Origin of the sequence: Streptomyces hundungensis, from assembly GCF_003627815.1 — a bacterium.
Lineage (GTDB): Bacteria > Actinomycetota > Actinomycetes > Streptomycetales > Streptomycetaceae > Streptomyces > Streptomyces hundungensis_A.
The window spans coordinates 2,694,310-2,924,352 of the sequence record NZ_CP032698.1 but is presented as its reverse complement, the minus strand read 5'-3'; the positions used below and the strand labels follow the sequence as shown (position 1 = coordinate 2,924,352).

193 protein-coding genes, 1 tRNA gene, 3 rRNA genes, 1 pseudogene and 1 riboswitch (2 of these 199 cut by a window edge) are annotated in these 230,043 nt (G+C 70.5%); of the genes and pseudogenes, 113 read left to right on the top strand and 85 right to left on the bottom strand.

Annotation, left to right across the window (positions count from 1 at the left end; genetic code table 11):
- On the top strand, positions 1 to 588 hold the 3' portion of the coding sequence (locus DWB77_RS12935; protein WP_120721416.1) for a rhomboid-like protein. It extends 111 nt beyond the left edge of the window; the window shows 588 of its 699 coding nt (coding positions 112–699); its start codon lies off the left edge, out of view; it ends in the stop codon at positions 586 to 588.
- Positions 589 to 610: 22 nt separating this feature from the next.
- Here DWB77_RS12935 and DWB77_RS12930 read toward each other — a convergent pair whose 3' ends face one another.
- On the bottom strand, positions 611 to 1,306 hold the full coding sequence (locus DWB77_RS12930; RefSeq protein ID WP_120721415.1) for a GNAT family N-acetyltransferase: 696 nt from the start codon (positions 1,304 to 1,306) through the stop codon (positions 611 to 613).
- A 248-nt stretch (positions 1,307 to 1,554) separates the two neighbouring features.
- On the opposite strand from DWB77_RS12930, the gene lon reads away from it, so the two are divergent.
- Positions 1,555 to 3,969: an endopeptidase La gene (gene lon, locus DWB77_RS12925; RefSeq protein ID WP_120721414.1), complete on the top strand. Its 2,415-nt coding sequence runs from the start codon at positions 1,555 to 1,557 to the stop codon at positions 3,967 to 3,969.
- A gap of 42 nt (positions 3,970 to 4,011) precedes the next feature.
- Here the strand turns inward: lon and DWB77_RS12920 are convergent, their stop codons facing one another.
- Together DWB77_RS12920 and DWB77_RS12915 are read right to left on the bottom strand one after the other, a co-directional pair.
- Positions 4,012 to 4,815: a trypsin-like serine peptidase gene (locus tag DWB77_RS12920; protein ID WP_246033515.1), complete on the bottom strand. Its 804-nt coding sequence runs from the start codon at positions 4,813 to 4,815 to the stop codon at positions 4,012 to 4,014.
- 126 nt (positions 4,816 to 4,941) lie between these two features.
- Positions 4,942 to 5,766, bottom strand: coding sequence for a lysozyme (locus DWB77_RS12915; protein WP_120721413.1), 825 nt, complete (start codon positions 5,764 to 5,766; stop codon positions 4,942 to 4,944).
- 284 nt (positions 5,767 to 6,050) lie between these two features.
- Here DWB77_RS12915 and DWB77_RS12910 point away from each other — a divergent pair, with 284 nt between their 5' ends.
- On the top strand, positions 6,051 to 6,503 hold the full coding sequence (locus DWB77_RS12910) for a MarR family winged helix-turn-helix transcriptional regulator (RefSeq protein WP_120721412.1): 453 nt from the start codon (positions 6,051 to 6,053) through the stop codon (positions 6,501 to 6,503).
- A gap of 32 nt (positions 6,504 to 6,535) precedes the next feature.
- On the opposite strand, the gene DWB77_RS12905 is transcribed toward DWB77_RS12910, so the two are convergent.
- Positions 6,536 to 7,321, bottom strand: coding sequence for a hypothetical protein (locus tag DWB77_RS12905; RefSeq protein ID WP_120727712.1), 786 nt, complete (start codon positions 7,319 to 7,321; stop codon positions 6,536 to 6,538).
- A 336-nt stretch (positions 7,322 to 7,657) separates the two neighbouring features.
- Between DWB77_RS12905 and DWB77_RS12900 the strand changes: the two genes are divergently transcribed.
- The 5 genes from DWB77_RS12900 to DWB77_RS12880 are packed head-to-tail and all read left to right on the top strand — an operon-like array spanning position 7,658 to position 13,185.
- Positions 7,658 to 10,351, top strand: a complete 2,694-nt coding sequence (locus tag DWB77_RS12900) for a sensor histidine kinase (protein WP_246033514.1) — start codon at positions 7,658 to 7,660, stop codon at positions 10,349 to 10,351.
- Positions 10,348 to 10,863 (top strand): roadblock/LC7 domain-containing protein, encoded by a 516-nt coding sequence (locus tag DWB77_RS12895; RefSeq protein ID WP_120721410.1) that lies wholly within the window; start codon positions 10,348 to 10,350, stop codon positions 10,861 to 10,863. Before DWB77_RS12900 ends, DWB77_RS12895 begins: the two co-directional genes overlap by 4 nt.
- Positions 10,860 to 11,267 (top strand): DUF742 domain-containing protein, encoded by a 408-nt coding sequence (locus DWB77_RS12890; protein WP_120721409.1) that lies wholly within the window; start codon positions 10,860 to 10,862, stop codon positions 11,265 to 11,267. Before DWB77_RS12895 ends, DWB77_RS12890 begins: the two co-directional genes overlap by 4 nt.
- Positions 11,248 to 11,865 carry a GTP-binding protein gene (locus DWB77_RS12885; RefSeq protein ID WP_120721408.1) on the top strand — a complete coding sequence of 206 codons (618 nt, stop codon included), beginning with the start codon at positions 11,248 to 11,250 and terminating at the stop codon, positions 11,863 to 11,865. Before DWB77_RS12890 ends, DWB77_RS12885 begins: the two co-directional genes overlap by 20 nt.
- 48 nt (positions 11,866 to 11,913) lie before the next feature.
- Complete coding sequence (locus tag DWB77_RS12880) at positions 11,914 to 13,185, top strand: styrene monooxygenase/indole monooxygenase family protein (protein ID WP_120721407.1); 1,272 nt, start codon at positions 11,914 to 11,916, stop codon at positions 13,183 to 13,185.
- Here the strand turns inward: DWB77_RS12880 and DWB77_RS12875 are convergent.
- The 4 genes from DWB77_RS12875 to DWB77_RS12860 all read right to left on the bottom strand — a co-directional run bounded on the left by DWB77_RS12875 (position 13,182) and on the right by DWB77_RS12860 (position 16,532).
- Positions 13,182 to 14,345, bottom strand: a complete 1,164-nt coding sequence (locus DWB77_RS12875) for a C40 family peptidase (protein WP_120721406.1) — start codon at positions 14,343 to 14,345, stop codon at positions 13,182 to 13,184. The genes DWB77_RS12880 and DWB77_RS12875 overlap by 4 nt on opposite strands.
- A 102-nt stretch (positions 14,346 to 14,447) precedes the next feature.
- Positions 14,448 to 14,747 carry a hypothetical protein gene (locus tag DWB77_RS12870; protein ID WP_120721405.1) on the bottom strand — a complete coding sequence of 100 codons (300 nt, stop codon included), beginning with the start codon at positions 14,745 to 14,747 and terminating at the stop codon, positions 14,448 to 14,450.
- Between the two features lie 10 nt (positions 14,748 to 14,757).
- On the bottom strand, positions 14,758 to 15,483 hold the full coding sequence (locus DWB77_RS12865) for a TetR/AcrR family transcriptional regulator (protein WP_120721404.1): 726 nt from the start codon (positions 15,481 to 15,483) through the stop codon (positions 14,758 to 14,760).
- 119 nt (positions 15,484 to 15,602) lie between these two features.
- Positions 15,603 to 16,532, bottom strand: a complete 930-nt coding sequence (locus tag DWB77_RS12860) for an AurF N-oxygenase family protein (protein ID WP_120721403.1) — start codon at positions 16,530 to 16,532, stop codon at positions 15,603 to 15,605.
- A gap of 190 nt (positions 16,533 to 16,722) precedes the next feature.
- Here DWB77_RS12860 and DWB77_RS12855 point away from each other — a divergent pair, with 190 nt between their 5' ends.
- Positions 16,723 to 17,829, top strand: coding sequence for a ferritin-like domain-containing protein (locus DWB77_RS12855; protein ID WP_120721402.1), 1,107 nt, complete (start codon positions 16,723 to 16,725; stop codon positions 17,827 to 17,829).
- A 123-nt stretch (positions 17,830 to 17,952) separates the two neighbouring features.
- On the opposite strand, the gene DWB77_RS12850 is transcribed toward DWB77_RS12855, so the two are convergent.
- The 6 genes from DWB77_RS12850 to DWB77_RS12825 form a co-directional block, all read right to left on the bottom strand.
- A complete protein-coding gene (locus DWB77_RS12850) occupies positions 17,953 to 19,416 on the bottom strand; it encodes a penicillin-binding transpeptidase domain-containing protein (protein WP_120721401.1) in 1,464 nt (487 codons plus the stop codon).
- Positions 19,413 to 20,804 carry an FtsW/RodA/SpoVE family cell cycle protein gene (locus DWB77_RS12845; RefSeq protein ID WP_120721400.1) on the bottom strand — a complete coding sequence of 464 codons (1,392 nt, stop codon included), beginning with the start codon at positions 20,802 to 20,804 and terminating at the stop codon, positions 19,413 to 19,415. Before DWB77_RS12845 ends, DWB77_RS12850 begins: the two co-directional genes overlap by 4 nt.
- A gap of 212 nt (positions 20,805 to 21,016) precedes the next feature.
- Positions 21,017 to 21,358 carry an SH3 domain-containing protein gene (locus DWB77_RS12840; RefSeq protein WP_120721399.1) on the bottom strand — a complete coding sequence of 114 codons (342 nt, stop codon included), beginning with the start codon at positions 21,356 to 21,358 and terminating at the stop codon, positions 21,017 to 21,019.
- A 101-nt stretch (positions 21,359 to 21,459) separates the two neighbouring features.
- Positions 21,460 to 22,779 (bottom strand): sensor histidine kinase, encoded by a 1,320-nt coding sequence (locus DWB77_RS12835; protein WP_120721398.1) that lies wholly within the window; start codon positions 22,777 to 22,779, stop codon positions 21,460 to 21,462.
- A complete protein-coding gene (locus DWB77_RS12830) occupies positions 22,776 to 23,549 on the bottom strand; it encodes a hypothetical protein (RefSeq protein ID WP_246033852.1) in 774 nt (257 codons plus the stop codon). The genes DWB77_RS12835 and DWB77_RS12830 overlap by 4 nt, the downstream gene beginning before the upstream one ends.
- Positions 23,550 to 23,707: 158 nt before the next feature.
- On the bottom strand, positions 23,708 to 24,013 hold the full coding sequence (locus DWB77_RS12825; RefSeq protein ID WP_120721396.1) for a zinc-ribbon domain-containing protein: 306 nt from the start codon (positions 24,011 to 24,013) through the stop codon (positions 23,708 to 23,710).
- Positions 24,014 to 24,168: 155 nt separating this feature from the next.
- On the opposite strand from DWB77_RS12825, the gene DWB77_RS12820 reads away from it, so the two are divergent.
- On the top strand, positions 24,169 to 24,966 hold the full coding sequence (locus tag DWB77_RS12820; protein ID WP_120721395.1) for an NERD domain-containing protein: 798 nt from the start codon (positions 24,169 to 24,171) through the stop codon (positions 24,964 to 24,966).
- Between the two features lie 31 nt (positions 24,967 to 24,997).
- Here the strand turns inward: DWB77_RS12820 and DWB77_RS12815 are convergent, their stop codons facing one another.
- Together DWB77_RS12815 and ligD are read right to left on the bottom strand one after the other, a co-directional pair.
- Positions 24,998 to 25,915, bottom strand: coding sequence for an ATP-dependent DNA ligase (locus DWB77_RS12815; protein ID WP_120721394.1), 918 nt, complete (start codon positions 25,913 to 25,915; stop codon positions 24,998 to 25,000).
- Entirely contained in the window at positions 25,912 to 26,796 is an 885-nt protein-coding gene (gene ligD, locus DWB77_RS12810; RefSeq protein WP_120721393.1) for a non-homologous end-joining DNA ligase, read from the bottom strand. The genes DWB77_RS12815 and ligD overlap by 4 nt, the downstream gene beginning before the upstream one ends.
- Before the next feature lie 59 nt (positions 26,797 to 26,855).
- On the opposite strand from ligD, the gene DWB77_RS12805 reads away from it, so the two are divergent.
- Positions 26,856 to 28,046, top strand: coding sequence for a Ku protein (locus DWB77_RS12805; protein ID WP_120721392.1), 1,191 nt, complete (start codon positions 26,856 to 26,858; stop codon positions 28,044 to 28,046).
- Between the two features lie 98 nt (positions 28,047 to 28,144).
- A complete protein-coding gene (locus DWB77_RS12800; protein WP_120721391.1) occupies positions 28,145 to 29,227 on the top strand; it encodes a PP2C family protein-serine/threonine phosphatase in 1,083 nt (360 codons plus the stop codon).
- A 111-nt stretch (positions 29,228 to 29,338) separates the two neighbouring features.
- Here the strand turns inward: DWB77_RS12800 and DWB77_RS12795 are convergent, their stop codons facing one another.
- A complete protein-coding gene (locus tag DWB77_RS12795) occupies positions 29,339 to 30,223 on the bottom strand; it encodes a pentapeptide repeat-containing protein (RefSeq protein ID WP_174248543.1) in 885 nt (294 codons plus the stop codon).
- Between the two features lie 790 nt (positions 30,224 to 31,013).
- Here DWB77_RS12795 and DWB77_RS12785 point away from each other — a divergent pair.
- The 3 genes from DWB77_RS12785 to rrf all read left to right on the top strand — a co-directional run bounded on the left by DWB77_RS12785 (position 31,014) and on the right by rrf (position 36,154).
- A 16S ribosomal RNA gene (locus DWB77_RS12785) occupies positions 31,014 to 32,539 on the top strand.
- 282 nt (positions 32,540 to 32,821) lie between these two features.
- Positions 32,822 to 35,946, top strand: a 23S ribosomal RNA gene (locus DWB77_RS12780).
- 91 nt (positions 35,947 to 36,037) lie between these two features.
- Positions 36,038 to 36,154 (top strand): 5S ribosomal RNA (rrf, locus tag DWB77_RS12775).
- Together the 16S, 23S and 5S rRNA genes form the textbook arrangement of a ribosomal RNA operon.
- A gap of 140 nt (positions 36,155 to 36,294) precedes the next feature.
- Here rrf and DWB77_RS12770 read toward each other — a convergent pair.
- Together DWB77_RS12770 and DWB77_RS12765 are read right to left on the bottom strand one after the other, a co-directional pair.
- Complete coding sequence (locus DWB77_RS12770) at positions 36,295 to 36,936, bottom strand: hypothetical protein (RefSeq protein WP_246033513.1); 642 nt, start codon at positions 36,934 to 36,936, stop codon at positions 36,295 to 36,297.
- 130 nt (positions 36,937 to 37,066) lie between these two features.
- A tRNA-Arg gene (locus DWB77_RS12765) sits at positions 37,067 to 37,138 on the bottom strand.
- A gap of 166 nt (positions 37,139 to 37,304) precedes the next feature.
- Between DWB77_RS12765 and DWB77_RS12760 the strand changes: the two genes are divergently transcribed.
- The 25 genes and pseudogenes from DWB77_RS12760 (at position 37,305) to DWB77_RS12640 (ending at position 63,381) form a co-directional block, all read left to right on the top strand.
- On the top strand, positions 37,305 to 37,730 hold the full coding sequence (locus DWB77_RS12760; protein ID WP_120721389.1) for a response regulator: 426 nt from the start codon (positions 37,305 to 37,307) through the stop codon (positions 37,728 to 37,730).
- A 103-nt stretch (positions 37,731 to 37,833) separates the two neighbouring features.
- Positions 37,834 to 38,961 carry an ArgS-related anticodon-binding protein NrtL gene (gene nrtL, locus DWB77_RS12755; protein ID WP_246033512.1) on the top strand — a complete coding sequence of 376 codons (1,128 nt, stop codon included), beginning with the start codon at positions 37,834 to 37,836 and terminating at the stop codon, positions 38,959 to 38,961.
- A 67-nt stretch (positions 38,962 to 39,028) separates the two neighbouring features.
- Entirely contained in the window at positions 39,029 to 40,420 is a 1,392-nt protein-coding gene (gene lysA, locus DWB77_RS12750) for a diaminopimelate decarboxylase (RefSeq protein WP_120721387.1), read from the top strand.
- Between the two features lie 98 nt (positions 40,421 to 40,518).
- The gene (locus tag DWB77_RS12745; RefSeq protein WP_162952523.1) at positions 40,519 to 41,811 is read left to right on the top strand and encodes a homoserine dehydrogenase; all 1,293 of its coding nucleotides are present in this window, start codon (positions 40,519 to 40,521) and stop codon (positions 41,809 to 41,811) included.
- A gap of 6 nt (positions 41,812 to 41,817) precedes the next feature.
- Positions 41,818 to 42,876 (top strand): threonine synthase, encoded by a 1,059-nt coding sequence (thrC, locus tag DWB77_RS12740; protein WP_120721386.1) that lies wholly within the window; start codon positions 41,818 to 41,820, stop codon positions 42,874 to 42,876.
- Between the two features lie 278 nt (positions 42,877 to 43,154).
- Positions 43,155 to 44,072 (top strand): homoserine kinase, encoded by a 918-nt coding sequence (gene thrB / locus DWB77_RS12735; RefSeq protein ID WP_120721385.1) that lies wholly within the window; start codon positions 43,155 to 43,157, stop codon positions 44,070 to 44,072.
- Positions 44,073 to 44,480: 408 nt separating this feature from the next.
- A pseudogene (gene rho / locus DWB77_RS12730) lies at positions 44,481 to 46,591 on the top strand (transcription termination factor Rho).
- 347 nt (positions 46,592 to 46,938) lie between these two features.
- Entirely contained in the window at positions 46,939 to 48,051 is a 1,113-nt protein-coding gene (locus tag DWB77_RS12725) for an LCP family protein (RefSeq protein ID WP_120721384.1), read from the top strand.
- A 177-nt stretch (positions 48,052 to 48,228) separates the two neighbouring features.
- Positions 48,229 to 48,456 (top strand): 50S ribosomal protein L31, encoded by a 228-nt coding sequence (rpmE, locus tag DWB77_RS12720; RefSeq protein WP_120721383.1) that lies wholly within the window; start codon positions 48,229 to 48,231, stop codon positions 48,454 to 48,456.
- A 112-nt stretch (positions 48,457 to 48,568) separates the two neighbouring features.
- On the top strand, positions 48,569 to 49,648 hold the full coding sequence (gene prfA / locus DWB77_RS12715) for a peptide chain release factor 1 (protein ID WP_120721382.1): 1,080 nt from the start codon (positions 48,569 to 48,571) through the stop codon (positions 49,646 to 49,648).
- A gap of 32 nt (positions 49,649 to 49,680) precedes the next feature.
- Positions 49,681 to 50,562: a peptide chain release factor N(5)-glutamine methyltransferase gene (gene prmC / locus DWB77_RS12710; RefSeq protein ID WP_120721381.1), complete on the top strand. Its 882-nt coding sequence runs from the start codon at positions 49,681 to 49,683 to the stop codon at positions 50,560 to 50,562.
- Between the two features lie 46 nt (positions 50,563 to 50,608).
- Positions 50,609 to 51,256 (top strand): L-threonylcarbamoyladenylate synthase, encoded by a 648-nt coding sequence (locus tag DWB77_RS12705; RefSeq protein ID WP_120721380.1) that lies wholly within the window; start codon positions 50,609 to 50,611, stop codon positions 51,254 to 51,256.
- Complete coding sequence (locus tag DWB77_RS12700; protein ID WP_120721379.1) at positions 51,253 to 51,903, top strand: protein-tyrosine-phosphatase; 651 nt, start codon at positions 51,253 to 51,255, stop codon at positions 51,901 to 51,903. The genes DWB77_RS12705 and DWB77_RS12700 overlap by 4 nt, the downstream gene beginning before the upstream one ends.
- Before the next feature lie 65 nt (positions 51,904 to 51,968).
- A complete protein-coding gene (gene glyA, locus DWB77_RS12695) occupies positions 51,969 to 53,207 on the top strand; it encodes a serine hydroxymethyltransferase (protein ID WP_120721378.1) in 1,239 nt (412 codons plus the stop codon).
- Between the two features lie 205 nt (positions 53,208 to 53,412).
- Positions 53,413 to 54,744 carry an MraY family glycosyltransferase gene (locus DWB77_RS12690; protein ID WP_246033511.1) on the top strand — a complete coding sequence of 444 codons (1,332 nt, stop codon included), beginning with the start codon at positions 53,413 to 53,415 and terminating at the stop codon, positions 54,742 to 54,744.
- A gap of 264 nt (positions 54,745 to 55,008) precedes the next feature.
- The gene (locus DWB77_RS12685) at positions 55,009 to 55,446 is read left to right on the top strand and encodes a hypothetical protein (RefSeq protein ID WP_120721376.1); all 438 of its coding nucleotides are present in this window, start codon (positions 55,009 to 55,011) and stop codon (positions 55,444 to 55,446) included.
- A gap of 225 nt (positions 55,447 to 55,671) precedes the next feature.
- A complete protein-coding gene (atpB, locus tag DWB77_RS12680; protein ID WP_120721375.1) occupies positions 55,672 to 56,496 on the top strand; it encodes a F0F1 ATP synthase subunit A in 825 nt (274 codons plus the stop codon).
- Between the two features lie 76 nt (positions 56,497 to 56,572).
- The gene (atpE, locus tag DWB77_RS12675; protein WP_053726990.1) at positions 56,573 to 56,806 is read left to right on the top strand and encodes an ATP synthase F0 subunit C; all 234 of its coding nucleotides are present in this window, start codon (positions 56,573 to 56,575) and stop codon (positions 56,804 to 56,806) included.
- 52 nt (positions 56,807 to 56,858) lie between these two features.
- Entirely contained in the window at positions 56,859 to 57,395 is a 537-nt protein-coding gene (locus DWB77_RS12670; RefSeq protein ID WP_120727706.1) for a F0F1 ATP synthase subunit B, read from the top strand.
- Entirely contained in the window at positions 57,392 to 58,207 is an 816-nt protein-coding gene (locus DWB77_RS12665; protein WP_120721374.1) for a F0F1 ATP synthase subunit delta, read from the top strand. Before DWB77_RS12670 ends, DWB77_RS12665 begins: the two co-directional genes overlap by 4 nt.
- Positions 58,208 to 58,346: 139 nt before the next feature.
- Complete coding sequence (gene atpA, locus DWB77_RS12660; protein WP_120721373.1) at positions 58,347 to 59,939, top strand: F0F1 ATP synthase subunit alpha; 1,593 nt, start codon at positions 58,347 to 58,349, stop codon at positions 59,937 to 59,939.
- A 23-nt stretch (positions 59,940 to 59,962) separates the two neighbouring features.
- The gene (locus tag DWB77_RS12655; protein ID WP_120721372.1) at positions 59,963 to 60,880 is read left to right on the top strand and encodes a F0F1 ATP synthase subunit gamma; all 918 of its coding nucleotides are present in this window, start codon (positions 59,963 to 59,965) and stop codon (positions 60,878 to 60,880) included.
- A complete protein-coding gene (atpD, locus tag DWB77_RS12650; protein WP_120721371.1) occupies positions 60,880 to 62,322 on the top strand; it encodes a F0F1 ATP synthase subunit beta in 1,443 nt (480 codons plus the stop codon). Before DWB77_RS12655 ends, atpD begins: the two co-directional genes overlap by 1 nt.
- Before the next feature lie 110 nt (positions 62,323 to 62,432).
- The gene (locus DWB77_RS12645; protein WP_053726996.1) at positions 62,433 to 62,807 is read left to right on the top strand and encodes a F0F1 ATP synthase subunit epsilon; all 375 of its coding nucleotides are present in this window, start codon (positions 62,433 to 62,435) and stop codon (positions 62,805 to 62,807) included.
- A 127-nt stretch (positions 62,808 to 62,934) separates the two neighbouring features.
- Entirely contained in the window at positions 62,935 to 63,381 is a 447-nt protein-coding gene (locus tag DWB77_RS12640) for a DUF2550 domain-containing protein (protein ID WP_120721370.1), read from the top strand.
- A gap of 321 nt (positions 63,382 to 63,702) precedes the next feature.
- On the opposite strand, the gene DWB77_RS12635 is transcribed toward DWB77_RS12640, so the two are convergent.
- The 3 genes from DWB77_RS12635 to DWB77_RS12625 all read right to left on the bottom strand — a co-directional run bounded on the left by DWB77_RS12635 (position 63,703) and on the right by DWB77_RS12625 (position 67,553).
- A complete protein-coding gene (locus DWB77_RS12635) occupies positions 63,703 to 65,553 on the bottom strand; it encodes a glycoside hydrolase family 18 chitinase (RefSeq protein ID WP_120721369.1) in 1,851 nt (616 codons plus the stop codon).
- Between the two features lie 165 nt (positions 65,554 to 65,718).
- A complete protein-coding gene (locus DWB77_RS12630; RefSeq protein ID WP_120721368.1) occupies positions 65,719 to 66,363 on the bottom strand; it encodes a response regulator in 645 nt (214 codons plus the stop codon).
- Positions 66,360 to 67,553 carry a sensor histidine kinase gene (locus tag DWB77_RS12625; protein ID WP_120721367.1) on the bottom strand — a complete coding sequence of 398 codons (1,194 nt, stop codon included), beginning with the start codon at positions 67,551 to 67,553 and terminating at the stop codon, positions 66,360 to 66,362. The genes DWB77_RS12630 and DWB77_RS12625 overlap by 4 nt, the downstream gene beginning before the upstream one ends.
- Positions 67,554 to 67,715: 162 nt before the next feature.
- Here DWB77_RS12625 and DWB77_RS12620 point away from each other — a divergent pair, with 162 nt between their 5' ends.
- From DWB77_RS12620 to DWB77_RS12605, 4 genes are read left to right on the top strand one after another with little or no spacing between them, the layout of a single operon-like run.
- Positions 67,716 to 68,348 (top strand): hypothetical protein, encoded by a 633-nt coding sequence (locus tag DWB77_RS12620; RefSeq protein ID WP_246033510.1) that lies wholly within the window; start codon positions 67,716 to 67,718, stop codon positions 68,346 to 68,348.
- Between the two features lie 46 nt (positions 68,349 to 68,394).
- On the top strand, positions 68,395 to 69,090 hold the full coding sequence (locus tag DWB77_RS12615) for a response regulator transcription factor (RefSeq protein ID WP_120721365.1): 696 nt from the start codon (positions 68,395 to 68,397) through the stop codon (positions 69,088 to 69,090).
- Entirely contained in the window at positions 69,087 to 70,550 is a 1,464-nt protein-coding gene (locus DWB77_RS12610; RefSeq protein ID WP_120721364.1) for a sensor histidine kinase, read from the top strand. Before DWB77_RS12615 ends, DWB77_RS12610 begins: the two co-directional genes overlap by 4 nt.
- A gap of 45 nt (positions 70,551 to 70,595) precedes the next feature.
- Positions 70,596 to 71,030, top strand: coding sequence for a hypothetical protein (locus DWB77_RS12605; RefSeq protein WP_162952522.1), 435 nt, complete (start codon positions 70,596 to 70,598; stop codon positions 71,028 to 71,030).
- Positions 71,031 to 71,338: 308 nt separating this feature from the next.
- Here DWB77_RS12605 and DWB77_RS12600 read toward each other — a convergent pair whose 3' ends face one another.
- The 3 genes from DWB77_RS12600 to DWB77_RS12590 are packed head-to-tail and all read right to left on the bottom strand — an operon-like array spanning position 71,339 to position 73,477.
- On the bottom strand, positions 71,339 to 71,911 hold the full coding sequence (locus DWB77_RS12600; RefSeq protein ID WP_120721363.1) for a cob(I)yrinic acid a,c-diamide adenosyltransferase: 573 nt from the start codon (positions 71,909 to 71,911) through the stop codon (positions 71,339 to 71,341).
- Between the two features lie 13 nt (positions 71,912 to 71,924).
- Positions 71,925 to 72,686 (bottom strand): ABC transporter permease, encoded by a 762-nt coding sequence (locus DWB77_RS12595; RefSeq protein ID WP_120721362.1) that lies wholly within the window; start codon positions 72,684 to 72,686, stop codon positions 71,925 to 71,927.
- An 8-nt stretch (positions 72,687 to 72,694) separates the two neighbouring features.
- Entirely contained in the window at positions 72,695 to 73,477 is a 783-nt protein-coding gene (locus DWB77_RS12590; RefSeq protein ID WP_120721361.1) for an ABC transporter ATP-binding protein, read from the bottom strand.
- Between the two features lie 82 nt (positions 73,478 to 73,559).
- Here DWB77_RS12590 and DWB77_RS12585 point away from each other — a divergent pair, with 82 nt between their 5' ends.
- The 4 genes from DWB77_RS12585 (at position 73,560) to DWB77_RS12570 (ending at position 78,514) form a co-directional block, all read left to right on the top strand.
- Positions 73,560 to 74,201 carry a TetR/AcrR family transcriptional regulator gene (locus DWB77_RS12585; protein ID WP_120721360.1) on the top strand — a complete coding sequence of 214 codons (642 nt, stop codon included), beginning with the start codon at positions 73,560 to 73,562 and terminating at the stop codon, positions 74,199 to 74,201.
- A 191-nt stretch (positions 74,202 to 74,392) separates the two neighbouring features.
- Positions 74,393 to 75,241: a 3-hydroxyacyl-CoA dehydrogenase family protein gene (locus tag DWB77_RS12580; protein WP_120721359.1), complete on the top strand. Its 849-nt coding sequence runs from the start codon at positions 74,393 to 74,395 to the stop codon at positions 75,239 to 75,241.
- Between the two features lie 135 nt (positions 75,242 to 75,376).
- Positions 75,377 to 75,700: an STAS domain-containing protein gene (locus tag DWB77_RS12575; RefSeq protein ID WP_100577458.1), complete on the top strand. Its 324-nt coding sequence runs from the start codon at positions 75,377 to 75,379 to the stop codon at positions 75,698 to 75,700.
- Positions 75,701 to 75,961: 261 nt separating this feature from the next.
- Entirely contained in the window at positions 75,962 to 78,514 is a 2,553-nt protein-coding gene (locus DWB77_RS12570; protein ID WP_120721358.1) for an ATP-binding protein, read from the top strand.
- A 95-nt stretch (positions 78,515 to 78,609) separates the two neighbouring features.
- On the opposite strand, the gene nucS is transcribed toward DWB77_RS12570, so the two are convergent.
- On the bottom strand, positions 78,610 to 79,281 hold the full coding sequence (gene nucS / locus DWB77_RS12565; RefSeq protein WP_120721357.1) for an endonuclease NucS: 672 nt from the start codon (positions 79,279 to 79,281) through the stop codon (positions 78,610 to 78,612).
- A 228-nt stretch (positions 79,282 to 79,509) separates the two neighbouring features.
- Between nucS and DWB77_RS12560 the strand changes: the two genes are divergently transcribed.
- Complete coding sequence (locus DWB77_RS12560) at positions 79,510 to 79,902, top strand: SCO5389 family protein (RefSeq protein ID WP_120721356.1); 393 nt, start codon at positions 79,510 to 79,512, stop codon at positions 79,900 to 79,902.
- Between the two features lie 112 nt (positions 79,903 to 80,014).
- Here DWB77_RS12560 and DWB77_RS12555 read toward each other — a convergent pair whose 3' ends face one another.
- A complete protein-coding gene (locus tag DWB77_RS12555) occupies positions 80,015 to 81,052 on the bottom strand; it encodes an LLM class flavin-dependent oxidoreductase (protein WP_120721355.1) in 1,038 nt (345 codons plus the stop codon).
- 225 nt (positions 81,053 to 81,277) lie between these two features.
- On the opposite strand from DWB77_RS12555, the gene DWB77_RS12550 reads away from it, so the two are divergent.
- On the top strand, positions 81,278 to 81,607 hold the full coding sequence (locus DWB77_RS12550) for an ATP/GTP-binding protein (protein ID WP_120721354.1): 330 nt from the start codon (positions 81,278 to 81,280) through the stop codon (positions 81,605 to 81,607).
- Between the two features lie 18 nt (positions 81,608 to 81,625).
- Here the strand turns inward: DWB77_RS12550 and DWB77_RS12545 are convergent, their stop codons facing one another.
- The 7 genes from DWB77_RS12545 to mce all read right to left on the bottom strand — a co-directional run bounded on the left by DWB77_RS12545 (position 81,626) and on the right by mce (position 91,565).
- The gene (locus DWB77_RS12545; protein WP_120721353.1) at positions 81,626 to 82,477 is read right to left on the bottom strand and encodes an ABC transporter permease; all 852 of its coding nucleotides are present in this window, start codon (positions 82,475 to 82,477) and stop codon (positions 81,626 to 81,628) included.
- Complete coding sequence (locus DWB77_RS12540) at positions 82,474 to 83,661, bottom strand: ATP-binding cassette domain-containing protein (RefSeq protein WP_120721352.1); 1,188 nt, start codon at positions 83,659 to 83,661, stop codon at positions 82,474 to 82,476. The genes DWB77_RS12545 and DWB77_RS12540 overlap by 4 nt, the downstream gene beginning before the upstream one ends.
- 141 nt (positions 83,662 to 83,802) lie before the next feature.
- Positions 83,803 to 84,582 carry an ABC transporter permease gene (locus DWB77_RS12535; RefSeq protein ID WP_120721351.1) on the bottom strand — a complete coding sequence of 260 codons (780 nt, stop codon included), beginning with the start codon at positions 84,580 to 84,582 and terminating at the stop codon, positions 83,803 to 83,805.
- 3 nt (positions 84,583 to 84,585) lie between these two features.
- Positions 84,586 to 85,584, bottom strand: a complete 999-nt coding sequence (locus DWB77_RS12530) for an ABC transporter ATP-binding protein (RefSeq protein WP_120721350.1) — start codon at positions 85,582 to 85,584, stop codon at positions 84,586 to 84,588.
- A 95-nt stretch (positions 85,585 to 85,679) separates the two neighbouring features.
- A complete protein-coding gene (locus DWB77_RS12525) occupies positions 85,680 to 86,618 on the bottom strand; it encodes a cellulose-binding protein (protein WP_120721349.1) in 939 nt (312 codons plus the stop codon).
- A gap of 114 nt (positions 86,619 to 86,732) precedes the next feature.
- Positions 86,733 to 90,923 carry a polarized growth protein Scy gene (gene scy, locus DWB77_RS12520; RefSeq protein ID WP_120721348.1) on the bottom strand — a complete coding sequence of 1,397 codons (4,191 nt, stop codon included), beginning with the start codon at positions 90,921 to 90,923 and terminating at the stop codon, positions 86,733 to 86,735.
- Positions 90,924 to 91,124: 201 nt separating this feature from the next.
- Entirely contained in the window at positions 91,125 to 91,565 is a 441-nt protein-coding gene (gene mce, locus DWB77_RS12515) for a methylmalonyl-CoA epimerase (protein ID WP_120721347.1), read from the bottom strand.
- Positions 91,566 to 91,714: 149 nt separating this feature from the next.
- On the opposite strand from mce, the gene DWB77_RS12510 reads away from it, so the two are divergent.
- Entirely contained in the window at positions 91,715 to 92,917 is a 1,203-nt protein-coding gene (locus tag DWB77_RS12510) for an acetyl-CoA C-acetyltransferase (RefSeq protein WP_120721346.1), read from the top strand.
- Positions 92,918 to 92,972: 55 nt separating this feature from the next.
- Positions 92,973 to 93,932, top strand: coding sequence for a methylmalonyl Co-A mutase-associated GTPase MeaB (meaB, locus tag DWB77_RS12505; RefSeq protein WP_120721345.1), 960 nt, complete (start codon positions 92,973 to 92,975; stop codon positions 93,930 to 93,932).
- A 160-nt stretch (positions 93,933 to 94,092) separates the two neighbouring features.
- Here the strand turns inward: meaB and DWB77_RS12500 are convergent, their stop codons facing one another.
- From DWB77_RS12500 to DWB77_RS12485, 4 genes are all read right to left on the bottom strand, one after another.
- Positions 94,093 to 94,569, bottom strand: a complete 477-nt coding sequence (locus tag DWB77_RS12500) for a MarR family winged helix-turn-helix transcriptional regulator (protein ID WP_120721344.1) — start codon at positions 94,567 to 94,569, stop codon at positions 94,093 to 94,095.
- A gap of 141 nt (positions 94,570 to 94,710) precedes the next feature.
- Positions 94,711 to 95,487, bottom strand: a complete 777-nt coding sequence (locus DWB77_RS12495; RefSeq protein WP_120721343.1) for an AIM24 family protein — start codon at positions 95,485 to 95,487, stop codon at positions 94,711 to 94,713.
- Positions 95,484 to 96,134 carry an AIM24 family protein gene (locus DWB77_RS12490; protein ID WP_120721342.1) on the bottom strand — a complete coding sequence of 217 codons (651 nt, stop codon included), beginning with the start codon at positions 96,132 to 96,134 and terminating at the stop codon, positions 95,484 to 95,486. The genes DWB77_RS12495 and DWB77_RS12490 overlap by 4 nt, the downstream gene beginning before the upstream one ends.
- Entirely contained in the window at positions 96,134 to 96,766 is a 633-nt protein-coding gene (locus DWB77_RS12485; protein ID WP_120721341.1) for an AIM24 family protein, read from the bottom strand. Before DWB77_RS12485 ends, DWB77_RS12490 begins: the two co-directional genes overlap by 1 nt.
- Before the next feature lie 163 nt (positions 96,767 to 96,929).
- Between DWB77_RS12485 and DWB77_RS12480 the strand changes: the two genes are divergently transcribed.
- The 4 genes from DWB77_RS12480 to DWB77_RS12465 all read left to right on the top strand — a co-directional run bounded on the left by DWB77_RS12480 (position 96,930) and on the right by DWB77_RS12465 (position 101,544).
- Positions 96,930 to 97,274 carry a DUF3817 domain-containing protein gene (locus DWB77_RS12480; protein ID WP_120721340.1) on the top strand — a complete coding sequence of 115 codons (345 nt, stop codon included), beginning with the start codon at positions 96,930 to 96,932 and terminating at the stop codon, positions 97,272 to 97,274.
- Positions 97,271 to 97,564 (top strand): MTH1187 family thiamine-binding protein, encoded by a 294-nt coding sequence (locus DWB77_RS12475; RefSeq protein WP_120721339.1) that lies wholly within the window; start codon positions 97,271 to 97,273, stop codon positions 97,562 to 97,564. The genes DWB77_RS12480 and DWB77_RS12475 overlap by 4 nt, the downstream gene beginning before the upstream one ends.
- Before the next feature lie 254 nt (positions 97,565 to 97,818).
- Positions 97,819 to 99,585 (top strand): glycosyltransferase family 2 protein, encoded by a 1,767-nt coding sequence (locus DWB77_RS12470; protein WP_120721338.1) that lies wholly within the window; start codon positions 97,819 to 97,821, stop codon positions 99,583 to 99,585.
- Between the two features lie 3 nt (positions 99,586 to 99,588).
- Complete coding sequence (locus DWB77_RS12465; RefSeq protein WP_120721337.1) at positions 99,589 to 101,544, top strand: kelch motif-containing protein; 1,956 nt, start codon at positions 99,589 to 99,591, stop codon at positions 101,542 to 101,544.
- A gap of 4 nt (positions 101,545 to 101,548) precedes the next feature.
- Here DWB77_RS12465 and DWB77_RS12460 read toward each other — a convergent pair whose 3' ends face one another.
- Positions 101,549 to 102,556 carry a glycoside hydrolase family 6 protein gene (locus tag DWB77_RS12460; RefSeq protein ID WP_120721336.1) on the bottom strand — a complete coding sequence of 336 codons (1,008 nt, stop codon included), beginning with the start codon at positions 102,554 to 102,556 and terminating at the stop codon, positions 101,549 to 101,551.
- 164 nt (positions 102,557 to 102,720) lie between these two features.
- On the opposite strand from DWB77_RS12460, the gene DWB77_RS12455 reads away from it, so the two are divergent.
- The 3 genes from DWB77_RS12455 to DWB77_RS12445 all read left to right on the top strand — a co-directional run bounded on the left by DWB77_RS12455 (position 102,721) and on the right by DWB77_RS12445 (position 105,562).
- Positions 102,721 to 103,227, top strand: a complete 507-nt coding sequence (locus DWB77_RS12455; RefSeq protein ID WP_120721335.1) for a MarR family winged helix-turn-helix transcriptional regulator — start codon at positions 102,721 to 102,723, stop codon at positions 103,225 to 103,227.
- 177 nt (positions 103,228 to 103,404) lie between these two features.
- A complete protein-coding gene (locus DWB77_RS12450; protein WP_120721334.1) occupies positions 103,405 to 103,743 on the top strand; it encodes a DUF3817 domain-containing protein in 339 nt (112 codons plus the stop codon).
- A 118-nt stretch (positions 103,744 to 103,861) separates the two neighbouring features.
- On the top strand, positions 103,862 to 105,562 hold the full coding sequence (locus DWB77_RS12445) for an acyl-CoA mutase large subunit family protein (protein ID WP_120721333.1): 1,701 nt from the start codon (positions 103,862 to 103,864) through the stop codon (positions 105,560 to 105,562).
- Between the two features lie 246 nt (positions 105,563 to 105,808).
- Here DWB77_RS12445 and DWB77_RS12440 read toward each other — a convergent pair whose 3' ends face one another.
- Together DWB77_RS12440 and DWB77_RS12435 are read right to left on the bottom strand one after the other, a co-directional pair.
- Entirely contained in the window at positions 105,809 to 107,212 is a 1,404-nt protein-coding gene (locus tag DWB77_RS12440) for a sensor histidine kinase (RefSeq protein WP_120721332.1), read from the bottom strand.
- Entirely contained in the window at positions 107,209 to 107,904 is a 696-nt protein-coding gene (locus DWB77_RS12435; protein WP_120721331.1) for a response regulator transcription factor, read from the bottom strand. Before DWB77_RS12435 ends, DWB77_RS12440 begins: the two co-directional genes overlap by 4 nt.
- A gap of 64 nt (positions 107,905 to 107,968) precedes the next feature.
- Here DWB77_RS12435 and DWB77_RS12430 point away from each other — a divergent pair, with 64 nt between their 5' ends.
- Entirely contained in the window at positions 107,969 to 109,114 is a 1,146-nt protein-coding gene (locus DWB77_RS12430; protein ID WP_120721330.1) for a UDP-N-acetylglucosamine--N-acetylmuramyl-(pentapeptide) pyrophosphoryl-undecaprenol N-acetylglucosamine transferase, read from the top strand.
- Positions 109,111 to 110,109: an SDR family NAD(P)-dependent oxidoreductase gene (locus tag DWB77_RS12425; RefSeq protein ID WP_120721329.1), complete on the top strand. Its 999-nt coding sequence runs from the start codon at positions 109,111 to 109,113 to the stop codon at positions 110,107 to 110,109. Before DWB77_RS12430 ends, DWB77_RS12425 begins: the two co-directional genes overlap by 4 nt.
- Positions 110,110 to 110,167: 58 nt before the next feature.
- On the opposite strand, the gene DWB77_RS12420 is transcribed toward DWB77_RS12425, so the two are convergent.
- Positions 110,168 to 110,803, bottom strand: coding sequence for a TetR/AcrR family transcriptional regulator (locus tag DWB77_RS12420; protein WP_120727703.1), 636 nt, complete (start codon positions 110,801 to 110,803; stop codon positions 110,168 to 110,170).
- Between the two features lie 296 nt (positions 110,804 to 111,099).
- Between DWB77_RS12420 and DWB77_RS12415 the strand changes: the two genes are divergently transcribed.
- From DWB77_RS12415 to DWB77_RS12390, 5 genes are all read left to right on the top strand, one after another.
- Positions 111,100 to 112,068, top strand: a complete 969-nt coding sequence (locus DWB77_RS12415; protein ID WP_120721328.1) for a tetratricopeptide repeat protein — start codon at positions 111,100 to 111,102, stop codon at positions 112,066 to 112,068.
- Positions 112,069 to 112,710: 642 nt separating this feature from the next.
- Positions 112,711 to 113,412 carry a DUF6230 family protein gene (locus tag DWB77_RS12405; RefSeq protein ID WP_120721327.1) on the top strand — a complete coding sequence of 234 codons (702 nt, stop codon included), beginning with the start codon at positions 112,711 to 112,713 and terminating at the stop codon, positions 113,410 to 113,412.
- Positions 113,413 to 113,510: 98 nt separating this feature from the next.
- Entirely contained in the window at positions 113,511 to 114,014 is a 504-nt protein-coding gene (locus DWB77_RS12400) for a DUF6114 domain-containing protein (RefSeq protein WP_120721326.1), read from the top strand.
- Positions 114,004 to 115,377 (top strand): hypothetical protein, encoded by a 1,374-nt coding sequence (locus tag DWB77_RS12395; RefSeq protein ID WP_120721325.1) that lies wholly within the window; start codon positions 114,004 to 114,006, stop codon positions 115,375 to 115,377. Before DWB77_RS12400 ends, DWB77_RS12395 begins: the two co-directional genes overlap by 11 nt.
- A 172-nt stretch (positions 115,378 to 115,549) precedes the next feature.
- A complete protein-coding gene (locus DWB77_RS12390; RefSeq protein WP_120721324.1) occupies positions 115,550 to 117,031 on the top strand; it encodes a nitronate monooxygenase in 1,482 nt (493 codons plus the stop codon).
- A gap of 19 nt (positions 117,032 to 117,050) precedes the next feature.
- Here DWB77_RS12390 and DWB77_RS12385 read toward each other — a convergent pair whose 3' ends face one another.
- The 4 genes from DWB77_RS12385 to pta form a co-directional block, all read right to left on the bottom strand.
- A complete protein-coding gene (locus DWB77_RS12385; RefSeq protein WP_120721323.1) occupies positions 117,051 to 118,295 on the bottom strand; it encodes a D-alanyl-D-alanine carboxypeptidase family protein in 1,245 nt (414 codons plus the stop codon).
- A 228-nt stretch (positions 118,296 to 118,523) separates the two neighbouring features.
- On the bottom strand, positions 118,524 to 119,954 hold the full coding sequence (gene pyk / locus DWB77_RS12380) for a pyruvate kinase (protein ID WP_120721322.1): 1,431 nt from the start codon (positions 119,952 to 119,954) through the stop codon (positions 118,524 to 118,526).
- Between the two features lie 106 nt (positions 119,955 to 120,060).
- On the bottom strand, positions 120,061 to 121,290 hold the full coding sequence (locus tag DWB77_RS12375) for an acetate kinase (RefSeq protein WP_120721321.1): 1,230 nt from the start codon (positions 121,288 to 121,290) through the stop codon (positions 120,061 to 120,063).
- The gene (gene pta, locus DWB77_RS12370) at positions 121,287 to 123,371 is read right to left on the bottom strand and encodes a phosphate acetyltransferase (protein WP_120721320.1); all 2,085 of its coding nucleotides are present in this window, start codon (positions 123,369 to 123,371) and stop codon (positions 121,287 to 121,289) included. The genes DWB77_RS12375 and pta overlap by 4 nt, the downstream gene beginning before the upstream one ends.
- Before the next feature lie 255 nt (positions 123,372 to 123,626).
- Between pta and DWB77_RS12365 the strand changes: the two genes are divergently transcribed.
- Positions 123,627 to 124,652 (top strand): ATP-dependent 6-phosphofructokinase, encoded by a 1,026-nt coding sequence (locus tag DWB77_RS12365; RefSeq protein ID WP_120721319.1) that lies wholly within the window; start codon positions 123,627 to 123,629, stop codon positions 124,650 to 124,652.
- Between the two features lie 450 nt (positions 124,653 to 125,102).
- On the opposite strand, the gene DWB77_RS12360 is transcribed toward DWB77_RS12365, so the two are convergent.
- The 3 genes from DWB77_RS12360 to DWB77_RS37775 all read right to left on the bottom strand — a co-directional run bounded on the left by DWB77_RS12360 (position 125,103) and on the right by DWB77_RS37775 (position 126,312).
- The gene (locus DWB77_RS12360; RefSeq protein WP_246033508.1) at positions 125,103 to 125,777 is read right to left on the bottom strand and encodes a helix-turn-helix domain-containing protein; all 675 of its coding nucleotides are present in this window, start codon (positions 125,775 to 125,777) and stop codon (positions 125,103 to 125,105) included.
- 137 nt (positions 125,778 to 125,914) lie between these two features.
- Positions 125,915 to 126,142 (bottom strand): hypothetical protein, encoded by a 228-nt coding sequence (locus DWB77_RS12355; RefSeq protein WP_120721318.1) that lies wholly within the window; start codon positions 126,140 to 126,142, stop codon positions 125,915 to 125,917.
- Positions 126,139 to 126,312 carry a hypothetical protein gene (locus tag DWB77_RS37775; RefSeq protein WP_162952521.1) on the bottom strand — a complete coding sequence of 58 codons (174 nt, stop codon included), beginning with the start codon at positions 126,310 to 126,312 and terminating at the stop codon, positions 126,139 to 126,141. Before DWB77_RS37775 ends, DWB77_RS12355 begins: the two co-directional genes overlap by 4 nt.
- 88 nt (positions 126,313 to 126,400) lie before the next feature.
- On the opposite strand from DWB77_RS37775, the gene DWB77_RS12350 reads away from it, so the two are divergent.
- A complete protein-coding gene (locus DWB77_RS12350; protein WP_246033507.1) occupies positions 126,401 to 127,654 on the top strand; it encodes a helix-turn-helix domain-containing protein in 1,254 nt (417 codons plus the stop codon).
- Positions 127,617 to 128,063, top strand: coding sequence for a GNAT family N-acetyltransferase (locus DWB77_RS12345; RefSeq protein ID WP_246033506.1), 447 nt, complete (start codon positions 127,617 to 127,619; stop codon positions 128,061 to 128,063). The genes DWB77_RS12350 and DWB77_RS12345 overlap by 38 nt, the downstream gene beginning before the upstream one ends.
- Positions 128,064 to 128,094: 31 nt before the next feature.
- Here DWB77_RS12345 and DWB77_RS12340 read toward each other — a convergent pair whose 3' ends face one another.
- The 5 genes from DWB77_RS12340 to DWB77_RS12320 all read right to left on the bottom strand — a co-directional run bounded on the left by DWB77_RS12340 (position 128,095) and on the right by DWB77_RS12320 (position 133,597).
- The gene (locus DWB77_RS12340; RefSeq protein ID WP_120721317.1) at positions 128,095 to 128,943 is read right to left on the bottom strand and encodes a carbohydrate ABC transporter permease; all 849 of its coding nucleotides are present in this window, start codon (positions 128,941 to 128,943) and stop codon (positions 128,095 to 128,097) included.
- A complete protein-coding gene (locus tag DWB77_RS12335; RefSeq protein WP_120721316.1) occupies positions 128,940 to 129,836 on the bottom strand; it encodes a carbohydrate ABC transporter permease in 897 nt (298 codons plus the stop codon). The genes DWB77_RS12340 and DWB77_RS12335 overlap by 4 nt, the downstream gene beginning before the upstream one ends.
- A complete protein-coding gene (locus DWB77_RS12330) occupies positions 129,833 to 131,209 on the bottom strand; it encodes an extracellular solute-binding protein (RefSeq protein WP_120721315.1) in 1,377 nt (458 codons plus the stop codon). The genes DWB77_RS12335 and DWB77_RS12330 overlap by 4 nt, the downstream gene beginning before the upstream one ends.
- A gap of 106 nt (positions 131,210 to 131,315) precedes the next feature.
- Complete coding sequence (locus tag DWB77_RS12325) at positions 131,316 to 132,002, bottom strand: response regulator (protein ID WP_120721314.1); 687 nt, start codon at positions 132,000 to 132,002, stop codon at positions 131,316 to 131,318.
- Positions 131,999 to 133,597: a sensor histidine kinase gene (locus DWB77_RS12320; RefSeq protein WP_120721313.1), complete on the bottom strand. Its 1,599-nt coding sequence runs from the start codon at positions 133,595 to 133,597 to the stop codon at positions 131,999 to 132,001. Before DWB77_RS12320 ends, DWB77_RS12325 begins: the two co-directional genes overlap by 4 nt.
- A gap of 136 nt (positions 133,598 to 133,733) precedes the next feature.
- On the opposite strand from DWB77_RS12320, the gene DWB77_RS12315 reads away from it, so the two are divergent.
- Positions 133,734 to 135,119, top strand: coding sequence for a cation:dicarboxylate symporter family transporter (locus tag DWB77_RS12315; protein ID WP_120721312.1), 1,386 nt, complete (start codon positions 133,734 to 133,736; stop codon positions 135,117 to 135,119).
- 106 nt (positions 135,120 to 135,225) lie between these two features.
- Here DWB77_RS12315 and DWB77_RS12310 read toward each other — a convergent pair whose 3' ends face one another.
- Complete coding sequence (locus DWB77_RS12310; protein WP_174248541.1) at positions 135,226 to 135,678, bottom strand: phospholipase; 453 nt, start codon at positions 135,676 to 135,678, stop codon at positions 135,226 to 135,228.
- 123 nt (positions 135,679 to 135,801) lie between these two features.
- Positions 135,802 to 136,452 (bottom strand): TetR/AcrR family transcriptional regulator, encoded by a 651-nt coding sequence (locus DWB77_RS12305; protein ID WP_120721311.1) that lies wholly within the window; start codon positions 136,450 to 136,452, stop codon positions 135,802 to 135,804.
- Between the two features lie 126 nt (positions 136,453 to 136,578).
- On the opposite strand from DWB77_RS12305, the gene DWB77_RS12300 reads away from it, so the two are divergent.
- Positions 136,579 to 138,249 (top strand): MFS transporter, encoded by a 1,671-nt coding sequence (locus tag DWB77_RS12300; RefSeq protein WP_120721310.1) that lies wholly within the window; start codon positions 136,579 to 136,581, stop codon positions 138,247 to 138,249.
- Positions 138,250 to 138,261: 12 nt separating this feature from the next.
- On the opposite strand, the gene DWB77_RS12295 is transcribed toward DWB77_RS12300, so the two are convergent.
- Both DWB77_RS12295 and DWB77_RS12290 read right to left on the bottom strand, forming a co-directional pair.
- Positions 138,262 to 139,128 (bottom strand): aldo/keto reductase, encoded by an 867-nt coding sequence (locus DWB77_RS12295; protein WP_120721309.1) that lies wholly within the window; start codon positions 139,126 to 139,128, stop codon positions 138,262 to 138,264.
- A 1-nt stretch (position 139,129) separates the two neighbouring features.
- Positions 139,130 to 140,035 carry an NAD-dependent epimerase/dehydratase family protein gene (locus tag DWB77_RS12290; RefSeq protein WP_120721308.1) on the bottom strand — a complete coding sequence of 302 codons (906 nt, stop codon included), beginning with the start codon at positions 140,033 to 140,035 and terminating at the stop codon, positions 139,130 to 139,132.
- Positions 140,036 to 140,114: 79 nt separating this feature from the next.
- Here DWB77_RS12290 and DWB77_RS12285 point away from each other — a divergent pair, with 79 nt between their 5' ends.
- The 4 genes from DWB77_RS12285 (at position 140,115) to DWB77_RS12270 (ending at position 143,901) form a co-directional block, all read left to right on the top strand.
- Positions 140,115 to 140,645: an Lrp/AsnC family transcriptional regulator gene (locus DWB77_RS12285; RefSeq protein WP_120721307.1), complete on the top strand. Its 531-nt coding sequence runs from the start codon at positions 140,115 to 140,117 to the stop codon at positions 140,643 to 140,645.
- A 97-nt stretch (positions 140,646 to 140,742) separates the two neighbouring features.
- Positions 140,743 to 141,180 (top strand): MerR family transcriptional regulator, encoded by a 438-nt coding sequence (locus DWB77_RS12280; RefSeq protein ID WP_120721306.1) that lies wholly within the window; start codon positions 140,743 to 140,745, stop codon positions 141,178 to 141,180.
- A complete protein-coding gene (trxA, locus tag DWB77_RS12275; protein WP_120721305.1) occupies positions 141,177 to 141,509 on the top strand; it encodes a thioredoxin in 333 nt (110 codons plus the stop codon). Before DWB77_RS12280 ends, trxA begins: the two co-directional genes overlap by 4 nt.
- Positions 141,510 to 141,669: 160 nt before the next feature.
- Positions 141,670 to 143,901: a HelD family protein gene (locus DWB77_RS12270; RefSeq protein WP_246033505.1), complete on the top strand. Its 2,232-nt coding sequence runs from the start codon at positions 141,670 to 141,672 to the stop codon at positions 143,899 to 143,901.
- A gap of 53 nt (positions 143,902 to 143,954) precedes the next feature.
- Here the strand turns inward: DWB77_RS12270 and DWB77_RS12265 are convergent, their stop codons facing one another.
- From DWB77_RS12265 to DWB77_RS12245, 5 genes are all read right to left on the bottom strand, one after another.
- Positions 143,955 to 144,173, bottom strand: coding sequence for a hypothetical protein (locus DWB77_RS12265; RefSeq protein ID WP_120727693.1), 219 nt, complete (start codon positions 144,171 to 144,173; stop codon positions 143,955 to 143,957).
- A 94-nt stretch (positions 144,174 to 144,267) separates the two neighbouring features.
- Positions 144,268 to 145,116 carry a helix-turn-helix domain-containing protein gene (locus DWB77_RS12260; RefSeq protein WP_120721303.1) on the bottom strand — a complete coding sequence of 283 codons (849 nt, stop codon included), beginning with the start codon at positions 145,114 to 145,116 and terminating at the stop codon, positions 144,268 to 144,270.
- 15 nt (positions 145,117 to 145,131) lie between these two features.
- Entirely contained in the window at positions 145,132 to 145,656 is a 525-nt protein-coding gene (locus DWB77_RS12255; RefSeq protein ID WP_120721302.1) for a DUF6879 family protein, read from the bottom strand.
- Positions 145,628 to 145,870, bottom strand: coding sequence for a hypothetical protein (locus tag DWB77_RS12250; RefSeq protein ID WP_120721301.1), 243 nt, complete (start codon positions 145,868 to 145,870; stop codon positions 145,628 to 145,630). The genes DWB77_RS12255 and DWB77_RS12250 overlap by 29 nt, the downstream gene beginning before the upstream one ends.
- A 159-nt stretch (positions 145,871 to 146,029) precedes the next feature.
- Complete coding sequence (locus tag DWB77_RS12245; protein ID WP_120721300.1) at positions 146,030 to 147,112, bottom strand: LacI family DNA-binding transcriptional regulator; 1,083 nt, start codon at positions 147,110 to 147,112, stop codon at positions 146,030 to 146,032.
- Positions 147,113 to 147,324: 212 nt separating this feature from the next.
- Between DWB77_RS12245 and DWB77_RS12240 the strand changes: the two genes are divergently transcribed.
- The 6 genes from DWB77_RS12240 (at position 147,325) to DWB77_RS12215 (ending at position 157,024) form a co-directional block, all read left to right on the top strand.
- Positions 147,325 to 148,620 carry an ABC transporter substrate-binding protein gene (locus DWB77_RS12240; protein ID WP_120721299.1) on the top strand — a complete coding sequence of 432 codons (1,296 nt, stop codon included), beginning with the start codon at positions 147,325 to 147,327 and terminating at the stop codon, positions 148,618 to 148,620.
- Positions 148,621 to 148,808: 188 nt separating this feature from the next.
- Positions 148,809 to 149,768, top strand: a complete 960-nt coding sequence (locus DWB77_RS12235) for a carbohydrate ABC transporter permease (RefSeq protein WP_120721298.1) — start codon at positions 148,809 to 148,811, stop codon at positions 149,766 to 149,768.
- Positions 149,768 to 150,667: a carbohydrate ABC transporter permease gene (locus DWB77_RS12230; protein ID WP_120721297.1), complete on the top strand. Its 900-nt coding sequence runs from the start codon at positions 149,768 to 149,770 to the stop codon at positions 150,665 to 150,667. Before DWB77_RS12235 ends, DWB77_RS12230 begins: the two co-directional genes overlap by 1 nt.
- 59 nt (positions 150,668 to 150,726) lie before the next feature.
- Positions 150,727 to 151,962 carry a glycoside hydrolase 5 family protein gene (locus DWB77_RS12225; protein WP_120721296.1) on the top strand — a complete coding sequence of 412 codons (1,236 nt, stop codon included), beginning with the start codon at positions 150,727 to 150,729 and terminating at the stop codon, positions 151,960 to 151,962.
- A gap of 22 nt (positions 151,963 to 151,984) precedes the next feature.
- Positions 151,985 to 153,988: an endo-beta-N-acetylglucosaminidase gene (locus tag DWB77_RS12220; RefSeq protein ID WP_120721295.1), complete on the top strand. Its 2,004-nt coding sequence runs from the start codon at positions 151,985 to 151,987 to the stop codon at positions 153,986 to 153,988.
- A gap of 30 nt (positions 153,989 to 154,018) precedes the next feature.
- Positions 154,019 to 157,024: an alpha-mannosidase gene (locus DWB77_RS12215; protein WP_120721294.1), complete on the top strand. Its 3,006-nt coding sequence runs from the start codon at positions 154,019 to 154,021 to the stop codon at positions 157,022 to 157,024.
- Between the two features lie 81 nt (positions 157,025 to 157,105).
- On the opposite strand, the gene DWB77_RS38875 is transcribed toward DWB77_RS12215, so the two are convergent.
- Positions 157,106 to 161,434, bottom strand: coding sequence for an FG-GAP-like repeat-containing protein (locus tag DWB77_RS38875; RefSeq protein WP_246033504.1), 4,329 nt, complete (start codon positions 161,432 to 161,434; stop codon positions 157,106 to 157,108).
- 746 nt (positions 161,435 to 162,180) lie between these two features.
- On the opposite strand from DWB77_RS38875, the gene DWB77_RS12205 reads away from it, so the two are divergent.
- Both DWB77_RS12205 and DWB77_RS37770 read left to right on the top strand, forming a co-directional pair.
- Positions 162,181 to 168,054: an RHS repeat domain-containing protein gene (locus DWB77_RS12205; protein ID WP_246033503.1), complete on the top strand. Its 5,874-nt coding sequence runs from the start codon at positions 162,181 to 162,183 to the stop codon at positions 168,052 to 168,054.
- Positions 168,055 to 168,180: 126 nt separating this feature from the next.
- Positions 168,181 to 168,345 carry a hypothetical protein gene (locus DWB77_RS37770; RefSeq protein WP_162952520.1) on the top strand — a complete coding sequence of 55 codons (165 nt, stop codon included), beginning with the start codon at positions 168,181 to 168,183 and terminating at the stop codon, positions 168,343 to 168,345.
- Between the two features lie 77 nt (positions 168,346 to 168,422).
- Here DWB77_RS37770 and glgB read toward each other — a convergent pair whose 3' ends face one another.
- From glgB to DWB77_RS12185, 4 genes are all read right to left on the bottom strand, one after another.
- Positions 168,423 to 170,801, bottom strand: coding sequence for a 1,4-alpha-glucan branching enzyme (gene glgB / locus DWB77_RS12200; protein ID WP_174248540.1), 2,379 nt, complete (start codon positions 170,799 to 170,801; stop codon positions 168,423 to 168,425).
- A gap of 15 nt (positions 170,802 to 170,816) precedes the next feature.
- Positions 170,817 to 172,184 carry a maltokinase N-terminal cap-like domain-containing protein gene (locus tag DWB77_RS12195; RefSeq protein WP_120721292.1) on the bottom strand — a complete coding sequence of 456 codons (1,368 nt, stop codon included), beginning with the start codon at positions 172,182 to 172,184 and terminating at the stop codon, positions 170,817 to 170,819.
- Between the two features lie 144 nt (positions 172,185 to 172,328).
- Positions 172,329 to 174,035 carry a maltose alpha-D-glucosyltransferase gene (treS, locus tag DWB77_RS12190; RefSeq protein ID WP_120721291.1) on the bottom strand — a complete coding sequence of 569 codons (1,707 nt, stop codon included), beginning with the start codon at positions 174,033 to 174,035 and terminating at the stop codon, positions 172,329 to 172,331.
- Entirely contained in the window at positions 174,032 to 176,128 is a 2,097-nt protein-coding gene (locus tag DWB77_RS12185) for an alpha-1,4-glucan--maltose-1-phosphate maltosyltransferase (protein ID WP_120721290.1), read from the bottom strand. The genes treS and DWB77_RS12185 overlap by 4 nt, the downstream gene beginning before the upstream one ends.
- Before the next feature lie 353 nt (positions 176,129 to 176,481).
- Between DWB77_RS12185 and glgP the strand changes: the two genes are divergently transcribed.
- On the top strand, positions 176,482 to 179,115 hold the full coding sequence (gene glgP, locus DWB77_RS12180) for an alpha-glucan family phosphorylase (RefSeq protein WP_120721289.1): 2,634 nt from the start codon (positions 176,482 to 176,484) through the stop codon (positions 179,113 to 179,115).
- Positions 179,116 to 179,255: 140 nt separating this feature from the next.
- Here the strand turns inward: glgP and DWB77_RS12175 are convergent, their stop codons facing one another.
- Entirely contained in the window at positions 179,256 to 181,289 is a 2,034-nt protein-coding gene (locus tag DWB77_RS12175) for a M4 family metallopeptidase (protein ID WP_120721288.1), read from the bottom strand.
- 203 nt (positions 181,290 to 181,492) lie between these two features.
- Positions 181,493 to 181,798: a hypothetical protein gene (locus DWB77_RS38420; RefSeq protein ID WP_120721287.1), complete on the bottom strand. Its 306-nt coding sequence runs from the start codon at positions 181,796 to 181,798 to the stop codon at positions 181,493 to 181,495.
- A gap of 864 nt (positions 181,799 to 182,662) precedes the next feature.
- Between DWB77_RS38420 and DWB77_RS12165 the strand changes: the two genes are divergently transcribed.
- Complete coding sequence (locus tag DWB77_RS12165; protein ID WP_120721286.1) at positions 182,663 to 183,169, top strand: DinB family protein; 507 nt, start codon at positions 182,663 to 182,665, stop codon at positions 183,167 to 183,169.
- A gap of 31 nt (positions 183,170 to 183,200) precedes the next feature.
- Here DWB77_RS12165 and DWB77_RS12160 read toward each other — a convergent pair whose 3' ends face one another.
- Both DWB77_RS12160 and DWB77_RS12155 read right to left on the bottom strand, forming a co-directional pair.
- On the bottom strand, positions 183,201 to 184,250 hold the full coding sequence (locus tag DWB77_RS12160) for a sensor histidine kinase (RefSeq protein WP_120727687.1): 1,050 nt from the start codon (positions 184,248 to 184,250) through the stop codon (positions 183,201 to 183,203).
- A gap of 70 nt (positions 184,251 to 184,320) precedes the next feature.
- Positions 184,321 to 185,016 (bottom strand): response regulator transcription factor, encoded by a 696-nt coding sequence (locus DWB77_RS12155; protein WP_120721285.1) that lies wholly within the window; start codon positions 185,014 to 185,016, stop codon positions 184,321 to 184,323.
- A 225-nt stretch (positions 185,017 to 185,241) separates the two neighbouring features.
- Here DWB77_RS12155 and DWB77_RS12150 point away from each other — a divergent pair, with 225 nt between their 5' ends.
- The gene (locus DWB77_RS12150; RefSeq protein ID WP_246033849.1) at positions 185,242 to 186,216 is read left to right on the top strand and encodes an endonuclease/exonuclease/phosphatase family protein; all 975 of its coding nucleotides are present in this window, start codon (positions 185,242 to 185,244) and stop codon (positions 186,214 to 186,216) included.
- Positions 186,217 to 186,295: 79 nt separating this feature from the next.
- On the opposite strand, the gene DWB77_RS12145 is transcribed toward DWB77_RS12150, so the two are convergent.
- A complete protein-coding gene (locus tag DWB77_RS12145) occupies positions 186,296 to 188,143 on the bottom strand; it encodes an ABC transporter ATP-binding protein (RefSeq protein WP_120721283.1) in 1,848 nt (615 codons plus the stop codon).
- A complete protein-coding gene (locus DWB77_RS12140; RefSeq protein WP_120721282.1) occupies positions 188,140 to 190,083 on the bottom strand; it encodes an ABC transporter ATP-binding protein in 1,944 nt (647 codons plus the stop codon). Before DWB77_RS12140 ends, DWB77_RS12145 begins: the two co-directional genes overlap by 4 nt.
- Before the next feature lie 199 nt (positions 190,084 to 190,282).
- Between DWB77_RS12140 and DWB77_RS12135 the strand changes: the two genes are divergently transcribed.
- The 4 genes from DWB77_RS12135 to DWB77_RS12120 are packed head-to-tail and all read left to right on the top strand — an operon-like array spanning position 190,283 to position 193,935.
- Positions 190,283 to 191,185: an ABC transporter ATP-binding protein gene (locus DWB77_RS12135; RefSeq protein ID WP_120721281.1), complete on the top strand. Its 903-nt coding sequence runs from the start codon at positions 190,283 to 190,285 to the stop codon at positions 191,183 to 191,185.
- Positions 191,182 to 191,973 (top strand): ABC transporter permease, encoded by a 792-nt coding sequence (locus DWB77_RS12130; protein WP_120721280.1) that lies wholly within the window; start codon positions 191,182 to 191,184, stop codon positions 191,971 to 191,973. The genes DWB77_RS12135 and DWB77_RS12130 overlap by 4 nt, the downstream gene beginning before the upstream one ends.
- 59 nt (positions 191,974 to 192,032) lie before the next feature.
- Positions 192,033 to 193,301 (top strand): sensor histidine kinase, encoded by a 1,269-nt coding sequence (locus DWB77_RS12125; protein ID WP_120727685.1) that lies wholly within the window; start codon positions 192,033 to 192,035, stop codon positions 193,299 to 193,301.
- Complete coding sequence (locus DWB77_RS12120) at positions 193,291 to 193,935, top strand: response regulator (protein WP_120721279.1); 645 nt, start codon at positions 193,291 to 193,293, stop codon at positions 193,933 to 193,935. The genes DWB77_RS12125 and DWB77_RS12120 overlap by 11 nt, the downstream gene beginning before the upstream one ends.
- 27 nt (positions 193,936 to 193,962) lie before the next feature.
- On the opposite strand, the gene glgX is transcribed toward DWB77_RS12120, so the two are convergent.
- The gene (gene glgX, locus DWB77_RS12115) at positions 193,963 to 196,209 is read right to left on the bottom strand and encodes a glycogen debranching protein GlgX (RefSeq protein WP_120721278.1); all 2,247 of its coding nucleotides are present in this window, start codon (positions 196,207 to 196,209) and stop codon (positions 193,963 to 193,965) included.
- Between the two features lie 141 nt (positions 196,210 to 196,350).
- Between glgX and DWB77_RS12110 the strand changes: the two genes are divergently transcribed.
- The 6 genes from DWB77_RS12110 to DWB77_RS12085 all read left to right on the top strand — a co-directional run bounded on the left by DWB77_RS12110 (position 196,351) and on the right by DWB77_RS12085 (position 203,160).
- The gene (locus DWB77_RS12110; RefSeq protein ID WP_246033501.1) at positions 196,351 to 197,580 is read left to right on the top strand and encodes a L,D-transpeptidase; all 1,230 of its coding nucleotides are present in this window, start codon (positions 196,351 to 196,353) and stop codon (positions 197,578 to 197,580) included.
- 235 nt (positions 197,581 to 197,815) lie between these two features.
- The gene (locus DWB77_RS12105) at positions 197,816 to 199,057 is read left to right on the top strand and encodes a L,D-transpeptidase (protein ID WP_120721276.1); all 1,242 of its coding nucleotides are present in this window, start codon (positions 197,816 to 197,818) and stop codon (positions 199,055 to 199,057) included.
- A gap of 123 nt (positions 199,058 to 199,180) precedes the next feature.
- Positions 199,181 to 199,948 carry an enoyl-CoA hydratase/isomerase family protein gene (locus DWB77_RS12100; RefSeq protein ID WP_120721275.1) on the top strand — a complete coding sequence of 256 codons (768 nt, stop codon included), beginning with the start codon at positions 199,181 to 199,183 and terminating at the stop codon, positions 199,946 to 199,948.
- 297 nt (positions 199,949 to 200,245) lie between these two features.
- A complete protein-coding gene (locus DWB77_RS12095) occupies positions 200,246 to 200,749 on the top strand; it encodes an ATP-binding protein (RefSeq protein WP_120721274.1) in 504 nt (167 codons plus the stop codon).
- A 411-nt stretch (positions 200,750 to 201,160) separates the two neighbouring features.
- Complete coding sequence (locus DWB77_RS12090) at positions 201,161 to 201,979, top strand: polysaccharide deacetylase family protein (protein WP_120727683.1); 819 nt, start codon at positions 201,161 to 201,163, stop codon at positions 201,977 to 201,979.
- On the top strand, positions 201,979 to 203,160 hold the full coding sequence (locus DWB77_RS12085) for a YncE family protein (RefSeq protein ID WP_120721273.1): 1,182 nt from the start codon (positions 201,979 to 201,981) through the stop codon (positions 203,158 to 203,160). Before DWB77_RS12090 ends, DWB77_RS12085 begins: the two co-directional genes overlap by 1 nt.
- Before the next feature lie 64 nt (positions 203,161 to 203,224).
- Here the strand turns inward: DWB77_RS12085 and DWB77_RS12080 are convergent, their stop codons facing one another.
- The 3 genes from DWB77_RS12080 to DWB77_RS12070 all read right to left on the bottom strand — a co-directional run bounded on the left by DWB77_RS12080 (position 203,225) and on the right by DWB77_RS12070 (position 205,960).
- Positions 203,225 to 204,415, bottom strand: a complete 1,191-nt coding sequence (locus tag DWB77_RS12080; RefSeq protein ID WP_120721272.1) for a cytochrome P450 — start codon at positions 204,413 to 204,415, stop codon at positions 203,225 to 203,227.
- Positions 204,412 to 205,080: a tRNA-dependent cyclodipeptide synthase gene (locus tag DWB77_RS12075; RefSeq protein ID WP_246033500.1), complete on the bottom strand. Its 669-nt coding sequence runs from the start codon at positions 205,078 to 205,080 to the stop codon at positions 204,412 to 204,414. Before DWB77_RS12075 ends, DWB77_RS12080 begins: the two co-directional genes overlap by 4 nt.
- Positions 205,081 to 205,309: 229 nt before the next feature.
- Complete coding sequence (locus tag DWB77_RS12070; RefSeq protein WP_120721270.1) at positions 205,310 to 205,960, bottom strand: GNAT family N-acetyltransferase; 651 nt, start codon at positions 205,958 to 205,960, stop codon at positions 205,310 to 205,312.
- A 214-nt stretch (positions 205,961 to 206,174) separates the two neighbouring features.
- On the opposite strand from DWB77_RS12070, the gene DWB77_RS12065 reads away from it, so the two are divergent.
- Entirely contained in the window at positions 206,175 to 206,387 is a 213-nt protein-coding gene (locus tag DWB77_RS12065) for an EF-hand domain-containing protein (protein ID WP_120721269.1), read from the top strand.
- A 75-nt stretch (positions 206,388 to 206,462) separates the two neighbouring features.
- Positions 206,463 to 207,185 carry an NADPH-dependent F420 reductase gene (locus DWB77_RS12060; RefSeq protein ID WP_281280092.1) on the top strand — a complete coding sequence of 241 codons (723 nt, stop codon included), beginning with the start codon at positions 206,463 to 206,465 and terminating at the stop codon, positions 207,183 to 207,185.
- An 81-nt stretch (positions 207,186 to 207,266) separates the two neighbouring features.
- Here the strand turns inward: DWB77_RS12060 and DWB77_RS12055 are convergent, their stop codons facing one another.
- The 4 genes from DWB77_RS12055 to gcvT all read right to left on the bottom strand — a co-directional run bounded on the left by DWB77_RS12055 (position 207,267) and on the right by gcvT (position 211,667).
- Complete coding sequence (locus DWB77_RS12055; RefSeq protein WP_120721267.1) at positions 207,267 to 208,637, bottom strand: L-serine ammonia-lyase; 1,371 nt, start codon at positions 208,635 to 208,637, stop codon at positions 207,267 to 207,269.
- 155 nt (positions 208,638 to 208,792) lie between these two features.
- Positions 208,793 to 210,052 carry a serine hydroxymethyltransferase gene (glyA, locus tag DWB77_RS12050; protein WP_120721266.1) on the bottom strand — a complete coding sequence of 420 codons (1,260 nt, stop codon included), beginning with the start codon at positions 210,050 to 210,052 and terminating at the stop codon, positions 208,793 to 208,795.
- A 24-nt stretch (positions 210,053 to 210,076) separates the two neighbouring features.
- Positions 210,077 to 210,451 carry a glycine cleavage system protein GcvH gene (gene gcvH / locus DWB77_RS12045; protein ID WP_120721265.1) on the bottom strand — a complete coding sequence of 125 codons (375 nt, stop codon included), beginning with the start codon at positions 210,449 to 210,451 and terminating at the stop codon, positions 210,077 to 210,079.
- Positions 210,452 to 210,551: 100 nt separating this feature from the next.
- Positions 210,552 to 211,667: a glycine cleavage system aminomethyltransferase GcvT gene (gene gcvT / locus DWB77_RS12040; protein WP_120721264.1), complete on the bottom strand. Its 1,116-nt coding sequence runs from the start codon at positions 211,665 to 211,667 to the stop codon at positions 210,552 to 210,554.
- 153 nt (positions 211,668 to 211,820) lie between these two features.
- Positions 211,821 to 211,917, bottom strand: a riboswitch (glycine riboswitch).
- Between the two features lie 128 nt (positions 211,918 to 212,045).
- On the opposite strand from gcvT, the gene DWB77_RS12035 reads away from it, so the two are divergent.
- From DWB77_RS12035 to DWB77_RS11985, 11 genes are all read left to right on the top strand, one after another.
- Positions 212,046 to 212,726, top strand: coding sequence for an AAA family ATPase (locus DWB77_RS12035; RefSeq protein ID WP_120721263.1), 681 nt, complete (start codon positions 212,046 to 212,048; stop codon positions 212,724 to 212,726).
- A gap of 128 nt (positions 212,727 to 212,854) precedes the next feature.
- Entirely contained in the window at positions 212,855 to 213,628 is a 774-nt protein-coding gene (locus tag DWB77_RS12030; RefSeq protein ID WP_120721262.1) for an enhanced serine sensitivity protein SseB, read from the top strand.
- 185 nt (positions 213,629 to 213,813) lie between these two features.
- Positions 213,814 to 214,611 (top strand): enhanced serine sensitivity protein SseB C-terminal domain-containing protein, encoded by a 798-nt coding sequence (locus tag DWB77_RS12025; protein WP_120721261.1) that lies wholly within the window; start codon positions 213,814 to 213,816, stop codon positions 214,609 to 214,611.
- Positions 214,612 to 214,996: 385 nt separating this feature from the next.
- On the top strand, positions 214,997 to 216,001 hold the full coding sequence (locus tag DWB77_RS12020; RefSeq protein ID WP_120721260.1) for an ABC transporter permease: 1,005 nt from the start codon (positions 214,997 to 214,999) through the stop codon (positions 215,999 to 216,001).
- Positions 216,002 to 216,081: 80 nt separating this feature from the next.
- Entirely contained in the window at positions 216,082 to 217,857 is a 1,776-nt protein-coding gene (locus DWB77_RS12015) for an ABC transporter substrate-binding protein (RefSeq protein WP_428985119.1), read from the top strand.
- 123 nt (positions 217,858 to 217,980) lie between these two features.
- Positions 217,981 to 218,979: an ABC transporter permease gene (locus DWB77_RS12010; RefSeq protein WP_120721258.1), complete on the top strand. Its 999-nt coding sequence runs from the start codon at positions 217,981 to 217,983 to the stop codon at positions 218,977 to 218,979.
- On the top strand, positions 218,976 to 220,073 hold the full coding sequence (locus DWB77_RS12005) for an ABC transporter ATP-binding protein (protein ID WP_120721257.1): 1,098 nt from the start codon (positions 218,976 to 218,978) through the stop codon (positions 220,071 to 220,073). Before DWB77_RS12010 ends, DWB77_RS12005 begins: the two co-directional genes overlap by 4 nt.
- Positions 220,074 to 220,102: 29 nt before the next feature.
- Positions 220,103 to 221,515, top strand: a complete 1,413-nt coding sequence (locus DWB77_RS12000) for an ABC transporter ATP-binding protein (RefSeq protein ID WP_120727681.1) — start codon at positions 220,103 to 220,105, stop codon at positions 221,513 to 221,515.
- Positions 221,516 to 221,612: 97 nt separating this feature from the next.
- Positions 221,613 to 223,016: a M1 family metallopeptidase gene (locus DWB77_RS11995; protein WP_120721256.1), complete on the top strand. Its 1,404-nt coding sequence runs from the start codon at positions 221,613 to 221,615 to the stop codon at positions 223,014 to 223,016.
- 45 nt (positions 223,017 to 223,061) lie between these two features.
- A complete protein-coding gene (locus DWB77_RS11990; RefSeq protein WP_120721255.1) occupies positions 223,062 to 223,721 on the top strand; it encodes a trimeric intracellular cation channel family protein in 660 nt (219 codons plus the stop codon).
- A gap of 94 nt (positions 223,722 to 223,815) precedes the next feature.
- Positions 223,816 to 224,685: a thioesterase family protein gene (locus tag DWB77_RS11985; RefSeq protein ID WP_120727679.1), complete on the top strand. Its 870-nt coding sequence runs from the start codon at positions 223,816 to 223,818 to the stop codon at positions 224,683 to 224,685.
- 478 nt (positions 224,686 to 225,163) lie between these two features.
- Here DWB77_RS11985 and DWB77_RS11980 read toward each other — a convergent pair whose 3' ends face one another.
- Positions 225,164 to 225,784 carry a TetR family transcriptional regulator gene (locus tag DWB77_RS11980; RefSeq protein ID WP_120721254.1) on the bottom strand — a complete coding sequence of 207 codons (621 nt, stop codon included), beginning with the start codon at positions 225,782 to 225,784 and terminating at the stop codon, positions 225,164 to 225,166.
- 150 nt (positions 225,785 to 225,934) lie between these two features.
- Here DWB77_RS11980 and DWB77_RS37765 point away from each other — a divergent pair, with 150 nt between their 5' ends.
- From DWB77_RS37765 to DWB77_RS11970, 3 genes are all read left to right on the top strand, one after another.
- Positions 225,935 to 226,090, top strand: a complete 156-nt coding sequence (locus DWB77_RS37765; RefSeq protein ID WP_162952519.1) for a hypothetical protein — start codon at positions 225,935 to 225,937, stop codon at positions 226,088 to 226,090.
- Positions 226,091 to 226,176: 86 nt separating this feature from the next.
- The gene (locus DWB77_RS11975) at positions 226,177 to 226,395 is read left to right on the top strand and encodes a DUF4190 domain-containing protein (protein WP_120721253.1); all 219 of its coding nucleotides are present in this window, start codon (positions 226,177 to 226,179) and stop codon (positions 226,393 to 226,395) included.
- Positions 226,396 to 226,463: 68 nt separating this feature from the next.
- Complete coding sequence (locus tag DWB77_RS11970; RefSeq protein WP_120721252.1) at positions 226,464 to 227,633, top strand: cysteine desulfurase family protein; 1,170 nt, start codon at positions 226,464 to 226,466, stop codon at positions 227,631 to 227,633.
- Between the two features lie 28 nt (positions 227,634 to 227,661).
- Here the strand turns inward: DWB77_RS11970 and DWB77_RS11965 are convergent, their stop codons facing one another.
- A complete protein-coding gene (locus tag DWB77_RS11965; RefSeq protein WP_120721251.1) occupies positions 227,662 to 228,267 on the bottom strand; it encodes an N-acetylmuramoyl-L-alanine amidase in 606 nt (201 codons plus the stop codon).
- 176 nt (positions 228,268 to 228,443) lie between these two features.
- Here DWB77_RS11965 and mnmA point away from each other — a divergent pair, with 176 nt between their 5' ends.
- Positions 228,444 to 229,589, top strand: coding sequence for a tRNA 2-thiouridine(34) synthase MnmA (gene mnmA / locus DWB77_RS11960; RefSeq protein WP_174248539.1), 1,146 nt, complete (start codon positions 228,444 to 228,446; stop codon positions 229,587 to 229,589).
- A gap of 13 nt (positions 229,590 to 229,602) precedes the next feature.
- On the opposite strand, the gene DWB77_RS11955 is transcribed toward mnmA, so the two are convergent.
- On the bottom strand, positions 229,603 to 230,043 hold the final stretch of the coding sequence (locus tag DWB77_RS11955; protein ID WP_120721249.1) for an NADP-dependent oxidoreductase. It continues 507 nt past the right edge of the window; 441 of the gene's 948 nt are visible here — the last part of the coding sequence; its start codon lies beyond the right edge, outside the window; the stop codon is at positions 229,603 to 229,605.

The window sequence follows — 230,043 nt, the reverse complement described above, 5'->3', positions numbered from 1 at the left end:
CGCTCCACGCCGTTCGCCTTCGGCTATGTGGTGCTGCTCCTGGCCACCTCGCTCTACGGCGAGTACGGCGATCCGGAGACCGTCAGCGCCCTGCTGCGCGGGTCGAGCACCGATGTGGCCCACCTGTCGACGACACCGGTCCTGACGATCTTCGCGAGCGCGCTGTGGATAGCCGGGGGGATGGCCTCCCCGTACGCGCTGGTCTTCCTCTTCGTCTTGGCCGCCCTGGAGCGCCGCATCGGCGGCTGGCGCACGGCCGGGGTCTTTCTGCTCGGGCACGTGGTGGCCACCCTGGCGACCGAGGGCCCGGTCGCCCTTTCGGTGCTCGCCGGGCACCTGCCCGAGAGCTCCCTGCACCGCCTGGACTACGGCATCAGCTTCGGCCTGATGGCCACGGTCGGCGCCCTGGCCGGGCTGCTCACCCCGTTTCTGCGCTGGACGGCCCTGGCCGTGGTGGGCGTCCTGCTGGTCCAGGATCTCCTCGACATGGCGGAACCGCTGGCGGCCTGGGGCCACCCCGTCGCCCTCCTGGTGGGCGTGGCCTGCTGGCCGGCGGCACGGCGCGTACGCGTCACGCCGTACCCCTGATCCGCCCGGGGCTCGCCCGCCCTCAGCCCTCGGACGGCTTGAAGTACAGGCTCGCCATGGGCGAGCGCGTCACCCAGCCGAGGGCGGTGTACAGGGCCCGGCCCTCGGGGGTGCCGACGAGGATGCCGGTGGTGGCGCCCGCCTCGTACGCGGTGTTCTGGAGGGTGCGCATCACCAGGCTGCCCAGGCCCCGGCGCCGGTGGTCGGGGGAGGTCTCGATCTGGTCGGCGACGGCGTGGGTGCCGGTCGGGGCGATCTGGCCGCGGGCCGCGAAGTGGCCCTCGGTGGTGCGGACCAGGACCCGGGTGGTGCCGCCGCGCGTCCACGAGGTGAGGGTGTAGCCGGCGGGGACCTCGGGCCGCTCGGCGCCGAGCGGGAGCGTCATCAGGAAGCCGGGCTTGTCGAAGTGCCAGCCCGGGCCGGTCCAGGGCCGCACGGCGTCGTCCTCGGCGAACAGCTTCAGCCAGGTGCCCGGCGCGGTCGTGGCCGCCACCAGCGCGCGGACGTCGTCCTCGGCGGGTTCGGGCAGGACGTGGCGCGAGACGTGCTGGGCGGTGCCGGCGTCGATGGTCCAGCCCCACGGGCGGTCCATCGGGTCGGACGTTCCGCGCGACACGATCCAGCCGTCGATCCAAGCGCGCACGAGCGCGCGGGTCGTGGTCGCGCCCGCCCGGTCCTCGGGGCTGGTGGTGGTGTCCGCTGTCGTCGTCGCCGTCATGGCCGCCCCCGCTTGGCAATAGATGCTGAGTAATGGGTGAAATCCCATAGGGAACCTTACAAGCGTCTGGGCGTCCTGTCTCGGCCTCCGGGACCGCTCGGGGTCGCGGAGGCGGGGTGCCGGCCATGCGCCGCTGGTCACCGGGGGTGTTTCGAGTGATCGCTCAGAGCGAACAGGGTCGAGGGAACATTCCTCGACTCACATGCATTGAGTCGGCATAGCTCAACTTGACTGCCGAAGGGGAGATCATGGCTACCGAGTCCACGGCGAACACACCGACCGCCCTGCCCGTGCTGCCGCTCGACGACGAGGTCGTGCTGCCCGGCATGGTGGTTCCGCTGGACCTGTCCGATGCCGAGGTGCGCGCCGCCGTCGAGGCGGCTCAGGCCGCTGCCGGGGCCGATGCGGGCAAGCCGCAGGTGCTGCTCGTGCCGCGGATCGACGGAACGTATGCCGGGACCGGTGTGCTGGGGACCGTCGAGCAGGTGGGACGGCTCTCCGACGGTGACCCGGGCGCCCTCATCCGGGGCCGCCGCCGGGTGCGGATCGGGGCCGGGACCACCGGCCCCGGAGCGGCCCTGTGGGTGCGGGGCACCCAGGTCGAGGAGGCGCTGCCCGAGCCGCTGCCGGGCCAGGTGACCGAACTGGTCAAGGAGTACAAGGCGCTCGCCACCGACTGGCTGAAGAAGCGCGGTGCCTGGCAGGTCGTCGACCGCGTCCAGCAGATCGAGGGCGTCTCCGCGCTCGCCGACAACGCCGGATACTCGCCGTTCCTCACCACCGCCCAGAAGGTCGAGCTGCTGGAGGCCAGTGACCCGGTGGCCCGGCTCAAGCTCGCCACCGAGCAGCTCCGCGAGCACCTCGCCGAGCAGGACGTCGCCGAGGCCATCGCCAAGGACGTCCAGGAGGGCGTGGACAAGCAGCAGCGCGAGTTCCTGCTGCGCCGCCAGCTCGACGCCGTGCGCAAGGAGCTGCGCGAGCTCAACGGGGAGGGCGGCGAGGAGGACGAGAGCGACGACTACCGCGCCCGCGTCGAAGCCGCCGACCTGCCCGAGAAGGTCCGCGAGGCCGCCCTCAAGGAGGTCGACAAGCTGGAGCGCGCCAGCGACCAGTCGCCCGAGGGCTCCTGGATCCGCACCTGGCTGGACACCGTCCTTGAACTCCCCTGGAACGAGACGACCGAGGACGTGTACGACATCCGGGGCGCGCGTGCCGTCCTGGACGCCGAGCACGCGGGCCTGGCCGACGTGAAGGACCGCATCACCGAGTACCTCGCCGTGCGCAAGCGGCGTGCCGAGCGCGGGCTCGGGGTCGTCGGCGGCCGCCGGGGCGGCGCCGTGCTCGCCCTGGTGGGGCCGCCCGGCGTCGGCAAGACCTCGCTCGGCGAGTCCGTGGCGCACGCCATGGGCCGCAAGTTCGTGCGCGTCGCCCTCGGCGGCGTACGCGACGAGGCCGAGATCCGCGGACACCGCCGCACCTACGTCGGCGCCCTGCCCGGCCGGATCGTACGGGCCATCAAGGAGGCCGGGTCGATGAACCCGGTCGTGCTGCTCGACGAGATCGACAAGGTGGGCTCCGACTTCCGGGGCGACCCGGCCGCCGCCCTGCTCGAAGTCCTCGACCCCGCGCAGAACCACACCTTCCGCGACCACTACCTGGAGGTCGAGCTCGACCTCAGCGACGTGGTCTTCCTGGCCACCGCCAACGTCCTGGAAGCCATCCCCGAGGCGCTGCTCGACCGCATGGAACTGGTCAGGCTGGACGGCTACACCGAGGACGAGAAGGTCGTCATCGCCCGGGACCACCTGCTGCCGCGCCAGCTGGAGCGGGCCGGACTCGAAACCGGTGAGGTCGTCCTCGAAGACGCCTCGCTGCGCAAGCTCGCGGGCGAGTACACCCGGGAAGCGGGCGTACGGAACCTGGAGCGCTCCATCGCCCGGCTGCTGCGCAAGGTGGCCGCCGAGCACGAACTGAAGCAGCGCGAGCTGCCGTTCACCATCACGCCGGACGATCTGCGGGCCCTGATCGGGCGCCCGCACCACGTGCCCGAGTCCGCCCAGGACCCGGCCGAGCGGCGCACCGCGGTGCCGGGCGTGGCCACCGGCCTCGCCGTCACCGGGGCCGGCGGGGACGTGCTGTTCGTCGAGGCCTCGCTCGCCGACCCGGAGACGGGTGCGGCGGGCCTGACCCTCACCGGTCAGCTCGGCGACGTGATGAAGGAGTCGGCCCGGATCGCGCTGAGCTTCCTGCGCTCGCACGGGGCCGAACTGGAGCTTCCCGTAGGGGACTTGAAGGACCGGGGTGTGCACGTCCACTTCCCGGCGGGCGCGGTCCCCAAGGACGGTCCGAGCGCCGGCGTCACCCTGGTCACCGCGCTGTCCTCGCTCCTGTCCGGGCGCCTGGTCCGCACCGACGTGGCGATGACCGGTGAGGTGTCGCTGACCGGGCGGGTGCTGCCGATCGGCGGCCTCAAGCAGAAGCTGCTCGCCGCGCACCGGGCCGGGATCACCACCGTCGTGATCCCGAAGCGCAACGAGGCGGACCTGGACGACGTCCCGGCGGAGGTCCTCAAGACGCTGGAGGTCCACCCCGTGACCGACGTCCGCCAGGTCCTGGAGATCGCCCTCGCCCCGGCGGAGGTGGCGGTGGCTGCGGCCGCCTGAGGGACCCGGCTGGGCCCGAATGGCCCGATCGGGCGCCCGGCGCTAGGCCCGAGTGGCCCGCTCGTACACCGAGCGGGCCTTCGCGTCGAAGAGGGCGGCCGTCGACTCGACGTCGGTGTCGCCGCCGCTCAGCACGCCGACGATCCGGCCGAGCCGGTCCGGCCCCCGGTAGTCCACCAGCCAGGGGCTGCCGCTGGTGCCGACCCAGAAGCCCGCGCACTCCATCCGCAGCATCGCGGCCTCGTCGGGGTCGCGATGGACGTCGGCGGTGCACATGACCGGCCGGTTCCCGGGGTTGTGGTCCTCGTCGGGATAGCCGACGACGGTCACCCGCTGGTCGGGGCCCGCGCTCCACTCGGGCGCCGAGGAGCCGACCACGCTCTGCACGCTGCGGCCCCGGGCGTCCGGTTCCACCGTGAGGAAGGCGTAGTCCGCCCCGTCCTCGTGGTCGGTGGTCCACCGCTCGTCGACCTGGACCGCCCGCACCTTCCACTTCCCGTACGGGAACGTTCCCTTGCCGGCCCCGGAGAAGCCGGGCGCGAACTCCAGCGAGTCCAGCGGAAGGCCGGTCGCGCAGTGCGCGGCGGTGGCGACGACATTGCCGCGCGGGCTGTTCACGACGCTGGCCGTGCAGTTGTGGTCGTCGCCGTTGACCAGCACGCCGACCGACGCCACCTTCCCGGCCGGCACCGCGCTGCTCCGGGTCCCGGGGGGCGGCGCGCCCTCGTCGCCCGGTGTCCCCTCGGCCTGCGGCGAGGACGCCGCCGACCAGCCGCAGCCCGCGCCGCCGGACGTGACGACCATGATCAGGGCAACCGCCCGGCACACCGCTCCCAACCTGCGCATGGCCCCATCCTTACGCATGGCCCGGGCGCCAGGGGGTCATGTGTGCGAGGGGTGTTCCGTACGGGGGACGCGCGAGGGCCCCCGGCGACGCGGAGCCGGGGGCCCCTGGGACGGCGTCCGGGCCGGTCAGCCGTTGGCGAGCGCCTGGAGCCGGTCGTACGCCCCGTTGAACCGGGAGTGGTCGCCGACCGTCGGGCCGGACGAGGTGTACTGCCACATCGTCTGGTAGTCCCAGCCGGCCGGAAGGGTGCCCGGGTCGGTGTTGTAGCGGGCGATCCACAGCGGGTTGGAGCCGCCGAACGCGGCCGAGTTGCCGGTGCACTGGGTCCACCAGCTGGTGGCGGTGTAGATCACCGCGTCGCGGCCGGTGCGGGCCCGGTACTGGTTGAGGAAGTCGTGGATCCAGCTGACCATCCCGGCCGCCGACTTGCCGTAGCAGGCCGCGCCGTACGGGTTCCACTCGATGTCGAGCGCGCCGGGCAGGGTCCGTCCGTCGCGCGACCAGCCGCCGCCGTGGTCCACGAAGTAGTTGGCCTGGGAGGCGCCGCTCGCGGTGTCCGGGGTGGCGAAGTGGTAGGCGCCCCGGATCATGCCGACGTCGTACGAGCCGTTGTACTGCTGGGCGAAGGAGGGGTTGGTGTAGTAGGTGCCCTCGGTGGCCTTGACGTAGGCCCACTTCACGCCGCTGTTCCACAGCGTGGACCAGGCGACGTTGCCGTTGTGGCTGCTGGTGTCGACGCCCTCCGTCTGCACCGTGCGGGTGTCACGGGGCAGCGGGCCCACCCCGTCGTGCCGCGCGACGCCCATACCCAGGCTCGCGGAGCCGCGCTCCGGGGTGTCGGCGGCCCCCGAGGTGCCGGTGGAACCGAGGACGAGGGCGAGGGAGGAGAGGAGGATCCCGGCCGCGGCGAGGGGGCCGCGGCGGGCCGTTCCGGATCTGTGCACGGGCATTGCGTGCCTCCGAAAGGCTCGGTGGAGCTGGGGATTTGACGGCCTGGGTCGACATGACGACGTATCGCTGTGGACATGTCAGAGATGACGCTACGCACGTAGACCTGTGGCGCGAAAGAGGCTTCAGGTTATGCCGATGGTTCAGACCTTTGGTGGGGGCGACACGCTGCGAGAACGGCGTGGCCTGACGGAAACTTTCAGCCGTGGCCGGTCCCGGCGCCATCCGGGATGCCGCCGTCGCCGGTCCGCTGGGAAATACTGTGCCGTCACGACACACCTAGGGCATGGGAGCCGATGTGCACGGTTCGGACCAGGAGTTCCTCGCGCTCGAACGCGAGCTGGCCGTCTTTCTTCGGCGGGCCAGGGCCTCGTCCGGCGAGATGGCCCGCGAGGTCCACCCCGATCTCGAACCGGCGGCGTACGGACTGCTGGTACGCCTCGACGAGGTCGGGCCGCAGCGGGCGACCGAACTCGCCGGGTACTTCGGCGTGGGCAAGGCGACGATGAGCCGTCAGCTGCACGCCCTGGAGGACCTCGGCCTGGTGGCCCGCGAGCCCGACCCGGCGGACGGCCGCGCCTTCCTGGTGCGCATCACCGAGGAGGGCACCGCGAGGTTCGGCCGGGTCCGCGACGCCCGCCGCGAACGCTATGTGCGCAAGCTGGCCAACTGGGACCGCCGGGAAATCTCCGAACTGGCCCGGCTGCTGCACCAGCTGAACGCGGCCGCGGAGAGCTAGCCCCGCCCCCGCCGCCCACGGGGGTGGGGGAGTCACACCTCCACCCACACCGCCGTCGCGTCGTCGTGCCGCTTGCTCCCGCCGAGGAACACCCGCTCCTCGTCGGCCGCCTCCAACTCCCGCACCCGCTCGACCAGCCCCTCCACCCCCGCCTTGCGCACCAGCGCCAGACAGTCCTGCCACGAGCCCTCGCGGAACTTCTCCACCCAGCGCGACGCCCCGTCCGTCAGGGCGAGCACCGAGCGCACCCGTGCGAGGGGCTCGCGGCCGGTCACGGCGAGGGCGGCGACCGAGGGGTCCGCCGCCGCGGTGAAGAACCCGCCCTCCTTGTTGCGGACGAGCGAGTCGGCCACCGCGTCGCTGACCAGGCAGGCGCGCGGCACCCGGTCGAGCCGGTCGTCCAGGACCGCCCGCACCGTGCCGTCGGCCGCTTCCAGGAGCAGCGCCGAGTCCGACAGGACGAGGTACTCCAGCTCGGCCGCGTCCCACCGGGCGAGCACCACCGTTGCCTGGGGTGTCCGCGGGTGAGAAAGGTCACAGGTGTCCCGATGGGCGTCGGCGGTGCGCCGGATGGCTTCGGCGAGGATCTCGCCGAGCGTCAGGTCCCGTCGCGAAGCCGACAGTTCGGTCAGCGCGCCGCCGAGCCGCGCCGTGTACCAGGGCACGTCGTGCACACAGTCGCCGTTGCCGGGCAGCGGCGTCACCCCGTCGAGCACGACGAGCAGTCCGCCCAGGCCCGAGGCGGGCAGTGCGGTGGCCGCCCAGTCCTCATTGGGGCGGGCGGGGTCTCCGGGCGCGGTGGTCAGCTGGATGCGCATGTCCGCCAGTCTGCACGAGGCCTCCACGGCGCCTTCATCGCGACGGCGGCCGCGGCGGACGCCCCGTCAAGGGGCGGACCGCGGTGCCCCCATCGCATGATCCCGGGGGAATACGTCACTCCGCCGAGCTGTGGGCGGGCATCCTGCCAAAGCCCGCGCGGAAGTTCCAACCGACCCTTCACCGGAGCGGGGCCGGACATTCCGGGGGAGTTGATGGTCAACTCCGAAGTGATGTTCACTCGTTCAGGTGGCCGAGCAGTGACTACTCGTCATGACCAGTCGTCACCTTGGCTTCCTTGGTGGACTGGCAAACACGAGTGAAGATTGAGAGCACCGGTGCAGAACAAGCGGCCTCGGGGCAACGACGACACACGCGCACAGCGCACCGTACGGGTGCGGAGCCGTCTGGTCGTCTCCGTCGCCGTTGTCTCCCTCACCGTGCTCGGAGCCGGTGCGCCCACCCTGTTCGCGGCCTCCGCGGACCTCACGGACTCCCAGCACCTGGTCACCCTCGCCCAGCTCGACCAGCAGGCGATCAGCCTCGCCCACGCCCTGGGTGACGAACGGGACGGCGTGACGCGCTACGTCGCGTCGGGCCGGCCCGCCGGCAAGGACGCGGCCCTCAAGGAGCCCGCCGCCCGGGTCGACCGCAAGATCGACGAGCTGCGCGCCACCGCCCCCGCCGGCCTCGCGCGCGACCTCGCCACCGTGCCCGCCCTGCGCCGCACCGCGCTCACCGGCAAGGGCACCGCCCTGGAGGCGCAGAAGGCGTACTCCGACGTGATCGCCACGCTGCTCGCCGTCGCCGACGAGCTCGCCGACCGCACGCCCCCGCGCGCCGCCGAGGCGGTCCGGGCGCCGGGCGCGCTGGGTCGCGCCGCCGAGCAGGCCTCGGCCACCCGCGGGCTGCTGCTCGGCGCGCTCTCGGTGCCGGCGGGCCAGACCTCCCGGGTCTTTGACCCCCTCACCGGCAAGTACGTACAGAAGGAGAAGGACGACGGCGACGCGGGCCGGGCGCGGGACGCGCTGAGCACCGCCGCCCAACAGGCGCACGTGCGGGAACAGGCCGCGCTCGCCGACTTCGACCAGGCCGCCGGGGCCGACGCCCGCGACAAGGTGGCCACCACCGTCACCGGCCCCGAGGTCGAGGCCGCCGACGGCTTCCTCACCCGCCTCACCGACCAGCCCCAACTCAGCGCGGCCGAGCGCAAGTCCGACCCGGACGCGGTGGACGCCGCCCTCTCCGCCCGGATCGACCGCATGCGGGGTGCCGAGGCGGCACTCGCCACGGCCGAGGTCAAGCGGTTCGAGCAGCTGCGCGACGACGACGTGAGCGCCCTGGAGATCCGGGTCGGCCTCATCGGCGCGCTGCTGCTGCTCGCCATCGGCGTCAGCGCCGCCACCGCCCGCAGCCTGACCCGGCCGCTCGCCGTGCTGCGGCGCGGCTCGGCCCGGCTCGCCGAGGCCCCCGAGAGCGCGGAGCCGGTGCGCTTCACCGGCCGCAACGACGAGTTCGCCCGGGTCGTACGGTCCCTCAACGAGCTGCACGAGAAGTTCGGCGAGCGCCACGCGCGGGCCGCCGAGCTCGACGCGGACCTCGCCAAGCAGCGCGGCCGCCTCGCCCGCCTCGCCGCCGAGAAGGACGAACTGCGGTCCCGGGTGCGGGAGTTGACCGACGAGCTCGAACGCGCCCACGGCACCGTCAAGCACGCCTTCGTCAATCTGGGGCTGCGCAGCCTCGGCCTGATCGAGCGCCAGCTCTCCGTGATCGAGGGCCTCGAGGAGCGCGAACAGGACCCGGACCAGCTCGGGGTGTTGTTCAAGCTCGACCACCTGGCCACCGTGATCCGGCGCCACGGCGAGAACCTGCTGGTCCTGGCCGGCACCGAGCACCACCACAACCACCCGGGACCGGTCCCGCTCGTCGACGTCATGCGGGCCGCGGTCAGCGAGATCGAGCGGTACGAGCGCGTCGTCATCCAGGCCCTGCCGCCACACGCCCAGGTCGCCGGATTCGCCGCCGACGACCTGAGCCACCTCGTCGCCGAGCTCCTGGAGAACGCCACCTCCTTCTCGCCTCCCGAGGCCCAAGTGCAGCTCTCCGGCTGGCAGTTGGAGGGCGGCGACATCATGCTCTCGGTCCAGGACGAGGGCATCGGCGTGCCGCCCGAGCGGCGTGCCGAGCTGAACCGTCGCCTGGCCGACCCCTCGTCGTACGAACCGGGTGAGCCCGGCACCGACTCCGGCGGTCTCGGGCTGCACGTCTCGGCGCTGCTCGCGCACCGGCACGGGGTGCGGATCGAGCTGCGGGAGCAGAAGCAGGGCGGCGTCGCGGCGGTCGTGGTGCTGCCCCAGGCGATCCTGCCCGCCGCCCCGCCGGAGGCGATGCCGCACCTGATGACGGCCCCGGACGACGCCCCGCGCTTCACGCTGCCAGGCGCGCTCGCCGAGGCCAACTCCAATGTGCTGCCGGAGCGTACGGAACGCTCGGGCGAGATGGCCAGGCCGGCCCCGCCGGAACCGACCGAGGCCGCCGAACCGGCCGAAGCCGGCACCCAGGCCGAGCCGGCCGAGCCGGCCGAGCCGACCGAGCCCGCCACCCCGGCCGAGCCCGCCGCGCCCCGCCTCGACGAGCCGACCTTCGAGATGCGGCTCCCCGGCCCCCGGACCCCGGCCCCGGCCCCCGGCCACGACGACGCGGCACCGGAACCCACGCCCGCCGCGGGGCCCACGCCGGAACCCGAACCCGAACCCGAACCCGCCCCGGAACCCACGCCCGCCCCCGAACCCGCACCGCGGCTGACGGACAAGGGCCTTCCCAAGCGCACCCCCAAGGTCGTCCAGGCGGGCTCCGCCGCGGCGCGGGAGCGCAAGGGCGGCACCGATGCCGCCGAGGCCCTGCGCCGCAGGCTCGGCGGTTTCCAGCAGGGCGCGATCGAGGGCCGCCGCGATGTGGCGGCGGAACTGGAAGACAGCCACCAGCAGGCAGACACGGACACGGGGGAGACAGTCGAGGAGGTACGCAGATGAGTGCGACCGGCACCGGTATCGGCAGGCCCGGCAGCACGACGTCCGGCACCGGCACGATCACAGGGAGCACCGAGGCCCGCAATCTGCGGTGGCTGCTCGGCAACCTGGTCGAGGAGGTGCCGGGGATCCACTCCGTCGCCGTCGTCTCCTCGGACGGACTGCTGCTGCTCTCGTCCGACCCCGAGCAGCGCCAGACCCCCGTCGCCCAGCAGGGCCCGCGCGGTTCCAGCGCCGACCTCGCCACCATCGTCTCCGGCATCGGCAGCCTCACGGTCGGGGCCGCCCGGCTCATGGACGGCGGCGGCGTCAAGCAGACGATGGTCGCGATGGAGGAGGGCAGCGTCTTCGTCATGTCCATCAGCGACGGCTCGCTGCTGGGTGTGCACGCCACACCGGACTGCGACATGAGCGTGGTGGCCTACCACATGGCGCTCTTCGTGGGCCGCGCCGGACACGTCCTGACCCCCGAAGTCCGCAGCGAGCTGCGCCAGTCGATGGAGGCCGCCCAGTGACCCCGCCCGCCGAGAAGTCCGCGCGGCTCCCGATACGCGGCGCCGACAAGAAGCCCGCCCGCGTCCGCCCGTACTCGCTGACCGGTGGCCGCACCCGGTTCGGCCATGTGCTGCTCGTCGAGACGTTCGTCGCGGCCATCGAGGCGCCGCCGGAGCGCAAGGAGCTCGGCGGCCGCACCCACCGGGTCATGCCGGAGATGCTGGCCATCGTGGAGATCTGCCGCGCGATGCGCACGGTCGCGGAGATATCGGCGCTGCTCAAGATGCCGCTCGGCGTGGTGCGCGTGCTGCTCAGCGACCTCGCCGACCAGGGAAGAATCCGTGTGTACGGGACCGGGCACAGCCCCGGTCAGCCGAACCGCGCACTGCTCGAAAGGGTGCTCAGTGGACTCCGCCGCCTCTGAACTTCTCGTCCCCGACGAGGAGTTGCTCCCCTGGCAGCAGGACCGCAGCAAGGCCCCCATCGCGACCAAGGTCGTGGTCGCGGGCGGCTTCGGCGTGGGCAAGACCACCTTCGTATCGGCGGTCTCCGAGATCACCCCGCTCCAGACCGAGGCGGTGATGACCCAGGCCAGCGAGGCCACCGACGACCTGTCGGCGACCCCGGACAAGGTGACCACCACCGTCGCCATGGACTTCGGCCGCATCACCCTCGACGACGACCTCGTCCTGTACGTGTTCGGCACGCCCGGGCAGCAGCGGTTCTGGTTCATGTGGGACGACATCGTGCGCGGGGCGATCGGCGCGATCGTGCTCGCCGACACCCGGCGCCTGTCGGACTGCTTCCCCGCGCTCGACTACTTCGAGAGCTGCGGGCTTCCGTACATCGTGGCCGTCAACCACTTCGAGGGCACCGAGTCCTTCGAGCCCGAGGACGTGCGCGAGGCGCTCACGGTGGCGCCGCACATCCCGGTGGTGATCATGGACGCGCGCGACCGGGCCTCGGTGATCGAGTCCCTGCTGGGCCTGGTGGCCCACGCGCTCGAAGCCTGCCCCGAATAGACCCCGCCCCCCACGGTTCGCTACGCACATAACGGAGAACGGTCCCGCATGCGGAGAATACTCATCGTCGGAGCCGGCCAGTCCGGCCTCCAGCTTGCCCTCGGCCTCCAGGCGCAGGGGTACGAGGTCACCCTGATGTCGAACCGCACGGCGGACGAGATCCGGTCCGGCCGGGTCATGTCCACGCAGTGCATGTTCCACACCGCGCTCCAGCACGAGCGCGACCTCGGGCTGAACTTCTGGGAGTCCCAGGCCCCGCGCATCGAGGGCGTCGGCGTCTCGGTCGCCGCCCCCGACGCCACCCGCGCCATCGACTGGGTGGGCAAGCTCAAGGGGTACGCGCAGTCCGTGGACCAGCGGGTCAAGATGGCCGGCTGGATGGAGACCTTCGCCCAGCGCGGCGGCCAGTTGGTCATCCACGGCGCGGCCGTCTCCGACCTCGACTTCTTCGCCCGCACCTACGACCTGGTCCTGGTCTCCGCGGGCAAGGGCGAGCTCGTCTCGATGTTCGGCCGGGACGCCTCGCGCTCCCCGTACACGGAGCCGCAGCGCGCGCTCGCGGTCTCCTATGTGCACGGGCTCGGCCCGCGCCCGGAACACCCCGAGTTCGACGCGGTGCGCTGCAACCTGGTGCCCGGCGTGGGCGAGCTGTTCGTGATGCCGACCCTGACCACCTCGGGCCGCGCGGACATCCTGTTCTGGGAGGGCGTGCCCGGCGGGCCGCTGGATGTCTTCAACGGCGTGACGGACCCCGCCGAGCACCTGTCGCTCACCCTGGAACTCATGGAGAAGTTCCTGCCGTGGGAGTACGCCCGGGCCACCAAGGTCGAACTGACCGACGGCGGCGGCACGTTGGCGGGCCGCTACGCGCCGACCGTCCGCAACCCGATCGGCCGGCTGCCCGGCGGCGGCCTGGTCCTCGGCGTCGCCGACGTCGTCGTGGCGAACGACCCGATCACCGGCCAGGGCTCCAACTCGGCGTCCAAGTGCGCCGCTTCGTACCTCTCCTCGATCGTCGAGCACGGCGAGAAGGAGTTCGACGAGGCGTGGATGCGGTCCGCCTTCGACCGTTACTGGGACACCGCGCAGCACGTCACGAAGTGGACCAACGCCATGCTCGGGGTGCCCCCGGAGCACGTCCTGAACCTGATCGGCGCGGCCGGTCAGCTCCAGCCGGCCGCGGACCGCTTCGCCAACGGCTTCGACGACCCGGCCGACTTCGAGAACTTCTTCTACGAGCCGGAGAAGACCGCCGCCTACCTCGCCGAGGTCGCGGGCGCCCAGGCCCAGGCCCAGACCCAGACCCAGACCCAGGCCTAGGCGGGCCCGGACTCGGCCGAGTACCCCGTGTCCACCCCCTGCGCCGCTCCCTCGGGGAGCTTCGGGGGGTGGTACGAGGACAGCGCGTCCGCCGCCGGGTCCGGCCGGACCGCGCCGAGCAGCGGATTGGCGGCGATCGGGGACACCTTGACGTGGCTGCCGGGGCGCGGCGCCTGCACCACCAGGCCGTCGCCCAGATACATCGCCACATGGGTGGCGGTCGGGAAGTAGATCACCAGGTCGCCGGGGCGCAGCGAGGTCAGCGGGACGCGGGGCAGCTCGGCCCACTGCTCCTGGCTGGTGCGCGGGATCGCGCGGCCCGCGTGCGCCCACGCCTGCGAGGTGAGCCCCGAGCAGTCGTAGGACTCCGGCCCCTCCGCGCCCCACACATACGGCTTGCCGATCTGCTCGACGGCGTAGGTCAGCGCCCGGTCGCCCGCCGCGGAGGGGGCCCGCGTTCCGCTCAGGGCGCCCGAGGCGAGCAGGCTCTCCTGGGCTTTCTCGGTCCCCTGCGCCTCGAGCCGGGTGAGCTCGGCGAGCTGCTCGGGCGAGAGGTCGGCCAGCAGCTTCTCGACCTCCTTGAGGCGGAGTTCGACGTCGTCCTTGGCCTGGCGCTGTCGCCGCGCGAGCGCCTGTTGCTCGTCGAGGGCCTGGCGCGACGCCCGGGCGAGGTCGGCGGCCCGCTGCTCGCCGTGGGTCAGCCGGTCCACCGCGGCCTGCCGTTCACCGGCCGCGCGGTCCAGGACATGGCGCTGGTCGAGCGCGCTCTGCGGGTCCCGGGCCAGCAACAGACGCAGATACGTGGAGAGTTCGCTGCGCCCCTGGTACTGCTCGCGGGCGAGCCGGCCCGCTTCGCCGCGACTGTGCGCGAGCGCGGAACGGGCGGTGGCCAGCGAGGCGGCGAGCTTCTTGTCCTCCTCCTCGCGGCGCTTCAACTCGACATCGGTGGCGTTGTACGCCTCCGTCGCCTCCTCCGTCTGCCGGAACAGCGTCTGGAGCTGGGTCAGCAGGGCCGAGGCCGAGGCCTCGGGTCCCGCGGGCAGCACGGTGGAGGACTCGCCGGGCGGCTGGGGCGCCGCCACCGCGAGCGGGCCCACCGCGGCCGTCGCCAGGGCCGCCGCGACGGCCATCGCGCACACCGAGCGCACGCGAGCTGACATGTGCTCACCTCCGGTTGCGGAGCCGGTCCTTCCGGCCCCCACCGGATCGTGGCACGCGTCCCGGTCGCCATCGTGCTGGGAGAAGTGAACGGGGTATTCGGCTCACTCGTGCGGCGGCACACCGGTGCGGGGGCTTGCGCCGCCGCCCTTCTTCGTCCATGGCCAGCGGCGCGGCTCGCGGCCCTCGGGCACATAGGTGTACTTCCAGCCGCGCGGCAGTCCGAGCCGTTTGGTGTGGGAGGCAGGCTCCAGGCGGTAGGCGTACACCGTCGCCGGGCCGCCCTCGGCATCGGGCACGGGCACCTCGTACCACTGCGGCGGTTTGCCGGTCGGGCCGGTCAGTACCGGCAGGACGCGCCCGTCGAGGGGGCCGCCCACAAAGAGGGTGTTCTCGCTTCGCACCCCCCAAGTCTCACAGCAGGTGGCCCGCCCCGCTCACGACGGGTATCACCCGGCGGGCCAGCACCCCGGCCGCGCCCTCGGCCGACTCGTGGGCGAGCGCGCCGCGCACCGCGGCCGCGGTCTGCTCGTCGGTGGCGGCCGTGACGGTGAGCAGCGCCACCAGATGGTCCACCAGCCAGTCGCGCAGCTCGGCCAGCGGGGGCTGCTTGTCCTCGTCGAGCCAGATCAGGGACGCCGCCTCGACGGCCGCGATCCAGGTGCGCACCATCATCCGCAGCCGGGGGCCGGGCTCCGCCACCTCCAGATGGACCAGGATCTGCTCGGCCGCGGCCCGCCGCACCTCGTCCACGATCGCCGTCGTGCGGGACGTCTCGGCCATGCTGCCGCCCTGGAGCAGCGCCGAGAACCCGGCGTCGTGCTCGTCGACGAACGTGAGGTAGCGGTCCAGGACCCTGGTGAGCCGCTGGGTGAGCGGACCGCTCTGCGCCTCGGCGAAGCACAGCTCCAGCTCGTCGGCGGCCGACCGCAGCGCGGCCTCGTACAACTGCTGCTTGCCGCCCGGGAAGTAGCGGTAGACCAGCGGCCGCGAGACCCCCGCCGCCTCGGCCACGTCGTCGAGCGACACGTCCTCCGGCGCCCGGTGCGCGAAGAGCGACAGGGCCGCGCCGAGGAGCTGGGTGCGGCGCTCCTCGACGCTGAGCCTGCGGTACGCGGGGGTGGCGGCGGGTGAGGTCATGGGGGCAGCGTAATCCCCCTGAACGGCCTTTACGCCAGCAGTCCCGAGCTCTTCCACAGCCGCCGGCTGACCCCGTTCATGCTGCGTCCTATGTGCGGCTCCGCCGCGTGGCTATGTCGTCAGGCCAGCAGTCCCGAGCTCCTCCACAGCCGCCGGCTGACCCCGTTCATCACGCCTATGTCATCGAGGAATTCGGTGAGGCGGCTCGCCCCGCTCTGCATCACCTCGCGGCGGTGGCCGCTCGCCTTCACCTGGGCGACGGCCTCGCGCCGGTCGAGGCCGACGTTCTCGTACACCTGGGGGTTGACGAAGCAGGTGGCGAAGACGCGGGCCGCCTCACCGCAGCTCAGGCGCGTCAACTCCCGTTCCCAGCGCGGCGCGGAGACCATCTGCCGCCTCAACTCCTCGCGTGCGTACCGGACATGGCGGGCCTCCTCGACCACGTGGATGCGGGTGACGCCGCGCACGATGGTCTGGATGCGGTCGTCCGGGAAGGTCAGGCGCTGCATCCAGTCCAGGATCTCCTCGCCGAGCAGGGTGGCGGCGAACGACCCCGGGGTGGTGGAGACGGTCTTCAGGACGCGCGCGAGGTTGTGGTAGATCCGCGGCACCCGGTACGTCGGCGCCCCGCCCTTCTTGATCATGCGGGCGAACATCATCGAGTGCCGGCACTCGTCGGCTATCTCGGTGAGCGCGTAGCGGACGTGGTTGCTGGTGAGCGACTTGTCGTAGATGTGCCGTACGAGCAGCTGCATCAGGATGATCTCGAACCAGATCCCGAGTGAGGCGAGCGAGGCGGCCTCGTGGCGGGCGAGGTCCATGCGCTGGTCCTCGGACATCCGGCGCCACAGCGGGGTGTCGTACAGCGACAGGAGCTCCGGCGGCCAGAACCACTTCCCGTCCTCGACGGGGGCGTCCCAGTCCAGCTCCTTGTCGGGGTCGAAGGAGTGCTTGGCGGACGATTCGAGCAGCCGCTCGGCGACCTGCTCGCGGTCCCTGAGCAGGCCGAGTGCGTCGCGGAGCGCTTCGCGTTCGGTCACGGTTGTCATGGCGAGGGGCACCTCGTGGCTGGGTTACCTGGAGTCACTCGTTATGAGACTCCCCGTCAGCAAGCTCGTCAATCCCTTGTGCGCGACTTGTTGACCCCGCGTCTACCGGCGTGTGAACCTGCCAACTGCACAAGGGTGTGCAGGAGTTGAGTCGCCGGACGACGCCGTCCGCGAGGCGAAGGAGCCGCACGTGTCGACGCACGACCTCTATGTGAAGGCCCCGCAGGAACCCCACTGGCAGGTGCCGGCCTCCGGCTCCGCACGCTTCAGCTGGGAGTACGACGACGGGCGTGACCGGCTGCTCGCCCTCTACCAGAAGGGCAAGGACAAGCAGTGGGACGGCGCCAAGCGCATCGACTGGTCCCTGGAGGTCGACCCCCACGACCCGCTGGGCACCCCGGACGAGGCGATGACCCTCTACGGCACCCCGTACTGGGCCAAGATGACCGACCGGGACAAGGGCGAGCTGCGCCTGCACTACACCTCCTGGCAGTTCAGCCAGTTCCTGCACGGGGAGCAGGGCGCCATGGTGTGCGCCGCCCGCATCGTGGAGTCCGTGCCCGACCTGGACGCCAAGTTCTACTCGGCCACCCAGACCATGGACGAGGCCCGGCACGCCGAGATCTACGGCCGCTTCCTGCACGAGAAGCTCGGCATGCTCTACCCCGTCAACGACAACCTCCAGGCGCTGCTCGGCGACACCCTGCGCGACTCCCGCTGGGACATGCCCTACCTCGGCATGCAGGTCCTCATCGAGGGCCTGGCGCTCGCCGCCTTCGGCATGATCAGGGACACCACGGACAAGCCGCTGCCCAAGCAGATACTGGCGTACGTCATGCAGGACGAGGCCCGGCACGTGGCCTTCGGCCGCATGGCGCTGCGCGACTACTACCAGCAGCTCTCCGACGCGGAGTTGAAGGAGCGCGAGGAGTTCGTCATCGAGGGCTGCTATCTGATGCGCGACCGGCTGCGCGGGGTGGAGGTCCTGGAGAACTTCGGCATCCCGAAGAAGGAGGCCGAGCGGCTGAGCGAGGAGAGCGAGTTCCTCCACCTGTTCCGCAAACTGCTCTTCAGCCGCATCGTGCCCTGCGTCAAGGACATCGGCCTGTGGGGCGAGCGCCTTCAGAAGGCCTATCTGGACATGGGCGTCTTCGACCTCGGCGACTCCAACCTGGACCTTCTGATGTCCCAGGACGAGGAGATCGCCGAACAGCTCGACAAGGAGCGCTTCGCCGAGGAGGAGGCGGCGCGGGTGGCGGAGGTGGAAGGGGCGATCGAGGAGGGCGCGGCCTCCTGACGGCGGCGCCCACCGGGCGGCAGGCGTCGGGCCGCGTTCATGACGGCCCCGTAATTCACGGCGGCCCCGTATTCACGGCGGGCCCGTATTCACGGCGGGCCCGTATTCATGGCGGCCCCGCGTTCATGGCCGGGCCGCCAGCGCCGCCTCCATCACCGCCTTCGCGATCGGCGCCGCGTCGCCCCCGCCGCTGATGTCGCCCCGGTTCGCCGAGGCGTCCTCGACGACCACCGCGACCGCCACGGCCGGGCGGACCGCGCCGTCCGCCTGCGCCCAGGAGATGAACCAGGCGTACGGGCTGCCGATGTTGCCGACGCCGTTCTGTGCGGTACCGGTCTTGCCGCCGACCGTCGCCCCCGGGATCGCCGCGCTGGTGCCGGTGCCGGTCCGCACCACGTCGATCATCATCTGCCGCAGCCGCATCGCGGTCGCCGGGTTCATCGCCCGCTGGTAGGTCCGCGGCCGGGTGGTGGAGACGGTGGTGCCGCGCGAGGTCGTCGTCCGCTCCACCAGATAGGGGTACTTGAGGTCCCCGCCGTTGGCGACCGCGGCCGAGACCATCGCCATCTGGAGCGGGGTGGCCGTCGTGTCGAACTGGCCGATGGAGGAGAGCGCCAGCTGGTCGGGGCTCATCCTGGTGTCGAAGTTCGACTTGGCGACCCCGGACGGGACCCGCAGTTTCGTGTCGTTGAAGCCGAACTTCCGTACCGCCTCCAGCATGCGGGGCAGCCCCACCTTCACCCCGAGACCCGCCATCACCGTGTTGCAGGAGACGGTGACCGCGTACGTCAGTGACGCGTTGCCGCAGCCGCTCGCCTCGTTGGGGAGCGTGGTGCTCGTGTTCGGCAGCACATAGGGATCGGGCGTGTCGGTCGGCGCGTCCACGTCGGTGACCACCCCCGCGTCGAGCGCGGCCGCCGCCGTCACGATCTTGAAGGCGGAGCCGGGCGGATAGGTCCCCCGGATCGCCCGGTTGAGCATGGGCTGGTCGGCGTCCTTGGTCAGCCGCGACCAGGCGCTCTCCACCGCCCGGCCGGTCCCCGAGAGCACACCGGGTTCGTAGGAGGGGCTGCTGACCAGCGCCAGGATCCGGCCCGTCGCGGGTTCGAGCGCGGCGACCGCGCCCTTCTTGCCGCCGAGGCCCGCGTACGCGGCCTGCTGCATCGACGCGTTGACGGTGGTGACGGCCCGCCCCCCGGAGTGCCGCCCGCGCGTGAGGTCGTTCCACAGCGGGAACACCGACAGGAGCGAGGAGGTGCCCGACAGGACGGCGTCCTCCGCGTTCTCCACCAGCGTCGTGCCGTACGTCTGCGAGGCGTACCCCGTCACGGGCGCGTACAGCGGCCCGTTCTTGTACGTCCGCTCGTACCGCAACTGCTGGCCGCTGTCCCGGGATCCGGTGACGCTCTCGTTCCCGACCACGATGGCGCCGCGCGGCTGGTGGTAACGGGCAATGGCCAGGCGGCGGTTGGCGGGGTTGGCGTCGAGCGCGTCGGCCTGGAGGACCTGGACGCGGGCCGCGTTGACCAGGAGCGCCACGAGCAGTACGAGACAGAAGGCGGCGGCCCGCCGGATGTACCGGGTCACTTGACCGTCCCTTCCACCGGCGCCTCGGGCCGTGCGATGACACCCGTCTCGACCACGGGCAGCGGCCGGCGGGCCGAGTCGCTGATCCGGATGAGCAGCGCCACGATGATCCAGTTGGTGACCACCGACGAGCCGCCCTGCGCCAGGAACGGCATCGCCATGCCGGTGAGCGGGATCAGCCCCATCACACCGCCCGCGATCACGAACACCTGGAGCGCCAGGATCGAGGCGAGCCCGATGGCGAACAGCCGCCCGAAGGGGCTCGGCAGGCTGAGCCCGGCCCGATAGCCGCGGGCCACGAGCAGCGCGTAGAGCAGGAAGATCGCGGTCAGCCCGGACAGGCCGAGCTCCTCGCCGGCCGTGGCCAGGATGAAGTCGGACCTGGCGGCGAACCCGATCAGCACCGAGTGGCCGAGCCCGAGGCCCGTACCGAGGGTGCCGCCGGCCGCGAAGGCGAAGAGCGACTGGGCGAGCTGACTGGGGCCGAGGCCCGCCTCGATGGTGGCGTACGGGTTCAGCCAGTCGGTGACCCGGGCGTGCACATGCGGTTCGAACAGGGCGACCGCGGCCGCGCCGGCCGAGGCCAGCAGCAGGCCCACCGCGATCCATCCGATGCGCCCGGTCGCCACGTACAGCATGATCACGAAGAGGCCGAAGAAGAGCAGCGAGGTGCCGAGGTCGCGTTCGAGGACCAGGACGCCGACGCTCAGCAGCCAGACCGCCACGATCGGGCCGAGCACCCGCCCGGTGGGGAGTTGGAGCCGCCAGACGCGGCGGCCGGTGTACGCCAGCGCGTTGCGGTTGGCCGCGAGGTGGGCGGCGAAGAAGAGGGCGAGCAGGATCTTGGCGAACTCCGCGGGCTGGAAGGAGAGACCGGCCGCCCTGACCCAGATCTTGGCGCCGTTGACCGGCGGGAACAGGATCGGTACGAGCATGAGGACCAGGGCCGCCGCCATCGAGAGGTAGGCGTAGCGCTGGAGCACCCGGTGGTCGCGCAGGACCAGCACGACGACGAGGAACAGGCCCACCCCCAGCGTCGACCAGACCAGTTGGGCGGGGGCCGCCCGGCTGCCCGGCGTCGCGAGGTCCAGGCGGTAGATCAGCACCAGGCCGAGCCCGTTGAGCAGCACCGCGATCGGCAGCAGCAGCGGGTCGGCGTAGGGGGCGCGGAAGCGGACCACGAGATGGGTCAACAGCGCCAGCAGGCCGAGCCCGGCCGCGTACCGCGCGGCATCGGGCGGCAGGGTGCCGGTGCGGGCGAGGCCGACGGCCACATAGCCGAGCACCACGACCACGACGGCGCCGACGAGCAGGAAGAGTTCGACGCCCCGCCGCTTGGGGAGGCGGAGCTCGGGCGGGAAGGTGTCCGCCGCCGACGGTGCGGTCATGGCAGGCAACGTAGCAAGTCGGGCGCTTATGTCCGTGTATGTCGCGAGGCGCCGGGCGGAATCCATGACGGCCCGTCAAACCTGCTGGGGCGGGGCCAGTTCCGGGGGTGGGCGCCGACGCGGCCCCGGCGCCCCCGCACGCCGAGCCGCGGGCGGGCGGCGGCGCGGGGCGGCCGGGTTCGCGATCGCGAACCCGGCCCGTTGTCGGAGGTTCAGCACCAGCGCGGCACGGCCCCGATGTTGTCGATGTAGTAGGCCGAGCCCCACGCCCAGGTGCCGTCGGTGAGCAGATACCAGCGGTCGTTCCCGTTGACCCGGTCGCCGCCGGTCTTGCAGAAGATGTGCACGATCGAGCCGTACGGGGCCTTGCCGACGATCCTGCTGCTCCGGGTGGGCCGGTCGCGCAGGATCAGGCCGCCCTTGGCGGTGACCCGGCCCTTGTACTCCTGGTGCGCGGACTGATCGGCCGCGGCGGGGGAGGTGGTGGCGAGGACGGCCGCGGCGCCGGTGGCGACGCAGAGGGCGAGCGCGGCAAGGGGGGAACGCAGGAACATCGGGCCTCCTGGAACGGGGCGGGGCCGCGGGGTGAGCGACCCTCAGTTCGCCTGCCTCACACTAAATTCGCGCGTTGGGGACCGCAAAGCGTGACGAGGTATCACTCCCCGTTCGGAGCGCCTTCCCCGGCGGGCGATTCCAGGTCGACGTACTCGGGGAGTTCGAGCCGGGCCACCGCTCCGCCGTCCGGGGCGTTGCTGAAGGTCAGCTCCGCGCCGATCACGGCGGCCTGACCCACCGCGATGGTCAGCCCGAGCCCGTGGCCCTTGCTTCCGGCGTCGGTGCGAAAACGCTGCGGCCCGTGGTCGAGGAGATAGTCCGGATAGCCGGTGCCGTGGTCGCGAACGGTCACCACCGGGCCGTGCACGGTCAACTCGACGGGGGCCTTGCCGTGCCGGTGGGCATTGGCCACCAGATTGCCGACGACCCGCTCCAGACGGCGCTTGTCGGTCTCCACACAGGCATCGCGCACGACCGTCACGGTGGTGTCCGCCTCGGCCGTGCCCGACGCGACGGAGCCGCGCACCACCCGCTCCACCACCGGGGCCAGCTGCTGGAGGTCGAGGTCGACCGTCTCGCTGCCCGCGTCGAGGCGGGATATCTCCAGGAGGTCCTCGGTGAGCGAGCGCATCGCCCGCACCCGGTCCCGGACGAGTTCGGCGGGCCGGCCCTCCGGCAGCAGCTCGGCCGCCGCGTGCAGACCGGTCAGCGGGGTGCGCAGCTCGTGTGCCACGTCCGCGGTGAAACGCTGTTCGCTCAGGAGCTTGCCCTGGAGCGTGGAGGCCATCGTGTCCAGGGCGCCGGCCACCGTGGCCACCTCGTCCTGGTGGCGCGAGGGGTCCTTGGTGCGGGGGTCGTTGACGCGGGCGTCCAGGTCGCCCGCGTCGATCCGGCGGGCCACCGTCGCCGTCTGGTGCAGCCGCCGGGTGATCCGGGTGACCGCGAAGACGCCGACCAGCAGGGTCGCGCCGATGGCGAGGATGGACGAGCCGAGGATCGCCTTGTCCAGGCCGTTGATGGTGCGGGCGCTCTGGGTGTAGTCGATCTCGGCGGCCAGCGCCTTGCCGTCGGCCGGGCCCGCCGCCCACATGGTGGGGCGGCCGTTGTCGTCGTCGACCAGGGTGCCGCGCCTGCCGGAGACGGCGAGCGCGCGCAGCGAGGCGGGGAGCTGGGGCGGGTCGAGGCCCGAGCCCGGCGGGAGTTGTTCGCCCGCCTCGTACATCCGGGTGACGTCCATGAGCCGGTCGAGCGCCTTGTTGCGGGCCTCGCCCACCGTCTGCCGGGTCACCGACACATGCACCAGGACGCCGAGCAGGGCCGCGAGCGCGCAGCACATCACGGTGATGAACACCGCGGCCTTCCAGGTGAGGGTCGCGGTCCAGGCGGGCAGCGGCAGCCGGGGCGCCCGGGGGAGTCTCATGGTGCGTCCGCCGTGGGGGTGGCCGACTGGCTCGCCGCCGGCGGCTTCTTCTTCGGCGACGGCGGTATCTGCCCGGCGCCGGTCGGTGCGGGGTGCTTGCCACCCGGCTTGTTGCGGACGATCTCGTCCCGGGTGGGGAGCATCGCCTGCTGGTGGTCGTCCCAGGACCACGCGGTGCGGTACTCGTATCCCGACATGCCCGTCGCGACCGACCGCAGGATCACGTCGCGGCCGGCCAGGTCGACACTGATGATCTGGTCGACGGTGGACATGATGCGGATCAGACCGCCGTCCTTGGCCGGCATGTAACAGCGCACCGCGAGGTTCTGGTCCGGCATCCGGATGCCGAGGATCAGCTCGTCCCTGCCGTCCCCGGTCAGGTCCCGGTAGTACGGCTTGAGCACCGGGCAGCCGGCCGGTTTCTGCTTGCACATGGCGAGCTGGCGGACCGTTTCGTCGTACAGCCCGTCCTCACCGCTGTAGGTGTTCGGATGGGCCTTCACCTCGGCCTGCACCACGGCGACCGGGTTCAGCTTGTGGACGTCGCCGCCGGTCACCTTGATGCCGGGCACCTGCTCGGTGTCGGTCTCGCCGTAGTCGTTGGGCGTCGCGGTCGCCGGCGCGAGGCCCGGCCACAGATGGATGGGCCCGACGGCCGTCGGCGTCGCGCCCGAACTCTCCAGCTGTCCCGCCCCGCCGCAGCCGGACAGCGCCAGGGCACCCACTGCGGTCAGCAGGGGTGCCAGGAGGGCGGTGCGGCGCTGGCGGATCAAGGTGCTCCTGTCGTGCGGGAACCCCAGGCTATTTCACCGTCCGCCGCGGCTCAGCCGGAGCCCGGCGGCGCCCCCGCCTCCCGCGCCGGGGGGAACGGCCGCCGCACGCGAGCCGGCGACGCCGTCACCGCGCGCGGACCCCACCCGGACCGTGCTTACTGCTGGTACGGGTTCTGGCCCTGCATCTGGCCCGGCTGCGGCTGCTGGCCGTACGCCTGCTGCGGCGCCACCGGCTGCGCGAGGAGACCCTCGGCCTGCTCCTTGGTGATCTGCTGCTCAAGACCGCAGAACGTGCACTGCGTGCGGTACTTCGTCGAGAACGGGAACAGCGGAACGAAGAACAGCGTGAACTTGGTGACGTACTTGCGCAGCGAGTGCGCGGACGGATTGCCGCAGTTTCCGCACACCAGCGTGAGCATGGCGAGCTGATAGAGATAGCCGCGGCTGCCAAAGATGATCATTGAGTGGTTCCCCTCCCGGAATGCCTGGTCTGTCGTCGCGCGTAAGTGTCGTGGCCATGACCGTCCTGCGTCCATCGCGTTGTGACGACGCCCACACGACTTATTGCCCTCACGGGCACGGGCTGTTCCCATGGTCGGGGTGGGGTGATGGGGCTATGGCAGGACTGCGGGTCACACCGGTACACCGGCACGGACAGGCGCGACTGTACGTCAGCCTCCCGGACGGGCGCAGCGCCGCCTGGTACGACCGCGCCACCGGACGCGTCTCGCTGCTGCTCGACGACCACCGGGACGAGGTGCTCGCCGCGCTGCGCCCGTACGTCGTCGGGGAACTTCTCGTCGGCCCGCCGCCCGTGCCGACCCCCTCCGACCTGGCCCGGCTCGCGCTGCACCCCGACGACGACCTCGCACCCAACCGGCCGGGCGAGGCACTCCTGACCGAGCTTGAGCGGTACGGGAGCGCCCACCGCCTGCGGAGCGATCCGCGCCGCCGCGAACTCGCCGCGCAACAGGCCACCGGTGCCGCGCTCGACCGGCTCGACGGCGCGGGCTGGCGGGTGCTGCACTCGGTGCCGCTGCCCGCCGACGCCACCATCCACCACCTGCTCATCGGCCCCGCGGGCGCGCTCACCGTGCGCGCCCTGGACGCCCGGCGCCACCGGGTACGGATCGCCGACCCCCTGGTCGCGGTGGGCCGCGGGGCCCCGTCACCCCTGCTGCGCACCGCCCGCCACGACGCCGAACGCGCCTCCCTCGCCCTCGCGGCGGCAGTGCGCGCGGTCGTCGTCCTGGTCGGCGCCGCGCGGGTGGAACGCGGCCCGGCCCCCGATGTCAGTGTCCTGAGGGACACCGAGATCGCCGACCTCGGCCGGCTCGGCGGCGTCCTCAAACCGGCCGACGTGGAGTCCCTGTACTGGACCGCCCGGGACCGCAGGACCTGGCTGCGCGCCTGAACGCCCCTGGACCTGCCCCCCCCGCCCCGGCTCAGCCCCCGGCCTCCCCGCCCGCCTCGCGCAGCCGCAGCACCGTCGCCCCCGCGTGCCGCGTGGTCGCCCACTCCACCTCCGCGAGCAGCCCCGGGGCGACCGCCCGGTACGCCACCTCGCCGAGCCCCGCCGCCACCGCCGTGCCGCCCCCCTCGGCCGCGAGCGGCGCGAGCGCGCGGCCCGCCTCGGCGCGCAGGGCGGCCGGCAGCGGGCTCGACACCACCGGCACGTCGTCGCCGGGCAGCACCAGGACCAGCGCCGCCGGGCGGTTCGGACCGCCGGTGTGCCCGATGACCACCGCCTCCCGGGTGTCGGTGTGCCGCACCTTGCGCCAAGCGCGGTGCCCCGACCGGTACGGGCCGTTCAGACGCTTGGCGACAAGACCCTCGATCCCGCTCGCCGGCAGCGTCTCGTACCAGGTCAGCGCCGTCTCCACCGACGTGGTCATCGGCACCGCCTGGAGCGGCGGTCCCAGCGGGCCGAGCACCTCCACCAGGCGGGCCCGCCGCCGCTCGTACGGCTCGGCCCGCAGGTCCCGGCCCGCCTGCGCGAGCAGGTCGAAGGCGGCATACGAGGCGGGCAGACGGCGGGCCAGCAGGGGAGCGCGGGCCGGGGTCGCGGCGGCCCGGCGCTGCACCGCCGCGAAGTCGGTGCGCCCCTGCGTCCACACCACGACCTCCCCGTCCAGCACGGTGCCGGGCGCCAACTCCCTTGCCGCATCGGCCAGATCGGGGAAGGCGGCGGTGATGATCCGCCCCGACCGGGCCTGGAGCACCACCCGCTCCGCGGTCCGGAACACCACCATCCGGTGGCCGTCGAACTTCGGCTCGTACGCCCAGCCCGCCCCGCGCGGCAGCGTGGCCACCGCCTCCGCGAGGGCGACGGCGAGCGGCGGGCGCAGCGCCTCGGCACTCATGGCAGCCGACCCGCCCCCGCGGGGTCGAAGAGGGGCGCGAGCAGATCGCCGTCCCGCTCCAGACGGGGGGCGATGTCGGTGATCAGGAACGTCAGGTCGGCAGGGTCCGTACACGCCTCGACCTCCTCCCAGGACACCGGAGCCGACACCGTCGGACGGTCCTTGGCGCGCACCGTGTACGGCGTCGCCGTCGTCTTCGCGGCCGCGTTCTGGCTGAAGTCGACGAACACCTTCCCCGGCCGCAGCGCCTTCGCCATCTTGTGCGTGACCAGGCCCGCGAGCGCCGCCTCCGCCTCCCTGGCCAGCTTCTTCGCGTACGCCGAGACCTGCGCGGAGGGGGTCGGCTCCAGCGCAGAGAGCAGGTGCAGCCCCTTGGAACCCGACGTCTTGGCGTAAGCGCTCAGCCCGTCCGCCGCGAGCCGGTCCCGCAGCCACCGCGCCACCGCGCAGCACTCGACGATGCTCGCGGGCTCCCCAGGGTCGAGGTCGAGCACGAGCCGGTCGGCGAGACCCGGCGCCGCGGCCCGCCACTGCGGGGTGTGGAACTCCACCACCAGGTTCGCGGCCCACATCAAGGTGGCGAGGTCCGACACCACGACCTGGCGGGCCGCCTTGTCCTCGGTGCGCGGCACCTCGGCGGTCTTCACCCAGGTGGGGGTGGACGGCGGCGGATTCTTGGTGAAGAAGCGCTGGCCGCCCGGACCGTCGGGGAAGCGCAGGAACGACACGGGGCGATCGTCGAGCTGGGCCAGGAACGGGCCCGCGACCGAGGCGCAGTAGTGCAGCAGCTCGCCCTTGGTGGTGCTGGTGGCCGGGTACAGCACCTTGTCCAGATTCGACAGGGCCACCCGCCGCCCCTCCACCTCCGTGATCGGCGTCATACGATGAGAGTCCCACGAACCACACGAACCACACTCTTCGGGGGCGAAGAGGAGAAACCGTGCGCTCTATCTGGAACGGTGCGATTTCGTTCGGCCTGGTCAGCATTCCGATCAAGCTCGTCAACGCCACCGAGAACCACTCGATCTCGTTCCGCCAGATCCACACCGAGGACGGCGGCCGGGTCCGCTACCGCAAGGTGTGCGAGCTGGACGGCGAGGAGCTGAGCACCGACGAGATCGGCAAGGCATACGAGGACGCCGACGGCTCGATGATCCCCATCACCGACGCCGACCTGGCCTCGCTTCCGCTGCCCACCGCCAAGACGATCGAGATCGTCGCGTTCGTGCCGGCCGATTCGATCGACCCCCTCCAGATGGACGCCGCGTACTACCTCTCCGCCAACGGGGTGCCGGCCGCCAAGCCGTACACGCTGCTCCGCGAGGCCCTCAAGCGCAGTCGAAAGGTCGCCATCGCCAAATTCGCGCTGCGCGGGCGCGAGCGGCTCGGCATGCTCCGGGTGGTCGACGACGTGATCGCGATGCACGGGTTGCTCTGGCCCGACGAGATCCGGGCCTCCGACGATGCCGCCCCCGAGGCCGACGTGAGTGTCCGCGATGCCGAACTCGACCTGGCGGACGCCCTGATGGACACCCTCGGCGAGGTCGACATGGCGACGCTGCACGACGACTACCGGGCCGCCGTCGAGGAGCTCATCGCGGCGAAGGCGGACGGCACGGTCCCCGCGGCGGAACCCGCTCCCGCCGCCAAGGGCGGCAAGGTCATCGACCTGATGGCGGCCCTGGAGAACAGCGTCAAGGCCGCGAAGGCCGCCCGTGGCGAGGGAGACGGCGAGGGCGGCGGCCGGCAGGACGACGGCGAAGCGGACGGCGCCGAGGTCGCCGAGGTCACCGAGCTGAGCTCGCGCAAGGCGGCCTCGCGCAAGTCCGCACCGGCGAAGAAGTCGACGGCCGGGACCGCGGCGAAGAAGTCCTCGGAGCCCAAGTCGGCCCCGGCGAAATCCGCCCAGAGCAAGACCACGCAGAGCAAGACCACGAAGTCCGCACAATCCAAGACCGCACAATCCAAGACCGCGCAGGGCAAGAAGAGCACCGCCGGCAAGGCGACGACCGCCGCCAAGAAGTCCGCCGCGGCGACCCCCAAGTCCACCGGCGCGAAGAAGTCCACCTCCACCACCGCGAAGAAGACGGCCGCGAAGAAGACGACCCCGCGCAAGCGCGCCAGCGCCTGACGTCCGCGCGGGCGCGCGGCCTCGATTCGGTAACGGAAGGGTTGCGGCGCACCCCTGATGGCGAAATGGATGCCCAAGGGTGTGAAAGGGGTGCGGCCATGGTGCGAAGAACTGTCGAAGGCCACACCCGTACCGAGGCGCAGGCCGTCCCCGACATCCTCTGGGTGCTGCCGTACGCGGTGATGGGGCTGGTCGTCGTCGCCAACCTGATCGCCGGCCCCACCGTCGGACTGCTGCCGCTGGTCTCGCTCGGCCCCGCCTTCGCCGGCCTCGTCGGGGGCTGGCGGCGCACCGTCGTCGTCGGGCTGATCGCGCTGGCGGCCGGGGTCGGGCTCGGCATATACAGCCAACTCTTCGAGGAACGCCGGGGCTTCGCCTCCCTCGCCGCCGTCGCCGGGGTGACCGCGGTCGGCGTGGCCGGCAGCGTGATGCGCCAGCGCCGCGAGGCCGAACTCGCCGGCATGCGTTCCATCGCCGAGGTCGCCCAGCGCGTACTGCTGCGCCCGGTGCCGCGCAGCGCGGGCCATCTGCGCGCGGCGGTCTCGTACACCTCGGCGGTCGCGGAGGCCAGGATCGGCGGAGACCTGTACGAGGTGGTGTCCTCACCCGAAGGGGTACGGGTGATCATCGGGGACGTGCAGGGCAAGGGCCTCGAATCGGTGGAGACGGCGGCCGTCGTGCTGGGCGCGTTCCGGGAGGCGGCCCACGACGAACCGGACCTGAAGGGGGTGGGAGCGCGCATCGAAAGGGCGGCGGGCCGGGCCCTGGAGGGCGAGAAGTTCGTCACCGCGATCATCGCCGAACTCGACCCCGCGAACGGGGCGGTGTTCCTCAACTACGGCCATCCGCCGCCCCTGTTGGTACGGGCGGACGGCTCGGTGTCCTTCCCCGAACCCGACCAGTACGCCCTGCCGCTCGGCCTGGGCCTCGGCTCGGGGGAGGGCCCACGGCCCTTCCGGGTCGCCTTCGCCCCCGGCGACCAGCTCCTGCTCTACACCGACGGCGTGACCGAGGCCCGCGACCGCACAGGCGCCTTCTACCCCCTGGGCGCCCGCACCGTCTTCCTGAAGGACCCCGACCCGGAGGCCGCGCTGGAAGCCCTGAGACGCGACCTCATCCTCCACACGGAGGGCCCCCTGCACGACGACGCGGCGATGCTCCTGCTGCGCCATCGCGAGTAGCCCGGTTGCGGCGGGGGCTTGAGGGGTTCAGGGCCCTGAGGAGCTCAGGGCTCTGGTGGGCCCAGGGTCCGGGTGGGCTCAGGGTCCGGGTCGGCTCCCGGCCCCCGGGATTCACGAGCGCTCGCCGAGCCTGGCGACAACGGTGGCGATGAAGGCGTCGGCCTCGCTCTCGGTGATCTCCACGTGGTCAACCTCGTTGTGGCCGAGCAGATGGAGCCGGAGGTACTCGGTGGGCTCCCAGCGCAGGTTCCGGGTGAAGGCCTCGTCGTAGGAGACCCCGTCGAGAACCCGCCGCCGCACAACGCCCCTCGGGGCGGGACGCGGATGCCTCTCGTCGATCTTGGCGTAGTACGTGACGTCGGGGAAAGCAGGGTCGATCACCCGCACATCGGCGCCCCGGCCGCTCAGCCACACCTCCATCGCGCGGCCGCCGACCTCGCGCATCCGACCACCGCTGTCCACGGTCATCGGCCCGTACGCCGACCCCGCAAGACCCCGCACCACGGTGCGCTCGTCGACCAGCACCGCGAATGCGGTCTCCCGCATCGACGCTCCTGAGAGGTCGGCCCCCTGCATACGAGCGCCGCCCAGGGAGGCGCCGTCGAGCCGAGCCCCGCGCAACGAAACGTCCCGGAGATCGACGTCGTACAGCTCGGCGCTGCCCAGATCCGCACCGTCCAGCACGGCCCGCCGCAGCGACGCCCCGTCCAGTACGGCCTTGACGAGGCAGGCCCCGGTGAGGTCGGCGCCCTCCAGCACTACGCCTTCCATATGGCACCGGTAGAAGTCGGTGCCGATCAGCACGGCGTCCCGCAGTACGGCCCCGGCGAGCATGCCCGTGCCGAAATCGGCGCCGGAGAGGTCGGCGGAGCTCAGATCGAGCCCGGCGACGTCGAGCAGCGCGTCCGGCCGAGCGACCCAGGCGCGGAGCGCCGCCGCACCCTCCGGATCCTCCGGCAGGCCCCGAACGCTTCGCCGCTCACCGCGGTCACGCACGCGCCTTCATCTCCCTTGCGGTCGCCTTCACGGGCCGCACGGCCCATGTCCGTGTTGCCTACACGGCTCGTATGGCCTGCACGGGTCGTTGACCTGCACGGCTCGTAGGGTGCGTCTGGCCGGGGCCGGTCCGCCCATAGGGGGCGGGCGCAGCCAGGGGACCCGTCGTGTAATGTTCTCCGAGTTGTCGCGCAGCCGGGACGGTTCCGCGCCGACCATCCGCCGCAGAGATTTCTGCGGCACCCCCAACTCAGCACGACCCCCGGCCGGGGTGAATTCGGCATGCCGAATTCTCTTTATGGTCGGGCCGGAGACTCGATTACGAATCACCGGAAGGTTCCGCTAGAGTTCGGGACGTCGAAACGGCCCAACAGCCGGAAAGACAACCCGATTTCGACCGGGAATCAGGCCCGAAAGGATCTGATAGAGTCGGAGCCGCCGGAAAGGGAAACCCGAGAGGGAGAACCGGAAGGGCGCCGAGGAAATCGGACACGAAAGCGTCTGATAGAGTCGGGAACACGAAATACCGAAGGGAAGCGCCCGGAGGAAAGCCCGAGAGGGTGAGTACGAAGGAAGCGTCCGTTCCTTGAGAACTCAACAGCGTGCCAAAAGTCAACGCCAGATTGACAACCCCGTATCCACTCCGGTGGATCGAGGTTCCTTTGAAAAGTCCTGTCGGTCTTCGCGGTCGGCAGGCGATTACACAGCGAGGACGCTGTGGACGGGCCGCCTTATTCCGGTGGTTCCGTCCCGCTCTTACGTGATGTGTGCACCCGATTACGGGTAAACATTCATGGAGAGTTTGATCCTGGCTCAGGACGAACGCTGGCGGCGTGCTTAACACATGCAAGTCGAACGATGAAGCCCTTCGGGGTGGATTAGTGGCGAACGGGTGAGTAACACGTGGGCAATCTGCCCTTCACTCTGGGACAAGCCCTGGAAACGGGGTCTAATACCGGATAACACTCCTCAGGGCATCTTGAGGGGTTAAAAGCTCCGGCGGTGAAGGATGAGCCCGCGGCCTATCAGCTTGTTGGTGGGGTAATGGCCTACCAAGGCGACGACGGGTAGCCGGCCTGAGAGGGCGACCGGCCACACTGGGACTGAGACACGGCCCAGACTCCTACGGGAGGCAGCAGTGGGGAATATTGCACAATGGGCGAAAGCCTGATGCAGCGACGCCGCGTGAGGGATGACGGCCTTCGGGTTGTAAACCTCTTTCAGCAGGGAAGAAGCGAAAGTGACGGTACCTGCAGAAGAAGCGCCGGCTAACTACGTGCCAGCAGCCGCGGTAATACGTAGGGCGCAAGCGTTGTCCGGAATTATTGGGCGTAAAGAGCTCGTAGGCGGCTTGTCACGTCGGATGTGAAAGCCCGGGGCTTAACCCCGGGTCTGCATTCGATACGGGCTAGCTAGAGTGTGGTAGGGGAGATCGGAATTCCTGGTGTAGCGGTGAAATGCGCAGATATCAGGAGGAACACCGGTGGCGAAGGCGGATCTCTGGGCCATTACTGACGCTGAGGAGCGAAAGCGTGGGGAGCGAACAGGATTAGATACCCTGGTAGTCCACGCCGTAAACGTTGGGAACTAGGTGTTGGCGACATTCCACGTCGTCGGTGCCGCAGCTAACGCATTAAGTTCCCCGCCTGGGGAGTACGGCCGCAAGGCTAAAACTCAAAGGAATTGACGGGGGCCCGCACAAGCAGCGGAGCATGTGGCTTAATTCGACGCAACGCGAAGAACCTTACCAAGGCTTGACATATACCGGAAACGGCTAGAGATAGTCGCCCCCTTGTGGTCGGTATACAGGTGGTGCATGGCTGTCGTCAGCTCGTGTCGTGAGATGTTGGGTTAAGTCCCGCAACGAGCGCAACCCTTGTTCTGTGTTGCCAGCATGCCCTTCGGGGTGATGGGGACTCACAGGAGACTGCCGGGGTCAACTCGGAGGAAGGTGGGGACGACGTCAAGTCATCATGCCCCTTATGTCTTGGGCTGCACACGTGCTACAATGGCCGGTACAAAGAGCTGCGATGCCGCGAGGCGGAGCGAATCTCAAAAAGCCGGTCTCAGTTCGGATTGGGGTCTGCAACTCGACCCCATGAAGTCGGAGTTGCTAGTAATCGCAGATCAGCATTGCTGCGGTGAATACGTTCCCGGGCCTTGTACACACCGCCCGTCACGTCACGAAAGTCGGTAACACCCGAAGCCGGTGGCCCAACCCCTTGTGGGAGGGAGCTGTCGAAGGTGGGACTGGCGATTGGGACGAAGTCGTAACAAGGTAGCCGTACCGGAAGGTGCGGCTGGATCACCTCCTTTCTAAGGAGCACAGCACCGTCTGTAGACAAATGTTCTACACGGTCAGCTCATGGGTGGAACGTTGACTATTCGGCACCAGTTGGTTCGGTGGGTTTGCGAGTACTGCTTCGGCGTGGAAAGCGAACACATCAACTGGCTGGGCCGGGCACGCTGTTGGGTGTCTGAAGGTACGGCCGATAAGGCTGCCTTCAGTGCCGGCCCCAGTGAACTCGAACCGGTTGGTTCGGGGTGGTGGGTGGCTGGTCGTTGTTTGAGAACTGCACAGTGGACGCGAGCATCTGTGGCCAAGTTTTTAAGGGCGCACGGTGGATGCCTTGGCACCAGGAACCGATGAAGGACGTGGGAGGCCACGATAGTCCCCGGGGAGCCGTCAACCAGGCTTTGATCCGGGGGTTTCCGAATGGGGAAACCCGGCAGTCGTCATGGGCTGTCACCCATACCTGAACACATAGGGTATGTGGAGGGAACGAGGGGAAGTGAAACATCTCAGTACCCTCAGGAAGAGAAAACAACCGTGATTCCGGGAGTAGTGGCGAGCGAAACCGGATGAGGCCAAACCGTATGCGTGTGATACCCGGCAGGGGTTGCGCATGCGGGGTTGTGGGATCTCTCTTTCACAGTCTGCCGGCTGTGAGGCGAGTCAGAAACCGTTGGTGTAGGCGAAGGACATGCGAAAGGTCCGGCGTAGAGGGTAAGACCCCCGTAGCTGAAACATCAACGGCTCGTTTGAGAGACACCCAAGTAGCACGGGGCCCGAGAAATCCCGTGTGAATCTGGCGGGACCACCCGCTAAGCCTAAATATTCCCTGGTGACCGATAGCGGATAGTACCGTGAGGGAATGGTGAAAAGTACCGCGGGAGCGGAGTGAAATAGTACCTGAAACCGTGTGCCTACAAGCCGTGGGAGCGTCGCTGTATGTGCTTGCACATGCAGTCGTGACTGCGTGCCTTTTGAAGAATGAGCCTGCGAGTTAGCGGTGTGTAGCGAGGTTAACCCGTGTGGGGAAGCCGTAGCGAAAGCGAGTCCGAACAGGGCGATTGAGTTGCACGCTCTAGACCCGAAGCGGAGTGATCTAGCCATGGGCAGGTTGAAGCGGCTGTAAGAGGTCGTGGAGGACCGAACCCACCAGGGTTGAAAACCTGGGGGATGACCTGTGGTTAGGGGTGAAAGGCCAATCAAACTCCGTGATAGCTGGTTCTCCCCGAAATGCATTTAGGTGCAGCGTCGTGTGTTTCTTGCCGGAGGTAGAGCACTGGATAGGCGATGGGCCCTACCGGGTTACTGACCTTAGCCAAACTCCGAATGCCGGTAAGTGAGAGCGCGGCAGTGAGACTGTGGGGGATAAGCTCCATGGTCGAGAGGGAAACAGCCCAGAGCATCGACTAAGGCCCCTAAGCGTACGCTAAGTGGGAAAGGATGTGGAGTCGCAGAGACAACCAGGAGGTTGGCTTAGAAGCAGCCACCCTTGAAAGAGTGCGTAATAGCTCACTGGTCAAGTGATTCCGCGCCGACAATGTAGCGGGGCTCAAGCGTACCGCCGAAGTCGTGTCATTCCAGCACATACCCCCAACGGGGGCTGGGATGGGTAGGGGAGCGTCGTGTGCCGGGTGAAGCCGCAGCGGAAGCTAGTGGTGGACGGTTCACGAGTGAGAATGCAGGCATGAGTAGCGATACACACGTGAGAAACGTGTGCGCCGATTGACTAAGGGTTCCTGGGTCAAGCTGATCTGCCCAGGGTAAGTCGGGACCTAAGGCGAGGCCGACAGGCGTAGTCGATGGACAACCGGTTGATATTCCGGTACCCGCTTTGAAACGCCCAATATCGAGCCCATTAATGCTAAGGCCGTGAAGCCGCCCTGATCTCTTCGGAGTTGAGGGGAGTGGTGGAGCCGCTGACCCAAGGTGGTAGTAGGTAAGCGATGGGGTGACGCAGGAAGGTAGTCCAGCCCGGGCGGTGGTTGTCCCGGGGTAAGGGTGTAGGACGTTGTCTAGGCAAATCCGGACAACACATAGTCTGAGACCTGATGCCGAGCCGATTGTGGTGAAGTGGATGATCCTATGCTGTCGAGAAAAGCCTCTAGCGAGTTTCATGGCGGCCCGTACCCTAAACCGACTCAGGTGGTCAGGTAGAGAATACCGAGGCGTTCGGGTGAACTATGGTTAAGGAACTCGGCAAAATGCCCCCGTAACTTCGGGAGAAGGGGGGCCATCACTGGTGATCCGATTTACTCGGTGAGCTGGGGGTGGCCGCAGAGACCAGCGAGAAGCGACTGTTTACTAAAAACACAGGTCCGTGCGAAGCCGTAAGGCGATGTATACGGACTGACGCCTGCCCGGTGCTGGAACGTTAAGGGGACCGGTTAGTCACATTTCGGTGTGGCGAAGCTGAGAACTTAAGCGCCAGTAAACGGCGGTGGTAACTATAACCATCCTAAGGTAGCGAAATTCCTTGTCGGGTAAGTTCCGACCTGCACGAATGGCGTAACGACTTCTCGACTGTCTCAACCATAGGCCCGGTGAAATTGCACTACGAGTAAAGATGCTCGTTTCGCGCAGCAGGACGGAAAGACCCCGGGACCTTTACTACAGTTTGATATTGGTGTTCGGTTCGGCTTGTGTAGGATAGGTGGGAGACTTTGAAGCGGCCACGCCAGTGGTTGTGGAGTCGTCGTTGAAATACCACTCTGGTCGTGCTGGATGTCTAACCTCGGTCCGTGATCCGGATCAGGGACAGTGTCTGATGGGTAGTTTAACTGGGGCGGTTGCCTCCTAAAGAGTAACGGAGGCGCCCAAAGGTTCCCTCAGCCTGGTTGGCAATCAGGTGTTGAGTGTAAGTGCACAAGGGAGCTTGACTGTGAGACCGACGGGTCGAGCAGGGACGAAAGTCGGGACTAGTGATCCGGCGGTGGCTTGTGGAAGCGCCGTCGCTCAACGGATAAAAGGTACCCCGGGGATAACAGGCTGATCTTCCCCAAGAGTCCATATCGACGGGATGGTTTGGCACCTCGATGTCGGCTCGTCGCATCCTGGGGCTGGAGTCGGTCCCAAGGGTTGGGCTGTTCGCCCATTAAAGCGGTACGCGAGCTGGGTTTAGAACGTCGTGAGACAGTTCGGTCCCTATCCGCTGCGCGCGCAGGAACATTGAGAAGGGCTGTCCCTAGTACGAGAGGACCGGGACGGACGAACCTCTGGTGTGCCAGTTGTCCTGCCAAGGGCATGGCTGGTTGGCTACGTTCGGAAAGGATAACCGCTGAAAGCATCTAAGCGGGAAGCCTGCTTCGAGATGAGTGTTCCCACCTCCTTGAGAGGGTAAGGCTCCCAGTAGACGACTGGGTTGATAGGCCAGATGTGGAAGCCCGGTAACGGGTGGAGCTGACTGGTACTAATAGGCCGAGGGCTTGTCCTCAGTTGCTCGCGTCCACTGTGTTTGTTCTGAAGCAATGAACTCCCGCATGCCCTGATGGGGTGTGTGCCGGTTGAGTTCAACTTCATAGTGTTTCGGTGGTCATAGCGTTAGGGAAACGCCCGGTTACATTCCGAACCCGGAAGCTAAGCCTTTCAGCGCCGATGGTACTTCAGGGGGGACCCTGTGGGAGAGTAGGACGCCGCCGAACAAATTTTGGGGAAAGCTCCGCACCAGACCGTAGAAATACGGTCACGGTGCGGGGCTTTTTCGCGTCCACGTCCGCGTCCACGTTCGCCTTCACGTTCCCGCGTCGCAACCGCGCAAGGCGCTTGCGCGCTCGTATTCGTATCAGGCGGATCCGCCGGCCCTGGCGGCCCGGGCCCGTTCCGAGGCGAGGAGGCGCTCCAGGTGTCTTCGCTCGCTGTCGAGGGTCGCGAGCTCCTGGGCGCGGGTCTGTTCGAAGCGGGGTTGGGGCTCGACGCCGAGGTCATGCCGCAGGGCCACCCGCAGCAGGTACACGCCGTCGGACAGCGGGCTGTCGAACCACGTCCTTGCGCGCCGGTACGCCTCGTCCTGGTCGGGGCCGGACGGCAGCTGCTTGACCACGGTGTATCCGACGCCCAGCGCCCTGTTGAGGGTGGAGGCCACTTCCAGTACGTCCTTCGGCAGCGCCAACTGCGCCTGGGAGTACTCCTCCGCCCATGCCTCCTTTGCGGCGTCCAGGATCATCGGGTCCACGGACTCGCCCCGCTCCGAGGCGTGGACGGCGTCTCTGGCGGCGACCCGGTAGGCGCGAGCCGTGGTGTTGAGGCGTGCGTAGAGATCGCGTCTGTCCTGCTGTATCCGGTCCGTGCGCTCCTCGGCTCGCTGGCGGTCCGCGCGTTCGTTCTGCGTGCGGTTGGCGCGTTCGCCGAGCACCGCGCCCCCCAGGGTTCCGCCCAGCGTGCCCACGACGCCTATGGCCGCGGCGACAAGCGTGCTCACATCCATGACGCCCCCCAACTCGCCCACGGAGTCAGCGGTTTCACCTGCTCCGTGAAGTGTCCACCCGTACAAAGAAAAAGACCCCGACCTCAGCGGGTTGGCTGATGGCGGGGTCTTTTCGGCACCTTCTTCAAGGTGCCCCCGGCAGGATTCGAACCTGCGCACACGGCTCCGGAGGCCGTTGCTCTATCCCCTGAGCTACGGGGGCGTGCGCCGCGTTCGGCGGCGACGGGTAGAACCCTACCAGCTCTGTCGGGGTGGCTGTGAACAGGTATTTCGGTCCCTCCGGAAGCCCGCTTCCCCCGCGCGGGGTGGAAGTGGGGAAAACCCGGACGCGGCGCCCTCCTCGGACCTAACCTCGAAGTGTGTCAGGCGTGTCCGGTCGGGTCCTTGTGGTGGACGACAACAAGGTCATCCGGCAGTTGATCAGGGTCAACCTCGAGCTGGAGGGCTTCGAGGTCGTGACCGCGGCCGATGGTGCCGAATGCCTGGAGGTCGTGCACCAGGTCAGCCCCGACGTGGTCACGCTCGACGTGGTCATGCCCCGGCTCGACGGACTGCGTACGGCGGCCCGGTTGCGTTCGGACCCGAGGACCAGCGCCCTGCCCCTCGCCATCATCAGCGCCTGTACCCAGTACGAGGTGGAGACCGGGCTCGCCTCCGGGGTCGACGCCTTCCTCGCGAAGCCGTTCGAGCCCGCGGAACTGGTCAGAGTCGTCCGGCAACTGCTGCACCGGGAGGTTCCGCCGTCTAGCGACGGCAGCAGGGAGTCCGGGCGGGCCGGCAGCACCCGGGGCTGACCCCGCCCCCTCAGGCGCCCGCCCCCTCAGGCGCCCGCCCCCCTCTGCCCGTATGGCGAAACCGGTTCGCGGAGGTACCCCCCCTCTCCCATACGCTGGTCACGTGACCCCCGCAGAGCTCTCCCGTACCGTCGCGCACGTCGTGCGTGGCGCGGTCGACGAGGGCGCTCTGGGACCCGTCGGTGACGTGGTGCCCGCGGCCGTCAAGGTCGAGCGGCCCCGCCCCGGCGGCGCCGGCGACTACGCCAGCGGGATCGCCCTCCAGCTCGCGTCCGCGGCCGGGCTGCCTCCCCGTCAGGTGGCCGAGGTGCTGCGCCGGCGGATCGCCGACCGCCCCGGAATCGCCTCCGTCGAGATCAGCGGGCCCGGGTTCCTCAACATCACCCTCGACCGTGACGCCCAGTACGACGTCGTACGCCGGATCCTTCGATCGGCCGGTGCGCACCCCACTACTTCCGTGACCCCCGCGACTTCCGCGGCCCCCGTGACTTCCGTGACGGTGACCACGGCGACGACGGTGACGGCCGAGTCCTCCACGGTGACGTCCGCAGACCTCGCCTCCACCCCCTACGGACACAGCGACGCCCTCCGCGGCCAGGTCCACGACTTCGTCGAGGCGATGGACGAGCGGGGGCGGATCGTCACCGAGGTCGTGGTGCGGCTGCTCAGGGCCCAGGGCGCGGTCGCGCGCGTCGTCCCGGCGGGGGCTGCGGCCGGGGGCGGGCGGACGCTTGCCGTTGTTCCGTGTCCCATGCCCGGGCTCGCCGAGCTGGTCGGGGCCGACGCGGCTCGCTGGGCCATGCTCCGGGCCGCGCGGCACGACCGGCCGCGTACCGACGTCGAGGAGCTGCTCGCCCAGCGCGAGAGCAACGCGCTGTTCCGGGTGCGGTACGCGTACTCCCGCAGCCGCGCCCTCACCCGCAACGCCCTGGAGTTGGGGTTCCGCTCCGAGGCCGGGCCCGTGCCCGCGGGGGATGCGCTGCTCGGGGCGGTGTGCGACTACCCGGCCGTGCTCGACGGCGCCGCCCGGCACCGGGCGCCCGACCGGCTGGCGCGGCACCTCGAAGTCGTCGCCGACGAACTGCTGCGCCACCAGCACACGGTGCTGCCGCTCGGTGACGAGAAACCCTCGGCCGCCCACCGCTCCCGGCTGGCCCTCGCCGAGGCCGCCGGAACGGTGCTGGCCGGCGGCCTGTCCCTGCTCGGCATCGACGCCCCCGAACTTCTGTGACATGCGGCGACCCACTCCGTCAGCCGCCGTCATGACCGCAGACGCGTAAGAGAAAGACGTACCGAACATGAGCCGATCCGCGCACCCCGCCGGCCCCCGCCACGCCGACGTGCTGACCGAGGGGCACTACTCCGCGCCGCCCGCCGACCTCAACCGGCTCGACCCGAAGGTCTGGTCGAGGACCGTGGAGCGCAGCGGGGACGGCGAGCTGACCGTCGGCGGGCTCGAAGTGTCGCGGCTGGCCGAAGAGTTCGGCACCCCGGCCTACTTCCTCGACGAGGCCGACTTCCGCTCCCGGTGCCGTGCCTGGGCCGGGGCCTTCGGCCCGGACGCCGACGTGTTCTACGCGGGGAAGGCCTTCCTGTCGCGGGCCGTCGTGCGCTGGCTGCACGAGGAGGGGCTCAACCTCGACGTCTGCTCCGGCACCGAACTCGCCACCGCCCTCGACGCCGGGATGCCCGCCGAGCGCATCGCCTTCCACGGCAACAACAAGAGCGAGGCCGAGATCCGGCGGGCCGTCGAGGCCGGGGTCGGACGGATCGTGCTGGACTCCTTCCAGGAGATCGTGCGCGTCGCGCACATCGCCCGGGAGCTGGGCACCGTACAGAAGGCCTTCATCCGGGTCACCGTCGGCGTCGAGGCGCACACCCACGAGTTCATCGCCACCGCGCACGAGGACCAGAAGTTCGGCATCGCCCTCGCCGACGGCCAGGCCGCCGAGGCGGTACGCCGCGCCCTCAAGCTCGACGGGCTCGAACTGATCGGCATCCACTCCCACATCGGCTCGCAGATCTTCGACATGGCGGGCTTCGAGGTGTCCGCGCGCCGTGTCGTCCAGCTCCTCGCCGAGGTGCGCGACGAGCACGGCGTCGAGCTGCCCGAGATCGACCTCGGCGGCGGGCTCGGCATCGCGTACACCTCCGACGACGACCCGGCCGAGCCGCACGAGATCGCCAAGGCGCTCACCGAGATCGTCACACGCGAGTGCGACGCGGCCGGACTGCGCGTGCCCCGCATCTCCGTCGAGCCGGGCCGCGCCATCGTCGGGCCGACCGCCTTCACGCTGTACGAGGTCGGCACGATCAAGCCGCTCGAAGGGCTGCGGACGTACGTGAGCGTGGACGGCGGCATGTCCGACAACATCCGCACCGCGCTGTACGACGCGGAGTACTCGGTCTCGCTCGTCTCGCGCACCTCCGCCGCCGAGCCGATGCTGGTCAGGGTGGTCGGCAAGCACTGCGAGAGCGGTGACATCGTGGTCCGTGACGCGTTCCTGCCCGCCGACCTCGCGCCCGGCGACCTGATCGCGGTGCCGGCCACCGGCGCGTACTGCCGCTCCATGGCGAGCAATTACAACCACGCGCTCCGTCCGCCGGTCGTCGCCGTACGGGACGGCTCGGCCCGGGTGATCGTCCGGCGGGAGACGGAGGAAGATCTCCTGCGTCTCGACGTCGGGTAGATGAAATAGTTGTCTCAGGATCCGGACCGAGGGCAGAAACCCCGGTCCGGTGAGTGAGACTGGTTCGCATTCCAGGTTTGAAGAGGAAACGAGGTCGGATGATGCGTACGCGTCCGCTGAAGGTGGCGCTGCTGGGCTGTGGAGTGGTCGGCTCAGAGGTGGCGCGCATCATGACGACGCACGCCGACGACCTCGCGGCGCGCATCGGCGCCCCCGTGGAGCTCGCCGGGGTCGCCGTCCGCCGACCCTCCAAGGTGCGTGAGGGCATCGACCCCGCCCTGGTCACCACGGACGCCACCGCCCTCGTCAAACGCGGCGACATCGACGTCGTCGTCGAGGTCATCGGCGGCATCGAGCCCGCCCGGGCGCTGATCACCACCGCCTTCGAGCACGGCGCCTCCGTCGTCTCCGCGAACAAGGCGCTGCTCGCCCAGGACGGCGCGGCCCTGCACGCCGCCGCCGTCGAGCACGGCCGGGACCTGTACTACGAGGCCGCCGTCGCCGGCGCCATCCCGCTGATCCGCCCGCTGCGCGAGTCGCTGGCCGGCGACAAGGTCAACCGGGTGCTCGGCATCGTCAACGGGACCACCAACTTCATCCTCGACAAGATGGACTCGACGGGCGCCGGCTACCAGGAGGCCCTCGACGAGGCCACCGCGCTGGGCTACGCCGAGGCCGACCCGACCGCCGACGTCGAGGGCTTCGACGCCGCCGCCAAGGCCGCCATCCTCGCGGGGATCGCCTTCCACACCCGGGTCCGCCTCGACGACGTGTACCGCGAGGGCATGACCGAGGTGACCTCCGCCGACTTCGCCTCGGCGCGCCAGATGGGCTGCACCATCAAGCTGCTCGCGATCTGCGAGCGGGCCGCGGACAACGGCTCCGTGACCGCCCGGGTGCACCCCGCGATGATCCCGCTCGACCACCCGCTGGCCTCCGTGCGGGGCGCGTACAACGCGGTGTTCGTCGAGGCCGAGGCCGCCGGTCAGCTGATGTTCTACGGGCCGGGCGCGGGCGGCGCGCCGACCGCCTCCGCCGTCCTCGGGGACCTCGTCGCGGTCTGCCGCAACAAGCTCGCCGGATCGACCGGCCCCGGCGACTCGGCGTACACCAGGCTGCCGGTGAGCCCCATGGGCGATGTCGTCACCCGCTACCACATCAGCCTCGACGTGGCCGACAAGCCGGGTGTGCTCGCCCAGGTCGCGACGGTCTTCGCCGAGCACGGGGTGTCCATCGACACCGTGCGGCAGTCCGGCAAGGACGGCGAGGCCTCCCTCGTCGTCGTCACCCACCGCGCGGCCGACGCGGCCCTCACCGGGACCGTGGACGCCCTGCGCAAGCTCGACACCGTGCGCGGTGTCGCCAGCATCATGCGTGTTGAAGGGGAGTAACCAGCAATGACCCACCAGTGGCGCGGAATCATCGAGGAGTACCGGGACCGGCTCCCCGTCTCCGCTACGACGCCGGTCGTCAGCCTCCGCGAGGGCGGCACTCCGCTCGTACCCGCGCAGGTGCTCTCCGAGCGCACGGGCTGCGAGGTCCACCTCAAGGTCGAGGGTGCCAACCCGACCGGGTCCTTCAAGGACCGCGGCATGACGATGGCGATCACCCGGGCCAAGGAGGAGGGCGCCAAGGCGGTCATCTGCGCCTCCACCGGCAACACCTCCGCCTCGGCCGCCGCCTACGCGGTGCGGGCCGGCATGGTGTGCGCGGTCCTCGTGCCGCAGGGCAAGATCGCGCTGGGCAAGATGGGCCAGGCGCTCATCCACGGCGCCAAGATCCTCCAGGTCGACGGCAACTTCGACGACTGCCTGACGCTGGCGCGCTCGCTGTCCGACAACTACCCGGTGGCGCTGGTCAATTCGGTCAACCCGGTGCGCATCGAGGGCCAGAAGACCGCCGCGTTCGAGATCGTGGACGCGCTGGGCGACGCCCCCGACATCCACGTCCTGCCCGTGGGCAACGCCGGCAACATCACGGCGTACTGGAAGGGCTACAGCGAGTACGCCGCCGACGGCGTCTCGACGCACCGCCCGCGCATGTGGGGCTTCCAGGCCTCCGGTTCGGCGCCGATCGTGCGCGGGGAGGTCGTCAAGGACCCCTCGACGATCGCCACCGCGATCCGCATCGGCAACCCGGCCTCGTGGCAGTTCGCGCTGGCCGCGCGGGACGAATCCGGCGGTTTCATCGACGAAGTGACGGACCGTGAGATCCTCCGCGCCTACCGGCTGCTCGCCTCGCAGGAGGGCGTCTTCGTTGAGCCCGCCTCCGCGGCCTCGGTGGCAGGACTGCTCAAGGCCGCCGAGCGCGGCCTCGTCGACCCCGGCCAGAAGATCGTCTGCACGGTGACCGGAAACGGCCTCAAGGACCCCGACTGGGCCGTCGCCGGAGCCCCGCAGCCCGTCACCGTCCCGGTGGACGCGGCCGCCGCCGCCGAGCGCCTCGGTCTCGCGTAACGGACCCCCGCTCGGCGCGTACGCGCCCCGCCCCGGTGGGACGCGTACGTAAAGCAGGACAAGCCCGCACGTAGGGGCACAGGGGGCTCGCGACACGCATCGTGCGCCTCCTGTGCGCCCTATGTCGCCACAGAACCTTCCTTCGATAGGCTGTACCCAACCCGCCCCGCCGCATATGCCGTGGTGCAGTCGCCCACGTGGCCCTCGGGTGTTTTGTACGTCTTCGAAAACCTCGCAGCAGACCCCCAGCAGCAGCCTCACAAGGAGTCATCAGAGCGATGGCCGGTCCCGCATTCCGCGCCGCCGCCGTACGGGTGCGCGTCCCCGCCACCAGTGCCAACCTCGGCCCGGGCTTCGACTCCCTGGGCCTGTCACTGGGGCTCTACGACGACGTGGTCGTCCGCGTCGCCGACTCCGGCCTGGGCATCGACATCGCGGGCGAGGGCGCGGACACGCTGCCCCGCGACGAGAGCCACCTGCTCGTACGGTCCCTGCGCACCGCGTTCGACCTGCTCGGCGGGCAGCCGCGCGGTCTTGAGGTCGTGTGCGCCAACCGCATCCCGCACGGCCGCGGCCTCGGCTCCTCCTCCGCCGCCATCTGTGCCGGCATCGTCGCCGCGCGCGCCGTGACCATAGGCGGCGACGCCCGCCTCGACGACGCGGCCCTCCTTGAGCTCGCTACCGAGATCGAGGGCCACCCCGACAACGTGGCCGCCTGTCTGCTCGGCGGGTTCACGCTCTCCTGGATGGACGGCGGCTCCGCCCGCGCGATCCGTATGGACCCGGCGGACTCCGTCGTTCCGGTGGTCTTCGTGCCCGGCAAGGCGGTCCTGACGGAGACGGCCCGCGGGCTGCTCCCGCGCACGGTCCCGCACGTCGACGCTGCGGCCAACGCCGGCCGGGCGGCCCTGCTCGTGGAGGCCCTGACCAGGCGCCCCGAGCTGCTGCTCGCCGCCACCGAGGACCGGCTCCACCAGGAGTACCGCGCACCGGCCATGCCGGAGAGCGCGGCGCTGGTCAACCGGCTGCGCGCGGACGGCGTTCCCGCGGTCATCTCCGGCGCGGGGCCCACGGTGCTCGCGCTGGTCGAGGACGGTGCGGCCGACAAGGTGGCACGCCTCGCGGGGGAGGGGTGGGCCGCCAACCGGCTCGGCCTCGACGCCGCGGGTGCGAGCGTCCTGCCGCTCGGGTCGTAGACGGGCGCGGCCTCGCGGGAAGCACGGCTTGCCGGTGAACGAGAGGGGGAATGTTTGTTGGATCCGGTAGTGTTAACCTCAAGTCTGCATCGGTCGTCTTCGTGGCGCGGTGCTTCGTGTCCCCTTCAGGGACCGCCTTTCTTCCGAGAGCCTCCCCAACTGCCTGCGCAGCCTGCCTGAGCAGTTTCGAGCACGCTCCGGAACCGGCACGACACCCCACGCTTTTTCCCGGCAGGGGCCGAGCAGGGGGATCTCGGGCCGGAACCCACGCACTTTGTCTCTCCGCCGTACGCGGCGGACCACCGCCCCGGCACGATCAGTGGTCGAGAAGATCACGGGACGCAGCCGGACAGCACAACCGGTCGCCGAGCCAGACAGGCCGACGTCCGCTCCAGGGAAGGACCCTTCGTGAGCGACACCACCGATCTGATGGGCGTGACTGCCGACAGCTCTGTCGACACCCCCGCGCCCGCCGCAGGTGCTGCCTCCGGCACCACCTCACGGCGCCGCCGCTCCGGCACCGGCCTCGACGGCATGGTCCTGGCCGAGTTGCAGCAGGTCGCGTCCGGCCTCGGCATCAGGGGCACCGCGCGCATGCGCAAGAGCCAGCTGATCGAGGTCATCAAGGAGGCGCAGGCCGGAGGCGGCTCCTCCGCCCCGGCCAAGAGCGCCGCGCCCGACGCCGAGGCCAAGCCGAAGCGCCGCGCCACTTCCAAGGCCCGTACGGGTGAGGAGGCCGCCGCGCCCGCCGCCGAGAAGCAGGCCGCGCAGCAGCAGATCGACATCCCCGGCCAGCCTTCCCCAAGGTGTCCGACCAGGCCGCGGGCGACGACCAGCCCACGGGCGAGCGTCGCCGCCGCCGTGCCACCGCGCCGTCCGGCAGCCCCGAGTCCGCCGCGGTCGAGACCGTCACCAAGACGGAGGCCAAGGCCGAGGTCAAGACCGAGGGCCAGCAGCCCGAGGGCAAGGCCACCGAAGCGGTCGACACCGCCGAGGGCCGCCGGGAGCGCCGCGACCGCGGTGAGCGCGGTGAGCGCGGCGAGCGCGGCGAGCGCCGGGACCGCCAGCGCGGTGACCGGGGCGAGCGCCAGGGCCAGGACCGTGGCGAGCGCCAGGGTCAGGGCCAGGACCGCGGTGACCGTGGTGAGCGCCAGGAGCGCGGGGAGCGCCGCGGCAAGGGCGACGACCAGCAGGGCGGCCAGCGCCAGCAGCGTCAGGGCGGCCAGCAGGGCCAGCAGCAGAACAACAACAACGGCCCGCAGGACGACTTCGACGACGCGGACGGCCGTCGTGGCCGTCGCGGCCGCTACCGCGACCGCCGTGGCCGCCGCGGTGGCCGCGAGGAGTTCGGCGCGGAGCCCCAGGTCGCCGACGACGACGTCCTGATCCCCGTCGCGGGCATCCTGGACATCCTCGACAACTACGCGTTCATCCGGACCTCCGGCTACCTGCCGGGCCCGAACGACGTGTACGTCTCGCTGGCCCAGGTCCGCAAGAACGGTCTGCGCAAGGGTGACCACGTCACCGGCGCCGTCCGCCAGCCCAAGGACGGCGAGCGCCGCGAGAAGTTCAACGCCCTGGTGCGTCTGGACTCCTCCAACGGCATGGCGGCCGACTCGGGCCGCGGTCGCCCGGAGTTCAACAAGCTGACCCCGCTCTACCCCCAGGACCGGCTCCGTCTGGAGACCGACCCGGGCATCCTGACCACGCGGATCATCGACCTCGTGTCGCCGATCGGCAAGGGCCAGCGAGGCCTGATCGTGGCCCCGCCGAAGACCGGCAAGACCATGATCATGCAGGCGGTCGCCAACGCGATCACCCACAACAACCCCGAGTGCCACCTGATGGTCGTCCTGGTGGACGAGCGTCCGGAAGAGGTCACCGACATGCAGCGGTCGGTGAAGGGCGAGGTCATCTCCTCGACCTTCGACCGTCCCGCCGAGGACCACACCACCGTCGCCGAGCTGGCCATCGAGCGCGCCAAGCGTCTCGTCGAGCTCGGTCACGACGTGGTCGTGCTGCTCGACTCGATCACCCGCCTGGGCCGTGCGTACAACCTGGCGGCCCCGGCCTCCGGCCGCATCCTGTCCGGTGGTGTCGACTCGACGGCGCTCTACCCGCCGAAGCGCTTCTTCGGTGCGGCGCGCAACATCGAGGACGGCGGCTCGCTGACCATCCTCGCCACCGCGCTCGTGGAGACCGGCTCGCGCATGGACGAGGTGATCTTCGAGGAGTTCAAGGGCACCGGCAACATGGAGCTCAAGCTCGACCGCAAGCTCGCCGACAAGCGCATCTTCCCGGCGGTGGACGTGGACGCGTCCGGCACCCGCAAGGAAGAGATCCTGCTCGGCAGCGACGAGCTCGCGGTCGTCTGGAAGCTGCGCCGGGTGCTGCACGCCCTCGACCAGCAGCAGGCCATCGAGCTGCTCCTGGACAAGATGAAGCAGACGAAGTCGAACGCCGAGTTCCTGCTCCAGATCCAGAAGACGACGCCGGGGCCGGGCAACGGCAACGACTAGCAACTCCGGTTCCAGCAGGGCCACTTGAGAGCGCCCCCGACACTTCGGTGCCGGGGGCGCTCTCGTGCGTGCGGGCCCCGAGGTGTCCGGGTACGCGCTGAGGCGTATGCCACACGCCTCCCGGCCGCCCGGCCCCCGCCGGCAACCGGTGGCCTCCGCGAAGCCGCAGGTGAGAGCGGTGGGAGGCGGGCCGGGTCGGGCGCGGGCCCCGCATCGCTGCTCTTAGAGCGTTCTTAGAACCCTGTGCAACCCTTCTTGGTGCTTCGACCGTCTGACAAGTGTCGACAATCCGTGCCCGCACGCCGGGGCAGGGAGTCATCGGAGGCGCACCGGGAACCGAGGAGACCATGGCCGAGCAGGACACACGCACCAGCCGAATACGCGGGGCGGGCAAGCGCCGCAAGCAGCCCAGCACGCGCCGCCGCGCCGTGCGGATCGCCGCCTGGAGCGCGGCCGGCGTGGTGCTCGCCGGCGGGGCCGGCCTCGGCTATGTGTACTTCCAGCTCAACGGCAACCTCAAGGGCGTCGACATCAACGCCCGGCTCGGCACCGACCGCCCCCAGAACGTCGACAACGGCTCGATGGACATCCTGGTCCTCGGCTCGGACTCGCGGGCCGGCGCCAACAAGGAGTACGGCGAGGACGAGGGCGGCGCCCGCTCCGACACCGCGATGGTCGTCCACGTCTACCAGGGCCACAAGACCGCCAGCGTCGTCTCCATCCCGCGCGACGCCCTGATCACCCGCCCCTCCTGCACCACGCAGGACGGCAGCAGGACCGACCCCGGCGCCGAGCGCCAGATGTTCAACACGGCGTACGAGGTCGGCGGCCCGGCCTGTGCCGTCAAGACCGTCGAGCAGATGTCCGGCATCCGCATGGACCACTACCTCGAGGTCGACTTCACCGGCTTCAAGAAGCTCATCGACGAGCTCGGCGGGGTGCCCGTCACCACCAACAAGCCGATCAAGGACACCAAGAGCCACCTCGACCTGCCGGCCGGCCGGCACACCCTCGACGGGGAGAGGGCGCTCGGCCTGGTCCGGACCCGGCACGGCGTGGTCGGTGACGGCAGCGACCTCGGCCGCATCCAGCTCCAGCAGGCCTTCATCAAGGCGCTGATCGGCCAGGTCAGAAGCGTCGGCGTGCTCAGCAACCCGACCAAGCTGTACGGGCTCGCCAACGCCGCCACCAAGGCGATCACCACCGACACCGAGCTGAACTCGGTCAACTCGCTGATCGGGTTCGCCGACGGCCTCAAGGGCCTGGACGCCGCCCACGTCAAGATGATCACGCTGCCGGTGCAGTACGACAAGCGCGACCCCAACCGCGTCAGCCCGCTGCCCGCACAGTCGCGGCAGGTCTGGGACGCCCTGTCCAAGGACCAGCCCATCCCGGCGTCCGCGACCGCCGGCTCGGCGGGCGACAAGGGCACCGCGGGCGGCTACGTCGCCGGTCAGTAGGGCCGCGCCCGCCGAACCCGGGGGTGGCGACGGCTCCGGGCCGGGTTGGGAATAGATGCGGGCGTACCCCGGTTTTGGGAGATACGGCCAGTCCTGGCAGACTGGTACGTCGGCCCCGGTTCACGTATGCGCAATCCGCGCCTGCGACCCGGAGCCCTCCCGAACCTAGGAGACACCTTGAAGCGCGACATCCACCCCGAGTACGTCGAGACCCAGGTCAGCTGCACCTGTGGCGCGGCTTTCACCACCCGCAGCACGATCGGCGGCGGCACCATCCGCGCCGAAATCTGCTCCGAGTGCCACCCGTTCTACACGGGCAAGCAGAAGATCATGGACACCGGCGGCCGCGTGGCCCGCTTCGAGGCCCGCTTCGGCAAGGCCGCTGCCGGCTCCGCCCAGAAGTAGCGAGCCAACTGCGCCGGTCCGTGGCGCCTCCTTCCCGGGGGCGCCGCGACCGGCGCTTTGCCGTCCAGGCCGTCCAGTTCTACTTCTTCGTCTGACATCCCAGGAGCCACCGATGTTCGAAGCGGTCGAGGATCTGATCGGCGAGCACGCCGACCTCGAGGCGAAGCTCGCCGACCCTTCGGTCCACGCCGACCAGGCCAACGCACGCAAGCTGAGCAAGCGCTACGCCGAGCTGACGCCGATCGTCGGGACCTACCGCGCCTGGAAGCAGACGGGCGAGGACATCGAGACGGGCCGTGAGTACGCGGCCGACGACCCCGACTTCGCCGCCGAGGTCAAGGAACTGATCGCGCAGCGCGAGCAGCTCACCGAGAAGCTCCGTCTGCTCCTGGTCCCGCGCGACCCCAGCGACGACAAGGACGTACTCCTGGAGATCAAGGCGGGTGCGGGCGGCGACGAGTCGGCCCTGTTCGCCGGCGACCTCCTGCGCATGTATCTGCGCTACGCCGAGCGGGTCGGCTGGAAGACCGAGATCATCGACTCCACCGAGTCCGACCAGGGCGGCTACAAGGACGTCCAGGTCGCCGTGAAGACCAAGGGCGGCCAGGGCGCGACCGAGCCCGGCCAGGGCGTCTGGGCGCGGCTGAAGTACGAGGGCGGTGTGCACCGCGTGCAGCGCGTGCCCGCGACCGAGTCGCAGGGCCGCATCCACACCTCCGCCGCCGGCGTGCTGGTCACGCCCGAGGCCGAGGAGGTCGACGTCGAGATCAACATGAACGACCTGCGCATCGACGTGTACCGCTCCTCCGGCCCCGGCGGCCAGTCCGTCAACACCACCGACTCCGCCGTGCGCATCACGCACGTCCCGACCGGTGTCGTCGCCTCCTGCCAGAACGAGAAGAGCCAGCTCCAGAACAAGGAGCAGGCCATGCGCATCCTGCGCTCGCGGCTGCTCGCCGCGGCCCAGGAGAAGGCCGAGGCCGAGGCCGCCGACGCCCGCCGCAGCCAGGTGCGCACCGTCGACCGCTCCGAGAAGATCCGGACGTACAACTTCCCGGAAAACCGCATCTCGGACCACCGGGTCGGCTTCAAGGCGTACAACTTGGACCAGGTCCTCGACGGCGACCTGGACGCGATGATCCAGGCCTGCGTCGACGCGGACTCCGCCGCCAAGCTCGCGGCCGCCCAGTAATCACACCCCCGTACGACTGCCGGAGGACCAGCGTGCAGCAAAACACTGGGGGGCGCCCCCCAGGCCCCCGAAGCGTGCTGCTTGCCGAGGTGGCGCAGGCCACCCAGCGGCTGGCCGACGCCGGCGTGCCCTCACCGCGCTTCGACGCGGAGGAGCTCGCCGCGCACATCCACGGCGTGAAGCGGGGAGAGCTGCACAACGTCAAGGACGTCGACTTCGACGCCCGCTACTGGGAGGCGATCGCCCGCCGCGAGGCCCGCGAACCGCTCCAGCACATCACCGGCCGCGCCTTCTTCCGCTACCTCGAACTCCACGTCGGGCCAGGGGTGTTCGTGCCCCGCCCGGAGACCGAGTCGGTGGTCGGCTGGGCCATAGACGCCGTCCGCGCGATGGACGTCGTCGAACCGCTCATCGTCGACCTGTGCACCGGCTCGGGCGCCATCGCGCTCGCCATGGCGCAGGAGGTCCCCCGCTCGCGCGTGCACGCCGTCGAACTCTCCGAGGACGCCTTGGCGTGGACGCGGAAGAACGTCGAGGGGTCCCGCGTCGTTCTCCACCAGGGCGACGCGCTCACCGCGCTGCCCGAGCTGGACGGCCAGGTCGACCTGGTCATCTCCAACCCGCCGTACATCCCGCTCACCGAGTGGGAGTACGTCGCCCCCGAGGCGCGCGACCACGACCCCGAGCTCGCGCTGTTCTCCGGCGAGGACGGCCTCGACACCATCCGGGGCATCGAACGCACCGCGCACCGCCTCCTGCGGCCCGGCGGGCTCGTCGTCATCGAGCACGCCGACACCCAGGGCGGCCAAGTGCCGTGGATCTTCAACGAGGAGCAGGGATGGGCGGACGCGGCCGACCACCCCGACCTCAACAACCGCCCCCGCTTCGCCACGGCCCGCAAGGCCACACCGTGATCCGCGTGAACACCCAGACCGTGTATGTGTACGAGGAGGCCCGCTAATGGCTCGGCGATACGACTGCAACGACGCGACCGACCGCACGACCGGTCTGCGCGAAGCCGCATCCGCCGTCCGCCGCGGCGAGCTCGTGGTGCTGCCGACCGACACCGTGTACGGGATCGGCGCGGACGCGTTCAGCTCGCAGGCCGTCAGCGATCTGCTGGACGCCAAGGGCCGCGGCCGCAACATGCCCACGCCCGTGCTCATCGGCTCGCCCAACACCCTGCACGGCCTGGTCACCGACTTCACCGAGCAGGCCTGGGAGCTCGTCGACGCGTTCTGGCCGGGCGCCCTGACGCTGGTCACGCGCCACCAGCCGTCCCTCCAGTGGGACCTCGGCGACACCCGGGGCACCGTCGCGATCCGGATGCCGCTGCACCCGGTCGCCATCGAGCTGCTCACCGAGGTCGGCCCGATGGCCGTCTCCTCCGCCAACCTCACCGGTCACCCCTCGCCCGAGGACTGCGACGCGGCCCAGGGCATGCTCGGCGACTCCGTCTCCGTGTACCTGGACGGCGGCCCCACTCCGGGCATCGTCCCGTCGTCGATCGTGGACGTGACCGGCAAGGTCCCGGTACTGCTGCGCGCCGGCGCGCTCGACGCGGACGAGCTGCGCAAGGTGGTACCCGACCTCGAGGTGGCCAATTGACCGCCCCTGAGGGGCGTGGCATAGGCACGGTCCACCGCGCGGTGGACTCGTTCCGCATCCTCCACGTCAGCACCGGCAACGTCTGCCGCTCGCCCATCACCGAGCGGCTGACCCGCCATGCCCTGAGCGACCGGCTCGGGGACCCGTTCTCGGGCGGCCTCATCGTGGAGAGCGCCGGCACCTGGGGGCACGAGGGCGCTCCGATGGAGGCCAACGCGGCCGCCGTCCTCGCCGACTTCGGGGCCGACGCCACCGGCTTCACCGGGCGCGAGCTCCTCGACGAACACGTCATCACCGCCGACCTGGTCCTCACCGCGACCCGCGACCACCGGGCCCAGGTCATCTCCATGGGCCACTCCGCGGGCCTGCGCACCTTCACCCTGAAGGAGTTCACCCGTCTCGTACGGGCCATAGACCCGGCCACGCTGCCCGACCCGCTCCAGGAAGGCATGGTCGAGCGGGCCAGGGCCCTGGTGCGGGCCGCGGCCGCGCTGCGCGGCTGGCTGCTCGCCCCCAGCGTCGAGGCCGACGAGGTCAACGACCCCTACGGCGCCCCGATCACGTTCTTCCGCTCCATCGGCGACGAGATCAACCAGGCGCTCGACCCGGTCGTCACCGCGCTGACGGGCGTGCCGACGCACCACTGACCCCACCGGGGGTATCGCTCCCCGCACGCCGGGCGGCCTCGGCGGCCGGGGCCTACGCTGAAGTCATGCCGGTCATCTCCGCGGAAAGCGCCCAACTCGCGGGGTCCGACGCCCTCAGGCGCCAGGACCCCGAAATGGCCGACGTGCTGCTCGGCGAGGCCGAGCGCCAGGCCACCTCGCTCCAGTTGATCGCCGCCGAGAACTTCACCTCCCCGGCCGTGCGCGCCGCCCTCGGCTCCCACCTCGGCAACAAGTACGCCGAGGGATATCCGGGCGCCCGCCACCACGGAGGCTGCGAAATCGTCGACGCCGCCGAGCGCATCGCAGTCGACCGCGCCAAGGCCCTCTTCGGAGCCGCCCACGCCAACGTCCAGACGCATTCGGGGACTTCGGCGGTACTGGCGGCCTACGCGGCCCTGTTGAAGCCCGGAGACACCGTTCTGGCGATGGGCCTCCCTTACGGCGGACACCTCACGCACGGCTCGCCCGCCAACTTCTCGGGGCGCTGGTTCGACTTCGTCGGCTACGGCGTCGAGCGGGACACCGGGCTCATCGACTACGGCGAGGTGTGGGACCTGGCGGCCGAGCACCGGCCCAAGGCGATCGTGTGCGGCTCGATCGCCTACCCCCGTCACCCGGACTACCGGGCCTTCCGCGAGATCGCCGACGACGTGGGCGCCTACCTCATCGCGGACGCCGCGCACCCCATGGGCCTGGTCGCCGGGGGAGCGGCGCCGAGCCCGGTCCCGTACGCCGACGTCGTGTGCGCCACCACCCACAAGGTGCTGCGCGGCCCGCGCGGCGGATTGATCCTGTGCGGCGCCGACCTCGCCGCCCGCATCGACCGCGCCGTCTTCCCCTTCACCCAGGGCGGCGCCCAGATGCACACCATCGCCGCCAAGGCCGTCGCCTTCGGCGAGGCGTCCACTCCCGCGTTCACGGCCTACGCCCATCAGGTGGTCGCCAACGCGCGCACGCTCGCCGAGGGGCTGCTCACCGAGGGGTTCGGCGTCTTCACCGGCGGCACCGACACCCATCTGGTGCTCGCCGACCCTTCCTCGTTCGGCGTCGACGGCCGCACCGCCCGTGGGCGTCTCGCGGGCGCCGGCATCGTCCTGGACTCCTGCGCCCTGCCGCACGCGGACGCCCGGGGCATCCGGCTCGGCACCGCCGCCGTCACCACCCAGGGCATGCGGGAGACGGAAATGGCCAGAATCGCGGTGCTGTTCGCGATGGCGATGCGAGAGGATCCCAGGGCCCGGGTGGCGGTGCGGGAACTGGCGGAAAGGTTCCCCCCTCCCTGAGGGGCGGTTCCCCAGGGGTTCCCCACGAGGACGGGACGGCGAATTCGGCGCATTCTCACAGGATTCGCATAACGGAAGAATGCGGGCTTATCCGTGCTTCACCAAGGTGGCTGCAACCATCCGCCGGCTCCGGATGTCCTCAACCACATGCACGCGAAGCTAGGGTGTGGGGCTGAGATGGCCAGCGATACCTCTGGGGCAGCCCGTGCGTGAATACCTGCTGACGCTCTGCGTCACGGCCGCGGTGACCTATCTGCTCACCGGGCCGGTGCGGAAGTTCGCCATCGCCGTCGGTGCGATGCCGGAGATCCGCGCGCGTGACGTGCACCGGGAACCGACGCCGAGACTCGGCGGCATCGCCATGTTCGGCGGCCTGTGCGCGGGACTGCTCGTCGCCGACCACCTCGACGGCCTCAACGGCGTCTTCAGCCAGTCCAACGAACCGCGGGCCCTGCTGTCCGGCGCCGCGCTGATCTGGCTGATCGGCGTCCTGGACGACAAATTCGAGATCGACGCCCTGATCAAGCTCGGCGGCCAGATGATCGCCGCCGGCGTCATGGTCATGCAGGGTCTGACCATCCTGTGGCTGCCCATCCCCGGCATCGGCTCGGTCTCGCTGACCTCCTGGCAGGGCACCCTGCTCACGGTCGCGCTCGTCGTGATCACCATCAACGCGGTGAACTTCGTGGACGGCCTCGACGGCCTGGCCGCCGGCATGGTGTGCATCGCGTCGGCGGCGTTCTTCATGTACGCCTACCGGCTCTGGTACGGGTACGGAATCGAGGCGGCCGCCCCCGCCACCCTGTTCGCCGCCATCCTCATGGGGATGTGCCTGGGCTTCCTGCCGCACAACATGCACCCGGCCAGGATCTTCATGGGCGACTCGGGCTCGATGCTGATCGGGCTCGTCCTCGCGGCGGGCGCGATCTCCATCACCGGCCAGGTCGACCCCGACGCCATGAAGCTCAACTTCGGCGGCACCCGCGACGCCACCCACGCGATGCTGCCGGTCTTCATCCCGCTGCTCATGCCCTTGACGATCATCGCGATCCCGATGGCCGACCTGGTGCTCGCGATCGTCCGCAGGACCTGGAACGGGCAGTCGCCGTTCGCCGCCGACCGGGGACATCTGCACCACCGGCTCCTGGAGATCGGGCACTCGCACAGCAGGGCGGTGCTGATCATGTACTTCTGGTCGGCGCTGATCGCCTTCGGCGCGGTCGCCTACTCGGTGCACTCGGCGTCGATGTGGATCGTGCTGCTGATCGTCGCGCTGAGCGCGGTCGGGCTCGTCCTGTTGCTGCTGCCGCGGTTCGCCCCGCGCACCCCGCGGTGGGCCGAGCGGTTCGTGCCGCCGCGCTACCGGCGTACCCGTACGGAGCCCGAGACGGTGCACTCGATCGCCTCCGAGGAGGACGACGAGGTGCGCGGCGAGCGCGCCCCGGTGGCGGCCGGAGTCTCCGGCGTCAACGGAGCGACCGCGATCGGCCCCCGTTCGCGCTTCCCCGACCGACGTAAGACCGGTGCGTCGCGCTGACGATTTGCCGCGTCAAAGCCCAATACCAGACATCTCGCCACCCGTTGTGCACAAACGCGCGGCACCACTCTCAAGTGTGCTGCCCATCACACTTCCATGGTAAAGACCTCATCAAATAGTTTGTGATACGGTTCACGAGACCCGGCGCCAGAGCCGAAGGACCGTAGTGCGACGGTCCGTTGGCCCGAGGGACCAACTCGGCCCGGGCTTACGCTCGTCCATGACGACACCACTTTGCCCCCACCAGCAAGCGGAGCTGCCGCCATGCCGTCCAACGACGCACGCACTCTTCTCCAGACCGCCCTACCCACCGCTGTCGCGGGCGCTGTTGCCGCCGTGATCAGCGGTGTGGTCGCGGGTGGCGAGGGAGTGGTGGGTGCCATCGTCGCGACGCTGGTCGTGATCCTCTTCATGGGCATCGGACTCGTCGTCCTGGAGCGCACTGCCAAATCGCTTCCGCACCTGTTCCAGGCCATGGGACTGATGCTGTACACCGCGCAGTTGCTCCTGCTCTTCATCTTTGTCGCGGTCTTCAAGAACACGACGCTGTTCAACCCGAAGTGCTTTGCGGCAACCCTTGTGGCGCTGACCCTCGTCTGGATCGGCGCGCAGGCGCGTGCGCACATGAAGGCGAAGATCCTCTACGTGGAACCGGATACCGCCAAGGGCGACAAGCCCGAAAAGACGGGCCCGTCGTCGTGAGAGGTAGGGCCGGAATAAATGCGAGTTCAGGACCCTGCTATCGTCCGGTGCCAACTGCGGCACTGCGGGCGCGGGCATCTGAGCTGACGCCTGCTCAATCGCGAGGCTTGATGCCCGACCGCCGCCCCATCATCCGAAACACCAGTCCAGTGCCGAACCGCGGCTGCGCGCCGCGCCGACACAACGAGGTTGCCGTACCTATGCGCCACGCTGAAGGAGCCCGCGGTGAGTGCTGACCCGACGCAGGTGCTCGCCTTCGATCCGAGCTGCCACATCTTCCAGTCGAACGGCTGTGGCTTCGAGGGTCCCGGCCTGCACTCGTTCCTCTTCGAGCCGCTCTGGGGCGACACCGACGGGGTGTACTTCAACAAGCCGATGCTGCTGGCCCTGCTGGGCTCGCTGATCATCGTCGGCTTCTTCTGGGCCGCCTTCCGCAAGCCGAAGCTCGTCCCCGGCAAGTTCCAGATGATCGCCGAGGCCGGCTACGACTTCGTACGCCGCGGCATCGTCTACGAGACGATCGGCAAGAAGGAGGGCGAGAAGTGGGTCCCCCTCATGGTCTCGATCTTCTTCTTCGTCTGGATGATGAACCTCTGGTCGATCGTCCCGGTGGCCCAGTTCCCGGTGACGTCGATCATCGCGTACCCCGCGGTGCTCGCCCTGATCGTCTACGTGATCTGGATGACGCTCACGTTCAAGCGCCACGGCTTCGTCGGCGGCTTCAAGAACCTCACCGGCTATGACAAGTCGCTGGGCGGCGTGCTGCCGCTGGTCATGGTCATCGAGTTCTTCTCGAACGTGCTGGTCCGCCCCTTCACGCACGCGGTGCGACTCTTCGCGAACATGTTCGCCGGCCACACCCTGCTGCTGCTGTTCACGATCGCCAGCTGGTACATGCTCAACGGCATCGGCATCGCGTACTCCGGCGTCTCCTTCGTGATGGTCGTCGTGATGACCGCCTTCGAGCTCTTCATCCAGGCCGTCCAGGCGTATGTGTTCGTGCTGCTGGCCTGCGTCTTCATCCAGGGCGCCGTCGCCGAGCACCACTGACCGCCCGCCCCCTCCATACCCCCAGTCGTCCGGTGGCCAACCCCCACCGGTCCGTGAAAGAGAAGGAAGAACTGGCATGTCCCAGATCCTCGCTGCCTCCGATGGCGTCACCGGCTCGCTCAGCTCCATCGGTTACGGCCTCGCCGCGATCGGCCCCGGCGTCGGCGTCGGCATCATCTTCGGTAACGGTACGCAGGCTCTCGCCCGTCAGCCCGAAGCGGCCGGCCTGATCCGCGCCAACCAGATCCTCGGTTTCGCGTTCTGTGAGGCGCTGGCCCTGATCGGCCTCGTCATGCCGTTCGTCTACTAAGACGAACCACGACTAGACCGATCCGACGAAAGGCACTGATGTGAACCTCACCATGGTTCAGCTGGCGGCCGAGGGCAAGGAAAACCCCCTCGTTCCGCCGTGGCCTGAGCTCGTCATCGGCCTCATCGCCTTCGTCATCGTCTTCGGCTTCCTCGCCAAGAAGCTCCTCCCGAACATCAACAAGGTTCTGGACGAGCGTCGCGAGGCCATCGAAGGCGGGATGGAGAAGGCCGAGGCCGCTCAGACCGAGGCCCAGAGCGTCCTTGAGCAGTACAAGGCGCAGCTCGCCGAGGCCCGCCACGAGGCTGCGCGCCTGCGCCAGGAGGCGACCGAGCAGGGCGCCGCGCTCATCCAGGAGATGAGGGCGGAAGGCCAGCGGCAGCGTGAGGAGATCATCGCTGCCGGCCACGCCCAGATCGAGGCCGACCGCAAGGCCGCCGCGCACTCGCTCCGTCAGGACGTGGGCAAGCTGGCGACCGACCTGGCCGGCAAGCTGGTCGGCGAGTCCCTCGAGGACCACGCCCGCCAGAGCCGCACCATCGACCGTTTCCTCGGCGAGCTCGAGGAGAAGGCCGAGGCCGTCCGATGAACGGTGCGAGCCGCGAGGCACTGGCCGCCGCACGCGAGCGTCTCGACGCGCTGATGGACAACACGTCCGTCGACGCGGCGAAGCTCGGCGACGAGCTGGCCGCCGTCACCACGCTGCTCGACCGCGAGGTCTCGCTGCGTCGGGTCCTGACCGACCCGGCGCAGGCCGGCGAGGCCAAGGCCGAGCTGGCCGGGCGTCTGCTCGGCGGCCAGGTGGGCGGCGAAACCGCCGACCTGGTGGCCGGCATGGTCCGCTCCCGCTGGTCGTACTCGCGTGACCTGGTGGACTCGCTGGAAGAACTGGCGGCCACCGCCGACCTCACCGCCGCGCAGCAGTCGGGCGCGCTGGACGACGTCGAGGACGAGCTGTTCCGGTTCGGCCGCATCGTCACCTCCAGCACCGAACTGCGCTCCGCGCTCACCAGCCGCACCGCCACGGTCGCGGCCAAGAGCGAACTGCTGCGCAGCCTGCTGGGCGGCAGGGCGAACCCGGTCACCGAGCGCCTGGTCGTCCGTCTGGTGACCCGGCCGCGTGGACGTAGCCTGGAATCGGGACTCGAGTCCCTCTCCAAGCTCGCCGCGGGCCGCCGGGACCGGATGGTCGCCGTCGTCACCTCGGCGGTGCCGCTGACCGACCTCCAGAAGGCGCGCCTCGGCGCGGCTCTGGCGAAGATCTACGGCCGTCAGATGCACCTGAACCTCGACGTGGACCCCGAGGTCCTCGGCGGGATCTCGGTGCGCGTCGGCGACGAGGTCATCGAAGGCACCATCGCGGAGCGCCTCGAAGAGGCGAACCGGCGGCTGGCTCGCTGACCTCACGGTCGGCACAGCAAGTGAATTAGCAACACCAGCGGCCCGGTTGGGCCGTGCAGAAATTGCAGAAGATTCCTGGGGGTCGGCCCCCAGACCCCCTTAGAAACTTCGGGCCCAACAAGGAGAGCAGGGAACCCAGATGGCGGAGCTCACGATCCGGCCGGAGGAGATCCGGGACGCGCTGGAGACCTTTGTCCAGTCGTACCAGCCGGACGCGGCCTCGCGCGAGGAGGTCGGTACGGTCAGCGTTGCCGGCGACGGCATCGCGAAGGTCGAGGGTCTTCCCTCGGCCATGGCGAACGAGCTGCTGCGGTTCGAGGACGGAACCCTTGGTCTCGCCCTCAACCTCGAGGAGCGCGAGATCGGTGCGATCGTCCTCGGCGAGTTCAGCGGAATCGAAGAGGGCCAGCCGGTGCAGCGCACCGGTGAGGTGCTCTCGGTCGGCGTAGGCGAGGGTTACCTCGGCCGCGTCGTCGACCCGCTCGGCAACCCGATCGACGGCCTCGGCGAGATCGAGACCGACGGCCGCCGCGCCCTGGAGCTTCAGGCTCCGGGCGTCATGGTCCGTAAGTCGGTGCACGAGCCGATGGCGACCGGTTACAAGGCCGTCGACGCGATGGTGCCGATCGGCCGTGGCCAGCGTCAGCTGATCATTGGTGACCGTCAGACCGGCAAGACCGCTCTGGCCGTCGACACGATCATCAACCAGCGCGACAACTGGCGCTCGGGCGACCCGAAGAAGCAGGTTCGCTGCATCTACGTCGCCATCGGCCAGAAGGGCTCGACCATCGCCTCCGTGCGTGGCGCCCTGGAAGAGGCCGGCGCGCTGGAGTACACGACGATCGTCGCCGCTCCCGCGTCCGACCCGGCCGGCTTCAAGTACCTCGCCCCGTACACCGGTTCGGCCATCGGCCAGCACTGGATGTACGACGGCAAGCACGTCCTCATCATCTTCGACGACCTGTCGAAGCAGGCCGACGCCTACCGCGCCGTGTCCCTGCTGCTGCGCCGTCCGCCGGGCCGCGAGGCCTACCCGGGCGACGTCTTCTACCTGCACTCGCGTCTGCTCGAGCGCTGCGCGAAGCTGTCGGACGAGATGGGCGCCGGTTCGATGACGGGTCTGCCGATCGTCGAGACCAAGGCGAACGACGTGTCGGCGTTCATCCCGACCAACGTCATCTCCATCACCGACGGCCAGTGCTTCCTGGAGTCGGACCTGTTCAACGCCGGTCAGCGCCCCGCCCTGAACGTCGGTATCTCCGTCTCCCGAGTCGGTGGTTCCGCACAGCACAAGGCGATGCGCCAGGTGTCCGGCCGACTGCGTGTCGACCTCGCCCAGTACCGCGAGCTGGAGGCGTTCGCCGCCTTCGGTTCCGACCTGGACGCCGCCTCCAAGGCCTCCCTTGAGCGCGGTAAGCGCATGGTCGAGCTGCTGAAGCAGCCGCAGTACTCGCCGTACCCGGTCGAGGAGCAGGTCGTCTCCATCTGGGCCGGCACCACCGGCAAGATGGACGACGTGCCGGTCGAGGACATCCGCCGCTTCGAGGCCGAGCTGCTGGAGCACCTGCGCCGCGAGCGCAAGGAGCTCCTCACCTCGATCGCCGAGGGCGCCAAGATGTCGGACGACACGCTCCAGTCCGTGGGCGACGCCATCGCCGGCTTCAAGCGGCAGTTCGAGACCTCGGACGGCAAGCTCCTGGGCGACGACGCTCCGGTCAGCACCAGCAAGTGACGACGACGGAAGGGACCTGACTCATGGGAGCGCAGCTCCGGGTCTACAAGCGTCGCATCCGATCCGTCACCGCGACCAAGAAGATCACCAAGGCGATGGAGATGATCGCCGCCTCGCGCATCGTCAAGGCGCAGCGCAAGGTGGCGGCCTCCGCGCCGTACGCGACCGAGCTCATCCGTGCGGTGACCGCGGTGGCGACCGGCTCCATCACCAAGCACCCGCTCACCACCGAGGCGGAGGCGCCGACCCGCGCCGCGGTCCTGCTCATCACGAGCGACCGCGGTCTGGCCGGCGGCTACTCCTCCAACGCCATCAAGGCCGCGGAGAAGCTCTCGGAGCGGCTGCGGAGCGAGGGCAAGGAGGTCGACACGTACATCGTCGGCCGCAAGGGTGTCGCCTACTACGGCTTCCGTGAGCGCAAGGTCTCACAGTCGTGGACCGGCTTCACCGACAGCCCGACCTACGCGGACGCCAAGCAGGTGGCCGCACCGCTGATCGAGGCCATCCAGACGGAGACGGCCGAGGGCGGAGCGGACGAACTGCACATCGTCTTCACGGAGTTCGTGTCGATGATGACGCAGACGCCGGTCGACAACCGGATGCTGCCGTTGTCGCTGGAGAAGGCTCCGGAGGAGGAAGGCGCGAAGGGCGAGATCCTTCCGCTCTTCGACTTCGAGCCGTCGGCGGAGGACGTCCTCGACGCCCTGCTGCCGCGCTACGTCGAAAGCCGCATCTACAACGCGCTGCTTCAGTCGGCCGCTTCCGAGCACGCCGCCCGCCGCCGTGCGATGAAGTCGGCCACCGACAACGCCGGAGAGCTCATCAAGAGCCTCTCCCGGCTTGCCAACGCGGCCCGCCAGGCCGAAATCACCCAGGAAATCAGCGAGATCGTCGGTGGCTCCAGTGCGCTGGCCGACGCGACCGCGGGGAGTGACAAGTAATGACGACCACTGTTGAGACGGCCGTTGCCACGGGCCGCGTCGCCCGGGTCATCGGCCCGGTCGTCGACGTGGAGTTCCCCGTCGACGCGATGCCGGAGATCTACAACGCGCTGCACGTCCAGGTGGCCGACCCGGCCGAGGACGGCAAGCTCAAGACGCTGACGCTCGAAGTCGCCCAGCACCTGGGTGACGGCATCGTCCGCGCGATCTCGATGCAGCCCACCGACGGTCTGGTCCGCCAGGCCCCGGTGACCGACACGGGCAACGGCATCACGGTGCCGGTCGGCGACTTCACCAAGGGCAAGGTGTTCAACACCCTCGGCGAGGTGCTGAACAAGCCCGAGGAGAACGCCAACATCGGCGAGCGCTGGCCGATCCACCGCAAGGCGCCCAACTTCGACCAGCTCGAGTCCAAGACCGAGATGTTCGAGACCGGCGTCAAGGTCATCGACCTTCTCACCCCGTACGTCAAGGGTGGAAAGATCGGCCTGTTCGGTGGTGCCGGTGTCGGCAAGACCGTCCTCATCCAGGAAATGATCTACCGCGTGGCCAACAACCACGACGGTGTGTCGGTGTTCGCCGGTGTCGGTGAGCGCACCCGTGAGGGCAACGACCTCATCGAGGAAATGCAGGACTCGGGCGTCATCGACAAGACCGCCCTGGTCTTCGGTCAGATGGACGAGCCGCCGGGCACGCGTCTTCGGGTCGCCCTGGCCGGTCTGACGATGGCGGAGTACTTCCGTGACGTCCAGAAGCAGGACGTCCTCTTCTTCATCGACAACATCTTCCGGTACACCCAGGCGGGTTCCGAGGTGTCGACCCTGCTCGGCCGCATGCCCTCCGCGGTGGGCTACCAGCCGAACCTGGCCGACGAGATGGGTCTCCTCCAGGAGCGCATCACCTCGACCCGTGGTCACTCGATCACCTCGATGCAGGCGATCTACGTCCCCGCGGACGACCTGACCGACCCGGCCCCGGCCACCACCTTCGCCCACCTCGACGCGACGACGGTTCTCTCCCGTCCGATCTCCGAGAAGGGCATCTACCCGGCCGTGGACCCGCTGGACTCCACGTCCCGGATCCTGGACCCGCGCTACATCGCGCAGGAGCACTACGACGCCGCCATGCGCGTCAAGACGATCCTTCAGAAGTACAAGGATCTCCAGGACATCATCGCCATCCTCGGCATCGACGAGCTCGGCGAAGAGGACAAGCTGGTCGTGCACCGCGCCCGTCGCGTGGAGCGCTTCCTGTCGCAGAACACGCACGTCGCCAAGCAGTTCACCGGCGTCGACGGTTCGGACGTCCCGCTGGAAGAGTCGATCACGGCGTTCAACCAGATCTGCGACGGCGAGTACGACCACTTCCCCGAGCAGGCGTTCTTCATGTGCGGTGGCCTGGAAGACCTCAAGGCCAACGCCAAGGAGCTGGGCGTCTCCTGACGCGCCCGACCGTGGAGAGGGGCGGGTGCGTCCCGCCCCTCTCCGCACGCCTACTAGAATTCGACCCAACACCCGGCCGAACCGCCGGGTGGTGACCCGAGGAGCCAACCATGGCTACTGAGCTGCACGTCGAGCTCGTCGCCGCGGACCGCAGCGTGTGGTCCGGCGAGGCCACCCTGGTCGTCGCGCGCACCACGTCCGGCGACATCGGCGTCATGCCCGGTCACCAGCCGCTCCTTGGTGTGCTGGAGTCGGGCCCGGTGATGATCCGTACGAGCGAGGGCGGCACCGTCGTCGCGGCGGTGCACGGTGGATTCATCTCCTTCGCCGACAACAAGCTTTCGCTGCTCGCCGAGATCGCCGAGCTGGCGGACGAGATCGACGTCCAGCGTGCCGAGCGTGCGCTGGAGAGTGCGAAGTCGGAGTCGGACGCCGCCGCCGAGCGACGTGCCGACGTACGACTGCGTGCGGTGGCGGTGCGTTAGCACCCCCGCCGGAGATTTCCCTCAGCCGCGGCTCGGTCCGGAATTTTCCGGAGCCGGTCGCGGCTGAGGCGATGCAGGCAGATTTTTCCGTTGCTGGATTACTGGTTGAGCGAGGAGGTCGGTGTAGATGACTCTCGCTCTGCTTGTGTGTGGCCTGGTCGTCGCGCTGGTACTGGTGGGACTCTTCGTCTTCGGTCTGCGCCGGCGGCTGATCCAGCGCTCGGGCGGGACCTTCGATTGCAGTCTGCGCTGGGGCCTTCCGGAGACGCCGGACACCAGCGGCAAGGGCTGGGTGTACGGGGTGGCCCGCTACAACGGTGACCGGATCGAGTGGTTCCGCGTCTTCTCTTACGCGCCTCGGCCGCGGCGGGTGCTGGAGCGTTCCGGCATCGACGTGGTGTCGCGTCGCCTCCCCGAGGGGGAGGAGGAGCTCGCGCTGCTCTCCGACGCGATCATCCTGGGGTGTACGCACCGGGATACTCGGCTTGAGCTGGCGATGAGCGAGGATGCGCTGACCGGTTTCCTCGCCTGGCTGGAAGCGGCCCCGCCCGGCCAACGCGTCAACGTGGCCTAGCCCCTTGCGGCAATCGCCGGACAGGCTGAGATGCTGACCAGCACCGATCCGCCAGGGGCGCGGGGAACTGCGCGAGAAGCGGGCACGGTCCGCAGCCGAAGGACCTGGGGCTCTGCCCCAGACCCCGTGTCGCGCCTTAAGGGCGCTCGTCCTCAATCGCCGGACGGGCTGAGGTTGCCAGCACCGGTCCTGCCAGGGGCGCGGGGAACTGCGCGAGGAGCGGGCACGGTCCGCAGGCCGAAGGGCATTTAGGGGCGCGCGGTTGGTCGTGTCCGGGCAGGCGGGGACGGGCCGCCTGCCCGGGGTGGGGGGGTGGGACGGTTATCGCAGGCCGCTGTCCATGGCCGACAGCAGCTCACCGTTGGACGTGTCGCCGCTGAACTCCCAGAAGAACGCCCCCCGAAGCCCCTGGTTCTTCACGTAACCCATCTTGCCCGTGATGGTCGAGGGCGTGTCATAGCTCCACCAGTTCGACCCGCAGTGCGCGTACGCCGTGCCCGCGATCGTGCCGGTCACGGGGCAGGACGACTTCAGGATCTTGTAGTCCTCGATGCCCTGCTCGTACGTGCCGGGCGCCGGCCCGGTCGCCGTGCCGCCGGGGGCGTCCTGCGTGACGCCCGTCCAGCCACGGCCGTAGAAGCCGATGCCCAGGTTGAGCTTGCTCGCGGGGACGCCCTTGCCCAGGTACTTCTGGATCGCCGCGTCCGTGTTGAAGCCCGCGATCGGGATGCCGTTGTACGAGGTGAGCGGGGAGTGCGGGGCCGTGGGGCCCTTGGCGTCCCACGCGCCGAAGAAGTCGTACGTCATCACGTTGTACCAGTCGACGGAACCGGCCGCGCCGCCGTAGTCCGCCGCGTCCATCTTGCCGCCCGTCGAACCGTCGGCGGTGACCGCCGCCGTGACCAGCGCCGAGCTGCCGAACTTCGCGCGCAGCGCCGCAAGCAGGTTCTTCAGCGCCGCCGCCCCGCTGGTGTCGCAGGACAGGCCGCAGGCGTTGGGGTACTCCCAGTCGATGTCGATGCCGTCGAAGACGTCGGCCCAGCGCGGGTCCTCGACCAGGGAGTAGCAGGAGTTCGCGAACGCCGTCGGGTTGGCCGCGGCCGCGCCGAAGCCGCCGGACCAGGTCCAGCCGCCGAAGGACCACAGGATCTTGAGCCCGGGGTACTTCTTCTTCAGCTCGCGCAGCTGGTTGATGTTGCCCGCGACCGGCTGGTCCCAGGTGTCGGCGGTGCCGTCCACGCTGGAGGAGGCGTCGTAGGTCTTCTGGTAGTCGGCATAGGCGTCACCGATGGCGCACTGCCCGTTCGTGACGTTGCCGAAGGCGTAGTTGATGTGGGTCAGCTTGCTCGCCGAGCCCGAGGTGACGATGTTCTTCACCTGGTAGTTGCGCTGGTAGATGCCCCAGTCGGTGAAGTAGCCGAGCCGCACCTTGTCGCCGACGGGGCCGGGTCCTGTGCCCCCGCCGGTGGTCGTCACGCTGACCGAGCCCGAGGAGGGGCCGGTCTGATCGGCGGTGTCGCGGGCGGTCACGCTGTAGGTGTACGTCGTGCCCTTGGTCAGGCCCGAGTCGGCGTAGCTGGTGCCGGTGACGGTCGCGATCTTCGCGGAGCCCCGGAAGACGTCGTAGTTCTTGACGCCCTTGTCGTCGGTCGCGGCCGTCCAGGACAGAGAGACGCCGGTGTCGGTGACGTTGCTCGCGGTCGGGGTGCCGGGCGCGGAGGGCGGGGTGTCGCCGGGCGGGTTCGAAGTCCCGTCGCAGGAGCCGCCGTTGAGCTTGCAGCCCGAGGGCGAGCCGCTGCCCGCGCCGTTGAAGCCGAAGCTCACGCTGGCGCCGGGGGCGAGGGTGCCGTTGTAGGACTTGTTCTTGGCGGTCCAGTGGGTGCCGGAACTGGTGACGTCCGCGTCCCAGGCCGAGGTCACGGACGTACCCGAGGGGTAGTCCCACTCCACGGTCCAGGAGCTGAGTGCGGTGGTGCCGGTGTTCTTGATGGTCCAGCCGGCTCCGAATCCCGTACCCCAGTCCGAGGACTTGGCGTAGGTGGCGGTCGCCGAGGTGGCGGCCGCGGCGGGGGAGGCCAGGCCGACGAGGGCGGCCAGGGGGAGGGCGAGTGCGGTCAGGGCCGCTGCGGCTCTTGATCTGAAGCGCGTTCGAACGACACGTGCGGTTCTCAAGGCTGCTCCCGAGTGGTGCGACGGTGGTGGGGGTGGAACCCTGCTCCGTCCGGTGGGCGTGCCTAGAGCGCCAGGGACGGCGCGCCCACCACAGCAGTGTGCGGTGAGCGTAGAAAGGTCTGGACCAACCGTCAAGAGGTCCAGACCTCCGGTGGAGGGGTCCGTTCAGATCCCCAACTCCCTTGCCACGACGGCGGCTTGGGCCCTGCTGCGCAGCTCCAGCTTGCCGAGCAGCCTGCTGACATGGGTCTTCACCGTGGCCTCCGCCATGTCCAGACGCCCCGCGATCTCCGCGTTGGACAACCCCAGGCCCAGACAGGAGAGCACCTCGCCCTCGCGACGGGTGAGCGCCTCCAGGGCGGCCGGGTGGCGTGGGGCGGCCGGGCGCGGCGACGACGCGAACTCCGCGATGAGGCGGCGGGTGACGGCCGGCGCGATCAGGCCCTCGCCGCGTGCCACCGTCCGCACCGCCTCGATCAGGTCCCTGGCGTCGGTGGTCTTGAGCAGGAAACCCGCGGCGCCCGCGCGCAGTGCGCCGAACACGTACTCGTCCAGGTCGAAGGTGGTCAGGACCAGCACGTCGGCGAGGCGCTCGGCGACCACGGCCGCGGTGGCCGAGACCCCGTCGAGCTTCGGCATCTGAAGGTCCATCAGGACCAGGTCCGGGCGCAGTTCGCGGGCGAGCGCCACCGCCTGCTCGCCGTCCGCCGCCTCCCCGACCACCTCGATGTCGGGGGCGCTGGAGAGGATCAGGACGAGCCCGGACCGTACCGCCGACTGGTCCTCGGCGACCAGGATACGGATCGTCATGTCTTCAACGTCCTTTCGTTCACGGGCAGTTGAGCCTCCACCCGCCATCTGCTGCTTCCGTCCGGCGTCGTGATGGGACCCGCGGTGAAGGTGCCGTCGAGCAGTTCGGTCCGCTCGCGCATCCCGATGATCCCGGCCCCCGAACCCGGCGCGCGCGGCCCCCGCCGGTCGCCGTAGGGGCTGGTGACACAGACGGTCAGCACCCCGTCCACGCGGGAGAGCGCGACCTCGACGGTGCCGGGCGCCGCGTGCTTGAGCGCATTGGTCAAGGACTCCTGCACGATCCGGTACGCCGCCAGCTCCACCGGGGCCGGCAGCGGGCCGGCCTCGGCGCGCCGGTCGTCGAGCGTGCAGCCGAGCCCGCTCTCGGCGCCGTTGGTACGGGCCTGGGCGACCAGCGCTTCGAGGCCGGACAGGGTGGGTGCCGCGGTGGGCGCGTCCCGGCCCCCCGTGTCGCGCAACAGGCCGATGAGCCGGCGCATTTCGGCGAGCCCGTCCACGCTGTTCTCACGGATCACCGAGAGCGCCTGCCGGGTCGTGGCGGGGTCGTCGAGCGAGAGCGCGGCCGTGGAGTGGATCGCGATCGCCGAGAGGTGGTTGGCCACCATGTCGTGCAGCTCGCGGGCCATCCGGGCGCGCTCGGCGACGACGGCCTGGCTGCGGTCCATCTCGGCGAGCAGCGCGGTCTGTTCGGCCCGCAGCCGGGCGCTCTCCGCCTCTTCGCGGTGGTTGCGCACCAGCGCCCCGGTGGTCGCGGGTGCGAACGAGACCAGCGCGGTCACCACGCCGATGAGCAGCGCCTCCGGCTGCTGGAACCAGGCGTAGAACCCGATCGTCGCGCCGACCGTGAGCAGTCCGGTCGTCACCGGGATGCGGCGCGCGGCGGCCGGGGTGCCGTAGACGACGGCCGCGTAGACGAGGTCGGTGAACATCACGACCGTCGCCAGGTTGCCCCGGGTGAACTGGTCCAGGACCAGCAGACAGGTGCCGAGGACCAGCGCCGGTTGCGGGGCGGTGCGGCGCAGCAGTTCGAGGGCGGCCGTCCCCACCAGCGGCAGCAGCACCCAGACGCCGCCCAGCGGGCGGGCGCCCTGCGTGTACAGCCCGACGGCCCACAGGAGGAGCCCGCCGAGCAAACCCCCCACGGCGATGAGGACGTCGTCGCGGTGCGGGCGGCAGAACAAGGTCACGCCCCCATCCAACACGCCCGCCGCGGCGCGGTCCTCCCCGCCCGGGCCGAGGCGCCACTACATCGAAGGATGCAGTCCCGTTTCGTCACCGGCGACGACGATGGGGCGCCGGACGCGGGCGAGCCTTGGAGGAGTACACGAGGAGTACGAGAGGAGACCACCGTGATCGTCACGTTGATCATCGCCTGCGAGGTCGGCTTCTGGGTCCTGCTCGCCGCCGGTCTCGCCCTGCGCTATCTCGCCGGGATGCGCCGGACGAGCGTGGTGGTGCTGCTGTGCGAGCCGCTTCTGGAGGTGGTGCTGCTCGTGGTGACCGCCGTCGACCTGAAGAACGGCGCCCAGCCGGACTGGAAGCACGGCCTGGCCGCCGTCTACCTCGGCTTCTCGGCGGCGATGGGCCACTACATAGTGACCCGCGCCGACGCCTGGGTCGCCTACCGCTTCGCGGGCGGCCCGAAGCCCGCCGGGGCGCCGAAGGGAGGCGGCGCGAGGACCGCGTACGAGTGGAGGATGGCGGGCCGCTTCGTCTTCGCGGGGGCGCTCGCGATCGCCCTGCTCCAGGCCGCGATCTGGTACGTCGGCGGGGACGGCGGCACCGCGTCGCTGCGGATGTGGCAGCAGAGGATGGTGTGGGTGATCGGCATCAACCTGCTCATCGCGCTGAGTTACACGCTGTTCCCGAAGAAGGCCGAGGAGGAGAAGGCGCGGCCCTCGCTCCTCGACCGGCTCCTGAAGCCCGCCTCCGAACGCTCGGGAGCACACACAGCCGAGGACCGTACCCTGACCCGGCGGTAGGCGAAACGCAGTGAGCGCTGGTCGGCGCCACCGGAGGGGAGCGCGGATGAGCGGACCGAGTCGCCCCGGAGACGTCCTGGTCGTCGACGACGACGCCGCGGTGCGCCGCTCCCTCGACCGGGGGCTCCGGCTGAACGGATTCCGGGTCCGCACCGCCGACGGCGGCCGCGCCGCGCTCGCCGCCGTCGAGCAGAGCCCGCCCAATGTGCTCGTCCTGGATGTGTCCATGCCCGGGCTGAGCGGCATCGAGGTGTGCCGCACGCTGCGGGAGGCCGGACACGACCTCCCCGTCCTGATGCTGTCGGCCCTGGACGAGACCGCCGACCGGATCGCCGGACTCCAGGCGGGCGGCGACGACTACCTGGTCAAACCCTTCGCCCTGGAGGAACTGGCGCTGCGCCTGCACGCCCTGCTGCGCCGCCGCCCAGCCGCCCCGCACGACGTGGTCCGCGCCTGCGGCCTGGTCATCGACCCGGCGGCCCGCACCGCCCTGCGCGACGGACGCCCCCTGGAGCTCACCCGGCGCGAGTACGCACTCCTCGAAGTGCTGGCCCGCAACGCCGGTCTCGTCCTCAGCCGCGACCAACTGCTCGAACGCGTCTGGGGATACGACGTCGACGTGCGCACGGACGCGGTGGACACCTTCGTCAGCTATCTGCGCCGCAAACTGGAGGCGGACGGCGCGCCCCGGCTCGTCCACACCGTGCGCGGCATCGGCTTCGTCCTGCGGGAGCAGCCGTGAAGCTCTCCACCCGGATCGCGCTGGCCGTCGGCGCCGCCGTCCCGCTCCTGGTGCTGGCCTGCGGCTGGCTGCTGCTCACCCTCGTCGCCCGCGACCTGCACCGCGCGGAGGACAGCCACCTCAAGGCCCGGGCCACCGCGATCGCCCCGGACGCCCGCACCCTGCTGCGCGCCGCCGCCAACGACCGGCCGAGCGCCGAGGAAAGCCGCCAACGCAGGCTGTTCAACGCCGCGTTGGACGTCGGCGTACGGCTCACAGGGCCCGACGGCACCTACAGCGGCGGCCCCCAGCCCGGGCCCTCCGTGGCGCTGCCCGCGCCCGGGAAGGGCCCGGTCACCGTGCGGGGCGCGGGCCGCAGCTGGCGGGCGTACGCCCTGCCCGTCACCGGCACACAGGCCTCGGGCACCCTGTGGGTGTTCGCGCCGGACACCGCGAGCCGCGCCCAACTCGCCCTGGTCCGCGGGCGCGTGGTGACCACGGCGCTGCTCGCCGCCCCGCTGTCCGCGCTGCTCGCCTGGGCGATCGCCAGCGGCGCGACCCGTCCGCTGCGACGGCTGCGGGGGGCCGCGGCCGGGCTCGACCCGCGGACGACGTCGGTACGTCTGGAACACCGCCCGACCCGGATCGTCGAGGTCGACGACCTGGCCGCCACCCTGCGAACCGTCCTCGCCCGCTACGACGAACAGGCCGCCCGCACCGCCGAGGCCCTGGACACCGCCCGCTCCTTCTCCGCGGCGGCCTCGCACGAACTGCGCAACCCGCTGATGAGCATCGGCACCAACCTCGACGTCCTGGCCCATCCCGGGCTCCCCGAAAGCGACCGCGCCGAGGTCGTCGAGGAGCTGCGGCGCGAGCACGGGCGGCTGCTCGGGACGCTGGTGGCCCTGCGCGAACTGGGGCGCGGTGATCTGGTCGAGGCCGACGCGTTCCACCCCCTGGACGTCGCGGAGGTCGCCGACGCAGCGGTGGCCGAGGCGCGTCGGCGCGCCCCGGACGCGGTGATCACGCTGAGCGCGGGGGCCGCGCCGGTGCACGGCTGGGAGCCCGGCGTACGCATCCTGCTCGACAACCTCATCGGCAACGCGCTCACGCACGGCAGGGGCGCGGCGGGGCGGGCCGAGGTCGCGGTCGCCGTGGCCCGCGACGGGGACCAGGTGCTGGTCACCGTCGACGACCGGGGGCCGGGCATCGCGCCCGCCGACCGCCGGGAGGTGTTCCGCCGCTTCCACCGGGGGCCCGCCAGTACGGGCTCCGGGCTCGGCCTCACCCTGGTCGCCCAGCAGGCGGCGCTGCACCGCGGCACCGTCGAAGTCGGCGCGGGGCGGGGTGGCGTCGGTACCCGCTGTACGGTGCGGCTGCCCGGCGCGGGGCCGGCGGCGGGGGGTGAACTCCCGGTGCGGCGGGACTGGTTGACGGCCGCCGCCGAGCGATCACAGAGTTCCCACAAAGAGCCTTCCTAGCCTGCGGGGCGTACCGGAACTCCGTACGTCAGGGAGGCACCAGCCATGCGCAACGCCACCATCCGCCGTCGCTACCACGACCGCCGTCGTCGTCTCGCTGCGGCCGTCCTCGCCGCGACGGCCGTACTGACCGTCACCGCGTCCGGTGCCTTCGCGGACTCGGCGGCCTCGCCCGCCGCCACGGCGAAGGCGCCCGCGGGCGACGGCGCGAAGGGCGTCTGCAAGCGCGAGCCCAAGACGGCGAAGCGCCTCGAACGGGCCCTGGGCCGCCTTGGCGGGGGAGCGGAGACGGAGGGGTCCGTGGCCCGGCTCCAGCGGCGGGTGGACGATGCGAAGAAGGAGGGTCACACCGCGGTTGCGACCTACCTCGACCACAGGCTCGCGTACCGAGAGGGTCTGGTGACGACGCTCCAGCAGCGCCAGAAGGATTTGAAGGACGTGGCCTCCTGGTGCGCGGCCACCGGGCCCGCAAAGAAGTAACGCGTCCCCTGGGGCTCCGCCCCAGACCCCGGGCACCTCGCCCACCCACCCGCCCGTGCCCCGGGGTTTGATGGTTCCGGGCCCCTGGGGCTCTGCCCCAGACCCCGTGTCGCGCCTTAAGGGCGCTCGTCCTCAATCGCCGGACAGGCTGAGGTGGCCGATGCGGGCCAGCACCGATCCTGCTAGGGGCGCGGGGAACTGCGCGAGAAGCGGGCACGGTCCGCGGACGACCGAGTGGTTAGGGGCGCGGGGAACTGCGCAAAAGGCCTTGGGGAGCCACCCCCCCCCGCGCGTACCCCCCCCGACCCCTACCTCTCCCCACCCGGGACCCACAACACATCCCCCACCCCCTTGTTCGCCGCGCGGGCCAGGATGAACAGCAGGTCCGAGAGGCGGTTGAGGTAGGTCGCTGTCAGGGGGTTCATGACGGCGGCGTGGGCCTCCAGGGCCGCCCACGTCGAGCGTTCCGCGCGTCGCACCACCGTGCACGCCTGGTGCAGCAGCGCCGCGCCGGGGGTGCCGCCGGGCAGGATGAAGCTGCGTAGCTTCTCCAGGTCCTCCAGGAAGTGGTCGCAGTCGGCCTCCAGCTTGTCGACGTAGGACTGCTCCACCCGCAGCGGCGGGTACTCCGGGTTCTCGACGACCGGCGTCGCGAGGTCCGCGCCCACGTCGAACAGGTCGTTCTGGACCCGGACCAGCACCTTCACGACCTCCTCGGACAGCTGCCCGAGCGCGATCGCCGTGCCGATGACGGCGTTGGCCTCATTGGTGTCGGCGTACGCCGCGATCCGCAGATCGGTCTTGGCGGTCCGGCTCATGTCGCCGAGGGCGGTCGTGCCCTGGTCGCCGGTGCGGGTGTAGATGCGCGTCAGATTGACCATGCCGCCAGAGTAGTTACGCTCCGGCCGTCCGGAAGACGCGTGTGCCCACCGTCACGGCGAGCACCGCGAATCCCGCCGCCACCAGGGCCCCGTACAGCATGGTCGTGGTGGCGTACGCGCCGAGATAGGCGTCCCGGACCGCGTCCACCAGATAGCGGAACGGCATGAAGTGGGACAGGACGTCCAACCAGGTCGGTGCGAGCGTCATGGGCAGCATCAGGCCGGACAGCAGCATCGACGGCATGGCGAGGGCGTTGATCGCCGGGCCGAACCCCTGCGGGGTGCGCACCTTCATGGCGAGCGCGTAGGAGAGGGAGGCCAGTGAGAGGGTCAGGAGCGCTACGAAGGCGAAGCCGATGAGCACTCCGGCGAGCGGGGCGCGCAGTCCCATCACCAGGGCGGCCAGCACGAGCAGCACCGCCTGGAAGACGAAGAGCGCCGAGTCCCGCAGGACCCGGCCGAGCAGCAGGGCCAGGCGGGAGACGGGGGTGACGCGCATGCGCTCCAGGACGCCCCAGTTGTTCTCGATGATGACCGCGAACCCCGCGAACGAGGCGCCGAACAAAGCGAGTTGGAGCAGCAGGCCCGGCACGAGGACCTGCCAGGAGCTGCCGTGCGAGCCCAGGGGCATACCGGTCAGGAGCGGGCCGAAGAAGAAGAGGTAGAGCAGCGGCATCAGCACGCCGAAGAGGATCTGGAACTTGGAGCGCAGGGTCGCGCGGGCGTACCTGCCGAAGATGAGGGCGGTGTCGCTGAGCAGGGGCGGGACGGTCATGGGGAGTCCTAGACGGCTACGGGGGCGGAGTCCTGCGGGGTGGCGGTGCGCCCGGTGATGGCGAGGAAGGCCTCCTGGAGCGAGGCGCCGGGACCGCTCGCGTACCGGGTCTTGAGCTCGGCCGGGGTGCCCTCGGCCACGATGACGCCCCGGTCGACGATCACCAGGCGGTCGGCGAGGGCGTCGGCCTCGTCGAGGTAGTGGGTGGTGAGGAAGACGGTGGTGCCGTGCTCGGTGCGGATCCGGCGGACCAGGTCCCACAGGTCGGCGCGGCTGCCCGGGTCGAGGCCGGTGGTCGGCTCGTCGAGGAAGAGCACCGCGGGCCGGTGGGTGAGGCCCAGTGCGATGTCGAGCCGGCGCCGCTGGCCACCGGAGAGCGTGGCCGTGGTGCGCTCCAGGAGGTCGCCCAGCCCGAGGTCGGCCGCCAACTCCTCGGCGCGCAGGGCGGCTTGGGCCTTGGTGAGCCGGTAGAGGCGGCCCTGGGTGACCAGTTCCTCGCGTACCGAGATGGTGGGGTCGACGCCGCCCGACTGGGCCACGTAACCGCACGCCCGCCGCACCCCGGCGGGGTCGCGCAGCAGATCGTGCCCGGCCACCGTCGCGGCGCCGCCGGTCGGCGGGAGCAGCGTGGTGAGCATGCGCAGGGTGGTGGTCTTGCCCGCGCCGTTGGGTCCGAGGAAGCCGAGGATCTCGCCGGCCCGGACGGTCAGGTCGATGCCGCGCACCGCCTCGACCGGTCCGGCCTTGCCGGGGAAGGTCCGGGCGAGTCCGGCCGTGCTGATGATTGCCATGGCCCCAGAAAAACAGAGTCGATGCAATTTTGCAATGACACCAAGTTTTAAGAGGGTGCAGTCGATCGCCTACTCTTGTGCCATGGCAGAAGGGCTCAGGGAGCGCAAGAAGCGCGAGACGCGGCAGCGGATCTCGGACCTGGCCACCGGGCTCTTCCTGGAGCGCGGCTTCGAGGCGGTCACGATCGCCGAGATCGCCGAGGTGGCCGACGTCTCGGTCAACACCGTCTACAACTACTTCCCCGCCAAGGAGGACCTGTTCCTCGACCGCAGCCGGGGCATCGTCGACCGGCTCTCGCGCTGGGTGCGCGGCCGGGACGCGGGGGAGTCGGCCGCCGAGGCCGTCCTGCGCGAACTACGGGCCGAGGTCGAGTCGGTGTCGCCCCGCGTCGGTCTGATGGAGGGCTACAGCCGGTTCATGGCCGTCATCCACGAGTCGCCCGCGCTCAAGGCCCGGCTGTGGGCGGTGGGCCAGGAGGTCCTGGAGAACCTGGACGCGACCCTGCGCGAAGAGGTCGGCGCGCCCCCCGAAGAGGCGCTGCCCTCCCTGGTGGCCGGTCAGCTCAACTGGGTCCACCAGACGACCATGGCCGCGATCAGCCGCGAGATGATGGCCGGCCGCGACCCCAAGGCGGTCTCCCGCGAGGTGCTCGTCCTGATCGACGAGATGGAGGGGCTCCTGGGGGACAAGGTGCTCAACTACGCCGTACGGGGCGCCCGCTGAGACCCACCTCACGCGGAGCGGTGTGATGTCCGTCATGAAAAAAGGCGCCAGCGGCTCGAAGAGCCTCGTAAAGGGGCGGTGGCCGGGAGACGGGTGGGCGTGACGCGCATCTCTTCGCCCTCCCAGAACGCCGCCCGGCCGATAGCCTCCGCCAAGAAGGCTTGGGTGGAAACGCGTTGGAGGGAAGTGTCGTGGCCAGGAAGCTCGCCGTCATCGGAGCCGGACTCATGGGGTCCGGTATCGCGCAGGTCTCGGCCCAGGCGGGCTGGGACGTCGTACTGCGCGACGTCACCGACGAGGCCCTCACCCGGGGCACCGACGGCATCAAGGCCTCGTACGACAAGTTCGTGAGCAAGGGGAAGCTGTCCGCCGAGGACGCCGAGGCCGCGCTCGCCCGCATCACCACCACCACCGATCTGGACGCCGCCGCCGACGTCGACATCGTCGTCGAGGCCGCCTTCGAGAAGCTGGAGGTCAAGCACGAGATCTTCCGCACGCTCGACAAGATCGTGCGCCCGGAGACCGTGCTCGCCTCCAACACCTCCGCCATCCCGATCACCAAGATCGCGGCGGCCACCGAGCACCCCGAGCGGGTCGTCGGCGTCCACTTCTTCTCGCCGGTCCCGATGATGCAGCTCTGCGAGCTGGTGCGCGGCTACAAGACCAGCGACCAAACCCTGGCCGCCGCGCGGGAGTTCGCCGAGTCGGTCGGCAAGACCTGCATCGTCGTCAACCGCGACGTGGCGGGCTTCGTCACCACCCGCCTCATCTCGGCGCTCGTCGTCGAGGCGGCCAAGCTGTACGAGTCGGGCGTGGCCAGCGCCGAGGACATCGACCTCGCCTGCAAGCTGGGCTTCGGCCACGCGATGGGCCCGCTCGCCACCGCCGACCTCACCGGCGTGGACATCCTGCTGCACGCCACCAGCAACATCTACACGGAGTCCCAGGACGAGAAGTTCGCCCCGCCGGAGCTGATGCGCCGGATGGTGGACGCGGGTGACATCGGTCGCAAGAGCGGGCAGGGCTTCTACAAGCACTGAACCGCCGACCGCCCGAGCCCTCACCCTCAGGGGTGAATTAGGTATCGGTTGGCTCACGGGCGGCAACTTCCGCGGCCGTCGGGCAGTCAGTTGTTGAGTCGGTTGTCGAAAAGCCAAGCACTCTCGGGAGCGCATATGCACATCAGGGGCGACCACGTCGAGCTGGTCGTCGGGGGCCGCCTCGACGTCCGCAGCGCGGCGGACGCCCGTACGGCCCTGCACTCGGCGGTCGACGACGGGGCAGGCGACCTCGTGCTCGACCTCACCGAACTGGACTCGTGGGACGCCACCGGACTCGGCGTCATCATGGGAGCCCACCGCCGGGCCGGCCGGTGCGGTCGGCGCCTCGTGCTGCGCGGCGTACCACCCCAGATGCAGCGCCTCCTGGTCGCCACCCGGCTGCACCGCATCCTCGCCATCGAGGGCGGCATCGTGGCCGAGGCACTGCCGCGCGTCTAGGCGGCCCGGCTCCGGCTCGGGAGTTGTTCGGACACGGGTGCGGTAAACGGACTCCGCGCACAATCCTCACGAGACCATGACGTCTTGGACGGGGCGGCACCCCGCCTGTTCGTAGATACTGTCCGGAGTCTAGGGTTCGGCTTCCCGCCGATCGACGAACCCACACGGCGGGGACCGGACCAGAAGCGACAGCCAACAGCGAAGTGCGTAAGGGCCGGGAGGGGCAATCCTTACGCACCACGCATCTGGGGGGCTTTCACCATGGACCCGATGAGCCGGGGACCGGAAGAGTTCAACCATGCCGGCGACACCGTCGGCGTTGCGGGCGCACACGCGGAACCCGGCGCCGGACCGCAGCGCTCCGCACGCGACAAGGAGCCCGCGGCCCCCGAGTTCGCCCCGCGCCCGGCCGGCCTCGCCCGCACCGTCCAGCTCGTCGTCGGCGACTTCCTGCTGACGGTCAACCCGGTCGACGGCAGCGAGATCGAGAACTGTCCGCCGGGCGAGATACCCGGCCCCGCGATACGGCGCACCGCCGCCGAGCGGACCGAGAGCGAACGGGCCGCCCGGCCGCCGCTGCCGCCCGGCCTCATGACACCCGCCCCCGCCCTGCTCGAACGGGCGGAGGAACGCGCCCGCCTGGTGCGCCTGTTGGGCCGCGGCCGCTCCGTGCGCCTCACCGGGCCCGCGGGCGCCGGACGCACCGCCCTGCTCGACGCCGTCGCCGGAGACTGCGCCGAACTCGCCCCTGACGGCGTCGTACGCCTCTCCGGCCACCGCCGCGGCCCCAACGAGCTCCTGCACGAGCTGTACGCCACCGTCTTCCACGCGCCCCTGCACCGGCCCGACCGGCCCACGCTGCTCGACCGCGTCCACGAGATCGGTGCCGTCGTCGTCCTCGACGACCTCGAATTCGGCGGGGCCGCCCTCGAAGAGCTCCTCATGGCCACGCCCGAGTGCGCCTATGTGCTCGCCGCGACCCCCGAGACCCCCGCGCCGCACCCCGACTCGCACATCGAGGAGGTCTTCCTCGGGGGCCTCGGCCGCAACGCCTCGCTCGAACTCCTGGAGCGGGCCGTCGACCGGCCGCTCACCGACGAGGAGGCCAACTGGGCGGGCGACCTCTGGTTCGAGTCCGAGGGGCTCGCGCTGCGCTTCGTCCAGGCCGGCGCCCTGCTGCGCCAGCGCGACCGGCTGCGCGGCGAGGGTAGCCCGCTCGACGCGTACGGCTTCCCGGTGGACGAGCCCGCCGACGCGTCGGTGTTCTCGGGCGAGGGCCGCGATATCCCGCTTCCCACGCTCGGCGAGGGCGCGGCCCCCGCGGCCCTGCTCGCCTCCCGGCTGAGCGAGGCCGCCCGCGCCACCCTGCGCTTCGCCGTCGCGCTCGGCGGTGAGGTGCCGCACCAGGCGCACCTGCCCGCGCTCATCGGCGACACCCACGCGGACGCCGCCCTCGGCGAACTCCTCGACAGCGGACTGCTGTCCCCGGTCGGCTCCCGCTACCGGCTCGCCGCGGGCGTCCTCACCCAGCTGGAGAGCACCGGATACGCCGCCGGCGCGGGGGAGCGCGCCCACAGTGCGGCCCAGCACTACGCCTGGTGGACCGGCCACCCCTCGGTCACCCCCGAGCGGGCCGCGGCCGAGGCCGACGCGGTGCTCGCCGCGATGAGCGCGCTCGTGCCGGGCGACCAGGACGAGCACCCCGCCACCGCCGTCAAACTGGCCCGCACCGCCGCGCCCGTCTTCGCCGCGGGACTGCACTGGGGTGCCTGGGAGCGGAGCCTGCGGGTCGGGTCCGAGGCGGCCCGGCTGACCGGCGAGGTCGCCGAAGAGGCGTACTTCCACCACGAGTTGGGTGTCCTCGCGCTGTGCAACGGGGGCCTGGACCGGGCCCGCGCCGAGCTGGAGGCCTCCATCGCGCTGCGCGGCGCGCTCTCCGACAAGCGCGGCACGGTCGCCGGACGCCGGGCGCTCGCCCTGGTCGAGGACCGCTCGGGGGGCCTTGCGGTGCCGGGCCGCGCCCCCGTCGGCGACGAGGTGCCCGCCGCCCGCCACGAGGAGCCCAAGGCGCTGCCCGGGATGCTCCCTGCGGCCGCGGTGACCGCCCAACTCCCGGACGCCAAAGCCACGTTGGTCACCCGGCGGGACACCCCGGTCGGCGGCGCCATGGCGTCGCTGCGGCGGCGCACGGTGTTCGGGGGTGCCCGGCGCAACCTCGTCGCGGCCGGCGCCGGGGCGCTGCTCGCCGCGGTGCTCGGCACCGTGGTCACCCTGGGCGCGACCTCCAACAACAACAGCGACGACGGCGGCGGTGGCGTCAAGCAGCAGCAGCCCGCCGACGAGGGCGGCTCCGACGGCAGCCCGGACGCCGACCCCAACACCTCCGGCGACACCGGCGCCGCCCCGGGCGACGGCAAGGGCGGCGGCCCCACGAGCCCGGGCAAGCCGGGTACCACGGGCAGGCCCGGCGCTTCCGGCCAGCCCGTACCCGGCACCAGCGGCAGCCCGAGCGCCCCGGGCCACGCCTCCACCGGCCCGTCGGCACCGGGCACTTCCAAGCCGTCGCCCTCGGGCAAGCCCTCGACGTCGGGCCGGCCGACACCTTCGGGGAAGCCGACGCCCAGCGACTCCGGCTCGGCCTCGCCCTCGCCCTCGGGGTCGACCCCGACCGTGCCGTCGACCCCGCCGAGCAGTGGGGGCAGCAGCCCGCCGGCCTCCACCAAGCCGCCGCCGCCCTCCGGCAGCGCCTCCACCGCCCCGACGTCGAGCGCGCGTGCCGGATCACAGCCGCCGTCGCCGTCGACCAGCGCGTAGAAGAATCTCGCAGCACACGGCAGCACACACGAGAAGGGGCCCGCAGCACTCTGCGGGCCCCTTCTCGTTGGTACCGCGACTGTCGCGGCCCGGGATCAGAACAGCCGGAGCTTGTCGTCCTCGATGCCGCGCAGGGCGTTGTAGTCGAGCACCACACAACCGATGCCGCGGTCGGTGGCGAGCACCCGCGCCTGGGGCTTGATCTCCTGAGCCGCGAACAGGCCCTGGACCGGGGCGAGGTGCGGGTCGCGGTTGAGCAGCTCCAGATAGCGGGTCAGCTGCTCGACGCCGTCGATCTCGCCGCGCCGCTTGATCTCGATCGCGACCGTCTTCCCGTCACCGTCACGGCACAGGATGTCCACCGGGCCGATGGCCGTGGGGTATTCGCGGCGGATCAGGGTGTAGCCCTCGCCGAGGGTGTCGATGCGGTCGGCGAGCAGCTCCTGGAGGTGCGCTTCCACGCCGTCCTTGATCAGGCCGGGGTCTACGCCGAGTTCGTGGGAGGAGTCGTGCATGACCTCCTCCATCGTGATGATGAGCTTCTCGCCCGCCTTGTTGATGACGGTCCAGACACCCTCGTCGTCCCCCGAGCCCTCCTTGAGGGTGCACGGCGGCGACATCCAGTTCAGGGGCTTGTAGGCCCGGTCGTCAGCGTGGATGGAGACGCTGCCGTCCGCCTTCACCAGGATGAGACGGGGAGCGGAGGGCAGGTGGGCGGTGAGCCGGCCCGCGTAGTCGACGGAGCAGCGGGCGATGACGAGACGCATGGGGCGCAACGCTACTCGAATCCCCCCGCCGAACGCGATTCGCCCAGGAGTGCACTGTTCGTTATTGGCCGGTTATGTGCCAAGTACCTGCCATGGGCAGGACATCGCGCCTACCGTGGAAGCGGGAGGTTGTCGGTCGCGCACGCTGCGTTGTCGAAAGAGACGGCCGTCATCGTCCCCTTCCCTGCCCGTAAGGCCCCGCTCCCCGGGGTTGCGAGAGGAGAAACCATGTCGCTCGACGTCTCACCGGCCCTACTCGAACAGGCCGAGCGAGGCGAGGTCGACGAAGCCGCCTTCGTCGACTGCGTCCGGACCTCCCTGCCCTACGCGTGGGAGATGATCAGCTCTCTGGTGGCCCAGCTGAAGGTCGACGGCGGTACGTTCGCCGACAACCAGACGCCACCGCCGGACGAGCAGGCCCGCGGCCAGCTGCTGCGTGCCCTGGCGAGTGACGCCATACGCGGTGCGCTCCAGCGGCACTTCGGTGTCCGTCTGGCGTTCCAGAACTGCCACCGTGTCGCGGTGTTCCCTCTGGACCCCTCCTCCGACGAGCGGCTGGCCCGCTTCACCTCGATCAGGGGTCAACTGCTGAACCAGTCTCCGGAGCTTCGGGACTGCTGAGTCTTCGCTGCCGCTCCGCGTCGCGGGAGGTGCCAACTGACGCGGGGCGGCGGCCACTTGGCGGCCGCCCGGGTGCTGTGCCCGGGCCCGGCGCCCTCGCCCCGCTCCGGGGCTACGCCAGCAGGGGCAGCACCTCGGTGCCCAGCCTCCGTACGTTCTCCTCGGTGGCGGCCAGGTCGCCCGATCCCTCGACCAGCAGGGCGAAGCGGGTGATGCCGGTGCGCTCCGACGTGGCCGCCAGCCGGTCCGCCGCCTGCCGGGGGGTGCCCACCGGGTGCAGGCGGCAGAGCAGTTCGGTGTACGCCACCGGGTCGCGCATCGCGCGATGGCGGCCGTCGACCGTCACATGGGCGTCGAGCCCCTGCTTCAGCCAGCCGGGCATCGACTTCACCAGGGTTTCCACGGCCTCGGCCCGGCGGTCGGCGATCTGGGCGACGCCGGCCGACACATGGCCCGCCGCGGCGACCTTCTCCGGCGCGTGCCCCGCAGCGAGCGCCTCCTCGCGCCACAGTGCGATCATCCCGGCCTTGTCCTCGTCGCCGCAGTGCATGCCGAGCAGCATCGGGAGCCCGCGCTCCGCGGCCAGCTTCACGCTCTTCGGCGAGGTGCACGCGACGATCACCTCCGGGCAGTCGTCCTCGGGGCCGCCGTCCAGGATCTCGGAGGGCCGCGGCACGACCGGGACCTCCCGGAAGGGGAATCGTTCCCCAAGACCGGCGACCCGGGGCTCGCGCAGCCAGCGCAGCAGCAGATCGAGCGATTCCGGGAAGCCGTGCTCGTACGCCGCGAGGCCCGCCCCGAACACCTCCAGGTCCACCCAGGGCCCGCCGCGCCCCACCCCGAGCGTGAACCGCCCGCCGGAGGTGAGGTGCAACAGCGCGGCCTGCTCGCCGAGCGCGACCGGATGCGCCGTCGGCAGCACCGAGACCGCGGTGCCGACCCTGATCCGCCGGGTGCGCCCGAGCAATAACGCCGCCAGCGTCACGGCCGAGGGGCAGACGCCGTACGGTACGAAGTGATGTTCGGCCAGCCACACGGAGTCGAGCCCGGACTCCTCGGCCACTTCGGCGGACCTGATCGCTCGGTGGAGCGTTTCTCCCTGCCCCTGGCCCGGAAACTGGGCTGCCAGTACAAAAGTGCCCACACGCATCGCCTTCTGCCTCCTTGCGGCCGACGCGGCTCTCCCCCTCTTACTGGCAAGAACGTCTGACAAGTGCCAAAGGCACGGCCCATCGCCAACTTCTTGCGATTGTCCGCTAAGAGTCCCTCGATCGGGTGAGGCCCGCGGCCGTCGAACTCCCTGCCAGGACGAGTACCCGGACCGCGTGGGCCTAGGCTGGACGGAAACGTCCGACCCGCCCCGTGAGGTGTCCCCGTGTCCCCGCGTCGCAACCGCCCCAAGGGCGGCGAGAAGCCGACCGAGTCCGAGAGCAGGACGGGCGGCGACCGCTTCGGCCTCCAGGGCACCGAGTCCTGGCAGGGCGAGGAGTGGTCCATCCGGCACGTGGCGGGCGCCAGCGCGGCCGGCAAGCGCTACCGCTGCCCCGGCTGCGACCAGGAAATCCCCTCCGGCGCCCCGCACCTGGTGGCCTGGCCCGAGTACGGGGGCGTCGACGAGCGCCGCCACTGGCACAAGGCCTGCTGGAACGCGAAGGACCGCCGCACCACCAGGGTGCAGCGGTCCAGGAACGCGCCGAGGTACTGAACGTCCGCCTGAACGGCGTTACACGTCACGCGAGTTGAGCGAGAGGAACGCACCGCCGAGCGCGACGGCGGTGATCCCGGTGATGATCCACAGCGGCTCCCAGCCGCTCGGCCCCGAATCCGAGACCGTCGCGCCGTAGAACGCGGCGAGCTGGCTCGGGATCGAGTACTCCATGAGGAAGTCGCGCACGCCGCTCAGGGACTCGGTGAACATGAACAGGGCGAGCACCAGGGGCAGCAGCACCACACCGATCATGATCGTGATCGAGCCCGCGGAGTGCCGGATGAGCGCGCCCACCGCCAGCGAGAGCAGCCCGATCATCGCGACATAGAGACCGACGCCGACCGTGGCGCGCAGCCACTCACCGGCGCTCGGCGTCGGCGCGTTCGACACCAGGGCGGTCTGCACGACCGCGACCACGGCGGTCATCGCCGTCACGATGACGAACGCGAGCAGGAAGAAGACGACCGACTTCGCCGCCAGGATCCGCGACCGGCTCGGGCAGGCGGTCAGGGTCGTACGGATCATGCCGGTGCCGTACTCGGACGCGATGGTCAGCACGCCGAGCGTGATCACGCAGATCTGGCCGAGCAGCACCCCGTAGAAGCCGAGTACGAGCACCGAGGTGGTGCCCATGTCGGGGTCGCTGGCCCGCACGAGGAAGCCGGCGAGCAGACCGAGGCCGAGCAGAAGCACGATCAGCACGCCCAGCGTCCACATGGTGGAACGCACCGACCGGATCTTGGTCCACTCGGAGGCGAGCGCATCGGTGAAGGTGGCCCGGCGCAGGGCGATCGGCGAGGTGTACATGCCGAGCTGGGGGCCCGGCGCCTGCGGGTGCGGGGGCTGCTGCTGGTAGGGGGTGGTCATCGGGCGTCCTCGGGCGTGGTCGGGGCGGCAGGCCCGGCCGGGGCCTGCGGAACCGGGGGAGCGGCGGGCGGCTGCGGGGCCTGGGCTCCCGGGGGAGCGGCGGGCGGCTGCGGGGCCGGGTGGGCCGGGGCTCCCGGAGGAGCGGCCGCGTACGGGTTCTGACCGGGCGGCGGCGGGGCGTACCAGCCCTGCTGCGGCACCTCGGGGAGGGCCGGCGGCGGGGCGTACCCGGGCGGCACGGCGGGCTGGAGGCCGGCCTTCTGGTCGTCCGTCGAGCGGTAGTCGACCGCGCCCTGCGTCATCCGCATGTACGCCTCTTCGAGGGAGGCCTGGTGCGGGGAGAGCTCCCACAGCCGTACGTCCGCCTCGTGGGCCACGTCGCTGATGCGGGGCAGGGGCAGGCCCAGCACGCGCAGCGCGCCGTCCGGCTCCGACATGACCTGGCCGCCCGCCTCGGTGAGCACGGCCGTCAGCTTCTCGCGCTGGGCCGGGTCCGTGCCGGGGGTGCGGACCCGGGCGAAGTCGGCCGAGTTGTGCGAGATGAAGTCCGCGATGCGCATGTCGGCGAGGAGTTGGCCGCGGCCGATCACGATGAGGTGGTCCGCGGTGAGCGCCATCTCGCTCATCAGGTGCGAGGAGACGAACACCGTGCGGCCCTCGGCGGCCAGCTGCTTCATCAGGTTGCGCACCCACAGGATGCCCTCGGGGTCGAGGCCGTTGACCGGCTCGTCGAAGAGCAGGACCTGCGGGTCCCCGAGCAGCGCGGCCGCGATGCCGAGCCGCTGGCCCATGCCGAGCGAGAACCCCTTGGAGCGCTGCTTGGCGACCTCCTGGAGGCCGACCACGCCGAGCACCTCGTCCACCCGCCGGGCCGGGATGCCGGACAGCTGGGCGAGCGAGAGCAGGTGGTTGCGGGCGCTGCGGCCGCCGTGCACCGCCTTGGCGTCGAGCAGCGCGCCGACCTGACGCGGTGCGTTGGGCAGCTCGCGGAACGGGTGGCCGCCGATGGTCACATGACCGGCGGTCGGCTGGTCGAGGCCGAGGATCATGCGCATGGTCGTGGACTTGCCGGAGCCGTTGGGGCCCAGGAATCCGGTGACCATGCCCGGTCGCACCTGAAAGGAAAGGTTGTGCACGGCCGTCTTGGCGCCATAGCGCTTCGTCAGGCCGACTGCCTCGATCATTCTCCAGCCCCATCGACGGTTTTGGGTCGTCGGGGCGGTGTCCGGCGTGCGGCCGGCATGCCCCCGTATGAGTGAGGAGCTTATCCAGGCCTTGACGGTTCCGGCTAAGTCGCGTTGTTCGTCCCTCGTGTCACACCCGCATCAGGCGTCCCGCTTCCTCAGGACGAGCAGACCACCGGCGACCGCCGCGACCACCCACAGCGCCATGATGCCCAGACCGCCCCAGGGCCCGTACGGCGCCGGGTCGCTGTTCATGGCGTCCGGGACCACCTGCATGATCTGCGAGCCGGCCCGGTCGGGGAAGTAGCGCGCCACGTTCTTGGCGCCCGGCACCGCGGACAGGATCTGCGAGATCAGGAAGAAGAACGGCATCAGGATGCCGAGCGACAGCATCGAGCTGCGCAGCATCGCCGCCACCCCCATCGAGAACAGCGCGATCAGCGCCATGTAGAGCCCGGCGCCGACGACCGCGCGCAGCACGTTGGGCGCGCCGATGGTGGTGCGGTGCGAGCCGAGGAGTGCCTGCCCCAGGAAGAACGACAGGAAGCTCGTCGCCATGCCCACGACCAGGGCGAGCAGCGTGGCCACGGCGAGCTTGGAGAGCAGGAAGGTGGCGCGCCGCGGCACGGCGGCCAGCGACGAGCGGATCATGCCCGAGCTGTACTCGGTGCCGACGACCAGCACACCGAAGACGACCATCGCCAGCTGGCCGAGGATCATCCCGGAGAAGCTGATGAACGTCGGGTCGAAGGTCAGCTTCTCGGCCGGTGACAGGTCGTCGAACTGCGACTTCGTCAGCGCGCAGAGCGCCGCGCTGATCGCCACCGTGACGATGAGCGCGCAGGCCAGCGTCCACGTCGTCGAGGAGACCGTACGGATCTTGGTCCACTCGGAGGTGAGGACCGCCGGTACCGATGCCATCGTTCAGATCCCCTTGTCCTGGTCGTGGGCGCCCCAGTTCGGCGCCGGGCGGCCCGCTCCCCAGTCGGGCGGGGTGGACAGCGGGTCCGGGGCGGGGGTGCCGTGCGCGTGGTATTCCACCGAACCCGCCGTCATCTGCATGAACGCCTCTTCGAGGGAGGCCTGCTGACCGGAGAGTTCATGCAGGACGAGCTGGTGCCGGGCGGCCAGTTCGCCGAGCGCCTCGATCCTGCCGTTGTCGATTTCGATGGCGCCGTCCCCGGTCTGGGTGAACCGGATCCCGGCCTGCTCCAGCACATCCAGAAGCCGTTCCCACTGCGGAGAACGCAGCCGTACGAAACTCCGGGAGTTCTCGCGGATGAAATCGGCCATCGATGTATCGGCGAGCAGTCGGCCCTGCCCGATAACGATCAAGTGGTCGGCGGTGAGCGCCATTTCGCTCATCAGGTGAGACGAAACGAAGATCGTTCGCCCTTCACTCGCGAGCTGCTTCATCAGATTGCGGATCCAGTGAATTCCCTCGGGGTCCAGACCATTGACGGGTTCGTCGAACATCAGGATCTCGGGGTCACCGAGCAGCGCCGAGGCGATTCCCAGCCGCTGCCCCATACCCAGCGAGAAGCCCTTGGCCTTCTTCTTCGCCACCGCCGTCAGACCCACCGTGTCCAGGACCTCCGAGACCCGCGACGCCGGAATCCGGTTCGACTGGGCCAGGCACAGGAGGTTGTTGTACGCGCTGCGGCCGCCGTGCATCGCCTTGGCGTCGAGCAGCGCCCCGATGTACTTGAGCGGCTCCGCCAGTTCGCGGTAGTGCTTGCCGTCGATGCGTACCGTTCCGCTGGTCGGGTTGTCGAGATCGAGCAGCATGCGCATGGTGGTCGACTTACCGGCCCCGTTGGGCCCCAGGAAACCGGTCACCACACCGGGTCTGACCTGGAACGACAGATGGTCGACGGCGACCTTGCTGCCATAGCGCTTGGTGAGGCCCTCCAGCTCAATCATGCGGCCACGCTACGGGCGCACAAAGCCCCCCGCCACCGGAATGGCAGGGGGCTTCGCACCGGTTGACCGCAGCCCACGGGGGAAGGGCTGCGGAACTAGCGGGACTGCTGGGCCGGAACGCCGCGCGAGACGGGCTCGTCGTCGACCGGGGAACCGGCGGCGGCCACGGCCGCACCGGTCAGCGTCGCCAGCATCTCGCGGACGTTGGTGAGCTGCGCGTTGATCGAGTCGCGGCGGTTGGTGAGGGCCGCCAGCTCGCGCTCGGACTCCGAACGGATGCGGTCCGCCTTGGCGTTGGCGTCGGCCACGATGTCCTCGGCCTGGCGCTGGGCGGTCTCCACCGTCTGTCGCGCCCGGCGCTCCGCGTCCGTACGCAGCTTCTCGGCCTCCAGGCGGAGCTGCTCCGCGCGGTGCTCGATCTCCGCGAGCCGCTTCTCGGCCTTGGCCTGACGCGACGCCAGGTCGCGCTCCGACTGCTCGCGGCGCTTGGCGAGGTTGGTCTCGAAGTCCGCGGCGGCCTGGGCGGCCTTGGCGCGGGTCTCCTCGAAGAGCGCGTCCGCCTCCTCGCGCTTGGACTGCGCGTCCTTCTGCGCCTCGGAGCGCAGCGTGGAGGCGTCACCCTTCGCCTTCTCGACGATGCGTACGCCCTCGTCCTCGGCCTTCGCCTTGCGCTCGGAGGCGAACGACTCGGCGTCGTTGCGCACCTGCTGGGCGGCCGACTCGGCCAGCTCACGGTGCTGCTCGGCGGCGCGACGGGCCTCCTCGCGCAGGTCCTTCGCCTCTTCCTCGGCGAGCCGCAGGATCTTTTCGACCCGCGCACCCAGACCCGCGTAGGACGGCTCGGCGTCGCTCACCTGGGCCTGGGCGTTCTGCGTTTCGAGGTGGAGCTCCTCGATGCGCTTTTCCAGAGAAGTGATCCGTGCCAGAGCACTGTCACGGTCGGCGACGAGCTTGGTAATGCGGTCATCCACCTGACCGCGGTCGTAACCACGCCGCACTAGCTCGAAGCCGAAGGGGGAGGAAGTGTCGCTCATGGGGTTCCTGTCGAATGAGACCGGTGAGGTGATAGGGGGAATCCTAGGGGCCCAAGCGGCGTGTCATCGAGCGGATGCCCGTTTGATCTGGAGAATGTCCAGCCTTTTGAGTGGCTAGCCCTCCGAAGACTTGCCACTCGAACGTGTTGCCCCGGCCGAGGCACCCGCCTTGACACCTGCGGAGGAACCGCCGCCGGACCCCGATTTGCCGCCCGCGGTCGGCGCCTCGAAGGATTCCAACGCCTCGAGTACGTCCTGGACACGGGAGATCTCGGCATTGATGTCCTGGCGGCGCCGGACCAGTTGGTCGAGTTCGCGCTTGCCCTCCTCGACGGTGCGGCGCGCCTCCGCCGCCGCGTCGTCCCGCAGCTTGGTGGCCTCGCGGATCAGCTCGGCCTTCTTGGTCTCCGCCTCCTTGAGCAGCGCCTCCGCCTTCTTCACGGCGGCGATGCGCACCTTGCCCGCCTCGGAGTTGGCGTCCGCCACCAGCTCCTTGGCCTTGGCCGCCGCCTCGGTGGCCTGCTCGGTCGCGGCCTTCACCAGCTTGTCGACGCGCTCGCCCGCCGTCTTCATCTGCTCGGCGCTCTCGCGGCGGGCCCGGTCGTGCAGCTCCTCGATCTCGGCCTCGGTGCGGGCGCGCACCTCCTCGGTGCGTTCCCTTATGGCGGTGGCGTCCGCGCGCGCCCCGGCCAGCAGCTCGTCGGCGTCCGTACGGGCCTTCTCCACCAGGGAGTTGCCCTCGACCGTCGACTCGGCGACGATCCGCTCGGCCTCCTTGCGGGCCGCGCCGACCATGGTGTCGGCCTGCTCCTCGGCCTCGGTGGCGGCGCGCAGCGCCTCCTCCCGCGCCTTGTTGATGAGCTGGTCGGCCTGCTCGGCCGCGTCCGCCCGGCGCTTGGCCGCGGCGGAACGCGCCTCGTCGAGGAGCCGGTCGGCCTCCTCGCGGGCCTCGGTACGCGTCTTCTCCGCGGCCTCCTCGGCGCGGGACCGGTTCTTCTCGGCCTCCGCCCGGATCCGCTCGGCGGCCTGCTGCGCGGAGCCCACCGTCTCGGCGGCCTCGGCACGCAGCCGCTCGGCCTCGCCGCTCGCCTCCGCGATCAGCTCGTCCGCCTGGGTGGCGGCGTCGCTGCGGCGCTTGTCGGCGGCGCGGCGCGCCTCGTCGAGCAGTCGCTCGGCCTCGGCCCGGGCCTCGTTGATGGTCTGCTCGGCCTCGGCAGTGGCCGCGCCGAGCGTGGAGCCGGCGTCCGCGCGCGCCTCGGTGGTGACCAATTCGGCATACGCGTTGGCCTCGTTGGTGGTGCGCTCGGCGTCCGCCTGCGCCTGGCTGGTGACCCGCTCGGCCTGCTCGCGGGCGGCCGTGGTGACCTGCTCGGCCTCGGCGAGGGCCGCCGAGGTGACCCGCTCGGCCTCCGCACGCGCCTCGGCGCGCAGTGCGTCGGCCTCCGACTGGCCCTCGGTGCGTACCTGCTGGGCCTCGGCGAGGAGCCGCTCCGCCTCGGCGGTCGACTCGGCGGCGAGCCGCTCGGCCTCCGCCGTCGCCTCGGTGACCAGGCGGTCGGCCTGGCTCGCGGCGTCGGAGCGGATCCGGTTGGCGTCCTCGCGCGCCTCGGCCCGGGTGCGGGCCGCGTCCTGCTCGGAGGAGGCGAGTGCGTCGGAGGCCTCGGTGCGCATGCGCTGCGCGTACTCGGCGGCGTCCGAACGGGCCTTCTCCGCCTCGGACATGGCGTCGGTGACGGTCCGCTCGGCCAGCGCCTTCGCGGCCTCGGACTCCTCCTGGGCGCGGGCCCTGACCCGGCTCGCGTCCTCGGCGGCCCGCTCCCGTTCGGCGTGCGCGTCGGCGCGGACCCGGTCCGCCTCCGCCTGCGCCTCGCTGGTGGTGCGCTCCGCCGCGTGCTCGGCCGCGCTGCGCAGCCCCGCGATCTCCTGCTCGGCCTCCTCGCGGAGCCCGGCGACGGAATCCCGTACATCCTTGGCGGTCTGCTCGGCGGCCGACACCAGCTCGGTGGCGCGCCGGTCGGCCTCCTCGCCGAGCCGCTGCGCCTCGGTCTGGGCCTCCTCGACCCGCTTGCGGGCGGAGGCCAGCAGCTCCTCGCTCTGCTCGCGGGCCTGGGCGCGCTCCGAATCGGCTTCGGCACGCGCCGAGTTGAGGGTCTCCTCGGCCTCGCGGCGACGCCGGGCGGCCTCCTCCTGGGCGGCGGCCAGCGCCTCCGCGGCCTCGGTGGCGACGCGTTCGGCGGCGGCCGCGGCCTCCGCGCGCATCCGGTCGGCGGCCTCCTGCGCCTCGTACTTGAGCCGCTCGGCCTCCGCGGAAGCCTCCGAACGCAGTCGTACGGCCGCGTTCTCGGCCTCCGAGCGGGCCGTCGAGGCATCGGCGGCGGCCTCGGTACGCAGCCGCTCGGCCTCCTGCTCGGCCTGCGCCTGGAGCGTACGGATGCGGTCGGCGGCCTCGGTGCGGATCCGCTCGGTCTCCTCGGCGGCCTCGCGCCGGATCCGCTCGCCCTCGGCGCGGGCCTCGCTCAGGGCCTGCTCGGCGGCCGCGTGGCGCTGCTCGGCCTCGGTGTGCAGCCGGGTCAGTTCCTCGGCGGCCTCGGCCTGGCGAGCCGCTATCGCCCGCTCGGTCTCCTCGCGCAGCTCAACTGCCGCGCGTTCGGCGTCCGTTGTGGTCTGCCCGGCCTGCTCCTCGGCCTCCGCGCGCAGCCGCTCGGCCTCGGCGCGGGTGCGCTCCAAGGTCTCCTCGGCCTGCTTGCGCAGCGTGGTGGCCCGCTCCAGCGCCTCGTTCCGCACCCGCTCGGACTCGTTGCCCGCGGTCGTGCGCAGCTCGTCGGCGTCCGCCTTGGCCTTGGCCAGGAGTTCCTCGGCGGTCTTGGCCGCGCCCTCGATCTGCTGGACGGCCTCGCGCCGTGCCTCGCCCCGGATCCGCTCGCCCTCGGCGATCGCCTCGGCACGCAGCTGCTCGGCCTCGCCGCGCAGCCGGCGGGCCTCCTCCTGGAGCTCGACCGTCTTGGCGCGGTACTCCTTGGTGTCGTCCTTGGCCGCGCCCTTGAGCTCGTCGGCCTGCTCGGCGGCCTCGCCGCGCAGGCGCTCCGCCTCGGCCTCCGCCTCCCGGCGGATCCGCTCGGCCTCCTCGGACGCCTTGCGGGTGGTCTCCCGGGCGTCCTCGGACGCCTTGGTGAGCACCTCCTCGGCCGTACGGGCGGCCTTGGCGAGCTGGGCCGCGGCGTCCTCGGCGGCGCTGGTGCGCGCGGACTCGGCGGCCTCGGTGCGCAGCCGCTCGGCCTGTGCCTTCGCGTCCGCCAGGGCCTGCTCGGCCTCCGCCTTGAGGGTCTCGGACTCCTTGGTGGCCTCCGCGACCAGGCGGGCGATCTCGGTCTTCGCGGTCCTGGTGCGCTGCTCGTTGGCGGACTCGGCGCTCGCCAGCTGCTTGGCCGCGGCCTCCTTCGCCTCGGTGACCGCCCGCTCGGCCTCGGCGCGCGCCTCGCGCAGCGCGGCCTCCGCCTCCTGCATCCGCTGCTCGGCGGCGCGGCTCAGCTCGGCGGCCTGCTGGCGCGCCTGGTCGGACTCGGCGGTGGTGGTCGTGCGCAGCCGCTCCGCGTGGGAGGTGGCCTCCTGGGCCTGGGTCGAGGCCGCGTTCAGGAGCCGCTCGGCGTCCTTGCGGGCGCGCAGCAGCGTCGCTTCGGCCTCCGCGCGGGCCGACTCCGCCTCGGAGCCGAGCCGTTGGCGGGCCTCCTCGGCGATCCGGGTGGCCTCCGCGCGGGCCGCGGCGAGGGACTGCTCGGCCTCGGCGCGGGACTCCTCCATCAGACGGCGGGCCTGCGCCTCGGTGCGGGCGCGCAGTTGCTCGGCCCACGCCACGTTCTCGTTGACGTGCGACTCGACGGTGGCCCGGCGCTCGGCCAGCTCCTGGTCCAGGCGCTGGCGGCGGCTGACGGCCTCGGCGTGCAACTCGGCCTGGAGCCGCGCCTGGTGTTCGGCGTGCTCCTGGAGGATGCGCTGGGTCTGGGCGCGGGCGTCGCGCAGTTCGCGCTCGGCGTCGTTGCGCAACTGCTCGGCCTGCATCTGGGCGTTGCGCAGCAGTTGTTCGGCCTGGTAGCCGACGTTCGCCGTGTCGTAGGCGGGACGGGTCGCAAGGTTGCGGCGCGCCTCGTGGAGCTTGGCGCGCAGCACTTCGACCTGGTAGCCGAGATCCTCGGCGTGCTGAACGGCCTTCTCCCGCTCGGTCTTCAGCCGCTCCATCTCGGCCTCGAACCGCGAGAGGTGGTCGTCAGGCCGGTGGCTCTGGCTCTCCTGGCGTTCGTAGCCCCGCACTGCGCGGTCCCATCCGTCCCCTGGTCGCGAACACTGCCCGTACGAGCGCCGTCCGACCGCGCGTGACGGCGGACGGGCCCCCGGTGAATGGTGTCAGATCAAAACAGGGGCGTGGGTCCCAGGCCCCGACCCGACCCCGGCCCGGAACCGCCCACTGTACCGGGCCGAGTATCCGCCAGGTCCGGCCTCCACTGTGTGGGCTCAGTGGTCGTTCGCGCCGGTGGGTGCGGAAGTGACGAGTTCGGTGAGCACGCCGTGGCAGTCCTTGGGGTGCAGGAAGGTGATCTGCGAGCCCATCGAACCGGTCCGCGGCTGGTCGTAGAGGACGCGGACGCCCTTGTCGCGGATGGCCTCGGAGTCGGCGGTGACGTCCGCGGTGCCGAAGGCGATGTGGTGGACGCCCTCGCCGTTCTTGGCCAGCCACTTGCCGACCGCGGAGTCCTCGCGGGTGGGCTCCAGGAGCTGGAGGTAGGAGGCCCCGCCGTCGGAGGTCTCGTTGATCTTGAGCATGGCCTCGCGCACGCCCTGTTCCTCGTTGACCTCGGTGTGGAACACCTCGAATCCGTAGGTGGCACGGTAGAACTCGACGGTCCTGTCCAGGTCGAAACAGGCGATCCCGATGTGGTCGATTCGCGTCAGCATGCCCCCAGTGCAGCGCTACCAGGGGCGGTTACGCAACGTGCGCGCCATCACACCGGCCGACCGGTGACGTGGGGCAGTACCGCTCAGTACATTCGACGCACTCGAAGTAAACCCTCGTTCACATCTCACCTCCCTAAGGGCCGTGCCTCATGTCTGGAACGACCGGTACCACCTCAGTGATCGTCGCGGGCGCCCGTACGCCCATGGGCCGCCTGCTCGGCTCCCTCAAGTCCTTCTCCGGTGCGGACCTCGGCGGCTTCGCCATCAAGGCGGCGCTGGACCGGGCCGGCATCGGCGGCGACCAGGTGCAGTACGTGATCATGGGGCAGGTGCTCACGGGCGGCGCCGGTCAGATCCCCGCCCGCCAGGCCGCGGTCAAGGCCGGCATCCCGATGAACGTCCCCGCGCTCACCATCAACAAGGTGTGCCTCTCGGGTCTGGACGCGATCGCCCTCGCCGACCAGCTGATCCGCGCCGGCGAGTTCGACATCGTGGTCGCCGGCGGCCAGGAGTCCATGACCAACGCCCCGCACGTGCTGCCGAAGTCCCGCGAGGGCTTCAAGTACGGCGCGATCGAGATGCTCGACTCCATGGCGCACGACGGTCTGACCGACCCCTTCGAGTCCATCCCGATGGGGGAGTCGACGGAGAAGCACAACAAGCGCCTCGGCATCGCCCGCGCCGAGCAGGACGAGATCGGCGCCCTCTCGCACCAGCGCGCCGCGACCGCCCAGAAGAACGGCATCTTCGAGGCCGAGATCACCCCGGTCGAGATCCCGCAGCGCAAGGGCGACCCGGTCCTGTTCGCCAAGGACGAGGGCATCCGCCCCGACACCACCGCGGAGACGCTCGGCACGCTGCGCCCGGCCTTCGCCAAGGACGGCACGATCACGGCCGGCACCTCCTCGCAGATCTCCGACGGCGCGGCCGCGGTCGTCGTCATGTCCAAGGCCAAGGCCGAGGAGCTCGGCCTGGAGTGGATCGCCGAGATCGGCGCCCACGGCAACGTGGCGGGCCCGGACAACTCGCTCCAGTCCCAGCCGTCGAACGCGATCAAGCACGCGGTCGGCAAGGAGGGCATCACGGTCGAGGACCTCGACCTGATCGAGATCAACGAGGCCTTCGCGGCGGTCGCCGTGCAGTCGATGAAGGATCTCGGGGTGTCCCCGGAAAAGGTGAACGTCAACGGCGGCGCCATCGCGCTCGGCCACCCCATCGGCATGTCCGGCGCCCGCGTCGTGCTGCACCTCGCCCTCGAACTGAAGCGCCGCGGCGGCGGTGTGGGCGCGGCCGCCCTGTGCGGCGGCGGCGGCCAGGGCGACGCCCTGATCGTGCGCGTCCCGGGTAAGTAGTCCCGGAACGACCCCCCTGATCCCTGCGGTGCGTACGCGACTGAACGGAGCGGCAATGGTGGATGTCCCCGAACTGGTGGCCCAGGCCCGAGAAGGCCGGCCCCGGGCCGTCGCCCGGCTGATCTCGCTGGTCGAGGGGGCCTCCCCGCAGCTGCGCGAGGTCATGGCGGCGCTGGCCCCGCTCGCGGGCAACGCCTACGTCGTGGGGCTCACGGGCTCGCCCGGTGTCGGCAAGTCGACCTCCACCTCCGCGCTGGTCTCCGCCTACCGCAGGGCGGGGAAGCGGGTCGGGGTGCTCGCCGTCGACCCGTCCTCGCCCTTCTCCGGCGGGGCCCTGCTCGGCGACCGGGTCCGGATGTCGGATCACGCCTCCGACCCGGGCGTCTACATCCGCTCGATGGCGACCCGGGGCCACCTGGGCGGCCTCGCCTGGGCCGCGCCCCAGGCGATCCGGGTCCTGGACGCGGCGGGCTGCGAGGTGATCCTGGTCGAGACGGTGGGCGTGGGACAGTCCGAGGTCGAGATCGCCTCCCAGGCCGACACCTCGGTGGTGCTGCTCGCGCCCGGCATGGGCGACGGCATCCAGGCGGCCAAGGCGGGCATCCTCGAAATCGGTGACCTGTACGTCGTCAACAAGGCCGACCGGGACGGCGCGGACGCCACCGCCCGCGAGCTCAACCACATGCTGGGCCTGGGCGAATCGCGCGGCCCCGGCGACTGGCGCCCGCCCATCGTCAAGACGGTGGCCGCGCGCGGCGAGGGCATCGAGGAGGTCCTTCAGGCGCTGGAGAAGCACCACGCGTGGATGGCCGAGCACGGCGTCCTCGCCGAGCGGCGCCGGGCCCGCGCGGCCCGCGAGGTCGAGACCATCGCGGTCACCGCGCTGCGCGAGCGCATCGGCTCCCTGCACGGCGACCGCCGTCTGGACGCGCTGGCCCAGCGCATCGTGGACGGCGAGCTCGACCCGTACGCGGCCGCCGACGAGTTGGTGGCCGGCCTCACCGAGAGCGCGTAACCGCATCTCTCAACAGCCCCGGAAACTCCGCCGGTTGGGCGGATACCGGGGCTGTTGGCGTGCGGGGGGTGTTCCTGCACCGCACGGCCAGGACCGGGGCGGGGGTCAACACCGAGGTGAACGCCGGGAGTTGAGGCACTGCCGTGCTCGGCTTTCGCCGTCAGATCTTCCCGCGGTGCCCGCGCAGATGCTCGGCGACCGGTCCGAGGGACTCGCGCAGATCGGCCAGTGCCTCGCTCGACAGCAGGTCGATGAAGTGCCGCCGGACGGACGCCACATGGTGCGGGGCGACCTTCTCCATGGTGTCCGTGCCCTGCTCGGTCAACACGGCGTACAGCCCGCGCCGGTCCGACTCGCAGTTCTCGCGCCGGACCAGACCCGCGTTCTCCATGCGGGTGATCTGGTGCGAGAGGCGGCTCTTGGACTGGAGCGTGGCGGCCGCGAGGTCGCTCATCCGCATCCGCTTGTCCGTCGACTCCGAGAGGTTCACCAGGATCTCGTAGTCGTTGTTGGTCAGGCCGAACGGCTGTAGATCCTTCTCCAACTGGTACGTCAGCATCCTGTTGACGTCCAGATAGGTGCGCCAGGCGCACTGCTCGTCGTCGCTCAGCCAGTTCGTGGCCGTCTCGGTCTCCATATATGGATTCTACCTAAGAAGTTGAATTCTGAACAAAGTCCGGGAGTGTGACGCCCGGCACGTCAGGCGGTCGCCCATGGCGCGCGTACCGCCGACCCCGAGGGGCTCAGACGTTCGACGTCACACTCCGCAGACTACCGCTCACAGGCCGAAGCGACGCTGGAGGTCACCCAGCTGGCCGGGAAGGCGCGGTCCCGCCCCGGCCTGGCCGGGCCCGCCCTGGCCGGCGCCCGGCACCCCGGGCTCGTTGGCGACCTGCCCGGTCGCCTGCTCCGCCATGAGCACCTCGGTGGACTGGAGCAGCACCGTGCCCGCCCCCACGAACTCGAACTGGTGCTCCTCGCCGGACGTGCCGCCGAGCCCGGTGAGTGACCGGATTCCGCCCAGTACGCCCGTCATGTAGCCGTGGTCGTAGTGGTGGCAGGGGGAGGGGCAGTCCGCCCAGCCGACCAGCGCCTGCGGGTCCACCCGGATCGGCGGCTCCATGAAGACGACCGGACCGTTGGAGGCCGCGACGAACTTGCCGGTGCCGATCAGGGTCACGAAACCCGGCACGATCGACTGCTTCAGGGCCAGCGTGGGCTGATAGGCAAGGAGGTTGCCGGAGCGGATCGTCAGGTTGCCGTCGTCCAGGTCGTAACTGTTGACGTCGAAGGCGCGGTCCGCGAGGAGCATTTTGCCGCTGCCGTCCGCCACCACCCAGTCGCTCGCGTGCAGCGGCGAGTGGAAGCTGGTGCGCAGCAGCCGGTCGAGCCGGCCGTGGCCGATGCCGTTGAACTCGATCCGCCCGTAGTAGGCGATCATCTTGCCCTTCTGGAGGAACCACTGGCTCGACTTGAGCTCCACGCAGAAGGTGTACTTGTTGACGTTGTCGTCGCTCGGCAACGAGTGGGGATCGAAGATCACCGGGGCGGTCACAGCTTGTCCTCCGAGGCCTGTACGTACACCGAACCCTGGCCGGACAGTTCGAGCTGGAAGGCCTCGCCGGAGCCCCGGCCCACCATGTCGCGCCAGCCGAGCGCGGTCGAGAGCTTGTTGCGCACGTCGCCGTGGTGGGCGACGTAGGCCTGGGGGTCGACGTGGACCGGGCGCTGCGGTGTGATCGGAAGCTCGATCACACCGCCGTGCGCCATCACCGCGACCGCGCCGTGGCCCTTGAGGGTGGTGGTGAACAGGCCCTGGCCGGTCACCTGGCCGCGCACCATGCCCATCACACCGCCCTGCGAGCCCATGAACATCGTGCCCTGCTGGAGGGTGCCGTCGAAGGCGAGCAGCCGGTCGGCCTCGACGTACAGGGTGTCGCCCTGGAGGTTGATGACCTGGATGTGGTGGCCACCGTGGCCGAACATCACCGTCCCGCTGCCTTCCACCGTCATCAGCGGTGTCGCCTCGTTGGCCACCCGGCGGCCGATCATCGACATCAGGCCGCCCTGGCCGCCCTGGATGTTGGGGGTGAAGGACACCTCGCCCTTGTAGGCGAGCATCGCGCCGCGCTGGCTGAACATCTTCTGGCCGGGCGCCACCGTCGCCTCGACCATCTTCGAGTTGATCTCGCGGAACGGCATCAGACGTCCCCGCCGATCGTGTTGCGCTCGCTCGGCTGCACGTACACCAGGCCCTCGCCCTCGAACCGGATCTGGAAGGCCTCGCCCGAGCCCTCACCGAGGAACGTGCGGAAGGTCACCCCGGACTGGAAGTGCTGCTGGAGGTTGCCCTGGTGCGCGATGTACGCCCCGGGGTCCACGGACAGGGGGGACTGGGCGCTGACCCTGAGCACCACGGCCGGTCCGTCCGACATGATCGCGGCCTGGCCGTGGCCCTCGATCGTCGTGGTGAACAGGCCGTTGCCCTGGCTCGCGCCGCGCAGGCCGGTGAAGGTGGTGCCGGTGCGCAGCCCGGCGTCGGTGGCGAGCAGATTGCTCGACTCGACGAAGAGCTTGTCGCCCTGGAGGCTGACGAGGTTGATCTCGCTCGCGCGGTCGGCGAAGTAGCAGGTGCCGTGTCCCTTCACCTCCATCACGGTCATCTGTTCGCCGGTGAGGCGGCGGGTCACCATGCCGCGCAGACCCTCACCGCCGCCGGACATCTTCTTGAACGCCATCTGGCCGTCATAGGCGACCATCGAGCCGTTCTTCGCTTTCACGGCGTCGCCCGTCATGGAGACGGCGAGCACCTTGCTGCCCTGGAGTCGGAACATTGCCACGGCCCGACGGTAGCGGGCCGGGGACCCGCCCCAACAGGGGCAAGGGTGCGATGTCAGAATGAGGAACGTTTGTGCATGCGTTCACAAAGGACGCTGCCGACGATCGACGCCTGACGATCACTGCCGCCCGCTCCCTCCCAGCGAAGGTGCCCCGCCCGTGGACCTCAAAACAGCCTCCGCCCTGCATCGACTCCGACTGATCTCGCTCCCCGAGGCCATCTCGTTCCCGATCCTGCTGGTGTGCTCCGTGCTCAAGCGCACCACCTCGTTCGACGGGGTCATGGTGATGGGCATGGTCCACGGCGTCCTGTTCACGCTGTACGTCCTCTTCTGGCTGGACGCCTGGAACCGCACCAAGTGGTCCGTGAAGACCGGCGCGCTCTACTTCGTGCTCGCCGTGCTGCCCTTCGGCGGCTTCTACGCCGAGCGCAAGATCCGGCGCGAGCTGGACGACGCGGTGATCGCCACCCGCGCCCGCAAGGAAGGCGTGGTCAACGCATGATCGTCGCCTTCTCGGTCAGTCCGCTCGGCGTCGGCGAGGACGTGGGCGAGTACGTCGCGGACGCGGTGCGCGTGGTGCGCGAGTCCGGCCTGCCCAACCGCACGGACGCCATGTTCACCTCCATCGAGGGGGAGTGGGACGAGGTGATGGACGTCGTCAAGCGCGCCGTCGCCGCCGTCGAGGCCCGCTCCAACCGGGTCTCGCTCGTCCTCAAGGCGGACATCCGCCCCGGCGTCACGGACGGCCTGACGTCCAAGGTCGAGACGGTGGAGCGCCACCTCTCCACCTGACGGTGGAGCGCCACCCGTCCACCTGACCGACCGCCCCCGAGGCGATCGAGCGCCCCGAGAGCCCCCGGCCCGCCCCGGCCGGGGGCTCCCGTACGTCCGGAGCGGGGGCGCGCGGAGCGGCCTCGGGCGCGAAAGCCGTCCAGCGTAGAACCGCTCACTCGGAGTACTCCAGTCGACACGCCGGGCTTTCTCCACTTTTGTGGGGATATCAGCCTGTGCAAAAACTCTGCTCGACGACTCAGCTGGAGGGCACCGTGCGTCCGGAGGGCTATGACTACGCCACCCACAGCCGACTGGCCGGACCCCTGACGGAGCCGGGCGCCAAGCCCTACCGGGTCCAGTACCGGAGCCTGCTCTCCCAGGAACCCCACCGCATACGCGCCGTCCTCCTGATGACCCTGGCCCCCATACTCACCGGCCTGCTGCTCGTCTATCTCGTCTGGCCCACCCACTGGGTCGAGCGCGAGGGCGGCGACCGCTGGCTGGTGGACCTCGACATCACGATGCTGGTCTCGATCGCCCTGATCGAACTCTTCATGGTCGCCAACGTCGCCTCCGTCGCCCACGCCACGATGGTCGCCCGCGACCCCGTCCCGGTCACCCCCGAAGAGGGCACCCGGGTCGCCTTCCTCACCACCTACGTACCGGGCAAGGAACCCATATCCATGGTGCGCGGCACCCTGGAGGCGGCCGTCCGGCTCACCCACACCGGGCCCCTGGACATCTGGCTCCTGGACGAGGGCGACGACGAGCGGGCCAAGGCGCTCTGCGCGGAACTGGGCGTACGCCACTTCACCCGCAAAGGCGTCCCCGAGTGGAACACCAAGAAGGGCGCCCACAAGGCCCGCACCAAGCACGGCAACTACAACGCGTGGATCGCGATGCACGGCGGCGGCTACGACTTCTTCGCCTCCGTCGACACCGACCACGCCCCGCTCCCCAACTTCCTGGAGCGGATGATGGGTTACTTCCGCGACCCCGACGTCGCCTTCGTCGTCGGACCGCAGGTGTACGGCAACTACGACTCGCCCGTCACCAAGGCCGCCGAATCCCAGCAGTTCCTCTTCCACGCGCTGATCCAGCGGGCCGGCAACCGCTACCGGGCCCCCATGTTCGTCGGCACCAACAACGTGGTGCGGATCGCGGCCCTGCGCCAGATCGGCGGCCTGTACGACTCGATCACCGAGGACATGGCCACCGGCTTCGAACTGCACCGGCACAAGAACCCGAGGACCGGCCACCACTGGCGCTCCGTATACACCCCGGACGTGCTGGCCGTCGGCGAGGGCCCGGCCTCCTGGACCGACTTCTTCACCCAGCAGATGCGCTGGTCGCGCGGCACCTACGAGACGCTGGTCAAGCAGTACTGGAAGGCGCCCTTCACCATGCCGCCCGGCCGGCTGCTCTCGTACACCCTGATGCTCGTGTACTACCCCATGACGGCCGTCAACTGGCTTCTGGGGATCGTGAGTTGTGTGCTCTTCCTCTGGTTCGGGGCCTCCGGCACCGAGGTCACCGCCTCCGTCTGGCTGATGCTCTACAGCGACGCCGCCGCCCTCCAGGTCGGCCTGTACCTGTGGAACCGGCGGCACAACGTCTCGCCCCACGAACCCGAGGGATCGGGCGGCCTCGCCGGGATGGGCATGTCGGCGCTCTCGGCGCCCATCTACCTCAAGTCGCTCGGCTCGGCCCTGCTGCGCACCCGCGGCCGGTTCGTCGTCACGCCCAAGGGCGGTCAGGCCAGCCCCGACCGGCTGTGGACCTTCCGGATCCATCTGTTCTGGGCGGCCGTGCTCGCCTGCTCGCTGGCCGCCTCCGTGCGCTACGGCCACACCCACGCCGCGATGCGCACCTGGGCCGTGCTCGCCCTGTGCATCGCGCTCGCCCCGGCCGCCATCTGGGCCTGGACCGCGGTACGCGCCCGCACGGCGGCCCGGGGCGCGGCGAAGGCCGCGGGACCACAGCCCAAGGCCACCGGTGAGGCGGAACCCGCCATCGCCACGCCGACAGGAGGGAACTGAGCCATGGCCTTCCGGCCCTCGAAAAGGACGAAGAAGACCCTGCTGGGCGGCGGCGCCGTCGTGGTCCTCGCGGGGCTCAACGCACCCGCGGCCGTCTCCTTCGCCACCGCGCAGTACCACGCCTACGAGATCGCCCAGCCCGAGTACATGCGCCAGTACGGTGCCTGGCACGGCGTCGACATCCCCAAGGACTACCGCACCAACGCCATCCACGCCGCGTTGCTGCACACCGGCAAGGTGCTCATCATCGCGGGCTCCGGCAACAAGCAGACCCACTTCGACGCGGGCACCTTCGACACCGTGCTGTGGAACCCGAAGGACAACTCGTTCAAGAAGATCCCCACCCCCGAGGACTTCTTCTGCGGCGGCCACGCCCAACTCCCGGACGGCAAGCTCCTGGTGGCGGGCGGAACGGCCCGCTACGAGGTCCTGGACGGCGAGGTGAAACGGGCCGGCGGCGGCATGCGGGTCAAGAACGAGGACCCCAACAAGCCCGTCACCCTCAAGAAGGGCACCAAGTTCCGCTCCCCTTCGGGCGTGGAGTACGTGTCGAAGTTCGACGTCACGGTGGGGCGCGCCAAGCGCGAGTTCGAGATCTCGTACTACGCGTCCGGGCAGATGAAACCGTGGAAGACCAAGACCACCGCCGCCGAGGCGCGGGTCTTCGTCGAGGCGGTCAACGAGGGACCCCAGTCGGTCGCCACCGACCAGGCGCAGTACGAGGTCGAGGGCCTGACCGGCAAGGACGCCGACAACGTGTACGGGCTCGCCGAGAAGATCACCCTCGACAAGCAGGACTACCAGGGGATCCGGGCGGCGTACGAGTTCGACCCGAAGGCCGAGAAGTACATACCCGTCGCCCCGATGAAGGAGGCCCGCTGGTACCCGACGCTCACCACGCTCAAGGACGGCCGGGTGCTCGCCGTCTCCGGGCTCGACGACGTGGGCGCCATCATCCAGGGCGACAACGAGATCTACGACCCGAAGTCGAAGCAGTGGTCCAAGGGCCCCTTCCGCTACTTCCCGACCTACCCCTCCCTGTTCCTCACCAAGAGCGGCAAGCTCTTCTACTCGGGCGCGAACGCCGGGTACGGGCCCGCCGACAAGGGCCGCGAGCCGGGCCTGTGGGACGTCGAGAAGAACACCTTCACCAAGATCGGCGGCCTGAACGCCGGCGACCAACTGGAGACGGCCAGTTCGCTGCTGCTGCCACCCGCCCAGGACCAGCGCTTCATGCTCCTCGGCGGCGGCGGAATCGGCGAGTCCAAGAAGGCCACCCCGCGCACCGCCGTGGTGGACCTCAACCAGAACAACCCCGCCTTCACCTCCGGCCCCGAACTCCCGCAAGGCACCCGCTACTTGAACAGCGTGCTCATGCCGGACGACTCCGTCTTCACCACCGGCGGCTCCTCCGACTACCGGGGCCGGGGCGGCTCCAACGTCCTCAGCGCCCAGTTCTACGACCCCAAGGCCAACGCCTTCCGCGAGGCGGCGGACCCCACCATCGGCCGCAACTACCACTCCGAGGCACTGCTGCTGCCCGACGGCCGGGTCGCCACCTTCGGCTCCGACTCGCTCTTCGGCGACAAGAACAACACCAAACCCGGCAAGTTCGAGCAGCGCATGGAGATCTACACCCCGCCCTACCTCTACCGCGACAAGGACAAGCGCCCCGCGCTCGGCGACGGCCCCGAAGCAGCGGCCGCCGACGGCCGCGCGACCTTCAGGACCGACCACCCCGAACGCGTCGTCAAGGCACGCCTGATGCGGCCGAGCGCGGTCACCCACACCACGGACGTCGAGCAGCGCTCCATCGAGCTCGGCCTGACCAAGGACAAGAACTCGGTCACCGTCACCGTCCCCAAGGACCGCGCCCTGGTCCCGCCCGGCTGGTACATGGTCTTCGTCACCGACGCCGAGAACACCCCCTCCGAGGCGAAGTGGCTCCGGGTGGACTGAGCCCTCAGAACCGGGCGCGCCGGGCGAGCCCGAGCGCGTACTCCGGCCACCAGGTGCCGGCGGACGGGCCCCCGCGGCAGGGCCCGTCCGAGTCGCCCGGCCGCTTGATCCACAGATACGCGTCGACGAGCGGGTCCCCGGTGCGCACCGACGGCGGGGACCCGAGGGAGCGGCCCGGGGGATTGCACCAGGCCTGGTCGCGGCCGTCGAGCAGCGGCCCCTCGCCGTTGCGGCTGGTGTCCATGACGAAGTGCTTGCCGTCCAGGGCCTGGGAGAGCTTCGCCCCGTACGCCCGTACCGTCGCGTCGGTGTGGAAGTTGGAGACGTTCAGCGCGAACCCGTCGGCCCGGTCGATCCCGGCCCGCCGCAACGGCTCGACGAGGCTCTGGGGATCCGGGATCCAGGACGGGTTCCCGGCATCGAGATAGACCTTGGTGCGCGGCAGCCCCTTGAGGCGCTCGATCGCCTCGCCGAGCAGCTGATAGCGCTCGGCGTGATGGTCGGGGGTGGTGCACCCGTCGACCATGTGGGCGACCGCGTCGGGCTCCAGGACCACGAGCGCCGGAGCGTCGCCGATCGCCTCGGCGAACATTCCGATCCACGCACGGTAGCCCTCGACCCCGTCCGCCCCGCCCGCCGAGTACTTGCCGCAGTCGCGGTGCGGAATGTCGTACGCCACGAACAGCGCGGTCCGCTTCTCCTTGGCGGCGCCCTCGACGGCCTTGCGGATCCCGGGCCGCGGGTCGTCCCCGGACGGCCAGGTGGCCACGGGTCGCTCGGCGATGCGCCGCAGCACCTGGGCGTCGGCGGTACGGCCCTGCCCCCGCCAGAGTTCGACCTGCCGGGCGGCGTCGCTCTCCGGGTCGACCCAGAAGGGGGCGCCGGGGGCGGGGGCCGCCGAGGTGGCGACCCGGATCGCGGAACCCTCGCCGGGATCCGCGCCGGACGAACAGCCCACGACGGCCGTGAACACGAGGGCGGCGAGGAGAGCGAGAGATCGGTACCGGGACATCGGGCCCCTTGGGGTCGCGAAAACATGACGAAACCGACTCATCGTCACATATGGCCCACCCCGCGCCCGGGAGCGCCACTTGCCGGTGGGGCGGTCGCAGATCACCGGGTACCGAACTTCGAGACGGGGCTGACCGGCATGTGACCAGTGGGTAAGGTCAACGGGTGCCCAAGCCGCTCAGCCTGCCCTTCGACCCCATCGCCCGAGCCGACGAACTCTGGACGCAGCGCTGGGGACCCGTGCCCTCCATGGGGGCGATCACCTCGATCATGCGGGCACACCAGATCCTGCTGGCCGAGGTCGACGCGGTGGTCAAGCCGTACGGGCTCACCTTCGCGCGGTACGAGGCGCTGGTGCTGCTCACCTTCTCCAAGGAGGGGGAGCTGCCGATGTCCAAGATCGGCGAGCGGCTGATGGTCCACCCGACCTCGGTCACCAACACGGTCGACCGCCTCGTGAAGTCGGGCCTCGTCGACAAGCGCCCCAACCCGAACGACGGCCGCGGCACGCTGGCGTCCATCACGGACAAGGGGCGCGAGGTGGTGGAGCGGGCCACGCGGGATCTGATGGCGATGGATTTCGGGCTGGGCGTCTACGACGCGGAGGAGTGCGGGGAGATCTTCGCGATGCTGAGACCCCTACGAGTCGCAGCCAACGACTTCGACTCCTGACCCCCACCCGCCTCGCGCAGTTCCCCGCGCCCCTTAACTGCTCGGCGCTGGCCAGCACCTTCAGCCTGTCCGGCGATTGAGGACGAGCGCCCTTAAGGCGCGAACGGGGTCTGGGGCGGAGCCCCAGGGGTGGGGCCGGGGGAAGATCGCCCGGCATGTCCGGTTAGGCTCGGCCGCATGAAAAAGAGCGTGCTGACCCGCTACCGCGTCATGGCGTACGTCACCGGCGTCCTGCTGGTCCTGCTGACCCTCGGCGTGATCGCGAAGTACATCCTCGACATGAACGGCGCCGCGGACTTCACCAAGATCATCGGCATCGCCCACGGCTGGCTGTACGTGATCTACCTCGTCTTCGCCTTCGACCTGGGCTCCAAGGCGAAGTGGCCGGTCGGCAAGCAGCTGTGGGTGCTGATCGCCGGCACGATCCCCACCGCCGCGTTCTTCGTGGAGCGCAAGGTCTCCAAGGAGCTGGAGCCGAAGGTCGTGGACACCGTCCCGGCCGGCGCCGGCGCCTGACCTCCGCCCCCGCCCCACCCCGCCCCGCCGCAGCGGCACGGCACCCCACCGCCGCGCGAGCAGAACGCGTGGCGGTCGGCCATCGACATTTACTAGGACGTCCAAGTAAATTTGAGCCATGGACGCTGACGCGATCGAGGAAGGCCGCCGCCGCTGGCAGGCCCGTTACGACAAGGCCCGCAAGCGCGACGCGGACTTCACCACCCTCTCCGGGGACCCCGTCGACCCCGCGTACGGGCCCCGGCCCGGCGACACCTATGACGGGTTCGAGCGGATCGGCTGGCCCGGCGAGTACCCCTTCACCCGCGGCCTGTACCCGACCGGCTACCGGGGGCGCACCTGGACGATCCGGCAGTTCGCCGGGTTCGGCAACGCCGAGCAGACCAACGAGCGCTACAAGATGATCCTGGCCGCCGGTGGCGGCGGCCTGAGCGTCGCCTTCGACATGCCGACGCTCATGGGCCGCGACTCCGACGACCCCCGCTCGCTGGGCGAGGTCGGCCACTGCGGCGTGGCCATCGACTCGGCCGCCGACATGGAGGTCCTGTTCCAGGACATCCCGCTCGGCGACGTCACCACGTCCATGACCATCAGCGGGCCGGCCGTGCCCGTCTTCTGCATGTACCTGGTCGCCGCCGAGCGGCAGGGCGTCGACCCGGGCGTGCTCAACGGCACGCTCCAGACGGACATCTTCAAGGAGTACATCGCGCAGAAGGAGTGGCTCTTCCAGCCGGAGCCCCATCTGCGCCTCATCGGCGACCTGATGGAGCACTGCGCCAAGGGCATCCCCGCGTACAAGCCGCTCTCCGTCTCCGGCTACCACATCCGCGAGGCCGGGGCGACGGCCGCGCAGGAGCTGGCGTACACGCTGGCCGACGGTTTCGGCTACGTCGAGCTCGGGCTCAGCCGCGGCCTGGACGTGGACGTCTTCGCGCCCGGCCTCTCCTTCTTCTTCGACGCGCACGTCGACTTCTTCGAGGAGATCGCCAAGTTCCGTGCGGCGCGCCGCATTTGGGCCCGCTGGATGAAGGAGGTGTACGGCGCCGAGTCCGACAAGGCGCAGTGGCTGCGCTTCCACACCCAGACGGCCGGGGTGTCGCTGACCGCGCAGCAGCCGTACAACAACGTCGTACGCACCGCGGTCGAGGCGCTCGCCGCCGTGCTCGGCGGCACCAACTCCCTCCACACCAACGCCCTGGACGAGACCCTGGCGCTGCCGAGCGAGCAGGCCGCGGAGATCGCGCTGCGCACGCAGCAGGTGCTGATGGAGGAGACCGGCGTCGCCAACGTCGCCGACCCGCTGGGCGGTTCCTGGTACGTCGAGCAGCTCACCGACCGCATCGAGGCGGACGCGGAGAAGATCTTCGACCAGATCCGGGAGCGCGGCACCCGGGCGCACCCCGACGGGCAGCACCCCATCGGCCCCATCACCTCGGGCATCCTGCGCGGCATCGAGGACGGCTGGTTCACCGGGGAGATCGCCGAGTCGGCCTTCCGCTACCAGCAGTCCCTGGAGAAGGGCGACAAGCGGGTGGTGGGCGTCAACTGCCACCACGGGTCCGTCACCGGGGACCTGGAGATCCTGCGGGTCAGCCACGAGGTGGAGCGCGAGCAGGTACGCGCGCTCGCCGACCGCAAGTCCCGCCGTGACGACGCGGCGGTGACGGCGGCGCTGGAGGCGATGCTGGCTGCCGCGCGGGATGGCTCGAACATGATCGTGCCGATGCTGGAGGCGGTGCGGGCGGAGGCGACGTTGGGGGAGATCTGCGGGGTGCTCCGCGAGGAGTGGGGCACCTACACAGAGCCCCCCGGCTTCTAACCCCGCCCCCAAAAACCCGTTTTCGTCTGCGGGCCGTGTGTGGCTGGTCGCGCAGTTCCCCGCGCCCCTAAAGGCCCTTCGGTCTGCGGACCGTGCTCGCTTCTCGCGCAGTTCCCCGCGCCCCTAACTACTCGGTGCGGGCCAGCATGGGCAACCTCAGCCCGTCCGGCGATTGAGGACGAGCGCCCTTAAGGCGCGAACGGGGTCTGGGGCGGAGCCCCAGGGGGTCGGGCCCCCACCCCGTGCCTATGGGCGGGTGGGTGGGGGAGCGCCCGGCAGGGTCACCCGGAACAGCGCCCCACCCCCCGGCGCCCCATGCGCCGACACCTCCGCCCCATGCGCCCGCGCAATCTGCCGAGCCATCGCAAGCCCCAGCCCCGACCCCGGCAGCGCCCGCGCCCGCTCCGCCCGGTAGAACCGGTCGAAGACATGAGGAAGGTCGGCCTCCGCGATGCCGGGACCGTGGTCCCGTACCGTCAACTCCGAGCCCGACAGGACGACTTCCACCGGCGCCCCCGGCGGGCTGAACTTCGCCGCGTTGTCCAGGAGGTTGGAGATCAGCCGGGCGAGCCGGGCCGGTACGCCGGGCAGGGTCACCGAGGCGTCGACGAGGTCCAGACGGAACGGCGTCGCCGGCCAGTGCGCCCGCGCCGTGTCCACGGTGTGCGCGAGCAGCGGAGCGAGCCGGACCTCCTCCAGGAGCGGCGTGGGCTCCTCGTCCCGCGCGAGGTCGATGAGGTCGTTGACCAGAACCGACACCTCCCTGATCTGACGGCCGAGCGCCGCCGAGGCCCGCTCGCGCTGCGCAGCCGTCAACCGGTCCGCACGCGCCAGCAGTTCGGCGTTGGTGCGCAGCGCCGTCAGCGGCGTCCGCAGCTCGTGGGAGGCGTCGGCGACGAGCCGCCGCTGGGCCGTCACCGACTGCTCCAGCTCGCCCAGCATCGTGTTGAAGGACGCCGCGAGCCGGGTCACCTCGTCCTCCCGGTGCGGCGGCCCCGGCGGCAGCTCGATGCGGTGGCTCGGGTCGCGGGTGGCCGCGATGTGTTCGGCGGTCGCGGTGAGACGGGCCACGGGGGCGAGGCCCGTACGCGACACCCCGTACCCGAGCCCGGCCGCGAGCAGCACCCCGGCCGCCCCGACCCCGCTCAGCAGCCAGGCCGCCTGGGCCACCCCGTCGCGTACCGTGTCCGAACGCAGCGCGACCTGGAGCGACTTGCCGCTGCCGCCGAAGGTGGTGGTGAGCATCCGGGCGGGCTCGCCGCCGGGCAGGGTGATGTTGGTGGAGTACGGCCTGCGCTCACCCGTGGCGACCTCGCGCACGGGCGGACTCACCGGCAGCAGATAGGGCTTGGCGGGATCCTTCGCCGGGTCGGCGGGGACGACCTGCGCGCAGGCCGGCGCCGACAGATAGCGGCACTCCCCGGCGAGCACCCCGGGCGCCGCGCCCCGGTTCTGCTGGATGGCCAGCGTCGCGGACTGGGTCAGGTTCAGGTCGAGCTGGTGGTACAGCTCGAAGCGGATCACGAAGAACGCCCCCGCGCACACCCCGACCGCGACCAGCGCGACCGCGGCCGACGCGGCCAGCGCGAGCCGAGTGCGCAGCGGCCGGTGCCGGCGCCAACGCACCCCGAGCCGCCGCCGCGCGCTCACGCCGTGTCCAGCCGGTAGCCGACCCCGTGCACCGTGTGGACCAGCCGCGGCTCGCCCGCCGCCTCCAGTTTTCGGCGCAGGTAACCGACGTACACGGCAAGGGAGTTGGAGTCCGGACCGAAGTCGCGTCCCCAGACCAGTTCGTGGATCAGCTCCCTCGGCAGGACCTGGCCCGGGTTGCGCATGAGCAGTTCAAGGAGGGCGAACTCGGTGCGCGTGAAGTCGATTCCGCGCTCGCCCCGGCGGGCGGTGTGGGCGACCGGGTCCACCACCAGATCGGCGTAGCGCAGCTCCTGCGGCTCGGCCGGATCGGGGGCCGCCCGGCGCAGCAACGCCCGTACGCGGGCGATGAGTTCGTCCAGGGCGAAGGGCTTGACCAGATAGTCGTCCGCGCCCGCCTCCAGGCCGTCCACCCGCTCGCTCACCGAGTCGAGCGCGGTGAGCACCAGCACCGGGGTGCGGTCGCCCATCGCCCGCAACTGGCGGCACACCCCCAGACCGTCGAGGACCGGCATCATCACATCCAGGACGATCACGTCCGGCCGCCAGGCCGCCACCTCGGAGAGCGCCGCGAGCCCGTCCCGGGCGCCCCTGACCTCGTACCCCTCCACCGCGAGGCCGTCCTCGACGGCCGCCCGTACCTCCGGCTCGTCGTCGACGACAAGAATTCTGACCGCGCGCGTGGTGCTCATGGGCAAAGCCTGCCAAAGAGCGCTCTTAGAACCCTCTTAGGGCGCCCCGTGAACCTCATGTCCCATGCGCACACCATTGTCAGTAGTGATCGGGGCGGGCGGCACCGGCGGACACATCTACCCCGGGCTCGCGCTCGCCGAGGCGCTGCGGCGGGCCGTCCCCGACGCCGTGATCTCCTTCGTCGGCACGACCCGGGGCCTGGAGGGCGAGCTCATCCCCGGTGCCGGGTACCGGCTGCACACCGTCGACATGATCCCCTTCGACCCCTCCCTCGGCGCCAAGCGGTATCTGCTCCCCGCCGCTCTGCTGAAGTCGGGCGCGCAGTGCCGGGCCCTCCTCAAGGCGCAGGGCGCCCAGGTCGCGGTCGGCATGGGCGGCTACCCGAGCGCGCCCGTCATCGTCGGCGCGAAAATGGCCGGGCTGCCCAGCCTCATCCACGAGTCCAACGCGGTGCCGGGGCGGGCCAACCAGTTCGCGGCCCGGCTCACCCCGCACATCGCGGTCGCCTTCGACCGCAGCCGCGCCCATCTGGCCGGCGGCGAGAACGCCGTCACCACCGGCATGCCCATCGCCGCCTCCCTCGCCTCGCTCGACCGTACGGCGCTGCGGAGCGAGGCCCGCCGGGCGCTCGGCGTGCCGCCCGGGGCGCGGCTCGTCCTCGTCAACGGAGGCAGTCTGGGCGCGGCCCGGCTCACCGCGGCGGCGGTCGGTCTGGCCGAACGGTGGCGGGAGCGGGCCGACGTCCACCTCCTCATCAAGACCGGACCGGCCCAACTCACCGACACCCAGCGCCAGTTGACCGGCCTGCCCGGAGCGCGGGCGGTGCCCTATCTCGACCGGATGGACCTCGCGTACGCCGCCGCCGACCTCGTGGTGTGCCGGGCGGGCTCCGCGACCGTCGCCGAACTCGCCGCGACCGGCGTGCCCGCCGTCCTCGTGCCCTACCCGCACGCCCCCGGCGACCACCAGACCCACAACGCGCGGGTCCTGTCCGACGCGGGCGCGGCCCTGCTCGTGCCGGACGCCGAGACCACCGCGTTCCGCCTGGCCGGACTCATCGAACCCCTCCTGGCCAACCCGGCCCGCCTCGCCGCGATGAGCGGCGCCGCCGACCCCGGCCACCACGCCCACGCCGCCGACCTGCTGGCCGCCCGGGTCCTCCACCTCGCCTCCTACCCCACCTCGTACACCAGGGAGTACGCAGCATGAGCACCACCACCGTTTGGCAGGGCCGCACCGTCCTCGTCACCGGCGCCGAAGGCTTCATCGGCTCGACGCTCGTCGACCTCCTCGTCGAACTCGGCGCCCATGTAAGGGCGTTCGTCCACTACAAGCCGTACGCCGAAAAGGGCCACCTCGCGCATCTGATGGACCACCCGTCGGTGGAGATGATCGCCGGGGACGTCCGCGACGCGGGCCGGGTCTCGGACGCGGTCGCCGGCTGCGACACCGTCTTCCACCTCGCCGCCCTCATCGGCATCCCGTACAGCTACGACTCCCCGGGCGCCTACGTCCAGACGAACGTCGTCGGCACCGAGAACATCGCCGAGGCCTGCCGCCGTCACGCGGTCCGCCGACTCGTCCACACCTCCACCAGCGAGGTGTACGGGACCGCCCTGACCGCGCCGATCAGCGAGCGGCACCCCCTCCAGCCGCAGTCGCCGTACTCCGCGTCCAAGATCGGCGCCGACATGATGGCGCTCTCGCACTGGCACGCCTTCGAGCTCCCGGTCACCGTGGTGCGCCCCTTCAACACCTACGGCCCGCGCCAGTCCGCCCGCGCCGTGATCCCGACCATCCTGGCCCAACTCCATGCGGGCGTACGGGAGATCAAGCTCGGCTCGCTCACCCCGACCCGCGACTTCACCTACGTCACCGACACCGCGCGGGGCTTCCTCGCGGTCGCGGAGTGCGACCGGGCGCTCGGCGAGGTCGTCAACCTCGGCACCGGACGCGAAATAGCCATCGGCGACCTGGCCCGGGCGCTCATCACCGCGTCGGGCCGCGAGGCCTCCGTGGTAGCGGACCCGGCCCGCCTGCGCCCCTCGGGCAGCGAGGTGGAGCGCCTGCTTTCGGACAACACCCGGGCCCGCGAGTGGGCGGGCTGGCAGCCCGAAGTGAGCCTGGAGGACGGCCTGAAGCGGACGTCGGCGTGGGTGGAGGAGAACCTGTCGCTGTTCGCGCCGGGGCGTTACCAGGTCTGAGCGCGCCCCGCGAAAGCGTTCCCAAGCCAGCCACGCGAGGAGGTGGGGGCGGACGGGGCTACGCCGTCGCGGCCAGCCCCGAGCAGATCAGCAGGGTGAACTCCCGGGCCCACTCCTCGTCCACCGGTTCCGCGCTGACCAGCGCCCGGTGCACCACCGCGCCGGCCACCACGTCGAAGATGAGGTCGGTGTGGCGGGCGGAGACCACCGGGTCGGTCTCGTAGGGGAGTTCGCCGCGGGCCTGGGCGCGCTCGCGACCGACCAGAACCAGCCGCTTCTGGCGGTCGACGATGGCCGAGCGGATCCGCCCGCGCAGGGCGTCGTCCCGAGTGGATTCGGCCACCACCGCCATCAGCGCGGTCTTCGTCTCGGGGCGTTCCAGGAGCGCCGCGAACTGGAGGACCACGCCCTCCACATCGGCCACCAGGCTGCCCAGGTCCGGGAGTTCGAGCTCGTCGAAGAGGACCGCGACCGCGTCGACGACGAGCTCGTTCTTGCCTGCCCAACGGCGGTAGAGGGTCGTCTTGGCGACCCCGGCCCGCGTCGCCACGTCCCCCATCGTCAGCTTCGACCAGCCCAGGTCGACCAGCGCCTCGCGGGTCGCCAGCAGGATCGCCGCATCGGCCTCGGCGCTGCGGGGCCGACCGGTGCGACCCGTGCAGGACCGTCTCGCGGCGCGGGATGAAGAAGGCATGTCGGCGACCATACCGGCCGGTAGCAATCGCGCCAGGGGGCGCGCTGTGTGCGCGAGATCACCCCGTGCGCCGGGCCCGCACCAGTTACGCTACGACTCGTAGCGAAAGCCTTGAGCGGCCTTCAGCGACAACCACATGTCACCGGCGCCGGGGTGGGGACCCAGGCGCCACAAGAGAAGATCCGCGGCACGGTCCGTGGCCCCCGATGTCTCGCAATCCGGCGGGAGGCACCGGGTGGGCACGGATCCTGCCACCGGATCACCACGCACCGTCGCGGAAGGGGGAGGATGTACGCATGCAGCCTAGGAACATGTCCATGAGCGGCGTCGTCGACCTCGCCGCGGTGAAGGCGGCCGGAGAGGCCAAGAGCAAGGCGGAGCAGGCGCGAGCCGAGGCCGCCCGGCAGGGCGGGGCCCCGGCGGTCGCACCGTCCGCGCTCGTCATCGATGTCGACGAGGCCACCTTCGAACGCGACGTCCTGACCCGCTCCTCCGAGGTGCCCGTCGTCATCGACTTCTGGGCCGAGTGGTGCGAGCCCTGCAAGCAGCTCGGCCCGCTGCTCGAACGTCTCGTCGTCGAGTACAACGGCCGTCTGCTCCTCGCCAAGATCGACGTCGACGCCAACCAGATGCTGATGCAGCAGTTCGGGATCCAGGGGATCCCGGCCGTCTTCGCGGTCGTTGCCGGCCAGGCGCTGCCGCTCTTCCAGGGTGCGGCCCCGGAGGCGCAGATCCGCGAGACCCTCGACCAGCTGGTGCTCGTCGCCGAGGAGCGCTTCGGTCTGACCGGCATCCCGGTGGACCCGAACGCCCAGGCGCCCGCCGCCGACGCGCAGGTCCCGGCCGGCCCGTATGACGCCCTGCTCGAAGCGGCCGTGGTCGCCCTCGACTCGGGCGATCTGGCCGGCGCGGCCCAGGCCTACCGCAACGTACTGAGCGACGACCCCGGCAACCCGGAGGCCAAGCTCGGCCTCGCGCAGGCCGAACTGCTCCAGCGCGTCCAGTCGCTCGACCCCCAGCAGGTCCGCAAGGACGCCGCCGAGAAGCCGGCCGATGTGGCCGCGCAGATCGCCGCGGCCGACCTGGATCTCGTCGGCGGACACGTCGAGGACGCTTTCGGACGGCTCGTCGAGACCGTGCGGCGCACGTTCGGTGACGATCGCGAGGCCGCGCGGGTACGTCTGCTGGAGCTCTTCGAAGTGATCGGCGGGGACGACCCGCGCGTCACGGCGGCCCGAACCGCCCTGGCGAGGGTGCTCTTCTGACCCTCCTGTGGACGCCGTCGAGCGTTCATCCACCTGTCACCGAATGAGCGCCCGAGCGGGGTAACCGCCGGGTGATTTGGCGACAGAGAGACAAGAGGCGGCCGCGCTTTGCCAAAACTTGGTAAACGCGGCCGCTGTTACTTGCAGTAAGTTGAGCCGCTTCTTACGTCCGCTTTTCTGCGGCGATTTCCCCTTCTGTCCGGTCACTCGGCGGCACCCTGAGTGCCCGCTCGATGCCGACCGGTCGCACCTCGGTTATCAGGCCGTTACTGGCTAGTAACGACCCCCCTTGTGCCCCGGCCCGGAATGGACCACGATCGGCCACGCTCGGTCCAATAACGCACCAGCCCGACAGCCATTCGGCGCTGCCGCCCACTTGGGTCCCCACCGAGCCGACCGGTGACGTTGACACCGGCCGTGGACAGGGGGGTCTCTGCTCTCCGGCAGGGCCTGTCCAGAGGTTGCGCGAACGCGTGGCCAGTGGTTGTCGCTCGGGGGTGATCGCCGGTGTCGGACGGTGCGCGAGTCGTACGCGATCGACCTCCCGTGCGCTCCCCTTCCCGAGGACGTAGCACTTCTCCCATCCCGTGACAGCCCTTGAGGGTCCGTCCCGGAGATGTACGTCCGAGAAGGAGGAAAGTCATGGAGTCCCAAGTACGTGGCGGGACCAGATGGAAGCGGTTCGCTCTGGTCATGGTGCCGAGCGTGGCCGCGACGGCCGCGATAGGCGTCGGCCTTGCGCAGGGCGCGCTGGCGGCGTCGTTCAGTGTGTCGGGTGTCGACTTCAAGGTGACGGCCGAGAAGCTGGACGGCCAGAACCTCTTGCAGTACGGGAGCGTTGCCACCGGCAAGTCCCTCCAGGGCCAGGACATGCACAACCCTGTTGTGGTCTCGGGCTTCAGCCACGCTGACATCAGCAAGATGTGTCAGTCGGTGGTGCAGCCGTTGCCGATGGGCCTCGGCTACGTGACCATGAAGTTGAAGGCGGGCGGCGGCCAGGAAAAGATCGCTGCGGACAACATCTACCTGGATGTTTCCGAGCTCTCGACCGATGCCAAGTTCACGCACATCGACATCGGTGTCGCAGCGGGTGAGGGCAAGAGGGACAAGGACGGCAATCTCGTCACCTCGGTCCAGCCCGGCGCTGACGGCAAGGTCGCGCCCGGTTCCCAGTACGGCTTCGCGCAGCGAGCCGACCGGGCGGAACTGAGCAACGTGGAGCAGCGGGCGTGGGCCACCACGGCCGGCTCTTTCAAGCTCCCCGGCCTCAAGCTCAGCCTGGCCGTGGACAAGGACGCGAAGAAGAACGAGTGCGGCTCCTGGCAGGACGAGTTCAAGCAGTAGGAACTCCGTCCGGTGGCCGCTGACCGTTCCAGCGTTCGGCGGCCACTGGAACTCTCCATCTTTCTCACAGCAATTGCGGTACCAGGGAGCTGTTTTCCATGAGCGCCGAGACCACGGGTTCCCGCGACTTCCGATACTGGCGGCTTCGTTTCCGGGCATGGAGGGGCCACAGGCCGTTCTGGGCCGGGCTGCTCACCATGGCCGGTGGCGTGCCCATCATGTACTTCCCGTACGCCAACATGCACCTCGGGAACGTCACGCTGGCCATGTCGACCACGGCCGGTGCGGGCTCGCTCATCATCGGCGTTCTGCTGGTCACGCTCGGCCTGACCATGTGGTTCCACAGTGTGGTGCGGACGTTCGCAGGCGTCGCCGCGATCCTCCTGGCGCTGATCTCCATCCCCATCGCCAACATCGGCGGCTTCGTCATCGGCTTCCTGCTCTCCCTGTTCGGCGGTGCGCTGGCCTGCGCCTGGGTGCCGACCAAGCCGCGTCGGCGCGACAAGGTCGAGGCCGAGCAGGTCGAGAACACCCCGGAGCCTGGAACCGCCGCCACCGAAACGACAGTTGACGCCAACGGCGGGAGGAACAGTGCGGGGTGACCAGACGCAGCTGGACTCGACCGGAGGCGGCGACCCGCGGGAAAGAAGAGGGCCGCGCCACGCGGCTCCCAGGAAGTCCCTGCTGACCAAGTGGCACATGCCCGCCGGCAAGGCGATGGCCCTGGCCGCCATGCCCACGGCCGTCCTGATGGGCATGTCCCTCACGCCCAAGCTCGCGATGGCCGACGACAAGACGGACATCCCGTTCGCACCCGGCCCCTGTGTGACCCGCTCGGACAGCCCCTCGGCCTCGCCGAGCCCGTCCAGCAGCGCGTCCGGCAAGGCGTCGCCGAGCCCGTCGGCGTCGGCCTCGTCGAAGGCTGACGACAAGGCGGCGGACGACAAGTCCGCGGACTCCAAGACGCCCACGCCCACCGCGACCGGCTCTGTCGGGGACACCGTCGACAAGCTTCTGAAGCCGGTGACCCCGCCCTCGGCCAAGCAGCCGACCGCTGCTCAGCCGCCGGCGACGCAGACCGCGACGCCGCCGCCCGCGAAGAAGACCAACCCGCTCGACCCGCTGGGTCTGGGGGACGCGCTCAAGGGTCTCTTCGGCATACATGACACGCCGACCTCGACGCCCACGCCGAGCACCTCGACGCCGCCCGCGCCGAAGCCGTCGGCGAGCACGGCCGCACCCAAGGCCACGGCGAAGCCGTCGACCAAGCCGGAGGCGAAGTCGGCCAAGCCGAGCACGCCCACCGCGAAGACGGGCGACGCGACGCTCGACAAGACGGCTGAGGCGATCAAGAAGGCGGCCGACGAGGCCGGCCAGAAGGTCACCGAACTCCCGGACGCCGCAAAGGGGTTGGACCCCAAGCTGGACACCGCCATCCCCGACGGTGCCAAGCCCCGCTTCCCCTGCCCGACCGCCGACCCGAAGGCGCTCGCGGCGGCCAAGCTGGACGGTGGCGTACCGACGCTGCCGAGTCAGCCCTGGATCCTCAAGAGCTCGAAGCTGACCCTGTACGGCCTGAACTATGAGGGCATCGTCGAGGTCAAGGCGGGCGAGACAACCAAGAAGGTCCTGAAGTTCACGGCGTCGGCCATCGACATCGACAACCTGGACCAGCAGGTGTACGGACCCGAGGTGAACGGGAAGCCCACCACCGCTCACGTCGTTGCTCGTTCCGGTTCGAAGTCGACGATCACCAACGGCACCGTGACGATGTACACGGAGGAGCTGAAGGGCAACCTCCTCGGCCTCATTCCGATCACCTTCAGCCCTGAGACCCCGCCCCCGGTGAACATCCCGATCGTCTTCTTCACCAACGTGACGATCCGTCAGGCAGGCCAGTTCGGCGGCACTCTGAAGGTCCCGGGCCTGCACAACTACGTCACGGATGGCAACCCGACGACGTAACCCCGGACGATTCCCAATGACGCCCGCCGAAGGTCACCCCACAAGGGACCTTCGGCGGGCGTCCGCGCGGTCGGGGTGGCCCACACTCGGAAGGGAGCAACCTACGGTTCCGTAGGTTGCGGCCATCGGCCTGTTGGCCTGGCCGCCGTGCCGATCCGAGAAGGGACCCCGTATGCCGACGACAACCCGCCCCCACCCCCCACTCATCCAGGGCGGCATGGGCGTTGCCGTGTCCGGGTGGGAGTTGGCTCGGGCAGTGGCGGGGCGGGGGCAGCTCGGGGTGGTGTCGGGGACCGCGCTCGATGCCGTGCTGGCGCGGCGGCTTCAGCTCGGGGATCCGGGCGGCCACATGCGGCGGGCCCTCGCCGCGTTCCCCGTGCCGGAGGCGGCCGCGTACGTGCTGGACCGGTACTTCGTCGAGGGCGGGGTCGTGCGCGGCGAGCGGATGCGGGCCATGGCGCGGCTACGGGTCGAGCGGGGTGCGGACGCCGAACTCCTCACCGTGATCGGCAACTTCGTCGAGGTGTGGCTCGCCAAGGAAGGGCATGACGGGCTCGTCGGGGTCAACTACCTGGCCAAGATCCAGCTCGCCACCGCGCCCGCACTGTTCGGCGCGATCCTCGCCGGGGTCGATTACGTCCTGGTCGGTGCGGGGATCCCGGGGCCGATCCCCGCCCTCGCCTCGCGGCTCGCCCGCGCGGAGCCCGTCACCACCCTCGTCACCGTGGAGGGCGACGAGGAGCCCCTGTCCCACGTCTTCGACCCCAGGGGTGGGGTCATGGCTCAACTCCGGTACGGGTACGGCCCGTTGAGGAGGCCTGACGTGCTGGCCATCGTCTCGTTGCCGGTCCTCGCCTCCTACCTCGTACGCGACCCGGCCACCCGGCCCGACGGCTTCGTCATCGAGAGGCACCGGGCCGGAGGGCACAGCGCCCCGCCGCGCGGAAAGCTCGCCCTGGATGATGGGGGCGAGCCCGTCTACGGGCCGCGCGACCACCCCGACCTCGCCAAGGTGGCGGCCCTCGGCATCCCGTTCTGGCTCGCGGGCGGCGCCGCCCACCCCGAGCGGCTCGCCGAGGCGCGGGCGATGGGGGCCGTGGGGGTCCAGCTCGGCAGCGCGTTCGCGCTCTGCCAGGAATCGGGGCTGCGGGACGAGCTGCGGACCGAACTGAGGCAGCGGGCCCGCGCCGGGACGCTGCGGGTGCGCAACGACCCCCGGGCCTCGCCGACCGCCTTCCCGTTCAAGGTCGCCGAACTGCCCGGCACCCTGTCCGACGACCCGGTCCGCGCCGCCCGGCGGCCCGTGTGCGACCTCGGGTATCTGCGCACCCCGGCCCGCGCCGCCAACGGTGGCCTCGTCTATCGCTGCGCCGCCGAACCCGTCGCCGCGTATGTGCGCAAGGGTGGTGACGCCGTGGACACCGCGGGGCGGATGTGTCTGTGCAACGGGCTGCTCGCGACCGTCGGGCTCGGGCAGCGCAGGCCGGGCGGGACGGTCGAGCCGCCCGTGGTGACCCTCGGGCAGGACCTCGGGTTCCTCGCCGACCTCAGCCCGGACGGGCGCCCTTACTCGGCCGCCCAGGTCATCGACTGGATGACCGGCGCGGAGGCACTGTCTCAGACCCCCTGGCCGCCCGGGTCATCGACCGGCTGATCGGCGCGAACGCGTCCGCTCAGACGCCCCGGCCGCGCTGAGGCCTCGACGTCCGGCGCCGGCGACCCAGTACCAGCACGCCCGCCCCGCCGGCCACGACCACCGCCGCGCCGATGCCCGCCCAGCCGAGCGCGCCGATGCCGTCGTCGCCCGGGCCGGCCGCGTCGCCGTTCGCCGAAGCACCCTTGCCGGAGCCGGCGGCGGCCGGTGCCTGCGGGTCGAGGGTGCCGATCGGCTGGGTCCGGCCGGCCGCCGAGAAGCCCCAGTCCAGAAGCTGGCGCATCTCCGTGTAAACCTTGTCGTGCTTGTTCTCCTGCGGGTTCATCACCGTCACCAGGATGGTGTGACCGTCACGCCGGGCCGCCTCGGCCAGGGTGTTCCCCGCGTTGGTGGTGTAGCCGTTCTTGCCGCCGATCAGACCCGGGTACTTGGCCACCCCGTCGATGCCGGACAGCATGCGGTTGGTGTTGGAGATCCCGAACGGCTTGCCCTTGGTGTTGGGGCCGCCGGGGAAGTCGGCCGACGCCGTCCCGCAGTACTCCGTGAAGTCCCGGTTCTTCAGGCCCGAGCGCAGGAAGAGCGTCAGGTCGTACGCGGACGAGACCTGGCCCGGCGCGTCATAGCCGTCCGGGCTCAGCACATGGGTGTCCTTGGCGCCGAGCCCTTCGGCCTTCTTCTGCATGTCGGCCACCGTCTTCTCGACGCCGCCGTTCATCGCGGCCAGCACATGCACCGCGTCGTTGCCCGAGCGCAGGAACACCCCGCGCCACAGGTCGGGCGCCTTGTACGTCTGGCCGGGCACGATGCCGACCGCGCTGCTGCCGTCGCCCATGCCCTTGAGGTCCTCGTCGCTGACCGTGCGGCTCGCGTCGTGCGGCACCGCGGGCAGCACGGTGTCCGCGAAGAGCATCTTCAAGGTGCTGGCCGGGGGGAGCGGCCAGTGTGCGTTGCGCGCCCCGAGCACCTGGCCGGTGTCCGCGTCCGCCACCACCCAGGACAGCGCGGACAGGCCCGGCGGCAACGCCGGTGCGCCCGCGCCGAGTTGATCACCGGGCTGCCCCAACTGGGCGCCGCCCGCCTGCGACATGCCCGCCGGCGGCTCCTTCTTGGCCGGGGCGCCGGGCGCCCCCGGAGTCGGTGTCTTCGGCGGCGTCGCGAGGTGCCCGCTCGCTGACGCGGGGCCGATGGCGGCGCCCGCGGCGGCCGCGGCGGCGGTGAGCGCCACGAGTGCGCGTCGGACCTGCGGCGATATGGGAAGACGCATGAACGTGAACGTACCTCAGGAGACGGCGCGGAGTTGATCCGTCCGGCCGTGGAATTTGCCACGTGCTGTTCATGGAACGGCCACCCCGTTCAGCCCGTCCACGACCGGAAAAGCGGGCACGGGCAAGGCCCGCACCCTCGCCCTCACCCCGGCCCACCGAAGGCGGACGCACCGGAGGGCGGCACCCGTACGAGACGGGGTGCCGCCCTCCAGAGGGTGGGGCCGCGACTACTGCTGCTCGGTGCCGCCGAGGTGGTGCACCCGGACCATGTTGGTGGTGCCCGGGATGCCGGGGGGCGAACCGGCCGTGATGACCATGATGTCGCCCTCGCTGTAGCGCTTGAGCTTGAGCAGCTCGGCGTCGACCAGGTCGACCATCGCGTCGGTGGAGTCCACGTGCGGGACCACATAGGTCTCCACGCCCCAGCTCAGCGCGAGCTGGTTGCGGGTGCCGGGGTCCGTGGTGAACGCGAGGATCGGCTGGCAGGTGCGGTAACGGGACAGGCGCCGGGCCGTGTCGCCGGACTTGGTGAAGGCCACCAGCGCCTTGCCGTCGAGGAAGTCCGCGATCTCGCAGGCGGCGCGGGCCACCGAACCGCCCTGGGTGCGCGGCTTCTTGCCCGGCACCAGCGGCTGGAGGCCCTTGGACAGGAGCTCCTCCTCGGCCGCCTCGACGATCTTCGACATCGTCTTGACCGTCTCGATCGGGTACGCGCCCACCGAGGACTCGGCGGAGAGCATGACCGCGTCCGCGCCGTCCAGGATCGCGTTGGCGACGTCGGACGCCTCGGCGCGCGTCGGACGCGAGTTGGTGATCATCGACTCCATCATCTGGGTCGCGACGATCACCGGCTTGGCGTTGCGGCGGCACAGCTCCACCAGGCGCTTCTGCACCATCGGGACCTTCTCCAGGGGGTACTCCACCGCGAGGTCGCCACGGGCCACCATCACACCGTCGAAGGCGGCGACGACGCCCTCCATGTTGGCGACGGCCTGCGGCTTCTCGACCTTGGCGATGACCGGCACGCGGCGGCCGACCTCGTCCATGACCTTGTGGACGTCCTTGACGTCGTCGGCGTCGCGCACGAAGGAGAGCGCGACCAGGTCGCAGCCCATCCGCAGGGCGAACCGCAGGTCCTCGATGTCCTTCTCGGACAGCGCCGGGACGTTGACCGCCGCACCGGGCAGGTTGATGCCCTTGTGGTCGGAGATGACACCGCCCTCGATGACGATGGTCTTCACCCGGGGACCCTCGACCGAGATGACCTTGAGCTCGACGTTGCCGTCGTTGATCAGGATCGGGTCGCCCTTGGTGACGTCGCCCGGCAGCCCCTTGTAGGTGGTGCCGCAGATCGACTTGTCGCCCGGGACGTCCTCGGCGGTGATGGTGAACTCGTCACCGCGGACCAGCTCCACCGGCCCCTCGGCGAACTTCGCGAGGCGGATCTTGGGGCCCTGGAGGTCGGCGAGCACGCCCACCGCCCGGCCCGTCTCCTCGGCGGCCTTGCGGACCCGGTCGTAACGGGCCTGGTGCTCGGCCTGGGAGCCGTGGCTGAAGTTGAAGCGGGCCACGCTCATGCCGGCCTCGATCAGAGCGACGAGCTGCTCGTGCGAGTCGACGGCGGGGCCCAGTGTGCAGACGATTTTGGAACGGCGCATAAGGCGGATCCTATCGGTTTGTTTCGCTGCGGAATATTCCGTCTGGTGGAATGTACAAATGGGCGGGATGGCGCTCAGGTGTCGTCCAGGCAAACCGGAAATCCGCTCAGGAATTCAGCGCGGGGGATACCAGCGCATACGTCTGCTGGGCGATTTCCAGCTCCTCGTCCGTCGGCACCACCGCCACCGCCACCCTGGCGTACTCCGGGGAGATCAGCCGGGGACGGTCGGACCGTACGGCGTTGAGATCGCCGTCCACCGCCAGGCCCAGCTCCTCGAGGCCCGCGACCGCGGCCTCCCGCACCGGGGCGGCGTTCTCGCCGACGCCCGCCGTGAACGCGATCGCGTCGACCTTGCCGAGTACGGCGTAATAGGCGCCTATGTACTTCTTCAGCCGGTGAATGTAGATGTCGAAGGCGAGTTGGGCCTTCTCGTCGCCCTCGTCGCAGCGCCGGCGGATCTCGCGCATGTCATTGTCGCCGCACAGCCCCACCAGGCCGCTCTTCTTGTTGAGCAGGACGTCGATGTCGTCCGCCGACATTCCGGCGACGCGCATGAGGTGGAAGGTGACCGCCGGGTCGATGTCACCGGAACGAGTGCCCATGACCAGGCCTTCGAGGGGGGTGAGCCCCATCGAGGTGTCGACGCACCTACCGCCGCGGACCGCGGAGGCCGAGGCTCCGTTGCCCAGGTGCAGCACGATCACGTTCACGTCCTCGGGCGCCTTGCCGAGCAGTCGCGCCGTCTCGCGCGACACATACGCGTGCGAGGTGCCGTGGAAGCCGTAACGGCGGATGCGGTGCGCGTCGGCCGTCTCGATGTCGATCGCGTACCGGGCCGCCGACTCCGGCATCGTCGTGTGGAACGCGGTGTCGAACACGGCGACCTGCGGCAGATCGGGGCGCAGCGCCTGTGCGGTGCGGATACCGGTGATGTTCGCCGGGTTGTGCAGCGGGGCCACCGGCACCAGGCGCTCGATCTCCGCCAGCACCTCGTCGGTGATCACCGTCGGCGCGCTGAACTTGAGCCCGCCGTGCACCACCCGGTGACCGATCGCCGCCAACTCCGGGGAATCCAGGCCCAGTCCATCGACGGCCAGCTCCGCCGCGACCGCCTTGAGCGCGGCCTCGTGATCGGCGATCGGACCGTTCTGCTCGCGGGTCGCACCGCCGGTCGCCAGCGGGGAGTGCTTGAGCCGGGAGGTCTCCTCGCCGATCCGCTCGACGAGCCCCACGGCGAGGCGCGAGGCGTCGCGCATGTCGAGGAGCTGGTACTTCACCGACGAGGACCCGGAGTTGAGCACGAGGACGCGGGTGCCCTGGTTGGCGGTGGTCATGCGGAGGCCTCCTGCTGCGCCTGGGCCTGGATGGCCGTGATGGCGACGGTGTTGACGATGTCCTGGACGAGGGCGCCGCGCGACAGGTCGTTGACCGGCTTGCGCAGACCCTGGAGCACCGGGCCCACGGCCACGGCGCCGGCCGAGCGCTGCACGGCCTTGTAGGTGTTGTTGCCGGTGTTGAGGTCGGGGAAGATCAGCACGGTCGCCTGCCCGGCCACCTCCGACTCCGGCAGCTTGGTCGCGGCGACCGAGGGCTCCACCGCCGCGTCGTACTGGATCGGGCCCTCGATCCTCAGATCGGGCCGCGCCTCGCGCACCAGCTTGGTGGCCTCGCGCACCTTGTCGACGTCCGCGCCCGAACCCGAGGTGCCGGTCGAGTAGGACAGCATCGCGATCCGCGGGTCCACGCCGAACTGCCGGGCGGTGGCGGCCGCCTGGACCGCGATGTCCGCGAGCTGCTCGGCGTTGGGGTCCGGGTTGACCGCGCAGTCGCCGTACACGAGCACCTTGTCGGCGAGGCACATGAAGAAGACCGAGGAGACGATCGAAGCCTCCGGCTTCGTCTTGATGATCTCGAAGGCGGGGCGGATGGTGGCGGCCGTGGAGTGCACCGAACCCGACACCATGCCGTCGGCCAGGCCCTCCTGGACCATCAGCGTGCCGAAGTAGTTGACGTCCGCGACCACGTCGTACGCCAGCTCCACGGTGACACCCTTGTGGGCGCGCAGTTGGGCGTAGCGCTCGGCGAAGCGCTGGCGCAGCTCGGAGGTGTGGGGGTCGATGATCTGGCAGGGGGTGACGTCGATGCCGAGGTCGGCGGCCTTCTTGCGGATCGCCTCCACGTCGCCGAGCAGCGTCAGCTCGCACACGTCGCGGCGCAGCAGGACGTCGGCGGCGCGCAGCACCCGGTCCTCGGTGCCCTCGGGCAGCACGACACGGCGCCGGTCGGCGCGGGCCTGCTCCAGGAGTACGTGCTCGAACATCATCGGGGTGACCCGGCCGCTGCGGGCCACCGAGACCCGGCGCAGCAGGTCGGCGGTGTCCACGTGCCGCTCGAAGAGGCCGAGCGCGGTCTCCGCCTTGCGGGGGGTCGCCGCGTTCAACTTCCCTTCCAGGGCGAAGAGTTCGGCCGCCGTAGGGAAGGACCGGCCGGCCACCGCGACCACCGGGGTGCCGGGCGCGAGCCGGTCGGCCAGGGTCAGGATCGCCTCGCCGGGCCGCTCGTCGAGCGTGAGCAGCACCCCCGCGATCGGCGGGGTGCCGGCGCTGTGCGCGGCGAGCGAGCCGACGACCAGGTCGGCGCGGTCGCCGGGGGTGACGACCAGACAGCCCGGGGTCAGGGCGTTCAGGAAGTTCGGCAGCATGGCGCCACCGAAGACGAAGTCGAGGGCGTCGCGCGCGAGCCCCGCGTCGTCACCGAGCAGCACCGTGCCGCCCAGGGCCGCGGTGATCTGGGCGACCGTGGGCGCCGAGAGCGCGGGCTCGTCCGGCAGGACGTAGCAGGGCACCGGGAGCCGGGTCCGCATCCGCTCCTCGATCTCCTGCCGGTCGGCGGGGGCGACCCGGTTCACCACCATCGCGAGCACATCGCAGCCGAGCCCGTCGTAGGCCCGGTGGGCGTTGCGCGCCTCGGCCCGTACCGACTCCGCGGTCTGGCCCTTGCCGCCGACCACCGGTATCACCGAGGCGCCGAACTCGTTGGCGAGCCGGGCGTTGAGCGCCAGTTCGTCGGGGAGCTGGGTGTCGGCGAAGTCGGTGCCGAGGACCAGGACCACCTCGTAGTCGCGGGCCACCTGGTGGAAACGCTCGACGAGCAGCGAGACGAGTTCGTCGGTACCCTTCTCCGCCTGGAGCGCGGACGCCTCGTGGTAGTCCATTCCGTACACGGTGGCCGCGTCCTGCGCCAACCGGTAGCGGGCGCGGAGCAGGTCGAACAGGCGGTCCGGGCCGTCGTGCACCAGGGGGCGGAAGACGCCCACCCGGTCCACCTGGCGGGTCAGGAGCTCCATGACTCCCAGCTCGATGACCTGGCGGCCGTCTCCCCGGTCGATCCCGGTCACGTACACGCTGCGCGTCACGCGTGCTCTCCTGTTCTGCGTCGCAGGAAATGTCCTGATAGGGCGGTCTTGCCCTCTTGACAATACCTCTGCGGATGGATAGGGCGCCCGCCGGACGAAAGGCCCGGCGGCAGGGTCCAAGGACCCGTCCTCCATGATGCTCGGAGTAGCAGGATGGGCGAGTGGCCCATGGTGCGTGGGACAATCTGAATTGCTCACGTTATGGGGGATACGGGCGTGACGTCCCAGGACCGGCGAAGCAGGAGATTCAGCACGATGCGCATCGGAGTTCTCACCGCAGGCGGCGACTGCCCCGGCCTGAACGCCGTGATCCGGTCGGTCGTGCACCGAGCCGTGGTCGGCCACGGCGATGAAGTCATCGGATTCGAGGACGGGTTCAAGGGCCTGCTCGACGGCCACTTCCGCCCGCTCGACCTCAACGCGGTGAGCGGCATCCTGGCCCGCGGCGGCACCATCCTCGGCTCGGCCCGCCTGGAGCGCGACCGGCTGCGCGAAGCCTCCGAGAACTGCGCCGAGTTGGCGAAGCGCTACGGCATCGACGCGCTCATCCCGATCGGCGGCGAGGGCACGCTCACCGCGGCCCGGATGCTGTCCGAGGCCGGGATGCCGGTCGTCGGCGTGCCCAAGACCATCGACAACGACATCTCCGCCACCGACCGCACCTTCGGTTTCGACACCGCGGTGGGGGTGGCGACCGATGCCATCGACCGCCTCAAGACCACCGCCGAATCCCACCAGCGCGTCATGGTCGTCGAGGTCATGGGCCGGCACGCGGGCTGGATCGCCCTGGAGTCCGGCATGGCGGGCGGCGCCCACGGCATCTGTCTGCCCGAGCGGCCCTTCCAGGTGGACGACCTGGTCAAGATGGTCGAGGAGCGCTTCTCGCGCGGCAAGAAGTTCGCGGTCATCTGCGTCGCCGAGGGCGCGCACCCGGCCGAGGGCTCGATGCCGTACGAGCGGGGCGCCATCGACCAGTACGGCCACGAGCGCTTCGCCGGCATCGGCAACCGGCTCGCCGTCGAGCTGGAGCGGCGCCTGGGCAAGGAGGCCCGGCCGGTCATCCTCGGCCACGTCCAGCGCGGCGGCGTCCCCACCGCGTACGACCGCGTGCTCGCGACCCGCTTCGGCTGGCACGCGGTCGAGGCCGTGCACCGGGGTGCCTTCGGCAACATGACGGCGCTGCGCGGCACGGACATCGTGATGGCGCCCTTGGCTGACGCCGTCACCAGCCTCAAGACGGTCCCGGACGCCCGCATGTACGAAGCGGAATCGGTCTTCTAACGCCGCCCGTGCCCCACCCGCCCTCCTGGGGCTCCGCCCCAGACCCCGTATCGCGCCTAAAGGGCGCTCGTCCTCAATCGCCGGACAGGCTGTAGGTGCCCCAGCACCGAGCACCCCTGGGGCTCCGCCCCAGACCCCGTGTCGCGCCTTAAGGGCGCTCGTCCTCAATCGCCGGACAGGCTGAAGGTGCCCCCGCACCGAGCACTTAAGGGGCGCGAGGAACTGCGCGACCAGCCACACACAGCGTGCAGACGAAAGCGGGTTTTCTTGGGGTGAGCAGCGGGCACGGTCCGCACATGACCGGGGGTTTCAGGGGCGCGGGGAACTGCGCGACCAGCCACACACACGGCCCGCAGGCGAAAACGGGTTTTGGGGGCGCGGGGAACTGCGCGACCAGCCGCCGCGCGCCCGCGGACAAGGTACGGCGGACAAACCCTCGCCCCAGCGGAGCTACCCGTGTGCCAGCTCCCAGAACCGCTCCACGATGCGGTCGAGAAAGTCCCGACCCGCATCCCCCGTGTCATTGGCCGCCCCCCAGTTCAGCGTGGCCACCATGTGCGACTGGTACTCGGTGTGGAGCTGGTCGAGCACCCCCTCCAGATGCTGACGCGAGAGCGGCAGCAGCTTCGCCGTCGGTTTCACATACGCCTGCCAGCGCGTGGTCACCGCGCCGCGGAGCAACTCCGCGAGGTCCTCGTTCTGGCCGGTGGCCGTCACGTAGTCGCGCAGCGGCAGCTGGAGCAGATCGGCGAGCGCCGCCGACTGGCGCTCGTTGCCGCGCCAGCGCCCCGCGTCCTCCATGCGCCGGTACGCCCCCGCGTCGAGCCCGACCCGGCGGGCCATGTCCTCGATGCCGAGCCCGCGCGCGAGACGGTGTTCGCGCAGCGTGGAGGCCGCGGCCATGAGGTCGCCGGGGGAGCACCACAGGACGCCGGCGAGCGCGGTCAGCTCCCGCGCCTCGGGCGCCGCGAGCCCCCGCTCCCACGCCGTCACGGTGTCCGGTGACACCAGCAGGCCGTACTGGGCGCGCATGCCGTAGGCGACGTGGCCGGGGGCCATGCCCAGGGCCTCTCGCAGTCGGCGGGCCGCGAGGGCGTTGAAGGGTGGGGTGGGGTGCACGCGCACACCGTAGGACGGTAAGTGACATCTGCCTACGGTGTGTTCCACCAAAGAAGGTGAATTGGAGGAAAGTACGGTTTTGTTGGCGTCCGGGTTACTTAGGGTTCGGTAAGCATGCGCTCGAATCCCGGTGTCCGAAAGCCCTACCGCTGTGGGCGGCCCTCCAGGAACCGGCCCCGGGGCTCGGCCCGGTCGAAACGCTCCACGAGCGGCGCCGCCCGGCAGGCCCGGTCGCCCTTGACGTGCCTCCAGTCATCCGCCCGGGCTCCGCTGGCCGAGCCCAGATGACTCTCGCCGGAGACGGGGATGGCGACGCCCTCGATGGGGCGGTCGCAGTAGAGGCAGATCTTGATGTCCCTCCCGGCCGTCATGACGCGGGCCCCATCTCATCCTGGGCGCGGTACAGCGGAAGGTGCTGGGGACAGGAAAAGACCTCGGCGCCGACGCCCGCGGGGGTATGAACTTCGCCGACTTTGATCGGCTCGTCGGTGAGGACTCCGTCGTGGCAACAGGCCTGGACTCCGGCGGGTTGGACGGTCATGTGCTTCTCCTTGCGTCTGACTGCTGTGCGTGCGCAGGAGTAGCGTTTCCGATACAGACCGTGAGTCACAGGAGTCGTGTGTCCGCCGATGTCCGCCAAGCTGCGGACACGGCGGACGCTGGGGGCATCCATGAAGGAAACTTTCGGGCAAGCGCTGCGGCGGCTGCGGGGACCCCGGTCGCTACGCGATGTCGCGGCGATTGCGGCCTGCGGCAAGAGCTACATCGCGGACCTCGAGAAGGGCCAGCGCTTCCCGAGCAAGGAGATCGCCGCAGCCCTGGACCAAGCAGTGGGTGCACACGGCGAGCTCATCGCCCTTGCGGACACTCGTCCCGGAGCAGACCCTCTGGAGCAGGCGGACGCTCTCCAGCGCGGCCTGCACGAGACGCTGACCGCAGGTCCGTTGTCGCACTACTCGCTCGACGAGGTCGAGTACACAGTCGCGCGCCATGGCCGGGCAACCCGATACCGGGCGGAGGGCGAGCTGCTCCCCGAACTCCTCGCGGACTTCGGCGACTTGAGGCTGATGCTCTCAGGGCGCCAGACGGTGCAAGTCCGCAAACGCCTGACGATTGCCGTGGCCCGCATGTCAGGGCTCATGGCGCTCACTCTGCTGAAGCTTGGCGATGGCCGGTCGCGCGGCTGGTGGCGCACTGGTCGCGCCGCTGCCGCCGCAGCCGAGGACCGGGCGACACTGTCATGGATGTACGCCCAGAAGGCCTACCAGTTGTACTACGGCGGAGACCTGGAGGGTGCGGTCGAACTCGCCTGCCGTGCACAGCAACTCGCGGGCGGGCTGCCGTGCGTTGGGCCAGCGCTCGCAGCGCCTCTGCAAGCGCGTGCCCTCGCGCTACTCGGCCGCCGCGGTGAAGCGATCGCAGCCCTGGCGGAGGCCGAAGCGGCGCTCGATCGCCTTGCCCCGGCGGACACGGCCGCCTCCGCCTTCGGCTACTCGGAGTCCCAACTGCGTTTCCACAGCGGGAACGCCTGGACGCACCTCGGGGAAACGAGCGTGGCCGCCGAACAGCAGGAACGAGCGCTGGAGTTGTATCCGGCATCCGACCACATGGATCGTGCGTTGGTGCGCCTGGACCAGGCAATGTGCCAGGCAGCGGATGGCGACGCCGCCGAAGCTGCGGCACACGCGACGCAGACCCTCATGGACCTGCCGACAGAACACCGATCGGCACTGATCGTCTACCGCGCTGCTGAACTGGTCGCTAGGGTGCCCGAGGCACGGACTGTGCCAGAGGTGCGGGTGTTGCGCGAGGCGTTGGCGCTGCCCCCAGGCGAGAGGGCCACCAGTGGTGCGGATCAGCCCAGCGACCGAGCACGACCTTGAGGCGATCGCCGACATTCTCGGCGAGACGGAGGCCTACTACGGCGGTGAGAACGATCGCCCGCCGCTCGATCAGATCCGCTCCGCGCTCTTTGGCGAGAGCCCCGCCGCGGTCTGCCTGTTGGCCCACGATGGCGACCAGGTGCTCGGACTCGCGTCCTACTCATTGCTGTGGCCGGCGGCCGGCGCGGACTCCTCGCTCTATCTGAAGGAGCTGTACGTCCGCGAGGGCGCCAGGCGGCGGGGCGTGGCGCGGGCCTTGATGGACGCCGTCAAGTCCGCTGCCGTGAAGGCTGGTTGTTCGCGTGTCGAGTGGACGGCTGACACCGACAATCCGCCCGCCCTGGCCCTGTACGAAGCTCTTGGCGTGCCGCAGCACCAGGGGAAAGTGTTCTACCGGGTGTCGCTCTGAGCCTCCCTCCGGGCGACCCCACTACGTGACGCTAACCCTTCACCCCGCCCGCCGCCGCGAACCCCCCGCCGAGCCGCCGCGCGATCAGGACGTACAGCAGCAGCACCGGCGTCGAGTACAGGATCGAGAACGCGGCGAGCTCGCCGTAGACCACCGAGCCGTGGTTCCCGAAGAACGTGAGGATCGAGACGGACGCCGGGAGCTTGTCGGGGGTGAGCAGCAGCATGAACGGGACGAAGAAGTTCCCCCACAGCATGATGAAGGTGTAGATCGTCACCACGGCCACCCCGGGCCCCATCAGCGGCAGCACCACCCGCACCAGCGTCTGCGGCATCGACGCGCCGTCGGTCCAGGCCGCCTCCTCCAGGGCGAGCGGCACCCCGTCCATGAAGTTCTTCATCAGCCAGATGGCGAAAGGGAGTTGGGACGTGGCGAGGAACAGCGCCGTGCCGTACGTCGTGTCGACGAGGTCCACCCGCACGAAGAGCCCGTACACCGGCACCATCACCGCGGTGATCGGCAGACACGTCGTGAACAGGACCGTCAGTAAGTAGGGGCGGGCCAGACGGGAGCGGTGGCGCGAGAGGGGATAGGCCGCGAGGGCCGCGCACACCACCGTCAGGAGCGTCGAACTCCCGCACAGCAGCAGGCTGTTGAGCATCGGCGTGTACGTGATGTCGGGGGTCAGGACGGCCGAGAAGTTGTCCAGGGTCGCCGAGCCCGGCACCCGTACCCGCAGATCGGCCTCGCTGTCGAGGGAGGCGAGCAGCAGCCAGAGCAGCGGCACCGCGAAGGCCGCCGCCACCACGAGCAGAGCCGCGTCGGCGGCGAGCCGGCGCCGCTTGTGGCGGCGCGTGCGGCGCGCCGGGACCGCCCTCACACCTCCACCTTCAGCAGCCGCAGATAGACCACCGAGAACAGCGAGCCGACCAGGAGGAGCAGCAGCGCGACGGCCGTGCCGTAGCCGATCAGGCTCTTGAGGAACGCCTGGTCGTACATGTACACCGGGAGCGTCTGGCTGCGGTTGCCGGGCCCGCCCCGGGTCATCGCCCAGATGAGCCCGAACACGGAGAGCGTCTGGAGGGTGTTGAGCATCAGGTTGGTGCCGATGGAACGGCGGATCATCGGCAGCGTGATGTGCCAGAACCGGCGCGCCCCGCTCGCCCCGTCGACCTCCGCGGCCTCCTCGACGTCCCGCGGGATCTCGGCGAGCGCCGCCGAGTAGATCAGCATCGAGAACGCCGTGCCGCGCCACACGTTGGCGAAGGACACCGCGAGGATGGGCAGGGTGAACAGCCAGTTCTGGGTGGGGAGATGGAGCTGGTCGAGGAGGGCGTTCAGGGTGCCCTCGCGCCGGAAGAAGGCGTACAGCAAGAAAGCGGCCACGATCTCCGGCAGCACCCAGGCGGTGATCACCAGCGCCCCCGTCACCGTCCGCACCGGGCGCGAGGCCCGTCGCATCAGCGCGGCAAGCGCCAGGCCCAGGGTGTTCTGGCCGAGCAGCGCGGACAGCACGGTGAACACGAGCGTGAGCACAACCGCGTTGCGGAACGCGGGGTCGGCGAAGGCCCGCCGGAAGTTCGCGAAACCGACGAAGTCCACCGTGGCGGACCCGGTCAGGCGCATGTCGGTGAAGGCCAGATAGCCGCAGTAGCCGATCGGCCCGGCGAGGAAGAGCAGCAGGAGCAGGGTGGCGGGCGCGATCGGCAGCCAGCGCACCGCACGGGCACGGCGCAGGCCGGTCGTGGCCGGCGCGGAGGGGGCGGGGCTCACCTGGTGAGCGACGCGAGCTGGTCGTCGTAGGCCCGGGCGGCCGAGGCCGTCGAGCCGCCTGTGGTCACCGACTCCATGGCCTCCCCGATCGCCGCCGACACCTGGGGGTAGGCCGGCAGCGCCGGCCGGTAGTGGGTGAAGGGGACCAGGCCCGTGAAGAAGGTGATGCCCGGCATGGAGCGCAGATAGGCGGGGTCGGCCGCCACGTCCTGGCGGACCGCGATCTGGGCGTCCGCGACGTCCCACTTCACCGCGTTCTCCTTGGTCTGAAGCGTCTTGACGAAGTCGAAGGCGAGGTCGGGGTGGGCCGCCTTCGCGGGGATCGCCCAGGTCCAGCCGCCCGACAGGGAGACCTTTCCTGGCGGTTGGCTGTACTGAGTGGGCATCGCCGCCTGGCCGAGCGCGGTCGACCAGGCCGGCCACTCCTTGGGTCCCTTGTGGATCCAGTTCTGGCCGAGCCAGGAACCGTCGAGAGCGATCGCGAGCTTGCCGTTCGGCATCCAGTCGGTCGCCAGCCGGGTGCCCACATTGGGGTCGAGGGCGTCGGAGGGGTCGGGCCCCAGCTTCTCCGTGTACACGGTCCGTACGAAGTCGAGGGCGTCCCGGAAGCCCCGCGAACCCGTCGCCCACTTCTTGGCGGCCGGGTCGTACAGCGGGTCGGCGCCGGTGCCGTACAGCAGCATTTCGAAGCCCTGCATGGCCGCCGCCTCCCCGGCCGCCTTGCCCGTGTAGACGTTGAGCGGGATGACGCCCGGGACCTTCCGCCGCACGCTCCGGGCGGCGTCCAGGAGCTCCGCCCAGGTCCTCGGCTGCCAGTTCGCGGGGAGGCCCGCCTTCGCGAAGATCTCCTTGTTGAACCACAGGCCCCGGGTGTCGGTGCCGTCGGGCACCCCGTACGTCCTGCCGTCCTCGGCCCGGGCCGCGGCCTTCGCGGTGTCGACGAATTGGCCCCACAGGTCCCATCGGGACAGCTGGTCGTCGAGGGGGCGCAGATAGCCGGCCGCGATGTCGGAGCTGATCCGGAACGTGTCCTCGTACACCAGGTCGGGGGCGGTCTTCGGTGAGCGCATCATCTGCTGGACCTTGGCCGCGTAGTCGTTGTCGGCGGCCTGGATCGGCACCAGCTCCACCTTCTTGCCCGGGTGCGCCTGCTCGAACTGCTTGCGGACCGCCTCCAGGAACGCGTCCTTGAAGCGGATGTTGTTGTCGGTCGAGCGGTTGTACGCGATCTTCACGGTGTCGGCGTCGCCGCCGGAGCCACCGCAGCCGGCGAGCGCCCCGGCCACGAGGCTCGCGGCGAGGATCAGGGAGCACCGGCGGCCGTGCCGGATCGGGCGGGGCCGGGGGGCGGGGGCGGTGGGGCGCACGGGCACGACCTCCTGTCGCCGGACGGGCGGCCACGGCCACCCTTGGCTGCCCGGTGAACGTAAACGCGCCCGCCGAGCGGGTCAACCCCGCGTCCGCGCGCCGCTCACCCCGTCAACTGCCGTGGCTAGGCGGCGAGTTGAGCCAGCGGTACTGCAACTCCGGGCGGCCGATCTGGCCGTACTGCGGGGTGCGTTCGGCGCGGCCCGAGGCGACCAGGTGCTCCAGATAGCGGCGGGCGGTGATCCGCGAGATGCCGACCGCGAGGCCCGCCTCCGCCGCCGTCACGCCCCCGGGTCTCTCGCGCAGGGTGCGGGTGACCGCCTGGAGCGTGGGCGCGCTCAGCCCCTTGGGGAGCGCGGACGGTTGCGGGGCGCGCAGGGCGGCCAGCGCCCGGTCCACCTCCTCCTGCCCGCTCGCCTCCCCGGCCGCCGCCCGGAACTCGGCGTACCGCACGAGCCGATCGCGCAGCGTGGGGAAGGTGAACGGCTTCAGGACGTACTGCACCACCCCGAGCGACACCCCCTCGCGCACCATCGTCAGATCCCGGGCCGAGGTCACCGCCACCACATCGGCGCCGTGTCCGGCCGCCCGCAGCGACCGGACGAGCTGGAGCCCGTGGCCGTCCGGCAGATACAGGTCGAGCAGCAGGAGGTCCACCTCGGTCCGCTCCAGGGCGCGCAGCGCCTCGGCCCGCGAGTGCGCCACCGCGACGGCGGTGAAGCCCGGCACCCGGCCCACATAGAGGTGGTGCGCCTCGGCGGCGACCGAATCGTCCTCGACGACCAGCACCCTGATCATGCGCGCACTCCCTGCTCGATGGGCAGCCGAACCGTGAACTCGGCGCCACCGTAAGGGCTTTGGGTCAGCGCGATGGTGCCCTTGTGCCGTGCGGCGGTGAGCCGGACCAGCGCGAGGCCGAGGCCGCGCCCCGGGCTCTTGGTCGACCAGCCCCGCTCGAACACGGCCTCGGCGGCGGCCGGGTCGACGCCGGGCCCGCTGTCCGCGACCCGCACCACGAGCGACCCGTCCTCGGTGGTGAGGGTGACGGCGACCTCGGCGACCGCGCTGCCCTGCGCCGCGTCCACCGCGTTGTCCAGCAGATTGCCGAGGATGGTGACCAGGTCGCGGGCGGGCAGGGCGTCCGCGAGCAGGCCGTCGCCGACCGCGCTGCCCTCGGTGAGGACCAGCTCCACGCCGTGCTCGTTGGCCTGCGCGGCCTTGCCGAGCAGCAGCGCGGCGAGCACCGGTTCGCCGACCGCCGTGACCACCTGGTCGGTGAGCGCCTGGGCCAGCTCCAGCTCGGCGGTGGCGAACTCCACGGCGTCCTCGACGCGGCCCAGCTCGATCAGCGAGACCACCGTGTGCAGCCGGTTCGCGGCCTCGTGCGCCTGCGCCCGCAGCGCCTGGGTGAAACCGCGCTCGGAGTCCAACTCGCTGGACAGCGCCTGGAGTTCGGTGTGGTCGCGCAGGGTCACCACGGTGCCGCGGCGGCCGCCCGAGGAGACCGGCCGGCTGTTCAGGACGACGATCCGGTCGGCCGTCATGTGCACCTCGTCCACCCGGGGCTCGGAGGCGAGCAGCGCCCCGGCGAGCGCGGTGGGCAGGCCGAGCTCGGCCACCGGGCGGCCCACCGCGTCCTCGCCGAGGCCGAGCAGCTCGCGCCCGCCGTCGTTGATGAGCGCGATCCGCCGCTGCCCGTCGAGCATCAGCAGCCCCTCGCGCACGGCGTGCAGGGTGGCTTGGTGGTAGTCGTGCATCCGGCTCAGCTCGGCGGCGTTCATGCCGTGGGTGTGCCGGCGCAGCCGCGCGTTGATCACATACGTGCCGAGGCCGCCGAGCGCGAGCGCGCCGGCCGCCATGGCGGCCAGGGCCATCAGCTGCTTGTGCACCTGCTCGCTGATCCGGTCGATGGTGATGCCCGCGCTGACGAGCGCGGTGATCCGGCCATGATCATCGGGGTCGCGCACCGGTGCCACCACCCGCACGGAGGGGCCGAGCACCCCCATGTGTGTCTCGGTGAAGGTCCGCCCGCGCAGCGCGGGGGCGATGTCGCCGAGGTAGGCCCGGCCGATCTCGCCCGGCACGGGGTGCGTCCAGCGGGTGCCGTCCGGGGCCATGACCACGACGAAGTCGACCCCGGTGGTGGTGCGCAGGGTCTCCGTGTACGGCTGGAGCGCGGCCGTGGGGTCGGCGGTGCGGGCAGCGGCGATCACCGCGGGCGATGCGGCGACGGAGGTGGCGGTGGCGACCGCCTGCCGACGGGCCGTCTCCTCGGCCTGGCCGCGGTCGGTCAGGTACGAGAACAGGGCGCACCCCGCCACGATCGCGGCGACCAGGACCACCTGCATGGCGAAGAGCTGGCCGGCGAGGGAGCGGGGTCCGGGAAGACGCATCCGCTCAGTGTGCTGGCTGGATCTGCATGAACGAAATGCACGTAAGGGTGACCGGCGTCACAGCGTGCTGGATAGTCGCGGGGATCGCTGAATCGGCCCCGGGGCACCCCCGCAGCCGCTACCGAGGAGGACCCCCGTGGCAGAGCCAGTCGCCCGCCCACAACACCCCCAGGGCCCCAAGGTCAGGGGTGGTAACCGCACCCACTACCTGTACCTGGCCGTGATCGGCGCGGTGATACTCGGCATCGTCGTGGGGTTCGCGGCGCCCGGGGTCGCCGTCGAGCTGAAGCCGATCGGCACCGGGTTCGTGAACCTGATCAAGATGATGATCTCGCCCATCATCTTCTGCACCATCGTGCTGGGCGTCGGCTCGGTGCGTAAGGCCGCCAAGGTCGGGGCCGTCGGCGGCCTCGCGCTCGGCTACTTCCTCGTCATGTCGACGGTGGCCCTCGCCATCGGCCTCCTGGTCGGCAACGTCCTGGAGCCCGGCTCCGGCCTGCACCTCACGGAGGCCGCGCGCCACGCCGGCGCCAAGCAGGCCGCGGGCGCGAGCGAGTCCACCGCGGACTTCCTGCTCGGCATCATCCCCAAGACCATGGTGTCCGCCTTCACCGAGGGCCAGGTGCTCCAGACCCTCCTGATCGCCCTGCTCGCGGGCTTCGCCCTCCAGGCGCTCGGCGCGGCGGGACAGCCGGTGCTGCGCGGCGTCGAGCACATCCAGCGGCTCGTCTTCCGGATGCTCGCCATGGTGATGTGGGTGGCGCCCATCGGCGCCTTCGGCGCGATCGCGGGGGTGGTCGGCGAGACCGGCGTGGACGCCCTGAAGGCACTGGCCGTCATCATGATCGGCTTCTACATCACCTGCGCCCTCTTCGTCTTCCTGGTGCTCGGCGCGCTCCTGCGGCTGATGACCGGCGTCAACATCTTCAGCCTGCTGAAGTACCTGGCCAGGGAGTTCCTGCTGATCCTGTCCACGTCCTCGTCGGAGTCGGCGCTGCCGCGGCTCATCGCGAAGATGGAGCACCTCGGCGTGAGCCGCTCGGTGGCGGGCATCACGGTGCCGACGGGCTACTCCTTCAACCTGGACGGCACCGCGATCTATCTGACGATGTCCTCCCTGTTCATCGCCAACGCCATGGGCAAGCCGCTGTCCGCGAGCGAGCAGATCTCGCTGCTCCTCTTCATGATCATCGCCTCGAAGGGCGCGGCGGGCGTCACCGGAGCGGGCCTGGCCACCCTGGCGGGCGGCCTCCAGTCGCACCGCCCCGAACTCGTCGACGGCGTCGGGCTGATCGTCGGCATCGACCGCTTCATGAGCGAGGCCCGGGCGCTGACCAACTTCGCGGGCAACGCGGTCGCCTGTGTGCTCGTCGGCACCTGGACGAAGGAGATCGACAAAGCCCGGGTCACGGAGGTCCTGGCGGGCCGGCTCCCGTTCGACGAGACCATGCTGACGGCGGGCGAGGCCGAGGTCCCCGAACAGCGGGACGAGCCCAAGCAGGCCGCGCCGACGGCCGGTTGAGAACGGCGCGGGCACGCGTCGCGACGCGCGCGGGTCCGCCCCGAGGGTGATCCGTGTCCGACGGCCACGGGGGTGCCGTCGGACGCGGGGCCCTGAGGCCCGGTGCTCAGTCGCCCAGGGCCTTGACCGCCTGGTAGTACGTCCACGCGGTCGCGTTGCAGGACGCCTTCTTCGCCGTGCCGTACGGGGCGCAGACCCGCTTGAGGTCCTCGTACAGGGCGCTGTCGATACGCGCCTTGTTGGCGGGGAACTGGCCCGCCGCCTTGTAGTTGCGGTACCCGAAGTCGTGCCGCGCGCAGGACAGTTTGAAGGGGAAGCCGAAGGGGTTGTCGGGGGACTTCGAGCAGTAGTCCGTCGTCCAGTTGAAGTCGTACGCCGCCCAGCGGGCCTGGTCGTTGTGTGCGGCCTGCCACGCGGTCGAGCTGGCCGCGCCGGTCTGGGTGAAGGAGGCGAGCACCTGGGCCTTGTCGGCGGGGGCGGCCTGCGCCGGCGCGGTGGCCAGGGCGGCGAGGGCGAGGGCCGCGGTCGCGGTCATGCTCAGGGTGGTACGACGGCGCATCCTGAACCTCCGTGAGGAGAAAGGCAGTTGACGTGCCGTCACTCTCGCCCCACGGGCTATGCGCTTGCTAGTGGCGTGCTCGAGGCTTTCCCACGAACGGCGTAACCGAAGAACCCGGCCGCGTCAGCGGTCGAGCGCCTCCGCCACCACCTCGGCCGTGCGGCCCGCCGGGACGCCCGCCGAGAGCAGCAGCGTCGTCGCGGCCGAGCGGCCTGCCTCGGATGCGGGCAGCGCGCCCTCGTTGACCGCCTCCATCAGGCCGAACAGGGACTGTTCGTGCACATAGGCGAGGGCCGCCGGTGGCAGGGGGGAGGTGAACACCCCCTGGCCCAGGCCGAGTTGGAGCAGATCCACGCACTCCTTGCGGACCGGGGCGAGGCGCAGCTTGATGCCCGCCATGGTGACGCTGCGCTGGGCGAGGGCGACCAGGAGCCGGTAGCGGTCGGCGATCTCCCAGACCGCGAGGGTGGCCCGCGCCAGCGCCTCGGCCGGATCCGCGACGCCTTCGCGCCCCTCGCGGTGGGCGTCAGCGACGGTCTGGGCCGCCTCGTCCACCAGCGCCGCGATCAGCGCGTCCCGGCTCGGGAAGTGCCCGTACACCGTGCGCCGTACGACCCCCGCCGCCCGGGCGATCTGGTCCATCGACGCGTCCGGGTCGCGGAGCAGCTCGGCGAAGGCCACCTCCATGATGCGGCGGCGATTCGCGTCGGCGCGGCCCCCCGAGGGGGCGGCAGGGGTGGCATTCACAGCCCCATTTTGCACAGCGGCGTGCATCGGCGTAAATTGCACAGCAGTGTGTAATTGCACAACGATGTGCAAGTGGATCTTCCCCGGTAGGGGAGCAGTGCCCCCGCGGACGACGGATCGCGGGGAAGCAAGGCACAGGAAGGGTGAGACACCGTGGGTCTCGTCATCAAGGAGCCCGTCGAGAAGATGCAGGCGCCCTATGGGCGGCGCTGGTGGGCGCTGCTCGTGCTCTGCCTCAGCCTGCTCATCATCGTGATGGCGAACACCGCCCTCACCGTCGCCGCCCCCGACATGACCAAGGACCTCGGGCTCAGCAGCTCCGACCTCCAGTGGGTCATCGACGGCTACACCGTCCCGTACGCCGCGCTGATGCTGCTGCTCGGCGCGATCGGCGACAAGTACAGCCGGCGCGGCGCGCTCGTGCTCGGCCTGCTCGTCTTCGCGGGCGCCTCGGTGGCCGGCTCGCTCGTCGACAGCTCGACGGGCGTCATAGCCTCCCGCGCCGTCATGGGCGTCGGCGCCGCGCTGATCATGCCCGCGACCCTGTCGCTGCTGGCCTCGACGTTCCCGCGCGCGGAGCGCGCCAAGGCGATCCTGCTGTGGACCGCGACCGCCGGAATCGCCATCGCCGCAGGGCCGTTGGTGGCGGGCGCCCTCCTGGAGAACCACGGCTGGGCCTCGACGTTCCTCATCAACGTGCCGATCGCGCTGCTCGCGGTCGTCGGCGCGTTCGTCCTCGTACCGCCGTCGAAGGCCGCCCACCACGACCGCATCGACTACGTCGGCGGGCTGCTCTCGGTCGTCTCCGTCGGCGCGCTCGTCTACATGATCATCCAGGGCCCGCACTTCGGCTGGGACGCCAAGGCGATCGGCGCCGCCGTCATCGCCGGCCTCGGATTCGTGGTCTTCGTGCTGTGGGAGCTGCGCCACCCGCGGCCCGTCCTGAACGTACGGCGCTTCGCGCACCGCATGTTCTCCGGCTCGCTGCTCGCCGTCGCGCTCTTCTTCCTCGCGGTGTTCGGCGCCTTCTACTACCTCACCCAGCACCTCCAGTTCGTGCTCGGTTACACCCCGCTGGAGACCGGCATCCGCATGCTGCCGCTGGCCGGCGCGGTCTTCGTGGGCTCCGCCCTGACCGGCTTCCTCACGCCGCGGCTCGGCATGAAGGTCACCGTCACCGCGGGCATGGTCGCCGGAACCGTCGCGCTCGCGCTGCTCACCCGGGTCGACTCCACCTCCGGTTACGGGGACTTCCTCGCCCCGCTGATCATCCTCGGCGTGGCCATCGGGCTCGCCCTTTCGCCCTGCACCGACGCGATCATGGGCGCCTTCCCGGAGGCCGAGCTCGGCGTCGGCGGCGCCGTCAACGACACCTCCCTCGAACTCGGCGGCTCGCTCGGCATCGCCATCCTGGGCTCGGTGCTCGCCAAGTCGTACTCCTCGCACCTCGCCGACGCCACCGCCGGTACGAAGCTGCCCGCCTCCGCGCTGAGCACCGCGCAGGACTCGGTGGGCGCCGGGTACGCCGTCGCCCAGGGCATCGGCGAGCAGGCCAAGCAGCTCGGCGCCCAGGCCCTGCACGCCGGCAACCCGCAGCAGGCGGCCCAGCTCAAGGCGCAGGCCGAGCAACTGGCCGCCGGTGCCCAGCAGATGAGCCACGCGGTCGGCTCCGCCTTCTCCGACGCGGTGGCCCGCACCAGCCTGGTCGGCGCGGTGATCCTGGGCGTCGGAACCGTCCTGGTCGCCGTCCTCCTGCCGCGCCGCGCCAAGGCCGAGGAGCAGGCCGGTGAGGGCGCCGAGGAGCGCGAGAGCCTCTCGGTCTGACCCCCCCGCGCCTCAGGGCAGCAACGCCAACTCCGCCCCGCTCAGTACGAGATCGGCCGCACCCGCCGAGTCCCGTACCGACGCGGGGCGGCTGGCTCCCGGGATCGGGAGCACCACCGGCGAGCGGTTCAACAGCCAGGCCAGGACCACCTGTTGGGGGCTGACCCCGCGCTCCCTCGCCACGGTGTGGAAGGCGGTCTCGGGCGCGGGACCGCCCGGCCCGTCCAGCGCGCTGCGCGAGATCCCGCCCAGCGGGCTCCACGGCAGGAACGCCAGGCCCAGCTCCGCGCAGAGCCGCAGCTCCGGCTCGCTGTCGGTGACCGCGGGCGAAAAGCGGTTCTGGACGGAGACCAGACGCTCACCCAGGATCGCGCGCGCCTCCCGGATCTGGTCGGTGTCCACGTTGGAGAGCCCCACCGTGCGGACCGTTCCCTCGTCGGCGAGCTCCGCGAGGGCGCCCACGGACTCGGCGAACGGCACCGCCGGGTCGGGCTTGTGCAACTGGTAGAGGCCGATGGCCTCGCCGCCGAGCCGCCGCGCGGACGCCTCGGCGGTACGCCGCAGATGCTTCGGGTCGCCGTCGACGGTCCAGCCGCCGTCGTCGGTGCGCCCCCGGCCGCCCTTGGTGGCGACCAGGACGTGATCGGTGGGGCCGCCGTAGGAGGCGAGGGCACGGCTGATCAGAAGCTCGTTGTGGCCGGGCTCGCCGCCCGGCGCGTAGTAGGAGTCGGCGGTGTCGATGAGGGTGATCCCCGCGTCGAGCGCGGCGTGCACGGTGGCCACCGCCCGCGCCTCGTCCGGGCGTCCCTCGATCGACAGCGGCATCGCGCCGTACCCGATGGCGCCGACCTCGAAGGGCCCAAGTGTGCGGTAGCGCATGTCAGTTGACTCCCAGTGTTGCGGCGACGGCACGCGTCAGCCAGTCCTTGGTGTGCGAGAAGGTGAAGCCGAGCGACTCCGCGCGGGCGGTGTCCATCGGGTACGAGCGGGCGAAGGAGAACGGCGAGACCGCGCCGACCTCCACCGGCTGGTAGCGCACGGGCCGCGCCTCGCCGCCCAGCGCGGCGACGACCGCCGCCACGATGTCCTCGGTGCCGAGCGGCCCGTGCGAGGCGGCGTTCACCGGCCCGGTGAAGTCCTGGCGCGTCACCCAGAAGAGGAAGTCGGCGATCTCCTCGACGTCGATGTACGTCGCCGGGCGGTTCGGTACGGCCACCGTGACCGGCTCGCCCGCGCGGATCCGGTCCGCGTAGTGCGCGAGCCGCCCGGTGAAGTCGTCGGCGCCGCCCAGCACATGGGCCACCCGCACCGCGACCTGAGGGAAGGAGCCGCCCGCGGCGAACACCGCCTCCGCCTGACGCTTGCCCTCGCCGTAGTGGGCGGCCACGAACTCCGGGTCCTGCCAGGGGAGTTCGGGGGTGACGATCACCGTGGCGGGGTCGAGGGTGTCCTCGTCGAGCGGTTCGTCCGCGTCCTCGTACTCGTACACCTCGACCGTCGACGTCATGACGTAGCGGGCCGTGCGGCCGGTGAAGACGCGGCGGGCGATCGCCGCCTGGCGCGGGGTGTAGCAGACCTGGTCGACGACGACGTCGAAGGTGCGCTCGCCGACGGCCGCCGCCAAGGACGCCTCGTCGTCGCGGTCGGCGATCAGCTGGATCACCCCCGGTGGGGGTGGCGCTGAGCCGCGGTTGAGGACCGTGACCCGGTCGCCGGCCGCGAGCAGCCGGGCGATGAGCCGCTTGCCGAAGTAGCGGTTGCCCCCGATGACCAATACCTCGCGCATGAACCCAATCCCCTTTCCCACCTGCGGTTTTCCCGGATACCAGTGTTACGTTGACGGCCCGGGGACTGAAGGGGGAAACATGGGAGATCTCACCGCCGTACCAAAAGAACCACGGCATTCGCGTACCGCCGCCAACGATTCGTCAGCGGGCTTCGATCCGGTCGATTGGCAGCTGCTCGACGTCGTCCAGCGGGAGGGCCGGATCAAGCTCAGCGAGCTGGGCCGACGGGTCCGGCTGAGCCCTGCCGCGGTCACGGAGCGGCTGCGCCGGCTGGAGGCGAGCGGCGCGATCACCGGGTACGGGGCGCGGGTCGATCCGGCCCGGCTCGGCTACGGCATCCAGGCGTTCATCCGGGTCAGCCCACACGGCGGCTACAACCTGAAGCACCCCAGAACTCTGGAGCTGATGGACCGGCCGGAGGTCATCGAGGTGCACCACGTGGTGGGCGAGGACTGCTGGATCATCAAGGTGGCCGTGGCTGACACCATCCACCTGGAGGAGATCCTGGAGCAGACCTCGGCGCTGGGCCGCACGACGACGTCGATCGTGCTCTCCTCGCCGGTCGGCGGCCGGGAGGGAAAGCCGCTGCTCCCACCGGCAGGCCGTTGAAGGGGCCGCCGCTGAACGGACCGGGCCCGCCGGACCCCGCATCCCACATGCCGTCACGCTTGCCTTGACGCCGACGGCAAGGATTACCGTCCTTGTCATGCGCATCGGCGAACTCGCGGCGCGGGCCGGGACGACCACCCGCACGCTTCGGTACTACGAGTCGCGCGGCCTGCTGGCCGCGCGGCGCACCGACAACGGCTACCGGACGTACGACGAGAACGACCTGCGGCTGCTCCAGCAGATCAGGACCCTTCAGGACTTCGGGTTCGAGTTGGAGGAGACCCGGCCGTTCGTGGAGTGCCTGCGGGCGGGCCATCCGGCCGGGGACACCTGTCCCGCGTCGCTCGCCGTGTACCGCCGCAAGCTGACCGAGCTCGACGCGCTGATCGGCGAACTCAGCGCCGTACGCGCCCAGGTGGGCGAGGAGCTGGCCCGGGCCGAAGTACTGGCCGCGGCGCAGGTTCCGGGCGGCCCGGAGCCGCTCTGCGAGTTGAGTCCGCCGACCCCGCCCCACACCGAGGAGACGACGCAATGATCAAGGCAGCAGGCGTGGACGAGGTCACCGACGCGACCTTCCACGCGGAAGTGATGGAGGCCGGGCTTCCGGTCCTGGTGGAGTTCACGGCCGACTGGTGCCCGCCGTGCCGGCAGATCGCGCCCGTGCTGAGCGCCGTGGCGGCGGAGGAGGCGGACCGGCTGAAGATCGTCCAGATCGACGTGGACACCAACCCCGAGACGACCGCGAAGTACGGCGTCCTGTCGATGCCCACCCTGATGGTCTTCCGCGCGGGCGAGCCCGTGAAGTCGATGGTGGGCGCGCGGCCGAAGCGACGGCTGTTGCAGGAGCTGGAAGACGTCATCTGACCGTTCCCGCGGACGCGCGGACGCGGGAACCAAAAAGGAATGCCCCGGATGAATTGACATCCGGGGCATTCCCTTGCGTATATTAGGTGTTTCGTGTCTCCGAATGAATGCAAGCCACGAAGAAGCCTTATGGAAACACTGTACCGCGTCAGGAGTGGAATTGTCAACCGAGGAATTCCGGAAGGAACAGCAATTCATCACCGGTCTCTACGCCCGCCTCGACGAGCTGCGTGATCAGGCGGAGGCCGCGACGCAGACGGCGTTGGCGCAGGTCGGGACCGGTCAGCAGGCCCGGCTTGAGCGCGATGTGCTGGTGGCCGAGCAGTCGGGCCTGCTCGCCGCCCTGAACGCGGGAGAGAACGGACTGTGTTTCGGGCGGCTCGATTTCCGCGACGGTACGACGCATCACGTGGGACGCATCGGAATCCGCAGGAATGATCGGGAACGCACCCCGCTGGTGGTCGACTGGCGCGCCGATGTCGCCCGCCCCTTCTATCTCGCGACCGGATATTCCCCCATGGGATTGCGGCGCAGGCGCCACATCAGCACCGAGGGACGCACCGTCACGGCGCTGCACGACGAACTCCTCGACCTGACGGACGCGGAGCGCACCGGCCACGAGGGCGCCAACGCGGACGAGGTGCTGCTCGCCGCGCTCGACGCGGCCCGCACCGGCCGGATGCACGACATCGTGCAGACCATCCAGGCCGAGCAGGACCGCATCATCCGCGCACCGCACCGCGGCGTGCTCGTCGTGGAGGGCGGCCCCGGCACCGGAAAGACCGTGGTCGCCCTGCACCGGGCGGCGTATCTCCTGTACGAGCACCGGGAGTTGCTGGCCCGCAGGGCCGTGCTCGTCGTCGGGCCCAACCCGGCGTTCCTCGGCTACATCGGGGACGTACTGCCCTCGCTCGGCGAGACCGGGGTGCTCCTGTCGACGATGTCCGAGCTGTTCCCCGGCGTGCACGCGAGCGGCACCGACACCCCCGAGGCGGCCGAGATCAAGGGCCGCGCGGACATGGCCGACGTGCTCGCGCGGGTCGTACGCGACCGCCAGACCGTGCCCGAGCGGTTCGTCGAGATCCCGCACGACGGCTACGGCACGCTCCAGCTCGACCGCGCGATGGCCGAGGACGCCCGGTGGAAGGCGCGTGAGAGCGGCTTCCCGCACAACCTGGCCCGGCCGCACTTCGCCTTCCACATCATCGACGCCCTCACCGCGCAACTGGTGGAGCGGATCGGCGCCGACCCCTTCGGCGGACCGAACCTGCTCGGTCCCGACGACGCCGCCCAGATGGGCAAGGAGATCGCGACGAGCCGGGAGGTGCACGCCGCGATCGAGACGCTCTGGCCCCTGCTGACGCCGCAGGAACTCGTGGCGGACTTCCTCGCCGAGCCGACCCATCTGCCGGACGCCGAGGCCAAGTTGATCCGGCGCGAAGGCGACACCTGGACGCCCGCGGACGTACCGCTGCTCGACGAGGCGGCCGAACTGCTCGGCGAGGACGACAGTGCCGCACGGGCTGCCGCCGAGGCCGAGCGCCAGGAGCGGATCGCCTACGCGCAGGGCGTGCTCGACCTCTCCGCCGGATCGGAGTCGTACGAGTTCGAGGACGAGGAGTCCGAGGTGCTCGCGGCGCACAACATCATCGACGCCGAGCGGATGGCCGAGCGCCACGAGGAGGCCGACCACCGCAGCGCCGCCGAACGGGCCGCCGCCGACCGCACCTGGGCGTTCGGCCACATTATCGTCGACGAGGCCCAGGAGCTCTCGGCGATGGCCTGGCGCCTGCTGATGCGGCGCTGCCCGACCCGCTCGATGACCCTGGTCGGCGACCCGGCGCAGACCGCGGACGCGGCGGGGCTGGGTTCCTGGGAGCGCATCCTCGCTCCGTACGTCGCCGAGGGGAACTGGGAGCACGTACGCCTCGGCGTCAACTACCGTACGCCGGCGGAGATCATGGAGGTGGCGGCCGAGGTGTGCCGGGCGGCGGACCCGTCCTTCGTCCCGCCCAGCTCCGTCCGCTCCACCGGGGTACGCCCCTGGGCCCGCCGCGTCGCCCCCGACGCGCTGGCCTCGGCGGTGGCGGACGCCACGACATCCTGGCGCGGTACGGGCCGCCTCGCCGTGATCGCCCCGGGCCCCCTCCACCCCGCCCTCCTCGCGGCCCTGCCCGACGCGGCATGGGGCGCCACCCCCGACCTGACGAGCGAGGTGGTCCTGCTCGACCCCCGCCAGGCGAAGGGGCTCGAATTCGACTCGGTGCTGGTCGTGGAGCCGGGGGAGTACGGGGTGAGCGACCTGTATGTCGCGCTGACCCGGGCTACGCAGCGGCTCGGGGTGCTGTATTCGGGGGTACTGCCGGGGGCGCTGGGGGGTTTGGAGGGCTGATTTTTCCCCACCCCGCCCCTTCCCGAAACCCTCCGGGGGATGGGGCCGGGCTGTCATCTCTCGGCGCGGGCGGGCGCGTGGGGGTGGTTGCGGATCTCCGCGGCGGCGTCATAGGCCCGGCTGTACTCGCGCGCCGCGCGCGCCACCGCCAACTCCTTGGCGAGCGCGGCACAGACCCCGCAGCCGGGGGCGGGGGAGCAGCCGTAGAGGTACTCCTCGACGAAGTCGGCCAGTTCGACGGCCGGTTGGGGGTAGGTCGGTGGGTCCGTCATGGTCGTGTCGCCCATCCGTCGCGTGGTTCGATGACGACCACGGTAGGAAGTCGGGTGTGGCAACACCTAGTGAGTTCTACTGAGTTCCACGAGTTCACTCCAGCGCGTCGATGGCGGCGGTGATCAAAGACCGGGCCTCGGCGCCGTGCACGGCGAGTTTGGCGAATTCGCCGAACGCTTTGACGTACTGCCCGACTTCGGACGGCGCGGTCACGTTCACCTGTGCCGTCAGTAGCTCGACCTGGGCCTGTTGCTCGTCGTAGATGCTGAACGTCTCGATCATCCACATGCGGCGTTCGGCGGTGAAGGGGATCACGCCCAGAGACACGGACGGAAGTGCCATGGCCGAGAGCAAGTGGCCCAACTGCCCTGCCATCGCCTCGGCGTCGCCCACGCGGTGACGGAGAACCGCCTCTTCGACCAGCAGGGCGAAGCGATGGTTTCCTTCGCGGATCACGCGCGAGCGGTCCAGCCGGGCCGCCACCGCTTCGGACACGTCGTTCGGGGCGTCGCGGAACGCGGTGATGGATCCGAGCAACGCACGTGCGTAGCCGTCCGTTTGCAGCAGTCCCGGAACGACGTTGGAGCAGTAGATCCGAAACAACCGGGTGCGCTCGAAGAGCGGGACGTACGACTCCTGGAGCCGACGCAAACCGGTGCGTTGGAGCCGTCGCCATTCGACGTACATGTTGTCTGCCGAGCGGGAGGCCGCGATCAGGTCCGCGGCCAGCCCGTCGGCATCACAAGCCCGGCACCATGCTCGGATGTCGTCATCGGACGGGGGCGTTACGGCGTTCTCGAGGCGGGAGACCTTGGACTTGTACCAACCTGTGCGATCGGCGATGTCGGTGGCGGTCAGGTTCGCATCCCTGCGGAGCTCCCGTAGCCGGTCAGCGACCCTCTTGCGGGCAGACTGGACACTTGAGGACGGCGACGTGGGCATGTGCTGTGGTGGCCGTCAAACCCGGTATTCGGCGTGCGGCGTCGCCCTGCTCCAGACGCTCTGGAAAGCGTCAGCGCACAGCTTGGCCACGGCGGGTTCGTCGGATACCTCGTCGCCTAGGTAAGCCCCGTCGCCCGCGAAGTAGCCGAACCTGACGAGATGGTCGTCGAACAGCCAGAAGTCGTTGCCGGGCAGTGCCAGGTCCGAGGCCTTGCGGCGGGGCAGCCACCGAACCTCTTCGCCGGCCGCCACATTGGTGAACGTGCCGTCGTAGAGGTACTTCGTGTACTCGCTGACCGGTTCCGAGACGATTCGGGCACGCCGGATGACAACACCCCGGGCGACGGTTTCAGCGACCATGTCGAGCCACGGACGCCACCATGACGCACGGTCGTCCGGGTCGGGACGGTGCCCCGCCTTCCACGCCGCGACGCGGGGTGCCTCGTCCGGGTCGTCATAGTGGTCCCGCATCTCAAGATGCAGGGCCGAGTGCTGACAACCCGCCAACAACTCAGCGAACGGCGGCGCGCTCCGCCACATCACATGCCTCCCTGATAGCGGCCACCATGCTCAGCGGCAGCCGTACCACCGATTCGTATGCGGGAACGGGTCCGGTCACCAGGCACTCGGTCAACGTGTGCTCGTCAGCGGTGCGGCCCTGGAACACCAACTCGTGGGTCTCTTCGTCGACCCACGCCGTGGGACAGTTCGCCCCATCCGTGTTCGGATCTTTCGCGATGAACCGTAGTGCCATGGCTCCTCCAGCCCGGTGCGGTTCCACATGGTTCTATGACCATCGCCCGGACTCGCCGAGAGCGTCAAGGGGGCCTGCACTTCGGTCATTTGAGCCCGCAGCGCTTGGTGACGGAAGCACCCCGTCACGAGCGGAGCTGGTGTGAAAGGCCACCCGGGCCTACTGGCCCGGAGGCGACCCCGTGCTTTCGCGGGGCTGTAGCTGCGGCAGTGGGTCCTGGAGTTGGCGGGGGGCGCTGCCGTCGAGGAGGGCCAGGAGTTCGGACGCGGCCCGGCCGCCGAACTCGTCCGCCTTGCGGACCAGCGCCGTCAGTTGGGGATGCAGCGTGTGGCAGATCGGGGAGTCCTCCCAGGACACCACCGAGACGTCCCTCGGGATCAGCAGCCCCCGCTCCGCCGCCACGCTGACCGCCGCCACCGCCATCACCTCGTTGTCGCAGATGAGGGCGGTCGGCGGGGTCGGCGCCGAGAACAGGCGGCGGGCCGCCTTGGCGCCCTGGCGGTCCGTGAAGTCCGTGGTCACGGACACCGCGTGATCGAGGCCGAGGCGCCGCGCCGCCGCACGCAGCGAGGCGATCCGGCGAGCCGTGTGGGCGAAGCCCGGCGTACCCGCGATGTGGCCGATGCGGCGGTGGCCGAGGCCGTACAGATGACGGACGATCAGATCCATCGCCCCGGAGTCGTCGGCCCAGATGTTGGACAGCCGTGCCTGGCGGGGGAGTTGGGGCGCGCCCGGATTGCCCGGCGCCTCCATTCCGCCGATGATCACGGCCGGCAGGCCGAGTACCGCGAGGGTCTCGGGCCGGGGGTCCGAGACCCGGGGGTCGACCACGATCACCCCGTCGACCCGCCGCTGCGCCCACCAGCGCCGGTACAGCTCGCACTCCGCCTGGACGTCGTCGACCATCTGGAAGACCAGCGCCTGGTCGCGCGGCGCGAGGCTCGCCTGGATGCCCGAGACGAGCTGGAGGAAGAAGGACTCCCCGCCCAGGCTGTCGGCCGGGCGGGCCAGCACCATGCCCACCGCGCCCGCGTTCTCTCCCGAGAGCGCCCGCGCCGCCGAGCTGGGCCGCCAGCCGAGCCGGTCCGCGACCCGTATGACCCGCCGACGGGTCGCGTCGGACACCCCCGGCCGGTCGTTGAGCGCGAAGGAGACGGCGCTGGTGGAGACGCCGGCCTCTCTGGCCACGTCCTTCATCGTCGGGCGGCGGGGTGGCGGCGCATCGCTTTCGATCTCGCTCATGAGGGGATGCTAACGCGCGTTGGTAACGCGGTTTAGTTAGTTCCTCACTAAACCGCCTTAGTTGACCTACAAGATTAGGGACTTTAGTCCTATTTAGCGGCTCCCACCTGCGGGTTTAGTGAATACCGGCACTTATTCGGTATTGACGTCCAATTCATAGGCGCTGCATGGTGTGCAACGTCATCGGGACGAGGCGAAGGAGTCAGCCACTCATGTCCATTCATCGCAGTGTCGCGATCCGGACGGCCGTCGGTCTCGGCGCGGCCCTCTCGCTCACCCTGCTCACCGCGTGCGGTGGCGGCGGGAGCGGAAAGGGCTCGGCCACCGACGGGAAGATCGAGGGCGAGATCAAGTTCCAGACCTGGAACCTCCGAGCCAACTTCAAGGACTACTTCGAAGGCGTCATCAAGGACTTCGAGAAAGCGAACCCCGGCGCCAAGGTGAAGTGGGTGGACCAGCCCGCCGACAACTACGCCGACAAGCTGAGCGCGGACGCCACCGCCGGCACCCTCCCCGATGTCGTGAACCTCTCCCCGGACCTCGCTTATCCGCTCGCCAAGGCCGGCACCTTGCTCAACCTGGACAAGGACAAGGTCGCCGCGAAGTTCAAGCCCGAATACCTGGACGGCGCCTGGCACGGCTTCGACATGCCGGGGCTCGACGGCTCGTACGCCTTCCCCTGGTATCTGAACACCGGCCCGCTCTTCTACAACAAGGCCATGTTCAAGGACGCCGGGCTCGACGCCGACAAGGCCCCGAAGACCTTCGACGAACTCTTCGCGGACGCAGCCCAGTTGGGCCAGAAGGGCAAGGCGACCCTCGCGCAGCCGCCGACCGTCGAGGACTTCGGACGCTACGGCGTCGAGATCATGAGCAAGGACGGCACGAAGTTCACCTTCAACGACGCCAAGGGCGTCGAGTTCCTGACGAAGTATCAGACCATGTTCAAGGAGGGCGGACTGCACAAGCAGGCGCTGACGCTCACCGCCGAGACGGCCGGGCAGAAGTTCCTCCAGCAGGAGGTCGCCATGAACCCGGGCAGCGCCCATGACCTGGAGACCTTCAAGAAGTCCGCCCCCTCGCTCTACAGCAGCCTCGGCATCACCGACGTACCGACCAACACCGGCAAGCAGAACATGTACTTGCAGGGCCTCTCGGTGAACTCGGGGAGCAAGAACACCGCGACCGCGCTCGCCTTCGCCCACTTCGTCACGGACCAGAAGAACCAGGAGGACTTCGGCCACAAGGTCGCCGTCTTCCCCAGCACCAAGGGCTCGCTCGACAAGGAGTACTGGACGAAGTCCGACGGCAGCGAGGAGGGCAAGATCCGGGTCGCCTCGGCGAAGATGCTCCCCACCGCCGTCAACTACACGCCCGTGCTGTTCAGCGACGAGATGAAGACGATCCTGCGCAACGAGATCGCCAAGTGTCTCCAGGGCAAGGAGTCGTCCAAGGAGGCCCTGGACAGCGCGGCCGCCCAGATGACCAAGCTGATCCAGCAGAAGTGACCCGGTGATCGAGAAATGAGCACCGCACATCCCAAGGGCCGGTCCCGGCCGGACATGAGCACCCCGCACCCGATCGTGCGCCCCGCACACCCGATCCGGCGGTCCCGGCAGGGCATGCGTCCCGCACATCCGACCCGGCGGTCCCGGCAGGGCATGCGTCCCGCACATCCGACCCGGCGGTCCCGGCGATGAGTGCCTCTCCTTCGACCGTCGCCGTCCAGGGGGCCGCGAGCCGCCCGCGCGCCGTGGCCCCCGGGCGGCGCGCGGGTCGCGCCGCCGGCCGTACGCACCGGGCGTTCAGCCCCTGGCTGTTCCTCGCGCCGGGCCTCCTGATCACCCTCGCCTTCAACCTCTACCCGTTCCTCGCCACGGTGTGGAAGTCGTTCACCGACGCCCGCACCCTCACCCCCGGCACCTTCGTCGGCCTCGACAACTTCACGGCGCTCCTGGACGACGACCAGTTCTGGGTCGCCCTGCGCAACAGTGCGCTCTACGTGGTCCTGGTCGTGCCCTGTCTGGTGTTCCTTCCGCTGCTCCTCGCCCTTCTGGTGCAGCGGCACATCCCCGGCATCGCGTTCTTCCGGTCCGCCTACTACACGCCCGTCGTGGCGTCCGTGGTGGTCGTCGCCCTGATGTGGGTGTGGATGCTGGACGACCGCGGCTTCATCAACGGCGTGCTCCGCATGGTGGGCGTCGATCCGGTGCCGTTCCTGTCCAACCAGTGGCTGCTGCTGCTCAGTTCGATGGCCCTGACCGTGTGGAAGGGCCTCGGCTACTACATGATCATTTACCTGGCGGCGCTCGCGAACGTACCGAGGGAACTCCACGAGGCCGCCGAGGTGGACGGCGCCGGGCCGATCCGCCGCTTCGTCTCCATCACCATGCCGTCCGTGCGCTCCACGATGGTCCTGGTCGGCGCGCTCTCCTCGGTCTCCGCCTTCAAGGTCTTCACCGAGGTCTTCATGATCGCCGGTCCGACCGGCGGCCCCGGCGGCGCCGACACCACCCTGGTCATGCTCATCCAGCGGGCCGGCACCGGCCTCCAGGGCCGCACCGGCTACGCCTCCGCCATGTCGATCGTGCTGTTCCTGCTGACGCTGGTCCTGATGCTCCTCGTGCTGCGGGCCGACCGTAAGGACAAGGACTGATGGCCGCCGCCGCTCAAGCCCCCGCCCCTGCCCCCGACGTCCGGCCCCACCGGACCCGCACCCGCACCCGCACCCGTGCCCCCCGCTGGCGCACGGCCCTGCGGTATGCGGCACTCGTGACCGTGCTGCTGATCATGATCGGGCCGTTCCTGTGGCAGCTCTCCACCTCGTTCAAGGGCACCACCGAGGACATCTACACCTCACCGCCCCGGCTGCTGCCCGCCCACCCCACCTTCGCCAACTACGGTGACGTCGCCGACACCATCCCGGTCTGGGACTTCATCCTGAACTCGGTGAAGGTGGCCGTCGCCAACGTCGCGACCAATGTGATCGGCGCCGCGATGGCCGGATACGCCCTCGCCCGCCTCCGCTTCCGGGGCAGGAAAACCGCCGGGCTCGTCTTCGTCCTGGCCCTCCTGGTGCCGATGGAAGCCACCATGCTGGCCCAGTTCGCGACCATGCGGAGCCTGGAGCTCAACAACACCCTGATCGCCGTGGTGCTGCCCGGCTGCATCGGCGCGATGAACGTGCTCCTGATGCGCAACGCCTTCGGCGCCCTGCCGTACGAGATCGAAGAGGCGGCAGTCGTCGACGGCGCCAACGTGTGGCAGCGCTTCACCCGCATCGCGCTGCCCGCCGTCAAGGGCACCCTCGCGGTCGTCGCGATCTTCTCCTTCATGGGCGCCTGGGACGACTTCCTGTGGCCCCTGATCGTGCTCTCCGACTCCGACCACTTCACGCTGACCGTGGGCCTGAACTTCCTGCACGGCACGTTCTCCAACGACCAGCGCATCGTCGCCGCGGGCACCATCATCGCCGTCGCCCCGCTGATCGTGATGTTCGCCTGCCTCCAGCGGTTCTTCTTCCGCGGGGTCGGCGAGGGCGCGGTCAAGGGCTGAAGCGCGCCCGGCCGACGACGCCAACTCCCCTTCCGCAGAACGACCTTGGAGTCCACCCCATGGCAGCCCCGCGCTTCGGCGTCAACTACACGCCCAGCCAAGGCTGGTTCCACCACTGGCTCGACTACGACCCGGACGCGGTGCGCGCCGACCTCGACTCGATCGCCGCGCTCGGCCTCGACCACGTACGGGTCTTCCCGCTCTGGCCCTACTTCCAGCCCAACCGCACCCTCATACGCCCGCGCGCGGTCGAGCACCTCCTCGACCTCGCCGACGCGGCCGCCGAGCGCGGCCTGGACGTCAATGTCGACGGACTCCAGGGGCATCTGTCGAGCTTCGACTTCCTGCCCGCCTGGACCAGGACCTGGCACCGGCGCAACCTGTTCACCGACCCCGACGTCGTCGAAGGGCAGGCCGACTATCTGCGCACCCTGGCCGCCGCCCTCGCCGACCGGCCCAACTTCATCGGCATGACCCTCGGCAACGAGATCAACCAGTTCTCCGCGGGCCCCCACCCCGACCCCGACCGGGCCACCGAGGCCGAGACCGACCGCTGGCTCGGGCGGATGCTGGCGGCCTGCGAGGAGGGCGCCCCGGGCAAGCTGCACCTGCACGCCGAGTACGACGCGTGCTGGTACCAGGACGACATGCCGTTCACCCCCGCCCAGGCCGCCCGGCGCGGCGCGGTGACCGCCGTGCACTCGTGGGTCTTCAACGGCACCGCACAGCGCCACGGCCGTCACTCGGTGCCCAGCGAGCACCACGCCGCCTATCTCGTCGAACTGTCCAAGGCGTGGGCGAGCGATCCGCGCCGCCCGGTCTGGCTCCAGGAGGTCGGCGCCCCGGCGCCGCTGGTGCCGCCCGCGCACGCCGCCGCCTTCACCGAGGCCACCGTCGCCAACGCCCTGGACTGCCCCGACCTGTGGGGCATCACCTGGTGGTGCTCCCACGACGTCTCGCGCGATCTCGCCGACTTCCCCGAACTCGAATACGGGCTAGGCCTGTTGACCAACGACCGCCGCCCCAAGGACACCGCCCGGGTGCTCGCCCGGGCCGCGGCCGCCGTGCGCGCGGGGGCTAACGTCCCCGCGCCCCGTGCGACCGCCCTGGTCGTGCCCGACGACCCCGCGGCCCGCTCGCGGTGCGGCCCCGGCGGCTCCGTCTTCGAGGCGTTCTTCCGGCTCACCGCCGACGGCGCCCGCCCCACCACCGTCCTCGCGAGCCGCGCCGACGACACCGCGCACCTCGCGGCCCGCGGCATCACCGCCGTCGTCACCCCCGACCAGGTCCGGTAACGCTGCCTCCAGGAGGCTCCCCGTGCACCACCACCCCACCAGACGCGCCGTGGTCCTCGCCGGCGCCGCGGCCGCACTCGCCCCGGCACTGCCCGCCCGGGCCGCAACTTCCGTCGCGCCCAAGGCAGTTCAGTCGTACGCCTCCTACTGGTACCCGGACTCGCTGCCCCCGGGCACCCCCGGTGAAGGCATCACCTGGCGCTCGCTGAAGTCCTGGCGCGCGGCCACCGACACCGACCTCGCCTTCAACGCCGCGTCCGTGCCGCTCGCCCCCCGCTTCACCCCCATCCCCGCGAACCCGACCGCCCGCGCCGGCCAGGCCCGTATCCAGTCCCTCGTCTCCTTCGGCCCCACCGCCGCCAACCCCTCCCAGGGATCCGCCACCGCCGACTACTACGCCCTCACGCACTGGGCGTACATCGACGAGCTGGTCTTCTGGGGCGGCTCCTCGGGCGAGGGTCTGATCCTCGCGCCCAACGCGCCGATCGTGGACGCCGCCCACCGGCACGGCGTGCCCGTCCTCGGCAATGTGTTCCTGCCCCCGGTCGCCTACGGCGGGCAGCTCCAGTGGACCCGCGACCTCGTCCAGAAGGACGCGGCCGGCCGCTACCCGCTGGCCGCCAGACTGGTCGCGGTCGCCGCCGCGTACGGCTTCGACGGCTGGTTCGTCAACGCCGAGACCGACGGCGGCACCACCGCCCTCGCCACCGACATGCTCGGCTTCCTGACCGAGCTCAAGAGGCTCGGCGCGGCCGAGGGGCAGCGCGTCACCTGGTACGACGCGATGACCACCAACGGCTCGGTGAGCTGGCAGGGCGCGCTCAACGACCGGAACCAGGCCTTCTTCAAGGCCGCCGACACCATGTTCCTCGACTTCCGCTGGTCGCCCGCGACCCTGGCGTCATCCGCCGCCAAGGCCGAACAACTGGGGCGTGAAAGACGTGAGGTGTGGGCCGGCGTGGACGTCGAGTCCCGCGGCTACGACACCCCCGTGGACTGGGACGCCATCGTGCCCACGAACAAACCGCACACCGTCTCGTACGGCTTCTACCGGCCCGAGTGGACCCGCAACCACCTGCCCGCGACCCGCACGCCCGGCGACTTCCACGCGGCCGACGACCGCTTCTGGACCGGCCCCACCCTCGACCCCTCGCGCCCCGACCCCGCCGCGAGCTGGCGGGCCCCCGCCACGGCCGTCGCCGACCGGTCGACGGTGAGCGGACTGCCCTTCGCCAGCACCTTCAACACCGGGCACGGACTGCGCTGGTACGACGGCGGCCGGGTCACCTCGCCCGCCCAGTGGAACCATCTGGGCCTCCAGGACCGCCTCCCGTCCCGCCGCTGGATCACCCGTACCGAGGGCCAACACCCCACCGTCACCCTGGACTTCGCGGACGCCTGGCGCGGCGGCAGCAGCGTCCTGGTCGCCGGGACGCCGGGAGCGCCCGTCACCCTCGACCTGTACGCCACTCGGCTGCCGTTGTCGAGGCGTACGGTCGTCGAACTCACCCACCGCGCCGCCGCGGCGGTCACCGTGGAACTCGCCGTCGCCACCGCGGAACCCGCCGCGCCGGGCCAACCCCAGCCGTACCGGTATCTGCCCGCCGGCACCCTGAAGGCGGGCGCCTGGACCACCACGCGTCTGTCGCTCGCCGCCCTGTCCGGCACGGTGCGGGCGATCGGCGTACGCCTCACCGCCCCCGGCCCGCTGGACTATCGCCTGGGCGCCCTCGCGGTTCATGACGAGCCCCAAGTACCCGCCCGACCAAGGGGGTTGAAGGTAGCCGCTGGGACGGACGGGCTGCGCTTCACCTGGCGTGGCGCCCCCGGACCCGTACGCCACTACGAGCTGCACCGGGTCCTGCCGGACGGCACCCGGCGCTTCCTCGGCGGCACCTGCCAGAACGCGTACTACGTGCCCGGCGCCGTAGCCGAACCGGGGGAGAAGTCGGCACGCTTCGAGGTACGGGCGGTGGGGGAGCTCTACACGGTCTCCGGCCCCGCCCCGGCCGTCCACCCCTGGTAGTCCCACCCCATCCGAAACGGAGCACCCCTCATGCATGACGACCGCGGCCTGGTCGAAGCCCGCCTCAAGCGCGTTCTGGACGAGCGCGTCCGCCCCGCCGTGTACCCCGAGTCGGTGCCGCTGGAGGTCGCCGTCTGGAACGCGCCGGGGGAGCCGGTGAGTGTGGCGGAGGGCCTGGCCGCGCCGGTGACGCCGGCCGCGGTCGGTGACCCCTGGGGCCCGCCCTGGGGCACCAGTTGGTTCCGGGTGAGCGGGACCGTACCGCGGGAGTGGGCGGGCAGAACGGTGGAGGCACTCCTCGACCTCGGCTTCGACGAGAACATGCCCGGCTTCCAGTGCGAGGGCCTGGTCTACCGGCCCGACGGCACCCCGGTGAAGGGCCTCAACCCGCGCAACCAGTGGGTACGCGTCGGCGCCCCGGCCGAGGGGGGCGAAGAGGTCGTGCTGCACATCGAGGCCGCCTCCAACCCGGTCCTGCTCGACTACCACCCCTTCGTGCCGACGCGGCTCGGTGACATCGAGACCGCGCACCGCGACCCGCTGTACCGCCTGGCCCGGATGGACCTCGCGGTCTTCGACGAGACGGTGTGGCACCTGGTCATCGACCTGGAGGTGCTGGGCGAGCTGATGGCGGAGCTGCCCGTGGACTCAGGCCGGCGCCACGACGTCCTGCGCGCGGTGGACCGGGCGCTCGACGCGCTCGACCTCCAGGACGTGGGCGGCACGGCTGAGGCGGCCCGCGCCTGTCTGGTCGATGTCCTGGCGCGGCCCGCCGAACCCTCGGCGCACCGGATCAGCGCGGTCGGCCACGCACACATCGACTCGGCCTGGCTGTGGCCACTGCGCGAGACGGTGCGCAAGGTGGCGCGTACGACGTCCAACATGACGGCGCTCCTGGACGACGAGAGCGAGTTCATCTTCACCATGTCCCAGGCCCAGCAGTGGGCGTGGATCAAGGAGCACCGGCCCGAGGTGTGGGCGAAGGTGGTCAAGGCGGTCGAGGGCGGCCGGTTCGTGCCGGCCGGCGGCATGTGGGTGGAGGCCGACACCAACATGCCGGGCTCGGAGGCGATGGCCCGCCAGTTCGTGCACGGCAAGCGGTTCTTCCTCGACGAGTTCGGGATCGAGAACGACGAGGCGTGGCTGCCGGACACCTTCGGCTTCGCCGCGGGCCTGCCGCAGATCATCAAGGCGGCGGGCTCCAAGTGGCTGCTCACGCAGAAGATCTCCTGGTCGCAGACGAACAAGTTCCCGCACCACACCTTCCAGTGGGAGGGCATCGACGGCACCCGGATCTTCACCCACTTCCCGCCGGTCGACACCTACAACTGCGCGATGAAGGGCAGCGAAATCGCCCACGCCGCCCGGAACTTCAAGGACAAGGGCGTCGCCCGGCACTCGCTGGCGCCCACCGGCTGGGGCGACGGGGGCGGCGGCACCACCCGCGAGATGATCGCGAAGGCGGCGCGGCTGCGGGACCTGGAGGGCAGCGCGCGGGTGGTCTGGGAGACCCCGGCCGACTTCTTCGCCAAGGCGGAGGCGGAGTACGCGAACCCGCCGGTGTGGGTGGGCGAGCTGTATCTGGAGCTGCACCGGGCCACCCTGACGAGCCAGGCGAAGACGAAGCAGGGCAACCGGCGCAGCGAGCACCTGCTGCGCGAGGCCGAGCTGTGGTCGGCGACGGCGGCGGTCCGAGAGCCCGAATTCGCCTACCCCTACGCCGACTTGGACCGCATCTGGAAGACGGTCCTGCTCCACCAGTTCCACGACATCCTGCCGGGATCGTCGATCGCCTGGGTGCACCGGGAGGCGGAGAAGACGTACGCGGCGGTCGCGGCCGAGCTGACGGCCCTCATCGAGCAGGCCCAGCGCGCGCTGGCGGGGCAGGGCACCCAGCCCCTGGTCTTCAACGCGGCCCCGCACGCGCGGCACGCGGTGGCGGCGGGCGGCGCGGCGGTCGCCGAAGCCGAGGAAGCGGCCGAGCTGTCGGCCCGCCCGGACGGTGGCTTCGTCCTCGCCAACGAACGGCTGCGGGTCGAGATCGACGCGCGGGGCCTGGTCGTCTCGGCGTACGACATCGGCGCGGCCCGCGAGACGATCGCCCCGGACCGCCCCGCCAACCTCCTCCAGCTCCACCCCGACTTCCCCAACATGTGGGACGCCTGGGACGTGGACGCGTTCTACCGCAACACCGTGACGGACCTCGTCGAGGCGGACGAGGTGACACCCGGCGAGGGCGCCTCGGTGCGGGTGGTGCGCTCGTTCGGCGCCTCCAAGGTGACCCAGCTGCTCACCCTCGCACCCGGGACTTCACGCCTGGACATCCTCACCGAGGTGGACTGGCACGAGACGGAGAAGTTCCTGAAGCTGGCCTTCCCGCTGGACGTGCACGCCGAGCGGTACGCGTCCGAGACGCAGTTCGGCCACTTCTACCGGGCCACGCACACCAACACGAGCTGGGAGGCGGCCAAGTTCGAGGCGTGCAACCACCGCTTCGTGCACCTGGAGGAGCCGGGCTGGGGCGTGGCCCTGGTCACCGACTCGACATACGGCCACGACGTGACGCGCACGGTGCGCCCGGACGCGGGCACCACGACCACCCTGCGCGTCTCCCTGCTCCGCGCCCCCCGCTTCCCCGACCCCGAGACCGACCAGGGCGCGCACCGCTTCCACCACGCCCTGATCCCGGGCGCGACCATCGCCGATGCGGTGCGCGAGGGTTACGCGGTGAACCTCCCCGGGCGCGGGGTGCTCGGCGCCGGGCCGGTCTCCCCCTTGATCGAGGTCGACAACGACGCCGTGGTGGTGACGGCGGTGAAGCTGGCGGACGACGGGAGCGGGGACGTGGTGATCCGCTTCCACGAAGCCCACGGCGGCCGCGCCCGCGCCACCTTGACCCCGGGCTTCGCCACGACCGAGGTGGTGGTCACCGATCTGCTCGAACGCCCCCTCGCCGAACCGCAGCCGACGGACGGGCCGGTGCCGGTCACCCTGCGCCCGTTCGAACTGCGGACGCTGCGGTTCCGGCGGGTGTAGTTCTCCGCCCGCCCCGCACAACGAAGGGCCCCCTGCCCGGACGGATGTCCGGGCAGGGGGCCCTTCATAGCGCGCTACAGGTCAGTTGTACGGCCTGAGCAGGGTGTTGGCCGCGAAGCTCCACGAGGCCGGGGTGGTGAAGGTGTAGCCGTCGAGAGGATGGTTGAGGGTGGCGTCAGGCTTGGTGATCCAGGTGAGCATCTTGGACGTGCCGTCGCTGTAGCCGTACATGGCGCCGATGTCATCGAGGCCGTCACCATCGAAGTCGCCGGTGGTGAGTCTCATGTGGTTGTGGTCGAAGTTGCCGGCCGCGGAGAGCCAAGCTGTGGCGGAAGAGGTGATCTTGCCGCCGTGCTTCCCGTCATAGAAGTAGGTGGCGACCCCGTCATGGCCGTCGGCGTAGTCGTACCAGAGCGCCAGATCGTCGACGCCGTCGTTGTTGAAGTCGCCGGCCTGAAGGTCGATCCGGTTCAGATCGGCCCAGTTCGCGTTCGTGTAGGAGACGACGCCACCGTCCAGCCCGCCGGTGGGCGTGGCGAAGTACGTCCAGACCTTCGCGGTGCCGTCGTCGTAGACGTACCAGGCGGCGAGGTCGTCGCGGCCGTCGCCGTTGAAGTCGCCGGTCACGGCTTTGGCGTGCTTCGCGTCCCACCAGCCGGCCGGCATCGTTGAGCCGCCGAAGGGCGAGTTGAAGCCACCGCGGACGTCCGCGGTCAGTGTGAACAGCCGGTCGGATCCGTCCGAATACGAGTACCAGATACCGAGGTCGTCGCGGCCGTCGCCGTTGAAGTCCCCGGACTCCAAGGTCATGCTCCCGACATACCAGCTCCCCTTCGCCGACGTGTAGGAGAGGACGGGGAACTGGAATCCGCCGTCCGGCTTGCCGAAGGCGGTGTACACCTTCATGAGCCCGTTTCCGTAGTCGTACGTCATCGCCGCGTCCCCGCGGCCGTCACCGTTGTAGTCGCCCGTCGTGAACCGCATGCTGTTCACGTTCCAGGAGCCCACGCCCGAACTGTACGAGGAGAAGGGCTGCTTGAACGTGCCGTCGGAGTTGGTGAGGAACGTCTGGAACGCGGAGTGCCCGTCGCCATAGGTGTACCAGGACGCCATGTCACTGCGTCCATCGCCGTTGTAATCGTGTCGGATGGCGGAGCCACTGGACCACAGGGACTGGCTCTTGACGTTGTAGACGACCAGGTTGCCGCGGTCCTGCAAGAGAGCGTAGCCACCGGGAGCGGCCGTCTTCGTCTCCCACAACTTGGTGATGCCGTCTGCCTTGTAGACGACGACATTGCCGTCGCTCTGCACGATCGCAGTGGCCCCGGGGTTGCCGGCGGTGTTGGTCGACCACAGTTGCTTGTTGGCGACCGAGGAGATGACCAGATTGCCGTCGTCCTGCATGGTCAGCTTGGCGGACCGTGAAGCGAAGGACTTCCCGCTCGACAGGGTCGTTCCGGCCGGGATGCGGGATCCACCGGTGATGCCGTCGATGATGAAGCTGTCGCCGAAGGCGTAGGACGAACCAGCTGGGACCTTGCCGGGCCAGCCGATCATGGAGTTGTCGGTCTTGCGCGCCCAGAGGTCGGGCAGCCCGTCACCGGTGATGTCGCCCACAGAGCCGATGGAGGGGAAGGCGGCGGCGGTGAAACCCGCGCCGATCTTCACGCGATTCGCCGCGTCGCCCCAGGTGGTGGGGTCGAGGTTGCCGTTGGCACCCTTACGGCCGTCACTGCGGAATACGTCACCGGTGGCGTTGTCTCGCAGCCACAGGTCGACGATGCCGTCACCATTCAGGTCCCCGGGGGCCACAACGGTGTACTTGTCCCAGTCGCCGTTGCCGACCAGCACCGGGCCGTTGTCGTTGTCGAGGGTGTCCGCGGCCCTGCTGCCGTAGTACGCCCAGAGCTGCTTGCCTTCCTTGACGAGCAGGTCGGGATTGTGCTGGGGATCGTTGTTGATGTCTCCGGGGGCGATGATCTGGTCCGCGTCGAACCAGTGGTCGTCGCCGGTCCAGTCCGGTCCGAAGTCGCAGCCGAGGTCGGCGTCCTTGACCGGACATGCGACAGACAGGCCGATGGGATCGGATCGGACGACGCCCTGGCCGTTGTTGGGGTAGGCCCGCAGGACCTTCCGCTTCTCCGTGGAGTCGTACTGAAGGGCCACGAGATCGTTGTAGCCGTCCTGACCCCAGTCACCCCGTGCCGTGACCTGTCCGCCGTCGAACGAACCGCCACCGTTCGCCGCCGTGGAGAACTGGGTGTTGCCCTGGCCGGCGTAGGTCAGCAGCGTTCCGTTGGAGTCGATGTTCCAGATGTCGCTGTTGCCGTCGCCGTTCAGATCGTTCGGGCCGTCGCGGTCCTGCGAGCGCGAGGCGTAGTAGATGTAGGTGGTGGTGTCCGACCGGTTGCCCGCCTTGTCCACGCTGTAGGCGTAGACGAAGTGAGGACCGTACCCGGGGGGCTGGACGGTGACCGGTGCGCCGGGGGTGGCTTCTACAGGAGTCGGCTCGTAGTCGGTCCACCAGGTGAAGCGGGAGACATCGGTGACGCCGTTGGCGTCGAAACTGAACGTGCCGGGAGTGCGGGCCTTGCCGGTCGCGGAACTGCCGTCGGAATTGGTGGGCCAGCCGTTTTCACCGCTGGGGAACTGGGTGGAGGCGATGACCGGGGGTTTGGAGGGCCGGGTGCGGTCCACGGAGAACTTGCAGGCGTTCGACCACGAGGAGGTTGCACCGTCGGGGTCCTTGGCCTGCACCTTCCAGGTGTAGTCCCCTGTGGGCAGGTTGACGTCCGGGACCGACCAGGTTGCCACCTTGCCCTTCGCGGCCGGGATCGACTGGGTGATCGTGGGCGTGGTGGCCCCCGCCTTGAAGACCTGGAACTGGGCCGTCAGGTTTCCGGCGTCCGGGTCGTCGATCGTCGCGTACAGGCTGATCCTGGTGTTGCCGATGAGACCGCCTGCCGAGCACGAGGTCTTGGGGTTGGTGCCCAGAGCACTCGGTGTCTTCGGCGGGTTGTTGTAGACCGTCTCAAGGGTGGCGGTCTTGGCGTCGAACTTCTTCCAACCGAACGTGTCGCCCTCGTCGCCCGCGTACAGACCGAGGTTCAGGCTGCTCCAGCTCTTGCTCGCCGCCTCCCTGACCTTGGCCGTCGCGTCGAACTCCAGGTTGCCTGCCGCGCAGTCCTTGCTCCAGCCCTTGGACTCGTTGACCGTGTTCAGCCTGGTGCCCCGGGCGGGCTGGTTGTTCCACGTGGTCTTGGACGAGATCGCCCCGACGCTCCACAGCTCTACCGGCCGTGCTTGGCAGGACCAGGACCATGTGTTCTTGACACGGAACGTCGACGACTTGACCTGGGCGCCCTTGATGTTGGACGTGTCCATCTGGAAGAAGGACCGGGACAGGCCGTTCGTCTCCGCCTCGTAACCGACGCGGACGACGTCCTTGGTGTTCCAGAACGACGTGTTCGGATACTTCTTGTAGACCCGCGTCCAGTTCTGTCGCTGGCCCCAGGCCCAGGTCGGGTCGATGAAGACGGGGTACTTGGTGCCTGCATCGGTCAGCAGCGCCTGATCCGGTTTGATCTCCAGACTGTCCCCGGAGACTGTGGTCGGCATCTGCGCGTCCTTCGCGCCCGGTGCGGGGTCGAAGACGGTCGCTGGAGCGTCGGGTGCCGTATCCGTGGCCGAGAGCGTGGACTTGGCGAACTTGGCTCCTTGCGGGACAGTCGCGGAGCTGGTGGTCGTGGAGTCCCACATCAACGGCGTGGGGCTCGTGAAGACCGTCTGGCCGGCCGGGTTGACCGCCGTGATCGAGCCTGTTTGCTCATCGGTCGAGACATTCAGTCCGACCGTGTCCAACTTGTATTTCAGAGAGGCAAGTTGAGGATTTTTGGCTGCCTCCGCGGACTTGACGACGAGGAGCTGTGAGAAGCCCTCCACCTCTGCCTTGAGCTGTAGGTCGACGCCGGGCAGCACCTCGGAGTAGGTGGCCACATTGTCCGCCAGCGTAGGCTTCGGCAGAGCGCTCGGCCAAGTCAGGGTGAGGGTCCGGCCGTCCTTCACGCCTGAGAGCAGCGGTCCGGTGCCGCCGCCGGAGAACGTGACGGCGACGGTCGCGGCCCTTGGTGCGACGCTGCCGTCCGCCTTGAACGCCAGAGTCGCGTCCGTGGGCACCCAAGCTCCATCGCGCAGCATGCGCACCGGAGTCCCGTATCGCTTCAAGGACCACGTGCCGTCCGGCAGGGCCCAGGTGTCCGAGGACTCCGTACGCGCCGACGTCAACTCGAACGGCTGCCCAGTCGCCTTGGCCCTTTCCAGGGCGAAGTCCTCTGCGCTCTTGGAACCGTCGGCCACCGGATCCGGGTCGGCCGCGACCGCCGGCCGTGCCGCTGCCGTCGTCGGCAGCACAACGAGACCGGATGAAATCAGACCTGCTATTAGAGCGACAGCTACCACTCGCATTTGCGGTGGCCCTCCCGGTCGCCCTCTTCTTCGCGTCGTGTTGTACACCCCACCCATCCTTCACTTCCAAGGGAACTGCAAAGAAGACCATATAGCGTCCCGCTGACAACGAACGGGAATTCCGCAGTCTCATACAGGTGGTTAATCGCCCACCTCGGCCAAGTTGTTTGATATCCCGCAGACGGAACAAAGGGGATACACAGGGACACCGCTGGTGACCCCTTCTCACCTGGGGGTTCACCGAACCTCCACGCACCGGTCGGAGATTCATGACGGAAACGCCCGAGATATCCAACTATTTGAATGTGGTTCCTGTAATTGAAAGTGGGCGGCCTCTTTACATGCCCTGTTAAGGTCCGGAGGTTGATTCCGTAAATTGTGCAGGGGGTGGGGGCGTGGGCCTGTTCGGCGTGCGCACACTGGCGGTCACTGTGGCCGCCGCAGTCATAGCGGGGGTAGTTCCGGCCGCATCGGCGCTTGCGGCAGGAAGAGATTCCCCTCTACCGAAACCGTCGCTGAAACAGCCTGCGGCCGTGCCGGTGAAAAAGGCTGAGTCGGGTGGCACGTCGCGGCCTGACGCAGCGGCGGCGCATCCGTGGAAGTCACCGAAGGTGTCGTGGCCCAGTGCCAGTTCGGCCGTGGTCGATCCCGCCGTGGCGGGGCGAACGAAGGCTGAAGGGCTGCCCGTCTCGGTGACAGCGCCTGCCGCGGGCCGCGCCGCCTCGGGGCCGCTGAAGGTGTCGGTGACGGACCGTGGTGCCGCACAGCGAGCGGGTGTGGACGGCCTGTTGCTTTCCGTCGCTCCAGTTGACGGCAAGGCCAAGTCGGGTTCCGCGCGGGTCGAGGTCAACTACTCCTCGTTCAAAGGCGCGTTCGGCGGGGACTGGGCGACCAGGCTGAGGCTGGTCGAGCTCCCGGAGTGCGCGCTGACCACTCCGCAAGAGGCCAAGTGCCGCGTCACCAAGCCGGTTGCGACCACGAACGACATCAAGACGAACACGTTGAGCGCGACTGTCACGGTCTCCTCGGCGCCCGCGTCCGGCCACGGCAAGGCACTGACCGCGCAGAGCGCCAACTCGGCCGGGCCCATGGTCCTGGCCGCGACGGCCGAGACTGTCGGTCCGACCGGAGACTACAAGGCAACTCCCTTGCAGGCGTCCGGTTCGTGGACCGGTGGCGGCTCGTCGGGCGCGTTCAACTGGAACTACCCGATCAACGTGCCCTCCGTCCCGGGCGGGCTTCAGCCGACGGTGTCCCTGGGCTACAACTCGCAGTCCGTTGACGGCCGTACGGCGGCCTCGAACAACCAGACCTCGTGGCTGGGTGACGGCTGGGACTGGGCGCCGGGGTTCATCGAGCGGCGCTACAAGTCGTGCGACGACGACAAGACCGGCGGCACGAACACGACCAAGGTCGGTGACGAGTGCTGGTTCAACGACAACGCCACCATGTCACTCGGTGGCAAGTCGACCGAGCTGGTCTACGACAAGGACAAGGGGGGCTGGCACGCCTCCGACGAGTCCGGGGCGAAGATCGAGAAGCTCACCGGTGCGAGCAACGGTGACAATGACGGGGAACACTGGAAGGTCACCACGGCCGACGGCACCCAGTACTTCTTCGGCCTGAACCACTTGCCCGGGTGGAAGGACGCCTCGACGCCGGCGACCAACTCTGCCTGGACGGTACCGGTGTTCGGCAACCAGCCCGGTGAACCCTGCTACAACGCGAGCTTCGCGTCGGCCTGGTGCCAGCAGGCCTGGCGTTGGCAACTGGACTACGTCGTCGATCCTCACGGGGACGCGATGGCGTACTACTGGAACACCGAGACCAACAACTACGGGCGCAACGTCTCGGACACAACAGGAAAGTCCACCGTCACGAGCTATGTGCGCGGCGGCTGGCTGGACCACATCGACTACGGTCTGCGCGCGGACAGCGTGTACAGCGCAAGGGCCATGGGGCAGGTCAAGTTCGATGTCACCGAGCGTTGCTTGACAGCCTGTGCCAGCTTCGACGAGACGAACGCCAAGAACTGGCCCGACACACCGTTCGACCTGTACTGCAAGGACGGCGCGACGGAGTGCAAGTCCCAGTACGCGCCGAGCTTCTGGTCGCGCAAGCGGCTCGCCACGATCACGACCAAGGTGCTGACCGGCGGCGCCTACAAGAACGTCGACTCCTGGGCGCTGAAGCAGGACTTCCCCACGGGCCAACCGGGTCAGGATCCGGCCGCCGGCGACGGCATCTCCACGCCGATGTGGCTGAAGTCGATCACTCGGACGGGCTTCGACGCCAGTGGGGCATCGGTCTCCCTCCCGCCCGTCACCTTCGCAGGCGTCCAGCGCCCCAACCGGGTCGACAAGCTGGGTGACGGCCTGGCGCCCTTCGTCCGGCTGCGGCTCTACCAGATCACGACGGAGTCCGGCGGGACCATAGCGGTCACCTACTCCGACCCCGACTGCACGGCCTCCACTCTGCCGCCGGCGGACGCTACGAACACCACGCGCTGCTACCCGGTGAAGTGGGCGTTCGAGGGCGAGACGGCCAAGCAGGACTGGTTCAACTCCTATGTGGTGACGCAGGTGTTGGAGGGCGACAACCTCGCATCCACCCCCGACAAGGTCACTTCCTACTCGTATCTCGACGGCGCGGCCTGGGCCAAGGACACCGACGAGTTCACGAAGGCGGAGGATCGCGGCTATTCCGTCGCACGGGGTTACGGCCGGGTGCAGGCCCGGACCGGCGCCGCCAACGACGCGAGGACGCTGTCCGAGGAGCGGTACTTCCGGGGCCTCGACGGCGCTGCGGTGAAGGACTCGGCCGGCGACGCGGTCACGGACCGGCCGGAGTTCGCCGGGATGAAGCGTGAGGAGGCCACCTACAACGGCGACGACACCAGCAAGCTCGTCTCCGCCACCTCGTACACGCCGTGGCGCTCGGACGTGACCGCTTCCCGGCCCCGCACCGGTCTGCCCGACCTCACGGCGCGCTTCACCGGCACTTCGGAAGAGACCAAGCGCACCACGGTCACCGGCGGAGTGCGGAAGACGAAGACCACACGTGGTTTCGACGAGTACGGCATGGTCACCAGTGAGTCGGACACCGGCGATGTGGACAAGTCCGGTGACGAGAAGTGCGTGACCACCGAGTACGCCCGCAACAAGGACAAGTGGATCCTTGACGCGATCTCCCGCACCCGGACGGTCGCCGTTCCGTGCGGCACGACCCCCGGCACCGGCGACGTCGTCGACGACGTGCGCAAGTACTACGACAACGGTGCTTTGGGAGCTGGTCCCATGCAGGGGGACATCACCAAGAGTGAGCGGATCAGCGGCAGCGGTGACGGCTACGACACGGTCACTTCCGTGACGGGCTACGACATCTACGGTCGCGAACTGAGCTCCACCGACGCCTACGGGAAGCCCACGAGCACGGCGTACACACCGGCCACGGGGGAGGTGCCCACGAAGAAGGCGGTCACCAACACCCTGGGGCATGTGGTGACGGCCTCCCTCGACCCGCTGCGCGGACAGACCACCCAGAGCACGGACGCCAACGGGAAGGTCACGACGTCCACATACGACGCGCTGGGCCGTCTGGCCAAGGTGTGGCTGCCGACCCGCTCGGCCGCCGTCTACCCGGACTCGCCCAACTACGCATACGACTACCTGATCCGCAACGACGGTCCGACCGTCGTCACGACCAAGGCGCTCGACGAGAACGCGAAGTACAAGACGAGCTACGCGTTCTACGACGGCATGCTGCGACCGGTCCAGACCCAGCAGTCGTCCCGTGAGACGCTCGGAACCGCCTCGGCCAAGAGGCTGGTGACCGAGACGCTGTACGACACGCGCGGCCTGGCCTGGCGCTCTTCGGGTACGTACGTGGCCGACGGCAGTGCCGAGCCCGTTCTGGTGACCGGCCAGGAGCTGAAGTACCCGGCTTCGACCGACACGGAGTACGACGGCGCCGGCCGTCCAACGGCCGTCATCTTCAAGAAGTTCGGTGACGAGACCAAGCGGACCACCACCAGCTACACCGGCGACACCACCACCGTCGTTCCGCCCCAGGGCGGAGTGGCCAGCACCACGGTGACCGATGCGCTGGGCCGCAAGACCGAGCTCAAGGAATACACGGACGCGGCACGGACCCACTCCCAGTCCACCACCTACAGCTACAACAAGCTCGGTCGCCTCGCCGAGGTCACCGACCCTTCCGGCGCCAAGTGGACGTACGTCTATGACGTCCGGGGTCGCCAAATCCAGACGGACGACCCCGACAAGGGCACCGTCAAGACGACCTTCGACCAGGGCGACCGGGCTACGGACGTCACCGACGCCCGCGGTGTCACGCTGCACACCGACTACGACGCGCTCGGTCGCAAGACGGCGCTGAAGAACGGCACCACCGTGCTGTCGTCGTGGACGTACGACACCGTCGCCAAGGGGCAGTTGTCCAAGGCCACGAGGTACGTCGACGGCCAGGCCTACGAGACCGCCATCACGAGCTACAACTCGCTCAACCAGCCGGTGAACACCCAGGTGACCATCCCGGCGGCCGAAGGCGCGCTGGCCGGCACCTACAAGTGGACGACGTCGTACGACCTCAACACCGGTAAGGAGCTGTGGACGAAGCAGCCCGCTCTGGGCGACCTGCCGGCCGAGACGGTCACCACCAAGTACGACGCGAATTCCGGTCAGCCGAAGATGGTGGGGGCCGGCAGTGACCCTTTGCTGGCTGACGTCACCTATGACTACTACGGGCGCGGCACCATCGAGAAGTACGGCTCGTTCGGGCAGCAGGTGACCCTCTCGAACGCCTACGACGACCACACGAGCGCGCTGACGGACACGTACGTCGACAAGGACACCGCACCGCAGCGGGTGGAGGACAGCCACTACAAGTACGACCAAACCGGGAACGTCACCTCCATCTCGACGTCCTACGGCCAGGACGCGACGCGCACGACGGACAACCAGTGCTTCGCCATGGACGGTCTGTTGCGGATCACGAACGCGTGGACCGCGAAGACCGATTGCTCCACGGCACCGTCGGATGCGACGGTCGGGGGTCCGGACGCCTACTGGTCGTCATACAGCTACGACGCGCTGGGCAACCGCCAGACGGAGACGCAGCACAAGACCGCTTCCGGGCCGGTCGCCGACACGGTTCGCGCCTACGGGGCGCCGACTGCGGGCAAGCACGATCTGCCCAAGGTCACGCAGAGTGGGACCAACCCGCACGAGGAGACCTACGCCTACGACAAGGCGGGCAACACCACGTCCCGCTCCACCGCCACCGCGGGACCCCAGAGCCTGACCTGGGACGCCGAAGGGCACCTGGCCACGGTCACGCAGAACGGGGCCGCCAGCTCCTATCTGTACGACACCGAGGGCCAGCGCCTGGAGCGAAAGGACTCCACCGGGGCCACGCTGTACCTGCCGGACGGCAACGAACTGCTCCTCACCAAGACGGGTTCCGTCACCGGTACGCGCTACTACAGCGTCGGCGGGAAGACGATGGCGGCCCGCTCCGGCGGCAAGCTGTCCTTCCTGGTCTCCGACCCGCACGGCACCAACACCACTCAGATCACGGCGGACAGTGCCCAGACCGTCTCGCGGCGCAAGTCCACGATCTTCGGTGCGGCGCGCGGTGATCAAGCCGCTCTGTGGGCCGGTGACAAGGGCTTCGTCGGCGGTACCAAGGACGCGGACGCGGGCCTCATCCACCTCGGGGCCCGAGACTACGACCCGCTGCTCGGCCGCTTCATCTCGGTCGACCCGCTGTTCGTTAGTGACGATCCGCGCCAGTTCAACCCGTACGCGTACAGCAACAACAACCCGGTCAGCTTCTCGGACCCTACGGGTACGCAGACGGAAGAGTGCCGGAGCGGGATGTACACCTGCGAGACCGGCAGCCACGGGACCAAGGTGACGGGCTTCGGAGCGAACTACGAGTACCAGGTTGAGGTCGCGGGTGGGACCCTGGCTCCGTCGTACGTGGCTGCCAAGCAGCGCGTGCAGCGGGCCTGCTCCAAAGACCCTGACTGCAAGAGTTCGAATGGTGGCCGCATCCTTTTCGATAAGGAGAGCGTTCAGCGAGACGCCGAAACGAAAAGGGAGGCTGAGAAGAAGCAGCGAGAGAACTCGGGGTTCTGGGGTCACGGGTTTGGCGGCTGGGTCAAGAAAATGACCAAGAACGCATGGGACGGTTCTGTCGAGTGGGTCAAAAACCATAAGACCACCCTTGTGGGTGTTCTTGCAGGCGTCGGTTGCGGGATCGCGATCGCAAGTGTTGCGGCAGCAGGGGCCTGTGTCTTCATTGCCGGATCCGTAGTTGGCGTGAGTGCATGGCAATACAGTCACCCTGGTTCAACTGACACTGACGAGGCAGCGGGATACATTGCGCAGGGCACGGCGGGAGCTTCGGCTGGCGCGGTCCCGGGAAGTAGTGTCAGGAATCTCGTCGTTGGCTACCTGGGCAGACGGGCAGAGGCGGCTGCTGCTGCGACCGCAGCCATGCTGGCCAAGAAGGCAGAGGATGAATTCTATCGACACTACATGTAACGATCGAGGTGGGCGTGGGGGAAGAGAAGGGCTCCCTTCAAGGCTTCACGTGAATTTGTGAGTGTGGAATACTGACATCCGTAAAGATGGTGTCAGTGAGCGATTAACCCTGAAACGGCAGACGTGATGGCAACCTTGTTCACCGGAGTGCTCTTCGGGGTTCTCATATCCGCGATGATCGTCGATGTGAGGCAGCGCAAGGCGAAACCCCCGCTCGCGGCTCTACGGATAGCGATGTGTGTCGCCTCAGTGGTGGCCCTCGTGACGAGCATTTACAGCTACCGGCGGTGAGTCGTTGTCACTGATGACGGGCGGTGTACGCGTGCCACGCGTACACCGCCCGTCATCGCGTCAGGCCCGGTCGCCCCTCACACCCCCCGGAACCACACCGTCGCCAGCGGCGGCAGGGTCAGGGAGAGGGATAGGGGGCGGCCGTGGGACGGGGTGGGTTCTGGGGGGAGGGGGTCGGGGTTGGTGACGCCGCCTCCGCCGTAGCGGGACTCGTCCGTGTTCAGGACTTCCTGCCAGGCGGCCGGGCCGTCCGGGACGCCCAGGCGGTACTCCGCCCGGACGACGGGGGAGAAGTTGGAGACCGACAGGAGCGGCGTGCCCTGCGCGTCGTGGCGGAGGAACGCGAAGACGTTGTCCTCGGCCGCGTCACCGGCCACCCACGAGAAGCCCGACGGGTCGGTGTCGCGCTCCCATAGGGCGGGCTCGGCCGCGTACACCGCGTTCAGGTCGCGGACCAGGTCGCGTACGCCCCGGTGGTCCGACTCCGCGCTGTAGGAGGGGTCGAGCAGCCACCAGTCCGGGCCGTGGCCCTCCGACCACTCCGCGCCCTGCGCGAACTCCTGGCCCATGAACAGGAGTTGCTTGCCGGGGTGGGCCCACATGAAGCCCAGATAGGCGCGGTGGGTGGCGCGCTGCTGCCACCAGTCGCCGGGCATCTTGGAGACGAGGGACCGCTTGCCGTGGACCACCTCGTCGTGCGAGATCGGCAGGACGTAGTTCTCGCTGTACGCGTACACCATCGAGAACGTCATCTCGCTGTGGTGGTACTTGCGGTGCACCGGCTCGTGCTGGACGTAGCCCAGCGAGTCGTGCATCCAGCCCATGTTCCACTTCAGGCCGAAGCCGAGGCCCCCTTGGTCGGTGGGCCGGGTCACGCCGTCCCAGGCCGTGGACTCCTCGGCGACGGTCACCACGCCGGGGCAGCGCCGGTACACCGTCGCGTTCATCTCCTGCAAGAACGCCACCGCGTCGAGGTTCTCCCGGCCGCCGTGCTCGTTGGGGCTCCACTCGCCGTCCTCGCGCGAGTAGTCCAGGTACAGCATCGAGGCCACCGCGTCCACGCGCAGGCCGTCGACGTGGAACTCCTCGCACCAGTACGTCGCGTTCGCCACCAGGAAGTTGCGGACCTCCTTGCGGCCGTAGTCGAATTCGAGGGTGCCCCAGTCGGGGTGCTCGGCGCGCAGCGGGTCCTCGTGCTCGTACAGGGTGCGCCCGTCGAACCGCGCGAGCGCCCAGTCGTCCTTGGGGAAGTGCGCGGGCACCCAGTCCACGAGCACCCCGATGCCCGCCTCGTGCAGCGCGTCCACCAGGAAGCGGAAGTCGTCGGGCGTGCCCATCCGGGAGGTGGGGGCGTAGAAGCCGGTGACCTGGTAGCCCCACGAGCCGCCGTAGGGGTGCTCCGCCACGGGGAGGAACTCCACGTGGGTGAAGCCCAGGTCCTTCACGTAGGCGGGGAGCTGGTCCGCGAGTTGACGGTACGTCAGGCGCGGGCGCCAGGACGCCAGATGGACCTCGTAGACGGAGAACGGCGCCTCGTGGACCGGGCGCGCCGCCCGCCGCGCCATCCACGCCTCGTCCCGCCACACATGGTGCGACTCGGTGACGATCGAGGCGTTGGCGGGCGGCACCTCGGTGCGCTGCGCCATCGGGTCGGCCCGCAGGGTGTGGCTGCCGTCGGGGCGCATGATGTCGAACTTGTACAGGGCGCCGTCCCCGACCCCGGGCAGGAACAGCTCCCACACCCCGGACGAGCCGAGCGACCGCATGGGGTGGGCGGTGCCGTCCCAGTAGCTGAAGTCGCCGGTGACCCTGACCCCCTGGGCGTTGGGCGCCCACACCGTGAACCGGGTGCCGGTGACGCCCTGGTGGGCCATCGGGCGGGCGCCCAGCGCCGTCCACAGCTCCTCGTGCCGGCCCTCGCCGATCAAGTACAGGTCGAGATCGCCGAGCGAGGGCAGGAAGCGGTACGGGTCCTGGATCTCGATCTCGGTGTCGTCATAGGTCACGAGCAGCGTGTACTCGGGAATGTTCCGCAGCGGCAGCACCCCGGAGAACAGGCCGTCGCCGTCGTCGTGCAGCTCGGCCCGCAGCCCCTTGCCGAGCACGGTCACCGCCCGGGCGTACGGGCGCAGCGCCCGGAAGGCGATCCCGCCGCGCACCGGGTGCGCGCCGAGCAGGGAGTGCGGATCGTGGTGGCCGCCCGCGAGCAGGCGCCCCCGGTCGGTGTCGGACAGGGGCGCCCCGGGCCGTACGCCACGACTCGCGGTCCGGCGCGCGGCCTCCTTGCGCGGCGCGGGCGGCGCCTTGGCGGGCTTCGCCGCGGGCTTCACGGCGGGCTTCACGGAGGGCTTCGCCGCGGACTTCGTCGCGGTCACCGGCTCGGCGGCGCCGGGGGCGGGTTCGGAGGAGTTGCGGGCGGGGCGGGGGGTCACGGGGTCTGCCTCCTCAAGTGGCATGGTGCACGGGTGAGTTCACGCCCCGGCCAGCCGGCGGATCGCCGCCATCGGCACGGGCAGCCAGTCGGGGCGGTGCCGGGCCTCGTAGAGCACCTCGTACACCGCCTTGTCGGTCTCGTACGCGCGCAGCAGTTCCGGGCTCTCGCGCGGGTCGGAGCCGGACCGTGCCGCGTATCCCGCGCAGTACGCGGCCCGGCACTCCTCGGCCCAGCTCGGGTTCGGGGGCCGCGCGGTGCGGGCGGCGTAGTCGAAGGAGCGCAGCATGCCCGCGACATCGCGGACGGGGGGCTGGGGGCGGCGGCGCTCGGCGAGCGGGCGGGCCGGCTCGCCCTCGAAGTCGATCACCGACCAGCTTCCGTCGGCCGGGCGCAGGGCCTGGCCGAGGTGCAGATCGCCGTGGACGCGCTGGGCCGTGCCCGCCGACGTGAGCGCCCCGACCGCCTCGAAGGCCGCCCGCAGCCGCGGGACGTACGGGCCGAGCGAGGGCACCGCCTGCGCGGTGGCGTCCAGGCGCTCGGTCATCGCGGCGGCGATCAGCTCGGTCTGCGCCGGGCCGAGGGTGACGGGCGCGAAGGCGTCGGCGAGGGCGAGGTGCACCTCGGCGGTGGCCCGCCCCAGCTCGTACGACTCGTCGGTGAAGGGGCGGCCCTCGGCGAGCGAGGCGAGCGCCAGGGTCCAGCCGTCGTCGGCGCCGCGCAGGAACGGCTGGAGCACCCCGAGGGTGGCCGCCTCCGGCTCGGAGGTGTGGAACCAGGCGGCCGGCGCGGGCACCCGCTCACAGCCCTGGCGGGTCAGCGCCCAGGGCAGCTCCAGATCGGGATTGACGCCCGGCTGGACCCGCCGGAACACCTTCAGGATGAACGTATCTCCGTACACCAGTGAGGTGTTGGACTGCTCGACGCCGAGCAGCCGCGGCGCGAGACCGGGCGGGACCGTCACCTGGGGATCGTGCTCGAAGCTCAGCGGACCCACCGTGCCCGGGGTGCGCAGCCGCTCCAGGAGCAGGGCCGCGGACTGCGGGTCGTGGAGGGCGTCGTAGACCGTGCGGCCGGCCAGCGGGCCCTGGTTCGCGTGCCCGATGAGGGCGGGGGCGAGCCGTGGCGGGAGCTGGTCGCGCACCCCGATCAGGAGTTGGTAGCAGTCGGCGGGCGCCGACGCCGTCTCGGCGGGGGTGGGGGCCGGGGAGTGTTCGGTGCGCACGAGCAGATGCAGGAAGCCCGGCAGCAGCTCGGTCGCGGTGAGCAGGACGAAGTCGGTGACGGGCCGCCCCTTGCCCGCGAACCAGCGCTGCCGGGGCAGCCATTCGTGCAGGAGCGGGGCGAGCGAGGTCAGCAGCCGGGCGGGTGGGAGGCCGGTGGTACGGGGCGGTGCGGCCTTCGGCATGGCGGCGCATCCTTTCCCCGGGCACACAATCGATTTGCGCAGAGTGTCCCGGATTGCAACAGAAGCTGTCCGGCGGCGCGCGGGGTTCGGGGTTCCAAGTGCCCCGGGTGGAGCGGCCAAAACCGCTCCGCCCGGGATGGCGGGTCAGATGGCCGCGGGGTCCTTCCGCAGCCGGAACCAGTAGAAGCCGTGCCCCGCGAGGGTGAGCAGATAGGGCCACTCGCCGATCGCCGGGAAGCGCACCCCGCCGATCAGCTCCACCGGATGCATTCCGTTGAACGCCCGCAGATCCAGCTCGGTGGGCTGGGGGAAGCGCGAGAAGTTGTGCACGCACAGGACGAGGTCGTCGCCCCGCTCGCGCAGGAAGGCGAGGACGGCCGGGTTCGACGACATCAGCTCGGTGTACGAGCCGAGCCCGAAGGCCGGGTTCTGCTTACGGATCTCGATCATGCGCCGCGTCCAGTGGAGCAGCGAGGACGGCGAGGCCATGGCGGCCTCGACGTTGGTCACCTGGTAGCCGTAGACGGGGTCCATGATCGTGGGCAGATAGAGCCGGCCGGGGTCGCACGAGGAGAAGCCCGCGTTGCGGTCCGGGGTCCACTGCATCGGCGTGCGGACCGCGTCGCGGTCACCGAGCCAGATGTTGTCGCCCATGCCGATCTCGTCGCCGTAGTAAAGGATCGGCGAGCCGGGCAGCGAGAGCAGCAGCGCGGTGAACAGTTCGATCTGGTTGCGGTCGTTGTCGAGCAGTGGGGCGAGCCGGCGCCGGATGCCGATGTTGGCCCGCATCCGGGGATCCTTGGCGTACTCCGCGTACATGTAGTCGCGCTCTTCGTCCGTGACCATTTCGAGGGTGAGCTCGTCGTGGTTGCGCAGGAAGATGCCCCACTGGGCGTTCTTGGGGATCGCCGGGGTCTTGGCGAGGATTTCCGAGACCGGGTAGCGGGATTCGCGGCGCACCGCCATGAAGATGCGCGGCATCACCGGGAAGTGGAACGCCATGTGGCATTCGTCGCCGCCCTTGGTGTAGTCGCCGAAGTAGTCGACGACGTCCTCGGGCCACTGGTTGGCCTCGGCGAGCAGCACCGTGTCCGGGTAGCTCGCGTCGATCTCGACCCGCAGCCGCTTGAGGAACTCATGCGTTGCCGGAAGGTTTTCGCAGTTGGTTCCCTCCTTCTGGTACAGGTAGGGCACCGCGTCGAGGCGGAAGCCGTCGATGCCGAGGTCCAGCCAGAACCGCAGCGCGGAGACGATCTCCTCCTGCACCGCCGGGTTCTCGTAGTTGAGGTCGGGCTGGTGGGAGAAGAAGCGGTGCCAGAAGTACTGCTTGCGCACCGGGTCGAAGGTCCAGTTGGAGGTCTCGGTGTCGACGAAGATGATCCGGGCGTCCTGGAACTGCTTGTCGTCGTCCGCCCAGACGTAGTAGTCCCCGTACGGACCGTCCGGGTTCTGGCGCGACTCCTGGAACCACTCGTGCTGATCGCTGGTGTGGTTCATCACGAAGTCGATGATCACGCGCATGCCGCGCTGGTGGGCGGCATCCACGAACTCCACGAAGTCGGCGAGGTCGCCGAACTCGGGCAGCACGGCGGTGTAGTCCGAGACGTCGTAACCGCCGTCCCGGAGCGGGGATTTGAAGAACGGCGGCAGCCAGAGACAGTCGACGCCCAGCCATTGCAGATAGTCCAGCTTGGCGGTGATGCCCTTGAGATCCCCGACGCCGTCGCCGTTGCTGTCCTGGAAGGACCGCACGAGCACCTCGTAGAACACCGCACGCTTGAACCACTCGGGGTCGCGGTCCTTGGCGGGGGTGTCCTCGAAGGTGTCGTGGACGGGCTCGTTGACGATCATGGTGTGGGTGACCCTCCGATCGGCGGGGACGGTCGCAGGACCAGGATGTGCGCGGGCGCTCGGCCCGGATCCAGGCGCACGTAGTTGGTCCTGCCCCAGTGGTAGGTCTCTCCGGTGAGCTCGTCGCGCACCGGGACGGACTCGTCCCAAGCGAGTCCGAGCGCCGGCATGTCCAACGAGACCGTCGCCTCCTGGGTGTGGTGGGGGTCGAGGTTGGCGACCACCACAACGGTGTTCGACCCGGAGCGCTTGCTGTAGGCGATGAGCGCGTCGTTTCCGGTGTCGTGGAAGTGGACCGAGCGCAACTGCCGCAGCGCCGGATGACGGCGCCTGATGCGGTTGAGGGTGGTGATCAGCGGCGCGATGGAGCGGCCCTCGCGTTCGGCCGACTCCCAGTCGCGGGGCTTGAGTTGGTACTTCTCGGAGTCCAGATACTCCTCGCTCCCGGCCTTGGCGGGGGCGTTCTCGCACAGCTCGTAACCGGCGTAGACGCCCCAGCTGGGCGAGAGGGTCGCGGCCAGCACGGCCCGCACCTCGAAGGCCGGTCGGCCGCCGTCCTGGAGGTAGCCGTGCAGGATGTCCGGGGTGTTCACGAAGAAATTGGGCCGCATATAGGGTGCGGTCTCGTTCGCCAGTTCGGTGACGTAATTGGTGAGTTCCTGCCGGGTGGTACGCCAGGTGAAGTAGGTGTACGACTGCTGGAAGCCGATCTTGGCGAGGGTGCGCATCATCGCGGGCCGGGTGAACGCCTCGGCCAGGAAGATCACGTCCGGATCGGAGCCGTTGATCTCGGCGATGACCCGCTCCCAGAAGACCACCGGCTTGGTGTGCGGATTGTCGACCCGGAAGATCCGTACGCCGTGGTCCATCCAGAACCGCAGCAGCCGCACCGTCTCCTTGACCAGGCCGGGCATGTCCTGGTCGAAGGCGATCGGGTAGATGTCCTGGTACTTCTTGGGCGGGTTCTCGGCGTACGCGATCGAGCCGTCCGCCCGGTGGTGGAACCACTCGGGGTGCTTGTCGACCCAGGGGTGGTCGGGGGAGCACTGGAGCGCGAAGTCCAGCGCCACCTCCAGGCGCAGGTCCCGGGCGGTGGCCACGAAGGCGTCGAAGTCGTCCAGGGTGCCGAGGTCGGGGTGGACGGCGTCGTGGCCGCCGTCCGGAGAGCCGATGGCCCAGGGCACGCCGACGTCCCAACGCCCGGCTTTGAGGCTGTTGTTGGGGCCCTTGCGGTGGGTGGTGCCGATCGGGTGGACGGGGGGCAGATAGACCACGTCGAAACCCATCGCGGCGACCGCCGGCAGCCGCTCGGCCGCGGTGCGGAAGGTGCCGGAGACCGGCTTGCCACGGCTCTTGACGACGGCTCCCTCCGAGCGCGGGAAGAGCTCGTACCAGGAGCCGTACAGGGCGCGCTCGCGCTCGACCAGCAGCGGCATCCGGGCCGAGGAGGTCACGAGCTCGCGCAGCGGGTACGCCGCGAGGGCCGCGTCCACCTGGGGGGCGAGGGCCGCCGCGAGCCGGGCCTCGGGGGAGCGGGCCGTGTCGCGCAGGCCGTCCATGGCGGCGAGCACCGCCTCGCGGCCCTTGGCCTTGGGCACCCCGGCGGCGGCCCGCTCGTACAGCGCGGCCCCCTCGGCCAGGACGAGCTCGACGTCCTGGCCCGCCGGGATCTTGATGCCGGCGTGGTGGCGCCAGGTCGCGAGGGGGTCGCCCCAGGCCTCGACGGCGTACGTCCACAGGCCCTCGGTGTCGGCGGTGATCTCGGCGCCCCAGCGGTCGGTGCCGGGGGCGAGTTCTCGCATGGGTGTGAAGGGCCTCGCCCGCCCTCTGGGGTCTCTCAGCACGACATTGGCGGCGACGGCGTCGTGGCCCTCGCGAAAGACGGTGGCGGTGACCTGGAAGCTCTCCCCGGCCACCGCCTTGGCGGGCCTTGTGCCGCACTCGACGGCGGGGCGTACGTCGAGCACGGGGATGCGGCCGATTGACGGGTTCGGTTTCACGGGCTCACCTGCGGGTGATGGGTAGGGTTTGCCGCGTTTGCGGGAATCTGTCCTTTTTAACTGCTCCGTTGACGGCTGACCGGCTGCGGGCATGGCCGCTCCTGTCCGCGTTCACTCGAATGGCGTGCGGGAGAGAGTGCGGGAATGCGTTACCGGATGAGCCTTCCACGGTGTGCGGGTGGCCATTCGGGCAGTCTGTTAACTACCTGCGCGTAACGGTTCGGCGAGGAGGGCGTCCACGCCGTCCTCGGCGGCGCCGTGCACCGAGGCTGCCGACGACGGGAGTGACGGCGTATCAGGGGCCCTGGTCCCAAGCGGAATCCGGTGGTCCGGCCGCGAGGCGCCGTGGCCCGCGGGGCGCACCCGCACTACCTTCGGGTGTGAAGGAGGGGCGCACATCGCGGTGTGCCCACCCCGATACGTACATCCCCTGCAAAGGTGGAAGCGTGAAGGCAATCCGTCGATTCACCGTGCGCCCTGTCCTGCCCGACGACCTGCGGCCGCTCAGCGACCTCGCGCGCAATCTGCGCTGGTCCTGGCATACCGAGACCAGAGAACTCTTCCAGTTCGTGGACCCCGACGGCTGGCGGGCGGCGGGTGAGGACCCGGTGCGGCTGCTGGGGACCGTCAGCGCCGCCCGGCTCGACTCGCTCGCCCAGGACCGCCGCTTCCTGCGGCGTCTGGCCACCGCCGCCGCCGACCTCGACGACTATCTGCACGGCCGCCGCTGGTACCAGGAGCAGGGCGGTGAACTCCCGTCCGCCATCGGCTACTTCTCGCCCGAGTTCGGCATCACCGCGGCCCTGCCCCAGTACTCCGGCGGCCTCGGCATCCTCGCCGGCGACCACCTCAAATCCGCCAGCGACCTCGGTGTCCCGCTCATCGGGGTCGGCCTCCTCTACCGCCACGGCTACTTCCGCCAGTCGCTCTCGCGCGACGGCTGGCAGCAGGAGCACTACCCCCTGCTCGACCCCAACGAGCTGCCCGTCTCCCTGCTCCGCGAGGCCGACGGCAGCCCCGCCCGGGTCTCGCTCGCGCTGCCCGGCGGCCGGGCCCTGCACGCCACCATCTGGCAGGCCCGGGTCGGCCGGGTGCCGCTGCTCATGCTCGACTCGGACGTCGAGGAGAACGCTCCCGGCGAACGTGACGTCACCGACCGGCTCTACGGCGGCGGCAGCGAACACCGGCTGCTCCAGGAGATGCTGCTCGGCATCGGCGGGGTGCGCGCCCTGCGCACGTACTGCCGTCTGACCGGGCACCCGGAACCCGAGGTGTTCCACACCAACGAGGGCCACGCCGGCTTCCTCGGCCTCGAACGCATCCGTGAACTCGCGGGCCAGGGGCTCGAGTTCGACGCCGCCCTCGAATCGGTACGGGCCGGAACGGTCTTCACCACCCACACGCCGGTCCCCGCCGGCATCGACCGCTTCGACCGCGAACTGGTCGCCCGCCACCTGGGCGACGACGGCGAACTGCCCGGCGTCGACGTCGAGAAGATCCTGCGGCTCGGCATGGAGACCTACCCCGGCGGCGAGCCCAACCTCTTCAACATGGCCGTCATGGGGCTGCGGCTCGCCCAGCGCGCCAACGGGGTGTCCACCCTGCACGGCGCGGTCAGCCGGGAGATGTTCGCGGGGCTGTGGCCAGGCTTCGACCCGCAGGAGGTGCCGATCACCTCCGTCACCAACGGCGTGCACGCACCCACCTGGGTGGCGCCCGAGGTGTTCCGGCTCGGCGCCCGCCAGATCGGCGCGGGCCGCACCGAGGACGCGCTGACCGTCGGCGGCTCCGAGCGCTGGGACGCGGTCGCCGACATCCCCGACGCCGAGATCTGGGAGCTGCGCAGGGAACTGCGCGAACAGCTCGTCACCGAGGCCCGGGAACGGCTGCGCGCCTCATGGCGCCAGCGCGGCGCGGGCTCCGCCGAACTGGGGTGGATCGACGGGGTGTTGAGCCCCGACGTGCTCACCATCGGCTTCGCCCGGCGGGTGCCCTCCTACAAGCGGCTCACGCTGATGCTGCGTGACCGGGACCGCCTGATGGAGCTGCTGCTCCACCCGACCCGGCCGGTGCAGATCGTCGTCGCGGGCAAGGCGCACCCCGCCGACGACGGCGGCAAGCGCCTGGTGCAGGAGCTGGTGAGGTTCGCCGACGACCCGCGGGTGCGCCACCGGATCGTCTTCCTACCCGACTACGGCATGGGGATGGCGAAGAAGCTCTACCCGGGCTGCGACGTCTGGCTCAACAATCCGCTGCGGCCCCTTGAGGCCTGCGGCACCAGTGGCATGAAGGCGGCCCTGAACGGCTGCCTCAACCTGTCGGTCCTCGACGGCTGGTGGGACGAATGGTTCGAGCCGGACTTCGGCTGGGCCATCCCGACCGCCGACGGCTCGGCCACCGACGAGGACCGGCGCGACGAGCTGGAGGCCAACGCGCTGTACGACCTCATCGAGGACCGGGTCGCCCCGCGCTTCTACGAGCGGGGCACGTCGGACCTGCCCGACCGCTGGATCGAGATGGTCCGGGGGACCCTCACCACGCTGGGTCCCAAGGTGCTCGCGGGACGGATGGTGCGGGACTATGTGACCCGGCTGTACGCGCCCGCCGCCGCGGCCCATCGGGTCCTGGAACCCTCCACGGCGGGGGAGTTGGCGCGGTGGAAGGCGCGGGTCCGGGGCGCCTGGCCGCGGGTCGCGGTCGATCACGTCGAGGCGCTGGCCCCGGCGGCCGCGGCCCCGGGCGGCACCGCGGAGCTCGGTTCCACGCTGGCGCTGCGGGTGCGGGTCGCGCTCGGGGAGCTCGGGCCCGACGACGTCGAGGTGCAGGCGGTGGCGGGCCGGGTGGACGCCGCGGACACCATCGCGGACGCCGCCGCGTTCCCGCTGAAGCCGACGGGCGGCCCCGACCTGGAGGGCCGCTGGATGTACGAGGGCCCGCTCGCCCTCGATCGCACGGGCCCCTTCGGCTACACCGTCCGGGTGCTGCCGGCCCACCCCCACCTCGCTACCCACGCCGAGCTGGGCCTGGTGGCGGGCCCGACCGAGGCGACGGGGGAGGGCGCGGGCGTCCTCATGCGCTGAGTCCGGGCCCCGAGCGGGGCCCGGACATGGGCGGTGCCCGGAGCCTCGTGGGCTCCGGGCACCTTCACTTTCCGGCCAGCCGCCTGGTCAGAAGGTGAGTTTCCGGAAGGTGAACGTCACGGCTCGCGGAGCCCGGAGGTTCAGAAGGTCAGCTTGAAGTCGGTGATGGTGCCGACGTCCTGCGCCGCCTTGTCCTGGACCTTCAGCTTCCAGGTGCCGTTCGCCGCGACGCTGGAGGCGTTCACGGTGTACGTCTTGTCGAGGTTGCGCGTCGAGTCCGAGGACGAGCTCTGGAGCCGGAACGACGTGCCGTTCGGGGCCACCAGGTCGATCTGGAGGTCGCCGATGTAGGTGTGGGTGATCTTCACGCCGACCTGGAGGGTGGACGGCGCGTTGCCGGTGATCCCCGAGACGGTGACCGGGTCGGTGACCGCGGCGCCCGGGTAGTCCGGGATGGCCACCTGGCTGGTGCTCTCGAAGACCTTGCCACCGGGGTTGCCGCCGCCGGCGCGGGCGCCGACGTTGATGCCGGCCCAGGCGTTGGTGACGTTGGTGACCTCGGCGCTGTTCGCGCCGTACAGCTCGGTCGCCGCGGCGATGGTGCCGGCGCGGGCCCCCGCGTAGTTGGTGCTGGAGTTGAACTTGGTGGTCAGCGCCTTGTACCAGATGAGCTGGGCCTTGTCGCGGCCGATGCCGGTGACCGGCAGGCCGTCGGAGGTCGGCGAGTTGTAGGTCACGCCGTTGATGACCTTGGTGCCGCTGCCCTCGGAGGCCAGGTAGAACCAGTGGTTGGCCGGGCCCGAGGAGTAGTGCACGTCGAGGTTGCCGACGCCGGAGTACCAGGCGTCCGCGGAGCCGCCGTCCTTGCTCGGCTTGTCCATGTAGCGCAGCGGGGTGCCGTCGCCGTTGATGTCGATCTTCTCGCCGATGAGGTAGTCACCCGGGTCGGCGGCGTTGTTCGCGTAGAACTCCACCGACGTGCCGAAGATGTCGGAGGTGGCCTCGTTCAGACCGCCGGACTCGCCCGAGTACTCCAGGCCCGCGGTGGCGGCCGTGACGCCGTGCGACATCTCGTGGCCGGCCACGTCCAGCGCGGTCAGCGGGTCGTTGTTGTTGGACCCGTCGCCGTACGTCATGCAGAAGCAGCCGTCGTCCCAGAACGCGTTCACGTACGAGTTGCCGTAGTGGACGCGGGAGTAGGCGGCGACGCCGTCGCCACGGATGCCGCTGCGGCCGAAGACGTTCTTGTAGAAGTCCCAGGTGGCTCCGGCGCCGTAGGCGGCGTCGGCGCCCGCGGTCGCGGCGTTGGTGTTGGTGCCGTCACCCCAGGTGTCGGTGGACTGGGTGAACAGCGAACCCGTGCCGGACGTACCGTGGTTGAGGTTGTACGTCTTGTGGCCGCCGCGGCCCGTGTCGGTCAGCGTGTAGCTGGAACCGGACTGCGAGGTGCCGAGGGTGACCGTGCCGCTGTAGCGCGTCTTGCCCACGCCGGTCTCGATGCCCTGCCACTGGTGCAGCTTGGCGCCGGTCTTGGCGTCCGTGATGACGTGCAGCTGGTTCGGGGTGCCGTCGTCCTGGAGCCCGCCCACGACGGTCTCGTACGCCAGGGTCGGCGCGCCGTTGACCATCCAGATGACCTTGCGGGCGCTGTCGGCCTTGTCCGCCTTGGAGCCGGCCGCCTTGGCCGCCTTGAGGGCGGTGGTGGTGGCCGTGGCCGGGGCGTCGGCCGGGGCGGAGGTGGAAACGCCCGTCAGCGAAGCGCTGTTCGCCTTGATGACGCCCTTGGTCTTGCCGGCCGCGGTGTCGACCATCAGGTCGCCGCCGAGCACGGGCAGGCCCTGGTAGGTGCGCTCGTAGCGGGTGTGCGTGGTGCCGTCCTGGTCCTTGGACACATCGTGGACGACCAGCTTCTCCTGCGCGCCGAGGCCGAGTTCCTTGGCCGTGGCCGCGGTGGTGGCGGTGGCCGTGCGTATGAGCTCGGCACGCTGGGAGGGGGTGAGGCTTGCGGGCAGGGCGCCCGGATTGCGTACCGCCTGGGCCTTGAGGGCCGAGGCGGTCGCGGAGTCGTCGGGGCGTGCGCTGGCGCTACCTGCCTGGACGCCGACACTGAGCATGGCGGCTGCGGCGATCAGGGCGCCGGTGGCGGTGGCACGACGACGGTGCGTGGATCTCACGCGAACTCCTTCTGCGAGGGGGATCCGGTCGACTGGGTGGGGCCGACCGGGCAGAGCAAAGCGGAGCATGTGCGGCAACGAGATGTGCTGCGCGAAAACTTTGTGCGTGGAACGGGGGAAGAGTGCCAGCAGGGGAGAACCCGTGTCAGGAGCGCGTCAACAAGTTGGCCGAAAACCGTCCGTTGTCCGAAGGTCGTCGTTCGTTAAGCGGACGTTTCGTGGAGGCTGGCGGCGATACCGTCCAGAAGTCGGTCGAGGCCGAAACCAAAGACGGGGTTCGAGTTCGGCTCGAACCGTTCGTGTTCGAACACCGTGGTCAGGGCGGGGTGTTGGCCGTCCGACACGATGGCCGCAAACCGCCCCCCGTCTCGGGCGGCCCGGGGGGCGTTGGACACCCCGGGGTCGTCCAGGGTGTGGGCGGCCGGCTTCCTGGGCGTGCCCAGTCCTTGGACGAACGCGGTGCGGAGGAGGGCGTCGCCCTGCCGTCCGTGGATGCCGGGGGTAGGCATCCCGCAACTCGCTTGGTGCGGCGGGGATTTGATTGCGCCAGTTGCCGGGGCGGGGTGCGCGGGGCGTCCGGGGTGGGCCTTGGGGGGCGCCGCGTCCGCCATCCGGCGTAGGGGTTCTCCTCTGTGCTTCCCGCCTGTTCGGTGCGGGTCGGGGCGGGGGCGGTGTGGGGGTGCGGGGTTCGCGTGCGGTCCGTCGCATCGGCAGCCCCATCCGTTCCTCGCCGTTCGCGATTCGGCTCGCGGCGGCCGCCCCACCCCCACGGCTCAAAGGCGCCGCCCCGCCCCGGTGGCGCTGGGCGGCCTCGCCCCTCGGAGCGCGGGTCGCAGCTGGCCGCTCGCGCAGTTCCCCGCGCCCCTTGGGGGGGCTGAGCGTTGAGTGATGGGTGCCGGTTGTCCGTGGCTGGTCGCGCAGTTCCCCGCGCCCCTGGTGGGGGTGGGTGGGTGTTGGCTGTGGGGTGCGGGTTGTGTGTGGCTGGTCGCGCAGTTCCTCGCGCCCCTTGGGGGCCGGGGGGGTGCCGTCTTTAGGGGCGCGGGGAACTGCGCGAGCAAGTGGCGCCGGGCCGCAGGCGTAAGGAGACGTGAGAGGCCCTGGCCCCGGTGGGCCGCGGTCGTGGTGGGTTGGGGGCGGGGTGGCGTTTTTAGGGGCGCGGGGAACTGCGCGAAGGCCCCCGCCGGGCCGCAGGCGTAAGGAGACGTGGGAGGGGCCTGGGCCCGGTGGCCTTTGGGTGAGAAGGGGGGGAGGGGGCGTTTTTGGGGGCGCGGGGAACTGCGCGAACGGGACCCGCCGGGCCGCGGGTGGGAGGAGACGTGGGAGAGGGGTTGGGTAGGGTGCGGGGGTTTGGGCTGGACGACTTGAGGAGCCCCATGAACGACCCCCGCATAGGCCCACCCCACTTCGGGGACGAACGCGAGACCCTGCGCGCGTTCCTCGACTACCACCGCGCGACGCTCGCCATGAAGTGCGAGGGCCTCGGCGACGAGGACCTGCGCCGGCAGTCGATGCCCCCGTCCACCCTGTCCCTGCTCGGCCTCGTACGGCACATGGCCGAGGTCGAACGGACCTGGTTCCGCCGGGTGTTCGAGGACCACGACGTCCCCATGGTGTGGTCCGACAAGATCGACTTCCAGGCCGCGTACGACGCGAGCGAGTCCACCCGGGCCGAGGCCTTCGCCGCCTGGGAGGCCGAGGTCGAGCACTCCCGGCGGATCGAGCGGGACGCCGAGTCCCTCGACCTCGCGGGGTACCAGCCGCGCTGGGAGGAGGAGGTGTCGCTGCGCATGGTGATGCTGCACATGATCCTGGAGTACGGCCGCCACAACGGCCACGCCGACCTCCTGCGGGAGGGCATCGACGGGACGGTGGGCGCCTGAAACAGGGGAGCGCGGGGGAGCGGCGCCGGAGTCACCCGTCGCGGCGCGCGGGCCTCGCCGGGAGTTCCACCGCGACGCGGATGCCGCCCGCCGCACGCGGGGCCAGGGTGAGCGTCCCGTCGTGCGCGTGGGCGATGGACTGGACGATGGCCAGGCCGAGGCCGACACCGGCGTGATCGGTGTGGACGCGATCGGTGCCGCGCCGAAACCGCTCGGTGAGGCTCGCGACCCGTTCCGGGGCGACCCGCTCCCCGGTGTTCTCGACCGTGAGCACCACCGCCCCCGGACGGACGGCGGTGGTGACCCACACCGCGCCCCCCGCGGGCAGGTTGTGGACGATCGCGTTGTGCACCAGGTTCGTGGTCAGCTGGAGCAGCAGCGCGGGCGATCCCGTCGTGGGCGCGATGTCACCGCCGGTCTCCAGGGTGACGCCGCGCTTCTCCGCGAGGGGCAGCAGCGTTTCGGTGGCCTCCTCCGCCAGCAGGGACAGGTCGACGGGCTCATGGGTGACGGTCCGCCGGTCGGCGCGGCCGAGCAGGAGCAGGGCCTCGGTGAGGTCGATCGCCCGGGCGTTGACGGCGTGGAGGCGTTCGACGAGTTCACCGGTGTCGGCCGGCGGATCGGTGCGGGCCACCTCGAGAAGGGCCTTCGAGATCGCCAACGGGGTGCGCAACTCGTGGGAGGCGTTGGCCGCGAACCGCTGCTGTTCGGCGACGTGCGCCTCCAGTCGTTCGAGCATCGCGTCGAAGGCGTCGGCCAGTTCGCGGAACTCGTCCTCGCGGCCCGGCAGCCGGATCCGGTGGGAGAGCGATCCGTGCGCGACCAGACCGGCGGCGGCGGTGATGCGGGTCAGTGGGGCCAGCATGCGACCGGCCAGGATCCATCCGCCCAGCAGCCCGAAGACCAGCAGGAACGCCAGGACCGCGGCTGCCCGGGGAGCGAAGACCTCCAGGAGGGCGGAGCGGATGGGAAAGACGCCGTCGGCGGGTCTGACGTCCGGGTTGATGAGCATCGCCCGGTCGGGGACGTACCGCAGGAGGAACGCCCACACCGCCGCGAGCAGCAGGACGCCGGCCAGCATGAGGAACCCCGCGTAGCTGAGGGTGAGTTTGAGCCGGACGCTCAACCCGGGCGCCCTGGGCCCGGGCGCCCTATCCACGCCCGCCTCCCTCGGGTCCGCCCTGCGGCGGGGTGTCGATGCGGTAGCCGACGCCCGGCACCGTGGCGATGATCCAGGGCTCACCGAGCCGCTTGCGCAGGGCCGAGACGGTGATGCGCACGGCGTTGGTGAAAGGGTCGGCGTTCTCGTCCCAGGCCCGCTCCAGGAGTTCCTCCGCGCTGACCACCCCGCCCTCGGCGGCGACGAGGACGTCGAGCACGGCGAACTGCTTGCGGGTCAGCGCGACGAAGGCGCCGTCCCGGTAGACCTCGCGGCGAAACGGGTCCACCCGCAGCCCCGCGAGTTCGCGGACCGGGGGCCTGCTGTGGACGCGCCTGCGGTCGAGCGCCCTGAGCCTGAGCACGAGTTCCTTGAGCTCGAAGGGCTTCGTGAGGTAGTCGTCGGCGCCGAGCCCGAACCCGGACGCCTTGTCGTCGAGACGGTCGGCCGCGGTGAGCATCAGGATCGGAATCCCGCTGCCGGAGGCGACGATGCGCCGGGCGATCTCGTCACCGGAGGGACCGGGTACGTCGCGGTCGAGCACGGCGGTGTCATAGGCGTTGACGCCGAGCAGTTCCAGCGCGGTGTCGCCGTCCCCCGCGATGTCGGCGGCGATCGCCTCCAGGCGCAGACCATCGCGGATGGCCTCCGCCAGATACGGCTCGTCCTCGACGATCAGCACGCGCATGGTGTCGATGCTACGAGTCACCGCCTATCGCGGGTGTATCGAAAACCGCATACGGGACGGCAACACGGCCCGCTCTTGGCTGGCGGCATGCATCGAAACCCGGCATCGACTCGTACGAGGACCTCCCCCCTGGGCGCCGCCCCCGACCGCGAAGGCCGCCCCGGACAGGACAGCGCCCGCCCTGTCGCCGACGGCTTGGGCGCGCGCTTTCGTCGGGGTCTGCGGATGGTCGCCCGGCCCGGCCCCTGGAGGCGCGGCCGGGTGCTCGCCGTGCTCGCGTTGCTGCTCGGGGTGCTCCTGGTGCTGCACGGGTACGTCACGGACCGGGCGGGTCTCGGCAGCCTGGTGGAGACCTTCCTGCCGTGGTTCGGCCTGGGGGTCCCGGTGCTGTTGGCCGGGGCGCTCCGGCGTCGCTCCGCCACCGCGCTGGTCGCGCTGCTGCTGCCGGTCACGGTGTGGCTGAGCCTCTTCGGCGGGCTGCTCGCCGACAAGTCCCGCCCGGGTGGCGACCTCACCGTGGCCGGCCACAACGTCGGCGCCGACAACGCGGACCCGGCCGGCACCGCCCGCGCCCTGGCCGCCTCCCGCGCGGACGTGCTGGCTCTGGAGGAGATCACCGCGCGGGCGAAACCGCTGTACGAGAAGGCTCTGGCGGCGGCGTATCCGTACCACACCGTGCAGGGCACGGTCGGGCTGTGGAGCAGGCTGCCCCTGTCGGACGTCCGGCCGGTGGACACCAAGATGGACGCCGGGCCGCTCGGGGACGCGAAGCCCGCCGACGTCAAGCTGACGTACACCCGCGCGCTGCGTGCCACCGTAACCACCGACCGGGGCCCGCTGGCCGTGTACGTGGCACACCTGGGGTCCGTGCGGGTGTTCCCGACCGGGTTCTGGACGGGCTCGCGGGACCGCAACGCGGGGGCGCTCGCCGAGGCCCTCGCCGCCGAGCGGAACGAGCGGGTGGTGCTGCTCGGCGACCTGAACGGCACCCTCGACGACCGCGCCTTCGACGGCATCACCGCGCGGCTGCGCTCGGCCCAGGACGAGGCGGGGAACGGCTTCGGCTTCAGCTGGCCGGCGGCGTTCCCGGTCGCGCGGATCGACCAGATCCTGGTCCGCGGGGTGCGCCCGGACAGCTCCTGGGTCATGCCCGCCACCGGCAGCGACCATCTGCCGGTGGCGGCCAGGATCAGTTGGTGAGCACCGGGTGGGGCGCCCCCGCGTGAGCACCGGGTGGGCCGCCCCCGCGTGAGCACCGGGTGGGGCGCCCCCGCGCCGGTCAGGCCAGGCTGTCGCGCCACGCGCGGTGCAGATCGGCGAAGCGGCCGGTGCCCGCGATCAGCTCCCCGGGCGGGCCGTCCTCGACGATGCGGCCGTGCTCCATCACCAGGACTCGGTCCGCGATCTCGACCGTGGACAGCCGGTGCGCGATCACCACGGCGGTGCGGCCGCCCAGGACCGTGTGCATGGCGCGCTGCACCGCCCGCTCGCCCGGAACATCCAGCGAACTGGTCGCCTCGTCGAGGATCAGGACCGCCGGATCGGCGAGCAACGCCCTTGCGAACGCGACCAGTTGGCGCTGACCCGCCGAGATGCGGCCGCCACGCTTGCGTACGTCGGTGTCGTAACCGTCGGGCAGGCTCGCGATGAAGTCGTGGGCGCCGATCGCCTTGGCGGCCTGCTCGATCTCGTCCCGGGTGGCGTCCGGGCGGCCGATCGCGATGTTCTCGGCGACCGTGCCGGAAAACAGGAACGCCTCCTGGGTGACCATGACGACCCCGCGCCGCAGATCCCGTACGGACAGCTCGCGCAGATCCGTTCCGTCGAGCAGGACGCGGCCGGACGAAGGATCGTAGAAGCGGGCCAGGAGCTTGGCGAGGGTGGACTTTCCGGCGCCCGTCGAGCCCACCACGGCGACGGTCTGGCCGGCCGGGATGGTCAGGTCGAAGCGGGGCAGCACTTCGCCGCCGGTCCGGTAACCGAAGCCGACCTGCTCGAAGTCGACGCGTCGGCCCGGGAGTTGACCCGCCCGCTCGGGCAGCGGGGTCGGCCGCGCCGGCTCCGGGACCGAGGGGACCTGGGCGAGCAGCCCGGCGACCTTCCCCAGGGAGGCGGCCGCCGACTGGTAGGAGTTGAGGAACATGCCGAGGCGGTCGATGGGGTCGTAAAGGCGGCGCATGTACAGCACCGCCGCAGCCAGCACCCCGAGCGCCAAGGTGCCGTCGGCGACCCGCGTCGCGCCCCACAGGACCATCATCGCGACCGTCAGGTTGGCGACGAGGCGGGAGCCCACCACATAGCGGGCCATCTCCAGGAGCGCGTCGCCGTTCTTGCGTTCGTGGCGCCGGTTCAGCTCGTGGAACTCGGCGTCGTTGGCCCGCTCGCGCCGGAAGGCCTGCACGGGCCGGATGCCGTTGAGGGTCTCCGCGAACTTGACGATCACCGCGGCGATCGCCGTGGACCGGGCCCCGTACACGGCCCCCGCGCGGCGCTGGTAGAGCCGGATCAAGAGGTGCAGCGGGAGGTAGGAGGCGACGGCGAGCGCGCCGATGCCCCAGTCCAGCCAGAGCAGCATCGCGCAGATGTAGACCGAGGAGAGGATGACCCCGATCAGCTCCTGGAGGCCCTCGCTGAGCAGTTCGCGCAGCGACTCGACGTCGGTGGTGGAGCGCGAGATCAGCCGGCCCGAGGTGTACCGCTCGTGGAAGTCGACGCTCAGCGCCTGCGCGTGGCGGAAGATCCGGCCACGCAGATCGAGCAGCACGTCCTGGTTGACCGAGGCCGAGGCCCGCACGAACGCGTACTGGAAGAACCCCGACGCCAGCGCGCTCACCAGATAGCCGACGCCGACGGCGATCAGCGGCCCGTAGTCGTGCGCGCGGAACGCCGGCACGCCCCGGTCGATGGCGTACGCGACAAGGAGCGGGCCGGCCTGGGCCGCGGCCTGCTGCACCACGAGCATGAGCGTGGCGAGCACCACCCGTCGGCGCAGTGGCCGCAACAGCGACTTCAGCAGGGCCCCGGTCGCCCCGGCGGGCGCGGGCAGTTCGTCGCGGTCGAAGGGGTCGCCGACGGCCGCCACCTCCGGTTCGTCCGTACCGGTCTGCTCCCCGACGGTCGTGGTCATCGCCCGTCCTTCCCCTCGTCGTCGTGCTGTTCGGTGGCGCCGGACATCAGCCAGGCGTACTCGGCGCTGTCCCGCAGCAGTTCCTGATGCGTGCCGACGGCGGTGATGCGGCCGCCCGACAGCAGGGCCACCCGGTCGGCGAGCATCACCGTGGAGGGGCGGTGCGCGACCACCAGCGCGGTGGTCTCCTGAAGGACCCGCCGCAGCGCCGCCTCCACCAGTGCCTCGGTGTGGACGTCCAGGGCCGACAGGGGATCGTCGAGGATCAGGAACCTCGGCCGCCCCACCACCGCCCGGGCCAGCGCGAGCCGCTGCCGCTGCCCGCCGGACAGGCTCAGCCCCTGCTCGCCGACCTGCGTGTCCACGCCCTGCGGGAGCCGCCGTACGAACTGGGCCTGCGCGATGTCGAGCGCCCGCTCCAGATCCTCCGGGCCGCCGCCGCCCATCAGGACGTTCTCCCCGACGGTGGCCGAGAAGAGCGTGGGCTCCTCGAACGCCACCGCCACAAGGCCGCGCAGCCGCTCCCGCGACATGTGCGCGATGTCCTCCCCGTCCAGCGTGATCCGCCCCGCCCCGGCCTCGTGCAGCCGCGGCACGAGCGCGGTGAGCGTGGTCTTCCCCGACCCGGTCCCCCCGACCAGCGCCATGGTCTCCCCGGGCCGAATGTGCAGATCGATCCCCGCGAGCACGGGCGGACTCCCGTCCGCGGCATCCGGATACCGAAAGCCAACCCCCTCGAACCGAACCCCGCCCTTGTCGCGGGCGCTCAACTCCCAATCTGCCGAGGCCAGTTCACCGCCGGTCGGCACCACTTCAGCCCCTCCGGCGTTTGAGGAGCGGGGGCCCGGGGGCAGCGCCCCCGGAGCACGGTCCGCGGACGAAGACGATCCGGGGTCACCGAGAAGGGGGTCCGGGGCACAGCCCAGGAGGCCGGAGGAACCAGCACCCTCCTCTTCCGCATCCATCGCCTCGAAGAACCGCGCCGTAGCCGTCGCGGACTCCTGGCTCATCGCCAGCAGGAACCCGATCGACTCCACCGGCCACCGCAGCGCGAGCGCCGTGGACAGGAACGCCACCAGCGTCCCGGCCGAGAGGTCGCCGTCGGCGACCTGCACCGTGCCGAGCACGAGCGCCGCCCCGATGGCGAGTTCGGGAATCGTGGTGATCAGGCCCCAGAGCCCGGCGAGCAACCGCGCCTTGGCGAGTTCGGTGCCGCGCAGCCGCCCGGAGAGCTCCCGGAAGGCCAGCGCCTGGCTGCGGTGCTGCCCGAACCCCTTGATGATCCGGATGCCGAGGACGCTCTCCTCGACGACCGTCGTCAGATCGCCCACCTGGTCCTGCGCCTGCCGCGCGACCAGCGAGTAGCGGGTCTCGAACAGGGAGCAGAGGACCACCAGCGGGATCACCGGCACGAGCAGTACGAGCCCGAGGCTCCACTGCTGGGACAGCAGGATCGCGAACCCGGCCAGGATCGTGACCCCGTTGACGAGCAGGAAGGTCAGCGGGAACGCCAGGAACATCCGCAGCAGCATGAGGTCCGTGGTGCCGCGCGACAGGAGCTGGCCCGAGGCCCAGCGGTCGTGGAAGGAGACCGGAAGCCGCTGTACGTGCCGGTACAGATCGGCCCGCATCTCCGCCTCGACCCTCGCGAGGGGGCGCGCCACCAGCCATCGCCGGAACCCGAAGAGCGCCGCCTCCGCGAGCCCGAGGAGCAGCAGGTACAGCGCGCCGAGCCACACCCCGCCGGGGTCGTGCTCGGCCACCGGCCCGTCGACGATCCACTTCAGGACGAGGGGGATCACCAGACCTAGACAGGAGGCGACAACCGCCACAAATGCCGCACTGAACAGGCGTGTTCGGATCGGGCGCACATAAGGCCAGAGCCGCAGGAGCGAGCGGGTGGCCGACTGGTCCTTGAGAGCTGCGTGTGTTTCGGACATCGGGCCGAGCCTACGGATGGGCACGGACAGTGCCCACCGAGTTTCGGACGGGCCGCGCTCGTCCGCTGGTCCTAGGACCTGTCCGGCGGATCCTGTCCGGGACGCGGGGGGTCGTAGCGCGGGTCAACCGATCGGTTGATGCGGGGTCGAGCGCGATGGGCGATGTGGCGGACCCCCCCTCGGCCGGGATTCTCGACCCATGGCAATCATCGAGGTCACCTCACTGCGCAAGGCGTATGGCCGCAAGCCCGCCGTCGACGGTGTCAGCTTCACCGTCGAGGAGGGCGAGATCTTCGGGATCCTCGGTCCCAACGGCGCGGGCAAGACCACCACCGTCGAGTGCGTGGAGGGGCTGCGCGTCCCGGACGCCGGGACGGTCCGGGTGGCCGGTCACGACCCGGTCGCCGACCACGACCGGGTCACCCGCATCCTCGGCGCCCAGCTCCAGGAGAGCGAGCTCCAGCCCAAACTCACCGTGCGTGAGGCGCTGGAGCTGTACTCCGCCTTCTACCCTGACCCCGCCGACTGGCGCCCGCTCGCCGAACGCCTCGGCCTGGCGCCGAAGTTGACCACCCGCTTCGCCAAACTGTCCGGTGGGCAGAAGCAGCGCCTGTCCATCGCGCTCGCCCTCATCGGCAACCCGCGCGTGGTGGTGCTCGACGAGCTCACCACCGGACTTGACCCGAGGGCCCGGCGCGACACCTGGGAACTCATCGAGGACGTACGGCGCGGTGGGGTCACCGTGCTCCTGGTGACCCACTTCATGGAGGAGGCCCAGCGCCTCTGCGACCGGATCGCCGTCATCGACCGGGGCCGGCTCGCCGCCCTGGACACGCCGTCGGGGCTGATCCGGCGGGCGGCCGGCTCCACCGTCATCTCCTTCACCCCCTCGTCCCCCCTCGACGACCTCGCGCTCACCGAGCTGCCGCAGGCCGCCGCCGTGGAGGAGAAGCAGGGCCGGGTGACCATCCACGGCACCGACGACACCGTCAACGCCGTGATCACCCTGCTCGCCCGGAACCACATCACCGCCCACCAACTCCGCGTCTCCGAGGCCACCTTGGACGACGCGTTCCTGGACCTGACGGAGGCCTCGGCATGACCACCACCCTCACCCCCGCGCGCTCCTCGGGCGCCGCCCGCGCCTCCCGCCGGGCCGCCGCCGCGGTGCTGCGGACCGAGACCACGCTCTTCCGCCGCGAGCCCGCCGGACTCTTCTGGATCATGGTCTTCCCGACCGTCCTGCTGGTCGTGCTGGGCTCCATCCCGGGCTTCCGCGACCCCGACAAGGCGCTGGGCGGCATCCGCTTCGTCGACGCCTACGTCCCCGTCGCCGTCCTCCTGTCCATGATCATGGCGGGGCTCCAGGCCATGCCTCCGGTGATCACCGGATACCGGGAGCGCGGCATCCTGCGCCGGATGTCGGTCACCCCGGTGCGCCCGTCCGCGCTGCTCGGCGCCCAGATGGGGCTGCACGGCGCGGCCGCGCTGCTCTCCGCCGTCCTCTCCCTCACGGTCGGCCGTCTCGTCTTCGACGTGGCGCTGCCGCGCCAACTGTTCGGGTACGCCCTCGCGCTGCTGCTCGCCGTCCTCAGCGCGCTCGCCCTCGGCGCCCTGGTCTCCGCCCTCTCCCGTACCTCCAAGGTCGCGAGCGCCATCGGCTCCGCGGTGTTCTTCCCGATGATGTTCAGCGCGGGCGTCTGGCTGCCCGTCCAGGCGATGCCCGACACCCTGGGCCGGATCGTGGAACTGCTGCCCTTCGGCGCCGCCGCCCAGGCCCTGGGCGAGGCCGCGGCCGGCGGCTGGCCCGGCTGGGACCACCTCGGCGTCCTCGCCCTGTGGACCGTGCTGCTCTCGGCCGCGGCGACCCGCTGGTTCCGGTGGGAATGACGGCGCTGTTCCCCCGGGCCGCTTCCCGCGACGGCTTCGGCGTGGACGAGACTGGGGCCATGAGCGACGGGGCGAGCGACATCAAGCGGGACACGGTGGAGGAGCGCTGGGAGGCGTTCCACCGCTGGGGCCCCTACGGGCTGCTGTTCATCGGCTGCCTCGCCGCCGCGGCCACCGCCGATCTCCTGATGAGCACCGCCGCCCGCTGGGCCGCCCTCGCCCTGGTCGGCGGCGCCCTGCTGCTCCAGCTCTGCTGGGGCCGGCTGCGCCGCGGCCGGTCGGCGCCGGGCGCCGCGGGCGTCGTCTACTACTTCCTGCGCTGGGCCTTCGCCTTCGCGCTCACCTGGCTCAACCCGTTCTTCGCGTTCTACGCCGTCGTCGGCTACTTCGGCGCCCAGGCGGTGCTGCCCCGGCGCTGGGTCAAGGTCGGCCTGTTCGCGACGGCGGTCATCATGGCCGGCTCCCAGTCGGGCGGGCTGCCCCCCAAGGGCTCCATGGGGTGGGTGCTGTTCGGGGCCGTACTCGCCATCAACATCGTCCTGCTCACGGTGTTCAGCCACCTCGCGGCGCAGGAGGACGAACGGGCCCGGGTGCAGGGCGAGACCATCGCCGAGCTGGAGACCACCAACGCCCGGCTCCAGCAGGCCCTCGACGAGAACGCCGCCCTGCACGCCCAACTCCTGCTCCAGGCAAGGGAGGCCGGCGTCGCCGACGAACGGCGCCGGCTCGCCGCCGAGATCCACGACACCATCGCCCAGGGCCTCACCGGCATCATCGCCCAGCTCCAGGTGGTCATGAGCAGCTCCGACCCCGCCCTGGCCCGCGAACACCTCGCCAGCGCCCAGTCGCTGGCCCGGCACAGCCTAGGCGAGGCCCGCCGCTCGGTGCAGAACCTCAGCCCCCTCGACCTCGAACACGGCGTCCTGCACGAGGCGTTGAAGAAGACCGTCGCCCAGTGGGGGGCCCGGCACGGGGTGCGGGCCGACTTCACGGTGACCGGCACCGCGGTGCAGCTCCACGACGAGATCGAGGCGACCCTGCTGCGCATCGCCCAGGAGGCCCTCGCCAACGCGAGCCGTCACGCCCACGCCTCCCGCGTCGGCGTCACCCTCTCCTTCATGGGCGACGAGGTCTCCCTGGACGTACGCGACGACGGCCGGGGCTTCGACCCGCTGGACCTGCCGGCCCGCTCCGGCACCGGCGGCTTCGGCCTCGACGGGATGCGGGCCCGCGCCGAACGCGTCGCCGGCGGGGTCACCGTGGAATCCGAGCCCGGCCATGGCACCGCCGTCTCGGCGCGCGTACCGTTGGTCCCCCATGAGCACTGACGCCGCCATCACCCTGCTGATCTGCGACGACCACCCCGTAGTACGGGACGGTCTGCGCGGGATGTTCGCCCTGGACGCCGGCTTCGAAGTCCTCGGCGAAGCCGGTGACGGCGTCGAGGGCGTCGACCTCGCCCAGCGTCTCGACCCGGACGTGGTCCTGATGGACCTGCGCATGCCCGGGGGCGGGGGAGTGGCCGCGATCGCCGAGCTCACCCGGCGCGGGCTGCGCTCCAAGGTCCTCGTCCTCACCACGTACGACACCGACTCGGACACGCTGCCCGCGATCGAGGCGGGCGCCACCGGCTACCTCCTCAAGGACGCGCCCCGCGAGGAGCTGTTCACCGCGGTACGCGCCGCGGCGGCCGGCCGCACCGTGCTGTCGCCCGCGATCGCCTCCCGTCTGGTCAGCGCGGTGCGCACGCCCGCAGTGCCGGCCGGGGAGCCGCTGTCGGGCCGTGAGCGCGAGGTCCTCGAACTGGTCGCCAAGGGCACCTCCAACCGGGAGATCGCCCGCGCCCTCTTCATCAGCGAGGCCACGGTGAAGACCCATCTCACCCATATCTACGGCAAGTTGGGCGCCAAGGACCGGGCCGCCGCGGTCGCGGTGGCGTACGACCGCAAGATCCTGGGCTAGCGCCGGGGTCGCGACGCCGGGGTTGCCCTACTCGACCACCTTCAGGACCAGGAGGGACCGGGCCGGCAGCGTCACCGTGTCGCCGCCCCGGTGTGTTCCGCCCGGCGCCTCGGCCTGGTCCTCCCGCGCGGTGTCCACGACCCGTTCGTAGGAGGCGGCCCACGGCGGCCCCGGCAGCACACAGCTCGCCGGGCGGTCCGCCGAGTGCAGCAGGATCAGGAAGCTGTCGTCGGTCACCGGAGCACCCCGCGCGTCGCGCCCGGGGATGTCGCGCCCCGACAGATACAGGCCGAGCGTCGCGGCCGGGGCGTACCAGTCCTGTTCCGTCATCTCCTCGCCCCGCACGGTGAACCAGGCCAGGTCCCGCAGCCCGTCCGCGCCCCGCGCCCGCCCGGAGAAGAAGGCACGCCGGCGCAGCACCGGGTGGCGGTGGCGCAACGCGACCAGGCGGGTGGCCAGTTCGAGCAGCCCCCGGGGGCCGGGCTCGTCCCGGAGCGACCAGTCGACCCAGCTCACCTCGCCGTCCTGGCAGTACGCGTTGTTGTTGCCGCCCTGGGTGCGGCCCATCTCGTCGCCGGCCACCAGCATCGGCACACCCGTCGACACCAGCAGGGTGGTGAGCAGGTTCCGCGCCTGGCGCCGCCGCAGGGCGTTCACCTCCGGATCGTCGGTCTCGCCCTCCACGCCGCAGTTCCAGGCCCGGTTGTCATGGGTGCCGTCCCGGTTGCCCTCCCCGTTGGCCTCGTTGTGCTTGCGCTCGTAGGAGACCAGGTCGCGCAGGGTGAAACCGTCGTGCGCGGTGATGAAGTTGATGGACGCGTACGGGCGCCGGCCGCCCCAGGCGTACAGGTCGCTGGAGCCCGAGAGCCGGTACCCCAGATCGCGCACGTCCGGGAGGGCGCCCCGCCAGAAGTCGCGTACGGCGTCGCGGTAGCGGTCGTTCCACTCGGTCCACAACGGCGGGAAGGAGCCCACCTGGTAGCCGCCGCTGCCCACGTCCCACGGTTCGGCGATCAGCTTCACCCGGCGCAGCACCGGGTCCTGGGCGATCACGGCGAGAAAGGGCGACAGCATGTCCACGTCGTGCATCGAGCGGGCCAGCGCCGCCGCCAGGTCGAACCGGAAGCCGTCCACTCCCATCTCGGTCACCCAGTAGCGCAGCGAATCCGTGATCAGCCGCAGCACATGGGGCTGGACCACATGCAGGGTGTTGCCGCAGCCCGTGTAGTCGGCATAGCGGCGGGCGTCGCCCTGGAGTCGGTAGTAGCCGCGGTTGTCGATGCCGCGCAGCGACAGCGTCGGCCCCATCTCCCCGGCCTCGGCGGTGTGGTTGTACACCACGTCGAGAATGACCTCGATGCCCGCCGCGTGCAGCGCCCGCACCATCCGCTTGAACTCGCCGACCTGCTGCCCGGCGGTCCCGCTCGCCGAGTAGGCGGCGTGCGGGGCGAAGTAGCCGATCGAGTTGTAGCCCCAGTAGTTGCGCAGTCCGCGCCGCAGCAGATGGTCCTCGTGCGCGAACTGGTGCACCGGCAGCAGCTCCACCGCCGTCACCCCGAGCCGCACCAGGTGGTCGATGGCGGCCGGGTGCGCGAGGCCCGCGTAGGTGCCGCGCAGGGGCTCGGGGATGTCCGGGTGGAGCCGGGTGAAGCCGCGTACGTGCAGCTCGTAGATGACGGAGTCGGCCCAGGGGGTCTTGGGGCGGCGGTCGTCCGCCCAGTCGTCGTCGTCCTGCACCACCACGCCCTTGGGGAGGTGCGGCGCCGAGTCCCGGTCGTCGCGCACGGTGTCGGCGACCTGCTGCTGCGGCCAGTCCCGTACGTGCCCGTACACCTCCGGCGGCAGCGCGAAGTCGCCGTCCACGGCCCGCGCGTACGGGTCGAGCAGCAGCTTCGCCGGGTTCCAGCGGGCCCCCGTCCACGGGTCCCAGCGCCCGTGGACCCGGAACCCGTAGCGCTGCCCGGGGCGTACGCCCGGGACGAAGCCGTGCCAGATCCCGTGGGTCAGTTCGGTGAGCGCGAGGCGGGTCTCGGTGTCCGCCGGGTCGAAGAGGCACAGCTCGACCGCTTCGGCGCCGCCCGCCCACAGCGCGAAGTTGGTGCCCGCGACACCGTCGGGGCCGACCCGGAAGCGCGCCCCGAGCGGGGTGGGGGCGCCCGGCCAGACAGGGGGGCGCAGGGCCCCCGGTTCACCTCGGTGGCCGTTCGTTCCTCGCTGCCCCTGCGTGCCGGGCGCGGCACCCCGCACTGCCTTCTGTTCGGCTGCGCTCGACACCTGTCGGCCTCCCGCGGCTCGGCGCGGGGGATGGCAGCGGCGTCCCGGCCGCGGCTTCCCCGCTCGTCTCTGCACCTGTTCTTCCCGCAACAGCCCTCGTACTCACGTTTCCCCCGGCGGGGGGCGGTCGTTGGGCCGGTCGTGAGAGACGCACTGAAGCGGGCAGGGGCGGGCACGGCCGCCGCCCTGGCATGGGCAGGACTGACCGCGGTCCTGGTGACCGCGCTGACCGGGTGTTCGGGCACCGCCCTGGACATCGGTGACATCGGGGGCAAGCCCCTGACACCGCAGGAGGCCATCCTGGTGACCCCGGAGGACGGGGCCAAGGGAGTCAAGGCGGACCAGAAGGTGGAGGTACGGGTGCCGGGTGGGCGCCTGGAGCGGGTCAAGGTGATGAAGACGGAGGACGCGCAGCCCGAGGAGGTGCCGGGCAAGATCTCCGCGGACGGGCTGACCTGGACGCCGACCGGCGGCGCGCTGCAACTGGCCGCGCTGTACACGGTGGACACGGTGGCGCTCGACGGCCACGGCCGCCGCCAGGCCCGCCACACCAGCTTCGCCACCTTCGTGCCCGAGCACCGCTTCATCGGGTACTTCAAGCCGGAGAACCGCTCCACGGTGGGCGTCGGCATGATCGTGTCCTTCAACTTCAACCAGGCGATCAAGGACAAGGCGGCCGTCGAGCGCGCCATCACGATCACCTCGCAGCCGCCGGTGGAGGTGAGGGGCCACTGGTTCGGCAAGGACCGGCTCGACTTCCGGCCCGCCAACTACTGGGCGCCCGGCACCAAGGTCACCGTCGACATGCGGCTGCGTGACGTGGTCGCGGCCCCCGGGGTCTACGGCATCCAGGACAAGACGATCGGCTTCACCGTGGGCCGCGACCAGGAGTCCCTGGTGGACGCCGAGGCGCACACCATGGAGGTGCGGCGCGGCGGCGAGCTGGTGTCGACGCTGCCGATCTCCGCGGGCTCGCCGAAGAACACCACGTACAACGGCAAGATGATCGTCACCGAGATGTACGACGTGACGCGGATGAACAGCCAGACGGTCGGCTTCGGCGGCGAGTACGACATCCCGGACGTTCCGCACGCCATCCGGCTGACCAACACCGGCACCTTCCTGCACGGCAACTACTGGGCCCCCTCCAGCACCTTCGGAAACTCCAACACCAGCCATGGCTGCGTCGGTCTGCGCGATGTGAAGGGCGGCAGCTCGGACACCCCCGCGGGCTGGTTCTTCGACCGCACCCTCATCGGCGACGTCGTCGAGGTCGTCAACTCCCACGACCGCCAGGTCGCTCCCGACAACGGGCTCAGTGGCTGGAACATGGACTGGCCGAAGTGGAAGGCGGGCTCCGCGGTCTCCTGAAACCCCGCCACCCTCGATCGCATGGTCCCCAACCGTTCCCGGTACACCAACCGGGAACGGTTTCTGTGTTTCGCCTGAGAGTGCCAGGAAAAAGTTGGGACTGAACGGTGACACGGGAGGGGAGATCGGGCCCCAGCCGGTGTGATTATCTAGCGCCGTGCGTGCGCGAGGACGTGCGCGGGGGTGAGTGAGTGCGGGCGGTGGCGCGGCCACGCCGTGCGAGGGGAGAACAGTCTTGAACGGGCAGCCTATTTCGGGGGCTTCGAGCGCGGCCGGACGGCGCGGCCGCAGGGGCGCGGTGCCGGCCCTCATCGCCGGAGCGCTGCTGCTCCTGGTCACGGCGTGCGGCGGGGGCGACGGCTCCAGCTCCAACGCCAAGGCGGGCGGCGCGAGCGCCGCCGAGGACACCAAGGCGTCGGAGGCCGTGGTCACGGTCGTCCCGGCGGACAACGCCAAGGACGTGGCCACCAACGGCGCGCTGAAGATATCCGCCGACAAGGGCAAGTTGACCGCCGTCGCGGTGGCCGACAGCAAGGGCAACGCGGTCGCCGGGAAGATATCCGCGGACGGCCTCGGCTGGATCCCGGACCAGCACCTCGCCTCCGCCACGCAGTACAAGGTCCACGCGGTGGCCAAGGACACCAAGGGCCGCGAGTCCGCGAAGGACACCACCTTCACCACGCTCGTCCCCAAGAACACCTTCATCGGCCAGTACGTGCCCGAGGACGGCTCCACCGTCGGCGTCGGCATGCCGGTCTCCATCAACTTCAACCGGGGCATCACCAACCCGGAGGCGGTCGAGAAGGCCATCGCCGTGACCGCCGAGCCGTCCGTCCCGGTCGAGGGCCACTGGTTCGGCAACGACCGCCTCGACTTCCGGCCCGAGAAGTACTGGGCACCCGGCACCAAGGTCACGGTCAAGCTCAACCTGGACGGCGTCGAGGGCCGGCCCGGCGTCTACGGCAAGCAGACCCGCACCCTGCACTTCACGATCGGCCGCTCCCAGGTCTCCACCGTGGACGCGAGCGCCCACACCATGCGGGTGGAGCGCGACGGCCAGCTCCTGAGGACCATCCCGATCAGCGCGGGCGCCCCGGCGAACACCACGTACAACGGGCAGATGGTCATCAGCGAGAAGTTCGAGGTGACCCGGATGAACGGCGCCACCGTGGGCTTCGGCGGCGAGTACGACATCAAGGACGTGCCGCACGCCATGCGCCTGTCCAGCTCGGGCACCTTCATCCACGGCAACTACTGGGGCGACCCCTCGGTGTTCGGCTCGGTCAACACCAGCCACGGCTGCGTCGGGATGCGCGACGCTCGCGGCGCGGGCGACCCGTCCAAGCCGGCCGCCTGGTTCTACGACAACTCCCTCGTCGGCGACGTGGTCGTGGTGAAGAACTCCAAGGACAAGGTCATCCAGCCCGACAACGGCCTCAACGGCTGGAACCTCTCCTGGTCGGAGTGGACCAAGTAGCGGACACCACCAGGGCCGCGCACGTGGTTCCCGGCGGGCCCGGCGCCGTGCGAGGAGGGGGGCGACCCCCAGAACTCGCCACGCGCCGGGCCCGCCGTCGTTAGTGAGCGTTAACCTGCCTCCATGACTGTGAAGCTGGAAGTTTCCGAGGGCGTCGGCACCATCCGCCTGGACCGCCCCCCGATGAACGCCCTGGACATCGCGACCCAGGACGGGCTGCGCGAGCTCGCCGAGGAGGCGAGCCGGCGCGAGGACGTGCGGGCGGTGGTCCTGTACGGCGGCGAGAAGGTGTTCGCGGCCGGCGCGGACATCAAGGAGATGCAGGTCATGGACCACGCGGCGATGGTCGTACGCGGCCGGGCGCTCCAGGACTCCTTCACCGCCGTCGCCAAGATCCCCAAGCCCGTCGTGGCGGCCGTCACCGGCTACGCGCTGGGCGGCGGCTGCGAGTTGGCGCTCTGCGCCGACTTCCGCATCGCCGGCGAGAACGCCAAGCTGGGCCAGCCCGAGATCCTGCTCGGCCTCATCCCGGGCGCGGGCGGCACCCAGCGCCTGGCCCGTCTGGTGGGCCCTTCCAAGGCCAAGGACCTCATCTTCACCGGCCGGCAGGTCAAGGCGGACGAGGCGCTCGCCATGGGCCTGGTCGACCAGGTGGTGCCGGCCGGCGAGGTGTACGAGCGGGCCGTCGCCTGGGCCGCCCGGCTCGCCAAGGGCCCGGCCATCGCGCTGCGGGCCGCCAAGGAGTCCATCGACGCCGGTCTGGAGACGGACATCGACACCGGGCTCGCCGTCGAACGCACCTGGTTCGCGGCGCTGTTCGCCACCGAGGACCGCGAGCGGGGTATGCGCAGCTTCGTCGAGGAGGGCCCGGGCAAGGCCAAGTTCCTCTGATCGCGGCTCAGTTGAGGGGCACCCGGGGCGGTGCGGTCAACGGCGGCTGTACATGTGGTGGCGGTGTGTACACCCTGTGGGGGGATTAGCACAGCCTTAAGGCGACCTTAAGGAAAACCTCTGCGGAACGCTTGGTGATCACCTGAATGCGTTACGTCATCGCAGGTCAGAGTGGGTGTAGCGGGGCCTCTCCTGCCCCCGTCATATGCCAAGTGGCGGCTCCGGAACGTCAGGTTCCGGAGTCGCGATTCCTTCGGAACCGCCCCCAAGGACGCGCCGGGCCGCCATGATGGTGGCATGGCGGGGCTGGAGGGTATGGAACAACCGGCGCAGCGCGTGAGTGCGACCGCGGCGCGGTGGCTGCCGTCCGCCGATGACGAACTGGCTCTGAAAGCACTGGAGTTGTTCGGAAATCCGACCGAGGAAGAAGTCCGGCTGCCCTCGCGCCCGGAGTCGGCGGCGACCGCCCGCCGCATCACCCAGTCCGTCGTGCTGCGCCAGTGGGCGCTCTCGCCCACCCTCGCCGAACACGCGGTGCTGCTCGTCTCCGAACTCGTCGGAAACGCCGTGCGCCACACCGGGGCCCGCGTCTTCGGTCTGCGGATGCTGCGGCGCCGGGGCTGGATCCGGATCGAGGTGCGCGACCCCTCGCGCGGACTGCCCTGTCTGATGCCGGTGCACGAGCTGGACATCAGCGGCCGAGGCCTCTTCCTCGTCGACAAGCTCTCCGACCGCTGGGGCGTGGACCTGCTGCCGCGCGGCAAGACCACCTGGTTCGAGATGCGGGTGGCCGACCGCTGAGACGCCCGGAAGCCCGCGACGGTTCGCGGCATCACAGAAGCCCCCTGGCTGCCGGATGCGGCGCCGCGGGGGCTTCTGTGGGGCGCCGTGGATCTGGGGGGGTGTGATCCACGGCGACTGGAAGACGACCTGGCCCGGGTCAATGGGGGTCGTGGTTCCGACTATGACAGATGGGCGGCCCATCCTCAAAAGTCCCTAGTCGGACATATCGCCATGAACCCATACAGTTTAGCTGTGAATCGTAGGTGAGCTACAGCACTCACCTTCTAAAGCATGAATAGATATCGGGAGTGCTGAGTGAATCAGCGACCTGAACCCCCTCGGGAAGCCCCGCGCGGCCGCGACCCGCAAAGGTCCCGAAGCGGGTCAATCGCCACCAACGACCCTTCGGCGCACTTAAATGTCCATGTGCTGAATCCATCACCCCGTGCGGTCGATCGCCGCAGCGCCCTGCGCGCCGGGGCGGGCGCGGCCATCGTAGGGGCGTTCACGGCGGGCTGCTCGGACGACCGGGCCGGCCGGCAGCCGACCGGCTCCCCGACAGCGCCGCCGTCCGCCTCCGCGGCGGCCGCCTCTCCCGCCCGACCCCAGACGCCCCGCCCAGCACCGGCCCCCCGCTCCTTCCCCGGGCAGCCGGTCCAGATCAGCAGCGGACCCCGGGCCCGCCCGCAGGTCGCGCTCACCTTCCACGGCCAGGGCGATCCAAAGATCGCCACGACCCTGCTGAGCGAGGCCGAGAAGGCCGGGGCCCGGGTCACCGTCCTCGCCGTCGGCAGCTGGCTCGACGAGCACCCCGAGATGGCCCGCCGCATCCTGGACGGCGGCCACGAGCTGGGCAATCACACCCAGCACCACATCGACATCTCCACCCTGGACGAGTCGGGGGCCTACGCCGAGATCACCGGCTGCGCGGCCCGGCTGCGCCGGCTCACCGGCTCCATCGGAACGTGGTTCCGGCCCTCCCGCGCCCAGTACGCGACCGAGCTCGTCCAGACACTGGCCCGGCGGGCGGGCTACCCGCACGTCCTGTCGTACGACGTCGACTCCCTCGACTTCACCTCGCCCGGCGCCTCGGCCGTGACCCACAACGTCACCGGGCAGATCCGCAACGGGTCGGTGGTGAGCCTGCACTTCGGCTATGCGGACACGGTCGCCGCGCTGCCCGCCCTCCTCGCCGAACTGGAACGCCGCCGACTGCGCGCGGTCACGACCACGGAGCTGCTGACCTGATGCCGACCGTAACGAAGACGACCACCGCGCTGCTCGCGGCGGCCCTGCTCGCGGCCCTCGCCGGCTGCGGATCGGGCTCCGACCACAAGGACGAGGCGCTCGGCACCAAGCAGGCGGCCCCGCCCGCCGTCGCCAAGAAGGCCCCGCCGCAGGGCCTGCCGGGGATGCCGCCCGTCCTCGACCCCAAGGACGCCTACGCGGCCGACCGCCCGAACGCCCTCCAGCCCGCGGTGAAGAACTTCCTGCCGCGCGTCTACGTACCCAACACCAACTCCAACACGGTGTCCGTCATCGACCCGGCCACCTACAAGGTCATCCAGACGATCCCGGTCGGCCACCAGCCGCAGCACGTCGTGCCGTCCTGGGACATGAAGACGCTCTGGGTCAACAACGACCTCGGTGACTCGCTCACCGCCATCGACCCGGCGACCGGCAAGGTCGGCCGGACCGTGCAGGTCTCCGACCCCTACAACCTGTACTTCACGCCCAACGGCAAGTACGCCGTCGTCATGGCGTCGATGGACCGGGAGCTCGTCTTCCGCGACCCGGTCACCCTGAACCGGGCCAAGACCGTCCCGGTGACCTGTGCGGGCGTCAACCACGCCGACTTCTCCATGGACGGCCGGTACTTCATCGTCTCCTGCGAGTTCTCCGGCGAGCTCCTCAAGGTCGACACGGAGCAGATGAAGGTCGTCGGCCAGCAGAAGCTCCCCTTCTCGGGCGCCATGCCGCAGGACGTGAAGATGTCCCCGGACGGCAAGACCTTCTACATCGCCGACATGATGGCGCACGGCATGTGGATCCTGGACGGCGACAAGTTCGGCACGCCGACCCTGCTGCCCACCGGCAAGGGCTGCCACGGGCTCTACATCAGCCGCGACTCCAAGGAGATGTACATCTCCAACCGGGGCGAGGGCACCATCTCCATCTTCGACTTCACCAAGAACAAGCTGACCAAGAAGTGGGAGCTGCCCGACGGCGGCAGCCCCGACATGGGCGGAGTCTCCGCCGATGGCAAGGTGCTCTGGCTGTCCGGCCGTTACAACGCGGAGGTGTACGCCATCGACACCACCACCGGCAAGGAGCTGGCCCGCATCCCCGTCGGCTCGGGCCCGCACGGACTGGCCGTCTACCCCCAGCCCGGCCGGTACTCGCTCGGCCACACCGGCATCTTCCGCTGAGCGGGGCCGGACGAGCACGGCAGCGCGGTGCCCCGGGACCCGCCGGCCCCGGGGCACTTGAGTGTCACCACAGCACCGGAAGCCGCTCCGGAAGCCGTTTGATGAACCCCGTACGCCACACCAGCTGTTCGGCCGGTACCGCAAGGCGCAGCCCCGGCATCCGGTCGACCAGGACCGCGAGGGCCGTTTCGGCGTGCAGCCGGCCGAGCCCCGTGGCCGGGCAGAAGTGCCGCCCCGCGCCGAACGACAGATGCGGGTTGTGCTCCCGGTCGAGGTCGAGGCGGTCGGGGTCGCTGAAGACCGCCGGGTCGAAGTTGGCGCCCTCGACCAGCACCAGCACCAACTCGCCCTTCTTGACGAGGACTTCACCGAGCCGTACGTCCTCGAGGGCGAGCCGGGGCAGCCCGTCGCCGATCGACAGGTTCCAGCGCAACAGCTCGTCCACGGCCCGGCCCATGCGCTCGGGGTGCTCGCGCAGATAGCCGATCAGCTCCGGATGCTGGAGCAGCGCCAGGATCGCGAGGACCAGGAACGCGGAGGTGGAGACCGCGCCCGCGCCGAACATGGACACCGCGACCGTGGCCAGCATCTCGTCGGTCAGATGCGCGGACTCGGCGTCCTCGCGCAGCGCCCCCAGCCGGCCGAGCAGGCTCTCGGGCGGCACATCGGGCGCGTTCAGGCGCTCCACCATGTAGCCGAGGTCCTTGTACCAGTTGAGGCCGGCGCCCTCGAAGGTGTGCGCGCTCGTCATGAACGCGGTGTCCAGGCCCGACATGAGCCGGCGCCAGTCAGTGAACGGCACCCCGATCACCTGGCAGTGCAGCGCCGCCGAGAAGGGGTCGGCGAACCCCGCCCGGAGGTCGGCCGGCGGGCCCTCGGCGAGCAGCGCGTCGATGAACTCCCCGGCCCGCTCGCGCAGCCGCTCGGCGAGGCCGTCCGCACGCGGGCTCAGGGACTTCATCACGGCGGAGCGCAGGCCCGCGCTGTTGATGTTGCCCATGTTGTTGACGACCTCCGGCGGGATCGTCAGCGCGTACTGGCGCGGCGCCCCCTCGGCCGCGGTGTCCTTGAGGCTGAACCGCTCGTCCTCCAGGACCCGGGTGGCCAGCGCGTGCGTGCTCACCAGCCAGGCCTGGTCGCCGGTGAGGGTGCGCACCCGGGCCACCGGCTGCTTCTCGCGCAGCCAGGAGCACTCCTCGGGCAGTACGTCACCGCGGCGCGAGAGCGGGAAGTCGAGGACGGGCTCGGGGCTCATGCGGCTGTTCCTTCCGGGCGCACCACGGCATAGGCCTGGTTGCGGGAGGCCCGCAGGCCGCCGCCCTTGGCGTAGAGGAGTTCGGTCAGCGGGATCTGCGCGTGGTAGCACGACACGGAGGACGGGACGCCGAGGATGCCCGGGGTGTCCAGGAAGAAGGGCAGCTCCGCGGCGATGTAGTCCAGACAGGCGGCCAGTTGCTCCGCGCTCGCGGTGGGGCCGCCCACCTTCGTGGCGAGGAAGTGCCCCGCCATCCGCTCGCAGCCCGCCCGGACGTGCGGGTCGGTGGCGAGGAAGTGCCGCACCCGCCGGTGCAGCAGGTCGTAGACCGGGTTGGTGGCGAACTCCGAGAGGCCGTGCACGCCGACCAGGGTGCCCGGCAGGTCGGCCTCCTCGACGCCGCGCACGATCCGCCGGCGTACCGCCTTCAGCTCCTTCGAGGCGCGACGTGCCGCGTGCTCCTCCTCGTAGCCGAGCGCGCTGAACAGTTCGGCCACATGGAGGTCGGCGTAAATGAGGTCGATGCGGGAGAACCGTGCCGAAGCCCAGCGGACGAGTTCGGTGATGCGACCGGCGCTGAAGTAGCTGTTTCCCGGACTCACGCCGATGAGGACGTGATCGCCCTCGTCCCATATGTGGTGGCAACTTCGTGTGAAGGGCTGCACGGTGAATGCTTCAGTTGTGATGGCCACAGCTGTAACGCCCCAGCGCCGCTAGTCCCTGGGAGCCCTGTGCTTCCGGTGTGGCGACGACAGCAGCAAGTTATCCGGCAGTGGCGGAGCGTGAGGAAGGGGCAAAGGGAAGTTGGCGCGAACTCCTCTTTGTGCGGCGGAAAACCGGTCCTTCGGTATGGCGAACAGTCAGGCCCCCGGGTACGGGTCCGGCGCTCGGCGATCAGTGCGCCACGAGCAGCGCCTCGGAGCCCACCGGCCGGAAACCGGCGGCCTGGAAGGTGCGCACGCTGCGCGCGTTGCCCGGTGACTGCTGCGCCCACACCACCGCGTCCGGCACCAAGTGGCGCCCCGCCAGGGCGAGTTGAACCCCGAGACCTTGGCCGCGTGCGGCCTCGTCCAGCTCGACGGCGACCTCCCAGCGGCCCGCGACTCCCCGTCCGAGCACCAGGACACCGCCGTCCACCGCCCACACCCGCACCTCGTCCCGGAATTTCAGGGCGCGGGCCACCCTCGGATGGTCCGGGTCCTCGATCTCCCGCAGCGCCAGCGGCGGCCGGCCCGGCAGCGCGGGGGCGCAGGTCAGCAGGTCGACGCAGTTCATCGAGCGGCCGGTGCGGGCCATCAGGGCGGCCAGGAACCCCGGGTTCATGGAGGCGCCGAGGGGGTCGGCGTCGGTTCGGGCCAGCGCGTCCCTGATCCACTCCTCGTCCTCGTCGAGGAAGATCACCGAGTGCGCGGTGAACGCCAGCACGCCCGCGTCGCGGGGGGTGGGCTGCGCCACCACCGTCGTCCCGCCGTCGGCCGGCGGGAACTGCCCGCGAGCGACACCCGCCAGAATCTCCCCGAGCGCACTGTCCGTCCCACTCGCCATGTCCTGTTCCCGCTCCTTCTCGCGCTGCGATCCCCGTCGTACGGTCCGGCGTCTCCAGCCACTGGAAACCGGACACCCGACCCATGATCGACGACGGCCCGGCAACCTTCACCATCGGCCACCTCTCCCGCCGCACCGCGCCCCCACGGCGGCCGATAATCTGACCCGCGTCAGTAACGCACCAAGCAGTAGCACCAACAAAGGGGTGGACCCAGTGGCGGACATCGAAGAGGCGCGCAAGGCGTTCGCGAAGCTCGACGTCGACGGTGACGGACGCGTCACCGCGAGCGAGTACAAGACGGTCATGGCGCAGCTGGGCGACTTCCACGTCACCGAGACGGTGGCCCAGGCCATCATCAAGGCCAAGGACGCCAACGGCGACGGCAAGCTCTCCTTCGAGGAGTTCTGGGCGTCGCTGAACAAGTGACGCGCCCGGTCCCGGTGGCGTGAGCCCGCTCGCGCGGCGCGCCACCGGTGCCGGACCCGTACGCGGCCGACCGGAATAACCGGAGGCACCCACAGGTTCCCGGAGCGTGTCAACGCACCCTCTCCGGAAGGCCAGCTCATGAAGATCGGCATCATCGGCGCGGGCAACATCGGCGGCAACCTGACCCGCCGCCTCACCGCGCTCGGCCACCAGGTGTCCGTCGCCAACTCCCGTGGCCCGCACACGCTTTCCGCCCTCGCCGAGGAGACCGGCGCCACCCCCGTCACCGTCGAAGAGGCGGCCGACGGCGCGCGGGTCGTCGTGGTCACCATCCCGCTGAAGCACATTCCCGATCTGCCGGGGGGACTGTTCGACAAGGCCGCCGACGGCGTCGCCGTGATCGACACCGGGAACTACTACCCCAAGGAGCGCGACGGCCGGATCGACGCGATCGAGGACGGGCTGCCCGAGAGCCGCTGGACCGAGCAGCACATCGGCCATCCGGTCATCAAGGTCTTCAACGGCACATACGCGCAGGACCTCCTGGACCGCCCGCGCCCGCAGGGCGATCCCGAGCGGATCGCCGTGCCGGTGGCCGGCGACGACGAGGCCGCCAAGCGGGTCGTCCGCGAGCTCGTCGACGAGCTGGGCTTCGATACCGTCGACGCGGGCGGCATCGACGACTCCTGGCGCCAGCAGCCCGCGACCCCCGTCTACGGGCTGCGCGCCGGTGTCGCCGAGGTCACCGAGGCCCTGGCGGCGGCGCCGAAGGAACGTCCGGCAGCGCACAGCTTCTGAGAGCGCCTCAAAGGGGCGCGGGGAACTGCGCGACCGCCACCCACGGCCCGCACTTGATCGTCCCCGCCCCCCGCGGAGCGCTCAGCACTCGATGATGTTCACCGCGAGGCCGCCGCGCGCCGTCTCCTTGTACTTGACGCTCATGTCGGCCCCCGTCTCCTTCATCGTCTTGATGACCTTGTCCAGGGACACCTTGTGGCTGCCGTCGCCGCGCATCGCCATCTTGGCGGCGGTGACGGCCTTCACGGCGGCCATGCCGTTGCGCTCGATGCACGGGATCTGGACCAGACCGCCCACCGGGTCGCAGGTCAGGCCCAGGTTGTGCTCCATGCCGATCTCGGCCGCGTTCTCGACCTGCTCGGGGGTGCCGCCGAGCACCTCCGCGAGCGCGCCCGCCGCCATCGAGCAGGCGGAGCCGACCTCGCCCTGGCAGCCGACCTCGGCGCCGGAGATCGAGGCGTTCTCCTTGAAGAGCATGCCGATCGCGCCGGCCGCGAGCAGGAAGCGGACCACGCCCTCCTCATCGGCGCCGGGCACGAAGTTCATGTAGTAGTGCAGCACCGCCGGGATGATGCCCGCGGCGCCGTTGGTGGGCGCGGTCACGACCCGGCCGCCCGCCGCGTTCTCCTCGTTGACGGCCATCGCGTACAGCGTCGCCCACTCCATGGCGTGCGCCTCGGGGTTGCCCTCGGCGCGCAGCTGGCGGGCGGTGGTGGCGGCGCGGCGGCGGACCTTGAGGCCACCGGGCAGGATGCCCTCGCGGGACATGCCGCGCGAGACGCAGGCCTGCATGACCCGCCAGATGTCCAGGAGCCCGGAGCGGATCTCGTCCTCGGTGCGCCAGGCCTTCTCGTTCTCCAGCATCATCGCGGAGATGGACAGGCCGGTCTCCCGCGCCAGCCGCAACAGCTCGTCGCCGGTGCGGAAGGGGTGCTTGAGGACGGTGTCGTCCGGCACGATCGGGTCCTCGCCCGCCACGGCGTCCTCGTCCACGACGAAACCGCCGCCGACCGAGTAGTACGTCTTCTCCAGGACCAGCGCGCCCTCGACGTCGTACGCGAAGATCGTCATGCCGTTGGCGTGGTACGGCAGCGCCTTGCGGCGGTGCAGGACCAGGTCGTCGTCGTAGGAGAAGGCGATCTCGTGCATGCCGAGCACATTGAGGCGCCCGGAGTCCTTGATGGCCTCCACCCGCTCGTCCGCGCTCTCGACGTCGACCGTGCGGGGCGAGTCGCCCTCCAGGCCGAGCAGCACCGCCTTCGGCGTGCCGTGCCCGTGGCCGGTCGCGCCGAGCGAGCCGTACAGCTCGGCCCGTATCCGCGTGGTGTGGGCGATGAGGCCCTCGTTCTTCAGGCGCGCCGCGAACATCCGGGCCGCCCGCATCGGGCCGACGGTGTGGGAGCTGGACGGGCCGATGCCGATCGAGAACAGGTCGAAGACCGAGATGGCCACGGAAGACTCCTTGTGGGGGTTGGTAGACGCCGTTGTCTGCCGGGTGGTGCAGAGGACAGCTGGCACAGCATGGGATGGGGCACCGCGCTCACTACCAGTGTGCGCGGTGCCCCGGGACTCCGTACGGAATGAAGCGAGAACTAAAGCGTACGAAACTACTTCAGGCCGGGGTACAGCGGGTGCTTGGCGGCCAGAGCGGACACCCGGGCGGCCAGGGCGTCCTTGTCGAAGTCCGGCTTCAGGGCCTCGGCGATGATGTCGGCGACCTCGCGGAAGTCGTCCTCGCCGAAGCCGCGGGTGGCGAGCGCCGGGGTGCCGATCCGCAGACCCGAGGTGACCATCGGCGGCCGCGGGTCGTTCGGGATGGCGTTCCGGTTGACCGTGATGCCGACCTCGTGGAGACGGTCCTCGGCCTGCTGGCCGTCGAGCTCGGAGTTGCGCAGGTCCACCAGGACCAGGTGCACATCGGTGCCGCCGGTCAGGACGTCGACGCCGACGGCCTTCACGTCGTCCTGGACCAGGCGCTCGGCCAGGATCCGGGCGCCGTCCAGGGTGCGCTGCTGGCGCTCCTTGAACTCCTCGGACGCGGCGACCTTGAAGGACACCGCCTTGGCCGCGATGACGTGCTCCAGGGGGCCGCCCTGCTGACCCGGGAAGACCGCCGAGTTGATCTTCTTGGCGAGCTCCTGCGTCGACAGGATGACACCGCCGCGCGGACCGCCGAGGGTCTTGTGCGTGGTGGTGGTCACGACGTGGGCGTGCGGCACCGGGTTGGGGTGCAGGCCCGCGGCGACCAGACCCGCGAAGTGGGCCATGTCGACCATCAGGTAGGCGCCGACCTCGTCCGCGATCCGGCGGAACGCGGCGAAGTCCAGCTGACGCGGGTAGGCGGACCAGCCGGCCACGATGAGCTGCGGCTTGGACTCCTTGGCCAGGCGCTCGACCTCGTTCATGTCGACCTCGCCGGTCTCGTCGACGTGGTACGGGACCACGTTGTAGAGCTTGCCGGAGAAGTTGATCTTCATGCCGTGGGTCAGGTGACCGCCGTGGGCCAGGTTAAGGCCCATGATCGTGTCGCCCGGCTTGAGCAGCGCGAACATCGCGGCCGCGTTCGCCTGGGCGCCCGAGTGGGGCTGCACGTTGGCGGCCTCGGCGCCGAAGAGCGCCTTGATGCGGTCGATCGCGATCTGCTCGACCACGTCGACGTGCTCACAGCCGCCGTAGTAGCGGCGGCCCGGGTAGCCCTCGGCGTACTTGTTGGTGAGGACCGAGCCCTGGGCCTCCATGACCGCGACCGGAGCGAAGTTCTCCGAGGCGATCATTTCGAGGGTGGACTGCTGACGGTGGAGCTCGGCGTCGACGGCGGCGGCGACGTCCGGGTCCAGCTCGTGGAGGGGCTGGTTCAGAAGCGACATCAGACGATCCCTGTGGTCTCTAGGTCAGCTGGCGAATTCGGTGTACTCGTCGGCGGAGAGCAGGTCGCCCGGCTCGTCCGTGACCTTCACCTTGAACAGCCAACCGCCCTCGAACGGGGCCGTGTTGACGAGCGACGGGTCGTCCACGACGTCCTGGTTGGCCTCGACGACCTCGCCGGTGACCGGGGAGTACAGGTCGCTGACCGACTTGGTGGACTCCAGCTCGCCGCAGGTCTCGCCCGCGGTCACCGTGTCACCCACCTCCGGGAGCTGTACGTACACGACGTCACCGAGCGCGTTGGCCGCGTGCTCCGTGATGCCGACCGTCGACACGCCGGCCTCGGCGTTCGACAGCCACTCGTGCTCCTTGCTGTAGCGCAGCTGCTGGGGGTTGCTCATGACCTGAATTCTCCTGTACGCGGGGGAGTGCTGCTGACGGGGTCTCGAAGAGTGTCTCGGACCGCGGGACGAGAAGGGGGACGCCGAAGGGAGGCGAGCGTCACTTCTGGCGCTTGTAGAAGGGCAGCGCGACGACCTCGTAGGCCTCGTGCGTGCCGCGGATGTCGATGCCGACCCCGGTGGTGCCGGGCGCGGCGTGCGCGGCGTCGACGTACGCCATGGCGATCGGCTTGCCCAGCGTCGGCGAGGGCGCGCCCGAGGTGACCTCGCCCACGACCTCGCCACCGGACACCACGGAGAACCCGGCGCGCGGCACCCGGCGGCCCTCGGCGATCAGGCCGACGAGCTTGCGCGGCGGGTTCGCGGCGGCCTTCTCGGCGGCGGCCTCCAGAGCCGTCCGGCCCACGAAGTCACCGTCCTTCTCGAACTTCACGACCCGGCCGAGCCCCGCGTCGAAGGGCGTCAGCGCGGTCGTCAGCTCGTGCCCGTACAGCGGCATGCCCGCCTCCAGGCGCAGCGTGTCGCGGCAGGACAGGCCGCACGGCACCAGGCCCGCGTCCTGACCGGCCTCGGTCAGCGCGCGCCACAGCTGCTCGGCGTGCTCGGGGGCGACGAACAGCTCGAAGCCGTCCTCGCCGGTGTAGCCGGTGCGGGCGATCAGCGCGGGCACGCCCGCGACGGTGCCGGGCAGACCCGCGTAGTACTTCAGGCCGTCCAGGTCGGCGTCCGTGACGGAGGCCAGGATGCCGGGGGACTCGGGGCCCTGCACGGCGATCAGCGCGTACGCGTCGCGGTCGTCGCGGACCTCGGCGTCGAAGCCGGCCGCGCGCTCGGTGATCGCGTCGAGCACGATGCCCGCGTTGCCCGCGTTGGCGACGACCATGTACTCGGTCTCACCCAGGCGGTAGACGATCAGGTCGTCGACGATCCCGCCGTCCTCCTGGCAGATCATCGTGTACCGGGCGCGGCCGAGGCCGATGGTGGCGATGTTGCCGACCAGCGCGTAGTTCAGCGCCTTCATGGCGTCGGGTCCGGTGACGGTGATCTCGCCCATGTGGGACAGGTCGAAGAGCCCGGCGCGGGTGCGTACGGCGGTGTGCTCGTCGCGCTCGCTCCCGTAGCGCAGCGGCATGTCCCAGCCCGCGAAGTCGGTCATCGTGGCGCCCAGCGAACGATGCAGGGCATCGAGGGAGGTGAGGCGGGGGGCGTTGCTCATGGATGGTGCTCCAAGGTCCCGGGGCATGACGGTCGACGACATCCTCCCCATCTGTCATCGGAACCTGAGAGGTTCACCGGCGCGCGTCGCGCGGCACGGCTTGCACCTTGGGTGGGACCGCCCGGCAGAGGACGGCCCGCTTTTCAGATCTGCCTCGTCCGCGCGGTACGGGGCCTGAGAGATTCAAGGGAGAACTTGCTCCTTCGGCGCCCCAGCGCACAGCTGCTGAGGACTCTCCCGCGCGGATTCGAACGGCCGGTATGCAGTTGGCGCGCACATCATTGCACGCATCCCGGAAGCGGCACATCGCCGGTGAGCTATTACCGGCTCTTTACACTTCCCCAGCAGCGGTTCAGGATCCGAACAGGGGGGAGTGCCATGACGGTTGACCACGAGAGGGGCCGGGTGCGGGAGGTCCCCGCGCCGGGAGGGGCGGGCCGGGCGGTGCCGGCGCCGCGCACACCGGAGGCGAACGAGGCGGTGACCGACGAGGCGGTACGCGATCTGCGCGGGCGCCCCGAGCGGAGCGTGCCGGAGCTCCTCTTCGACCCGGGCGACGTCGTGGTGGTGTCGGGCCTGCCCGGCAGCGGCAAGACGACGCTGATGCGGCGCGCCGTCACCGACCGCCGCATCGACTCCCAGGACACCCGGCTCGCCTGGCAGCGCCGACTGCCCGGCATCCCCTACGCCCTGTACCGTCCGCTCACCCGGACCGCCCACTTCGTCAGGACCTGGTGGGCGCTGCGCTCCGGCGACAGCCTCGTCGTCCACGACTGCGGCACCCAGGCCTGGGTGCGGCACTGGCTGGGCCGGGGCGCCCGGCGCCGTGGACGCGCGCTGCGCCTGATCGTGCTCGACGTGCCGGCCGACACCGCCCTCGCGGGTCAGGCGAGCCGGGGCCGCTGGGTCTCCCGGTACGCCTTCGCGCGCCACCGCGGCGCGGCCCGGCGCCTGATAGCGCAGGTGGAGGCGGGACGGCTGCCGACCGGCTGCGCGAGCGCCGTGCTGCTCGACCGAGACGCGGCTTCCGCGCTGCGCCGGATCGGCTTCGGGCAGTAGCCGCCCCACGACGCGCGCCGGATCCTCACCCGGCGCGCTTTCCCCGGGCCGCTCCCACGGCGTTAGGGTCGAGGGGCACGGCCGAGGCAAGCCGGCAGGCATCGGGGTCCGGGGGAGAAGGACGGCACATGAACTTTCCGGAGCAGGCGTTCGCGCATCCGCTCGGCGGCGGAGGCTGGCCGGGCAACGAGCTGGAAGAGGCCATGTCCGCGGCCGTCGGGCAGCCGAACGCGGGCCCCCGGCTCATAGAGGTCCTCGGCCGCAACGCGGTGTGGGTGCCGCTGCCGGCCGGCGGCAGTCAGCAGAGCACCGACCTCGACCTGCCCACCTTGGAGCTGGACGGCGCCCCCTATGTGCCCGTGTACAGCTCCGAGCAGCAGTTCCTCCAGTGCGTCGGCTCTCACATGTCCTTCGCCGTGGCGCCCGCCGTCGAGTTCGCCCGCGGGCTGCCGCCGCAGCTCGGCATCGTGGTCAACCCCGAGGGCGTGGTGGGCATGCCCCTGCCCCCGCCCGCCGTCGCCGAGCTGTGTCGTACCGGGCGTACCGCGCTCGACGGACCCGCGTCCGGTGCCCGGGTACGCCTCTTCGAGCCGGACTGGCAGGAGGACCCGGTGGACTTCCTGGCCGTCGCGGCCGAGGAGTTCGAGGCGATCGGCGTGGTACTCAGCGCCCGCCGCGCGCTCGCCTCCATCGAGGGCGAGTCGCCCACGCTCTTCATCGGCGTGGAGTTCTCCACCTGGGACGGAGCAGGACGCAACGCGCCCATGGAGGCCCTGGGCCGGGCGCTCGGCCGGGTGCCCGTCGACTGGCCCGTCAATCTGGTCCTGCTCGACGTGACCCAGGATCCGGTCGCCACCTGGATGCGCGAGCGGGTGCGGCCCTTCTACGCCCGGGCCCGGTAGGCGACGACCACCGACGACAGCGCGGCAGACGGGCGTGCCGGGCTCCCGCGTCCCAGACCGGATCCGCCGGACAGGCCCTAACCTGGTTTCATGACCCTTGCAACCCCGCAGCCGCACGCGTGTGCCCGGGGCTGCGGGGCGGCGCAGGCGTCGGCACGGCGGAACTAAGAGGGGCGGGACCCAGGGTGAGCGCGTCAGGCACCGCGGCGGCCGGGCAGGTCGAGCACATGCTGCGCCAGGTGACGCCCGGGCGCTACGACGTGTACGAGGCGCTGCTCCACGCGCTCGCCGACCCCGCGTCGGGCCGGCTCTGGATGCTGCTGTGGAACGGCAGGGCCGGCTCCCCGGACGCCCAGTACGGGAACATGGAGGTCGACGGGGTCTCCTACGCCCCCTGTGTGACCTCCGCGCAGGAGCTCGCCGCCAGCGGGTGGAACCGGGCGCACGAAGTGGCCGGCGCCCTCGACGTCGCCCGGGGCCTCTACCCCGACCACTACGGGATCTGGCTCAATCCGCACGCCCCCGGCGGCGGCGTCGGCATCCCCTGGACTGATCTGCGCCGGATCGCGACGGGCCTCGACCGGATGCCCGCGGGGCCGCTCAGGCTCTGTGAACCGACCGTGGAGCTCCCCCAGTTCTACGCCCTGCTCGCCCAGCACGCCCACCGCACCCCGGCGGTGCGTTCGCTGCGCCGTGCCTGGGTGCAGCCCGCGCTCGGCACGCCGTACCTCGCGATCGGGCTCGACCTGTACAGCACCGCCCCGCAGTCGGTGGACGCGGTGCGGGCGATGATGCGGCAGTCCGTCGCGGGGGTGCCGGACGGGCTCGCGGTCTCCACGGTCGCGATGTCGGACGAGTACGACCCCGTCGGCATGTGGCTGAAAGCCCACGCCCGGCCGTTCTACGACCGCGAGGCGCACGGCGGCCAGGCCCCCGGGGGACCCGGATACGGCTATCCGCCGGCCGCCCCCGGCACCTACTGAGACCGGCTCCCGCCGACGCCAACCGGGACGAATCCCGTCAACGCGCCCCGCACGTAAGGGGAATGTCCGTTGTGGTGGGGCGAAGACCGCAATAGGCCCGTGCGTCATATCTGCCCCAACTTCCCCATGTCCGCCCCTGGTTCAGCCGCGTCCGCATAACGGAAACCCTCTTTCCGCATCACGTTTGCGCATACATTCGCCGTCAGGTCTGGCGGGTGATCGCGAGGCCATTGAAGACTCCCGGCATGCAGGGCCGTTCGGGCCCGTGTGCGAGCAGCCCGACCCGCTGCCCGGTGTCGCCCCCGCTCGCACTGCTGATGGGAACGCGCCGCTACAGCGGCAAGCGCGGGCCGGTCACCGCCGGTTGAGAGGGGTCCTTGCCACGATGACGGCACCATTGCACGACACACCCGCCGACGCGGACCCGACCGCGGACATCAGTGTCACGCCCAGTGGTGAGACCAGAACGGTCGAGGGACGTTCGCTGGGACGTATCGCCTGGAACCGGCTGAAGAAGGACAAGCTCGCCCTCACCGGTGGCATCGTTGTCGTGTTCCTGGTCCTCGTCGCGATCTTCGCGCCGTTGATCGTCGACGCGTTCGGCCATCCTCCGGAGGAGTTCCACGAGGACCAGATCGACCCGCTGCTCTCCACTCCGGTGGGCAGCTGGGGCGGCATCAACTCGCACTTCCTGCTGGGAGTTGAGCCGGTCAACGGCCGCGACGTGTTCAGCCGCATCATCTACGGCGCGCGGATCTCGCTGCTCGTGGGCTTCCTCGCGGCGGTCTTCGCGGTGCTCGTCGGTACCGTCCTCGGCGTGGTCGCCGGGTACTTCGGCGGCTGGCTCGACGCCATCATCAGCCGAGTGATGGACATGCTGCTCTCCTTCCCGCAGCTGCTCTTCATCATCGCGCTGATCTCCGTGGTGCCCAACCAGCTCCTCGGTCTCACCGGCACCGGGGTGCGGCTGCTCGTGATGATCCTCGTCATCGGCTTCTTCGGATGGCCGTACGTCGGACGGATCGTGCGCGGCCAGACGCTCTCGCTGCGCGAGCGCGAATACGTGGAGGCGGCCCGCAGTCTGGGCGCGGGGCGCGGCTACATCCTCTTCAAGGAGCTGCTGCCCAACCTCATCGCGCCGGTCACCGTCTACATGACGCTGATGATCCCCACGAACATCCTCACCGAGGCGGCGCTCAGCTTCCTGGGCGTGGGCGTCAAGCCGCCCACCTCCTCCTGGGGACAGATGCTGTCGACGGCGATCTCGACCTATGAGTCCGACCCGATGTTCATGATCATCCCGGGTGCGGCGATCTTCATCACCGTGATGGCGTTCAACCTCTTCGGCGACGGCGTCCGCGACGCCTTCGACCCGAAGGGCTCCCGCTGATGCGGGACTTCACAGACTCCGGCCCGGCGCATCGCACGGGCCGTGACACACAAGACGCCCCCAACGGAGGAAGCCAGATCGTGACAACCCAAGGTTCATCGAGGCGAAAGACGGCCGCCGGCGCCGCCATCGTCGTTGCGGCTCTGCTCTCCACCGCGGCCTGCGGCGGAGGCGGCGACAGCGACAGCAAGGGCAGCAAGGCCCCCGGGTTCAACGCCGCCAACAGCAAGCTCGCCAACGCGTCGACGAAGAAGGGCGGGGAGCTCAAGTTCGTCGGCACGCAGGACGCCGACTCCTGGGACCCGCAGCGCGGTTACTACGGCTTCATGTGGGACTACGCGCGCTACTACACGCGCACGCTGATCTCCTACAAGCCCGCCCCGGGCAAGGAGAGCGAGACGCTCGTCCCGGACATCGCGACCGGTCTCGCGGACGTCTCGGCGGACAAGAAGACGTACACGTACCACCTGAAGGACGGCGTCAAGTGGGAGGACGGCAAGCCCGTCACCTCCAAGGACGTCAAGTACGGCATCGAGCGCATCTGGGCGCAGGACGTCATCTCCGGCGGCCCCGTGTACCTGAAGGACGTCCTCGACCCAACCGGTGAGTACAAGGGTCCCTACAAGGACACCGCCCCCGACAAGCTGGGCCTGAAGGCGATCGAGACGCCGGACGACAAGACCATCGTCTTCAAGCTGCCGGCGCCCAACGTCGACTTCCAGCAGATGCTGGCCATGCCCTCGGGCACCCCGGTCCGCCAGGACAAGGACACCCAGTCGAAGTACGGCCTCAAGCCGTTCTCGCTCGGCCCGTACAAGTGGGAGTCCTACTCCCCGAACAAGTCCATGGTGCTGGTCCGCAACGAGAACTGGGACCCGAAGACCGACGAGGTCCGCAAGGCTCTTCCGGACAAGATCAGCCTGACCCTGCTCAGCAGCGCCGACGACATGGACAGCCGTCTGATCAACGGTGACTACGACGTCGACCTGAACGGCACCGGCCTCAGCGTGGCCGGCCGCACCAAGGCGCTCCAGCAGCACAAGGGCAACGTCGACAACCCGGACACCGGCTACATCCGTTACGCGGTCTTCCCGCAGACGGTGGCCCCGTTCGACAACGAGCACTGCCGCAAGGCCGTCATCTACGCGGCCGACCACAAGTCGCTCCAGACCGCCCGCGGCGGCCCGCAGGCCGGTGGTGACATCGCCACCAACATGCTGCCGCCGATCATCAGCGGTTCGGACCCGAAGTTCGACCCGTACGGCGTGACCTCCAACGACGGCGCCCCGAACATCGCCAAGGCCAAGGAAGAGCTCGCCGCCTGCGGTCACGCGGACGGCTTCTCCACCACCATCGCGGTCCGCAACAACAAGCAGGTCGAGGTGGCCACCGCGCAGTCGATGCAGGCCGCGCTCGCCAAGGTCAACATCAAGGTCGACATCGACCAGTACGACGGCTCGCAGACGACCGGCATCATCGGCAACCCCGAGGTCGTCAAGAAGAAGAACTACGGAATCATCATCATGGGCTGGGGCCCGGACTTCGCGTCCGGCCAGGGCTTCCTGCTCCCGCTGGTGAACTCCAAGTTCATCCTGCCGAACGGCAACAACAACTACTCGATGCTGAAGGACCCGGCGATCGACAAGCTCTTCGAGGACGCCATCGCGGCGGCCACCCCCGAAGAGGCCGCCGGACTCTACAAGCAGATCAACCAGAAGGTGTCCGAGCACGCCGTCTACCTGCCGTTCGTCTTCGAGAAGAACGTCAAGTGGCGCAGCAGCCGGCTCACCAACGTCTACACGACGACCAACAACAACGGTTACTACGACTACGCCTCCCTCGGCGTCGAGAAGTGACCGTCGTCCAATCGCTCCGCCGGCGCACCCGCCGCTAGGCACGAAGGGCAGGTGAAGGCCGTCGTGTGACGGGTCGGGGGTACCGCAATCCGGTGCCCCCGACCCGCCGCCGGGCCGAGAGCAGTGCTCGCATATCTCATCAGGCGGTTCGCCGCCGCCATCGTCATGCTGCTGATCGTCATGCTCGTGACGTTCGGCATCTTCTTCCTGATCCCCAGGTGGACGGGTGTCGACCCGGCCACGATGTACGTCGGCAAGCAGTCCGACGCCGCTGCTCTCGAGGCGGTCCGCTCCAAGCTGGGTCTCGGCGACCCGATCTTCGTGCAGCTCTTCGACTTCGTGAAGGGCATCGTGGCCGGCCGCGACTACACCGGTGGCGGCTCGACGATCCACTGCGACGCCCCGTGCTTCGGCTACTCGTTCAAGAACGAGCAGGCGATCTGGCCGGTGCTCAAGGACCGCTTCCCGGTCACCCTGTCGCTGGTCATCGGCGCGGCCATCCTGTGGGTCGTCTTCGGTGTCCTGGCCGGCGTGGTCTCCGCCCTCAAGCGCGGTTCGCTGTGGGACCGGACGGCCATGACCGTGGCGCTCGCGGGCGTCTCGCTGCCCATCTACTTCACCGGCCTGCTCTCGCTGGCGATCTTCTCCTTCGGCCTTCACTGGATCGACGGCCAGTACGTGCCGTTCAGCGATTCACCAGGGGGCTGGTTCAGCGGCCTGATCCTGCCCTGGGTCACCCTGGCCTTCCTCCAGGCGGCGATGTACGCCCGCCTCACCCGGGCGACCATGCTCGAAGTGATGGGCGAGGACTACGTCAGGACCGCCCGGGCCAAGGGCCTGAGTGAATCCATCGTCATCGGCAAGCACGCCATGCGTTCCACGATGGCGCCGATCCTCACGGTGCTCGGCATGGACATCGGCGCCCTCATCGGCGGCGCGATCCTCACCGAGACGACCTACAGCATTCCGGGTCTCGGCCGGGCCGTGCTCCAGGCCATCAACGACCGTGACCTTCCGGTGATCCTCGGCGTCACGCTGATCACCTCGGCGGCGGTGATCTTCGCGAACCTCGTCGTGGACCTCCTGTACGCCGTGATCGACCCCCGAGTGAGGCTCGCATGACCGACCTGAACAAGACCGGCGCCGCGGTCGGCGAGCCGGTCGCGGGTGAGCGGCCCTCGGACGCCTTCCTGGACGTACGCGACCTGAAGGTGCACTTCCCCACCGACGACGGCCTGGTCAAGTCCGTCGACGGGCTCAGCTTCTCGCTGGAGAAGGGCAAGACCCTCGGCATCGTGGGCGAGTCCGGCTCCGGCAAGTCCGTCACCTCGATGGGCATCATGGGCCTGCACACGACCGGCCAGTACGGCAAGCGCAAGGCGCAGATCTCCGGTGAGATCTGGCTGAACGGCAAGGAGCTGCTCTCCGCCGACCCGGAGGAGGTGCGCAAGCTCCGCGGCCGCGACATGGCGATGATCTTCCAGGACCCGCTGTCCGCGCTGCACCCGTACTTCACCATCGGCAAGCAGATCGTCGAGGCGTACCGGGTCCACCACGACGTCGACAAGAAGGCCGCCCGCACCCGGGCGATCGAGATGCTCGACCGGGTCGGCATCCCGCAGCCCGACAAGCGCGTCGACTCCTACCCGCACGAGTTCTCGGGCGGTATGCGTCAGCGCGCGATGATCGCGATGTCGCTGGTCAACAACCCCGATCTGCTGATCGCGGACGAGCCGACGACCGCCCTGGACGTCACCGTCCAGGCGCAGATCCTGGACCTGATCCGGGACTTGCAGAAGGAGTTCGGCTCCGCGGTCATCATCATCACCCACGACCTGGGCGTCGTCGCCGAGCTCGCCGACGACATCCTGGTGATGTACGGCGGTCGCTGTGTCGAGCGCGGCCCCGCGGAGAAGGTCTTCTACGAGCCCCGCCACCCCTACACCTGGGGCCTGCTCGGCTCGATGCCGCGCATCGACCGCGAGGAGACCGAGCGCCTCATCCCGGTGAAGGGGTCCCCGCCGTCCCTGATCAACATCCCGTCCGGCTGCGCCTTCAACCCGCGCTGCCCGTACGCCGATGTGCCCAAGGACAACATCACCCGGACCGTGCGCCCCGAGCTGACCGACGGCGGGAGCGGCCACTGGGCCGCCTGCCACATGACGCCGGACGAGCGGGAGCGTATCTGGACCGAAGAGATTGCGCCCAAGCTGTGAGCGAGGACAAAGGCGTGACGGACAACGACGTGACGATTCCCGCCCAGAGCAAGGGTGCGGTCGTGACCAGGAGCGGGTCTTCCGGCGAGGTGGCTCCCGGCGAGGTCCTGCTCAAGGTCAGCGGACTTCAGAAGCACTTCCCGATCCGCAGCGGCCTGCTGAAGCGCCAGACCGGCTCGGTCAAGGCCGTCGACGGCCTCGACTTCGACGTGCGCTCCGGTGAGACGCTCGGCGTGGTCGGCGAGTCCGGCTGCGGCAAGTCGACCATGGGCCGGCTGATCACCCGGCTGCTCGAACCGACCGGTGGCACCGTCGAGTTCGAGGGGCGCGACATCACCCACCTCGGGGTGCGCGGTATGCGGCCGATGCGCCGCGACGTCCAGATGATCTTCCAGGACCCGTACTCCTCGCTCAACCCGCGGCACACCGTGGGCGGCATCATCTCGGCCCCCTTCAAGCTCCAGGGCGTCGAGCCCGAGGGCGGGGTCAAGAAGGAGGTGCAGCGCCTCCTGGAGGTCGTGGGGCTCAACCCCGAGCACTACAACCGCTATCCGCACGAGTTCTCCGGCGGCCAGCGCCAGCGCATCGGCATCGCCCGGGCGCTCGCGCTCAAGCCGAAGCTGGTCGTGGCGGACGAGCCGGTCTCGGCGCTCGACGTGTCGATCCAGGCGCAGGTGGTCAACCTCCTCGACGACCTCCAGCAGGAGCTCGGCCTGACCTATGTGATCATCGCGCACGACCTGTCGGTCATCCGGCACGTGTCGGACCGGATCGCGGTCATGTACCTCGGCAAGATCGTCGAGTTGGCCGACCGCAGGTCGCTTTACGCGGCGCCGATGCACCCGTACACCAAGGCGCTGATGTCGGCGGTGCCGGTGCCGGATCCCAAGCGGCGCGGCACGAAGAGCGAGCGGATCCTGCTCAAGGGCGACGTCCCCTCGCCGATCTCGCCGCCGAGCGGCTGCCGCTTCCACACCCGGTGCTGGAAGGCGACCGAGATCTGCACGACGCGGGAGCCGGTGCTCGTGGAGCTGAAGCCGGGCCAGCGGGTGGCCTGCCACCACCCGGAGAACGCGCCGGACCAGGCCCCGGGCGAGGCGGTCCTGCCGGAGGCCCGGGAGTCCATCGAGGTCGTCACGATCGGCGCGGCGGCATCTGAGGCGGTGGAGTCGGAGCCGGCAGCCGAGGCGGCGACCGAGCCCGAGGCGGCGACGGAGCCCGAGGCGGCGGCCAAGTCCGAACCGGCCGTGAAGTCGGAGCCCGCGGTGAAGCCGGACCCGGCGGCGAAGCCCTCGACGGGGGCCAAGGTCAAGGCCGAGGCCGCGGACGGCGAAGGCAAAGCCGGGGCGAGCGAGGCCGGGGTGAAGGATGCCCCTGCGAGCGAGGCCGGTTCCAGTGAGGCCGGGTCGGAAGGCACCGCTCAGGAGTCAACCGACAAGTAGGCCATGACAGTTCGGCAAAGTCATGTTCATGCCGAAGCGGGAGAGTGCAGAGTCTGCGTGTCCGTACCAACGGCATGCGTTCGAAGGGTAGACTCCTATGGCACTCTCCCGTCCGGCACGTCGCACCTCCCGCTGGCTCTCCCTCGCCACCGCGGTGGCCGCCGGGTTCACCATCGCCGCCGCGCCCGCCGCCTCACCCGGCGCCGCGGGCATCGGTGATCCGTACTTCCCCGACATGGGCAACGGAGGCTTCGATGCCCTCCATTACGACCTCGGGGTGAGCTACAACCCCGATTCGGGACGCCTGGACGGGCGTACCACGGTGACGGCCCGGGCCACCCAGAACCTCTCCCGCTTCGACCTCGACCTCCAGAAGCTGACCGTCGACTCGATACGGGTGAACGGCAAGCCCGCCGACTTCAACCGCAGCGGCGACGAGATCGTCATCACCCCGCGCCACCGGCTGCGCAAGGGCGAGGAGTTCGAGGTCACCGTCGTCTACGGGGGCGTGCCCCAGGCACTGAACGGACCCATCGTCTTCGGCTCCGACTACGGCTGGATGAAGACCAAGGACGGCGTCTTCGTGGCCTGCGAGCCCAACGCCGCCTCCACGTGGTTCCCCTCCAGCGACCACCCCTCCGACAAGGCGACGTACGACATCCGCATCGACGCGCCCAAGGGCCTCACCGGTGTCTCCAACGGCCGCCTGGTGGACTCGCACGACCGCGGCGGACGCTCGTACTTCCACTGGCGCGAGTCCAAGCCGATGGCGACCTATCTGGCCACCGCCTCCATAGGCAAGTTCGACGTGAAGACGGGCCGCACGCCCGGCGGCACCCCCATCTACGTCGCCATCGACCCGGTGCTCGCCAACCAGAACAAGGTCGACGTGTACGGGGTGACCGCCGAGGCCACCGACTACTGGTCCCAGGTCTTCGGCCCGTACCCCTTCGAAGTGACCGGCGCGGTCGTCGACGACATGCCGCAGGCCGGGTTCTCCCTGGAGACCCAGTCCAAGCCGAGCTATTCGGCCGTACGCTCCGAGTCGACCATCGTCCACGAGCTCGCCCACCAGTGGTTCGGCGACTCCGTCTCGGTCGCCCACTGGAACGACATCTGGCTCAACGAGGGCTTCGCGACGTACGCCCAGTGGCTGTGGGCCGAGCACCGGGGCACCAGGACCGCTCACGACTCCTTCCTCGCCGCCTACAACGCGATCCCGGCCGACGACGACTTCTGGAAGATCGAGGTGGCCGATCCCCAGCGCGACACGATGTTCGCCGACGCGGTCTACCGGCGGGGCGCGATGATGCTTCAGGAACTGCGCGAACACATCGGTGACCAGGCCTTCTTCAAGCTGCTGCCCGCCTGGACCAAGGCCCATCGCTACCACAACGCCGACACTGAGGACTTCGTCCGACTCGCCGAGAAGATCTCGGGCAAGTCGCTGGACGGGCTGTTCCAGAAGTGGATCCACGACACGGGCAAGCCCGCGCTCTGATCCACCGCGTGTCGAGGGGCGCCCCGCGATGAGTAAAAATGCGGGGTGCTCCACTCACTGTTCAGTCCCTCCGTCCAGCACGCGCTGGACCTCGTCGGGATCTTCGTCTTCGCGATCTCCGGCGCCCTGCTCGCCGTGCGCAAGAACTTCGACGTGTTCGGCATCGCGGTGCTCGCCGAGGTCACGGCGCTGGGCGGGGGGCTGTTCCGCGACCTCATCATCGGGGCGGTCCCCCCGGCCGCCTTCTCCGACCTCGGGTACTTCGTGACCCCGCTGCTCGCGACCGTGCTGGTCTTCTTCCTGCACCCCGAGGTCGAGCGCACCCAGACCGCGGTGAACGTCTTCGACGCGGCGGGGCTCGGACTGTTCTGCGTCACGGGCACGACCAAGGCGTACGACTACGGGCTCGGCCTCACCTCGTCGGCGGCGCTCGGCCTCGCGACGGCGGTGGGCGGTGGCGTACTGCGTGACGTCCTGGCCAACGAGGTTCCCTCGCTGCTGCGTTGGGACCGCGATCTGTACGCGGTGCCGGCGATCGTCGGCGCCACGATGATCGTGCTCTTCATCCGCTTCGACCTGCTGAACGCCGGGACCAGCGGGCTCGCCGTCGTCACCGCGTTCCTGCTGCGCATCGCCGCGCTGAAGTACCACTGGCGGGCGCCGCGCGCCTGGAACCGGCGCAGCTCGACGCTGGAGGAGGCGTGAGGTCGGCGGGGGAGGGGCGGGGGGAGAGCCGGGGGGAAGGCCGCCCCACAGGAAAAGCTACCGCTCAGTAATTTGTCGGTGTACGGTGCTGCGCATGGCACAGGCATCGTCACAGGTACTCCCCGCCACGATCGGGGACAGCGAGTTCGACCGCGACACCGCGGTCACCCTGCGGGAAGCGGGGGTCTATGACGCGGAGCTCTCGGCGGGCTGGACCATCATCCACGCCGTCAACGGCGGCTATCTGCTCGCCCTGCTCGGCCGGGCGCTCGGCGACGCGCTGCCGCACCCGGACCCGTTCACCGTCTCCGCGCACTACCTCACGCCGTCCGTGCCCGGGCCCGCGGTCATCCGCACCCAGGTCGTACGCGCCGGCCGCACCCTCTCCACCGGCCAGGCCTCGCTCTTCCAGTACGACGAGAGCGGCGCGGAGGTCGAACGCATCCGGGTGCTCGCCTCCTACGGGGACCTCGACGCGCTGACCGACGACGTCCGCACCACCGCCAAGCCCCCCGCGATCCCGCCGCTCTCGCACTGCATCGGCGCGACGGACGCCCCCGACGGCAGCCGCCCGCCGATCCCCGGCAGCTCCGCCATCACCGACCGCCTGATGCTCAAGCTCGACCCGACGACGCTCGGGTGGGCCGTGGGCGCGCCGTCCGGCAAGGGCGAGATGCGGGCCTGGTTCGGGCTCGCGGACGGGCGCGACGCGGACCCCTTCTCGCTGCTGCTCACCGTCGACGCGCTGCCGCCGACCTCCTTCGAGCTCGGCCTCAAGGGCTGGACCCCCACCGTCGAACTGACCACCCACATCCGCTGCCGCCCGGCACCGGGCCCCCTGCGGGTGTCCATCACCACGCGGAACCTGGCGGGTGGCTTCCTGGAGGAGGACGCGGAGGTCTGGGACACGGCGGACCGCCTGGTCGCCCAGTCACGCCAGTTGGCGCGGGCGCCGCGGGGGTAGGGGGTCGGGGGTTCGCCCACCCGCCCGCCCGTAAGCGCGGGGTCGGCGGGTTCGGCTCCCTGGGGCCGCGCCCCAGACCCCGGATGCTTTCCCACCCGCCCGCCCGTGACGGGGGTTGGATGGCGCGACTCCCTGGGGCTGCGCCCCAAACCCCCTGCGGGGACTCCGTCCCCTGCGCCCACCGGCTCAACTCCCCGACGGAGCAAGCGAATTCAGCCCCTCCGGCGTTTGAGGAGCGGGGGTCTGGGGGCGGTGCCCCCAGAATGTCGGCTGGTCTGAGCCGACCGCCGGGCTCGCCCCCGGAGGGTTTCGGGGAGGGGTGGGTGGGGGAATCCAGGGGGTCCGGGGTGCAGCCCCGGGAGGGGGCCGGTTCCGCGAGGGGTCAGTCCGGCGGGGCCGCGCCGGCGGGCCAGGCCGGCCAGCCCCCCGTGGCGGGGCGTGGCCCGGGCAGCCAAGGAGCCTGGGGGCCGGAGGCGCGTCAGGGCTCCGGCTGGTCCAGCCAGTGTCGGCGGCCCAGCGTCACGAGCCGCAGCCGGGCCCGCGCGGTCGCGAGGACCGGCCCCTCATCGCCCTCGAGCAGCGCGGACGCCGTCATCACCATGTGGTCGACGTACATCCCGCCCAGCATCCGCAGATCCGCCGACGACCACCCCACCGACTCCGGATCCGCACCGAGCGCCTCCGCCACCTCGTCCGCGAAGCGCCGCAGTTGCACCCCGATCGCCTCCCGGACGGGCGCCACCCCGCCGTGCCGTTCGCGGGCGATGAAGCGGACGTGCGAGGGGTAGGCGAGTACGTGGGCGGCGATCAACTCGACCGCCCGGTCGATGCGTTCGTCGCTCGCCCCGGTGGTGACGATCGCCGCCCGGATCGTCTCGTGGAGCGAGCCGAGCGCCTGCTCGACCAGGGCGACCCCCAGGTCGGCGGTGTCCTTGAAGTGCCGGTAGAACGCGGCCGGAGCCACCCCCACGGCGCGGGTGACCTCCCGGAGCCCGAGGCTGCTCAGGCTCTGGTGCTCCAGGAGCTGGAGCGCCGAGTCCATGAGGGCCTGTCGCGTCTTCTGCTTCTGGGCCTGCCGGATTCCGAGAGTGTGGCTCATTCCACTCAGTAAACATGTGTTCGCCGAAGTTGGGAAGACTAGACTCATCAGTCAGTGAACAGTTGTACTCCGAAGCTCGGTTGGCCGTTCGGTCAGCAGGGCGAGGAGGGCCGACTGTTCCGGCCGGCCCAACGGACAGAAAGGGATCCCATGCTTTTCCTCGTCGCCGCCCTCCTCCTGCTGGGGGTCGTGCTGGGCTCAGCGGCGCACCTCCCGCTCCCGGTCACCCTGGCCGTCGCCGGTGTCATCGGCGTCTGGCTGCTCGTCTTCGCCGCTCGCGAACGCCTCTCGCACCGGAAGGGCTGACCATGGAACTCGCAACGATCCGCCGCCGCACCCTCCCCCGAGCTCTTAAGGAACAGGGGGGACCCCCACCCCGTGACGCCGACGGGATGGCCGTCGCGGCCTTCGTCCTCGGCCTGCTCGGGCTGCTCGTCATGAACGTCATCCTCGGCCCGATCGCCATCGTCCTGTCCTCGCTCTCCCTGCTGTACGGCACCAAGCGCCGCGGCCGGGCGCTGCTCGGACTGGGCCTCGGCGTGGCCGACCTCGCGGTCCTCGCGGTCCTCGCCATGGCCGACCACACCGTCTCCTGGGGACTCAACGGCTGAGCCCCCGCCGGTCCTGGCCGGAACTGCGGCACGGCCCGCCCGGTACGGCTCGTAGAATCGGGCCCACCATGGCTTACCTCGACCACGCCGCGACCACTCCGATGCTTCCGGAGGCGGTCCAGGCGATGACCGCCCAGCTGACCGCCACCGGCAACGCGTCCTCGCTGCACGCCGCCGGCCGGCGGGCCCGCCGCACCGCCGAGGAGGCCCGCGAGGAACTCGCCGAGTCGCTCGGCGCCCGCCCCAGCGAGGTCGTCTTCACGGCCGGCGGCACCGAGGCCGACAACCTCGCCGTGAAGGGCCTGTACTGGGCCCGCCGGGACGCCGACCCGCGCCGCGTGCGCGTCCTTGCCAGCCCGGTCGAGCACCACGCCGTGCTCGACGCGGTGCACTGGCTCGCCGAACACGAGGGCGCCACCGTCGAGTACCTGCCCGTGGACGCCTACGGTCGGGTGCACGCCGAAGTCCTGCGCGAGGCCATCGCGCGCAACCCCGACGATGTGGCCCTGGCCACCGTCATGTGGGCCAACAACGAGATCGGCACCGTCATGCCGGTGGCCGAACTCGCCGCGGTGGCGCGGGAGTTCGAGGTGCCGCTGCACGCCGATGCCGTCCAGGCCTACGGTCAGCTGGAGGTGGACTTCGCCGCGTCCGGGCTCGCCGCCATGACCGTCTCCGGGCACAAGGTCGGCGGCCCGTACGGCATCGGCGCCCTGCTGCTCGGCCGCGAGTACACCCCCGTGCCCGTGCTGCACGGCGGCGGCCAGGAGCGGCACGTACGCTCCGGCACCCTGGACGTGCCCGCCATCGCCGCGTTCGCGGTCGCAGGCCGGCTCGCCGCCGAACGGCGCGGCGCGTTCGCCCGGGACATCGGCGGGCTGCGCGACCGGCTGGTGGAGGCCGTGCGCGAGGCCGTGCCCGACGCGATCCTCGGCGGTGACCCGAGCCCCGCCGGCCGGCTGCCCGCCAACGCCCACTTCAGCTTCCCCGGCTGCGAGGGCGACTCCCTCCTGCTGCTGCTCGACGCCCAGGGCATCGCCTGCTCCACCGGCTCCGCCTGCACCGCGGGCGTCGCCCAGCCCAGCCATGTGCTGCTCGCCACCGGCACCCATCCCGACCTGGCCCGCGGCACCCTGCGCTTCTCGCTCGGCCACACCTCCACTGAGGCGGACGTCGACGCGGTCGCCGAAGCCATCGGCCCCGCCGTCGAGCGGGCGCGCACGGCGGGCCTCGTCTGAAGCCGCCGGGGCGCCCGCCCGGCCCGGCTCAGGCCCGGCCGGCCGTCCCGACCAGCGCGATGTAGCGCGCCCAGTCCCAGTGCGGGCCGGGGTCGGTGTGATCGGTGCCCGGCACTTCCACATGGCCGACGATGTGCGTGCGGTCCACGGGTATTCGATAGCGCGCGCAGATCGCCGCGGTCAGCCGCGCCGACGAGGCGTACATGGCGTCCGTGAAGGACGCGGCCTCCTCGACGAAGCCCTCGTGCTCTATGCCGACGCTGCGCTCGTTGTACTTGCGGTTGCCCGAGTGGAAGGCCACGTCCAACTCCCGCACCGTCTGCGCTATGTGGCCGTCCTTGCGCACCACGTAATGGGCGGCGGCCCGGTGGCCCGGGTCCTGGAACGCCTTCAGGGCGCTGGTGAAACCGCCCTGCACCACGTGGATCACCACCCGGTCCACCGCGTAGTCGTCCGGTCGGTCGGCCATCCGCCAGTTCGCCGGATCGGCCGCGACCCACTGCGCTCCCGCATAGTCCAGCTCTCCGGCCTTGCGCGGCTTGTGCGGCCGGGCGAGCGGTCTGTTCAGATATCCGATCGTGCCGAGCGTCACCACCGCGCCCCCGATCAGCAGCCCCCTGCGGCTGGTCGCCATACGCCCCGTCCCCGTCGCTCCCCGTACCACTTCCCCGTGCGGTTTCCCCCACCGCTTTCCCCGCGAGGCCCGCGCCGTACCCGGTGGCCGGGACATCCCGGATCGAACCCCTCTGAGATCCACAACGGATACTCCCGCGCCCCGGGTTCCCGATCCCACGTACCCTTACGAGTGCTATGACTCAGACTTCGCCGCAGCCCTCGCCGATGACCTCCCCCCGCCCCCTGCGCGTCCTCGCCGCCATGTCCGGCGGGGTGGACTCCGCGGTCGCCGCCGCGCGGGCCGCCGAGGCGGGACACGACGTCACCGGTGTGCATCTGGCGCTCTCCGCCAACCCGCAGTCCTTCCGCACCGGGGCCCGTGGCTGCTGCACCATCGAGGACTCCCGCGACGCCCGCCGCGCCGCGGACGTCATCGGCATCCCCTTCTACGTCTGGGACCTGGCGGAGCGCTTCCGCGAGGACGTCGTCGAGGACTTCATCGCCGAGTATGAGGCGGGCCGCACGCCCAACCCGTGCCTGCGCTGCAACGAGAAGATCAAGTTCGCGGCGCTGCTCGACAAGGCCCTCGCGCTCGGCTTCGACGCCGTGTGCACCGGCCACTACGCGACCGTCGTCCTCAACGCGGACGGCACCCGCGAGCTGCACCGCGCCAGCGACATGGCCAAGGACCAGTCGTACGTCCTCGGCGTGCTCGACGAGCGCCAGCTCGCCCACGCGATGTTCCCGCTCGGCGACACCCTCACCACCAAGGACGAGATCCGCGCCGAGGCCGAGCGCCGGGGCCTCGCGGTCGCCAAGAAGCCCGACAGCCACGACATCTGCTTCATCGCCGACGGCGACACCCAGGGCTTCCTCGCGGACCGCCTGGGCAAGGCCGAGGGCGACATCGTCGACGAGTCCGGCACGAAGATCGGCAGCCACGAGGGGGCCTTCGGCTTCACCATCGGCCAGCGCAAGGGCCTGCGCATCGGCCACCCGGCCGCCGACGGCAAGCCCCGCTACGTCCTGGACATCTCCCCGGTGAACAACACCGTCACCGTCGGCCCCGTCGAGGCGCTCGACGTCACCGCCCTCGGCGCGATCAAGCCCCGCTGGTGCGGCACCGCCCCGGCCGGCCCCGGTACGTACACCGCACAGCTGCGCGCCCACGGCGGCGAGACCGAGGTGACGGCGGAACTGGTCGACGGCGTCCTCAACGTGACCTTCGCCGAGCCGGTCCGGGGCGTCGCCCCCGGCCAGGCGATCGTCCTGTACGACGGCACCCGCGTGGTGGGCTCCGCGACGATCGCGACGACCGAGCGGGCCGCCGCGAACGTCTGAGCCGTCGGCCCGGCTAGCCGACCCGGAGCACGATCTTGCCCCGGGTGCGGCCGCGCTCGCCGTACTCGTGGGCCTTCGCGGCGTCGGACAGGGCGAAGACCGAGTCGATCTCGGCGCGCAGCTTCCCCTCCTCGACCAGGGTCGCGACCGTCCGCATGCCCACCTGGTCCGGCTCCACCAGGGTGAAGCCCGCCCGGACGCCCAGGGCGGCCGCCTCCGTGCGCAGCGCGTCCTCGTCCGGGGACGAGATCGAGACCAGGGTGCCGCCCCGACGCAGCACCTTCAGGGAGCGGCTGCCGTACTCGCCGCCGATGGGGTCGAGGACGACGTCGACGTCCCGCACCGCCTCGGTGAAGTCCACCGCCGTGTAGTCGATCAGCTCGTCCGCGCCGAGCCCGCGCAGGAAGTCGTGCTTGCCGGCGCGGGCCGTGCCGATGACGTACGCGCCGTGCGC

Bases quoted from the DNA above. Each gene is read 5' to 3' on its own strand.
- DWB77_RS12930 (WP_120721415.1), bottom strand. From the start codon at position 1,306: ATGACGGCGACGACGACAGCGGACACCACCACCAGCCCCGAGGACCGG.
- lon (WP_120721414.1), top strand. From the start codon at position 1,555: ATGGCTACCGAGTCCACGGCGAACACACCGACCGCCCTGCCCGTGCTG.
- DWB77_RS12920 (WP_246033515.1), bottom strand. From the start codon at position 4,815: ATGCGCAGGTTGGGAGCGGTGTGCCGGGCGGTTGCCCTGATCATGGTC.
- DWB77_RS12915 (WP_120721413.1), bottom strand. From the start codon at position 5,766: ATGCCCGTGCACAGATCCGGAACGGCCCGCCGCGGCCCCCTCGCCGCG.
- DWB77_RS12910 (WP_120721412.1), top strand. From the start codon at position 6,051: ATGGGAGCCGATGTGCACGGTTCGGACCAGGAGTTCCTCGCGCTCGAA.
- DWB77_RS12905 (WP_120727712.1), bottom strand. From the start codon at position 7,321: ATGCGCATCCAGCTGACCACCGCGCCCGGAGACCCCGCCCGCCCCAAT.
- DWB77_RS12895 (WP_120721410.1), top strand. From the start codon at position 10,348: ATGAGTGCGACCGGCACCGGTATCGGCAGGCCCGGCAGCACGACGTCC.
- DWB77_RS12880 (WP_120721407.1), top strand. From the start codon at position 11,914: ATGCGGAGAATACTCATCGTCGGAGCCGGCCAGTCCGGCCTCCAGCTT.
- DWB77_RS12875 (WP_120721406.1), bottom strand. From the start codon at position 14,345: ATGTCAGCTCGCGTGCGCTCGGTGTGCGCGATGGCCGTCGCGGCGGCC.
- DWB77_RS12865 (WP_120721404.1), bottom strand. From the start codon at position 15,483: ATGACCTCACCCGCCGCCACCCCCGCGTACCGCAGGCTCAGCGTCGAG.
- DWB77_RS12860 (WP_120721403.1), bottom strand. From the start codon at position 16,532: ATGACAACCGTGACCGAACGCGAAGCGCTCCGCGACGCACTCGGCCTG.
- DWB77_RS12845 (WP_120721400.1), bottom strand. From the start codon at position 20,804: ATGACCGCACCGTCGGCGGCGGACACCTTCCCGCCCGAGCTCCGCCTC.
- DWB77_RS12840 (WP_120721399.1), bottom strand. From the start codon at position 21,358: ATGTTCCTGCGTTCCCCCCTTGCCGCGCTCGCCCTCTGCGTCGCCACC.
- DWB77_RS12835 (WP_120721398.1), bottom strand. From the start codon at position 22,779: ATGAGACTCCCCCGGGCGCCCCGGCTGCCGCTGCCCGCCTGGACCGCG.
- DWB77_RS12825 (WP_120721396.1), bottom strand. From the start codon at position 24,013: ATGATCATCTTTGGCAGCCGCGGCTATCTCTATCAGCTCGCCATGCTC.
- DWB77_RS12820 (WP_120721395.1), top strand. From the start codon at position 24,169: ATGGCAGGACTGCGGGTCACACCGGTACACCGGCACGGACAGGCGCGA.
- DWB77_RS12815 (WP_120721394.1), bottom strand. From the start codon at position 25,915: ATGAGTGCCGAGGCGCTGCGCCCGCCGCTCGCCGTCGCCCTCGCGGAG.
- ligD (WP_120721393.1), bottom strand. From the start codon at position 26,796: ATGACGCCGATCACGGAGGTGGAGGGGCGGCGGGTGGCCCTGTCGAAT.
- DWB77_RS12800 (WP_120721391.1), top strand. From the start codon at position 28,145: ATGGTGCGAAGAACTGTCGAAGGCCACACCCGTACCGAGGCGCAGGCC.
- DWB77_RS12770 (WP_246033513.1), bottom strand. From the start codon at position 36,936: ATGGATGTGAGCACGCTTGTCGCCGCGGCCATAGGCGTCGTGGGCACG.
- lysA (WP_120721387.1), top strand. From the start codon at position 39,029: ATGAGCCGATCCGCGCACCCCGCCGGCCCCCGCCACGCCGACGTGCTG.
- DWB77_RS12745 (WP_162952523.1), top strand. From the start codon at position 40,519: ATGATGCGTACGCGTCCGCTGAAGGTGGCGCTGCTGGGCTGTGGAGTG.
- thrC (WP_120721386.1), top strand. From the start codon at position 41,818: ATGACCCACCAGTGGCGCGGAATCATCGAGGAGTACCGGGACCGGCTC.
- thrB (WP_120721385.1), top strand. From the start codon at position 43,155: ATGGCCGGTCCCGCATTCCGCGCCGCCGCCGTACGGGTGCGCGTCCCC.
- DWB77_RS12725 (WP_120721384.1), top strand. From the start codon at position 46,939: ATGGCCGAGCAGGACACACGCACCAGCCGAATACGCGGGGCGGGCAAG.
- prfA (WP_120721382.1), top strand. From the start codon at position 48,569: ATGTTCGAAGCGGTCGAGGATCTGATCGGCGAGCACGCCGACCTCGAG.
- DWB77_RS12705 (WP_120721380.1), top strand. From the start codon at position 50,609: ATGGCTCGGCGATACGACTGCAACGACGCGACCGACCGCACGACCGGT.
- glyA (WP_120721378.1), top strand. From the start codon at position 51,969: ATGCCGGTCATCTCCGCGGAAAGCGCCCAACTCGCGGGGTCCGACGCC.
- DWB77_RS12685 (WP_120721376.1), top strand. From the start codon at position 55,009: ATGCCGTCCAACGACGCACGCACTCTTCTCCAGACCGCCCTACCCACC.
- atpE (WP_053726990.1), top strand. From the start codon at position 56,573: ATGTCCCAGATCCTCGCTGCCTCCGATGGCGTCACCGGCTCGCTCAGC.
- DWB77_RS12670 (WP_120727706.1), top strand. From the start codon at position 56,859: ATGGTTCAGCTGGCGGCCGAGGGCAAGGAAAACCCCCTCGTTCCGCCG.
- DWB77_RS12665 (WP_120721374.1), top strand. From the start codon at position 57,392: ATGAACGGTGCGAGCCGCGAGGCACTGGCCGCCGCACGCGAGCGTCTC.
- atpA (WP_120721373.1), top strand. From the start codon at position 58,347: ATGGCGGAGCTCACGATCCGGCCGGAGGAGATCCGGGACGCGCTGGAG.
- DWB77_RS12655 (WP_120721372.1), top strand. From the start codon at position 59,963: ATGGGAGCGCAGCTCCGGGTCTACAAGCGTCGCATCCGATCCGTCACC.
- atpD (WP_120721371.1), top strand. From the start codon at position 60,880: ATGACGACCACTGTTGAGACGGCCGTTGCCACGGGCCGCGTCGCCCGG.
- DWB77_RS12645 (WP_053726996.1), top strand. From the start codon at position 62,433: ATGGCTACTGAGCTGCACGTCGAGCTCGTCGCCGCGGACCGCAGCGTG.
- DWB77_RS12640 (WP_120721370.1), top strand. From the start codon at position 62,935: ATGACTCTCGCTCTGCTTGTGTGTGGCCTGGTCGTCGCGCTGGTACTG.
- DWB77_RS12630 (WP_120721368.1), bottom strand. From the start codon at position 66,363: ATGACGATCCGTATCCTGGTCGCCGAGGACCAGTCGGCGGTACGGTCC.
- DWB77_RS12615 (WP_120721365.1), top strand. From the start codon at position 68,395: ATGAGCGGACCGAGTCGCCCCGGAGACGTCCTGGTCGTCGACGACGAC.
- DWB77_RS12605 (WP_162952522.1), top strand. From the start codon at position 70,596: ATGCGCAACGCCACCATCCGCCGTCGCTACCACGACCGCCGTCGTCGT.
- DWB77_RS12600 (WP_120721363.1), bottom strand. From the start codon at position 71,911: ATGGTCAATCTGACGCGCATCTACACCCGCACCGGCGACCAGGGCACG.
- DWB77_RS12595 (WP_120721362.1), bottom strand. From the start codon at position 72,686: ATGACCGTCCCGCCCCTGCTCAGCGACACCGCCCTCATCTTCGGCAGG.
- DWB77_RS12590 (WP_120721361.1), bottom strand. From the start codon at position 73,477: ATGGCAATCATCAGCACGGCCGGACTCGCCCGGACCTTCCCCGGCAAG.
- DWB77_RS12585 (WP_120721360.1), top strand. From the start codon at position 73,560: ATGGCAGAAGGGCTCAGGGAGCGCAAGAAGCGCGAGACGCGGCAGCGG.
- DWB77_RS12575 (WP_100577458.1), top strand. From the start codon at position 75,377: ATGCACATCAGGGGCGACCACGTCGAGCTGGTCGTCGGGGGCCGCCTC.
- DWB77_RS12570 (WP_120721358.1), top strand. From the start codon at position 75,962: ATGGACCCGATGAGCCGGGGACCGGAAGAGTTCAACCATGCCGGCGAC.
- nucS (WP_120721357.1), bottom strand. From the start codon at position 79,281: ATGCGTCTCGTCATCGCCCGCTGCTCCGTCGACTACGCGGGCCGGCTC.
- DWB77_RS12560 (WP_120721356.1), top strand. From the start codon at position 79,510: ATGTCGCTCGACGTCTCACCGGCCCTACTCGAACAGGCCGAGCGAGGC.
- DWB77_RS12555 (WP_120721355.1), bottom strand. From the start codon at position 81,052: ATGCGTGTGGGCACTTTTGTACTGGCAGCCCAGTTTCCGGGCCAGGGG.
- DWB77_RS12545 (WP_120721353.1), bottom strand. From the start codon at position 82,477: ATGACCACCCCCTACCAGCAGCAGCCCCCGCACCCGCAGGCGCCGGGC.
- DWB77_RS12540 (WP_120721352.1), bottom strand. From the start codon at position 83,661: ATGATCGAGGCAGTCGGCCTGACGAAGCGCTATGGCGCCAAGACGGCC.
- DWB77_RS12535 (WP_120721351.1), bottom strand. From the start codon at position 84,582: ATGGCATCGGTACCGGCGGTCCTCACCTCCGAGTGGACCAAGATCCGT.
- DWB77_RS12530 (WP_120721350.1), bottom strand. From the start codon at position 85,584: ATGATTGAGCTGGAGGGCCTCACCAAGCGCTATGGCAGCAAGGTCGCC.
- DWB77_RS12525 (WP_120721349.1), bottom strand. From the start codon at position 86,618: ATGAGCGACACTTCCTCCCCCTTCGGCTTCGAGCTAGTGCGGCGTGGT.
- mce (WP_120721347.1), bottom strand. From the start codon at position 91,565: ATGCTGACGCGAATCGACCACATCGGGATCGCCTGTTTCGACCTGGAC.
- DWB77_RS12510 (WP_120721346.1), top strand. From the start codon at position 91,715: ATGTCTGGAACGACCGGTACCACCTCAGTGATCGTCGCGGGCGCCCGT.
- meaB (WP_120721345.1), top strand. From the start codon at position 92,973: ATGGTGGATGTCCCCGAACTGGTGGCCCAGGCCCGAGAAGGCCGGCCC.
- DWB77_RS12500 (WP_120721344.1), bottom strand. From the start codon at position 94,569: ATGGAGACCGAGACGGCCACGAACTGGCTGAGCGACGACGAGCAGTGC.
- DWB77_RS12490 (WP_120721342.1), bottom strand. From the start codon at position 96,134: ATGCCGTTCCGCGAGATCAACTCGAAGATGGTCGAGGCGACGGTGGCG.
- DWB77_RS12485 (WP_120721341.1), bottom strand. From the start codon at position 96,766: ATGTTCCGACTCCAGGGCAGCAAGGTGCTCGCCGTCTCCATGACGGGC.
- DWB77_RS12475 (WP_120721339.1), top strand. From the start codon at position 97,271: ATGATCGTCGCCTTCTCGGTCAGTCCGCTCGGCGTCGGCGAGGACGTG.
- DWB77_RS12465 (WP_120721337.1), top strand. From the start codon at position 99,589: ATGGCCTTCCGGCCCTCGAAAAGGACGAAGAAGACCCTGCTGGGCGGC.
- DWB77_RS12460 (WP_120721336.1), bottom strand. From the start codon at position 102,556: ATGTCCCGGTACCGATCTCTCGCTCTCCTCGCCGCCCTCGTGTTCACG.
- DWB77_RS12450 (WP_120721334.1), top strand. From the start codon at position 103,405: ATGAAAAAGAGCGTGCTGACCCGCTACCGCGTCATGGCGTACGTCACC.
- DWB77_RS12445 (WP_120721333.1), top strand. From the start codon at position 103,862: ATGGACGCTGACGCGATCGAGGAAGGCCGCCGCCGCTGGCAGGCCCGT.
- DWB77_RS12435 (WP_120721331.1), bottom strand. From the start codon at position 107,904: ATGAGCACCACGCGCGCGGTCAGAATTCTTGTCGTCGACGACGAGCCG.
- DWB77_RS12430 (WP_120721330.1), top strand. From the start codon at position 107,969: ATGCGCACACCATTGTCAGTAGTGATCGGGGCGGGCGGCACCGGCGGA.
- DWB77_RS12425 (WP_120721329.1), top strand. From the start codon at position 109,111: ATGAGCACCACCACCGTTTGGCAGGGCCGCACCGTCCTCGTCACCGGC.
- DWB77_RS12420 (WP_120727703.1), bottom strand. From the start codon at position 110,803: ATGCCTTCTTCATCCCGCGCCGCGAGACGGTCCTGCACGGGTCGCACC.
- DWB77_RS12415 (WP_120721328.1), top strand. From the start codon at position 111,100: ATGCAGCCTAGGAACATGTCCATGAGCGGCGTCGTCGACCTCGCCGCG.
- DWB77_RS12405 (WP_120721327.1), top strand. From the start codon at position 112,711: ATGGAGTCCCAAGTACGTGGCGGGACCAGATGGAAGCGGTTCGCTCTG.
- DWB77_RS12400 (WP_120721326.1), top strand. From the start codon at position 113,511: ATGAGCGCCGAGACCACGGGTTCCCGCGACTTCCGATACTGGCGGCTT.
- DWB77_RS12390 (WP_120721324.1), top strand. From the start codon at position 115,550: ATGCCGACGACAACCCGCCCCCACCCCCCACTCATCCAGGGCGGCATG.
- DWB77_RS12385 (WP_120721323.1), bottom strand. From the start codon at position 118,295: ATGCGTCTTCCCATATCGCCGCAGGTCCGACGCGCACTCGTGGCGCTC.
- pyk (WP_120721322.1), bottom strand. From the start codon at position 119,954: ATGCGCCGTTCCAAAATCGTCTGCACACTGGGCCCCGCCGTCGACTCG.
- DWB77_RS12375 (WP_120721321.1), bottom strand. From the start codon at position 121,290: ATGACCACCGCCAACCAGGGCACCCGCGTCCTCGTGCTCAACTCCGGG.
- DWB77_RS12365 (WP_120721319.1), top strand. From the start codon at position 123,627: ATGCGCATCGGAGTTCTCACCGCAGGCGGCGACTGCCCCGGCCTGAAC.
- DWB77_RS12355 (WP_120721318.1), bottom strand. From the start codon at position 126,142: ATGACGGCCGGGAGGGACATCAAGATCTGCCTCTACTGCGACCGCCCC.
- DWB77_RS37775 (WP_162952521.1), bottom strand. From the start codon at position 126,312: ATGACCGTCCAACCCGCCGGAGTCCAGGCCTGTTGCCACGACGGAGTC.
- DWB77_RS12350 (WP_246033507.1), top strand. From the start codon at position 126,401: ATGTCCGCCAAGCTGCGGACACGGCGGACGCTGGGGGCATCCATGAAG.
- DWB77_RS12325 (WP_120721314.1), bottom strand. From the start codon at position 132,002: ATGATCAGGGTGCTGGTCGTCGAGGACGATTCGGTCGCCGCCGAGGCG.
- DWB77_RS12320 (WP_120721313.1), bottom strand. From the start codon at position 133,597: ATGCGTCTTCCCGGACCCCGCTCCCTCGCCGGCCAGCTCTTCGCCATG.
- DWB77_RS12310 (WP_174248541.1), bottom strand. From the start codon at position 135,678: ATGCGCCGTCGTACCACCCTGAGCATGACCGCGACCGCGGCCCTCGCC.
- DWB77_RS12305 (WP_120721311.1), bottom strand. From the start codon at position 136,452: ATGCACGCCGCTGTGCAAAATGGGGCTGTGAATGCCACCCCTGCCGCC.
- DWB77_RS12295 (WP_120721309.1), bottom strand. From the start codon at position 139,128: ATGCGCTACCGCACACTTGGGCCCTTCGAGGTCGGCGCCATCGGGTAC.
- DWB77_RS12290 (WP_120721308.1), bottom strand. From the start codon at position 140,035: ATGCGCGAGGTATTGGTCATCGGGGGCAACCGCTACTTCGGCAAGCGG.
- DWB77_RS12285 (WP_120721307.1), top strand. From the start codon at position 140,115: ATGGGAGATCTCACCGCCGTACCAAAAGAACCACGGCATTCGCGTACC.
- DWB77_RS12280 (WP_120721306.1), top strand. From the start codon at position 140,743: ATGCGCATCGGCGAACTCGCGGCGCGGGCCGGGACGACCACCCGCACG.
- trxA (WP_120721305.1), top strand. From the start codon at position 141,177: ATGATCAAGGCAGCAGGCGTGGACGAGGTCACCGACGCGACCTTCCAC.
- DWB77_RS12265 (WP_120727693.1), bottom strand. From the start codon at position 144,173: ATGACGGACCCACCGACCTACCCCCAACCGGCCGTCGAACTGGCCGAC.
- DWB77_RS12260 (WP_120721303.1), bottom strand. From the start codon at position 145,116: ATGCCCACGTCGCCGTCCTCAAGTGTCCAGTCTGCCCGCAAGAGGGTC.
- DWB77_RS12255 (WP_120721302.1), bottom strand. From the start codon at position 145,656: ATGTGGCGGAGCGCGCCGCCGTTCGCTGAGTTGTTGGCGGGTTGTCAG.
- DWB77_RS12250 (WP_120721301.1), bottom strand. From the start codon at position 145,870: ATGGCACTACGGTTCATCGCGAAAGATCCGAACACGGATGGGGCGAAC.
- DWB77_RS12245 (WP_120721300.1), bottom strand. From the start codon at position 147,112: ATGAGCGAGATCGAAAGCGATGCGCCGCCACCCCGCCGCCCGACGATG.
- DWB77_RS12240 (WP_120721299.1), top strand. From the start codon at position 147,325: ATGTCCATTCATCGCAGTGTCGCGATCCGGACGGCCGTCGGTCTCGGC.
- DWB77_RS12235 (WP_120721298.1), top strand. From the start codon at position 148,809: ATGAGTGCCTCTCCTTCGACCGTCGCCGTCCAGGGGGCCGCGAGCCGC.
- DWB77_RS12230 (WP_120721297.1), top strand. From the start codon at position 149,768: ATGGCCGCCGCCGCTCAAGCCCCCGCCCCTGCCCCCGACGTCCGGCCC.
- DWB77_RS12225 (WP_120721296.1), top strand. From the start codon at position 150,727: ATGGCAGCCCCGCGCTTCGGCGTCAACTACACGCCCAGCCAAGGCTGG.
- DWB77_RS12215 (WP_120721294.1), top strand. From the start codon at position 154,019: ATGCATGACGACCGCGGCCTGGTCGAAGCCCGCCTCAAGCGCGTTCTG.
- DWB77_RS37770 (WP_162952520.1), top strand. From the start codon at position 168,181: ATGGCAACCTTGTTCACCGGAGTGCTCTTCGGGGTTCTCATATCCGCG.
- glgB (WP_174248540.1), bottom strand. From the start codon at position 170,801: ATGCCACTTGAGGAGGCAGACCCCGTGACCCCCCGCCCCGCCCGCAAC.
- DWB77_RS12195 (WP_120721292.1), bottom strand. From the start codon at position 172,184: ATGCCGAAGGCCGCACCGCCCCGTACCACCGGCCTCCCACCCGCCCGG.
- treS (WP_120721291.1), bottom strand. From the start codon at position 174,035: ATGATCGTCAACGAGCCCGTCCACGACACCTTCGAGGACACCCCCGCC.
- DWB77_RS12185 (WP_120721290.1), bottom strand. From the start codon at position 176,128: ATGCCCGCAGCCGGTCAGCCGTCAACGGAGCAGTTAAAAAGGACAGAT.
- DWB77_RS38420 (WP_120721287.1), bottom strand. From the start codon at position 181,798: ATGCCTACCCCCGGCATCCACGGACGGCAGGGCGACGCCCTCCTCCGC.
- DWB77_RS12165 (WP_120721286.1), top strand. From the start codon at position 182,663: ATGAACGACCCCCGCATAGGCCCACCCCACTTCGGGGACGAACGCGAG.
- DWB77_RS12160 (WP_120727687.1), bottom strand. From the start codon at position 184,250: ATGCTGGCCGGCGTCCTGCTGCTCGCGGCGGTGTGGGCGTTCCTCCTG.
- DWB77_RS12155 (WP_120721285.1), bottom strand. From the start codon at position 185,016: ATGCGCGTGCTGATCGTCGAGGACGAGCCGTATCTGGCGGAGGCCATC.
- DWB77_RS12150 (WP_246033849.1), top strand. From the start codon at position 185,242: ATGGTCGCCCGGCCCGGCCCCTGGAGGCGCGGCCGGGTGCTCGCCGTG.
- DWB77_RS12145 (WP_120721283.1), bottom strand. From the start codon at position 188,143: ATGACCACGACCGTCGGGGAGCAGACCGGTACGGACGAACCGGAGGTG.
- DWB77_RS12140 (WP_120721282.1), bottom strand. From the start codon at position 190,083: ATGTCCGAAACACACGCAGCTCTCAAGGACCAGTCGGCCACCCGCTCG.
- DWB77_RS12135 (WP_120721281.1), top strand. From the start codon at position 190,283: ATGGCAATCATCGAGGTCACCTCACTGCGCAAGGCGTATGGCCGCAAG.
- DWB77_RS12130 (WP_120721280.1), top strand. From the start codon at position 191,182: ATGACCACCACCCTCACCCCCGCGCGCTCCTCGGGCGCCGCCCGCGCC.
- DWB77_RS12125 (WP_120727685.1), top strand. From the start codon at position 192,033: ATGAGCGACGGGGCGAGCGACATCAAGCGGGACACGGTGGAGGAGCGC.
- DWB77_RS12120 (WP_120721279.1), top strand. From the start codon at position 193,291: ATGAGCACTGACGCCGCCATCACCCTGCTGATCTGCGACGACCACCCC.
- DWB77_RS12100 (WP_120721275.1), top strand. From the start codon at position 199,181: ATGACTGTGAAGCTGGAAGTTTCCGAGGGCGTCGGCACCATCCGCCTG.
- DWB77_RS12095 (WP_120721274.1), top strand. From the start codon at position 200,246: ATGGCGGGGCTGGAGGGTATGGAACAACCGGCGCAGCGCGTGAGTGCG.
- DWB77_RS12085 (WP_120721273.1), top strand. From the start codon at position 201,979: ATGCCGACCGTAACGAAGACGACCACCGCGCTGCTCGCGGCGGCCCTG.
- DWB77_RS12080 (WP_120721272.1), bottom strand. From the start codon at position 204,415: ATGAGCCCCGAGCCCGTCCTCGACTTCCCGCTCTCGCGCCGCGGTGAC.
- DWB77_RS12070 (WP_120721270.1), bottom strand. From the start codon at position 205,960: ATGGCGAGTGGGACGGACAGTGCGCTCGGGGAGATTCTGGCGGGTGTC.
- glyA (WP_120721266.1), bottom strand. From the start codon at position 210,052: ATGTCGCTTCTGAACCAGCCCCTCCACGAGCTGGACCCGGACGTCGCC.
- gcvH (WP_120721265.1), bottom strand. From the start codon at position 210,451: ATGAGCAACCCCCAGCAGCTGCGCTACAGCAAGGAGCACGAGTGGCTG.
- gcvT (WP_120721264.1), bottom strand. From the start codon at position 211,667: ATGAGCAACGCCCCCCGCCTCACCTCCCTCGATGCCCTGCATCGTTCG.
- DWB77_RS12035 (WP_120721263.1), top strand. From the start codon at position 212,046: ATGACGGTTGACCACGAGAGGGGCCGGGTGCGGGAGGTCCCCGCGCCG.
- DWB77_RS12030 (WP_120721262.1), top strand. From the start codon at position 212,855: ATGAACTTTCCGGAGCAGGCGTTCGCGCATCCGCTCGGCGGCGGAGGC.
- DWB77_RS12020 (WP_120721260.1), top strand. From the start codon at position 214,997: ATGACGGCACCATTGCACGACACACCCGCCGACGCGGACCCGACCGCG.
- DWB77_RS12005 (WP_120721257.1), top strand. From the start codon at position 218,976: ATGACCGACCTGAACAAGACCGGCGCCGCGGTCGGCGAGCCGGTCGCG.
- DWB77_RS11995 (WP_120721256.1), top strand. From the start codon at position 221,613: ATGGCACTCTCCCGTCCGGCACGTCGCACCTCCCGCTGGCTCTCCCTC.
- DWB77_RS11985 (WP_120727679.1), top strand. From the start codon at position 223,816: ATGGCACAGGCATCGTCACAGGTACTCCCCGCCACGATCGGGGACAGC.
- DWB77_RS11980 (WP_120721254.1), bottom strand. From the start codon at position 225,784: ATGAGCCACACTCTCGGAATCCGGCAGGCCCAGAAGCAGAAGACGCGA.
- DWB77_RS37765 (WP_162952519.1), top strand. From the start codon at position 225,935: ATGCTTTTCCTCGTCGCCGCCCTCCTCCTGCTGGGGGTCGTGCTGGGC.
- DWB77_RS11975 (WP_120721253.1), top strand. From the start codon at position 226,177: ATGGCCGTCGCGGCCTTCGTCCTCGGCCTGCTCGGGCTGCTCGTCATG.
- DWB77_RS11970 (WP_120721252.1), top strand. From the start codon at position 226,464: ATGGCTTACCTCGACCACGCCGCGACCACTCCGATGCTTCCGGAGGCG.
- DWB77_RS11965 (WP_120721251.1), bottom strand. From the start codon at position 228,267: ATGGCGACCAGCCGCAGGGGGCTGCTGATCGGGGGCGCGGTGGTGACG.
- mnmA (WP_174248539.1), top strand. From the start codon at position 228,444: ATGACTCAGACTTCGCCGCAGCCCTCGCCGATGACCTCCCCCCGCCCC.